Source organism: Neoalteromonas facilis, from assembly GCF_002807665.1.
Lineage (GTDB): Bacteria > Pseudomonadota > Gammaproteobacteria > Enterobacterales > Alteromonadaceae > Alteromonas_E > Alteromonas_E facilis.
The window spans coordinates 115,343-346,028 of the sequence record NZ_PEAY01000002.1; the positions used below are offsets into that span (position 1 = coordinate 115,343).

Below are 230,686 nucleotides of genomic sequence, written 5' to 3' on the forward strand. Positions count from 1 at the left end.
AGCCACTCATTACCCAATTGCAAAAGACTCCAGGCATCTTCATTGTGAGGCAGTGCTAGTACATCGGGAAGCAACTTATCACAATGCAATCCAGCGTCGGTCAACATGCTTTGCCAAAGCTGCATTTGTTTGTGACTTACGATTGCGACGGCTTGCTGCGCGCCGACTTTGGGGCCCAAGGCAAAAAACTGTTCCGATACATCTGTTGATAATTCATCTTCGAGCATGTACGGGATAGCCGAAATGACTTTCCTACTTGCTTTGGGCGGTAAGGTCACCCACTTGAGCAATACGTGGCTACTCGGCGCGAGTGCAATGACTGGTCGAGCGCCTGCTCGCTCGGATAATGACGACAAAGCCGATGCATTTTCGAGTTCACCTGAGGCTATAATTTCCTGTTCATTCTCGGACCAAACAATCCAAAATACTGGGCTGTATTGATCGCCGCCCAATCGGACTATGAGCTGCTCCATCTAGTATTTGCCTCCAAATTCTCGGCGCACAACGGTAACCTTTTTATTTTCATCCACGAAAAATACGGATGACATAGCAAATGTGGCGTTATTGTAACGGGTCTTTGTGTATAAAATAAAATATTGTGTGGTTACAGAAAACCATTGTTGGCGTTCTTGCGGTAACGCCAACGCCGCAATATCCGGTTCGGCAAGGAACCCGACGGTGTCATCGTAGCCATCACTGGGCCTTGCTGCAACAAGACGCCTTGCCTGTTCAACATCTAAACCAGTTACTGCGGCCAGTACTGGCGCCAATTCCTCGGTCATGGTGTTAATGTTAATTTGCATAGAACTATTGTTTGGACGCGCGCACACCAGAGGCAGCAAATCATTTATCCAAACCGCAGACACGCCGTTAACGATGCGCAACTCTGATTTGTTCTGCATCATAGTATTGGCAGCAAGATAGGGGTTCGGTAATGATTCGTAGTCCATATCTTCAGCACCAAACCCTCGAATTTGGTCATCATTGTCGAGCCAGTCGGCAAGCGAGTCGCGCACGGTTTCAGCGGTATAACTGTCCATGTCGGGCAGTAACTGAGGGGTTTGTAATAAACGCTGAAAAGCCTCCATTTCTGCGCTGACCTGACTACCTGAATTTTGCTCTCCCTCGCTACGATTGTGGGTTAATGCGTTTAGGTTAAAACAGCTTTGCATATCGACTAACTGGGCTTGAATACCACCATTATCGATTGGATAAATAAATTCTTGGGACCAGGGTTGGTTCAGGTGTATTTTGTCGCCGCTTAGATCCAATAGTTGCGCAATCGATTTACGTGCGTATTGTTCAGCACCTAAGGCGTACCAGTATGCTTGATTCGCGTCTTTAATATTCGCCGTGCGCTGTGCTTGTAGCTGCAAGCGCGCAATCATTTCGGTACCCAAAATGGCGACCAGCGCAACCACCATCAGCACCGTGATGAGCGCTACTCCGCCTTGACGAAACGACGTGCTACTCATTGTTAAGCCCACCGCTTATAACGAATTCACGTCGAATGCGACCGTGCTCTTGGGTTGTGATGTCAATTGCAATTGCCCGCGGTAGCACTGTACCGACATAGTTTTCTTGCCAGTCGCGCTCGCGCTCAGGTGCCCCTTTCTCTTTTATGAAAAAAGAGACTTTGAAGTCTTCAACGTTCTCTAATAGCACCCTTATTTTGGGTTCGAAACCAATGACATTGTCAACGTAGTTGCCGTACAACCGCTCGAGTTTTCCGTCTTTCAATCGGTATGCGACTGCCTGCATATTGCTACGGGGCAACATAAACTGGGGGTTATGCCAACCGGTTCTGACAAACGCAATACTATCAGCATCGCTATTATCAGCAGCACGCCCACTGGCCATTACGATTTCGTTGAGTTCACCTTCTATTCTTGCCGGACGCGCTACAGCTTGGAGTAAATCGCGTTCAATAATCAACATAGCACGTTGAATTTGCTCCAACTGCGCGAAACGGTCTTGAGACAATTCATTGCCGTCCATCACGCGCGACAAAAGTCCCGCAGAGGCTACGCCGATAATGGCGAAAATTGCCATGGCGATTAGGATTTCAAGTAGTGTAAAACCTCGGGGTTGGGCGAACTTATTCATTGGGTTTCGCCACAAAGCTGGTCACGCTGGTTATCGAATCCTCATAGTTCTCACTTAAACCAACAGATACCACAATAGCGCGTAAATCATCGTCATTAGTTTTACTGGCGGTTTGCTGCCAATACCACGTGCGGCCTGCCATTTGTTCTGAGCCTTTGATATTTGCTTTAGGTGGCCATTGGTCGTCAAGGTGAGCACGAGTTAACTGATTGTTAGCGACATAAGTGGCCCAGGTTATTTCTTCTATCACACCCACATTGTTCAAATGGTCTGTGGCAGTTTTCATGATGGCCATGCCGGCAACGGCAAAGATAAACAAGGCAACCATGACTTCGAGTAACGTCATTCCTTGCGCAATTCGATTCATGACTCATCTGCCTGTGCCAATGGACCAAGGCGTATCAATGGCGTAACGTCTTGGCCGTTGAGCTTGAAATAAACGGGGTCGTCTTGACCAAAATCGGGCTCGTATTTAAACAGTAAACTAAAGGGGGTGATATCACCGCTAGATAAGATAAGGATCTGTGGCGGTGGCTGTTTCTCTTCTTCCTCGCCTATTTCGACCCCATCTTCTGATACAGACAAAGTTTCATCAAATATGCCACGGTCAAACAATCTATCAGTATCTTGCCAAGGCAAATCATCAAGCAAAAGTTCCATGCTGAATGGCTCAGGTAACTGCTTTTCCGCAAACGTAGGATTATCGGTAATGGGTTGCCATTCTTGTTCATCATCGAGCCAAACAAAACGATAAATTTGCTCGTCTTGATCGATATAAAGGCCCAGTTGTTGTTGGTTTAAAATGGCGAAATCTGACGCCATATCAAAAACAACTTGTAAACGTTGAACCTGTTCTTTGAGGCGATCGGATTCGCTAGCAGAAAAAGCATTGAACAGCACAATGCTAGTGGCCACACCAATCAAAAACAGGGCGACCATTATCTCTAATAATGTGAAGCCCCGTGACTTTGTATTTAATTGGTGTGTAAGCACTTACTTTTAGTCTAGGTAGTCGTTTATGTTCCAGTTGCCAATGTCATCATCAGTACCGGGTTGCTGGTCTGGACCATTTGAGAAGATATCGATGAGTCCTAACTCCCCTGGGCTAATCAAATTGTAAGGGTTACCCCAGGGATCATCTGGTAAGCGGTTAATAAAGCCGCCAACTGGAAAGTTCTTAGGCAGTGGCTCAATCGTTGGCTCATTCACTAATGCATCTAAGCCTTGCTCCGTGGTTGGAAATACATTGTTGCGTAGTTTGTACATTTGCAACGCACTTTCTAAATTCTGGATATCAATAGCTGCCTTTTTCAGCTGGGCTTCCTCTTGATTGCCTATAATATTAGGGGCCACGATAGCTGTCATGATGCCGATGATCAGGATGACCACCATCACTTCAATTAAGCTGAATCCTTTGTTTCTCATAAACTTCTCCTAACTAAATCATGTTATTTAACGAGATGATGGGCAGCAAAATGGCGATTACGATGAAAAATACAATCGCTGCCATCGTTAAAATGAGCACTGGCCCTAAAATCGCTAATGCAATGTTAACTTGCATTTCAAATTGGCGTTCTTGATTCAATGCCGCGCGCGCGAGCATATCTTGTAATTCACCACTCTTCTCTCCCGACGCAATCATGTGGATCATCATCGGTGGGAATACACCCGTTGCATCTAATGCGCCGCGTAAACTGGAACCCCCTTGGACTTTCCCTGCGGATTCCATAATGAGATCTTTAATATAAACGTTTTCGAGTACGTTGCCGGCGATACGCATCCCTTCGAGAACAGGCACTGCGCTGGCCGTTAAAATACTTAGCGTACTGGCAAAGCGTGAGGTATTAATACTCTTTATGACCTTCCCAAGTACCGGGAAGTTTAATCTAATTCGATGGGATTTCATTTTAAATGCACTTGTGCGCATTAACTGTCGATAGCCCACATACATCAGCACCAGTGCTAGTAAAATGAGTAAGCCATAATTCTGTATGCCTTCGGATACGGCAATCAAAAATTGGGTTACGCCCGGCAATTCCTGCCCCATGTTGTCGAACTGACCAACGATGCGTGGCACCACGTAAGTCAGCAGCAAACTGACGATGCCGATAGCAACGATTAACATGATCACCGGGTAAATTAATGCTTGTGTGATTTGGTTTTTAACAATATTGCGTCGTTCAGTGTAGTCAGCCAGCCTATTTAACACGGTATCCAAGTGACCGGACTTTTCGCCCGCGGCGACCATTGAACGGTATAGGTTGTCGAACACGCTGGGAAACTCAGACAAGGCGTCGGCCAGAGTGTAACCTTCTACTACCTTGGATCGAATAGCCATCATCATCTGTTTGTGACGAGGCTTCTCGCTTTGCTCAGCAACCGCTTGCAAGGCTTCTTCTATCGGTAATGCAGACTCGATTAACGTGGCCAATTGGCGGGTTAACAGGGCTAAGTCAGATACGCTGATTGTCGGGCGCAACATGCCGAAGCGAGCATTACCTTTTTGCGCCTTTTTCTTCTCTGAAACTTCTTCAACATCAATCGGAATAAGCGATTGTTCACGCAACTGCTGACGCACTTGCCGCGGCGTATCCGCCTCGAGCACGCCAGATTTGTTCTTACCTGAAGACGTTAGTGCTTTGTACGCATATGCCGGCATACTAATCCTCGCGCGTGACGCGCAACACTTCTTCTAAAGTCGTAATACCTGACAGTACTTTGGCACAACCGTCTTCGCGAATGCTCGGGGTTGTTTTACGTACATACCGTTCGATACTTTGCTCACCTTTGCCTTCATGCATTAAATCGCGAATGGCTTCATCTACCACCAGTAATTCATGAATACCGGTACGGCCTCGATATCCGGTCTGGTTGCATTCGGCACAACCTCGCGCACCGAATATTGTGGTTTGTTGTGCATCTATTGGGGATAAGCCAAGAATAGCCGCTTCTTGCTCGCTTGGAGAGTGCGGGTGCTTGCAGCTTGAACATAAGGTTCTGACTAACCGTTGCGATAACACTGCCAACAGCGAAGACGACAGAAGGAAAGATTCAATGCCCATGTCTTCTAGTCGAGTAATAGCACCTGCGGCAGTATTGGTGTGCAATGTAGACAATACCAAGTGACCGGTTAAAGACGCCTGTACCGCAATTTGTGCAGTCTCAACATCCCGGATCTCACCGACCATTACTACATCCGGATCTTGGCGCAATATTGCACGTAAACCACGCGCAAAGGTCATATCAACACGCGGGTTAACTTGTGTTTGGCCGATACCCTGCAGGTCGAATTCAATTGGATCTTCAACCGTTAGGATATTGCGGTCTTTGGAGTTTATCTCGCTTAAGCCGGCATACAAGGTTGTACTTTTACCAGAGCCGGTTGGACCGGTAACCAGAATGATGCCGTGTGGCTTTCTGATCAGAGCTGAAAACTTATCTCGATTGGCCTGAGTCATGCCCAAATCTTCTAGATTCAAGCGAGCATTGTTCTTGTCTAGCAAACGCAATACAACGCGTTCACCATGGCTAGCCGGCATGGTCGACACACGCACATCGACTGCTCGACCGGCAATGCGTAGCGTAATACGACCATCTTGTGGTACGCGCTTCTCCGCTATGTCGAGCTTTGCCATAACCTTGATACGTGACACTAACATAGACGAAAGTTTGCGGTTTGGTCGCAAGATTTCACGCAACACCCCGTCGACGCGGAAACGCACAACAAGCTGACTTTCAAAGGTTTCGATGTGAATGTCTGATGCGCCTTCTTTAATCGCTTCGCTGAGCATGGCGTTGATCAGCTTAATGATAGGCGCATCATCTTCACTTTCTAATAGGTCTTCAGTATCGGGTAGGTCTTCAGCTAATGAAAACAAATCACTTTCGTTACCTAAATCTTCCATTAACTGCTTTGCAGCTGAAGAGTCGCGTTGGAACGCGTTGGTTAACACCTGCTCAAAGCGGTCGTTGCTGATTTCTTCGAGAATGAAGGGCGCGCCGTAAAAACGTCGAACCTCAGCAAAGATGTGAAACGGCGTCTCTGATGTGTAATACAACTTTGCTGGTGTTTGTGCCGTTTCTAGTATGACCTTGTGACGTTTGGCAAAACTAAACGATAGTTGTGAATGCCCATCCGTTTCACTTGCATCGTCGGCAGCAATATCGGCTTGTTCCATCATGTCGATTGAAGGTTCAGCTTGCTCAGTCATTACTCGTCCTGCTCACTTTCTTTCTTTTGTTTTTCCAACAAGTACTCATCATACGAAGGCGGCAAGGTTAAAGCGTCATTCCATTCTGGAATTAATGGACCTTTGGTCAACGGCATCAAAGGTACTCCTTCAGATTGTCGCTGCAATTGTTGCGCGCGGATAAAGTTATATTTGCGATGCGAAATCTCATTCATCGTAACGCCATCACGCACAATTTTGGGTCGAATAAAAACCATAAGATTGCGTTTACGCTTGCTGGTGGAGGTTGTTTTGAACAGGTGACCTAAAAATGGGATATCACCGAGTAACGGAACCTTAGACACACTTTCCTGCACATCTTCATCGATTAAGCCGCCCAATACGATAGTGCCGCCATCATCGACAATGACCGTGGTTTTGATTTCACGTTTGTTTATTGAAATGTCAACAGAGGTTGCGCCGCTTACACTCGATACTTCTTGTTCAATCAATAGTTGAACCGCGTCGCCCTCGTTGATTTGTGGGGTTACTTTTAATTTGATACCCACTTCTTGACGGTCGACCGTGGTAAACGGATTAGAGTTATTTGCGCCGGTTGTTGTACCGGTGATAATCGGGACTTCCTGACCAACAATGAAAAAAGCTTCTTCGTTGTCCATGGTGGTCAAATGCGGTGTCGCAAGGATGTTAGAGTTTGTGTCATTGCTAACGGCTTGCACAACTGCGCCCCAGCCATCTTCAATAATGCCAGCGATCAGACCGTTTGCACCGCCTAGCAGGTTTGCAAGTGAGGTTAGATTACCTTCAATGGTGTCAGTCGATTCGATTGGATCGCCGTTTGATGAGTAGGTTGTTCGCGTTACTTCGCGATCTTCTGCCTGACGCAGTGCCACACCTAATGAGCCAACAGGTACTACACCATTTGTAAACTGTGTACCGCCGCCACTTTCAGATACCCATTGCACGCCCAATGTGGTGCCATCACCTTCAAATACTTCAACAATAATGGCTTCAACTTGCACTTGCGCACGGCGTACATCAAGTTGGCGAATGACTTCTTCCAGTGAACGCATCATATCGGGCTCTGCAGTAATAACCACTGAGTTTGAATCTTCGTGCGCATCGATACTGACTTCACGATTGTTGCTACCACGGCGGTTATTCGACGCACCTTGCTCTTCAGCTTGAATACTGGCACTCACGCCTTGTAGAACTTTGACCAGATCTTCCGCTTTGGCGTAATTTAAGAAGATGACTCGTGTGTTACCACTGGTTTCAAGCTCTTGGTCCATGCGCGTGATTAAATTAATCAGGCGTTGACGCGCTTTAATGTCACCACTAACGATAACGCTATTGGTTCGATCATCGGCGACTACTCTAGGATCAGATTTCGCTCCCGAGCCGGCAGCTTTACCCTGCGATTTATTGATACTGTCGATGATGCGCACCATTTCTGACGCCGAGGCAAAACGCAGTTTTACTATTTCGACTTCTTCGTCACCGGCACGGTCCACGCGCTCAATGATTTCAACAAGACGGTTTACTACCGCTGCACGGCCGGTCAACATCATAACGTTTGAAGGGTCGTGGCTAACCACGTTACCACCGCCCGCCTGGTCATTTAGCTGACGTAAAATCGGTGCTAATTCTCTCACCGGCACGTTATACACTGGCACAACGCGCGTGATGAATTCATCACCGTTCATCAATGCGCCTTCAACCACTGGAATATTCGATGCTTTCGCGTCTTTAGAGCGTACAACTTTCAGAATACCGCTGGGCATCTCTACCACGGCATATTCATACACCTGCAAAACATTTAGGAAAAATTGGTAATACTGTTCTTCTGACAATAGATCGTAACTGCGGACTGAAATTTTGCCGCGAACATTGGGGTCAACGATGATAGTCTTTTTAAGGTTCTTGCCGACAATATTGATGAATTCACTGATTTCAGTATCTTTGAAATTAGGCTGATACTGTTCCGCCACAGCGCCTATAGAATAAGACAACCCCAGTGACACAAAAGCCACAAAGCAGAGTCGCAAATTAAAGCGGCGAATAAACTCCATATTTCTCATCCTATTCCTCATCGCTTGGTTCTGGTAAATCCAGATATAGCGTTAAATATTGTTCGTCTCTAAGCACGGTAAGCTGCAATGAATCGGCCGTTTGCAACTCTCCCATGGCTTCTCTGGCTTGTTGTGGATCTGTCACATCAAGTCCATTAATCTCTGTAATAACATCACCTGCGGTCAAACCGGCAGCTTCAAATAACGCTGGGTTTTTACCCGGCTGCACACGATATCCTAGCAGTTCACCGTCAGCTTGTGCGGGCGAAATCGATAAGAAGTCGGTAAATTTAGTTGGTTGGGAACGCAGTTGCTGAGTTGCTGCAATAGCGCTATCGCTAAGTGCTGGTCTTGACGTAGGCGTTGAAGTGCGCGTTGAGCTTGTTGTTGCGCTTTGACTCCGCTTTTTATTAGCCTCATCAAAATCGACACCGTCTAGCATCAATGTTTCGTTGCGTGCACCGTTGCGAATGATGACACGATCGGCAAATACTTCTTGCAATGAAGCATTGGTACCTTCAATTTTTTCACCGATGCCGTACGTTTGTTGCGCATTCCGATAAGCAATGATGGCTGCTCCGGCATCTTGTTCTGTGGTCGCAACCACACCGGTAAGTACAAGGTTCAATTTGGTTTCAGGCGCATCAGTCACAGTTTGCGTGGGTTGTTGTACTTCTACCTGAGGGTTAAAACGACCAAACAGTTGTAAATTTTTAATTCGACTCAGGTTTACACGAGCTGAGGCTGTTGAGCCTGTCGCAGTTACTACGGCAGGTTGAGTCGCAGAGTTTATCGATTCAGGCGTGGGTATTACTCGCCAAATCAACTGCGCTAGGAAGGCCAGCAAATAAAGGGCTAACAAACACACGACGACGAATCGTATGGATGATTGTCGCTGCTGAATAAGATGTGTGGCTGATTGCAAAGTCGGCATTTGATATTATTTTTATACGGTTGATTCGACACTCATATTAGAGAGCAAAGTGGCTGTTCAGTAGGCGCTAGTGCTTTGTTCTATTCTTGAGTAATTAGTAACGCCCCCCATAATAGCCTAGTCTGCGTTACGGTCACAACTCTAATGCGAGGGTATGAAACATTTATGACGATAATTGAGGCAATTTAGTTCCCATGATTGATACAATGAGCGCAGTTAGACTGGATAAGTGGCTTTGGGCTGCGCGCTTTTTTAAAACTCGGGCACTGGCCCGAGACGCCGTTCAGGCGGGTAAAGTGCATTACAACGGCCAGCGCAGCAAGCCAGGAAAAGCTGTAGAGCTGGGGGCTATGTTACGGATCCCCTGTGGATATGACGTGAAAGAAGTCGAAATCTTAGAAATTTATGACAAGCGACGAGCCGCGCCGTTAGCACAAAAAATGTATCGTGAAACCGCGCCGAGCATGTTGAAACGTCAACAAAATGCGGAAGCGAGAAAAGCGCAGGCATTTCACAATCCGCATCCCGATCAGCGTCCGGACAAAAAACAGCGCAGAGAACTTATCCGCATTAAACATCAATAAATTTTAAGTCGTCTACAACACGACTGAACTGGAAGTTTTATGAACAACGATCAATTACAACGTTATATTTTTCCCGACGCCAGTGTACGAGGCGAACTGGTCCAGCTTGAGAAAAGCTATGCTGATTTACTCGCGTCTCACGCCTATCCAGATGCCATAAAAAGACTTTTAGGTGAAATGTTAAGCGCGGCCACATTGTTAACGGCGACATTGAAGTTTAAAGGTGAGATCAGTTTACAAATTCAATCTGAAGGCTTGGTGAAGTATGCAGTGGTTGATGCTACGCATCAGCAACAAGTGCGCGGAATTGCACGTTGGGACGAGAGCGTAGAACAATGGCCTGAGCGTTTTCAGGAACTATTTACCAAGGGTGTCATGGCGATCACGATAACGCCGGAAAAAGGCGAGCGTTATCAAGGTTTGGTTGGATTGGATCAAGATTCTCTGGCGGAATGTATTCAAGGCTATTTTATTCAATCTGAGCAGTTACCGACGCGAGTTGTTTTATTTACTGATACAGCCAAAGACAATGTGAAAGCCGCGGGTATGTTACTGCAAGTATTACCGCAAAGCAGTGATGCTACCAATGTTCTCGATCACGCGGAGTTTAACGACCTTGCTGTGTTAACCGATACCATGACGAGTGAGGAGATCCTCTCGCTAGATGCCCGCACCTTGCTGCATAGGCTGTATCATGAATACGATGTGGAATTATATGCGCCGCACCCTGTTACATTTAGCTGTACGTGCTCTAAAGAACGCAGTGCACAAGCACTGAAGAATATTGAAAAAGCGGAACTCCTTTCAATCATCGAAGAGCAAGGCGTTATCACGATGGATTGTCAGTATTGTCATGCTAAGTACGAATTTGACAGTATGGATGTAGAAAGCATCCATGCGGGTTTCGCCAATGTTCCCCCGCAAAGCAATACTCAATAATGAATAAGAGCCAAGGACCCGTTTATCGGGTCCTCGTTGCGTCTGACATTTTTGGAGCCACCAAAGCGTTCGACGAACTCGCGCACCAGATTGCCCAAGATCCAATCATCCTGTCGCCCTATACGGATTTACCGCTAGAGTTCAAAAACGAAGCTGAGGCGTATGAGTATTTTTGCCAGCATACTTCAGTGAATGAATATGCGATGAAAATTTACAATCAAATCAGCGCGTTTAAGGGCGTTTTGGTCGTGATAGGTTTCAGTGTGGGCGCGTCTGCACTGTGGAAATGTCTAAGTGAACACGCTGATTCGCCGGTATTAGCTTTTTATGGTTTTTACGGCAGCCAGATTAGACACATGCTGCCTGCCACGCCTACAGTGCCAACTTATTGGTATTCTGCTCGTCAGGAAAATCACTTTAACGTCAGTGAAATCAACACTCAACTAGACCAGGTTGAACATGTAGAGGTAGATGTTACACCTTATCTGCATGGTTTTATGAATCGTCATTCACAGCACTTTGACGCAATAGGGTATGCCCATTACCTCAAGCAAATACGAGCATCAATGAATACAAGCTTGGTATGTAATTAAATTACAGAAATGTTGAAATTTTCTGTGCGCCTTTACAGTTTTTTAGTGTTTATACCTGATAAAAGCCCCAAAATTGAATAGCTATTTACATATGATGAATAGTGAGTATGGCTTATGTTTATTAGCCGTTGCTTGGATTTGACGATATGCTTGCAAGGTGCGGCAAAGCGCTGTATTGTCGCCGCCGGAAAGTGCGGCTAGCTGTAAGTCGCTCTGAAAGATTTCATTTAATGGGGCTACAAATGAACGCTGCAATTGAACCTGCTAAGCTATCGAGCGAGGCTGTAAACGTCGAAAACACGACCATCCATAACAATTTAAATCCTGCTGAATTAATTGAGCACGCGATTCGCCGTGGCGAAGGTCGATTAGCAGACAATGGTGCTTTGGTTGTTGAAACCGGTGAGCGTACTGGTCGTTCTCCTGCAGATCGTTTCATTGTTAAAGAGCCAACAACTGAAGCTGAAATTGAATGGGGCAAGGTTAATCGCCCGTTCGAAGCTGATGCATTTGATGCGCTGTGGGATAGAGTAGAATCCTTCATCAACGAGCGCGAACATTTTGAATCATTGTTACAAGTGGGTGCCTGCGAAACATTCGGTATTCCGGTTAATGTTCGTACTGAAACTGCATGGCAGCATTTGTTTGCGCGCAACATGTTTATCCCGTCACAAGATGCGTACAACAATGATCGTCCAGTGTGGCAGATCCTAAACTGTCCTGGTTTTGTTTGTGACCCAGCGCGTGATCAAACCAATAGTGATGGTGTTGTCATTTTGAACTTCGCTCAGCGTAAAGTACTAATCGCTGGTATGCGCTATGCGGGTGAAATGAAAAAAGCGATGTTCTCTGTGCAGAATTTCTTATTGCCTGCCGGTGAAGTATTGCCGATGCACTGCTCTGCAAATGTGGGCGAAGAAGGTGATGTTACGCTTTTCTTTGGCCTATCAGGTACGGGCAAAACCACATTGTCAGCTGATCCCAAACGCTTTTTGATTGGTGACGATGAGCACGGGTGGGGCGTAGGCCGCGTATTTAACTTTGAAGGCGGCTGCTATGCTAAGTGCATCAACTTGTCGCAAAAGAACGAACCGGTTATTTGGGATGCAATAAAGTACGGCAGCATCCTAGAAAATGTCGTACTTGATGAAAACCGTAAACCTGATTATGACGATGTATCGTTGACTCAGAATTCTCGTGCAGCATACCCGTTATCGCATATCAAAAAGCGCATTGAAGCGAACCGTGCGGGTGAGCCGCGCGCTATCGTATTCTTAACCTGTGATGTTAGTGGCGTTTTACCACCGGTTTCTATGCTTGATGAGCAAGCAGCAGCGTATCACTTCCTAAGTGGCTACACGGCTAAAGTGGGTTCAACCGAAATTGGCTCAACGGCTGACATCGAATCTACCTTTTCAACCTGCTTCGGTGCACCATTCTTCCCACGTCCAGCACGTGTTTATGCAGAGCTTTTGATTAAGCGCATTCGTGAGTTTGGTACCAAAGTTTACTTAGTTAACACCGGTTGGACTGGTGGCCCTTATGGTCAAGGTGAGCGTTTCAGCATTCCAACAACGCGTGCAATTGTTGATGCGATCGTAAACGATACATTAGACATTGCTGATACAACCTTAATTGAAGGGTTAAATTTGCGTGTGCCTAACCAAATCGAAGGTGTAGCATCAGAGCTGCTTGTACCTAAGAAAACGTGGAAAGACCAAGATGCTTATGACGTATACATGAATAAGCTAATTGGTGAATTTAACGCGAATTTTGCCAAGTACGATGTGGATCAGGCTATTGTGAATGCGGGTCCAGTAAAAGCCTAATTTCATCGCTCAAGTTTAAGAGCCCGAACACAAAGTATGTGTTCGGGTTTTTTTATGTCTCAAATGTATTCGCCACCTTTGTGGAGCATCGGCAGCCAAACGAGAGTGTACTAAAAGGTTTGGGAACGAAAATTTGAGCGCTAATACTGTTGTGTTGCAACAAAAAAGCTCTTGCTAAGAGAACAACTAAATCGCGATTTTATTCTCGAAGAAGTTTTTGAAATCAATCTTGTATTCAGAGGCCAACACAGCTTTTTCGACATTTAAGCGATAATTAATTTTCGCTAAATCAATATCTTTCGGGGCTAAATAGTGTTTGCCGCGCAGCGAGTAAAACACTTTTACGATAGGTTTAAGTGGCGCGTCTTCATTGTGCTTAACGACCATTGCAATGGTTTCATCTGTGAGTTTAACCAAACTTCCTACTGGGTAAATACCGATACATTTAATAAATTTCTGCACCAGTTCACGGTCATATTTATCCGGTGTGTCCTTCAATAAAATCTGCAGTGCTTTTTGACTTGGCATACCCGCTTTGTAGCAACGATCAGCGGTTAATGCATCATATACATCGACTATTGAAATCATGCGTCCGTAAAAGCTGATTTCATCGTCACGCGATCCCTCTGGATAACCGTATCCATCAAGACGTTCGTGGTGCTCACTCACGGTGCGGATCATTCGCGCAGGGATTTCCATTTCCTCTAAGGCTTCAATACCAAAGACAACGTGGTCGCGCATGATATTCATTTCTTGGTCGGTCAGCCTACCGGGCTTGTGCAAAATGCTGTCGGGGATACGTATTTTCCCGATATCGTGAAGAAAGCCGGACAATGCGAGCTCTTGCACTTCTTCATCTTTCAATCCGATATATTTGGCAAAATTAGCCAGTAAGATGGCAACGTTAAGAGAGTGCTCTAGCAGGTAATCGTCTTTTTCGCGGATTTTAGTCAAACACAACAGTGCATTGGGATTTCGGTCTATGGAGCCGACCAAGCTTTGGGTAAATTCCTCTGGCACAGAAATGTCCGTTGGAAGCCCTTTTGCAACCGAGTTAAGCAGCAACTTCTGGACGGATTTACCTTTCTTGTGCAGCTTATTGGCAACGCCAACTTCCTGATCGAAACTAACGCTACGCGTTTTTTTCTCTTTCTCCGAGCTAGGGGGCGGGGCTTCTTCTACTTCAGGCGTTTCCTCGGGGGCGTCTTCCGCCTCATCAGGCACGAATTGTTTAGATGGATCAATAATGACAGCAGTAACGCCTCTTTTCTTCAGCGATACTACGATGGCTTTGTTGGTAACTTTACCTCTACTGGCGACTTGCAGGTTGCCGGATTGCTCTGCGATGCTATCAACAAACATACCGGGCTTGAGTTCGCTAATGGGTATTTTAGTAAGCGCTTCGTCTGACATTGGGGATTACAATAAACACGATAATATGAAGTTAAATGAATCTGCTGCTATTAACAAGTTGTTAGCACAAAAAGAAGTACAAAACGCTTAAAAATCGAGTTCAAACAGCAGAGTAGCCGCACTGGGATGCCATTGGAACTCCTGTAAGCTTACCTTCATGTTATTGACAAACACGCCATCGGCAAGCAGTAAATCTCGTTGACGTTTGGCCATTTCACTTTCCCGTTCAAATGCAATGCGTCCATCGCTGCGCAGGATCCTAAACCAAGGCAACTCCATTTCACATGGCGCTGAGCCTAGTGCTTTAGAGGTAAGCCTGGCGCGCCCAGGTAGTCCTGCCAAGTCAGCAATCTGCCCATAGGACGCTACTTTGCCTTGAGGTACGAGTTGCACAACGCGCCAAATGCGCCGCATTGATTCTGTTGCCACAATGAGAGTCTCCGCAATGATGCGATGGAGTTCGATTTCCAATTCAATGCTGAGTATGCAGCAACAGTGTAATACTGCGCCACAACGCTGAACGGTTTTTTTGTCCAAACTGTCGCGCAATTTGCGCTCTGGAATGAACTGCTGCCAACCTGAGAGTAGTCATTCTCTGTTCGCAGCATATTGATTTAAATTGATTTTTCTGTAGCGAGTGAAAACGAGCGCCATCTTGCATAAATAAAACACAGCGAAAGAATTGCAGCTGCAACATAGCCAATTGTGATTGTGAGTGTGGGGAATTGACTCAACGCCATCATACTCATCGCGAGAATGGCAAAGGCGAGGAGGCTTATTGCGTCAAATTGAGCAAGGTTAAGCTTGTTCAGTGCTTTGTCTATTTCCATACGAATAGTTTTCCACTTCCACGCGGATATCGAAAACATTAGGCCGATAACGATATACATCATGGCGCCATCGGTAGGAAAGTTAACAAGCGCATGCATCACAATAGCGGGTAATAGCGAGCCGGTAGAATAAAACAACCAACCAAAGATCAATGCGTTTATAAACAAAGCACAGATTGTCGCGATATGGTACGCATCCATTTGATGATACTGCGCGTGACTCAAGGTAAACATTAGCGCTGTGGCGATAATAGCAATGCTTGGCGAGAAGCTATTTTGCAACCTTGCCTGTACGTAACCGCGCCAAAAGACTTCTTCAATGATAGGGATGATGGCAAAGCTACCGACAGCCATTAACGTCCACCATCCAGCGGTTTTTTCACCCGAAATCAAGGCTTCACGCCAAGGTACGCTGGTGCCGAGATCATATTCGGCGTCAAGCAACCATACGATTTTACTTGGAATATCACCGATAGCCCAACCTAACACCCCAATAGCAACCAACCACAACAGCGAATGTTGCTTTCTAGATAAGCCAGACTCTCTTATAAATGGGCGAGAAAACATTAAACCGCATACGATAATGAGTATGAACCAGCCGGCATATTGCATCATTAAAATGTTGAACAAATCCCAACTGATTTCAAAAAGGTTGGCGTTTGGCTCTAATAATGCCATCAACGGATGACCGGTCACGCCGGCGAATTGAAAGAACATCATTGAGAGTACGCTGCCAATGAAAAATACACTTAGCACTTCGGTGAGCGCTGAAACTTTACCCAAGGTTGTTGGAGCGAATTGTTTGAAAAATTGAGTGTGAGCCATCGTTTGACCTCCTGATAAATCTTGAAGTCATCGTATGCAAACGCGTAAATGCTTTCGTCTGTTTAGGTCGAAATTGACGTAAACAGGTAACGTTCGTTCGAGGTTTACCTGTTTACTGCCCTTTTCTGTAGAGGCTTGGTGTTGTACCGGTGTGTTTTTTAAAGGCCTTGTTAAATGTCGCTTTGTTATTGAAACCTACCGTCAGCGCAATATCTAAAATAGAGTCTTTGCTGCTGATCAGTTTCTCTTGCGCCGCTTCAACACGGTGTTGATTGACGTAATCGTAAAAATTGACCTTCAACGTGTCATTTAGATATTCAGATAGCTGATGCGGTGACACCGCACATTTAGCAGCCAAACCGCGTAAATCTAAAAAGCGTTCCAGATATATTTTTTCACTTCTCATAGCGTGATTTAATCGTTCTGCGATTTCCCCTTTCAGCGCTTCATTTAGGTTCGAGCTCGCAGAAACGCTAGCTTTTTCATCATCGTCAGTAGTGCTGAGTAAAGGCTCGTGTGTAGTCGAGCGAGGTGTATGTGCGCTGCGAAAGATTTCTGGCTGATGAAGCCCATAAAAACCGGTCATAAATATTAATGCTACAAGAATTAAGGACAACACCGAATCTATCTCATTGGGTAACGCAAACGCATGACTTTGAAATAAGGTCATTAGTAAAAAGAGCGATTCAAAAACTAAGAATCCGACCAGTAGATTCCGTAGCCATATCAGGCTTTTGTTCTCTAGATCAGAAAACTGTTGTTTGACTCGGTGATTGTGCAAAAGCCATAACCTTAAGCTGTACAGTGTGTACCCAATAAGTACCGCAATTTTAATCAGAGGCAGCGCGAGAGAGCTTAAAGTGCGATCTGAGTCCTGACCGGCCATGATACCCGCAATTAACTCTTCAGAAGGCAGGCTAAGCATGGGTACAAACAACATCAGATTGAGCAGAAAAGGCAAAAAATGCCACAGCTTTTTGAAGCTGAATTGATCTTCTGGCTGGGTGAGTTGTTGAACGTAGAAATAGAGAAAGGGCCCAAATAAAAAAACGCTGGTGCTGGCAAGTAGGTACACATGAACCCAAGTTTGCCAGAGGTTTGTGATGGTCAGAAAGTGAGTGGTTAATGCCACCACAAAGGCAGCAAGCATGGCGGATAAATAACGGTTTGCCGTTACAGGGCCGTTTTGGTGCAGGTTTAACGAAACCATTAGCAGTAAACCCTGAACGATGCCAATAAGAAGAATGCCGCTGTTCAAATTTAACTGCATGCTGAATGTAATTCCTGCCGTGAGCAACAAGGCATATTATCTACATCACGAGATGAAATTACAGGCAAAAAATAGCGATTTATCGAGAACAACGATCAAGGTCGTTGTTTTGTCTGCAGGGAATGGGTGCCAAAGCCCATGAAAGGCTCTGGCGACTCGATTAATTTCTTAACAGAATGGTTGTCATCGATAGAGTGGCATTATTGACAGCAATCATTAACCAATCTCGGGCTTGATTAGTCAATGTATTCGCCGGTAAAAAGGCAAGCAGTCCAGATAACTGTGCGGAAAATTCATTACAATTTTCGGTGGTAAGATTGATGTCATATATATTGGAAGCAGATTCCGTCATGGTTACCATGCCTGAGTACAAACACCCATAGCTGTCTATTCCGCTAACAACCCCATCTTCATCAATAGACACTTCAACACTAGATGTTGAGTCTACATAGCTTCCTTCAATTGCTTGAATATCGCCATCCGTTGATACTGACCGCTTTTTAACAGAAAAGGGATTTTCATTGTCTGCGTAGTAACTATTCCCTGTAAGCATACTGTTGTCGAGACTTCCGCTCAGTGAGCCTTCCTGAATTGCCTCACCAAAGAAAATACCATCATCTCGGCCTTGTGGAGCATAGTTGACAAGTTTGTCGGTTTCGATAGTTGCGCCATCGAAGACCAGCTCGCCGGATAATTGAAAAAAGCTCTCTGAAATTCCGCGCATTTTCCCGTCTGGGGATATCATCACGTCCACAGCAATTGGATTGATACTGCCTTCGGGCATGATCTCACCGGAGTATAAACCGGCAAAGCTGCCTGGGCTTGCTTGGATAGGCGGCGTAGTATTGAGTTCAACCGGCGGTGGGTTATCTGAACCACAACCTGATATAAGGATAGCCATTGCGAGGCTTATAGTTATTTTTTTATACACGTGTTAATTCCCGTTATTCACTTTACGTTGAGTAACTATATAGGTAGTGCAATCCCCAGATCTTCATCAAGCCATGAATCATGAAGTTTCCTGAAATAGCGAACTTCAGGAACTTATGGTTTTCTTAAAGCCAATGAATCTTGTTGATGAAACGCGATAAGGGTCATGAGAAGGTCTATCAAACGTGAATTTCCTGCTTTACAACGGAAACTATTGGCCAAATGGGGAGTAACAAAACTGCATACCGGCATTGATTGCCGCCTGTTCATCATATATGTAATCACCAATATAGATGAGGCGATGGGCCGGTAGTTGCCATAACTGTGCGATCATTATGAGTGCGTCAGGTTTAGGCTTAGCTGGAGCATCTTCCCGCGTAATGATGCAATCGATGGGAATGTTGTTTTGTTGAATCTTTCGTTCGGTGGCGGCGCGGCAATTACGTGTAACGATTGCCATCGGTAATTGTTGTTCCAGCGTTTTTAGTACGAATTCTTGAGCGCCTGATAGCCAATTTGATAATCGGGCATCATCTAGTTCGTGTGAGAGTACAACAGCATGGGCGTGTTGGCGCTGCTCGTCTGGCAACTGTTCAATGAAATGCAGCACATCGACTCCCTCTGGGCAGCCAATATCGGCTCGAATTTGGGCAAAATCGAGTGAAGATTCTACTAGAGTGCCATCTAAGTCAAAGATGACACCATCAATGTTAGTCAGATCAATCATAAAATAACTGTTTATTTATACAGTATTGTAATGTAGCCTTATTATAAAGCCTACATTACAAAGTAAGGAGCTCGTTATGGCAATCACAATTCAATACGTCGTTACGTATAAAGGGGTTGAAAAATTGGTAACCACAGATAAGAAAGCTGCAGATCAATATGACAAAATGTTAGACATCGCTGACAACTTGCAAACTTATCTAAAAGTTAAGTTACATTCTTTAGATGAACAGGCGTTGGAAGATCTGGCTTTCACGTTGGCGCAAGAAAAGAACGCCATTACCAAGTTATTCAAAGGTAACGATGCTCAGACGATATTGAATGAAGAAGGGGCTGAGGTGTTACCGCTCAACAAAGCCAGTAACGCCTAGTCATCGGTTATACACCTGCTGCATCAGGCTTATCGACAACCTTGACGGGAAAAACGATGACAATACACAGGCCTTCCCCAAGCTCTGATGTGCAATTGATGCTGCCGCCTAGTCGTTGAGTTGCTAGGTTATAAACTATGCTTAAGCCAAGACCACTTCCGCCTGTTTGGCGGCTAGTGGTAAAGAATGGTTCGAACAACTTTGGTAGTGCATCTTTGTGCACTCCTCGGCCATTATCTTTGAATGTGAGTGCGAGTTGTTTATTCTCATTGAGCTCGAATTTAATCTGTATACGGCGATCAGAAGATGTTGGCTCTCCGTTAAAACCATGTTTGATAGCATTCAATACCAGATTACTCAGTATTTGACTCAATGCTCCAGGGTACGTTTCAATGTTACAGGATGAGCTTCCTTCAACCGCAACTTCAACGGAGTGCCTTTCGAGTTCCTTGTGTAAGCTGCGTAGAATAAGGTCAATATAATCGGCCACGTTGAACGTACGTTTTTGTTCACTGGATTGGTCAACTGAGACGGCTTTAAAGCTTTGAATTAAGTCAGCTGCTCGTTCCGTATTCTTGTTTAAGATCTCGACGCAATTCGACGCTTGTTCAATAAAATCGGTCATCACTGAACGAGACAATTGATTGCTGGAATAGGCTAACTTCAGCGCTTCAAGGCGATCATCTAGTATACTGGTTGCAGTGACGCAGACCCCAATTGGGGTATTAACTTCATGTGCAACACCCGCTACCAGTACACCAATTTGTGACATCTTTTCTGATTCAACCAATTGATTTTGTGTACGGATAAGCTCTCGGTTAATCTTTTTCACTTCGGCTAATGCACTTTCGAGAGCTTCCGTGCGTAATTGCACTTTAGCTTCTAAGTCTTCCTGATAGTCACGAATGTTATCAGCCATCTCAGTCAGTAGCGCAGTGACATTAGTAAATTCAGTAAATGGCAAAGTACCTTGTTGATAGGAAAAATTACCATCGCGAAATTCCTGCACCATTTGGTTGAGCTTCACTAACGGTTTTAATTCTAAGCGAACAAAGAAAAAGCCTAGTGCAACGAAAAGTACGCTTATGGCGCTGGCATACAAAGCAAATTCATAGGTCAAATCGTCAATAGGGGCCAGAGCCTCGTGCTCTTGGACAAAAAACTGTGCGGCGATATTGATATTGGTATCGCTTAGTACAAACGAGGCATCGGTTGAGATGATGGTGGTTGTCTGGTTATTGGTTTCAAACGGTATACTGACGTCATCTATGAGCACTTTTCCGAGTTGTAATCCTGCACTACGTTGGTAAATCAGTTTGACTATATCCTCAGCAAGAGCAAGCGCGACTATATGCCCTGTAAAGGTTGAGCGAGAGTCGAGGCGTTCTGTCTCGCTTAGAAATAAGGGAACGGAAAACATCATGATATAGCCAGATAACGGTCGGTCTTGAGGTAAGCTTCTCGTGCGAGTGAATAGTGCTTGAGCCAGGGTCGGGGAGTGCACCAGTTTGCTGGTTATTGAAAGTGAACGAGTGAAATTTTCGCTTTCCATGTGGGTAATGACTAACAGAGGCTCAATTAGCAACCCAGCTTCTGGTGCCGCCTCAACAATGAAGCCGGATCCATCAATTAGCACGGCCGTGGCGATAACGTTATGCTCCATAACGAAGTCGTTTAACGTATTCGCTGCGCTATAGCCAAATAAACCTGATTGCCCAGCCAGTGCGACATTTTTGTCTCTCGCGATATGCAAAAGAGCGGTTGTTGCCTTGTCTAACGCATATTGAGTACTGCCCATAACGTTTTGCGAAATGGCGCTCTGTTTTGCAATTTGTTGATCAATTTGTAGGTTTCGAAAGCTAGAAATAAAGTAAACACTTAAGATCAGAAGCGGCAGCAATGCGCACAACACGAATTGTGCTATCAGCGTTACCTTTAGGGATAATTTTGCGTTTTGCTTCATTCCCGACCTTTCACTTGTGCGCTAATTTTTTCAGCGACCACTTGCATATATTCAGCACTTTGTTTGGCATCTGCTGTTTCTGATTGATATAGACGAATGCCTTTCCGAATAGCATTCCATACCGACACAAATGCTGGGTCGGCAGGCATATATGTCGTACTACCGCGCAGTGCCGATTGGGCGTCTAGCCACTGGCGAGCTTGGGGAGAATATGAAGAATGGTCATGCAAAGGCAGCATTAAGGTCATTTCACTTAATTGCTTTTGTACCTCTTTGCTGCGTAGGTATTGAGCAAAGTGCTGAATCGCTTTTTGATTGCTGCCGTGCCAACTATTATTCGGGAATACCATTACAACCGTTGACGCTAAGGCTTTCATCGCTTGTCCATCATAAGTCGGTAATTCGGCAATACCTAAATCGTCTCCCAAATAATCAACCGCCTCTTTCAATGCCCACGTGCCGTTAATGGCATATGCCACATTCCCTTTATAAAAATCGATTGAGACACAGTCATAGCCACAATTTTCGCGTATTACATTAATCTCACTTAAATGCTTATAAAATATCAGTGATTCCTGCATAGCGGTGGTATTGAGTTGAGGCTGACCCTCGCTAGCAAGTTGACCACTAAAGAGACTGATAAAGTGCCCAAACCAATACCCTTCACCAAACAACACACCGACGGGCAAAATACTCTTTGCGTTGAACTCATCAGCTTGGGACATGATTCTATTCCAGCTTTTTGCAGGGGAGCTGACGATGGCTTTGTTATACAGCAGTAACATGCGGTTTTGGCGCTGGATTGGGAGCCCAAAATAGCGACCATTTACACGCATCGCATCATATTCAAGTGGTGATAACCCCGCTTCAACCAAATCGTTCGGTAGGGCAGACAATCGCATTTGTGCCGCATATACCGTGTTGTCGGACGAGAATATGGCGATGTCAGGTGCTCTGCCTGAATTCAAGGTTTTGATCAGTGAGGTTTTGAGATCTTCGTTGGGAATACTCACCAAATTGACCTGCACTGCTGAATATTGTTGTGAGTATTCTTTAGCGAGAGTTTGAATAGCACCGTCCAGTTGACTGGACGCAAACCATACATTTAAAGAGGTGCGCTCGTTTAACTGCAATGCCAGACTAGAATGTGGCAGTAACATCAAAAAAATGAGAAGAAAATGAACGCGTCGAAACATAACACCAATGCACGGTCAAACATCATTTGAGTATAAACCATACTGACATTTTCGATTGGACTTCGCCTCAATATTTACTATAGAGCATAAAAAAGCACGCTATTGAGCGTGCTTTTCTTATTCCAGGTATGCAATGGTGTTTATTGCTTTACGACTGTTTGGGCAATCTGACCGAATATAGACTGGCCGTGATTGTCGAACATTTCGATCGACACATTGTCACCAAACTTCATAAACGGCGTGTTTGGCTTGCCGTTTTGGATAGTTTCAATCATACGAATTTCGGCGATACAACTGTAGCCAACACCGCCTTCACTGACTGGTTTTCCTGGGCCGCCATCCAATTTATTCGACACTGTCCCAGAGCCGATAATCGTACCTGCAGACAATGGACGCGTTTTAGCCGCATGCGCAATTAGTTGACCGAAATGGAAGGTCATATCAACACCTGCATGGGGTTTACCAAACATGTCACCATTCAAATGAGAAACCAACGGTAACTCTAGCTTGCCTGATTGCCATGCATCACCTAATTGTTCAGGCGTCACGCAGACAGGGCTAAATGCGCTTGAAGGCTTTGATTGGAAGAAGCCGAAGCCTTTTGCCAACTCGCCTGGGATCAATCCGCGTAACGACACGTCATTTACGATCATAATGAGGCGCACGTGCTTCAATGCGTCTTCCGCTGACACGCCCATTGGCACGTCACCAGTGATAACCGCAACTTCAGCTTCAAAATCGATACCAAAGCCATCGTCTTGAGGCATTACGATATTGTCACGAGGACCTAAGAATGCGTCTGAGCCACCTTGGTACATTAATGGGTCGGTCCAGAACGTTTCCGGCATTTCGGCATTGCGAGCTTTGCGTACTAGCTCAACGTGATTTACATAAGCACTGCCGTCCGCCCACTGATAGGCGCGCGGTAATGGTGAACTACATTGAGCTTGGTCGAAAGCTTCACCTTCAATTTCACCGGCTTCAAGCTGGTCAAAACGCTGCTGTAGTTGTGGTGCAACATCGTTCCAGTTGTCTAAGGCAAATTGCAATGTCGGCGCAATGTCTTGCGCTGTTGTCATTTTAGCCAAATCACTTGAAACAATAACCAGTTGTCCATCGCGGCCTGATTTGATACTTGCTAACTTCATGCTTTTGCTCCCGGGAAACCTTGTCCGTTATGTAGCCACTCAGCGTGCTTAGGTGCTTTTTTCGTTTGCGACCATTCTTCCAGCATCTCTGGTGCTACGCGCTTTAATTCCTGCATCATTTCAGGCGTGTGCGTATTCGTGGCTAATTCAATTCTGTGGCCATTTGGATCAAAGAAGTAAATCGACTTAAAGATGCCGTGATCTGTAGGACCCAGCACTTTAATGTCAGCGGCTTCTAAACGCGCTTTCGCGGCCAAAAGGTCGTCCATAGTGGCTACTTCAAACGCGATGTGTTGTACCCACTCAGGCGTGTTACCGTCTTTGCCCATTTTCGGTGAGTTCGGCAGCTCGAAAAAGGCCAACACATTGCCGTTGCCTGCGTCTAAAAACACGTGCATGTATGGATCAGGCGCTTGTGTCGATGGCACTTTGTCTTCAGCAATCGCTAATTGAAAATCCATATCGAGCATCTTTTGATAGAACTCGACGGTTTCTTTAGCATCGTTGCATCGATACGCAACGTGGTGAATACGAGTTAGTTGCATAATTATGCTTCCTCTTTTGCAGCGATAACGCCACGTGCAACCTGATCACGTTCAATCGACTCAAATAACGCTTTAAAGTTACCTTCGCCGAAACCATCGTCTTGTTTACGCTGGATAAACTCAAAGAATACTGGACCCAATACGGTTTCAGAGAAAATTTGTAGCAACAAGCGTGGTTGGCCACCTTCTGTTGTGCCGTCAAGCAAGATACCACGGGCTTGTAGTTCACCGACTGGTTCACCGTGGCCTGGCAGACGTTCTTCTAACATTTCATAGTAAGTTGCTGGTGGAGCGGTCATGAATTTCATGCCATTTGCTTTCAAACGGTCCCAACATTCCAAAAGGTTGTCACATGCAAATGCAATGTGCTGAATACCTTCACCATTATAAGCCATCAAGAACTCTTCGATTTGGCCACCGCCGCCACCGCCAGCTTCTTCATTTAGAGGAATGCGGATTTTGCCGTCAGGAGCTGTCATCGCCTTAGACAACAAACCGGTGTATTCACCTTTGATATCGAAGTAACGGATTTCACGGAAGTTAAATAGATTAGTATAGAAATCAGCCCAATAACCCATACGACCGCGGTAAACATTGTGTGTAAGGTGATCCAATGTATGGAAGCCACAACCTTCAGGGTGACGATCAACACCTTCAATCCACTCAAAGTCGATATCGTAAATCGTTTCGCCTTCTTTATAGCGATCAATTAAGTACAGAGCTGCACCGCCAATACCTTTAATTGCAGGTAAACGAAGTTCCATTGGGCCAGTGTACAATTCTACAGGTTGCGCACCTTTGCGTAGTGCTTCGTTGTATGCAAACTGTGCATCTTTTACACGGAATGCCATACCGCAAGCAGATGGACCATGCTCTTCCGCATAGTAGGCTGCAGGGCTATTTTTTTCATAGTTAGTGATGAAGTTGATGTCGCCCTGACGCCACAATTCAACATCTTTAGATTTGTGAGTAGCAACTTTGGTAAAACCCATGGTAGCGAATACGGGTTCTAAGATACCTTTTTCAGGCGCAGTAAATTCGACGAACTCGAATCCGTCTAATCCCATTGGGTTTTCAAATAAATCTGCCATTTCTGATGCTCCTCTGTGTTGAACAGTTGACTATTGCAACTACTCAATTCGTAATAGTTGTGAATGCAACTAAATTAGTTGTAATAGCAACTATTGTCAAGTTGAGTTACTATTTAGTACTCAGAATGGGTAAAGATAATATGACATCACCGCTACAACACCTGAATTTAGACAGGTTTATGCCTTATCGGTTGTCAATTTTGTCGAATAAAGTCAGCGGCATTATTGCATCGACCTACAAAGATAAATTCGCGTTATCTATTACAGAATGGCGAATAATGGCTGTATTGGGCGAACATCCAGGCATTTCTGCAGATGAAATCTCGCTCAAAACCCAGCTTGAGAAGTCGATATTGAGTCGCGCCATTAGCAAACTACTTAAGCGAAATTTGATCGAGCGAACAATAGCGCCTGATGACAGAAGACGGTCTGAGATCCGGTTGTCGAGTACGGGCATGACGGTATATCGAGAAATCGTACCCTTGTCCCACCAATATGAAACCGCGTTATTGAGTTGTCTTAGTGCGGCAGAGAAACAGCAGTTTAGCGATATTATCGATAGGCTCTACGCGCATGCCGACACATTGCATCAAGAAACCGATAAATGATGATCAAAGAAATGGGTCACGTCGCTCCATAGCGTTTTGGCCGATTGCCTGAAATATCCCATATGGCCGATGGATTTCATGTTGTACGTTGACGGTTCGATATTTTGTACATCCAGCGCAGCATTACGGTAATGACGGAAGAACGCATCACGTGACTGAGGTAAGGCCCATAGGTCATCAGTAGCCACTACGGCCTTTATCGGCATCTTAACCCGAGCGAACATATCATGAACTTCCGGAAACTCCGGATCATCAAAGAAGTAGTAAGGATTCTTGCACCAACGCTTCCATTGTTTATATACGCCAAGCGGTAGGTCTTCACCCATGCCGAGGCGCTTCCAGGCTAAATAACCTTTGAAGCGGGTAAGGATGGGAGCCACAACATTCCACATAAACAGTACGCGATATTTTTCCGCTGCTGGCATCCAGCCGTGCCAGCCAGATCCCACGCCTAGGCAATACGCTGCGTCTATTACGTCATGATTATCCAAAAGGCCAATTGCGTGCCCGCCATATGAATGGCCGACGATAAATAGAGGCAATGTGTCATCGTTAAATGCATCAATTACGGCATGGAGATCTTGCCGTGCCCAATCTCGGTAATCTACACGATAACCTTTAAGAGAGGTTGGTGCGGACTGTCCAATGCCGCGATAGTCAAACGTCACCACATTGTAGTGTTGAGTCATCGCGTACTCTGCAAATTTCCGATAAAACTCTTGAGGGACACCGGTGGCGCTGGCGACGATGATGATCGCTTTGGGCGATTCAGCCTGATAAATATATCCACGAATGTCAGTACCATCATGGGTCTTAAATGTTTTGGCGATAGGTTTAGTATTCATAAAGCGTTACCGATCCACAGAGTGTAGAGCGATGGTAAACTATGGAGTATACTCCATAGTCAAGCGTTAAATAGGGTAGGTGAATAATGAAGGCAAGTGATGTGGCAAAGTTATCCGGTATAGCCAAGGACACTCTGCGCTACTATGAAAAAATAGGCTTGATTACCCCACCTGTGCGTCGCAACAATGGTTATCGAGATTATGCGGAGACCACCTTGGAAGAACTTCGCTTTATTAAAATGGCGCAGTCGGTTGGTTTTACGTTGCAAGAAATCAAACCTGCCATTCCTTTCGTAAAAGCGCCAAAACCCGGATGCCCATTGTTGACAGACGCAATTGTTCAACAACTCAATCGCATTGATCAAAAAATCGCAGAATTAGAACAGTCTAAGTCAACACTAAACCGTTGGTTAGATAAACTATCCAGCCAGCAATTGACGCACAAGGCCTCTTAATCGAGGGATCACGCGCTTTTCAAACCAAGCGTGTTTGGCTAGCCAGCGATTATTTCGTCCTGAGGGGTGAGGCAAGGCTAATTGTTGAGTATCTAATAGATGATCCCAATCCTCTATTGCGGACGTCAAGTTTGGATACCTAGGTAGATAGTACTGCTGGGCATAGCGTCCAATGTATATCGTCAGAGCGGGTTGGGAGATGGCTAACAATCTGGGGTGCCACGTGGGGGCACAGCGTTTCATCGGGGCTGCATCGGCACCCTGTTTGTAACCAGGGAAGCAAAACCCCATGGGCAGTACATTGATACCGTTTTGTGTATAAAACTGTTTTTCTGTTACTCCAAGCCATTGCCGTAATCGATTGCCTGATGGGTCATCCCATGCTTTTTGATGGTCATGTGCGGTTTTGCCGGGTGCCTGACTGATCAGGTTTATTTTGGCTGCTGATGAAAACAAAAAAATGGGGCGAGGTTGATATGGTAACTCGTCTTTACACAACTGACATGCATGTGCTTCAGCCAGTAATTGATTGCACTGATCGGCGTTACCGCTATTGCTCATCGCAAATACGCTCCCCCTCGTGATTACTGCAACGCCAAGTGATGCAAGAAAAACGATTCCCCGTTGCTTCGTTGACTCAAAAATAAGTCAATTCTTGCGACCTGCTGAAGGTTTAGTGCGCGGTGCAGTGGGGCTGTTTCGATGTCACTTAATGGGATAGTTAGCTTGTTGAGTCCTGGGGCGATCAACAATCGACCGTTATATCGATCGTCGTAATTATGAATACCCATCTCATGTTCACGATCGGTAATTTTGAGCGTCATCTCGACAGGCTTATCCTGCGGATTCTCAACGATCACCTCAATACTGTTGAAGTTTAACCATTGAGCCGGGAAATCTTTAAATGATACGCCGGCATACATACGGTTAGGCAAAGTTGACACCCTTAAAGTGCCGTTTTCAACATGCATTTCTGCCCCATGAGCGCCCCAATTGATGGCTTCAAATGGATAATCAAAACTGGCCAACACTGGGGCCTTAATAAGGAAGTAGGCTTGACCGGCAACCAGTTTTAATAGTGTGGCGCGTTCAAACATAAACATTGCAATGAAAAGTAAAATGGCGCTGTTAGCCCAGCGCTTGTGTTGCCGACTGCTGACATGAAGACGCGTGCGTAACGCAATACCGAGTCCCAGCCCGATAAGGTTGCGCAAAATATCGGACCATTGAAACGCTCTCCCTACCGTATCCTGAATACCTTCAATTGCTAGGCTGGCAACCGCAGTTGCAGCAAAAAGAATAACTATTCTTCTTCTGATCCGCCCCCCTATCAGAGGGAACACGGCCCATGCCACGACAAAAAATACACCAATGTGTGCACCGTCTAACAACGCATTTATAAAGGGTGAGCCATAACTTTCAATATGAATAAAGAAAAGTGGTAGGAAGCAAAGTGCGACTACAGCGTATCGCGCCAACAAAGTCCGTTGGCGAGATTGAAATTTGAGAGATAAGGGAATACGCATGCGGTGATGATACGTCGAGCCTGATTTAGCGACAAGCTTTCTACATCACGGTTTAATTTGCGTTTAGTGGAAAGCTGTATCGCCACCCTGACACGAGTGGCGAATACAGCAGAAAACGCTTAATGCTTCAATACAATTCGATAGTGCGCTTTACCTTCGCGCAATCTATCCATAGCTTTGTTTACTTCGCTAAATGCAAAGGTTTCGGTGATCGGCTCAATGCCGTGTGTGGCGGAGAAGTCTAACATCTTCTGAATGCTAGCAGGACTACCGACCGGCGAACCTGATATCGAACGCTGGCCAGAAACCAATGCAAATGCACTGACTTCAATTGGTTCAAGTGTAGCGCCAACAAAATGAAGCCTGCCTTTGGGGGCTAACGTGGAAATATAAGCAGCCCAATCAAGTTTGACGTTGACGGTTGAAATGATCAGATCAAATCGTCCCGCAGAGGCGGCAATTTCGTCACTGTTGCGACTGTTGATAACGTCATGAGCTCCCATATCCATCGCTTCTTGTTTTTTAGCTTCACTCGAACTAAATGCCACGACCTTGCAGCCCCAAGCGCGTAAAAACTGCAATGCGAGGTGGCCTAAGCCGCCAATACCGACAACACCCACTGTTGCTGTCGGTGAGATGTCAAATTGAAGCAGTGGATTGAATACCGTAATACCACCGCAAAAAAGAGGCCCGGCTGAGTCTGGATTCACACCCTCGGGAATAGCGACTACCGCAGTTTCCTGTGCTCTGACCTTGTCGGCGAACCCCCCATGGTGGCCAGCAATGGTTGGCTGTGCACTGGCACATAAATTATGATCGCCACTTAAACACGGTTGGCAATGATTGCAGTAGCCCGCGTGCCAACCCAATCCGACTCTTTGACCGATACTGACGGATGTTACATGTTCCCCTATTGCACCGATAACACCGATGACTTCATGTCCGGGTACAAATGGGTATTGGGTCATACCCCACTCATTGTCGAGCATGCTTAAATCACTGTGGCATATGCCACAAGACTCGACGTTAATTTCGACGTCATGGGGCCCTAACGGACCCGGATCATATTCAAAGGGTTCAAGCGGTTTGCCAGGAGCGGATGCAGCGTAGGCTTTTATCATGGGTTTTCCTCGATGGATCAAACATGGTTGATTGAGCCTAGTTCAATAACCCCAAAAGGAGAAATTAAACCAATGAATAGTCGACTATTGAGAAGATTTCTCTTGCCGTCTCGCCTTGATGTGTTCGAGGGTTGAGAGCAAAAAGTACTTTGCATCTTCAATTGAATTAAATGATAAAGGCTCGATAGGTGATGTTACTCCACAAGCTTTTCGGGATTTATCAACTTGCGCAAGGCCAACGGCAGAAGGCATGCAGTAAGCTTCTATTAGACACCCATTACTCATGCAAAGCCGGTAGGTTTCAGTGTAGCTTGCCTCAACTTCTGGAAGTGCGGCAATGTAATCTTGCGAGGAGCTCAGGTAACCCCATCCGTCGGCAGGTAATTTGGGAATGGCTTTTTCGACAGACCGATGAAAAGCCCTTGCTATTGGCGACGTACATGCGCCGGTGAATTCAGCAATAAATAGTGGCCCGTCAAGGGTCACTTTGAGAGACCCATTGCGATGCTTTATATGAGTAATAACTGTTGCTTCGGACATAGCCAAGATATTCCCATAACCGTTTAAAAGATCAAGCCTGTGCTCAGCCTACCGCCTGAATACACTAGCCATTGATTATCATATGCAGATAAACGCTAGCGCAAAAGCCCAACGCAATTGCCCAGCTCCATTTTAGGTGCCCTACAAAAGAGTATAGTCCTTTTGTTTGTCCCATCAATGCAACTCCAGCGGCTGAGCCAATTGATAGCAAACTACCGCCTACGCCAGCAGTTAATGAAACTAATAACCACTGATGCAACTCCATGTTAGGCGCCATAGCCAATACGGCAAACACTACCGGAATGTTATCTACGACTGCCGATAATAGGCCTACTATGATATTGGCAAAGGTTGGATCCCACTGTTCATATAAGAAGTGCGATACCCAGCTAAGATAACCAATAAAGGCCAAGCCACCGACACTCATAACCACGCCATAAAAGAATAAAAGCGTGTCCCACTCAGCACGAGCGACTTTGGTAAACACATCAAAAGGCACAATGTTGCCGAGACGTTCCAAGGCTTTAATATCGTTCTTTTGTTTTGCAATTTCTCGCTTCTTGTTTAATGAGCGGGGTAAGCTCTTGCGCAAGTAGAAACCGAATATTTTAAGGTAACTAAGTCCCAGCATCATGCCTAATACTGGCGGTAGACCAATAACACTGTGACAGAGCACTGCGGTGAGTATAGTGAGTAAGAATAAGCACAGAATGCGCTTCGCCCCGCGCTTTAAATCGTGGTGCTCGCCTTGTGGTTCCTGAGGTAAATTGTTGGATATAAAAAAGCTCATGATCAAGGCGGGGATAAAGAAATTAGCCAACGATGGTAAAAACAAACTAAAGAACTGCTTAAACTCTACCCAGCCCGCTTGCCATATCATTAACGTGGTAATGTCACCGAAAGGGCTGAATACGCCACCGGCATTGGCAGCCACGACTATATTAATACACGCAAGATTAATGAACTTACGGTTGCCCTTTGCGACATTCATGACGATAGCACACATCAACATTGCCGTTGTGAGGTTGTTGGCGATCGACGAAATCATAAAGGCCAAAACCCCGGTTAACCAAAACAAGGTGCGTAGTGTTAGGCGCTTAGATTCCATCCAATGGCGCAATGCAATAAACAGCCCCCTATCTTCTAGCGCGTTTATATAAGTCATTGATACTAAGAGAAACAGCAGTAATTGCGCATATTCGAGCAAGTTTTGATTGAACGCGTGCTCGACCTCTGGCGTAAGGTTACTTTGCGCATATACCCAGCCCAATAAAAGCCAGATTAATCCAGCAGCAACTAAGACAGGCTTAGACTTTCTGAGGTGTATGAATTCTTCTCCGATCACAAACAGATAGGCGACAGTGAACAAAGCAATGGCGGTAAATCCAACCCAAGAGTAGGTAAGATCGAGGCTGCCTGATTGAGAGGCAAAGCTGTTAAGTGGAAAGAGTAACAGCAGGGCAATAAGGGGCTTTAACATAGTATTTTACTTACAGAGTGAACAAGAACAGGTCAGGGAGTGGTTATCCTGTTACTGCATTGATGCAGCTTTTAGGTGAAGTCCAGTAACGGCAATAACCCTATTTTATTGCGCGTATAAGCGCGTCATTATGCTGTCGCAGGGGGCGCTCTTATGACACCTGGCGGTGCAAAATTTGAAATTTGAGAAGGTTTATTCTTGTTAATTAATGCATTGAAAATTAATGGATTACATTGTTTTATCGAGGAATCGGTAGCCGTCTTAAGATCGTCATCATCGCAGTCGTAATTCGCTTCAATGCTCGTGCACTCAGCCCAATTTACATCAGCGGCAAGAGTGAGGGGGGAAAGCGCGAGAACGCACACACACAAAGCCAGTAGTATTGACCCTCGGCACATTAATGGCTGATTAAATGAAAACGAAAATGGACCCTGGGGTCGGTCAGTGGCCAATTAATACTATTACCCATATTGCGGCCGCGATAACCATGCTAATAGCCACTGCGGCGGACCCTAGATCTTTTGCCAGACCTGACAAGGGGTGAATTTCATCGCTTATCCGATCAACCACAGCCTCAATCGCTGTATTGATTGTTTCCGTCAGCATAACGAACAGAATTGATACGATAAGCAGTAAGCGCTCGACAAGACTGAAGTCCATCCAAAAAACAAAAGGCAGAGCACAAATTAATAGCGCGCACTCTTGTCTAAATGCCGCTTCATTTTTGAGCATCCAACGAATACCCACTGCTGAATTCTTGGCAGCGAGAAAAACGCGCTTTATGCCGGTGGCTTTATCGCTGCTCGTAAACGTTTGTGTGTTGTTATCCATGAGTGAGCGGTTACGTTAGTGCTGGTTGAGTCGAACAAGTTGCAAAAATATCGTGGTGCGCATCATACACCTTAGTTTGCACGCCTAACATACCTAAAAGCGTATCAAACAGGTCATCGTGCGAAATATTTTTATGAATCTGTTGCTTAACGCACGTACGATCGAATTGGTCAGCATTGCTCCAGAACAACATAGGGACCGACGTTTGCTCTTTTGGCGCAAAGGCGTAAGGAAATCCGTGCAAGTACATACCGTTTTCACCTAAGGATTCACCATGATCAGACACATATAGCAAGCTTGTTTCAATACCAGTTTGTACGGTAAACGTATCAAGACGCTTAATCACCTCACTGATGACATAGTCTGTATAGGCGATAGTATTGTCGTAGGTGTTGATGAGAGATGCTTGGTCACAATTTTGAATATCGCTACGAGGGCAGTCAGGTGTAAAACGTTTGTGGTCCGCGGGGTAGCGTCGGTAGTATGTTGGACCGTGAGATCCCATTAGGTGTAAAGCAATAAGATGTTTATCATCTACCGAGCCTAGCCGGTTATCGAGCTCTTGCAATAATATTTCGTCGAGACAGTATTCCCCATCGCACAGTGGGCTGGGTGTATCGGGACGAATAAAGGTGGCATTCACTCTGTCACAAACGCCTTTACAGCCGCCGTTATTGTTATCAATCCACTCAATATCAATACCAGCTGCTTGTGCTATGTCGAGTACATTTTGCTGAGTACGGGCTTGGTGTTTGTCATAGTGTTCACGATCCAAGCGCGAGAACATACAGGGCAGTGACAGTGCCGTTGCTGTGCCACAAGAGCTGGCGTGATCAAACGATACAACCTGTTGCGCTTGGGTAAAACGGTTAGTGTCTTTGGCGTAACCATTTAAGGAAAAGTTTTGTGCGCGAGCAGTCTCACCGACAATCAATATCGTGAGCTTTTTATTGTTGGAAGAATTCAAAGAAGGTGAAGGGTCTAACAGGGTGAAGTGTTCCGCATCTTCTGGCTCTTGTATCTGATCTCTCACGTACTTAAACGACGCCTCATAGAGTTTAAATGGGATCAAATAGGCGGTAAGCTCACGATGATTGCGGCCAACAGACGCGTAATTTACATAGAAGATAGCGGCTAATACGAAGGTGATCGTTGACGCAGTTGCAATCAGCCGAAACCGCGCAAACAGTTCGCTCACCACAGGTTTGCAAATCAGCTTGGTGCGCGCAATCCACATACTCGGTAGCAGTCCAACCACAAGCATAAACGCGATGGCATTTAGATTCACATACGAAAAGGCCTCCGCAGTGTCTGTTTCTAATCCATTTTGTAGCATGCCGCGGTCGAAAATGATGCCGTAATAATGCGTGGCGTAACACATTAGAGTGGATAGTAGGACAGTAAAGATAATAACGGGTTTAAAAACCCAGCGCACCGAGAAAACCGCATAAAAAACCGTTGTCAGCCCCATTAAAACCAAAGGCACTGACAATAGAAATAAGCCATTAAAATCACTGTTTTCACGTACCGCACTGAGTACATGAATGTAAAAGGGAATATTTAACACCAGCGCGATATATGTGGCTGCTGCAAGGGTTAATTGGTTTGGTGTAAGTATCGGCTGAAAAGAAAAGAATCTCGTTTTCATACAGCAATCACCTTCGTAATACTTCTCATAATATTTACCTAAGCATCTGATTACATTAGATAAAGTGGGCTGTGACGGTAACAGCTCTTATCCGTAGCACTTTCATAATCGAAATCCTACGCCTGAAACCTTAAGAGAACCTTATCGAAACACGGGTGGAACAACTATTTTTGTAGTGTTCTAGTGAACTGGATAAATTGCAGTTTTGTGGTGCAGAGCATCCAATTAGCCTCTAAGATAAAATGTGATGGGCTAGGGGGTTGTATCTAACAACTCGCAGTGTGAAGTTCTAAAGGGAGCGGTAAATGCAGAAAACGTGGTGGCTTGTCATAGTGATATCGCTGCAATTACTCATGGGTTGCACGCCAAACGAAGCGTCTGTTGCCTACGGCACATTGGAGAGAGACCAAGTAAGGCTGTTGGCAACGCGCTCGGAAATTATCATCGAAGTAATGGCGCAAAAAGGGCAGCATGTCGAGCAGGGACAGCCTTTATTGCGATTGGACAGCACTGAACTTGGATTAAAGGTTGCCCAAGCCAAACAAGAGCTTGTGCGCGCTGAGTCTTGGCTACAGGAATTAGAGAACGGTGCCAGAACGGAACAAGTGGCTGCTGCACAAGCGCGGTTAGATCAACTTACCGCCGAACGTGAATTAGCTAAAGCGCAACTCGTTCGTCAGCAACAGTTGATGGAGCGACAACTTACCAGCAAAGCGGATCTAGATGTTGCACAAGAACTTTATGCCGCAGCTTCAGCCGCAACTGAGAATGCTAGTCAACAGTTGCTTGAACTGCAGCATGGTAACAGGCCTGAAGCTATCGCTCAGGCGAAAGCCAGTGTTGAAGCGCAGACTCTAGTCGTTGCGCAAGCTGAAAAAGCAGTCGCTGATTTAACTATCATTGCAACTCGCAGCGGTATTTTAGAGGACCTACCGTATCATTTAGGGGAGCGGATACCGCAAGGCAGTGTGGCCGCATTAATTGCCGTAAACGATGCACCTTACGCTCGCGTGTATATACCACAGCCTTATCTGGCCTCGATTACAGTGGGTCAACAAGTTCAGGTACAAGCCGATGGATTGGAAGGCATGCTGACAGGAACGATCCGCAAGATATCATCTGAGGCTAGCTTTACTCCCTACTATGCATTGCAGCAAAGCGAACGAGCACGATTAGTGTACGTGACAGAAATTACCCTAGCCGATGCCGCGAATTTACCCAGTGGTATGCCGGTTCAAATGGTATTGCCATGACCGATTGGGTGATTGAAACGCAGCAGTTAACGCGGAAATTTGGCGATTACACGGCTGTGGATCATCTTGATTTGCAGGTAAAAAAGGGCCAGATATTTGGATTTTTAGGGCCGAATGGTTGTGGCAAGTCGACCTCGATCCGATTGCTGACAGGGCTATTAACGCCAACCAGTGGTCATGTAAACGTACTGGGATTAAATATTCCACAACAGGCGGAAATGCTGCGCAGTAAAGTGGGTTACATGACGCAAAAATTTTCCTTGTACGACACTTTATCGGTGCAGGAAAATTTAGACTTTGTTGGTCAGGTATATGGATTACCGGGGGCGCAACGGCGTGAGCGCGTGAAAACCCTATTAATGCAATACCATCTGGCAGATAAACAAAAGGTAAGAGCTAGCGAACTCAGTGGTGGGCAAAAGCAGCGACTGGCGTTGGCGGCCGCTACCATTCATGAACCATCATTATTGTTTTTAGATGAGCCAACCTCGGCAGTGGATCCTGAGAATCGGCGAGAATTTTGGGAAGGCTTATTCGATTTAAGCGATCAGGGCACAACTATTCTTGTTTCTACGCATTACATGGATGAAGCCGAGCGTTGTCATCAGCTTGCCATTCTGGAGTTAGGTAAAAAGCGTATTGACGGAGCGCCCCAAACGCTAATGGCCAATCTAGATGGGCGCGTAATTGAATTAAGGGGAGAGCAATTACGTAAAGTTAAATCTGAATTACTCAAACGCCACGAAGTATTATCGGTTGCTCAGGTTGGCCAAACGTTACGCGTGTTGTTACGGCAGTCGATAGAAAACGCCGGTTTGTGGCTCGGTAGTGATTATGCTTCATTATCTGCAGAGCGTGTTCGTCCTTCGCTTGAAGATGTATTCGTCGCGCATACTGGAAAGGCTTATGCTGAATCTCAGTAGGGTTTTAGCGGTTATCGTCAAAGAGCTGCGTCAGTTGTCGCGAGATCGTGTCACCTTTGCCATGATAGTGATGATCCCGTTGATCCAATTGTTGCTTTTTGGTTATGCAATTAATACCGATGTTCGCCACGTACCCACCGGCATAGTGGATTTTAGTCAAACTACCAACGCGCGGTTATTGGTCCAAGACTTACAGGCGAGTCAGGCGATACGCGTGGTGAGGCAGTTCGCGGCATTGCAGCATGCAGAGCAAGCCGTTACCAGTGGGGAAGTGAATGTCATTTTGTATATTCCACCTGATTTTGAACGACGTTTGGCTAACTGGCGTAAAGGTGAACGCTCAAAACCTATTGCGCAATGGCTAACGGATGCGTCTGATCCAATGCTGTCTAATACCATCCATGGACTCCAACAACTGCCACTTGATAACACTCAGATGTTGGGCGGTAGTACCGCTATTTCACCGATGATTTCTGTTGTGCATTATTTTAACCCTGAGCGTCGTTCGACCATCAATATTGTGCCGGGTTTGGTGGCGGTGATCTTAACCATGACAATGGTGTTGTTTACATCAGCGGCTATTGTGCGTGAACGCGAACAAGGAAATATGGAGTTTTTGATCAATACGCCAATTAAACCAATCGAATTGATGTTGGGAAAAATCGTGCCTTACCTCATGATTGGGCTGATCCAAACATTGCTCATTTTGGGCTTAGGGCATGGCATATTCGATGTGCCATTACCGGCCCACTGGCCATCTCTGTTTGTGGTGACGCTTATGTTTATACTTGCCAGTTTAACCTTGGGTCTACTGATATCAACTCGAGCAACCACGCAATTGCAGGCAATGCAGATGACGGTATTCATTCTTTTACCTTCTATTCTGTTGTCCGGTTTTATGTTCCCTTTTGTTGCCATGCCTGAGCCTGCTCAGTGGTTAGCTGAAGTTTTGCCTGCTACTCATTATGTGAGAATGATCCGCGCCGTGGTGTTACGCCAAGCACATTGGAGTGACTTGCCAGAAGATCTTATCGCCCTCGCAATTTTTACATTGGTTGGGCTGCTAATTGCGACCTTGCGCTTTAAGAAGCGACTTGATTAGGTGGAGTCGTTCACCAGTGAAGAAGTACTTATAAACGGTCAAACGTTACCCCGCGGTAAAGATATAGACGACAAAGACTTGGTGAGCTAGTGCTATGTGCAATTAGTTATGACCGGCAAATCCTTCTTGATATTCAGGGCGTTGTTTAACAATTTCGAAGGCTTTACGCAATTTACCTATTTCTGCTTCGTCGGTGTATTGGTTAGCAGCTAGGTAAACATCGACTGACAGTTCGGGTACTTCATAGGCCACCCGCATTTTGTCACAATCAAATTGATAATGCTCTGCAAGGTCACAGACTAAATTACGATCCACCAAAAAAGAATCGATTAAGCCTTTATAGAGTAAATCCATTAGTTCTGGTAGCGAACTGCGTATTACTAAGCCTTCGTTAGTAAAGCCATTCGATACTAAATACTGATGTGTGAAATCATCGCGCATTGCGCCAATGACAAATTGTTTTGCATCTGAGGTAGAGCCAATATTGAAAGCGGTGTTTTGTTTTAACCCCATGAAACTCAGATGGAAACGACCAATCTTGCCAATCCAGTGAAACTGAGACTCTCGTTCGGGCGTTCTGATCGTCGAGAAAATAAGCGTATTTTTATACTTAAGTGCTTTGTCGAACGCACGAGCCCAGGGATATACCTCAATATCGGCGTCTATATTGGCTTGTTTAAGCACATCGTTGACTAGTCTTGTACTAACACCTTTAACTTCGCCGTCGACAATAAACTGTAATGGCGGTGCGTCTTCAGTAACAACAGACCACTGCGCCGTTTGCGCAACAACGTGCGTAGAAAAGAAAAACAAAGGTAATAAAAAACGCAGCACAAAACGTCCTTACAAGACTATACAGACAATAGTATAACCACTATCGGGTACTGAAAAATAGCAATAGAGGCTTCTTCTTTACCTCTTTAGCATGCTCTGGTAGGATGCGCGGCAGGTGTGGGAGACGCCTGTCCGCAAAAGATGAATTCACTCTCATTAACTTTTTATTGGAACGGTTTATTACAAACTAGGTTGGCTAAGCGGAGTGCCTTATTGACTTAGGAGTAATGTAACATGACTAGTCCAAGCAACACTTTCTCTTCTGAGACAACCAGCTCGGTTGCTCAAAACAATCATCAAGTGCGACAGCAGAAGAAACCGAATCTACATGATCAGCCGATGGGTTTGGCGTTAAGCGAGTTAAAAATTCGCGCCAAGAAACTGCTTAAAAGAAGTGCCAGCGAAGATGTGATTTCACCTCAGTTCGCTAAAATTATTAAGCGACAAAATTGGGACATGACCCGAACGCTAAGGCTAAAAGATTGCCAAAATCTACTCGCCATACAATGTGGATTTAGTAATTGGCAATCCGCTCACAAAACCCTATCTGGCGAGGATGTTCGTAGCGCGGGAAGTTTTTTGCACTCGGTAAGCTGTGATGCACTCTTGAACCATTGGTTTGCATCGTACGATGAGGCAGCCAACGTATTGCAGAAAGATAGTGCGCAATATCTAGTGCCGTACAAACATCAGTTTGTAGTGGCACGTTTTGAATACTTAAAAGCATTGGGCATGGCAAATGATGACAAGAGCGACTTGGCACAAATAGCTCACAACTTCGTGACCGGGTACGGCTCTGCTGCATGGGACCGTTTAGCGATGCGAGTCGTCATTCACAAAACTGCTACACCTTGATAAGTGGTGCAACAAGTGATGTTGTTTGGGCAATGATATATGCTCATCTCATCTCATCACTTGTTTGCCTATGTTCATATTCGCTTACAATTGGGCGCTTACGATAGTTAACTAGGCTTGATACGGTTGACGGCTATAAAAAGAAATAGAGGCTTAACCGTGTATTCTAAGTTCAATTGCAAAAGTGCGATCTTTAGCAGAAGTGTGGGCATTACACTTGCCTTACTGGTGTCATTTACTACAAATGCTGACCAGCAGCCGAACAAAAACCCAGATATTGAACTGAGTAAGTCGGAGCAAGGTGATTGGGCTGTGACTTACACCTTAGAAAAACCAGCCTCTAAATTGGTTTTCTTGCGCAACCCCGACCAATCCAGAGTTGAACGCTGGACGCCAAAAGACGCAGGGTTTGCGTTACAAGCAGATGAACAAGGAGAATATATAGTCCGCCTAGATGGTGAGCCATTTTCCCGCGTTAGCTTTAGCCTCACGCCAACCTACCGCAGCTTATTAAAGGATTATGCACCGTTCTCGCCTTTTTCTGATGGGGGTAGTTTGGCTTATAGCGGCCGCTTCTTCACCTGTGTTGACTCTTGCGAGTTTGCCGAAAACCAGTGGCGTTTTACTGCAGCTCCGCCGGCCAATGAACACGTGATCGTAAACGGAGCAATACACACGGAGGCCGTTAGCTGGAATGACCAAGACAGTGGACGAAACCTCTATATTGGCCAACAACATCCAATAGAGGGGGCGTCGTTCGTCGCGTTAATTGATGACAAATTACCCGATATTCTTAAGAGTGTGTTAGATGCTCAGTTACCACAATTTATGGCGTATTTTTCACAAAAATTAGGCGTGGTGGCAGGGGCAAAACCCATGTTGTTTGCGTCCTATTCGAATAAACCTGGCTCTAGCTCTCAGGGCGGTACGCTGCCGAATCAAATTTTCATGCACTGGGATTTCGATGACTTGGAAGACAGGATCCAGTCACAACAATATGTGGATCAAACGTTGTGGTTTTTTGCGCATGAAGCGGCGCATTTTTTCCAACGAACGCCATCAGGTGAATCATTGTTTGGTGAATCTGAGCAGTCATGGATCCATGAAGGGGGCGCTGATTACCTAGCCATGATGGCCGTGCGTGATATGTACCCCAAAATGCAGAGCTACATTGATACTAAAGTTGAGCAATATCAGCAGCATTGCGCTTCTGGCTTAACAGAAACTGCGTTGATTGAAGCGGGAAGTAAAGGGCAATTTATGCTGTATTACAGTTGTGGATTCTTTGTACACAAAGCCCTTGATGAAGAAATACGTTCGCAATCACAAAACCAGAAAAGCATTGTCGATTTATGGCATGTATTTGGTCAGCAAGTGGATGCAGGCAATGTAAGTGGCGCAGATACCTTTTGGCAAGCCGCAAGCGCATTTTTACCCGCTGAATCAGTGGCGCAGAAACAAGCAGTGTTGAATGATTCAACCTTGGATCCCGAACGGTTCTGGTTGATGTTTTAGCATTGTTCGGGTTGTTCATTTTAGCTTGGTAGTAAAACGCTTGTCGCGTTTTACTACCGTTCGTCGACATTATCTAAATAGTAATCGGCCGTGCTTTAAATCTATCAGCGCGCCCATTGATATCAGTTCTTTAATGCCCAGAACGCCAATGAATGGGCTATGCCCTTCTCGATTAATCGAATGGATTAGTCCGGATAAATCAGTTGTTAAGAAATCGTCAGTGATGTGTTGACTGCCGACTATCAACTGTACTCCCTCAATTTGTTTCATAGGTAACTCTACATTTTCACTGACGAGCGTTTTGGCCGTAGGATGATCGGTTAAAGTAAGGTTTAGATCAGCGACTGATTGGGTATCTAAAATGGTTTGGGATGCGCCGGAGTCGACTATTAGTCTAACGTCATGCGAACCCAACGTTACTTCAACATAACCAAACCCCATATCCGATTGAACGATAGTCAGGTAGTCGAGAGAGTCATATTCTGATGCGGTATTGGACTTTAGAATTAGCCTCGGCGTCGAAACATCTAAAATGGTGCTTAAATCCTGCAACACATCTTTGCCAATGATGCCTGAAATCCCATCAGGGAAGGGGACTGTTTGATTCTGCGAGTAAATGGTATTAACGGTACTAGTAAATTCGCCTATCGCAATGCTATTAACCCTTATGGGAATAGTTTCAATTTTAGCCGTTGCCTCGTCACCTAAACCAAGGCCATTGAATGCTTCACCACTTATTTCAGCATTGAATATGTCAAGCATGTTATGGTGAACGACGGTGCCTGTAGCGCCAGTGTCTAAAATAAAATTAGCTGAAACCCCATTGATACTCGCCGGGATCACCAGATGCCCATCAGATGTTCTTGTGAGTGGAATATCCTCGGCAATAGAGGTAAAACTAAGTAATAAGATTACACAGAAAGTAATGTATTTCATTTAACATATCCTTGTTGGATTGAGTTAGCTTCAGTTCTGGGGAAAGGTGATTCTTCTCAATATTGATAGCCCATATGAGCTCACAAATTGATCTTGGTACTATTCATTATCTTTTTCACTATGCTGGTGGCGCAGGATATCGCCGGGCTCGCATTCTAATGCCTTACAGATGGCGTCTAACGTAGAAAACCTAATCGCTTTTGCTTTCCCAGTTTTGAGGATTGACAAATTTTGTGGGCTTACTCCAACTTTTTCTGACAGATCGTTTAACCGCATTTTGCGCTTTGCTAGCATGACATCCAAATCGACAACAATCGCCATTAGATCGTAAGCTCCTGCTCTTTGCTTATGTGATGCGCTTCTTTCATAACCCAGCCAATCACCATAATCATGACCCCAGTCGCCATTATTCCCAGCTGATCAGAGCCGAAGCCAATTGAGATTTCACCGTGCTGAATGACCCCGGCCAGTTTCATTGTGACCAGCAAAACGGGTGGATATACAGACTCGAATATTGGCCACAAAATAGCGCAAATACCGAGTTGCTGTATGCGAATGGCGGCTTTTGGCGAAAATGTTTTGCCCTGTTGATAGAGTCCAAATAAAGCAAAAAGTAGCCCATATACAAACAGATAAAAAACTGAACTAGGTGTTTTTAACCAAAAGTATGGGTTTAATCCTGCGCTATGAATTTGTTCAGCAGTTGAGGCTAGGTGCTCATACTGTGCTGAAAAACTCAATTGGGCGCCTTCATTGCCAACGCTGGCACCTTGTGTCGCACCACTAAAAAAGCAAAAGTATATCCAAAATGCCGACTGCACTATTATCGCGGCAGCCATGAGCAAGCGTATGTATCTACTCACTCTAGTTATTTTATTCATGTGATATCAAATTTAGTTTCTACTGTGATTTAAAAAATACTTAATAAATTAACGTTTTTCAATTTAAATTTAATGTTTATCATTAAAAAAGGTGTTGGGTTGGAGATGTGAATGAATATGAGTTTGTGTAGAAATACTTTGGCGAGTGTCTTAAAACCGTAAAAAAGCCGCTTTGAAATCCAAAGCGGCCAAACAAAAAGGGAGAGGTGTAACGCGTTAATTAAATTCTTTTACATCGAAGATTTAACGCCATCACAGTGGCGATAACCGTTGTTGTTGCGCGGTGTTACAACGCGTAGATCGTCATAGTCAACGTCATCTAATCCGGCTTCAATGACCTCGGTAAATTTGTCAGCGTAGTCACTGATGATGTCACCTTGTGCACTGATCGCTTCAAATTTGTGCTCGTGCTTCGCCATGAAATCAGTGAGTCGCTCTACCGCTGCTAATTGCTCAGCCATCATGTGCTTATCAATAAAAAGACTGTCTTCCGTTTCTTGAATCGCAATGTCGGTCAAGGCGTCTATTTCATCACTCAATAGCTCAAGTTGGTCATCGATACCCTCAATACCCCCTTCAATGAAATCCATTTTTTCAGCTTGCTCTTGCAGGTCGTCATAGGCTGCTATTTGCGCTACGGTCATTGGCTGTTCAAATACTAGCGCACAATCTTTGTATGCTTTTATGACGTAGTCATTGGAAGTTGTTTTATCTTGTTGAAGCGCAAATACGGGAGCCAAAGACGCAACACTTAGTGTTGCAATGGTCATCAAAAAAGTCATCTTTTTCATATTTAATTCTCAATCGTTTGGTTGCGTTGGTTATTAAGTCGAGAGACAACGACAAAAAGTTGTAGCGGTATGAAAAAAATGTTTCGACGTTGGTGTATTGTTTAAATTAACGAATGAGCGCCGTGCGAAAAGAGTATTTTTTATGGCTAATTTTTGTACAGGGGTAGAGGAACAATACGTGCTCTGCTACATTAGTCAGCCAACCGTCTCACATGTATTTTCGTGGGATTTGTTTGTTCATACTGGTACGGAAAAACTGGGCCAGCACGTTAAGGAAAGACTTATGATTAAACGATCATTGTTAGCCACTGTCGTGGCGTTAAGCATTTCAGCGCCCGTATTGGCGGAAGATTCACCTGATACTTTGTGTACCAGTGCAGCTGAATTATTCCAAGAGGGTGACTTAGAAGGCGCATTAGAAGAGGCACGCTGGTGTGTTACTTTGCTTGAGCAGTTGCAACAGGCTCAAGTCAATCAATTTTTCCCGGATGAACTTGAAGGGTTCAGTGGTGATGAGTTAGAGCAGCAAAGTGCGATGGGCTTTCAAGTGACTAGCCGTAATTACATGAAAGGTGACCAGTCAATTAGCGTGTCACTCAATAGCGGCTCTACGGGTGGTGCGATGGATGCTTTTTCAGCATTGGCTCAGCTAGGCTTTCAAACAGGTGGGGGTGAAAAAATGCGTATTCAACGTCGTTCAGCCTCTTTGATGAAAGACGGCGATCAGGTAACGCTTAACATCACAATGAAGAGTGGTGGTATGTTAGTGTTTGAAACCTATGATGTTGATAAAGACACGCTAGAAGCCTTTGCTAAAGCCTTTCCTGTCGCTGATTTAGACGATGCAATGAAGTAACCCTCGGATCACTCCATTTCTCTATCGAGATCACTCAACTTATGCTTTTTAAGGGGCTCAATGCGAAGCATTGGCCCCGCCTCAACGTTTACTAAGTTAGTAAAAATATACTTGCCCGAAATTGTTTACAGGCTTGATACAAACCATTCAACGATACTGATGGCCAAGCTGGGATCTTGTTCATACAGAGGGTATCCGTGATTGTCTCCCTTGTAATGAATAAATTTGGAAGCAGGGCTATCACTGTGAGTGAACAACTCGCTGGCACTGGTGAAGGCATGGGTGTCCTGCTCAGCGGCAATGAGCAGAGTAGGAGCATTACTCAAGTGCTTGGTGTACCGCTCAATGTTTTTAGCGCCTTGTGCAGACGAAAACAGTGCTACTGCATCAAACTTTTCTGATTCAGATAGCTTAACGGCGAGCGAACCCCCACAACTGGCACCAATGACACCCACTTTGCCACTTTCACCGAGCTGCTGCGTTAAGAATTGTAGCGCGACTTTGACGTCGCTTGGCCAATGCTGAGACATTTGGCTAAACGCTTTTCCTTGTTGTTCCTCGGGAAGCTGGTCAAGCTTTTCCACATTGAATTCGTCACTGACACTGTCTCCAAAGCCACGAAAATCGATACTAACCGCATGAACGCTTCTTGCGGCGAGTTCCGTGCCAATATCTTCGTACATGGTGCGATTGAAATTGCATTGATGCATCATGAGAACACCTGTGGAGCTGGTGCTTTTGGGTTGGAAATAATCGCCGTGTAAAACAAATCCGTCGTCTGCTGTAAATGTACGTTCCACTGCATTAACCGATATGGGTAAAACAAGGGTTAGAATGGCTAAGTTGCGTAATAATGAAGACATGAATTGTAGTTCCTTTAATGTAGTGACTATAGGAATCCAGACCGAGCAATTAGTTCTTTTATTTCATATGGTTAAGGCCTAACTAATCGGACGTGACAACAGCATTATTTTTTGATTGTCCTTGAGGCTTAGGAAGTTTAATCTGAAGTGATATGAAACAGATAATTAGATTGCTACCGATACTGGGAATTATTGCCTTTATCGCATTGTATTTATACGCAGCGAGTCTTTACCCAGGTGGTTCTTCGGTCAGCCCGAATGCAATGAAATGGGACTGGTACCAGAACCTGTGGTGTAACTTATTGAGTGAAGAAGCTATCAATGGGCTTGAGAACCCAGCCAGACCCATTGCTCTTTTAGCTATGGCTTTGCTCAGTATAAGTATTGCCATTTTCTATTTGCTGTGCGCGGATCTAATAGTTAAAAGCAAGAATTGGAAAATATCCCTCAGAATCACCGGTATTCTGCTTATGTTGGGGGCTTTTTTTGTCTTTTCGAAGTATCACGATTTAATGACCACCATAATAAGTATTTGCGGTCTGATTGGGATTTCAGGCATTTTACGGGCGCTTTACTTAAATCACATGACTTTCTTCGCTGCAATCGGGGGAGTATGTTTATTTGTGATTTGCCTAAATAATTTTTTCTACTACAACAATACTCTACATGAGTACTTGCCACTGGTGCAGCACCTCAACTTCATCCTGATCCTTTCTTGGACGCTTGGGTTAAATTTAAAACTTCTGAATAAGTAGAATTTCAAAACTTAAGAATAAAAAGTGATTGGAGTGACGCTTTGTTAATACTGCTATATTCGTTTCGTTGGGCCCCTTTGCTTTTTTATCAGAGTGATAGGTTGATAAACGAACGCATAGGCAATTCAGATTTAACAGAAAGTTTAATCGTGCTCGTTATCATTACTCAGAACGTATTCTTTCCAACCACCAATAAACGCTTGCTCTGATACTTGTAAGGTGGAGAGGATGTCTTCTTCGGTTGTAAATTCAAGTAACTGACGAACAACATCCTTTCCCCAAACCGTTTCTATATATTCAACCATTGAACCAGATATGCCATATCGGTATTTTCCGCTCCAAGCTGCTTCCAGTTTCTTAGGATGCATACCTTCAATAATGGCCTCTGCAGGTGATGCCAGTTGATCGCCTTCAAGTTGGTTAGACACATGAACGGCTAACCCTTCAATAAACCAGCCAATGTCCTCATAAATACCGATATCATCACTCGGGTTTGCTTGATCGTGGTAAGAGTGCGTCAATTCGTGAACCAATAACTTAAAAATCTCTACTTCGTTGGTTGGATCATGGCCACAATCTTCTTCGGCCCAAATACGAGGAGACAGTATGGATAAGTCATTCGCAGCTCCTGTACCCACCATCCAGCAAGTCGATATAAACCAGGGCATGCCGAAGGCTTTTCGCCAATGAGCGTCTAGTGCGGCTCGGTCGGGCATTAAGTGCACTTCTAACGGGGCTGCAAAAGGCCTTTGAAAGTAGGTTTCCACGTGCTGTGCTGCGAGATTTAACGTCTTTTGAAATTCAACAACCAAGCCTGTATCGACAGCTTTGTACATTATGTTCATAGGCTCATTTGCTTGAGCAACCCAAGGTTTGTCTTCGTATGCTGATACCGACAATAAACGGACAAGATACCACCCACTAGCGGCCACAGCCCCAATGATTAGGAGCAAGAACAACGTCATAAGTAGCTTTTTAACGATCTTCATGTGGTTTATATCTTCTTACTCATTGGTTTATTACTCGCGAATACCTCATCCGTTGCAGAATTAAATGTGGCATAAACAAGAGCGTTAAGTACTCACAAAAATGTTGATTAACAAAAAACTATCATACTATTGCTTATTTAAGTCTGTGATTTTTTGAGGGTTAGTTTTTTCGCTAAATTAAAAAGTATCATACTTTTTAGTGTTGTGACTTCAATCTGGTCTAAAAGTGATACAAAAAAGTTTCATACTAATAGCTAATCGCCGCCACATCATTTTGATTGTCTTCAAATTGATTTGTTTTTAAAGCACGTGATCGGATAAACAGGCTCAATGGTTGAAAACCAAAATTGTCAACAAAGATAGGGTACTCTCTTCTTCGTCATGGTGAACACTAGTGATATACAGCTATTGTAACCGCAAATCTTAAGCCAACCGTTTGACGAAGAAATGACGAGTGTATTTTGATTTAACTTAGGCCTGTTTAAAAAATAGCTTTATTCAAAAAGTCTTTTATCAGAATTACTCTACGCTTTGTCAATCTGCCGTAGGGCATTGTATAACCCAGTTAAGAATATCCATAGCGGTAACCACACCAATTAATACTGACTCTCGCGTGACGAATAACCGATGGATATCATGGGACTCGATTGTTTTATACGCTTCTGAAATGGAGCTTTTCTCGTTAATTGAAAACACTTCGGGAGTCATTATAGAGTTAACGGTGCAGTAATCTGACGCACGAGATTTTATCCTGTCGATTTCCGATTGCAACACCGTTCCCTGTGGCCCAATGTAGTGTTGAATGATTTTTTCAATCTCTTTTTCATCGGGGCTACTACCTTCAAATTTCACAACATCAGTTTGTGTCACAACACCTACAAGGGTTTCATCGGATGCAATAACAGGCGCACCAGTTATTTTATGCTTTTCAAAAAACTCAGAGAGTTTTTTGATTGACCAACCTTCATAAGCAGTCAATAAATCTGTACTAGCAATTGCTGCTACGGGGTATTTCTCTAGCAGATCCAGCACTGTTGTACTATCACTCACCATTTTTCCATTCCTTCTAAGTTAAAGGCAGCCACCACAACTACCGCATCGCCAGTCATTTTGATTAACCGCTTCATAAAACCACTCAACATGCTGTTCATCGGATGGGATGTCATAACGTTCAAATAGCGGCACAAGCCAGCCTGCTTGCTGCTCAATCCACTCGTGTATCTCTAGTCCCTCTGTGTATTCTTCATCATCAGGGAATAGCCAGCTGAAAATGCCGCGAGTGTCCATGTGGTTCTCGGCTTTCGCCGACGGCAATTCCAATAGCTGTTGGTTGAAGCTGATTTCCCAATGCCCCAAACAGAGTGTGTGTCCTTGTGCTGTCCAGTGCGCCGTGAAGGGATTTGCCATATAACACCCACCACTTATTTTGATGTAAACAATGCTACTGCATTAACATTGAATCATCGAATTCAAACTTAAACCCTTGGATATCTGCTTCGTTGACCAGGCGATGCAAGTATTGAGACAGTGCTTTGCGATGAACTTTATCATTAAGATATTGTTTAATTTTCTCGCGCACCATATCAAAAGAAAGCGGTTTGCCGTCAACTTTTCTGGCTATAAAAACAACATGGTAACCATAGCGAGTCTCTACCGGCTGAGGCATTAGTCCTTCACTGGCAGCAAATACCTGACGTTCAAACTCCCTCACAGTTTGGCCAAACGAAAGCTGACCTAAGCTACCATCAACTTCTTTGGAAGGGCATGAAGAAAACGGTTTGGCCAACTCGCCAAACGTAGCTTCTCTGCCTTGCAACTTATGAATAAGATTAACTGCCAAGGCATGCGATTCAGCCCTGTGTTCAAGATCTTTTGGATCTGATGCAATCAATATATGGCTAACTTCAATAAGCGGAGCTGTCTTGAATTTATCCTTGTTTGCGCTGTAGTAGCGCTCACATTCATCGGTTGTTGCTTCCGGTACGTAAACTTCAGAGGCCAACAGGCTATCGATCAATTGGCTGTTTTGTTCAATTGCATCTGATTTAGAATTCAGGGGGATCCCTTTTTCCATCGCTTTTTGCGTAACCAGCTCACCGATTATCAGTGTTTCTGCCGCTTTCACCATCGCTTGTCTGCGTGATTCTGCGGGATGATATTGAACTTCGGCGTCGATCATAGCCGCGCTAATGGTTTTCCCGTTTACCTTAATATCTGGAGTGTTTGTAAGTGACATGGTCAATCCTATTTAAAAAAGGAGGCTTCCTTGCCCCAATGAGTGATTGTGGTAATTATGCTTTTGAACGAACAACCTGATAGCTTCTGCGGACATACTGCACAGGAACGCTCCAGATATGAACCAACCTGCTAAATGGAAACAGTACAAACAACGATATACCCAATGTAACGTGGAACTTGTAAACCGGATGAACTGTTGAAATAAACTCGACTGCTTCTACAGGTCTGAATGTCAGTAAGTAACGAGACCAGCTCATTAGGTTATACATCACAGCACCATCCATATGACCGGAAGAGATCACAATGGTAAACATGCCGACGATTAACTGCAGATAAATGAGTAACAGGATGCCTGTGTCCATCATACTGCTATTAGCGCGGATCCTGGGATCAAACAGTCGGCGTTTGACCAACATAGTCAAACCAATGAAGCAAAGGACACCAAAGAAGCCACCCACGCCCATGGCGATCACTTGCTTGGTTGCCAGTGAAATTCCAAGTGCGTGCCATATTTCCCAAGGCAAAACGAGGCCAGCAAAATGCCCTAAAAGAATCGCAATGATCCCGACATGGAACAAAATATTGGCGATCCGGAAGTTTTTGCTGCTAAGCATCTGGCTAGAACCCGTTTTCCAACTGTATTGCTCTCTGTCATAGCGCAGAAGGCTGCCGAGAAAGAAAATCCCGGTTGCGATATAAGGATAGATGCCAAAAAAGAACGTATCTAAAAAAGCCATAACTAGCTCCTTATTGCTTGCTCAGCCGCTTGGGCTGAGGAATTATCTACAAAACTGATGGGAACATCCTGGTCACGACGTTGCGTCTCAGAGGGTCGATTGACCTGAGATGGACAACCGCCATTTACTGCGTCACCACCAAAAGTGACAGCCTCTTCTTCCCAGACTTTGTCCAACGCCTTTTTGGTATCGTCACGTTTTTCATCTTTGACTTGCTCTCTTAGCGCTTGCACATCAATGGCGGCCTCAGAAAGAGCAACCAATGCAGAAAAGACTGCACCGTAGTTACTCCCTCTTTTTTCCAGCCGCACTTGCAGTAGCGCAAGGATGGGTGCAATGTCCTGCAACCAACCTTTGCCATTCTCGCTGCCTTGAGTGCTAACGAACTCAAGAAACAAGGGAATATAATCTGGTAACTCTCTAACGCCAATATCCAAACCTGCCGCTCGGTATTGCTCAAGCAAATTAACCATTGCCTGACCACGGTCGCGCGACTCCCCATGAATATGCTCATAAATGAGCAGCGATAAAGAACGACCACGTTCAAACAGACCGTCATAATCAGCTTGCCAATCAAGCAAGCTGTCTGAGAAGCGTTGGTCGACAAATGCGAGCAGACTAGCTTTGTTGCTTTCATCAAGCTCGGCATCGTTTGCAATAATTTCTGCAATATCGATTCCGTGCTCATAGAGCGCTTCTGTCGGGTAATCAAGAAGTCTTGAAAGGACTTTTAAAATTTCCATCAGTCTTGTACCTCCACAGGAATGACTTGACGTACGGTTTGTTTTTTACCGCCAAACAAGTCGGTGCTACTGTCACCACCACTGCAACCGTTGCCGAAGCTGAAGCCGCAACCGGATTTCATATCGTAAGCATCTTCTGCATACGCCTTATGGCTAGTCGGAATGACAAATCTGTCTTCGTAATTGGCAAGCGCCATATAACGATACATTTCTTCAACTTGCGCTACGCTGAGTCCAGCTTGTTCCAGTGCTTCCAGGTTTTCTTCGCCGTCAACTTGTTGTGAGCGTTTAAATTTACGCATTGCCATCATGCGCTTTAACGCGTGCTCGACAGGGGCTTCGTCACCTGCAGTCAACATATTGGCTAAGTACTTCATTGGAATACGCAACGCTTTTAAGTCTGGGAAGACACCGTCCATTGGCACGCTACCAGCCTCAACTGCGCTTTGAATTGGGCTCAAAGGCGGCACATACCACACCATTGGCAGTGTGCGGTATTCGGGGTGTAAAGGCAGAGCGACTTTCCAGTCCATGGCCATCTTGTAAACCGGAGACTCTTGAGCCGATTTTAACCATGCTTCTGGAATACCTTCTTTGCGTGCTGCTTCCTGCACCGCCTCATCGAATGGGTCGAGGAAGATATCGCACTGTGCCTGATAAAGATCCTTATCATTGGCAACACTGGCAGCTTCTTCTACGCGGTCAGCATCGTAGAGCATAACGCCTAAGTAACGGATTCGACCGACACAGGTTTCAGAACAGACTGTGGGTTGACCCGCTTCAATACGTGGATAGCAGAAGATACATTTCTCAGATTTACCGGTTTTCCAGTTGTAATAGATCTTCTTGTACGGACAACCGCTGACACACATTCTCCAGCCGCGGCACTTGTCCTGATCAATCAAGACTATACCGTCTTCTTCACGCTTGTAGATTGCCCCAGATGGGCAAGAGGCCACACACGCAGGGTTGATGCAATGCTCACACAGGCGCGGTAGATACATCATGAAAGTCTTTTCAAACTCGCCATACATGTCGGCCTGGATCTGATTGAAGTTACTATCAGCACGACGCTTGGAAAACTCTGTACCAAGGATTTCTTCCCAGTTCGGGCCCCAGTCAATTTTTTCCATTCGTTGACCCGTAATCAATGAACGAGGACGAGCAACAGGCTGATGTTTACTTTCACCCGCTTTATGCAGATGTTGATAATCGAAATCAAACGGCTCGTAGTAATCATCAATACCGGGTAGGTCGGGGTTGGCAAAAATATTGGCCAGAATACGTAGCTTGCCACCTTGCTTGGGCGTTAATTTGCCATTGCTATGCCGAGTCCAGCCACCGTTCCATTTTTCCTGATTCTCCCACTCTTTGGGATAACCTATGCCCGGCTTAGTTTCGACGTTATTGAACCATGCATACTCGACGCCCTCGCGCGATGTCCATACATTCTTACAAGTTACAGAGCAGGTGTGGCAACCGATACACTTATCAAGGTTGAGCACCATGCCTATTTGAGCTCTAACTCTCATGATTAGCCCTCCGCTCCAAAGTTGTTAAATTCATCTGCACTCTGTTCGACGCTGTCATCGTCTAACCAGTCGACTTTCGCCATTTTTCTAACGATAACGAATTCGTCTCGATTACATCCCACAGTGCCATAGTAGTTAAAGCCGTAGGATTGCTGTGCGTATCCGCCAATCATGTGAGTCGGTTTCATCACCGCTCGCGTGACCGAGTTGTGGATACCACCACGTGTTTTGGTAACTTCTGAACCCGGCACATTCACTATGCGTTCCTGAGCGTGATACATCATGCTCATGCCTTCCGGTACGCGCTGTGACACAACCGCTCGGGCAGCGATCGCACCGTTCACGTTGAACACTTCGATCCAATCGTTATCAACGATGCCTGCGCGCTGCGCATCAGGTTCGGAGATCCATACAATCGGGCCGCCGCGAGACAATGTAAGCATCAACAAGTTGTCTGAATAGGTGCTGTGGATCCCCCACTTCTGGTGTGGCGTTATCCAGTTCAGCGCAATCTCCGTATTACCATTGGGTTGCTTATTCATCATTGGCTTCACGGTTTTGAGATTGATTGGCGGCTTATACAGGCACATGGTTTCACCAAAGTCGCGCATCCATTCGTGATCCTGATAGAACTGCTGACGACCTGTAACTGTGCGCCATGGAATGTACTCATGTACATTGGTGTAGCCCGCGTTGTAAGAGACGTGTTCATCTTCCAACCCTGACCAAGTCGGCGAACTGATTATTTTACGCGGTTGCGCTTGCACATCTCTAAAGCGAATTTTTTCCTCTTCCTTTGGCTTCGCCAAATGAGTGTGATCTAAGCCAGTAAACTCACTAAGAGCGGCCCATGCTTTTACGGCTACCTGACCATTCGTTTCCGGCGCAAGAGAGAGAATTACTTCCGCGGCATCAATGGCAGTTTCAATTTTGGGGCGTCCTTTGTTCGCGCCTTCTTCAACATGGCGACGATTTAACTGGCCGAGGAATTCAACCTCAGTATCTGTATTCCAGGTTATTCCTTTACCGCCGTTACCAAGTTTTTCAAGCAATGGCCCAATCGAAGTGAATCGCGCATAGGTATTCGGATAGTCACGCTCAACCACAATCATATTTGGCGCAGTCTTTCCTGGGATAAGGTCACACTCACCTTTCCACCAATGCTTTACACCAAAAGGTTGTGCAATTTCTGCCGGAGTATCATGCAGAATCGGTAAGGTGACTAAGTCTTTCTCTACTCCTAAATGGCCGACTGCAGTTTTAGAGAATTGCTTGGCGATGCCTTTGAAAATATCCCAGTCAGAACGGGACTCCCACACAGGATCTACCGCTGCACTTAATGGGTGAATAAATGGGTGCATATCAGACGTATTTAAGTCGTCCTTCTCGTACCATGTTGCCGTTGGCAACACGATGTCCGAGTACAAACAGGTGGTTGACATTCGGAAGTCCAATGTCACCAACAAGTCAATTTTACCCTCGGCAGCTTCATCGACCCACTTAATGTCCTCTGGCTTTTTACCGCCGTCTTCACCAATATCTTTGCCCATCAAGCCATGTTTTGTTCCCAGCAAATGGCGCAGCATGTACTCATGGCCTTTACCTGACGAACCGAGCAGATTTGAGCGCCAGATAAACAAGTTACGTGGATAGTTTTGCGGATTCTCAGGCTCCAAGCAGGCAAAATTCAGTTCACCACTTTTGAGTTGCTCAACTGCATAGTCTTGTGGAGACTTACCAGCAGCTTCTGCATCTCTGCATAGCTGAAGCGGATTCATGCCAAGTTGTGGTGCTGATGGTAACCAGCCCATACGTTCCGCGCGACTGTTAAAATCAATAATCGAACCAGACCATTTGTCTTTGTTTGCCATGGGAGAAATGACCTCTGTCATCTCTAACTTTTCATAACGCCACTGACTCGAATGATTGTAAAAGAAAGAAGTACCGTTCATATGGCGCGGTGGACGTTGCCAGTCAAGACCAAACGCCAGCGGTTGCCAGCCAGTTTGTGGGCGCAGTTTCTCTTGCCCCACATAGTGTGCCCAACCGCCACCACTTTGACCGATACAACCACACATCATTAACATATTGATGAGACCACGGTAGTTCATATCCATGTGATACCAGTGGTTCATACCTGCACCAACGATCACCATGGAGCGACCTTTGGTCTTGTCTGCGTTAGTTGCGAATTCTCTCGCGACTTTGATCACATCCGCGCGCGGTACGCCTGTGATTTGTTCCTGCCAAGCCGGTGTGTACGGAATGTCTTGGTCGTAACTGCTGGCCACATTCGGATCGTCATAACCATTGTCAACACCGTAGTTGGCAAGTGTTAAGTCAAAAACAGTGGCAACATAGGTTTCAGAGCCATCAGCGAGTTTGACTTTCTTCGCTGGTACTTTGCGCAGCAACACATCGTCATGCTCAGTATTCTGGAAGTAGCCAAACTCATGTTCCGCACCACCAAAATATGGGAAAGCAACACTAACCAGCTCATCATGACTACCTTTCAGACTTACTCGTAAGTCGAGTTCATCACCTGATTTACCATCAGTTTGGGTAATATTCCATTTCCCTTTTTCACCCCAGCGATAACCGACTGAGCCTGTAGGCGAAACTAATTCGCCATCTTTATCATTGACCGAGATGGTTTTCCATTCAGGGTTGTTGTCTTGACCGAGTTGACCATCTAAATCTGACGCTCTAAGGAACCGCCCCTGATGCAGACTGCCGTCCTCAGCTTTGTCTAGCATTACCAGAACAGGGAAGTCGGTATAACGTTTCACATAATCGGCAAAATAAGCTGATGGTTTCTCAACATGGAATTCTTTAAGAATAACGTGGCCAAATGCCATCGCTAATGCTGCATCGGTTCCCTGTTTAGGTGCTAGCCATTGGTCGGTTAATTTCGCCACTTCTGAATAGTCAGGGGTAATGCCGATGACCTTAGTACCTTTGTAGCGGACTTCTGTGAGGAAGTGCGCATCCGGCGTACGTGTTTGTGGAACGTTTGAGCCCCAGCAAATAATGTAATTCGAGTTGTACCAATCAGCCGACTCCGGCACATCGGTCTGTTCACCCCAAATTTGAGGAGATGCCGGCGGTAAATCACAGTACCAGTCATAAAAGCTTAGGCAGTTTCCACCTATCAACGACAGATAGCGCGCACCCGCCGCATAGGAAACCATAGACATAGCAGGGATTGGTGAAAAGCCGGTAATGCGGTCAGGGCCGTAAGTTTTTGCCGTATATACATTCGCAGCCGCGATGATCTCGTTAGCTTCGTTCCAGTTAGCGCGAACAAATCCCCCCAGGCCTCGTTGTTGTTTATATTCTTTGGCTTTTGCGGGATCTTCAACAATCGAGCGCCAAGCCTCAACCGGATCCTTGTGTTGGGCTTTCGCTGCTCGCCACAGTTTGACTAAGCGTTTACGGATTTTTGGATGCTTGAGGCGATTGGCACTGTAGATGTACCAAGAGTAACTTGCGCCCCTCGGGCAACCTCTGGGCTCATGGTTAGGAAGGTCTGGGCGCGTACGTGGATAATCGGTTTGCTGAGTTTCCCAGGTTACCAATCCATCTTTCACGTAGATTTTCCAGGAACATGACCCGGTACAATTAACACCATGGGTTGAACGCACAACTTTGTCATGCTGCCAACGACGGCGATATCCGTCCTCCCACCCTCTACTTTCATTCGTAGTAACCCCGTGACCGTTTGAGAACGGCTCTTCGTTACGTTTGAAGAACTGCAATCTGTCTAAAAAATGACTCACGCCAGACTCCTTTATCAATGGAATAGCAACGATAAGATGCGCTGCAAACTCAAGCTCTACATGGATTAAAGTGGATTGTTAATCGCACGGCAAGAGCCCGAAAATGGCGGTAAATGAGGGAGTTACCACCAAAGTGGTAGAGGCATTTTTTTGCTTTTCCTTTGTATTAAAGGGGTCTAGACTGATGTCATTAAGAACTCATTACAAATCGAGCGTAGACTAATCTTTGTAGGTATCACTTGTGAGTCGACGCAATCGTTATATAACCAATGCAACCAATCAAAAGTTTTATACATTCGACAGTTTTTAAAATCGCTGCATTAATGTTTTCGGTAAGCTTTTTGGCGATCGTCAGTATGTTTACCACCGTGTTTATGAGTGACGGTGCTCAGTTTGATGCTCAAGCGGTCAATGTGGCGGGCTCATTGAGAATGCAGACGTATCGAATTCATAGCGTCATCCAAGACAGTCCAAATGATATTGAAACAATTAATCGATTAGTTGACGAATTTGACATGACTTTGAATACCGGCGTGCTGGTTAATCAACAGGCGCTTCGGGATAGCGGTGATATTGCCAAGCATCATGCGCTAGTTACAAAAAACTGGGGTGAAGAAGTCAAGCCGTTGATCCAAACCTACTTGAATTCTTCAAGAGCGCCCAACACTTCGAGCCTAGACATTTTTGACAAACTGGTAGAAGACATCGAACTACTTGTTGTTGCTTATCAAAAACATGCTGAAACCAATATTGCTACGATCCGATTAGTTCAGAGTTTGGCATTATTCTGCACCCTTATACTTATTGCGCTAGCGATGGTGATTGTGCATCGCCATATCGAGCAACCGCTTTCAAAGCTAACTGCAGTTGCTCGTCAAATAGGCCAAGGAGACTTCACTGCCAGAGCAGAGGAAACAGGTAAAGGCGAGCTCGCGTTGTTGGCCCGAACAATCAACAAAATGAGCGGTAGCCTATATCGTTCTAAGTCACAACTTGAAGAGCAAATTAAACGCAAGACAAGAAAGCTGTCGCGCTCAAATCAATCTCTCGAATTGCTATTTCAAGTGTCACGCAAACTCAATGAAGTTGAACCCGGATCTGTCGATTTTCAACCATTACTCAACAAGCTGGCTGACGTAACTGGCGTTAAAGATTTAGACCTATGCATCATGACTGCACAAGGAACGGGCCCCTACGAACATTTGATGAGTACCGAAAAAACGATTCCAGACAAATGCCAACAACAGCTTTGTCATGATTGTACTGAGCATGAGTCACTTTTTCCGCCTGTTAATGGGCAAATGAAGTATCAGTTAAGTATTGGTGATCAACACTATGGTGTCTTGGTGGTGAGTCTAGATGAAGGGTGCGTCCTCGAGGATTGGCAGCATCAATTGTTTGAGGCGATTGCTGAACAGGTCGCCAATGGGCTGAGCATGAAACATCAAAACGAGCAGCGTAGGCGTATCGCTTTGATGAATGAACGCACGATAATTGCCAGAGAACTGCATGACTCTCTGGCGCAGGCATTGTCCTACCTAAAAATTCAGGTAACGCGATTGCAACGCCTGCAGCAAAAAGACAGTGCTCAGGAGCAAATAGACCAAGTCATTGATGAGCTCAAAAATGGACTTGGCGCGGCTTACAGTGAACTGCGTGAATTGTTAACTACTTTCAGATTGAAACTCGATGGACAGGGCATCAAAGCCGCATTAGAGCAAACGATTTCGCAATTGCAAAACCGCTCAGACGATTTCAGTTTTACGCTTAATTATCACGTAAGCAATATTCCCTTCACGCCTCAAGAAGAAATACATCTTTTACAAATTGCCAGAGAAGCGACCCAAAATGCTTTCTATCATTCTAAGGGCTCCAATATTGAAATTGGTATAACCAGTAACTCCTTATCAGAAGTGATATTAACGGTTAAAGACAACGGAATTGGCATCCCTGAAGACCCAAATAAGCTAAACCACTACGGGCTAGCCATTATGAAAGAACGCAGCCGGAATTTGGATGGAGAGTTATCAGTCAAACGAAATGATGAACGTGGTACCACTGTCATGTTTAGTTTCATTCCCGAGTATGCGCGAACACTTGAGGCAAAGAGCAAGAGTGCTTGATTTCCTAAGCTTTTGACTCGTTTTATCAACTATGAATTGCAACTGATTTCACCTGCAACAACGCTTGGCTACCAGCGGCTAAAGACAAACTTGCTATTGCGCGTTTGGTTACCGAAACCATAAAAGCATTTTCGCCTACAGTAGCTTTTACAATTGCTTGGCTTGGGTGCTCACCTTCATTGATTGCCACAATCTGAGCGTTGAGCACGTTTTGAAAACTGGTTTTACCTACAGAATTCGCTAGGCTGATATCTTTCCCAAAGACTTGAACTCTTACTTGGTTGCCAATCTTGAAACTATTGTTGGGTATCCAAAGTGCTTGGTCACCAATAGACATACAAGCTAAGTGCCACTGCTTGTCAATCTTTATTACCTTGCCTGACAAGACCGTCGATATCTCATCATTGAGTCGTAGTGGTAACATCTCATTTGAAAGCGAGGCCGACAGCGAATCACTGGATACCACACCGCCCTCATGCATAACAACAACATGATCTGCGAGCATTGCCACTTCTGGCGCTGCATGAGTAACGTATAACATGGGTATGCTCAGTTGCCGCTTAACACGCTTTAAGAAAGGTAAAATCTCGCGTTTTCGGTCATCGTCAAGTGATGCCAGTGGTTCATCAAACAGCAAAATCTTGGGGTTCAGCGCCAGTGCCCGAGCAATGCCGACACGCTGTGCTTCCCCACCTGATAATGCTACAGTTTTCTGATCCAGTAGGTGTTCAATACCCAACACTGAAATAGCTTCCTTTAAGCTCTCCTTGCTTGCATGACTTGAGCGTTTGATACCATAGTCGAGATTGTCTTTCACACTGAGATGACTGAACAAACTTGGCTCCTGAAAGACATAGCCAATGGTTCGCTTATGCGGCTTAAGCTTAGTTTTTGGGCTATCCCACACTTCATCACCGATAGAAAAGTTTCCAGCTGCCTCCTTCTCCAGGCCAGCGACACAGCGCAGTAATGTTGTTTTGCCGCAACCAGAATGCCCATACAGCACGCTAATGCCTGTGTCGGGAAGCTCAAGATCAACATCCAGATTAAACCTCCCTTTAGAAAGCCTATAAGCGAGTTCCACAATTACCGCCTCTTCACGGGAACGAATGCAAACCGTCGACGCCGGATCCATTGCAGAAATGTTAATGTTATAAATGAAAAGATTAGCATGATTAATGACAGCTTATGTGCGGCGCCGTAATCCATACTCTCTACATGGTCATAAATTTGAATTGATACAACTTGCGTTTCACCCGGAATATTGCCTCCAATCATCAAAATAACACCAAACTCACCAATCGTATGCGCGAAAGTCAAAACGATAGCCGTAAGAATGCCATTCTTTGATAAAGGCAACACCACAGAAAAAAAAGTATCGATGGGAGAGGCTCTTAACGTAGATGCGACTTCTAGCGTTCGAGTAGGGATGGCTTCAAAGGCAGACACAAGTGGTTGTACTGTAAAGGGTAAAGAATAAACAATCGAGGCTATGACCAAGCCTGAAAACGTAAAAGGGAATACACCAAAACCTAATTGAGTTGTTACTTTACCCACCGGCCCCTCAGGACCTAAAAGCAATAGTATATAAAATCCGAGTACCGTAGGCGGCAATATGAGTGGCATCGCTACCAATGCAGTTAAGAGACTTGTGAGCTTGGAGCGAGACCTAGCCAACCACCAGGAAAACGGAATTCCAAAACATAACAGGAGAATGGTTACCGTGCTCGCCAGCTTTAAGGTCAGAAGCAAGGCTTGCATATCACTCGTGGATAGCATTTGCGGCCTCTTGATCAGGTACTTCAAACCCATATTCTGTCAGTATTTTTGAGACGGCTCCACTTTGCATAAATGAATGAAATCGCCACGCGGTAGGGTTGTCTCCTCCGTGTTGGGTGACAATAAAACCTTGGAGTAGCGGAGAATGGAGAGTCTCCGGTATTAATATGTAGGAGGCTCTTGAGGAGTTCCATGCAGATTTTACCAACGACAAGGCAACAATACCCGCATCGACATGCTGATTAACGATAAGTTGAGCAGTATGGGAAACGCTATCACCATAGATGATTTTTGAAGTCAGCTGAGTCCACAATCCAGTTTGCTCCAGTACCTCTTTGGCTTTCATTCCATAGGGAGCGTGTCGTGGATTGGCAATAGCGATTCTCTCAAAGTCAGCGTGAAGCAAAGAAGCGAGTTGGCCGTTAGACAAATCGTTTTTATAGCTCAATAGAACTAATCGGCCCTTTGCGTATGGGACAACAGCCGACGAAGAATAGCCCATTGCTTTAAGCTGCTGTGGAAAGTTTATGTCTGCTGAGAAATACAGATCATAAGGTGCACCGTTGCGGATCTGCGTACGAAACTTCCCTGACGAACCAAACGACGTTTTAACGGCCACATCTGGATTGGATGTCTCAAACAAACTAACAATATCTTTCATTGCGAATTTGAGGTCAGACGCAGCTGCTATTAACAGCTCATCAGCATTTACATTCAAATGAAAAAATAGGGTTATCAATAAGAAAATTAGCTTTAAACGCATGAGAGTATCAACCTTGGCAAACCGATAAAAGGTGCGATCATTCGCACCTTATTATCGATTATTCAGACTTCCTAAGGATTGTAGAATTCGCCGTCCTTACGTAAATAGAACCAGTAGTTAATTAAAACGCAGACACCATAGAACACTGCAAATCCTATCAACGCGACTTCAGGAGTAGTTGCCTGGATTTGCTCACCAATAACCTTTGGTATGTAAAAGGCACCGTATGCCGCTACTGCTGACGTCCAACCAAGTACTGGGCCCGCTTGTTCTTTAGGGAATACTTGCGCGATTGTTCTGAAGGTTGAACCATTACCGATACCCGTTGCAGCAAAAAGAAGTAGGAACAACACAAAGAATGGCATAAAGAACTCTTCTGGTGTTGCAGATTGATAGGCTTCGCGCATGTAGTAAGCCGCGCCGAGTGCACTTCCAATCATCACAATTGAGCATATTTGTGTGACTAATGCACCGCCAATTTTGTCCGAAATCCAACCACCTAACGGACGAATAAGTGCACCAATGAATGGGCCCATCCAGGCGTACATTAAAGCACTTGGCCCATTAGGGTTGATGGTATTGTGCGTCATCACTCCATCGACAATAACGTGGCTGTAGCCAAAAATTACTTTGATCGCTAGCGGGAATGAGGCCGCAAAACCAATAAACGAACCGAAGGTCATAGTGTAAATGACACTCATCACCCAAGTGTGTTTGTTGTTAAAGATTTGATATTGACGAGTCAGACTCTGACCAATTGAACCGGGTAACATTTTTAAGATAACGACGGTGGCAGTCACAACCAGTACTAATACAACTTCCTTGGGTACCCCGAATCCAGAACCATTTGCAGTCTCAGGCAGCATCAACCATAAGCCAAAAGCAGCTACAACCAATCCGATACTGAGCATAACCGTGATCAGAGCAAAAGATGTTAGAGGGTTACCAATGTTTGGAGAAACATCAGGCGTACGAATATTATTCATACCAAACCATGATAGGAAGAATAGAGGGACAAGTAATAACAACCAGACAAAACCGGCGTTTGAAATATAGCTTTCTGTTCCTGCAGGAATTTTACCAATAAGCGTACCTGATGCGTTGATCAGCGTCATCGGGTCGCCACTAAAAGCACCAAAGGCAGCGAATGTCATGAACAGTGGCACAACAATTTGCATCGTGGTAACACCAAAGTTACCTAAACCTGCGTTCATACCCAGTGCCAAACCTTGCTGCTTCTTCGGGAAGAAGAAGCTGATATTTGACATTGATGAAGCAAAGTTTCCACCGCCGAAACCGGATAGCAATGCTAACAATTGAAATTGCCATAATGGCGTATCAGGGTTTTGCAGTGCAAATCCTGCTCCAACGGCAGGTATCATTAGTAGTGCAGTCGTGAAGAAAATAGTGTTCCTACCGCCGCATAATCGAATGAAGAAACTGCTTGGAATTCTCAGTGTTGCGCCGGTCAATCCAGCAATCGCCATTAAGGTGAAGAGTTCTGCCTTAGCGAAAGGGAACCCAAGATTTAGCATTTGAACGGTAATAATGCCCCAATAGAGCCATACAGCGAAGCCCGTCAGCAAGCTAGGGATCGATATCCATAGGTTGCGATTCGCTATTTTCTTTCCCTCTTTTTCCCAGAAATCAGGGTCTTCTGGATCCCACTTGTGCAGATCAGACATAACGCTTACTCCAACATAGAATGACATTTATTTGGTCACACTATGATCCACACAAGCAGTGCTAACAATCTGCTTCAGTAGGTAGCTAGGCGAAGCATTGTGGTAACAAAACTAACGATTTTTGACACATTTAGTGCTGAAATAGGTACAGCTATCTTGTTGTATTCCCTATATTTAAAGGGTTTCAAAATATGTGTTTTGCTACCCCATAAGTGGTAGCTGGCTTACCTCCAGTAATTTAAGTGAAGTTCACCAGTTCGTGTATAGTTAAACTAAAAGAATGACTCAGCGTTTGTAAGGAGGCATACATGTTCGAAGACAAACCCGCCACTATCATGATGGTTGACGACCATCCTTTATTGCGTAAAGGATTAAACCAACTTATCGAATTTGAAGATGATCTAGAAGTCGTTGGAGAGGCGAGTTCAGGAAAAGAAGCCATCGAAATGGCGGTTCAATTGGAACCTGACCTGATCACGCTGGATTTGAACATGCAAGGTATGGATGGATTGGAAACGCTTAAGCATCTCCGAGATAAAGGTGTTGATTCGCGCATCATCATGTTGACGGTATCTGACAACGATGAAGATGTTGTTGAAGCCGTGCGTTCAGGTGCAGATGGTTATCTTCTAAAGGACATGGACCCAGAAGATATTGTCGACAAACTCCGCGAAGCCGCACTTGGTAAAATGGTGATGAGTGCAAAACTAACTGAAGTACTGGCAACAGCGTTACGAAAACCCGAAAGGGCTGGAAGTCGAGCATTGGCCAGCCTGACCAGTCGTGAATTGGAGATCCTCAAACTCATCGCCAAAGGTATGAGCAACAAGCTTATTGCACGAGAATTGGATATTTCGGATGGAACGGTCAAAGTCCATGTGAAGCACTTTCTTAAAAAACTGAATCTACGCTCTCGTGTGGAAGCAGCTGTATGGATGGTGAACCACCAAAAAGGAGCTTAATCATGGGATGTGGTTGCGATGCTAAAGGCCTTATGCCGATAGAGGAAGCAAAACAAATCATCTGGGACACTATCTCTCCGATTGTTGAAGTTGAGCATTGCAGTCTTGATTCGGTACTGGATAGAGTATTGGCCGAAGATGTGATTTCTCCCATCAACGTCCCGGGTTTTGATAACTCCGCAATGGACGGCTATGCTATTCGCCATCAGGATCTGTCTTCTGGTACTACTTTTAATCTGGTCGGTAAGAGCTTTGCTGGCAATCCTTTCAGCGGCGAGATCGGCAAGCATCAGTGCGTGCGTATTATGACCGGCGCACAAATCCCATCAGGTGCGGATGCGGTGGTTATGCAAGAAAACACCGTTGCAAATGGTAAGGAAATCACAGTCACTCACACTGTTAAGCTAGGTGAAGCTATACGAATCGCAGGTAGTGATATCGCAAAAAAATCCGTCGTGCTGTCTAAAGGAAAGAGGCTGACTGCAATTGATATTGGGCTCCTCGCGTCTATCGGTATCGATAAGGCATCAGTTTTCCGCAAGCTTAAAGTGGCATTGTTTTCAACCGGTGATGAGCTTTTACAGCCTGGGGACATTCCTCAACAGGGCAAAATCTTTGACAGCAATCGGCCCATGCTGCGCGCAATGTTAAAGCGTCTTGGCGCTGAGGTTCTGGACTTGGGTGTGATAGAAGATGACCCGGAAAAAATTCGTGATGCCTTTACCCAAGCAGATGCAAGTGCAGATTGCGTAATCACTTCTGGTGGCGTGTCGGTGGGTGAAGCTGATTATACACGTGAAATTCTCGAGGAGATCGGCCAAGTAGACTTTTGGAAGCTGGCAATCAAACCTGGCAAACCACTCGCGTTCGGTAGATTAAACAACAGTTTGTTTTTTGGTCTCCCCGGTAATCCAGTGTCAGCGGCAGTCACCTTTGACCAAATTGCCGCACCGTCTTTATCACTTTTAGCGGGCTGCACACCTGAGGGAAGAGTAGCCATTAGAGCCATCGCTAAAAATAGGTTTAGAAAGAAACCAGGAAGAACTGACTATCAACGCGCAGTCTGTTACCGCGACGACAATGGTCAACTGATAGTTGACTCTGTCGGTTCTCAAAGCTCCGGCGTGCTTTCTTGTTTCACCACGAGCAATTGTTATGCAGTGCTTGAGAACAGTCGCGGAATGGTAGAGCCGGGAGAAACAGTGAATGTGCAATGGTTTGATTCGGTTTTGAGATAAAAAAAGCAATGAGTAATCAACTTCGTCGTTCGATGTTCATAATTGCAGGCTTACTGGCCTGTCTTTGCGGCATTATTGGCGTCGTATTACCTTTGGTTCCAACTACACCCTTTCTACTCTTGTCTGCCTTTTGTTTTTCTAAAAGCTCGAATACGCTGCATCAATGGCTATTATCGCAGCCAATGCTCGGAGGCGTAATTAACGACTGGGAACAATCAGGTGTAATTGCACTTAAGACCAAAGTCATTGCTTGCACGTTCTTGATTGCGATGGTAGCCGCTGCGTTATTAATTGGTGATTACGCTTATTGGACAATTGCTTCGGTAACCACTGTATCCATTCTCGTTTTAAAGTTTACTATGGAGCAGACCCAGTCAGGTTTGACGTTATACTATGTATGTTTATTTGATACTCGCTCACATTTTAGGAGCAACAGTATGGACAGGCGGCCATATCGTGTTGGCGCTTGCTGTATTACCCAGAGTATTGAAAGAGAAGTCACCCCAACGTTTGCTGGAGTTTGAATCAGCGTTTGAGCGTATTGGTAAACCGGCCATGCTAATCCAAATAGTCACAGGTTTGCTGTTAGCACATCGATTGTTGCCCGACATTTCACTATGGCTGGATTGGAGTAACCCCATCTCGAGGGTGATTGCCATAAAGTTTATACTACTTACGTTAACTATTTTATTAGCTGTTGACGCTAAACTAAGAGTTTTACCTAAATTATCGCAGCAGAATTTATGGGATATGGCCCTGCATATTATTGCCGTAACCCTGCTTTCGATAATTTTCGTAATCGTCGGCGTATCTTTCAAGACGGGTTGGTTGTATTAAGCCAGCGATCCATTGCTTCCTTGTCCGACAATCGACTGGCGACCCACTTCATACCTTCTGAGGTACCTTCTTGTTTCCATAAAGGGGCGTTGGTTTTCAGGTAGTCAATAATAAACTCACACGCCTCAAATGCGTTTTTGCGATGTTTGGATGTTACGCCTACGAACACAATCTGCTCCTGAGGCCCAATCCTCCCCACTCGGTGGATAACTCTTATTTGCCCCAACTGCCAACGTTTTCGCGCTTCGCTGCAGATACGCATCAGGGATTTTTCGGTCATACCTGGGTAATGCTCTATGTGAATGCCCGACACTGCCCCCTGAACATTGAAATCTCGTACCAAACCGGTAAAAGTGACTACAGCGCCGTCCCCATCCGCCTCTTCCTTAAGCGCCTGGTATTGTTCATAGTGATCAAAATCGGCACGCTGAACGCTAATCATTGCTAACCTCCTGTCACCGGCGGGAAAAACGCAATTTCGTCGCCATCATTTATTTTTGCGTCTTTTCCACAAAGCGTTTGATTGACTGCGCACAACACATCTCGTTCTTCGAGCAAGCGCCACACTTCTCCGCGTTCAACAAGCTCATGTGCGACATCGGCTACGGTGTTTTCACCGGCATATTCAAAATTTAAAGACGATGTACCTATCCTTTCACGAAGACTTGCGAAAAATTTTATCTGTATCATGTTGAGCGCCTCCACAGTCCAGTTTTACCACCGCTTTTTTCAATGACTTTTAAGCCATGAATGACCATTTTTGGGTCAACAGCTTTACACATATCAAAAAGCGTAAGCGCAGCCACAGAAGCGCCAGTAAGCGCCTCCATTTCAACGCCAGTGTTACCATTTAACTTACATTGACAGGTTATCTTTATTTGCTTGGATAACTCGTCAGTTTCAAAATCCACGTCTACTTTGCTGAGTAACAGTGGATGACATAGCGGCACCAGATTGGCACATTGTTTTGCCGCTTGAATGCCTGCCACTCTTGCGACACTAAAGACATCACCTTTGGCGAGCTGGTTTTGTATTATTTGCTCAAGCGCAATATCTGAAACACTGACATAGGCTTCCGCTTTTGCTATGCGAGTCGATGTGGCTTTTTCGCTCACATCGACCATGTTCGCTTTGCCATGATTATCAATATGGCTAAGCTCAGAATTAGTTAGCCCAGTCATATCGGTCTACTCGCGCATTGAAGCGCTTCATTGGTTTGTAAATGCGGTACGAAGTTACACGGGCCATGGGCGCCATTTAGTTGCGCTTCAATGATACCCGCCCAAGCGGTTTTGCAAGCATTGGTAGACCCAGGTAGACAAAATATAACCGTGTTGTTTGCTAATCCAGATATAGCCCTTGATTGGATTGTTGAAGTACCTATTTCCTTAAATGACAAATATCGAAATAATTCACCGAATCCCTCAACTTCTTTGTCAAACAAGGGTTTTACCGCTTCAGGTGTGGAATCTCTTGCAGTAAATCCGGTACCTCCAGTCACGATTACGGCTTGTATGGCTGGATCTGCGATATAAGCAGAGACGCACGCTCGGATCAGATAAATGTCATCGATAACAATCTCTCGCTTAATCACCTGATGACCCGATTCAGTCGCATTCACGGCCAGATACTCGCCAGAGGTATCTGTGCTTCTATCACGCGTGTCTGACACTGTCAGAACGGCGACACCAAGTGATTCAAATTGTTTGTTAGCATGTCCCATGGCGAACCTCAGTTGGTACAGAACATTCGGATGTTTCGAAGTGTTGCATTGCAAAACGCCATTGTTCTGGTGTGTTTGAATTGAAAAGGGGTGACTGCTGGCGCAGTTGCAGCTTCATTAAAGGGAAATGCGTGCAAAAGCGATCAACAGAAAAACTGTTTGTACACCGCAGTGTGTAATCCAGGGTTTGGCGGGTCGTCTCGGTGTTACGCAAGTAAAGCGGCAAACTATGTTCACCAAATCTGACATTGCTCGAAAACTTTTCGCCGCTATCTAACAAGCGTTGTAGTGTGGAAACATCCATGAGCGGAAGGTCGATCGGCAGTATCAATAGATTTTTGTTAGGAAAGCGCATAGCAGCACTGTGGATACCAGACAAAGGCCCTTTACCTGGGTACAGATCTGGGAAATGTCCAGTTTCGCCGTCATTACGACTGATAACAACTTTACTCACCGATGTTTCAAGTAACATCTGGTAAGTTCTGGTCAACATGGTTGATTGCGAAATCGTAAGTAAAGCTTTGTCTTGGCCCATGCGGCTAGAAGCACCGCCGGCTAAAATGACGCCAATTGTGTTCATGTTACCCTCCTAGCATAGCCAGCTGCTTCGTTGCACCTGTAAATCCTTGATGCAGAAAATGCTGACTGTGTTTTTGTTGAAGATGAGAAACAATAGCTTGCTGAGTACCCGAAACATCACCTGCTGACAGAAATGAACGGATACTGACGCCTTGTTCTGCAAACAGGCACAGATGCAACTTGCCTTGTGCGGAAACACGCAAGCGATTGCATGATTCACAGAAATCTTTGCTATAAGGCATGATTAGGCCGATATTCCCTGTAAATTTGGGGTGCATGAATTCCTGTGCAGGCCCGGCATCGGTTTCTCTAATAATGCGCTGCCACCCTTGCTCGATAAGTCGATCTTTAATCGTTTGCCCGGCGACGTGGTTTTTATCAAAAAAGCTCTTGTTGTCGCCAGTCTGCATAAGTTCAATGAATCGCCAGGTAACCTTGTGGTCGCGCAGGTAGTCAAAAAATGCCCCTAACTCTTTGTAGTTGAATTGCTTGAGCATAACCGTGTTCAGCTTAATGTTGCTGATGCCTAACTGAACTGCTCGTTCTATTCCTAACAGTATTTCTTCCAGTTTCTGTTTACCGGTGATCGCCGCAAACATACGCGGGTCTAGACTATCTGCACTCACATTAATGGCATCTAGGCCAGCCCGCTTGTACCTTTCGATGTCCTGATTGAGCTTGAAACCGTTTGTTGTCAGGGCAACTTTTTTAATACCGTCGACTTTTTTGCAGGTTTCGATGATCTCACATAAGTCTTTGCGCAGTGCTGGCTCGCCACCAGTAATGCGCACTTTGGTTGTTCCCAAGCCGGCAAACGCTTGCACCAGCGTTTGAATTTCTTTCACAGACAATCCACGTTTGGGAGTGTTGCAGTCATTGCCATCAGGAAGACAGTAGTTACAGCGGAAGTTGCACAGTTCAGTTACTGAGAGTCTCAGGTAATTGAATCGTCTTCCGAATGAGTCTTGTAAATTCATCTAACACCTTTCCAAATGTCGAGCATTGCAGCTCGTGGGCGGCAGGTTGATTTCTCTGGCTACCGGGCAACTTCTCAGTCGCGGCTCCTGTACCTTAGTTATTTAAACCTTAGGTATTGGAGCTCGGAGTTTTTGTTACCTTAAGTGTGGCGTAAAAGTGTTGTTTTTGTTATTCCGCTGAAGGAATACTCACAAGGAGGTATAAAAAAGCCGACCCGTGTTGAGTCGGCAACTAACGCGTGGATGACGTTAGAAAGTGAAAGTCATCATTGCCCACAGTTTATTGGTGTCGACCGCGAAATCATCGGCACTGTAGTTGGCATAACGCAGTAAAAAGTTTGTATTTTTATATACAGGATAAGTGGCGTTGAAATTAAACTCATTGCCGTAGTCTATTGCACCTACGTCTGATTCAAACTGGTGCCATACGCCTAATAGTTTTAACTTACCAATACTGCCGGACGCCTTGATGTAGAGATCGTTGATCCCCTGTCCGGGCGTAGCAAGAAACTTATCAGCGAACCCTTGAAACTTATGCAGAGTCGCCAGAGGCGTTGTGAATCCTTTGCCGTTATCGCTACCAAGTGACTCGTAACCTATTCCAACGTTGACCGCTGATAATTTAGTGTTTAACTCTAACGCTAGGTAATCAGTGGAAAAGTCTGTTGGATTGTCACCGGTTTCATTTTGACGTGCAAAAGCCGCGTGAACGTTTACGGCAGAAATCTTACCATCGTAACTTACCCCGAATGTGCGAGTCGCGATGGCATTCGCAGTGTCGAAGTCAAGCTCATAGGCGAAACCTGCCACCTTGTGATCAGCATTGATTTTATATGTGACGTTCAACAGATGTATGTTGCCACCCAAATCCGAATTTGGGCTATCTGTACCAAAAATTCGATTTACGTTATGTATATAGCTGTAGTCAACATTCAGGCCAGACTGATTGTCGTATCTTAGACGATAGCCATCATAAGTCTGTTCATTTTGACGCCAACCAACACCACCGACGAATCTTTGATCATTGTGATTGATGCGTTGTCGACCTGCCGTAAAATGAAATGACTTGGTCTTGTAACCCATATAAGCTTGGTTGAAATCTGAGCCAATCGGATCTGCAACGACAGGATAGTTGGTATTGCCATTGAATGTACTATTGAAGTTTTCGTTGCCCAAGGCGGTTACGTTATCGAACTCTATTTGCGTATAGAAGCCCCCAAAATCTGCACTTTTATAACTAAGGCGGGTAAGCAATGTTGATGCATTCGCATCTTTATCAACGTTATCCTGGTCTACTCGCTCGTATCGATAACGCAGTTTAATATTCGCTTCACCGTCAGTGATCGCTTGTTGGAAATCAGCGAATCCGGTTGCAACCGATACGTTTGGCATTAATAAACCCGCTGCACATATGCTAGCGATAGCCGTTGCTAATTGTGTTTTCATAGTATTCTCCTCACTAAATGCTGCGATGAATACTACCCTCTAAAAAAAATAAAACCATTAAAAATCATAAAGATACCCACACTTACCCCTTGCTTGAAAATTGTGGTACTCCGAATACCTATTTTGGGGAATTGCTGGTCTATGGCTTGAGTGGTAAAAAGAAATGCAACTAAAGTTGTGGGATACACGATGAAAAAAGAGCTCACTACAAAGCTAGCAATGCGATACAGCCGCCATGTCCTGCTATCTGGCTTTGACTTGGATAAACAGGAGATCCTGACAAACAGCAAAGTGTTGATACTAGGTGTTGGCGGACTAGGATGTGCTGTTAGCCAATATTTAGCTGCAAGTGGCGTTGGCGGAATAACGCTGGTTGATGACGATAAGGTAGAATTGACAAATCTTCAGCGACAAGTGCTGCACTTGGAAAATAACATCGGGCAACCGAAAGTAAGTTCTGCACAACATTTGTTGTCGCAAATCAACAGCGAGGTAAGCATCAAGACATTTAATCAACGACTCTCTTCAAATGAACTTCAGATGTTGGTTACCGAGAATGATTTGGTCGTAGACTGCACAGACAATCTAAGCAGTAGAGATCAAATCAATTCAATCTGCTATCAGTCGGGTAAGCCTTTGGTGTCTGGTGCGGCGATACGTATGGAAGGACAATTATTCAACGTACTGCCAGACAAAAAAAGTGCGTGTTATGCCTGTTATAGCCATTACTTTGGCGAACAAAATCTCAGCTGTGTTGAATCAGGAGTCATGTCACCACTTGTAGGAATTATTGGCACCAGCCAAGCGCTCGAGGCCATCAAGATCCTAACGCACTATGGGGAGCCGTTTTACAATCAGCTAAAGCTGTTTGATGCAATGGAGCACAGCTGGCGTACAGTGAATGTCGTTCCTCTTAAGGACTGCAAAGTTTGCGGACATACGAGGTAAGGTCAAAAACCAATGGATTACCTGCTATTAAAACAAATACACATCCTGTTGGCAGTAACTACACTTGTAAGCTTTGTTATCCGTGGGTATTGGATGATAACTGATTCAAGCTTGCTGCATCACAAATGGGTGAAAACTATTCCCCACGTTATCGATACACTTTTACTCAGTACCGCTGTTACTCTGATGGTAATGGCAGGCTTCTATCCATGGATTTTCGACTGGGTAGCCGCAAAAATACTGTTGCTCCTGTTGTACATTGTGTTTGGAACCGTAGCATTGAAGCGTGGCAAAACAAAATCACAGCGCATAGTCGCGTTTATTGCCGCGCTCTTATGCATCGGTCTGATATTTAAATCTGCATTCAGCAAATTTATGCTTTAAGTATATTTATCCTGGTCTTCCGTCCACTCTGGGTGCTGACAGTACAGGCAAGTATTTAAAGAAAAACAAACCGAATGCTACACACCATAGACAACCTGCAAATAGCCAAAATTGAATCGTCCACTGTGGCCATATCGCTATTGCAATAGACCGCACTATCGCACTGATCACAACAGCAAAAAAAGCGACGCTCATTAGCTTTCCAACTTGTAGCATCCTGCAGGTATGCCCAAGTGAAACGCGAGACATCATAGCTAAAATCATGCCCCCTATGACGCCAACGGTTAAACTGTGGATTGAAGTACTTAAAGTAATACTTACACCAAAGAAATGCAGGCTTAGCAAGCCTAGCCCTATCGGAATGAACAGCATAGTAAAATGCAAAGACCATACGAGTGGCACATTTAAAGTGACCCAGATGCGCCACCTCCACTGGCGTATTGTATGAATCACGGCCGCTTTCAGGCATACAATGCCCGTCAACGTCGCAATATCAACAACATCTTTGAGCAGTAATAAAACCAACACAACCGCAAGGCTAGCCAAGGCTGACATTTCCAACCACTTAATAGGTAGTACTTTGGTCGTTTTTGTGCCATTTGCGGTAAACATCGGAATAACTCTACCGCCTATAAAAGCCACAAGGAAGGTGACTAACAAGGTCATACCGTGTATACCGCGTGCCTGCCAGGCTGAATCAAAACCTAAGCTGGGTAGATAGGTAAAAAGGTTCATCACCGACATGAGTACTAGTACGGGAATAAAAATCAGATTTCGATACTGGCGTATCTTGACCACCCGTTGACCGACAAAAAATGCGGTTAACGGTAAAAACATCAAATCAGCAATCATTGCCAATGGCAACATCGACGCTGAGCCAGACAAAATCAACAGCCGTGCCAGAAACCATAGGCAAACCAACAGCAGCAGTTGACCGCCTTTGATACTTGGGATATTCGTCCAGGTTTGAACTGCGGTGAGCAAAAAACCTGCTATTATTGCTGCCGTGAAGCCAAACAGCATTTCATGGCTATGCCACCAAAGCACACCGTTAAGTGGCTCGATTGAAATAACACCCTTTAACATCAGCAGCCATAACGCCATGGATAAGGCTGCAAACAGACTACCGAACAAGAAAAACGGTCGAAATCCTAAACGAAGCAACGGTGCAATTTCTTGTTCCTGTTGATTATCCACGATGTTTAACATGGTTATTAATCCTGTTCGAGAAAGTTATGTTGCTGGGCATCTAACACCCGGCTTTTGTAGCGTTCACGTTTTATTGCCAAGTGCATTAGCAGCATACAGACAGCTAGTACGCCGTAAAGCAACATAAAGCACGCACTGTAGACGCCTGCGATGTCGACCGCCAGCCCAAAAAGAATGGGGAGTGTGCAACCTCCCAATGCGCCAAGCATGGCGACCATACCGCCGACACTTCCCATTTGTTCCGGATAGTAATCGTTAATGATTTTATACACACTTGCTCGCCCAAAACCTTGTGCCAAGCCAATCAGTAAGAGCAAGACAGTAAACACCCAAACATTGAGTTCAATGTAAAGCTCAACGTCTCTATCTACGCCATGGATGGTCATAGTCGTTGGTGGATAACTCAAAAAGAAAAGACAGACTAAACAGATCCAGAAAACCCCCCAGTTGACATTCCGTGCGCCAAAACGATCTGCAAACCATCCTCCAGCAGCACGCGCCATACTGGAACTGATGACGAAAAGAAGAGTAAGCGCCATGGCTTGATTGAACGGCAATGCATATGCATTCACATAATATTGAGGTAGCCACAGCAATAGCGCTAAAAAACTGCCAAAAACAAAATAGTAATACAGTCCGAAACGCCATACTCTGGCGTGCGCTAGCGGCTTAATGAAAAAAGCCAATGGCTTGTGCTTGTTGACCCGTTTGAATTTAGGTGGTGACGGCGCGGCTAACCAAAACGCAAAACAGGTAATTAAAACCATTGCGCTGTAGGTGGGCCCAATAGTGTGCCAACTCCAAACATCTCGTATATAAGGCACAATTATTAAACTGAGAGCCGCACCAGCGTTGCCCGCGCCGAAGACTCCCATTGCCGTGCCTTGCTCTTTACTGTCAAACCAGTCCGTGAGGTAGCGAATACCGATGCTAAAAGAGACTCCCGATATTCCAATCAGTAGCCCAACAATCACGTAGCCTGAAAAACTATCAATACTGGGTAATAAAAAGAGTGGTGGAACAGTGATAAGCATCTGCAGGATCAGTATCATCTTTGGCGAGTACCGCTCACACAATAAACCTGCTGGCAACCTCAATAATGCGCCAGTGATAATTGGTGCAGAAAGCAGAATACCAACCTGAGTGCTGGACAATTCAAGCACTTGCTTCAGTTCAACGCTCATTACTGCATAAAGCGTCCAAACTGAGAAGTTAATAGCAAACACGAGTGTTGCCAATACTAAAGCTCGCGTTGCCTGCCTGGAGTGTGAAGCTGTCAAAAACCTACCCGATGAAAAAACAAAAAACAGTATTCACTATAGCGTTCACAAGGTTGCAACTCTATAAACAAGGGAGGTTCTTGACCAAGGTTTGAGTCACTAATTACCCCGAAGTAGGTAGTTACTGAAAATCTTTAAACCACTGTTTTTTATAAATTAATTCAGTATTACAACAAGGCTTACATCGGTTGCTTTTGGATATTTACCTACCCACAAAAAACTGAAACTTACCGCCTAGATGCAATAGGAATCAACCCGCCTTCGTTTACGCTTGTAAGGGGGGAAACAACTATTCGGCGATCAATAAATCAACAAAAATGCCAAGTTTTGCCACTTTAAACACAGCTGGCTACCACCTATTGGGTATCCGTAACGCATTGTAATTACTGGCTATTTTTTATTGATTCAGGTCAAAGACCACGAGCCCAAAGAGCTAATAATTAGTAACAGATAACAAATCCATGCGGAGATTCCCATGACAACTGAAAAATTCAATATCTTTAAATTTACTGGCAAGATGAAAATACTCCATCTCTCTTGGATGGCGTTCTTTATTAGCTTTCTGGTTTGGTTCAACTTTGCTCCGTTACTTCAAGCAGTAAAAGAAACTTTAGGACTGACAACCGACCAGGTTAAAACTCTGCTCATTTTGAACGTTGCGCTCACCATTCCGGCCCGGGTTATTATCGGCATGTTGACAGATAAATACGGGCCGAGGCTGGTCTATTCAGCTCTACTGGCTATCTGTTCCATTCCCTGTTTCATGTTTGCTTTTGCGGATAGCTTTGTGCAAGCAGCGATTGCCCGCTTCTTGCTCGGTTTCATCGGCGCTGGTTTCGTTATTGGCATAAGAATGGTGTCGGAGTGGTTCCCCCACAACGAACTTGGCACAGCGGAAGGTATCTATGGTGGTTGGGGTAACTTTGGTTCTGCCGCCGCCGCATTTACTTTGCCAACAATAGCGGTTTTGTTTGGCGGTGAAGACGGGTGGCGATATGCAATTGGCTTAACGGGTGTAATAAGCTTAATTTTTGCTTTTGTTTATTATGCCAATGTGACTAATACGCCAAAAGGTTCAACATACTTCAAACCCAAAAACTTAGGCGCTATGGAAGTGACATCCAAGGGTGACTTCTTCTTACTTTTGCTGATGAAAGTGCCAATGTATGCAGCGATTGCGCTGCTAGCCTGGAAACTATCTCCAAGCGGTGTGGACATTCTCAGCCAAACCATTGTGAATTCGATTTACGTTGGGTTGTTTGCCTTGTATTTACTTGAAGTTTATAAAGTCTGGCAAGTCAACAAAGAAATCTTTACCAAAGAAGTACCAGAGTTACACCGCTATAATTTCAAACAAGTCGCTGTACTGGATATTCTGTACTTCACTAACTTCGGTTCAGAGCTGGCAGTTGTTTCAATGCTGCCACTTTTCTTTGCTGAAACATTCAGCCTTGATCCAGTGTTAGCGGGTTTGGTCGCGGGTGCCTATGCATTTATGAACTTGATGTCACGCCCAGCAGGCGGTTGGATATCTGACAAATTTGGCCGTAAATCCACACTCATGATTCTAACCGCAGGATTGGCAGCAGGATATGCGTTAATGGGCCTGGTTGATGGTACATGGCCATTATGGCTAGCAGTCGTTATTGCGATGGGGTGTTCATTCTTTGTGCAATCTGGCGAGGGTGCGGTGTTTGCTGTCGTCCCATTAATCAAGCGTAGAATGACAGGCCAAATTGCGGGTATGACAGGTGCATATGGTAATGTTGGTGCTGTTACGTTCTTAACCGTCCTTTCATTTGTCGATTACAGCACGTTTTTCTACGTCATTGCAGCGACCGCATTAGTTGGCTTATTCACGCTAATATTTATGGATGAACCACGTGGTCAAATCGCTGAGATTGCTGAAGATGGCACTGTTCACATGATCGATGTAAGTTAATAGTAACTCGTCAGAAAAAGGCATCTCTAAAACAGGGATGCCTTTTTCACCAACCTAGACTATTTCAATGCAATCAGAGCACACTCAAAAACACGACATCACAAACGATGCAACACTTGTTGTTGCTGCAGGTTGTGCTTCTATTGCAGGTGTTAAGCCAGTCAATGAAGATGCAGTTGCTGTACATACGCCGACTGACCAACATGCCATGTCGTCGAAGGGCACAGCCGTCGTAATAGCTGACGGTGTCAGTAGTGCCGAAGCGGGCAGAGAGGCTAGTGATTATGCGGTAAAACACTTTATCGAAGAATATTTCCGCACGCCTGATACGTGGTCAGCGAAACAAGCCGGACAAAAAACACTAACTACTATCAATTTAAACTTGTTCAAGCAAAGTCACGAGTTCACCCATCAGGAAAAAGGCTATCTATGCACGTTTAGTGGTCTTGTACTCAAATCGAGGACGGCTCACTTTTTCCACGCTGGTGATTCAAGGATCTACCGTTATCGAGCAGGCACTATTACACAGTTGACGCGAGATCATTCAATCAACATAGGCGGGGGCAAAAACATTCTGGCCCGAGCCGTAGGAATGGATAACGTCTTGCAAGTAGATTATGGGAAATCGGTTTTAGAAGAGGGGGACATTTTTCTTCTGACAACAGACGGGGTTCACGATTTCATTGATTCAGAGAAACTGAGCGATTTCCTGAGTGATGAACGTGAACCTCAACAGCAGTGCGAGCGCATAATTGCTGAGGCTAAAATGGCCAACAGCGACGATAATATCAGCTGCGCAATTGCCAAAGTCGAAAAACTGCCAGCTGAAAGCCGTGATGATTTCAATACCAAGTTAACCCGACTACCGTTCCCACCCGACCTCGAACCCGGCATGAAGCTGGATGGCTACCGAATCGATCAGGCACTGTTTGCCAGCAGTCGTAGCCAGGTTTATCTCGTCACTGACTTGGAAACTGATGAGCAAATGGTGATGAAAACACCATCGCTCAACTTTCAGGATGACGTGCATTACATTGACCGCTTTATTCAGGAAGAGTGGATAGGTAAACGCATCAATAGTGAGTACGTGGTCAAGATCATAACCCAAAACCGCCCACGAACCTGTTTGTACTACCTAATGGAGTATGTGCCGGGTATTTCGCTCGATAAATGGATGGTTGACCACCCGTTGCCCTCTCCAAAGATGGCTATCACACTAGTAAAACAGATCGCTGCTGCGTTAAAGGCTTTTCACAATACAGAAACGATTCATCAGGATCTGAAGCCTGCCAACATCATTGTTGATGATGCAATGAAGATTAAAGTGATTGATTTTGGGTCTGTCTTTGTTGCAGGTATTGCTGAGATTTTTATTCCTATCGAGCATCTTGGTGCACTTGGCACGGCTACGTACTCTGATCCTTATTACTTACAAGGCAGGAACACCGGGATCCAAGGCGACATCTATGCATTGGCCACCATTACTTACGAATTATTTACCGGCGAATTACCCTATGGAGAAAAGATAGAGCAATACGTCAACAGCCATGACTTTGACAAGCTGCGATATATAAGCGCCACTGACCACAACCCCATTATTCCTCTATGGTTTGATCGTGCGTTGGAAAAAGGTGTGACGCTTGACATGCCAAAACGCTACAAACGACTTCAAGACTTTGTCAATGATGTAACTCGGCCTAATCCCGAGTTTTTAAAGGATGATCCCGCAATTGATAACAGCAAAGGTTTGCTTTTCTGGCAAATGATGTCGGCCTTTTGGGTTGCCATGCTGATATTGGTTGTCATTTTGTTTTCGACCACAGGATAACTGCTATGGAGTCGTCAGTAATGCAAAATCTGGTAACCCAATTTTTTAGTGTTGATCACGAACGACTTGATTTTCTGTTCCGAATGTATCGGGAAAACAAAAAAAATCAGCGCTACAAGGCTGTCTTGCTCTTCGACAAGTTTAGTGAAGGACTTAAACGACATATTCGCTGGGAAGAAGAATTGCTGTTTCCCATGTTTGAAAAAGCAACAGGTATGAATGGTGCAGGCCCAACAGTGGTGATGCGACATGAGCATGATCAAATTAGGGCTATGCTTGACGAAATTAGTGAAAGTTTAAGGAATGACGATCATTCGGAAGCATTGGAAAAAGCCCTGTCGGAATTGCTTCTGCTTCACAATGAAAAAGAAGAACAAGTACTTTACGTTCAGTGTGACCGGGCATTGACAGAAGAACAATTGCTAGCGCTATTTTTGGATATGTGAGTTGACCATACCTTCATAGCATTGTTTACTCAACGGATCGCCGCGCAGTGAAATGTACCGGCGATGCCTTACCTATTCTCAGAATCAGTTGTGGATATTTCAATGATTGTAAAACCGGTGGTAGTTGTTTTCTGAGGTCTGGCTCCTGAACAGCTTGATTCATGTATGAAACCGACAGACGATGATGTGCAAGCCCAAGTAAGAAAAACGTTAATAGTCGACCAGTATTCAGCCAGTCTGTTTTATCATCATTAGCGGTGGCAATCACAGCAAATGTCGGGCTCCCATGGCGGCACTTGTCGACATTATACTTGCCAATACTGGCTCCCCAATTGAACCAGTTCAACATCGGCTTAGATAATAGGTTTGGAAGTGTGGTGTGATAAAAACCATGCCCGGTTAGACCATCTGGTTTTAGGCTCAGCATAGACCGCTGCCACGAAGTAAATTCGAATCGAAACCAGGGCTGTGCAAACTGGCGTTTGACCGCTCTTTCAATCATGTCTGAAAACTTTGCAATCGCGGCAATATCTGTTGAAAGCGACAGTTGAACTGCAAGAGAATTGGCGTAGCCCTCTACACTATCGAATACTTGATTGGGTGGTTCAGTATCATCAAAATACCTACGGTTAGTTTGCCTGTGTTTGATAGCATGAAACCACGCAATGTCATCATCAGACGGGTCGTAGTGTCCTGCTATGTTGATATGCGCCAACAAGTCTCTTTCAGTCGTATTTTCATACTTTACTTTGACCGCGGAGCCAAAATAATGAGCGGCAACTTCGATCATGCCTATGGCTGCACCACAGCTGATTATTGCCTCACGAGAATGAGGATCAACAAACCTGGACACTCGTTGTTTGTCGAGGATGATATCCAATCCGTTTTTGGATAGCCTAAAGCGCCAAGGTTGAGCATTATAATGAGACGGTGCTAGGATCGCATAATTCAATAAAAACGTGAGTTGATGCAGTTCGTCACCATTAAAAGGAAACAAGCCGTCTTTAATTTCACGTACGTTATCGACCATGGGTTTTAGCCGTCAGAATAGTCATAAATATAGCTTGCTGGAGCTGGGTTTTCCCCTTTACTAATTTGCAGTGATTTCTATCGGATTTTCGTTTCTATCAAACACGACATAACGAAAAATATTGTTACCTGTCATCACATCGTTAGTCATTTTGTTTAGATAGGGTTCTGCAGCTTCTGTAGTAGGAGGCTTATTTGAATCGCCCCCAAGACTGGCTATAAATACAAAATCCCAGTCTTTGTTTATGCTATCGGCTTCCTTCACTAAAGCGGCAAATTCAGACAGCTCATTAGGCAGTTTATCCACCACCATTTTGGGTGCAATGGAACCTTTTTTATCTTCTCGCTTTCTGCTTTTGTTGGTCTCGTCAGTTTTTGCGAACAAAAACAACAAGCGCTGCTTTTCGCTTTGCTCTTGCGCTTTTAATAAAAGGTCGGAAAACATGCCAGACATAACAATGGGCCTCTTGAAAGTTTCTGACTAAAGCGTACACATCGCTCGATCTTTATGCCATTGCGCACAAGGGGTAATGAACTACCCCTTAATAGGTAAAAACACTATATATGCGTCAGTCTATGTGTGAAGCCGCGTGCGAATATGGTAGTGACGAAGGGCATGCTCATTCCTCCGCCCTTTAGAAAAAGCAGACACGCGTTTTAAGTAACCAATCACCCGAGTTCCGTGGTCTATGTCTTCTGAGCCGCATGATGGGCAAACGTGTAAAGTGCGCTTGTCGATAGTTTCGCAAACATTGCAGATCGTAATCTTTACGTTCACACAAAAATAGTTACATCCTGCTTTCGCAGCAATATTAAGAAGATTTAAGGCGTTTTTGTAGGTTAACGTTTCCTCAAGATTGAGGTGAAGTGCTGAACCACCATCAAGGTATTGGTTTAACTCTCTACCGTGCAGTATAAACTTGTCGATATGCGTGGTATTTGTATCCTCGACAAGATAAAGATAACTATTATAGCAGTCTCTGTTAGCTACATAGCCATCTTGTCTATCCCACTTGGCATTTTTGACTCCCAAATTTTCTGCAGGCACAAATTCAGTGTTGAACTGACATTTAAAGTGCTGCGATGCAGCCCGGTTTTGTTCGTAAATGACTTGCAATTGAGACCTGACAAAGTCTTTGTATTTTGGATTATTACCAACTTCAATACCTAAAAACTCAGCGGCTTCTGCCAGTCCGTTCACTCCCAGCGTTAAAAATTGCTTATCCAAGCTAATGAAGCCTGCGTCATAAACAGGTAGTGCTCCCGCTGCTTTATACTCCTCGATGAGTCTACGATAAGCAACTTGATACTTGTGTATCTTCTGAACTTCAGTGCTTAAATCTCTGTCATCCTGAATTAATCGGTTCATATTTATGGTGATGACGTTAATAGAACCTGTCGATACACCCCCAGCACCCAAGCTATAGGAAAACGTATTGTCTGTTATCTCGTTGCGTAATCGGCAACAAGAGGCTAATGAATCGGCGCTTTCGGATTGGTAAACAAAAAATGAGTTACCTTCACTCATCGCTTTAGCACATTTCGCTGCAAAATTGATGTCTTTGACTTCCCCATCCTTTGTCAACATCGCTGCTGTGACTACTGGAAAGGTGAGCACGGCCCGCTTGCGCTCATCGTTAAACCACTCGAGAAAGAATGCTTGCAGCGATTCGATGTTCTCCCATTTGGGTTTACTCATGTCAGGAAACACAAATTCGCCAAACATTGAATCGAAATAGAACTCGTCATAAAGCGATATGTTCCAAAATACACTTTGATAACCCCGCGCAGCTGCAGGTTGGTTTAGGGCATAAACAACATGCTGTAGATGGTTAGCTACCTCTTTTGCATGCGTATTCAGATAATTTTCTCCATAATCTCGACGTGCAAAATGGTCGAAATAAACCAGAAACTCGACCGTCGCAATTGCGCCAGCAAATTGGGCACTGATAGCAAACACTAAATTGACAAAACTGCCACAGAACGACTCAATATGTTGCGGAGCTCTGGATTCACCACCAAGTTCAGTCAACCCATTTAGGAGAAATGGATACATGGTAATTGAGGTGCAATATGGCTTTAGGCTGGTTTCATCATGCACATAGATCTCATGTGACTCGATTTGCCGCTGGTACTCAAAAGCTAGTTCTTGACCAAACAGTTCCTCAATCTTATTACTCACCAGTGCTCGGTTTACCTGAATAAAGTAGTCTTTCATTAGTTCAGCTTCGAGTGTGGCAATGTTTTTGTTTGTCACATTTGCGTTGGCGTCTAACTTCGCGCCATCAGCAGCGGTTTCAGCATTTAAGTAACTATCGATAAACTGCAGTTTTTGTTTTAAATGTCTATCATCAAGTGTTAGCACACTTATTCTCCCAAAATTTATGGTTTAGTAATTCGCCTGTATTGACGTTTATTAGTTTTTGATTGGTCGACGGGGAGTCGAGTCCGCCAAGTGAAAAAATCCACTTGCCGGTTTTCAAGAATGACAGTTGTTTTTGGATTTTTGAGGATACTCTTGGTAGTCCGGTATAAAGACAGGTCTTGAGTTGTGATTGTCTGGCAATACGGAGCTTTTCTATCAAAGCTTCTGTGTTCCACTCACCGCCAAAAAAGAGCACGCAAGTTATAAATCCCTCGTATTTCTTTAGATATGTAGCAAACAGTTCATTGGTCAGTGATTTGCCAAGATTGCAATCCCAAATATCGCTGCTGTGGCAGCCCTCACAACGCAACTTACAGCCTGTTATCGTGAATCCAAGTGATACCTCATCAGGTACTTCTTGAAACAGTACTTGAGGTTCCAGTGAGTTAAAAAGGGGTTGCATAAAATAGCCTGGAAACTACATGTAGTGCCACATAATCACCAAAAGCACTATATGTGGTGTTGATCCAGATCAAACCTTCCAGCGGATCATCATTTTTCCATCTTCTCACAAAACGCTAAGTTGCAAAAAATGTCAGGCAGTTGAGCGCTTAACGTACTTCTATCCATTCGAACGAAAGCTACGTAGATATTTCTTTACTACATCCCGATCACTTTTTCTGCTGCTCTAGTTACCCATGAGTCAAGAGCATCTCGCTCGCTTGTGATCTTGTTATCAGGGTGCCCCAAGTACTCCCTAACTGAAGTGTTCTGCGAAATAAACTGACGTTTCCAGCTCATTGCATTCAATCCTTCGTCCTTATATGCAGTCATTAACTCATCGAGAATTCTTTGAAATGTGATGGAGGTATCACCTGCACGGAAAAATAATGTGGATAAGCTTTCAGTATCCAATGTCCCGTCTTTCTTTGGTTTACTCGTTAATTCAATTTCTAATATTTGAATCGTCGTCGATCTGTCTCGCTTAACAATAGCATGACAATATCGACGAGGTCTGCCTCCAACCAAATGCTGGCTGCGACATCTTTTCTTCGGGACGTCTCCTATACTGCTCTGAATCTGCCAGCCGTGCTCTTCCTTCAGTTTTTGCAGCATAGATTGAAAGAACACAATTTTCTCAGGTGCATCGATTAAGTCTGGAGGGTAAAGATTGTCAACATCCGCCTTTGGCCCCTTTCCCTTGTCACTCCCTTTCTTTAAGCTGGCCAATTCTTCAGGGGGTTGCTCCTGTAAATCATCCAAATCTGGTTCAGTTTGTGGTGGTAGCACTTTTACTTGCCTTGTGCTTCTTCTCGTGTCGAGTTCTACATCAAAGTGCAAGCGACTTCTGCCTAACTTCACCAAGTGTCTTTTTCTATTTGAATTCGGTTTTGTGTCTGGATCCAGCTCTCTAATGTTTACGGGGGGAGTATTTGGCGGTTTAGGTTTTTCGTCACTATCTTCAGGGGCTGTGTTAAGTAAAAGGTGATCATCAGGGTGTGAAAAATAAACAACATCAAGGTCAGGTGCTTTAAGGCCAGAAACTGACCTAATCTCTCGAATAAACACCTGATTTATTTCAGACTCTCTGCCCGTATAGCCTGCAAGTGAAATTTCACAGTGGCTTAAGTCTGGCGGCGTAAAATCAAATGTCCACCGATCTGCGCCGTTGACAATGATTGAATTCTGATTAATTGATTTGAAAATCGAGCCGAAGCTATCTTGTATGTCAGGATCAAACAACAACCACGTAAAGAACTTTCGGTACTGTAAGCTATTCATGTACCTAAGGGGAATATTCGCAGACAATTCAATGTTACCAATCCAATCTTGAGACCAGGATTTACCGAGTTGCCAAGTATTCCCCTGATAAACAGCTGCGCGAACGACTTCTGAAGAATGAAAGAAAAGCATGCGTGCAACTTCTGCAATTGGTAACCAATATACTTTTTCGTCCGTCTCGATCCCATATAGAACACAATTGTCGAATTGGCTTGCAAGACCTTGAGAACGTTTCAAAGTATCAGGTAAATCACGAAAAGTAGTCTTTTGCCAGCGGTCTAGTTTTGGTAGCACAACGGTTTCTGTCCACCCCTGAGCCTTGTTTTCTGTGGATGTTCTTGGAAAAACGGTCCCCGGCGTTAATGCAGGAAGTAGGTCAATTGGTAAGGACCTTCTAATATTCCCCATTTCTTTATTATGGAAATAGCAAACCACTCTCCACTCTTGTCCTGGTTTTTGAAACCAGTCACCCAGCAATAACAATTTTGATCCTTTGGGGATTCCACGAATGCCAATTTCATCGACCTCAGACATAAACCTGTCTATTCTTCCCTTTTTTCTAACTCTTGTATTTCAGTTTCAATCTTGGGTGTAACCAACTCTTCCCGGATGGCAGCTTTTCTGAGTAAACGCCATCGTTTAACCTCAAGGTTGTTCGATTTTATTTGTTCATAAGCAATACGCAATCGATAGAGTTGATGGTCTTCTACCGATTCTTCGTGAGAAGCCAACCACGCCGTCGTCCTCGGTAGTTCAGATAAATGCTTCTCTACAGAGTTTGAACGGCGTAATTCCCGAATTAATCGCGTTCTTGTTAAACGCGGTCTGTTGGGCCCTGTAGCCATGCCCTCGTAAACCGATTCAAGATGCTCAACGTTTTTAGCATCCCAATCATTGTAGTTAACAACGTAGTGACTTTGCGCAGTTACTTTTCTTCTTGGCCTATTAGACATCAACCAATTCTTGTCGTTGCGATACAACCAAGCATAGGTAGCACCGCCACTCTCGATACTTCTAAGCTCTTTAACGCCTGCGCTTGGGTAGCGCTTGAGCATATCTACCCAAATCGACCTGTATTCAGCAACTTCATGTTGTGCCGAGACTTTTTTACTAGAATGACTAAACACTAAAATTCTGTCCGGAAGCCTGTGCACTTTTTCAAATAACTTAGTTACCGACAATTCGGGGACTATTGCAGTGGTAACGAGCAAATGGCGCAAAGGGTGAAATGACTTACGATGTTTTCGAAATAAGTTCGTCAGCCAGTAGCTGCTTTCTGAATCCTGAAATTGATCCTGGAATACTGTTCCCGCCCAAGTTTTCTTCAGTAGCCTATGTATTTCCTGATGGCAGATCCGGCTCTTTCTCACTAGTCCGAGTTCGACTGCTAAATTTCTGTAAAATAATGTCCAGCGGTTAAAGCCAAGCCCTTTAAATTGCCTTGCATTAAGTAATTGTTCGTACCGGTCATGCAGTTCTCTTTCAATATCTTTCAGCTCTATATGTCTGATATCTGAATTCAATTTGCTCTCGTTCGCTGCAATAAAAAGATGTTTCTCTTTCGGATGGAAAGATATCGTTGAGTACTCCAGTAAACATGAATGGCGACTGCAAAACGCCAAGCCTGACAATTGATGAACTCGTTTCCAATAACACTCACCGAATTCCTGATGCTGTTCTTTCAAACATTTAGGGCAATAGCGAAAGTACTCTGGTTGTTTGATTGCACTTGCAGCAATACCAGATCGCGTATGAATGTCGCCTCCAGAGTCTGAACTCATGGAATGAATAGTTTTTGAAGCCTGTTTCTGCGACAAGAAAGGTAAACTAATCGGTGCCAATGTGAATGACTCTATCAACTCTTTCACACTAGTTGGCCAAACAAGTTGAAGGTTATTAACGAGCGAATTTAAGTGGCTTGGTAAGTCTGGAACAGCTACAGCTGTTGAAGAAGAAAATACTTCCCGAACAATAGCTTTTTGATTGCCAGCTAAGCCAGTATGTTGCGCATACCGTGCAACTATGCTGTACAGCAATTCGTCATGATAAGGAACAGGAAAGTAGCCCAGCATACTATCCAGCCAGTAATTTATGGACAGGGTAAATAATACCTTTCTCCTTCATCACCTCATACATAGATCCTGATTTATCCGCATAAATCTTTCTGAGGTCTTTCTCAGATAGTTGACCCCAGCTGTCTCTGTTTGTATAGACTGGTTTGGTGTCAGCCTTTGTCTTTCTTGTCTTTCTTGTCTTTTCTTCACCCGTTTGTGTAAGCGCGGTTGTCGCCATTTGTATTATCTGAATCAAGGTAAGTTCTGGATTCCTCAACAAAGCATCTGCAATAAGAGGCTTCGCAATGTCTTCCGGAATACCCATTGAGACGATAGTCTGTATCGCTGAATTAGCGATGTTCGTCTCATCAGCTTCTCCCAACTCAATCCTTTTAGGTTTTTCTAGTGGTTTAGATACAAGCTTATCCATTGCGTTTATTATGCTACTTTCAAATTTTGGAAAAATGAGATCATTGCATTCTTCAAGTTTCTTCTTGTTGCCAGTCCGCAGTGCTTCAAGCAACGGTTTAACGATTGAAAACTCATCTTCAAATACCTGCTCCAATAGTTCAGGAGAAAGAATTTCGTCTTCTGAAGTTGACGCCAATAAGACTGCACGTGCTTGAGCTAGACAAAAGAGTTTCACAACTATATCGGGCACCCCTTGTGTCAGCTCATACAGTTTATTTGTCAGCGATTCATTTCTTTCAACTTTGTTTCTAAGCCACTGATAAGGCCACAGCTCTTCAAGAAAATCTTCCCAGCTTTCATCCTTAGGTAATCGATCCCAGACCAGACTTCCATCTCCACTTGCACGTCTTGCCTGCCGGAACTCGCTCGCAAATAGACGTAGAGCTTTGGGCGTACCAATAAGTACAACGGAGACTTCTACGACATTTACTAACGTCACCAAAAAGTTAATCATCTTTTTCTCGCCACCGCTTTTGGCTAGGCTCATGTGCTGGAATTCATCGATGACAATCAAACCAATGGCATGTATAAGGCAAAGATCAGCAACATCTGCCATCATTTTTGCAATGGTAGGTTTACCAGATGCGTAAGTGTCTCGATAATCGAGATTAAGACGGCGGTCAAGTGCGATAAAAAAACTTAAACAAAAGTCCGCGAGCGAGCCGTCATATGGACAATCAACTTTAAGCCAGGGCACCTGAAGCATATGTAGGTCTGGATGATAAATCACTCGGGGGTAGGTGTTCAGTACAAGGTTTGTCGTGGTTGATTTCCCCGCTCCGGAAATCCCTGCAATGGTCATAGATGAAGCAGGAGAGTCCACATCATCATGCATGTAAGTTGTAAGGTTTTCGTTCTGAATCAAGCCGCGAATTGAGTTAAGCTTTCGCTTGAATGTTGCGGTTTTTGGGTTCCTATTGAGGTAGCTGCATCTGATCAGTTTTGACAGCTTCTGCTCGATAATGATGTGGTTGGTTTGGGGAACAAAAAAATCTCGCGTTAAGCGGTTTATTGCATGAGTTCGAATATGGCATGGTAAATTCATTTCTTCAGGTTGAAAATGTGGCCTCTTTGTCAAAGATTTTGCTACTTCTATTGGGCTCATAATTACCGGAAGCGCTGCAATCAGGGGGTTTTCATCGTACTCAGGCAAGCCTGTTTCTTTATATTCTGCTTGAGGAAATCTAGTTATTTTTTCATTAGTCATCTGAGTCCCCACCTTTCAAGAGATCCTTCAACCTAGTCGGCAGTTTAAAGCTTTTTTGTTCGGTACTTGCACCGTGGATCGGTGTAACCGTAGCCGATGTTGTTTCGTCAGGTTCATTCCGATCTACCGTTTTCTTGTTTCGTTCATACTGCCTTTCGTTGCGCTTATTATCGGCAATACCTTTCGCTCTTTTCGCTTTCTCTGTTTTCGTATAATTTGGTTGATGCTGCTTGGACTCGTTTTTGATTTGCTGAAGTTCGCTAACAAGATTAACCGATCCTGACCGTTTCTTAAGTTTTGACGAAGCCGCCACTTCCAATCGAATATCCTGGATAGCCCAAAGTTCCCATACTGTTATATTGGCGTAAGCGCGACTTCGGGACGTTAAGTTTGCAGGTATAAATTCAGCATACGAGTCAGTGGGGCGAAGGTAAATTGTATTCGTACTGTATAAGTCATAAGCAACGGTAACCGTTCTGGCTCCTCTGTAGTTTTCTTCAAACCAACCCCATTCTAGCGCTTGTTTACAGCTGTAATAACAGCCAAAGAGTTTTAGACCATGTTCAGTCACAGTAGCATTTGTGTGAGGCAGCAGGTTCACCTTTACCAGTTGAGGAGCAGGTCTTCTTAACATGCCTGTACGATATTCGACACCCCAGTTCCAGAGGGACAAAGGATTCGCTGGGAGCTTCTTAGGAATATCAGAGTCAATATCGTACGTTCTAATAACATGATCATTATTATAGTGAAGCACTATCTTAATAATCATTTTCGTGAACTCTTTAAGAGTTAGCATTCCATCTTGTCGATAATCATTCCCATGCCGTTTCTTACCAATTGGATTTTTTGTTACGTAACCTTCGACAAACGGCTTCATTTGAGTCTGAACAGTTCGGAAATAGCGTTCTACAATTCCCTTCCAGTCAGCTCGGTAGGCTGGCGTATTTTGTATCTCCACGTGAAAAGCTCTACTGAGTACTTCAACGTGTCGACCAAGCATTTCGCCTTTGTCTCCAATGATATGCTCAGGCAAGCCCTGCATTGGCCATAGGTCAGTCGAGATATCAATGCCATGTTCTGCACAATAATCGACTTTATTTGCCATCGCATTTCCAAGTGCTTCCATTGCACTAACCCAGGAGGCATTTTCCATGCCAATGTACATACCAACAATCGCTCGGCTGAATACGTCGACAACAAAATACATAGTAGGCCGTCCAACAATTTCTGTGCGGTCCTGCTCTGAAACAAGGTACACATCAGCAATGGTCGCATCAATTTGGTAAAGGTAACCAGGGCCTGGCACTTCGGCCGTCGAAGTACCTATACTGGGACTGAAATCTTTCAGGTAGTTAATTTCACCTTCACGCTTCTTGGTCACTTCAATCGATGAATATTCTTTTTGAAAAAAGTATTTAAATTGACGCTCTGTTGGCACATCGACTAAGTCTTCCGGAGATGCTGGGATTTTGACCCCATATGCGATCAACAATTGGTTATACGCATAATCAAAGTCATACTTATTTTCATTAAGGTAGCTTTTTTGAATAACCACCCTAAACAATGATTTTATTTGTTCGGTGATCGGAACACCTTCACCCAGATTACGTGTACGAATGGGGCCGTTTCTCTTCTCTGTAAATTTTTTAGGTTTTCCTCGTCCTCCACACAAATCATAACGGCCACTTAATGAATTCGCGCACATTCCGAATTGCCAGTACCGTCGCAGCCAACGATATAATGTTTGTTTGGTCACTTTATTCTCTTCCATGACTTGCTTCATCATCAATCCACGGGCTTTCCTCTCATAAATACCGGGCTCCGATTTGACTATACCCTTGATAGCAATCCACGCTTTTTGTTGTACTTCCTCGGATTTTGAACCAGCCTTTGGTGGGCTCATACTGATATTTACATAGGGATCATTGATTACTTTAAGATCGGTTCTAGCCAATAAGTGTTCAAATTCTGATTTAAGTGTTACCTGTGGCAGAGCCCTTTCGTCATCTATATTTATCCAATAAACTACTTGCGGATTGCTCCAGAGTATCCTGATCCTCTGAGTATCCCACTGATAAACATCATTTGGCATGAACATAATTCGCCTCCTGATTTACCCAGTACTCCGACAATTCTATATCCCTTGCTTTTAGCTTTGTGTGCACTGTTTCATGAATGTCCCAAAGAAAAGCGTGTTGCGCGGCTAAATGCCTGAAGTATTGGAGGTGAGCGCCGGGCTCTAGATCATATTGTTCATCCAGCTCTTGAAGTGGTACGGGCAATTTTTCCTCTGAATTACCATCAAGCGTTTTGGCGATTCGTTCGAAAATGCGCATTCTTTCGGAAACTTCAAGGTCATAACTGTGCATGTGAGGCGCTAACCAGCGGATATTTTTTACCGACGTAACTGGTACGTCGTGTTCTGTAAATGCGTACCAAGCTACATTTTCATTTTCCCAAAAACGACGCTCAATCTCCTGTTTTTCTAGTGTGCGCTCGTCCTCTAGATCATCAGCATACTTGACTGAAACAGCATGGGTAACTAGAACTCCATCAATTTCCATATCAATTAAAAAATCAGTGGTCATCACCTGAAGTACCCCTTTGTATGTGGGATGTTTGATGCCTAACCTTTTTGCAATATCAATTGTGGCTTCGGGGTTAAGTGGGAACTGCTCGCGTATATCGATGACGGAAATATTCCAATCAAAAAGTAAAAATGTCGCAAGCTCAAGGTCTGATAGTAGATGGACGATACGGTTATGAGTCAAAGCCGGACGGCGATGTACCCTACCTCTGCTTGGAACATCTCGAACAGTTAAAAAGGGTTTATAATCTTTTCCATAACCTTGCCCACGTTTTTCTTTTTGTAACCGCCTCAAAATTGCAGGCTGAAGAAGGCTTTTAATTTCTTTTGGGAAGGGGCTTAGGAAAGCGGTTTTCATACTCATTTTAATAGTCCGAGCAGTGCAATTCAGTCAAAGCATAGCTCGGATTATATAAAGTATGATAGTTTTTTGTTTAGTATGATACTTTTTTGTAAGTATGATAGTTTTTTGTCAATCTACAATGTGGCATAAACAAGAGCGTTAAGTACTCACAAAAAAGGGCCTTTCGGCCCTTTTGTTATTCTACGGTGACTGACTTCGCCAGGTTTCTTGGTTGGTCTACGTCTGTACCTTTGATTAGCGCTACGTAATAAGACAATAGCTGCAATGGAATGGTATAGATTATCGGTGCAATTGCCGGTTCACAATGCGGTACGTTAATTACACGCATAGTGTCATCACCTTTGAATTTTGCGTCTTTGTCCGCAAAGACATACATGATACCGCCACGCGCACGGACTTCCTCGACGTTAGACTTAAGCTTTTCTAGCAATTCGTTATTAGGGGCAACAACGATAACCGGCATTTCATCGTCAATCAGTGCTAGTGGACCGTGTTTCAATTCGCCTGATGCATAGGCTTCTGCGTGAATATAGGAAATCTCTTTCAGTTTCAGCGCACCTTCCATTGCGATAGGGTATTGATCGCCACGCCCTAAGAACAGGCTATGGTGCTTGTCTGCGAATTCTTCTGCTAGATCTTCAATTCCACCGGTTAATGCTAATGTTTCTTCCAGTTTACTGGGGAGGCTGTGCAAACCTTTGATGATTGAATTCTTCTCATTCTCCGCTAAGCCATTGTGTTGGCCCAGCGCTAACGTAAGTAGCAAGAACGCTGTTAACTGAGTAGTGAAGGCTTTTGTTGAGGCTACTCCAATTTCCGCACCCGCTTTAGTCATGTAGGCCAGGTCTGACTCACGTACCAATGATGAGCCTGGCACGTTACAAATAGTAAGTGTCGACATATAGCCTAACTCTTTTGCTAAACGCAGAGCCGCCAGCGTATCGGCTGTTTCACCTGACTGAGAAATGGTGACCAACAAGCTGTTCGGGTGAACAACTGATTTGCGGTATCTAAATTCAGAGGCAATTTCGACGTTACACGAAACGTTGGCATATTGTTCTAACCAATAGCGGGCAGTCATACCGGCGTGGTAACTCGTACCACACGCAATAATTTGCACATGTTTGACGTCTTTTAAGATATCGTCAGCATTGTGGCCAAACAAATTTTCAGCGATGCCAGTCTCGGTTAAGCGACCCTGAAGCGCGTTTCTAACAACGGTTGGTTGCTCGTGGATCTCTTTTAACATGTAGTGGCGATAGCCACCCTTGTCACCCGCATCATGCTCCACGTTTGATTCGATGATCTCGCGTTCAACCGGCTCACCGTTGACATCGTAAATTTTCACGTCACGACGGGTTACTTCAGCGACATCACCTTCTTCTAAGAAAATAAAACGACGAGTGACCGGTAACAAAGCCAATTGGTCAGACGCTATAAAGTTTTCACCCAAGCCTAATCCGATTACTAATGGGCTACCTGAGCGCGCAACTACAACGCGCGTTGGATCTTTGGTGTCCATGATCACCGTGCCATAGGCACCGTGAAACTTCTTCACAGATTTTTGCACTGCTTCCAGCAAACTGGAGGACTTCTTCAACACTTCATTCACCGTGTGTGCGATGGTTTCCGTGTCAGTGTCGCTGCTGAAGGTATACCCAAGGTTGTTGAGTTCTTCACGCAGTTCAAGATAGTTCTCTATAATCCCATTGTGTACAACGGCAATTCGCTCTGTTGACGTGTGCGGGTGGGCATTGTCTTCAGTTACTCCGCCGTGAGTTGCCCAACGCGTATGCGCAATACCAGTACTACCAATGCTGTTCTCTGGCGTGACAGCGTCAGCAAGCTCTTGCACTTTACCGACTCGACGTATACGGCTTAAATCGCCTTGCGTGTTAAGCAACGCAACACCCGCAGAATCATAGCCGCGGTATTCCAAGCGTTTTAATCCTTCTAACAAGATCTCAACAACATTCCTTTCAGCAACTGCACCTACAATGCCACACATATTAATCTTCCTCGTTAGTTGCGCAGATCACCTCTACGCCGTGTTCACTAATTTGCTCAACAGACGCACGATCGATCGTGTCGTCAGTAATAAAAGTTGTAATACTTGACCAAGGTAACTCCACATTCGGAATGCGGCGATGTAACTTGTTTGCTTCTGCCATGATCACGACGCGTGCAGAGTTAGCCGCCATTACCTGACTCAGGTTCGTTAATTCGTTAAATGTCGTTGTACCGCGCATGCCGTCGATACCGGCCGCACCAATAAAAGCCACATCAAAATCATAGGCTGACAACATCTTTTCTGCCATTTGGCCTTGGAAAGATTGTGATTGCACATCCCATGAGCCGCCACAACATAACAGTTTCGGTGGCGTTTCAGATTGGGAGAGTGTGTTGGCTACGATAAGGGAATTGGTCATCACGACAAGGTCGCTACGGTCGACAAGATAAGGTAAAAGCGCCATAACCGTTGAACCAGAGTCCAGCACAATGCGATCTCCGGGCTGAATAAGCTTGGCAGCTTGAAGTGCAATCAGTTTCTTTCGACTCGAAACATTATTGTCAATTTTGCTTTCATGTTGGAGTTTCACTGCTCCACCAAATTGACGCACTAATTTGTTTGCCGCTTCGAGCATGCGCAGATCTTTGCGGATGGTCACTTCTGACGTGGCAAAGTGTTTTGCCAACGTATCTACAGACACTTTGCCGTCTTGATCCAGTTGATCCAGTATTGCCTGTTGTCGTTGATGGGTACTGATCCGTGCCACAAAAATTGCTCAAAATTTCGAATTGAAAGAAATATACCTTTCGAAATGAAATTATCAAGTATAAATTCGAAACTTTTGTTATTTCAAAATATACCTATTGAGATGTAATGTGTTACGACAGCATTTGGCTCTGGAGAAGCGATTGGCCTATACGAGGTACAATGATCTGTCATCTAGGCAGACAAAAATGCCCAAGCATGGTGTTCATGTTTGGGCATTGTATTTTGAGTTTCCCGGCGTGCCTATAATCGTCAGCAAATGACGCCTTGCACTCTATTTATTTTTTTGAGGGCGTTGCCAACCGTCAATATTGCGCTGTTTTCCACGCGCGATAGTAAGTTGTTCATCGGCAACATCTTTTGTTACTACTGAGCCTGCTCCGACCGTCGCGGTTTTGCCAATGGAGACCGGCGCGACCAGTGAAGAGTTCGAGCCAATAAAAGCATTGTCACCAATAAGGGTCTTCGATTTGTTTACGCCATCATAATTGCAGGTAATGGTACCGGCTCCGATATTGGCATTTTCACCCACTTCGGTGTCGCCTAAATAGGTTAGGTGGTTTGCTTTTGAACCTTTCCCTAAGACGGTTTTTTTCATTTCAACAAAGTTGCCGACCTTAGCGTTTTGCAGCATAACTGAGCCTGGGCGTAAGCGCGCATATGGTCCGACTGTGCATGAATCACTCACAACAGCTTGTTCAATAATCGAGTTTGCTTCAATTACCGTGTTGTCACCAATTTCGCAGTTGATCAATATGCAATTTGAACCAATGCGTACGTTGTTACCTAATGTAACATTCCCCTCTATGATGACATTGACATCAATCATTACATCGTTGCCAACATTAAGTTCGCCACGAACATCAAAGCGTGATGGGTCAGCCAATGTGGCGCCTGATAGCATTGCCAGTTCAGCTTGTTCTAATTGATGTGCACGCTCAAGCGCCGACAATTGTACGCGGTTATTCACGCCCTCTACTTCATATACTTTCTCTGGGTGTGCCGCTCTAATTTGTTTTCCTTCACTGGCTGCCATTGCGATAACGTCAGTGAGGTAATATTCACCTTGCGCATTATCGTTACTGAGTTGACCGAGCCAACGTTTCAGATCAGTCGCAGGGATAACCATCATGCCGGTGTTTATTTCTTTTATCGCACGCTGTTCTTCAGTGGCATCTTTATGTTCAACAATTGCGGTTATATTGTCGCCATTGCGAATTATACGCCCCATTCCCGTAGCATCATCAAGCGCTACGGTGAGTAGGGCCAAATCGGCTTGTTGTTTTGCCGCCAATAAACGTTCAAGTGTTGAAGGTTTTATGAGGGGGGCATCACCAACTAAGATCAAGACGTCATCGCCATCTTGAAGCTGGTCGGCAGCTTGTTGTACCGCATGCCCTGTACCTAACTGCTCCGCTTGTAAACACCAGTTCATATTTTTGCCGGTAACGGTTTGCTTTAGCATGTCTGCGCCGTGACCATATACCAGGTTAATGCTGTCAGCACCGATTTGTTCAACAGTGTTGATAATACGCTGAACCATAGGGACTCCAGCAATCGGGTGAAGCACTTTCGGGAGGGCCGATTTCATCCGTGTTCCCTTGCCCGCTGCGAGTATTACTACTGATAACGCCATAACTGAATTCCTTAATTTTAATGCGCCAAAGTGTAACGAACATTGATTAAATTGTCAGCGTTGAATTGCTAAGTCGAGCCGGCGTGCTATGATCGAATTGTGGGCTAAATGATGAGACAGATGTCATCGCCATTTCCAAGGAGAAGGTTGTCTAGTGAGTATATTTAGAACTCTGCATCGCAGCATTTTAGTGTTATTTACGGTTGTGATCTTATCGATAGTGACCTTAGTCCACTTCAGTATCAGTAAAATTGTTGCCGAGCAGAGCCGCGCGCAACAAGCTTCAATGTCTCCTGCTATCGATCTGGTGGTCGACCAACTCATTAAACCTTTACATATTGCCGAAACGCTAAGTAAATCGCGTGAGCTTATCGACTTAATGAATGTTGAGCCCGGTACTGAGATCGATAAAGATAAGGCATTAGCGATGTTAAAGCGGCTTGAAAAAGAATTCGGCATGATATTTTTTATTGCCAGTGAGCGGCAACGTCTGCAAATCAATTCTGATGGTTCTGAGCTCAAACTAATCGAAGGTGAGGTGAGCTGGTATTTCAAATATAAAGACGGCAATCGTGATGCTGTCGCTGACATTGGCAAGTGGGAAGATACTCACTTCTACATTGATCTTAAAATCTATAATGATAAAGGTGAATTTCTAGGCTTTTTTGGCGTGGGCAAAGCGTTAAATAGTTTCATTAGTGTTTTTGACACCTATAAACATGAACACGGCTATGACTTTATCTTTGTGGATACTCAAGATGACATAATGTTGTCGTCAGATCCTGAATTACTGGCTGAACATTCTCAATTTAAGAACCTGACTCAGCTGCCCTGGTACACGGCGCTTGATGACGAAATCAAACTGAATAAGCGGTTAAATAATCAGTTGGTATCCTTTGACCAACAGGATCATTTGATCGCCGAAATTGAGTTAGGCCAGTTTGATTGGACATTGTATTTATTGAGCCCATTAAATGATCGTCAAACTGAAATTTCGCGAGGCTTTATTGCCAGTGTTGTCACACTATTGGTGGTCATATTTGCGCTGTTTTTGGTCATATACAACATCTTGTATTTCTTCCGCAAAGACATGCACGGGAATGGTTTGCAATTTGCGCCTAGTCGCTTACCTGATAGGCCAGCGATAGAAAAGGCCTACAACGAACTGATTGACCACAAGCGCACGGTCGCTGTCATTATTGTTGATATCGATAACTTCACGTCCATCAATGATACCTATGGTCGAAATGTAGGTGATGAAGTCATTGACCGGTTTATTGGCTTTTTAACCAGCAAGGTTAGAGAAAAAGACATCGTAGGCCGATGGAGCAGTGAAGAGTTTATTATTTTACTGCCTGATACCGGTCCGCACGAGGCCTATGATATTGCTCAATCCTTGCGCCAAGGTGTAACCGAGATCGAGCCACCTTCAAATCATACTAATTTGGTATTATCAGCCTCATTTGGTGTGTCTTACACCGCTATCCCGCGTCCAATGAGTGAAGTCACGGCCAATGCTGATGATGCGCTCTATCAAGCGAAGCGCGATGGCAATAACGTCGTGCGCATGCAACTCATTGAGTAGCGGGTGGGTTATACCTGTTTTCGCTTGTAGCGTTCCCAAAATCCGTTAGTCAGTGCGACTCCAACGATGATACACAGGCCTCCGATGTAAACGGGCAGAGAGAGTCGTTCGGATAAGAAAATTGCGCCCCAAATAACGCCAAACAGTGGGACCAAATAAGCTACGGTGATCGCTTTTGCAGGACCAATAGATGCAATTAGGTCGAAATACAAAATATAGGCGACCCCTGTGCACAATAGGGCTAACGCAATGGCTTGCCACCACGCATTTGATGAAATCGCTTGTTCAGGCCAGGTTGCTAAGGTAAAGGGTAGCAAAAATATAGACGCGAAAAATTGACTGCCTGCTGCCACAGCCAATGGCTTAACACCTTGCATATAACGCTTCATGTAGCTGGCAGCAATGCCATAACAAAAGGTTGCCATCAATGCCGTGGCGATGGGTAAAAAGCTAATATTATCCAGAGTAAGCTTAGCCCAACTTAATTGCACTACGCCGATAAAGCCGATACATAAGCCGATCACGGCAGCCTTGGTGAGACGTTCCGAAAGCCATGCAAACGCAATCAAAGCGCCAAACATAGGAGCCGTTGCGTTCAATATTGAATTGTATCCCGCCTCTAAATACAAAGAGCTGTAGTTAAACAAACAAAATGGGATGGCAGTGTTCACTAAGCCAATGATAGCGATCCCTTTCCAATGCACCATGGCTTCGCGCCATTGCTTCGCTAACAGCACAAAAGGCAGCAAGAACAGGGTAGCCAGTACGGTCCTCACTTCAACCAATGCGTATACGCCAAACTCAGGGGTCGCAGCTCTCATGTATAAAAATGAGGAGCCCCAAATAGCGCCTAGTAGGACTAGCTTACCAATGCTAATGTAATTCAAGAATACCCCTTCTTGTTTAACTTGCTGATATTAATTGCGTTTTAAACTCGCTTCCCACTCGAGCAACCATTGCTTTCGTGACAAGCCACCGGCGTAACCAACCAGCTTTTTGTTGCGACCAATAATACGATGACAAGGCACAACGATACTAATAGGGTTTTTACCATTGGCAGCACCCACAGCGCGGCAGGCTTTTGGATTACCGATCGCATTGGCAATAGTTAGATAGCTGGCTGTGTGCCCATATTCAACAGATTGCAGGTTTTGCCACACTTTAGCCTGAAACGCAGTACCTGAAGAGGCTAATGGTAAATTAAACGCGGTGCGTTCATGGGCAAAGTATTCAGATAACTGCTGGTGAGCTAATTTCGTAACGGCATTCGGGTTATCGACGCCGGCTTCATCTACAAATAATATAGAGCAAACCGCTTCATTAGTAGCGCAAATTTCTATCCAGCCAATGGCGGTATGTAAATATTCGACTGACGGCATATTATTGTCCTTGCTGTTGTAAGCTTTCGCATTGCCAAAGTTGCATAGTGAGATAGCTGCCCCAAGGAGAGGATTGTGCTGGTTGTAGCTTTAGCTTTTGAATTTGACGAGCCACAATCAAATCGTTGCTAAGCAAAATATTGGGTTCCGAGTAGCCGCGCAATTTAATGTAATTCACTGTCCAGGGCCCAATCCCTTTTAATCCAAGTAATACTTCAGGCGCAGGTGATGGTGTCTCAACAAAAGCCTGCGCAATAGCTTTTAATGCGCTTTTACGTGCTTGTGGCATACGTAAAACATCATTGTCGATATTGGTCATTTGCTGTGGCGTTGGAAACGTTGCAAGTGAATCGGATGATGATAAATGGGTAATGATATTATTAAGTTGCTTGATGGCGGAACGAACACTGACTTGCTGTCCGAGAACGGCGCGGCAAGCGGCTTCAAAAGGGCTCCAAGCTCCCGGTAGGCGTATACCCTCATCAATCAGTTGAGACGGCATACCGCTGGCAGATAGTCCTTGATTGACTACTGATGGGTTGGCATCCAAGTCGAGTACACGCCTTATATTCGCAATGACGGGCAACAGCGCCGATATTCGAGTTAGGCTCAGTTCTACGTGAAAAGCACATTCTGTTGGGTCATGTGTTGCTTTAAAGAATGATAGTTCTTCATCGGTTTCGCAATGAAATGAACGACTATAGCTGCATGTGTCAACGTGCTCTATCGCGTTGATAGCGCGAGCAGCGAGGAAGTCACGGACCCATTCCCAGTTATACGGCGGACGATAGTGCAAAGTTAATGTGACGGAGTTTTTGCTAGGTACATTCTTACGTTTGCGGATTTGGCTCGGGGATATGTCGAGCTTACTTTTCATGTGTTGCTGCAAACTGCGGCTCGAATTGAAACCCACCGCGCAGGCAATGTCTTCAACGGATAGCTGTGTTTGGTGCAACAATTGTTTAGCACTCATCAACTGGGAATAGAGCTTAAATTGTTTTGGGCTCAATGCCATGTGTTGCACGAGTAGTTGATGTAAATACCGTTCACTGATCCCCAGTTTCGTTGCAATGTCGGAAATCGAAAGATGCGGGTGTTCATGGAGTAAACGTAAACCGCGCTCTAAAGTTGTATTTACGCCTTTCCAGGCCCAGGAGCCCGGAGCACTATCTGGGCGGCAACGCAGGCAGGGCCTAAGCCCTGATTGGATAGCTTGTTGTTGGCTGTCAAAGTACTCAACATTCTTTTCCAATGGCAAATTGGCTGGGCAAATCGGTCGACAAAAAATACCCGTGGTTTTAACGCCGACAAAGAATAGCCCGTCAAATCGAGGGTCGCGAGATAACCGTGCTTTTTGAAATTGCTGACGTTGGTTGTTGGTGATCATTGCAGCTAAACTTTATTAATAATGCGTCTAGTGTAATGTAATTTTTGCTATCTTATGCGAAGAAATCGGAAGTCAATGTTGTCGTCTTTTGAAACAAAATATTCAGGGTAAAAATTTGCTTTCAGGGATTTCGAACAACATAATCTACCCCCTCATATTTTTGCCCTTGAATGTTGTAGGAGCTGTGTTGAAGAGCGCGAAGCGATTTTTGCAGGTAATTGGCCTCAAACGTTTACTTCATCCCCACCGCGGAGTGTGGGTGATTAGTGCTCTTTTGTCTGTTGTTATTGCATGTCCAGCATCAGCTCAACAGGCCCCCAGTTGGTTTACTGCGTATAGTGCAGATGTCAAAGAACGAGCGGGTCAACTGAATATTCCCGGTTATGCCATGGTGTTTTATCAGCAAGGGCAAAGCCCCTATATTGTGACCCAAGGGAAAACGCATCGGCGTGGGCAAGCGATTGACAAAGATACTGTTTTTCGTATGGCTTCGGTATCTAAAACGTTTACCGGTGTGCTCATGGCGAAGTTGGTGTCACAGAATCAATTAAGTTGGAATACTGAACTGACTCAACTGGTCAATCAGCCGGGTTTCAAAACATCCAATACCGACAAGATCCGCCTTGAGCACTTAATTGGGCAATCAAGTGGCTTCATGCCGAATGCCTATGACAACTTAATAGAAGCGGATTATCCAGTGAAGCGGGTGTTAGGGCAGTTGGCTGATTTGAAACCCTTGTGTCAGCCTGGTGACTGCTACACCTATCAAAATGCGCTCTTTGGTACTCTTGAACATTATTTTTCAACCCAAAACACATCCTATCATCGTCAACTGCAAACCCACCTGTTTTCACCATTAGCAATGGAAACTGCCAGTGCAGGAAAGGGGGCTTTAATGGGCTCTGAGCGCTGGGCTCGACCGCATATAGCGATTGCGAAGGACCGCTGGCGTGAAGGTGTTGTCGAGAACAATTATTATCGTTTTGCGCCTGCAGCGGGTGTTAATGCGAGCATTCAAGACTTACTTATTTATCTGCAAGCGATGCTGATTGAATACCCCGATATCGTCAGTGATGCTGTGGTGCGAGATGTTAGTACGCCACGTGTTAGAACAACCCGAGAATTGTCGCGTAGAGGGTGGCGTGAACATCTTAATGACGCGCATTATGGTTTGGGTTGGCGTGTATATGACTTTGATGGTCACCGTTTGGTTTACCACGGCGGCTGGGTAAAAGGCTATCGTGCTGATGTGAGTTTCTCACCTGAAACAGGCGCGGCGTATGCGATGTTAATGAACGCGGAGAGTAATTTAATTAACTACACCACCGCGGAATTCTGGGCTGCATATTTTAAACATGCTGAGCCGCAAAAAGTCGCGGTGGCGTCGTCGCCGTAACAGCTTATTTGCTGGTTTTAAGATAGGTGTAACCGGCTAAGCAGTTTTCATAAAAGTCCGTCCAGCGCACACCTTCTCTTGGCTTCATTTCACCACTCGCCACATGTTTGTCGATGAGTCGCTTAACGTCTGTCGCCATTGATTGTGGGTTATATTGCATAACACTCAAAACATCATTTACCGAAGAACCTTTCACCACTTCTTCAATGTAAAAATCTTGTGGGTCATCGTCGTAACTGAATATATGAACTTCGTTCAAGCGTCCGAACAGGTTGTGCATATCACCCATTACGTCTTGATAGGCGCCCGTTAGGAACAAGCCTATATGGTAGGGTTCACCTTTCTTCAATGGGTGTACTGGTAACACGTCGGCAATACTGCGCTCAATGCTGAACTGATCGAGTTTGCCATCGCTATCACAAGTAATATCAACTAAGGAGCAATTTACCGTCGGTTCTTCATTCATGCGAGTGAGGGGAACTACCGGCAATAGTTGATCGATGGCCCAAGTATCGGCAGCGGACTGGAAAACTGAGAAGTTACATAAATACTGGGATGACAAGTTGTAATCCAATTCTTGCATCTCTTCTGGAATGAAATCGACATTGCGCAAACGGCGTTGGATCTCTTCCATAATTAGCCAATATAGGGTTTCTATTTTACCCAGCTCTTCAAGGGAAACTACGCGTAACTTGAAAGCATCAAGCGCTTTTTCTTTGTATTCCGAAGCATCATTGAACAACTCTTGTAAGTTGCCACCCTCATTCATGGATTCAAATAAATCGCGAATGTTGGATACGAAAATGTGTTCACCTTCAACCGCTGAAGTATCAATCTGCGCACTGTTAGAGCGAATTTCACCCACAATTTCAGTGATCACACAGCTGTGATGTGCGGTAATCGCGCGGCCACTTTCACTGACTAAATTAGGGTGCGGCACGCCTTCGAGATCACACACTTCTTTCATGCCATATACGACGTCAGCGACGTACTCTTGCATGGTGTAGTTGCGCGAGGAATCATTGGTTGAATTGCTGCCATCGTAATCAATACCAAGGCCGCCGCCTACATCAACATACTCTAACGGGAATCCCATTTTGTGCAGTTCTGCATAGATGCGCGCACCTTCACTGATGGCCTCTTTCACCGAACGAATATCGGTCAACTGGCTACCAATATGGAAGTGCAATAATTTTAGGCAGTGACCTAACCCATGTTCCTCAAGATAGCGCGCCGTTTTAATGATTTCTGTGATGGTTAAACCAAACTTAGCTCGGTCTCCACCTGAACTTTCCCATTTACCACGACCTTTAACCGTCATCTTAGAACGGACACCGATATTAGGCTCTACGCCAAGCTCTTTGGCGATTTTAACGAGTAAAAGTAATTCGCTGTATTTTTCGACGACGACAATCACTTTGCGGCCAAGCTTTGTGCCGAGCAATGCTAAGCGCATAAATTCTTCGTCTTTGTAACCGTTTAAGATGGTGAGTGATTCTTCGTTGGTATTGTAGGCCAACACGGTTATTAATTCGGCCTTAGAACCCGCTTCAAGACCGTAGTTGAAAGGTTTGCCTGCATCGACAATTTCTTCAACCACTTCTCTCATTTGATTGACTTTTACCGGGTATACGCCGTTGTATTGGCCTTGAAAATTCGCTTCTTCAATGGTGGCATTGAATGCTTTGTTCAAAGACTCAACCTGAGTACGCAATACGTCGTGAAAGCGGACTACAACAGGAAATTGCACGCCTTCCTGTTTGATTTCTTCAATGACGGCTTGAAAGTCGATGCGCATGGACGGGTTTTCAGGATCGGGCGTTACCTGAACATTTCCATTTTCGCCAATATGAAAATAACCACCGCCCCAGCGGGAGACGCCGTATATACGTTCGGCGTCTTCGATTGACCATTTGCTATTCGCTTTTGACACTCGTTTTCCTTAGCTAACGAATACAGAGTCCATGCTCTGTAAATAAAAAAGTAAAGTGGTTTAGTATAACTAGGAATCCGGTGTATACCAAAATACTTCGTCGAGTGATTTGTTGAAAACGAATGCAATTTTAAAGGCGACTTCCAGTGAAGGTGAATAACGCCCTTTTTCAATCGCCATAATGGTCTGCCGCGTAACTCCAACCGCCTCGGCCAGTTGGTGTTGTGTCATTTCATTGGCGAAAAACCGACACTCTCGTACTTTATTATGCAAAGGCATGGTTATACCCCTAAGCGGTATTCTTTAATCATCATGGCAAAGCGAACAATCTCAGCGATAAGCGCGCCAAACAGTAAAATATGAACACCAATAAACGGGATGTTGAGACTACTTCCCTCAGCGAACTGCTCAAATTGTTCAATAATAAGTAAATGCCCGATACCCAATACAACTGCAGTAAATAGTACTGCGTATGCTGGACTGGTTGCTTTCAAAGAGATGAGCTTATCGCGTTCATCTCCCGCTTGCTCTGAAGGTTTCGGATGCGCCATGGCGAGTACAGCATGAAACACGGATTCGACAATGATCACTGCAATGATGGCAATGTTGATCATCTGCAATGCCAAGCTCTTTTTATCTTCCATATCAATAGCGCTATTGTGCAAGCCTACTAGCCCAAGCGCGTAATCTCCCCATATATAAAATATGATGACGAGCGAAATCCATGCGCTCTTTTCAGAAAAAGACATATTCATTGTAGGTAATCCCATTAGTGTTTACGTTGTAGGATAATTGTTGGGTTTTATTACCTTTGTGTCAATAATGTTTAACATTGTGTTACACATTTCTACCTTTTGTTTGTTCAGGTTAACGCATAAATCAGTCGTTTCGTCAGTTTCAAGGGGACAACAGGATTGCGTGAACCACACTTCCCGGCTAAGGTTGGTGTACCTTAAGGTCGTTTTACACACACAATATGAACGTTAAATCTATTCGCGCAGCCTTGGCTGTGTCACTTCTGCTTGTTGGTCAATCAGTCGCTCAGGCTTCTTTATTAATGAAACCCAATAGTGATCCTGACTTGGCCTACAACGGCAAAATCTTGGAAGGCAATTACAATAGCGCCATCACTCATCCCGACGAACTGTTAGGCTTTGCAGTCGGGCAACGCGTGGCTACACCAGAGCAGATCATGCAAGCCATCGATTTGTGGGCGAGTCAGTCCGATCGATTGCAGGTTATTGAATATGCGCGTACGCACGAGCATCGCCCTTTGTATGCCGTGCTTATTGGTGCACCTGAGTTATTGGCACAGCAGCAAGCTATTCTCGATAAGATTGATGCTTTGGCTGATCCGAGGAAAACCTCTGACGCAGACGCTAAGTCAATTATGTCAGAGCTGCCTGCAGTGGCATGGATGGCGTACTCTATTCATGGGAATGAAACGTCAGGAGCAGATGCTGCATTGGCGTCAATTTATCACCTAGTTGCGTCACAAGATGCATCTGTCACTAATATGCTCAATGACATGATCGTGGTTATCGACCCCATCATGAACCCTGATGGGCGAGCGCGTTTTGCTAAGTCGCTGGAGCAATACAGAGGTACAGCGCCGAATGTTGATGATCAATCATTGTTGCATCAAGGGGACTGGCCGTATGGTAGAACGAACCATTATTTCTTTGATTTAAACCGAGACTTTTTCTATCTCACGCAACCCGAAACCCAAGGGCGCGTGAAACTGATCAACAAATGGCGACCTCAGTTGATGATCGATGGTCATGAAATGGGCGCTCAAGATACTTATTTAATGGGGCCTCCTCGTCAGCCGTTGAATACTAACATCAGTTCCAGCTTGCAAGAGTGGGCGAAAGTATTCGCTCGCGATCAGGGTGCTGCTTTTGACCAACGTGGTTGGCGTTACTATACCGGAGAATGGTTTGAAAACTGGTACCCAGGCTATTCAAACTACGCTGAATACCGCGGCAGTATGCATATTTTGTATGAACAATCGCGTATGGCGGAAGATGGCGTAAGGCGTCCAGAAGGTACTGTTCAAACCTATCAGGAGTCGGTGCATCACCAATTTGTAAGCACCATGGCCAATTTACAAACATTAGCCAAAAACTCTGATGCAATGTATGCCGATTACTGGCAAGCCAGAAAACAAAATGTGGCGAAGAAAGGCCCATATTCGGAACGCACGTTTGTGGTTCAGGCTAACGGTAATGAAGGTCGCACACAGGCATTGGTGGATAAGTTGCAGGCACAAGACATTGAAGTGTTTGTAGCGACTAAAGCGTTCACTGCTAAAGGTGCCACGAACCAGCTAGGTCAAGAGGTCGATATTAAGGTCGAGAAAGGCAGTTTGATCATTCCAAATCGCCAACCTGAGGCACGTTTACTGGCGGCTATTATGGAGTTTGATGCTGGTGTAAGCCGTGAAGTGTTGTTAGAGGAACGGCAAAAGATCCTACGCAACGGTCAATCCATTATGTACGACACTACAGCGTGGAATCTAAGCATGATGTATGGTCTAGAAGCGTATGAAGTGCCTTCACATATTGACAGCAATGTTGTCGCATATACACCACCGTCGGTGTCACATCAGTTAATGCCGAATGCAATTGCATGGTCAGTTAATGGTGAAGATGATCGTTCACTCGGTTTTGCTGCTCAGTTAATGGAGCAGGGCGTTCAGGTACGCGTGGTAGATAAGGACGCGAGCTTCGAAGGACGTAATATTGCGAGGGGATCTGTGTTTGTAACGCAGATGGATAATCCATCGAACACTACACTAGTGCAGCAGGTTACCGCTATGGCTGACAAGTTTGGTTTAGGTTTATCAGCGCATAGCTCAGGCTTTGGCGAAGGTGAATTGCCGGATTGGGGTGGTAGACACTTTAAGTTATTGACGCGTCCCCAAATTGGGTTACTCAGTCAAGGTAACGTAAGTAGTTATGACGTGGGAGCAACGTGGTGGGGAATTGACCACTATTTAGGCGTACGCCACAGCCAAATTAATATGAACTTGCTGAACCGCACCGATCTGCGCCGCTACAACGTGCTGATTTTGCCTGATACGTATGGCAAGCTCGAAGACGCTCACATCAAAATGTTGAATGAGTGGGTTAAACAAGGCGGTACCCTTATTGCCCATGGCAGCAGCGCTGGTAAATTGGCAAAAGAAGAAGGGTTGAGTAAGGTTCGTCAAATTCAAGACAGCTTTGACAAAGCCAGTGACTACAATATTGCATTGCAACGCGAATGGTTGGCGATACAAAATTCTTTTGATGCCTCAGCAACCGCGTCTCATATATTGCCCCAGAGAGTCGATTATCCATGGGACAGTGACAGAAAAACGCCATCTAAGGATGCGTTAAAGCAACAAGATGAATGGCAGCGCATATTCATGCCTCGCGGTTCAATGGTGGCGGGTCGAGCCGATGCGTTGCATTGGATGACATTTGGCGTGAATGAAACCCTACCGTTACTGTATGGCCGTCAGCCTGTGTTAATGGCCGGTAAAGGTGTTGAAGCTGTGATGCGTGTTGGTGTGTTCAACGATTCAAGCAAAGAAACTGATGCGTCAGAGTCCACTTGGTATGCACAACCTAAAGATCAGGACACTTATGTACGCATGAGTGGGCTTCTATGGCCAGAGGCAGCTCAACGTATCGCACACTCTGCTTATGTCACTCGTGAGGCGTCTGGAAAGGGTCAGGTCATATTGTTCTCTGGGCAACCCAACTTCCGTGGTGCTACAAAGGGGGCGAATCGCCTTTTATTAAATGCCGTGGTGTACGGTCCTGGCTTTGGGACGGCGCCAAAAGTAAATTTATAATTGTTGTTTTTAAGCAGCTTCTTCTTATATGAGTTGAAGCTGCTGTTTTTGTTAGATAAATCGCAAATATCAAGTCTCATTAGGCGATAAAAATCCCTTAAATCTCGACTAGATCCCTTCATATCAAAAATAATTGCCGCTTCTATTTCTGAGGTCGCATTACTGGCTCACTGTTTAATTTTTTCTAAAATATTCAATTAAAACAATTGATTATATTTGATTTTGAAGCAAGGTTGATGCTGCCCAATGGCTGTACAAAATTTAACCGGTATGAAAACGTATACCTATGTATAACCCTGTTTATTTTGTGAACAATTGCTTTGGTGTTTAATGCGCTCGTTTTCAAACATCACTAAACAAATTTTGAGGAAAATATCATGTTGAAAAATGTAATTTCTGTAGCAGTTGTAGCGGCATCTTTAGGTTTCTCTAGCTTTGCATCGGCAAGCGTTGAAAATGAACTTCAAAACATCTGTACAATCGTACAAGCGGATGACAAAGGTGAACTTCGTAAGAAGATGTCTAACGTAGAAAAGAACTTCAGCTTGAAGTTACAAGACTACTACAACGGTGTGTCATGCGGTGGTAACAGCTTAATTCGTGCGGCATTCTTGGCTGGCGCAGTAGAAGCGGGTTCATTGTTGGTTAAGAAAATGCCTAAGAGCCAACTAAATGCACCAGAAGCAGACGGCTTGACACTTCGCGCTTGGGTTTCTGAAAATAACTTAATGGAATCTCCAATCGCTGCAGTATTGAACGAACGTATCTAATTTTTAAAGTTAAACAAAAAGCCCGCAATTGCGGGCTTTTTTATTGGCCTTTAAACGGCAATATTCTTATTCGTCGTTGGAGCGCGAGGTTACGGATCACACAGCCTGTCTGATAAGTCCTATAAACTGTAGTGCAGCGCGTAAAAATGCTGACCATCGACAATGTTAATGGTCATCTCGCCTTGAATACCGACTAATCCATCCGAACCTGAATCTGGAATGATTGAGATAAGTAGGTTTTGTTCGCCTGCTGACATCTGACCCGAGTGTTGCAATACGAAACTGCCCGTTTTCCCCTCCAACGTCGCAGTTACGTTCTCTATTGCAACATAGCCGGCTGAACCATCAACCGTTGTTCGATGGCTTAGCATTTGTCCCTCTCCAGTTCCCACCATATCGCCAGAGTACTGCTTATCAATGGTTAGCCGACCAACAAGATGAGTACTATCTGCTTGAGGTTCTATTTGTACTGTGAAACTACCGCTTGCTTCCTTCACATTATTCTCCTGATGCATCTCTTGTGCGTCCGATATATTGGCAAAGCCGAAGAGCCCTATTAACAACATCGCGGCAACGCATTGGCGTAATTTACGAAGCATAATATTAGTCTGTTCAGTTTTAAGATTACATTAACTGTATAAATAAACAGTACTTAACGCAAGATTTATGTTTGACCTTAGAGTATGCTCTAAGGTCTATACTGCGCATAATGTGTAACAAAGGAGCCGTCGATGAAAATCAGTCAGTTGGCCAAACAAAGCGGTCTGACCGCGCATACATTGCGTTACTATGAGAAGCGTGGACTTATCCTGCCACGTAAGTCCGTGGATAATAACTATCGCGATTACACAGCCGATGATCTGGCAACGGCGCTATTTATTCGCCGATGTAAGGAAAGTGGTTTTAGTTTAGAAGACACGGCAGGATTATTAAAAATTAAGGATGCTAAAGACGAACATATTTGTGCTGAGGCAAAGTTGATTACGCTGAGCAAAATACAAGATTTACAACAAAAGATCTTGCAACTGCAACAGATGGAAAAGACACTCCACGCGTTAGCAGATAAATGCTGCGGTGGTAACGAAAGCGCTGAATTTTGTTCTATCATCCGTCAATTAGAGGTGTCGACTGCATCGGGAGAGTCACATGTTGTTAGTTAATAATTTTATAGGTTTGTTTGTTGAAACAGCCCCCTATTTATTATTAGGTATGCTGTTGGCAGGCGTCATCCACTATGTGATCCCTCGGGCTTGGGTGGATAAAACATTGGGGAAAAAGGGCTCAGTCGTCACTGCGGCTGTTATTGGTGCTCCTTTGCCTTTGTGTTCCTGCTCGGTGATCCCGGTCGCAATGGGCATTCGTCGAAGTGGCGCAAGTAAAGCGAGTACGGCTAGCTTTCTCGTCGCTACACCAGAGACCGGTGTAGATTCGATAGGGATCACGTACGCGTTAATGGGGCCGGTAATGGCGATTGCGAGACCCATAGCGGCTATCGCTTCTGCGATAGTGACGGGTATGTCGATAGCAGTATGGGGGAGAGAAACTGAAGTGCAGGCTCCGGCAGAGGCGCCAAAGTCTTGTTGCCATAAGTCTAATCCGCCTCCACAAGAAGCTAAGTCCACAATGCAGACCGTCAAAGATATTGTTCAGTATGGTTTTGATAAATTGTTGGCAGACTTTATGAAGTGGCTATTGATCGGGTTATTTTTTGCTGCATTGATCGTCACATTTGTGCCTCAAAACTGGATGGCATCTTATGGCTCAGGACCTGTGGCCATGCTGCTGATGGTGGCTGTATCTATCCCAATGTATATCTGCGCAACGGCGTCTACACCGATAGCAGTCGGTTTGATGATGGCGGGTATATCACCCGGCGCCGCACTTGTTTTTATGCTGACAGGGCCAGCAACCAACATTGCAACGTTGATGGTTATCAAAAATGAATTGGGTAAGCGAGAACTGGTGATATACCTCATTTCATTGATTGCGTCTGCTTTATTGGCGGGCCTAGCTTTGGACTATATTGTTGAAACGTTTTCCTTGTCTCTAGCGTTATCACATGGTGAACACAGCGATATGCAATCACTGCTGTATCAAACCAGTGCGGTTGTTCTTGCATCACTTATGCTATGGCAAGTTGTAAAGCGCTTCGTCGTGACCAATTCACATACTCATGATCATGCTCACTAATCGGTGAGCAGATCATGCTTCAGCGTAAGCTGCTTTGATGAGGTCTAGCAATGCTTCATCGACTTGACTGATATCAGTTATTTGCACTCTATGAGAGCACATGGTGCCGAAGGGACCGGACGGCTCTAAGCGGCCTTCGCACGGACGGTCATTAAATTTCAAGCCTATATCTATCCGACTTTTGGTACTCGGTTGTACCAATACAAATTGTCGTTTACGACGAAAAGACACGTTGGCTTTTTTAGGCGCCATGTCGATATCATCACCTATGGCCATGATGTGCTTTGTCAGGTGTTCAAAGATAGGGAGTAGATTGGGCTTGCTTTGATATTGCTGTTTGATCAAATCATCTGGCGCTTGGCTTGCAGCATCAGCTTCTCTAAATTTAAGTGCTATAAAATTGGCGAAACCATGACTGATACCACAGTCTTTTTTTAGGAAAGCCATTATCTCACCGTGTTTTTCGAATCCTTTTGGGACTAACACCGCTTTCCATTCTGCTAACGTCTTACCGGTTTTTTCTTGTAGGTTGTGTTCCATGGTTTTGCCTTGACGCGAGATAAGTCTTCAAAGCATAGACCCATATTGAATATTTAGTGCCCTTCTATAAACAAAAAGCCCCCGACCGTGAGGTAGGGGGCTTTTGAATTGCTTGGTAGCAGGCTGGCTTACATCATGCCGCCCATGCCACCCATACCGCCCATGCCACCCATATCAGGCATTGCAGCTTCTTCCTTAGGAATATCAGTAACCATACATTCAGTTGTAATCATCAAGCTTGCAATTGATGCTGCAAACTGAAGTGCAGAACGCGTTACTTTAGTTGGGTCAAGGATACCCATCTCGATCATGTCACCGTAGGTGTCATTACCGGCATTGTAACCATAGCTACCTTCACCCGCTTTAACACTGTTAGTTACAACAGATGCTTCAGCACCAGCATTTGATGCGATTTGACGCAATGGAGCTTCCATCGCGCGTAGCGCTAGTTTAATACCGTGAGTTTGGTCTTCGTTTTCACCTTCAAGGTCAACAATGGCAGATGCTGCGCGTACTAGTGCAACACCACCACCGGCTACAACACCCTCTTCAACTGCTGCGCGCGTTGCGTGAAGCGCATCTTCAACACGAGCTTTCTTCTCTTTCATTTCAACTTCAGTGGCTGCGCCAACTTTGATGACGGCAACACCGCCCGCCAGTTTAGCTAAACGCTCTTGAAGTTTTTCTTTGTCATAATCAGACGTTGATTCTTCGATTTGAGCACGGATTTGAGCGCAACGACCTTGGATCGCATCTTCTTCACCAGCACCGTCAACAACAGTAGTGTTGTCTTTGCTGATCACAACGCGTTTAGCAGTACCTAGGTCTTCTAGTTGTACTTTTTCAAGCTCAAGACCAATCTCTTCAGAGATGACCGTGCCACCTGTTAGGATAGCGATGTCTTGTAGCATTGCTTTACGGCGGTCACCGAAACCAGGAGCTTTAACCGCTGCGACTTTAACTATACCGCGCATGTTGTTAACCACTAAAGTAGCAAGCGCTTCACCTTCAACATCTTCAGCGATGATCATCAAAGGCTTAGAAGATTTAGCAACGGCTTCTAGCGTAGGTAGCAATTCGCGAATGTTAGAAACTTTCTTATCAACCAATAGGATATAAGGGCTGTCTAGCTCAACAGTACCGTTTTCAGCATTGTTGATGAAGTAAGGCGATAGGTAACCGCGGTCAAACTGCATACCTTCTACAACGTCTAGTTCGTTTTGCAGAGCTTGGCCTTCTTCAACAGTGATAACGCCTTCTTTACCGACTTTGTCCATTGCTTCTGCAATGATTTCGCCGACTTCTTTATCAGAGTTTGCTGAGATAGTACCTACTTGCGCGATGGCTTTGCTGTCTGCACATGGCACTGAAAGTGACTTAAGTTGTTCAACCGCAGCGGCTACTGCTTTGTCGATACCACGCTTAAGATCCATCGGGTTCATGCCCGCTGCAACTGATTTTAAGCCTTCTGTAACGATTGCTTGTGCTAGAACGGTTGCTGTTGTTGTACCGTCACCTGCTTCATCATTAGCTTTAGACGCTACTTCTTTAACCATTTGTGCGCCCATGTTCTCGAACTTATCTTCAAGTTCGATTTCTTTCGCTACCGATACACCATCTTTAGTAATGGTTGGTGCGCCGAATGATTTGTCTAGAACAACGTTACGGCCTTTAGGACCAAGGGTTACTTTAACTGCGTTTGCAAGAATGTTTACACCCGCTAGCATTTTTACGCGAGCGTCATCACCAAAACGGACTTCTTTTGCTGCCATTTTTTAGTTTCCTCTAAAATCTGTGTTTAAACGTATTATTCAACGACTGCAAGAATGTCGCTTTCGCTCATGATGAGTACTTCCTCACCATCTAATTTTTCGGTTTTTACACCGTAGCCGTCATTGAAAATAACGGTGTCGCCGACTTTAACGTCAAGCGCTTTAACATCGCCATTTTCAAGTACGCGACCATTGCCCACAGCAATGATTTTGCCGCGAGTTGATTTTTCTGCCGCAGAACCGGTTAACACGATCCCGCCTGCAGATTTGCTCTCTTGGTCTTCGCGTTTAACGATAACGCGGTCATGTAAAGGACGAATTGCCATTTTCAAATCTCCTGAAAATTCCAAATGATTGGGGTTTTGTCACTCACCCGACTATCTCGGGCTGATTAAAAATTTGTATGCGGGGTTAAATGGGTATGCCCCTGATAATCTCAAGGGCTTTATGAAAAAAAATTTGAATTATTCTATATAGCGATGGGGGAAGGGGGCGGTATCAACTACTGATCACGGCGATCGTTTGTGAAGTCTTCGATGTGTTCACGTGGATCTGATTGATGCTCGCGATATTCACCTTCTATCACATCGCCATCACTGTCACGACCGGGCTCAGGTCTGGACTGGTAATGCTGAGTGTAACTTTGTTGTGTGTAAACATGCGTGTGCACTCGTTGACTATTGGCCAGTTTGGTTAACAACGCGCGTGCAAATAATTTACGTGTCGGAGCAAAAGTGAACAAAAGCCCTATGATATCGGTAACGAAACCGGGGGTGACCAACAACACACCAGCGATAACTAAAAATAGACCCTGCGCCATTTCATCGCCGGGCATTGCCCCTTGCTGCATTTTGCGCTGTGCTTCTTGCAGCGTGGATAAGCCTTCTTGGCGGACCAAGTATGCACCGATAAAAGCTGTGATGATGACGATAGCGACCGTATTCCATCCGCCGATGATGTCACCAACCTGGATCAGTAACGCAATCTCAACGATCGGCATGACCGCAAAAAGTAGAAAAAGTATGCCCAATTGAAAGCCCTTTAAACGTTCTTTAATCAGTGAGTGTGGGTTAATGCGTTAAACACAATACTAAAGCCCAGCGTTAAAATGTAACGAAAATTTGCTCGAATAAATGGAGCAATGTACCAAGCTTCATTCGACGCATCTGTGCAATGACTTCTCACACTCAGGTATGTATCTTAACGTAGTTTGCAGCATTAGTGCTTGGTACTATGTCGTTTAATGAAAGCAATTCGACGAGTTCCGGGTCAATAATATGAGTTCATCAACTAATATGGTCGTGGTGTTGTGCACGGCGCCTGATAAATCAGTAGCACAGAGAATTGCGGCTTCATTGGTCGAAAATCAATTAGCAGCCTGTGTGAACCTTCTTGAAGGCTTAACGTCTGTCTATGAATGGCAAGGCGATATAGTTGAAGACACTGAATGCCAACTTATTATCAAAACGCAGCAAAAATGTATTGATGAGGCTTACCGGCTTGTTTTAAGTTTGCACCCTTATGATGTCCCTGAGTGGGTATGCATCGACGCGGGAGCAAGCGATGCTTATTTTAATTGGATGAAACAAACACTGAAATGAAGTACAGAAACGTAGTATTACTGTTAATCACACTATTTATTGCTTTCCCGTGGACATGTGGGGCGCAGTCGCTGCCAGGTAACGATCCACTTGCCGATATTTTTTCACAAGAGCCTCAGTTTCTAAAAGAAGAAGAAGCCTTTCAATTTGAGTTCTCACAACGTGATAACACACTAACGGTGTCGTTCGACATTGCAGACGGTTACTATCTGTACAAGAAGCAATTTAAAACTGTTACCAAAGACGCTTCGTTAGGCGAGCCTAGCTTTCCGCAAGGTAGGGAAATAGAAGATGAGTTCTTTGGTGTGTCTGAAGTCTTTTTTAATGAGTTAACGTTAACTTTCCCGATTGAATGGGCACGTCAGGATGGTTCGGTAAAGCTTCGTTATCAGGGGTGTGCTGAAGAGGGGTTATGTTACCCACCAACTACGCGGGTTATCTATCTCGATGCTGTGAATGATGACGGCCAGTCTACTGAAACTGCAGCCAATGCCGAAGTTGGAATGGAAAGTGATACTTCAGCTAACGTCTCGCAACAATTTGATTTGGCCTCTCGTTTAGCGTCGGAAGAGGGGCTTGTGCTGACACTGCTACTGTTTTTAGCTTTAGGTATTGGCCTCGCTTTTACGCCGTGTGTTTTTCCGATGTACCCCATTTTATCGGGCATCGTGATCGGGCAAGGCAAGCAAATTAAAACTTCAAGAGCATTGCTGTTGAGCTTTGTGTATGTGCAAGGTATGGCAATAACCTACTCTATTCTCGGCTTAGTTGTTGCCTCAGCAGGCGTGAAATTTCAGGCGGCTTTGCAACATCCTATGATTTTAGCCGTGCTGATTGCCATCTTTGTTTTGCTCGCACTGGTGATGTTTGGTGCCTATGAATTGCAGTTGCCGAGTCGTTGGCAAGAGAAATTAAATAGCCTGAGTAATCAGCAGAAAAGCGGCAATTTAATTGGTGTCTTCATTATGGGCGCTATATCGGGTCTTGTCGCTTCACCCTGTACAACGGCGCCGCTTACCGGAATATTATTATTTATCGCGCAAAGCGGTGATTTAATGCTCGGATTTGTCTCCTTATATGCACTCAGTATCGGTATGGGTATCCCGTTAATATTGTTTGGTATAACCGGCGGTAAGTTGTTACCGAAAGCCGGCAACTGGATGAATGTGGTGAAGGTCACCTTTGGGTTTATGATGTTAGCGGTCGCAATTTTGTTTATTGAGCGATTATGGATCAGTCACTGGACAGACGTAATGTATGCCGTGACAGGTTTTGCAGCATCCACCTATTTATTTGTAATGAACCAAAACACGCCGGTCACGTTCTTTAAAGGCGTGAGGTCCTTTGTCATATTTGCCGGACTGTTTTTATCTGGTTTGTACGGCTATAACGCTATAACGCCGAGTGATCATAGCACCCAGACAACAGAGTCTGCCATGGCAACGAGTTCCGCCCACCCTGAATTTATCGTGGTACGTGATTTGGCCGATTTTGAAGCTAAACTGGGTAAAGCAGTAGGCGAAGGCAAGAGTGTTATGGTTGACCTTTATGCCGACTGGTGCGTGGCATGTAAAGAATTTGAAAAATACACATTTCCCGCCCCAGAAGTGGTGGATGCGTTGAGCGAAACGGTGTGGATGCAAATTGATTTGACTGACAATACACCGTCAAACCTAGAATTTCAGGATACGTTTTCGGTATTAGGTTTGCCGACAATTTTGTTCTTCGACAAAACGGGGCGAGAACTAAAAACCGCGCGTGTGACCGGTTTTATGCGCGCTGAACCTTTTGCTCAACATGTACGACGAGTATTGCCCAAGTCATAATCAATAGTGGCAGCGACGCAGTCGCTGAATACTGAGGTGATGATATGCGTAAACTGACTAGTTTAGGTTTATTGATACTGAGTATTGTTTTCACATTAGAAAGCGACGCCGCTACCTGTTTTGATGATTGGTTTTGTTTTGATAAGCAACAAAACCCAGCGCAACTGTATCTCTATAATATTACCCCGTATCCCGTTGTTGTTACGGTCACGGGCGCTTATAGAGATACAAGTTGGCGTCGTCATAGATTTGAAAAAACCTATGCCCTACGGGCTAATTCAAAAGAAACTGTGTTGTCTTTTCAGCCCGAAGCGCAGAGCAATTTATCGCGTTTGCAATATTCCGTTAGTTGGTCTGCTGGTCAGTTAAATGCAGTTCATGATCATACAGTTGAGTATCTGATCCCCTTTGCCAAAGGTCAGCGTTATACCATTACTCAAGGTATGGGCGGCGGGTTTAGTCATACCGGCGCTTCTCGCTATGCAATTGATTTTGCCGTGCCCGTTGGTACGCCAGTGCATGCCGCGCGAAATGGCATCGTGATCGATACAGTAGACAAGCATTATCGACAAGGTGAGACCCGAGCGTATGCGAAGTATGCCAATTACATCGTGATCTTACATGACGATGGTACGACAGGTGAGTACCACCATTTAAAACAGTATGGTGTTGCCGTACAGCGAGGCGATAGTGTTGACGCTGGGCAGCTTATAGGGTTTTCCGGTAATACGGGCTTTTCCAGCCTGCCGCACCTTCATTTTGCGGTTTATCGGCCTAAGCCTAATGGAAATTTTGAATCCATCCCATTTAAATTCGTGCGCGAGACTCACGTGAATTGATGTGAAACGTCCAAATTAAACCTCATTAGACCAGTATTTTGCTGCGATCTTGCTCATATTGACTATAATTTCCGTCTAATTGGCCACGCGCAGCTTTGAGCTGTGTAAAAAATGCTCGATTTGCGAAAATAATCGATTAAATGTTACTTTGGCTGCACGTTCATAACAAATGGCTGCGAAATTTTGAAGGTATTGTTGATTAATGGTCCTAACTTAAACATGTTAGGGCAGCGTGAACCTGACAAATATGGTTCACAAAGCTTAGAAGATATCGTATCGCGGGTAGTCGCGGACGGTGAAAAAATGGGACTTACGGTTGAACACGTGCAGTCAAATGCAGAGCATGTGCTCATCGACGCTATTCATGCAGCGAAGGATGTTTATGACGGTATCATCATAAACCCTGCGGCATTCACACACACCAGCGTAGCCTTGAGAGATGCACTTTTAAGTGTCTCTATTCCATTTATCGAAGTGCATTTGTCGAATGTGCACGCCAGAGAGCCATTTAGACAACACTCATACCTTTCAGATATAGCCATTGGCGTAATTTGTGGATTTGGTGCGAACGGCTATTGCCTGAGCTTGATCGCATTGAATGACTATTTAAAACAACAATCGTAATGTAGAGACAGAACATGGACATTAGAAAAATTAAGAAACTCATCGAGTTAGTGGAAGAATCCGGAATTGCTGAACTGGAAATCACAGAAGGTGAGGAGTCAGTACGTATTCACCGTGGCTCAAGCCAAGCTGCCGTTATGCCTGCCCCTGTTCAATACTCTGCGCCTGTAGCTGCTCCGGCACCTGCGGCTGCAGCAGCGCCAGCGCCTGCGGCGGCACCCGCTGCTGCCCCTGAAATAACAGGGCATGTAGTGAAGTCACCGATGGTGGGTACTTTCTATCGCGCATCTTCACCAGAAGCGAAGCCGTTCGTTGAAGTGGGTCAAACGGTTAATGTGGGTGACACATTATGTATTGTTGAAGCCATGAAAATGATGAACCAAATTGAAGCAGATAAAGCCGGTGTCGTGCGTGAAATCTTGATTGAAAACCAAGACGCAGTTGAATACGACCAACCAATGTTTATCATCGAATAAGCGAGTATCGCACCATGCTTGATAAAGTCTTGATAGCAAACCGTGGGGAGATTGCACTGCGCATCTTACGGGCTTGCAAAGAACTTGGGATCAAAACGGTAGCGGTTCACTCCACTGCTGATCAGAATCTCAAGCACGTTTTGTTAGCCGACGAATCTATTTGTATAGGTAAACCGTCGGCAACAGAAAGTTATTTGAATATTCCGCGCATTATTGCGGCGGCTGAAGTGACCAATTCGATTGCGATACATCCGGGATACGGTTTCTTAGCTGAGAATGCCGATTTTGCCGAAGCAGTTGAGCGTTCGGGATTCATTTTTGTGGGTCCTACAGCCGATACGATTAACCTTATGGGTGATAAGGTTTCGGCCATCAACGCTATGAAAAAGGCCGGTGTTCCTTGTGTGCCAGGCTCTGACGGTCCGTTGACTGATGATGCCGAGCGCAATAAGAGCATTGCAAAACGTATTGGCTATCCGATCATCGTAAAAGCTGCTGGTGGTGGTGGTGGTCGTGGTATGCGCGTTGTGCGCAGTGAAGCGGAACTGATCAATGCAATCAGCACAACACAAGCTGAAGCCGGCGCCGCTTTTGGTAACAGCATGGTGTACATGGAGAAATTCCTTGAAAATCCACGCCACGTTGAAATCCAAGTGCTTGCGGACGGGCAAGGCAATGCCATCCATCTGGCAGAGCGCGATTGTTCAATGCAGCGTCGTCACCAGAAGGTGGTCGAGGAAGCACCTGCACCGGGCATTTCAGAGCAAATGCGTAATAAAATTGGTGAACGCTGTCGTCGTGCTTGTATTGAAATCGGCTATCGCGGCGCAGGAACTTTCGAGTTCTTGTATGAAAATGGCGAGTTCTATTTCATTGAAATGAACACCCGTATTCAGGTTGAGCACCCAGTATCGGAAATGATCACCGGCGTGGACCTTATTAAAGAGCAATTACGTATTGCTGCAGGTCAGCCGCTTTCTATCGATCAATCACAGGTTAAAGTGCGTGGTCATGCGATTGAATGCCGTATCAATGCGGAAGACCCAAACACCTTCATTCCTAGCCCAGGTACAATCAATATGTTCCACTCACCGGGCGGTTTGGGTGTGCGTTGGGATTCACATATTTACGCGGGCTACAGTGTACCACCCTACTATGATTCGATGATTGGTAAGTTGATCACTTATGGCGAAAGCCGTGATGAAGCCATTGCTAGAATGCGTCATGCCTTGGATGAGCTTGTAATAGAGGGGATCAAAACCAATATTCCATTGCAGCGCAAGATCATGGCAGATGAGAATTTCTCTGCGGGTGGTACGAATATCCATTACCTAGAGAAAAAATTAGGTATGGCATAATCCTGCTCAAAGCTTAAATAATTGTTAAAGGCCAGTCAGTCGACTGGCTTTTTTTATGGGCTGTCACCAGAGCTTTTTCTGCATTTTTTTGCTGGACAGAACACAGCATACGCAAGAGTCACTTTATCTCGCTAAACAGTATGATCTGCTGGTTGTTTACATGAGCGAAGTTACCTTTTCTCACGTTCCTGGGTGGGTATTAAGCGATTAGTGAGCAGAAGGTGAGTGTTGTTGAACACGATTGGTTACGCCGTGAGTAAAGCGGTCGGAAAAAGGGGCGCAGAGCATGATTTTCCGCTATGATTTTCACTCTTCAATAGCAATAGTGTTAAAAATGGATTCACTTTCTAGGAGCTTTTATTGTTGAATTGGTTGCGATTTATAGCATTCGTTTTCATGTTGTCAGTTACGCTATCGCCGCATGTACTTGCGTCTTTTAGCCAAAAGCTTGATTTACAAACACGCGTTGATAAACGTTCTGATCGGGATGTGCGATATCAGTATCGCGCCCGCTATTACCCTGAATTTTCGTTTGACTCAGAATGGAGCGTTCATGCTTTTGCAGTCACTGGAGATGATTTTGGCTCTAGCCACAACACGTTTGATGACAGTCAAGCGGACTATTTCTACGTAAGACGTTTGTTTGCCCGCCATCAAGGTGATTATGGCAAAACAGAGATGGGCGTAATTCCAACCTATAAAGGACGAGTATCGTCATCCGGTTTGTCTAAAGATGGCTGGATAACAGGGTTAAGGCATGTTCGCCAACTAAACAATAGCAGTCAGTTTGAAGTGGTTTTGGGGCAGCTAGAAGGCTTAGATCCAGCACATGCTTTGGATCCTCCAGATGCAATTGATTATGTAGAAATCGAATATTCAGCGCGAATGGATAAACGCAGTAGCTACGAATTTAGCCTGGAGAGAATGACACAGGCCAATTTTATCCGTGCCGAATTTCGATACAAAGTGCAACCCGAACATACGATGTTTGCTGAGGTGGTAAAGCGAGCAGAAAACAGTCAGGCAAAATGGGTATTAGGCATCGAAGGTGAGTTTGCGTTAGCGCAACAGCAAGTGGAATATTTTGCTCATTATTCCTATGTCAGTCCGGAATTTGGATTGCGAGCAGAATTAACCGAAGACTTTCTGGGCGACGGTCATGGCATGTCGTCGGAGCTTAGTGCCGACATCGGGCAATCGGGTTTTGGTTGGTTTGTTCGTCTCGATTTAGTCGAGGGACGGTCCCGGGTACTCGCTGGGTTGAGTTGGTCTTTTAAATCATAAAAAAAAGGCCCACATCCCGTGGGCCAACAGCAAGAACGCGTACACACTTCAACAGTGCATGGGTGTTTACGCTAGCGTTGAGATTTTGGATCTATTTATTTAGCTCTTTTTATTAGCCGCTATATTTGGCGAACGGTTTGATAACAATGACGTCAAACGAAGGGATATCTAAATCGACAATTGGCCAATGCAGAGTGATTCAATGCGCGACTGCTCGCCAATCGCTTATTCCTCTTTGGACAATGTTAGCCAATTCAATAGCGTTTCGTAGAGTAAGTCAAAGCGTAAGGGCTTGGTAATAAAGTCGTTCATGCCAGCGGCCAAACAGGCTTCTTTGTTTTCTTTCAATGCGTTACCGGTTAACGCAATAATGGGCAGGCGCTCCCCGTTTTTAAGTTGTCGGATGTGCTGGGTGGCTTCTAAACCATGCATGCGAGGCATTTGCATATCCATTAGCACAATATCAAAAGCCTCCTGGCTAATTTTCTCGATGGCCTGTTCACCATCTTCTACACATACAGCGTGCAAATTTACCAACGCAAGAAATTCGCTAAGCACATCGCGATTCATCGGTTCATCATCGACGATTAGCACGCGTTTGCCGCTAAACTGGGCTATTAGCTCAGCCTTTGCGTCACGATGCGTTTTAGTCGCTTTCACAGCCTTTGAGGAGTGGCATTTGGGTAATCTTACGGTGAACCAAAACGTACTCCCTTTGCCTAGCTGTGATTCTGCTCCAACGTCTCCTCCCATAAATTGGGCGATTTTTTTGGTGATTGCTAGTCCTAATCCGGTACCGCTATATTCTCGTGTAAGGGAGTTATCGGCTTGTTCAAACTCATTAAACAATCGCGGTAATGATTCAGCGGGTATGCCTATTCCAGTGTCAGATACTTCAAAACGCAACACTGAAAAGTCAGGCGCATCCGTCTCCAGAATAACGCGCAACGTAACGCTTCCTTTTTCAGTAAACTTAACCGCATTGCTGGCAAGATTGATCAGCGCCTGACGCATGCGCGTAGCATCACTGACATAGCATTGTGGCAATGGCGCTATGTCTGTTTTTAATATTAGGCCTTTGTCTTTGATTGAAGAGTCAATCATAGTGATCACGTCGTTACACACTTCAGGAACAAACACTCTTTCGCGTTTAAGCTCGAATCGCCCAGCCTCTATTTTGGATAAATCCAGTACGGCATTGATGAGCTCAAGGAGATGCTCACTGGCTGATTCGATATTCTCGATTTTGTCTGCATATTGGCTTGGAAGGCCTTCTTCTCGCAGTAAATGTGTCATGCCAGCAATAACATTCAATGGCGTGCGTATTTCATGGCTGATGTTCGCGAGAAATGCACTTTTGGTAACATTGGCTGCTTCTGCGAGATCTTTTGCTGTGTTCAGTTCCTTGGTTCTTTGCCTAACGAGGTGTTCCAGCTCTTGCTGCCGGTTTAGTCGTTCTAACTCAACCGCTTTGCGTTCTGAAATGTCGCGTGTGGAGCAGAAGAAAATGGCTTCGCCGTCTAAATCGACCGGCATCGCGCTGACTTCTACCGGCAATAAGGCACCATCACGCTTACGATAGTGGGTTTCAAACTGCACGCGTTTGGCATGACGAATAAGTTTTTTAACGATAGTGTCGTGTCGTTTGGCGTCATATTTGGTGTCTAGATGACGAACGTGCATTCCAATGATTTGATCTCGCGAGTAATCCAGCATGTCACACAAAGAGTCGCTGGCTTCTTCAATACAGCTTTTGGCATTTAACACAAAGGTGCCATCACTGGCATTGCGTAACAGCATTTCGTATCGGTGAGTACGGCTACGCAAGTCCAGTTCCAGTGATTTTTGTTTGGATACGTCATAAAAATTAATACTGACGTGGGAGAGTTCTCCATTTTCATCAAAGGCTGGTGACGCGTTGACCAATACCCATACACAACCATCGTGTAGCGGACTGAGAATGCCTAACACCATTGTCCCTAAAGGCTGCTGAGTCGCTAAAACCCGAGAGATTGGATATTTTTCTACAGGCAGAGGCTCGCCGGTGTCGTCGACAAAATGCCATGACGGATCCATCGCTTTTCGGCCATACATTTGATCTTCTGTCATACCGAGCAATTCGGCTGCGCGGGGATTTGAATACAATATACTGGTGTCGGGCGCATGGACGACGACGCCCGTTTCTAGGGTTTGCAGAATAGATTGCTCAGTAATCTTGCTTTCATTTGTCATAAGGCCATGCGGTCCAGTACCACTCAATTCCTTCATGGAACCTGCTATCTCTATCCTTTTAGAGGCGCCTATCTGAATAAATGCAGGTTTTATACGCGTAATTGTATTTAAATCTCTAAAGCTATATATAGACCACATAAAGTGTAAGGTAAATGTATTAATCGCTACTCATCTATCGATTGTCGATCGCTATGAAATTGAAATCACCGTGTTGACCAGCCAGAATCGGGAAACGACAACATTTATCAGTGTTTTTTGTGATCATAGTATGCGCTTGCTACGTATGTGAAAAAACCTGACGAATTGTTTGAGAAGTGAGTATGTTTGGTTTCTTAAAATCAGACCCAACCAAAAAATTGAGACAGAAATATGACAAAAAGTTAGAGCAAGCGATGCTGGCTCAACGCAATGGTGATATGCGTTTATATGCGAAACTCACTGAAGAAGCAGAAACCCTTTGGCATTCTATTGAGGCACTAAAAGCAAATGTTGTTCAGAAGTGAAGCGGATCGCTCTCGTGTTATCGAAATGGCGTGGGAAGACAGAACGCCCTTTGAAGCGATAGAAAGGCTTTACGGCTTGTCAGAAAAGCAAGTGATTGCGCTCATGCGTGGTTCTCTAAACCCTAAAACGTTTAAAAACTGGCGTGCTCGTGTATCCGGACGGGTGACTAAGCATCAACAACTTAGGCCTGAAGGTGTGCAACGAGCATATTGCGCGACGCAGTACAAGTTAGGCCGAGGACGTTAATCGACGCCCGCTTCATCTTTTAATTGATGAATGATACTGAGTAACTCAGCCGCGGCTTCGGCATCTGACATCGCGCGGTGATGGCGTTTCATTGGTATATCAAAATAAGCCGTCAAGTTAGCGAGGGAATAAGATTTCAGTCCGCGCTTCACTTTACGCATCTCAGCACAAGTACAAAACTTAGGACGACGATAGGACTGCCCCAAACGCTCATATTCCTGCTTAATAAAGCCATAATCAAAGTTCACATTGTGGGCGACAAAAATACAACCTTGAGTAAAAGCTTCAAACGACTCTGCAATGTCAGCAAATGTTGGCGCGTCCACTACCATTTCATCATCAATCCCTGTCAGTGCGGTGATGTTTGACGGGATCTTACGCTGTGGATTTATCAAAGATTGCCAACGGGCAACCGTTATTCCATTGATACGTTTTACTGCGCCTATTTCGGTTATACGGTGATAGCGAGATTGGCCCCCAGTGGTTTCAATATCAACTACAACATAGGGCTGCATGGGGTCCCGACACCAATTCACTTTGGTGATCCTGACGTCAAAGCCACAATCAGACAGCTTATTTATTGAAACAAGCTGGTTGCGTCGCAATGCATCACCCGGCGCCTTAATTTCTTCAAGTCGTAACTGATCACGTTCAACGACCATAATGTCTGGAAAGCCATCACTGAGACTCTTGTAATCAACCGCCATCGCCTTGAGCATGTCTAGGTATTGCTGAGGTTGGGCATATTGCAGCAGTAACTTAATGTTATCCAGTAACCTAGGATGCCATTGGAACAGAGCGTTGACTTTGCCATAGTGCTTGGCGCTTGTTTCGGTGAGATGGCGAATGAAATTGTGTTTATCAAGACAGTGCGCTAGCAGCCCATCAATTGCCTCACCATGATCGCTGTATAATCGGTTTTCCAATAAAACGTTGGGGCGAATATCGAACTCATTATTTAATGCTTGGGCATCAGTTGAATAAATAATGTCCCAAAAACATAAACCGAATAGTGTTAACCACATGCGGTTTTCTGTGCGTGCCGCGATAAGGCCTTCTCGTTTGTAATGTTCAACCACACCGCGCTCAACGCTGTTGATGTAGATTTCATCTATGGCGACGACAGACTGAGACTGTTTAAGCAGATCGGTCAGGCGACTGGTCTTTTTCTGTTTAAACTTCTGAGCCAGAAAGTCTTTGGCAAACAACAACAATTCGTCGCTAGCAGGATCTTCAAGAATGCACTCGAGTTTTTGTCTAGCCAGATCTTTGTCACCCAAGCGATACGTTTCTCGGATCCATTTTTCCTGTGCTGCGTCTTGGTTTGACGCTGACAATAATGTCATCGCATAGTGTTTATCTTGCTGAAGCCATGCCTTGCCTAATAGCCAGAGCACTTCGTCTTTGTATCTTTGCGCAAGTGTACCTTTTGCTTCGGGTAGCAAATTCGGCTCTATGCGAGCGTATTCGTCAAATGATGTGCCGCGCACTTGATCGCGCCATTGGGCGTAGTAGAACGCTGACTGCGCGCTGTCAGCATGCTCAAAGTGAGATTGGTTGTTGGCGCTGTCTTTCCGTGTGCGCATGACGCCTAAGTCACGCATCGAAAATTGTGTCATACGACCCCGCGTATGCCCAAAAAACAGAAATAAAAAGAAGTTGAGCGTTTCATCAAAATTACGTAACAGATAGCGTTGCGCTGTTGATGAGTCAACAAACGCCTCTACGGGTAGCAATTGCTTTGCTTGTTCGAGCAATCGACCTTTTGAAGCCGATGTCGTGCACGCTAGGTTGTGTGCTCGTAACATACTCAGTATGTCACTTTTAGTCATTAATGGTAGGCAGTTATGCATATCGCTATGGCTTAATGGCCTAAGCCAGTGGAGATTTTGCAGTTCCAAAATGGCTTCATCGACAGCGTCAATTTCGTCGTAATCGAGGCTGGCTTTTGCAATCAATGGGTGTTTACGATTAGCGAGACGCGCGGTGATGCATTGGGCGGACTTTGGCAACTGGTGGAAGCTTTGCAGCCATTGCTTTTGCGGTGCCGACAATAAGTGCTGGCAAGGGCCTTCAATAAACTTGAGGCACTCAATAAAATTGTCCAAATAATAAAAAGTGGGGAGCTTTTTCACACCAGTTAGCGCACATATAAAACTGTATTTATATACAGTGTCGTAATTTTTGTAAAGTCTGTTCGACGGGTTATGTGCGTATTTTTTGTTTTTTTACCCAGTTAGTGTGTGTGCATATTTGAGGATCTGCTTGCAAGCTTTCTAAGCTGGAGAATTGTTTGGCCAGTATCATTTCAGAGTAAAAGCGATGGATCGCATTGTGGCATGTCCTGCAAATTGTAATCCCTTGCGCTAGCTCCGCTTTGCTGTATTGCTTCTTGAAGTGTGCTCGGCGATGCATTTTGCGCGGAATAAGGTGATGAAAAGTAAGATCCGTTATGCGTTCACATAGCTGGCATTGGCCGAATTTAATGTGTTTAGTATTTCCCATAATGGCAAAAACTGAATGTTGTGCGGCGTGACGTTTAGTCAATAAGGTTAATCCAGTTGAATTGAGGGGTAAAGTTCATGCTTTGCTCAATCCAAATTAACGCGGTCAGCGTATCACTGTTAATAAAATCGAATTCACAGTCACAACCGAGTCAAAGCAAATCGTTTTGAAGCGATGTTTAGCGAACATTAATGGAGCCAGTATGAGCTTAACTGATGCTGCACAGTTTGAGTGTCCTTATTGCATGGTTATCAATGATTTAGAAATCGATCCTCACAATGATATTAATCAACAGCAAGTGGTTGATTGTCAGATTTGTTGCCAGCCAATAGAGATTGAGGTGCATGCCACGGAACTGGGATTTAACATTATAGCGAAGCGAGATGATGAGTAAGTGTATTGTTACAAGCAAAGACATTCAGCAAATGCCACAGCGCTATCGCGCTGAATTTATCAATAGCCTGTCGGGTTTTAAAAGCGCCAATTTGGTAGGAACAACATCGATTTCTGGAATCGATAACCTCGCGCTTGTCAGCAGTGTAGTGCATATCGGCGCAAATCCGCCATTGTTGGGCATGATCATGCGACCACACACAGTCCCGCGCGATACATTACAAAATATAAAAGATACCGGTGTGTATACGTTGAACAGTGTGTCTGAATCAATGATTGAGCGGGCGCATCAAACGTCAGCCCGATATGCTTCTGATGAAAGTGAATTTGACGCTGTTGGGTTTAATGCTTCGCGCTCGCAAGTGGTTGATGCGCCCTATGTGAAGGAGTCTCCGCTCAAGCTCAGTTTGCGCGTGGTTGAGATCCTGCCGATACAAGCGAATGCCACGGAAATGGTCGTCGGGGAAATCGTAGAAGTGGTTTTAGCTGAGGATTGTATCGATAAAACCGGTTATTTAGATATCGAACATTTGGGTAGTATGAGCATCAGTGGTTTAGTGAGTTATCACAAAACGCAGCGGGTTGGGGCGTATGCTTACGCAAAACCAGACGCTGCCGTACAACCGTTGTCGTTAAGGAGAAGCAAAAACATATGATCCCAAATATTGAACAATTGCTGCTAGTGTGTGGCATCGTCTCGGTAGTCGTGTTCGGCATAGTCTATGTATTAGTGAATATTCTCGGCAATACACAGCAGTCTGAACTGGATGAAGACTGAGCCTTATCAGCACGAAGTGAGATAGATCAATATTCTTCTTTTTACCGCTGGCACTAATCCAAATTCAGCGTAAACTGGTATCAAAATAAGAAGGCCCACCACTGGTGGGCCTTCGTCGTTTAAAGCTTTTGTAATTAAGAATGATTCGTGTTTTTAATCATTGAAAATACGTGTTGAACATACATAACGCTTAAGGAGCGCTAAATGAATAAGGTTAATCGCCGTGATTTCCTAAAATTGTCAGGAACGAGTTTAATTGGGCTCACTCTTGGTGGTGTTGCACTGCGAGCCAATGCCCAAGAACAATTAAGTCCAGATGATCCCACCGCAAAAGCCTTGCAATATACCCATGAATCGACGGTAGAAGGTTCTACGTGTGGTAATTGTATGTACGTGCAGGGTGATGCAGCTGCCGAATGGCGTCCGTGCGCGATCTTCCCGGGTAAACAAGTGAATGCAAAAGGCTGGTGTACTGCTTGGGTTAAAAAACCAGGTTAATGTTACACGGTGCCCTAGTGTTTAACTGGGGCACTGCCATTATGTGGGAGCGACGTCGCCGGTTTGATTTGCCATTGCGTTCCGTCTATTGCAATAGGATTGAACGTTGTTTCATTATTTTGTTGAAAGACATGCGCCGCATTTAACACATCCCAATCTTGCCATTGACCACTAATAAAACTCAATCCAATCGGTAGTTGCTTAATATCACCCATGGGCACACTCACGTGAGGATAACCTGCAATGGCGGCAGCCCAGCCAAATCCGAGCCATCCCCAAGGACCATGATCACCAAACACGGTATCTATCTTAAATGCTGGATTATTGCTCGGCGCAACCAACAATGAGACATTGTGCTCTGCCAACAGTCGATCAATCCCTTCTTCTCGTGTCGATGTTTGAACGAGCGCTAAATTTTTCGCATACACTTCACTGTCCAATGTGGGAGCTTGTTGCGCCTTTATAAAAATCGATTGATCAAATAAAGCGAGCTCGCGAGTAGATTGTTGATTGAATTTGATTAAATCATCGAGTGATCGAGCCTGTTTAATATTAGGCGCTGATGCGAGGTATTGATTAACCGAAGGTTCAAATTCGCTCAGTAGCACGCCATATGAGGCATCCCAAAAATCATCGGGTACAGAGAAATCGGTAATATCCACCAATTCCGCACCAGCCGCTGCTAAAGATGACAACGCTTTGTCAAACAGCGCTATAATTTCCGGCCGCTGACCTTGATGGCTGCGCATAACGCCTATACGAACTCCTGCTAACGTTTGGGTAAACGGCTTCGCTAGATCCTCTTTGCGCAGATCCGCCGCTGCCGTCGCGTTATCTTTGGGGTCGCTTCCCGCCATCGCATAGGCTAATAAAGCCGCATCCTTGACCGATTGCGCCATCGGTCCGGCTGTGTCTTGAGAGGGGGATATTGGCACAATGTGGGTTCTGGAAAGCAAACCTATAGTAGGTTTATAACCGACAATACCGTTCATGCTGGCGGGGCAGATAACTGAGCCATTGGTCTCGGTGCCTATCGCTATCGGGGCTAACCCAATGGCAATGGCAGCACCAGAGCCTGATGAAGAGCCACAAGGGGAGCGAGACAAATCGTGCGGATTAAGTGTTTGCCCAGCAACACCGCTCCAGCCACTGATAGAATCTTCGGAGCGAAAATTCGCCCATTCTGATAAGTTGGTTTTACCTAGCACGATCATACCGGCGTCTCTTAAGCGCGCTATGATAGGAGCATCTCTGTCAGTACGGTTGTCGATAAGCGCTAAAGAACCTGCAGTAGTGGCTAATTCACGTGTGTCGATATTGTCTTTGATCAGCACTGGGATCCCGTGAAGTGGTCCACGCACTTTTCCCTGGACTCTTTCTAAATCGCGCATCAATGCGTCTTCTCTTGCAAATGGATTGATACTGATAACACTGTTTATGGTGGGCCCTTGATGGTCATATTGTTGGATACGTGCGACGTAATGATCCACTAACGCAACAGAGGTGATATTACCTGCGGCTAACTGTTCAGACAGTTCATACACAGAATACTGCCACCAATTCGTTTGATTATTTTTTTCGCGGGGCTGGGCAGCACACCCCAGTAATAAAAAAAGCAGGGTGATAACACTTAGCGCCTTCATAACAATCCTTATTGGTCTTTGTGAAGTAAATCGACCAGATTAAATTCCATCAATAGAGCGTCGTAGGTTCCATCAGAAATAGCTAACGCTAACTCGCGGTTAAATCCTTCACGGATATCGGCATCTGGAATACCCGCTGAATAGACACTCTTTGGAAACAAACGATGGATTTTCACGTCTTTGTTGCGAAGTTCGGGTTCAACCAACAAGCGAAAATGCCGGAAAATATTTTCATCCATCACCGCTACGTCAACACTGCCGCGCAACAACAATGTCACTTGGTTTTTTTGGTCGGGCAATTCTATGTAGTCAGGGCGATTATTAACTGCTGCGGCATATTGTCTTCCCAACACGGTGGTGGCAGTTTGAAAGGCGATAACCGAATAGAGGTTTAATGAATCTACAGTCGTGAGGGCGATATCATTTGACGCTAGGGTGATGGCAACATTTTGATAAGCGATGTAGGGGGCTGAATACCACTCAGGCACAATTTCATGGTATTTGTTCATGGTTAGGCCGATATCAACCTGACCGGTTGTTAACATATTCGCTGTGCGCCCAAAGGGAACGTATATGACGGATATGTCGTGTCCCAATTTGCGCATGATGTACCGCGTCAACTCCAACTCAAAGCCACTGTTGGCCTCACGGATAACATAGGGCGGCTTATGCCAGCCAACGGCTACGGTATAGCTATTGGCCATGCTAAGTGGGCTAATAGTTAACAGTAGGAATGCGTTCAGCGCGCCAAGCCAGGCTTTCCACTTCAAATGTAAAATTTTCATATTCACGAGTGGTTACCTCGTCAAATGTTTGCCTGTCTTTGATAATATACGCTAAATCGTAAAAATGAGAACAAATATGGCGTGGTTACAAATAATTGTTGATACGCAATCAACAAAAGCGGAATCAGTAGGGGATTGGCTGAGTTTTCATGGCGCACAGGCGGTCACCTTAGTTGATGGAAAAGATACGCCAATGTATGAACCTAAGCCTGGCGAATTAATGCTGTGGCCAGACACGCGGGTAGTAGGATTGTTCGACAGTGAAACGGATATTCAAACACTTGGTAAGGCCCTGCAAACATCAGGCATTTTATCTGACGACGACAAGCTAAAGTATGAACAGTTAGAAGATAAAGATTGGATACGCGAGTGGATGGACAGTTTTCACCCCATGCAGTTCGGTCAGCGTTTGTGGATTTGCCCAAGCTGGCGTGAAGTCCCCGACCCCACTGCGGTAAATGTACTGCTGGATCCAGGCCTCGCGTTTGGAACCGGTACGCATCCAACGACGGCTTTGTGTTTGGAGTGGTTGGATAGCATCGATGTCAGCAAAAAGCAGATTGTCGATTTTGGGTGCGGCTCAGGTATTTTGGGCGTGGCAGCGTTGAAATTGGGCGCATCGCATTGCGTCGGCATTGATATTGACCCTCAGGCGCTATTGGCCACGACAGAAAATGCGAAACGCAATGATGTGAGTGAGCAATTTGATGTGTATTTGCCCGAACACCAGCCGTCTTTGCAAGCTGATGTAGTCGTAGCCAATATTTTATCAGGCCCACTTTTGGAGCTGAGAGGGGTGATCACTGACTACTGTAAACAAGGAGGATTACTCGTATTGTCAGGCATACTGGCTGAGCAAGTCCCTGAGATAGAAAGACATTACTCAGAGAACTTTGAATTAGAGCCGTCGAAAGTCAGCGGTGAGTGGGCACGTGTGAGTGGTAGACGCCGCTGTTAGCGCTTAATTCTTGGTCAGACCAGAATTTAAAAGTCAATACCCCAAACTAAAATATTGTGCAAAAAATAGCCTTTTCATTTGTGTGAAAATCCGTAAAATGCGGCCTTCTTTGCGAAGTAGGTCGTTTTTTGAACAGTCAATTGCTTAAATCCATCACGATTGGTCACCACAAACTAGACAACAATGTCTTGTTAGCGCCGATGGCGGGTGTCACGGATAGGCCATTTAGGCAAATGTGCAAAAGAATGGGGGCAGGTCTGGTAGTGTCTGAGATGCTATCAAGTAACCCCGAAGTGTGGAGTTCTAGAAAGTCTCGTCAGCGAATGGACCACACCGGTGAGGTGGGTATCCGTTCGGTGCAAATCGCTGGTTCAGAACCGCAACTCATGGCTCAGGCAGCCCAATTTAATGTTGATAATGGTGCACAAATCATTGATATCAACATGGGATGCCCAGCAAAAAAGGTGAATAAGAAGCTGGCAGGCTCTGCTTTGCTTCAAGATCCCGACCTAGTTCAGCAAATAGTAATCGCAGTGGTTGACGCCGTCGATGTACCCGTTACGTTAAAAATTCGTACGGGGTGGAATCGAGATAATCGAAATGGTGTCGAAATTGCAAAAATTGCCGAAGCGAGTGGTATTGCATCCTTGGCCGTACATGGCAGAACACGCGAGTGTATGTACAAAGGCGAGGCTGAGTACGAAACCATCGCAGCAATTAAAGATGCTGTCTCAATCCCAGTTATAGCAAACGGGGATATCACAAGCCCTGAGAAGGCCGCAGAGGTTATGCGACAAACTGGGGTGGATGGCGTCATGATTGGCCGTGGCGCGCAGGGGAATCCTTGGATTTTCAAGCAAATCATAGAGCATTTTCAAACCGGACGAAAAGCTCAGTTGCCGTCTATTGATGAGCAACATCAAGTACTGCGAGAGCATGTAATTAATGTACAGCAGTTTTATTCTGGCATCAGTGGTGTGCGTATTGCACGTAAACACGTCGGTTGGTATTTAGCAGAGCACGACACCGATCGCCAGTTTCGCAGTTTTTTCAATGGTATCCATACGGATGTTGAACAGTTGGAAGCAATTGATAATTTTTTCCAGCAGCAACGCGAATCAGGTGTTTCAAGTGCTGCTTAATATAAATTTTTACAACTGAGCAGGTAGTATATGTTCGATCAAAATATAACTTCACCCTTTACAACGACAGTGACCACACCGTCTCAAACGTTGGCAGAAAAGCCATTGCGTGATTCGGTTAAGCAAGCGGTTGCTAAGTATTTAAAGGAGTTGAACAACAACGATATAGACAACTTGTATGAGTTGGTCTTGGCGGAGCTAGAAGCGCCGTTGTTGGAAGAAGTGATGAAGTATACTCGCGGAAACCAAACGCGCGCTTCTGTATTAATGGGTATCAACCGCGGTACGTTGCGTAAGAAACTCAAGCAATACGGAATGAACTAAGTTACATGCGACCAAAAAGCACCCTCGGGTGCTTTTTTTGTTTTCAAACCACTAGCGTAATAACTTCAATCGTAGAAAAAACACCATGGCAAATCCTATTAAACGCGCACTACTAAGTGTTTCTGATAAAACCGGTATTCTTGACTTCGCTCAGCAGCTTCACAATGCGGGCGTTGAATTGCTTTCCACAGGCGGTACAGCGAAATTGCTGGCAGACAATGGTCTGCCCGTTATCGAAGTATCAGATCATACGGGTCACCCCGAAATCATGGACGGTCGAGTTAAAACATTACACCCTAAAATTCATGGTGGAATTTTAGCGCGTCGCGGGCAAGATGAAGCCGTCATGACGGAAAATGGAATCAAACCAATTGATTTGGTTGTGGTGAACTTATATCCGTTTGCACAAACGGTTGCAGACCCAAACTGTAGCCGCGAAGACGCGATAGAGAATATTGATATCGGTGGCCCTACGATGGTGCGCGCGGCTGCTAAGAATCACAAAGATGTGACTATCGTGGTTAATGCAACTGATTACGCACGCGTTGTGACTGATATGCAAAGTAACAACGGGGCAGTGAGTGACGCATTGCGTTTTGACCTTGCCATAAAAGCGTTTGAACATACCGCAGAGTATGACGGCATGATTGCCAATTATTTTGGTGCACGTTTGGACCAAGATGACAGCCATGAGCACACAGAAGATTGTCACCACAGTGAGTTTCCGCGCACGTTTAATATGCAGTTAAGCAAGAAGCAAGATTTACGTTATGGTGAAAACTCGCACCAGCAAGCTGCATTCTATGTTGAAAATACTATTCAGGAAAATTCAGTCGCAACGGCTCAACAGCTTCAGGGCAAAGAATTGTCCTTCAACAATATTGCCGATACAGATGCCGCGTTGGAATGTGTGAAAGAGTTTGAGCAACCCGCCTGTGTTATTGTGAAACATGCTAACCCGTGCGGTGTGGCGTTAGGTGACTCAATCCTTGAGGCCTACGAAAGAGCCTATCAAACTGACCCCACGTCAGCATTTGGCGGTATTATCGCATTTAACCGTACCCTCGACGAAGCCACTGCTGAAGCGATCATTTCTCGTCAATTTGTTGAAGTCATCATTGCGCCAGATGTCAGTGAAGCTGCGCTAGCGGTGTGTAGTGCGAAACAAAATGTGCGCGTATTGGCCTGTGGTGATTGGCAAGGTCAATTGACCGAAGGTTATGACTTCAAGCGGGTTAATGGCGGCCTCTTGGTACAAGAGCGTGATTTTGGCATGGTTGAAATGGAAGACTTGCAAGTCGTTACTAAGGTTAAGCCAACCGAAGAACAATTAAACGATCTCATGTTCACGTGGAAAGTGGCTAAATACGTGAAATCTAATGCGATTGTGTATTGTAAAGATGGCATGACCATCGGTGTAGGTGCAGGTCAAATGAGCCGAGTATATTCCGCTAAAATTGCGGGTATCAAAGCGGCCGATGAAAACTTGCAGGTAGAAGGCTGTGTTATGGCATCTGACGCATTTTTCCCATTCAGAGATGGCATTGATGCAGCTGCGGCTGCTGGCGTTAAAGCAGTTATTCAACCGGGTGGCTCAATGCGAGATGAGGAAGTCATTGCAGCAGCGGATGAGCACGGTATTGCTATGGTATTCACCGGCATGCGCCATTTCCGTCACTAATAGAGTCCAAGGAGTTAGTTGTGAAAGTATTAATCATTGGCAGTGGTGGTCGAGAGCATGCACTAGCCTGGAAAGCAGGTCAGTCTGAAAGCGTTGAGAAAGTTTTCGTAGCACCCGGTAACGCAGGTACCGACATCGAGCCTAACATTGAAAACGTCGATATCGGTGTTGAAGATATCAACGGTTTGCTTGCCTTCGCGCAAGAGAACGCGATTGAACTTACCATCGTAGGCCCAGAGGCACCTCTAGTAATTGGCGTCGTTGATGCTTTCCGTGATGCGGGGTTAAAAATCTTTGGTCCAACACAGGCGGCGGCCCAATTAGAAGGTTCAAAAGCCTTTACCAAAGACTTTTTGGCTCGTCATGAAATCCCAACCGCGTTCTACTCGGTGTTTACCGAAGTAGAGCCTGCACTGGCCTACGTTAAGCAACACGGTGCTCCGATTGTGGTTAAAGCTGATGGTTTAGCCGCGGGTAAAGGCGTTATTGTTGCGATGACGGAACAGGAAGCGGAAGCCGCGATTCGTGACATGTTGTCTGGTAATGCCTTTGGTGAAGCGGGTAGCCGCGTAGTTATTGAAGAGTTTCTGGATGGAGAAGAAGCGTCGTTCATTGTGATGGTTGATGGCGAACATGTATTGGCGTTTGCCACGAGCCAAGATCACAAACGCGCAGGCGATGGTGATACGGGCCCTAATACGGGTGGCATGGGGGCCTACTCTCCTGCTCCGGTTGTTACACCAGAAATACACGCGCGTATTATGCAGGAAGTGATAGAGCCAACGGTTCAGGGGATGAAAGCGGAAGGGAATGAATATACCGGCTTTTTGTACGCTGGGCTTATGATCATGGCAGATGGAACGCCAAAAGTGATCGAATACAATTGTCGCTTCGGCGATCCTGAAACTCAACCTATCATGATGCGACTTCAGTCTGATTTGGTAGAACTGTGTTTGGCGGCTTGTGAGCGTGAATTACACACCAAGGAAATCAACTTTACACCAAATGCAGCGGTAGGCGTTGTCTTAGCAGCAGGTGGATATCCGGCAAGTTATCCCAAAGGTGATGTGATCAACGGTTTAGACAATGTACCGAGCGCACTGGGTAAAGTATTCCATGCAGGCACGGTAAACGTTGATGGTCAAGTTGTCACTTCCGGTGGACGTGTGTTGTGTGCCACAGCGTTGGGCGAAAGCGTGACCGAAGCTCAACAAAAGGCATATGAGATAGTGGCCAAAATCGCGTGGAAAGATATGTATTTCAGACGTGATATTGCTTACCGAGCGATCCGCAGAGAAAACGCGTAAGTATAATCTGTTAGCGCTGCCCACTTTGCCGAAAAGGGGGCAGCGAATCTATATCAATAAATGTTGATTAATATCGAGCAAATAGCATTTCTTTGTAGACTTTCCAGCTACGGTTAACTACGGTTATATCACTGAATTCTATATTTGATTGTCGTACTGGCTGTGAAAAAATCGTATTTGCTTTCACTGTTGACGTTTCTCCCGTTAGGCTTTGCTTTCAATGCAACTGCCGATGAGAACGAAATCAACTGGCAAGTGTTTCATGCCCCGCCTATTCATATAAAAGTGGGTCCAGACGCAGGAAAAGGGTTCGTTGATTTGATGCTCACAGAGTTGATGAGCAAGATGCCCGAGTACCAGCATCACCAACCCTTTACAACCCAATCACGAGCGCTGCACGATATCGAAGTGGGTAAGCAAGTTTGTCACCCTTCACTGTTTAAAACGCCAGAAAGAGAGAAATTTGCGGTGTTTTCAAAACCCACATTGTTCTCACCAGCGAACCGGTTGATTGTAAAGCCCGCCGATATTGTCGCGCTGGAATTGCCTCAGGTAATTGATCTGGATGAAATATTGCAGCAGCACCAATTAACATTGGGATTGGTTCAAGGGCGTTCCTATGGGCCTTACATCGATGGAATAATCAAAGGGTATGGCGACGACAATATAGTGCGGATTTCGCCAGAGCAAAGTGAAGTTATCTTCCGTTTACTTGAAAACGGGCGAATTCAGTCCACAGTCGCCTATCCGTTTGAGGTTAATTACTATCATCGATATAACATGCAGGAAGCGCATCAAAAAGTTGCATTGTATATCAAAGGTGAACCTGAGTTCGTAATGGGAAGGGTGGCGTGCCCCAACAATGAGTGGGGGCAAAAAGTCGTTCACAGAGTGAATGCCGTGTTAAGCGAGTTGGTTCGCACTGATGCATATGAAAAAGCGATGACAACCTGGTGGCGGGAAGAGGCTGACACAGCGGCTTTCCGAGACTTTTACGATACGGTCTTTTTAAGTCATTACGCTATCGAATAACAAGTTGACGCTCTTTGATGAATCTTAATGACTTTAAACAATCGCTGTTCTTCACGCTACAGCCGTACGACAAAAACAATCAAAAAGGTCGTTGGTTCGACTGGTTACTCATAATTCTCATTGTTGCGAATGTTATCGCCGTAATGCTCGAAACAATGCCGGAAGTGGGTACTCGCTATCATCTTGAATTTCTGGCTTTTGAAATATTCTCAGTGGGCGTGTTTACAATAGAATACATTGCGCGGATCTGGACGTGCACGCTAGAGGAAGACTACGAACCAATCAAAACAGGTGAAACAGCGAGTCATTATCGACTTCGGTTTTTGTATCGACCGATGTCGTTAATTGATTTGATGGCTATCTTGCCGTTTTACTTAGGGATGATATTTGCAATTGATTTACGGGTATTGCGCTTGTTCCGCTTGGTGCGCATGATCAAGCTTGGGCGCTATTCTATCGCCATGCAAACATTGCAGATGGTGATAGCGCGTGAATATCGAGTGATCATTGCGGCCTTGGGCATGTTGATGATTGTTATGGTAATCGCCGCCACCACAATGTATCACTTAGAGCGGTATGCCCAACCTGAGCATTTTGGCAGCATACCGCAAGCTCTTTGGTGGTCGGTTGTGACCTTAAGTACGGTGGGATATGGTGATGTCTCACCCATCACCGCATTAGGCCAATTTGTGGCGGGGCTATTTATCCTTATCGGTGTTGCGTTGTTTGCTTTACCGGCAGGTATCTTAGCGTCGAGTTTTACTGAACAAATGTCGCTACGTCGGGATAAGTTCCGCGCTCAGGTGATCAATATGTTGCACAACGGACATCTACAGCTTACGGATATCGATAGGCTTGAAAATCTGCGCCGGTCGTTGCAACTTGACAGAGAGGAAGCGCAAGCGCTGTTTGCTTCTATCCGGGCGCAAACAAAGATATCTCAGCCGCAATCCTTAAGCCATTGTCCTCACTGCAAAAAGCCACTGTTAGAGGGGGAAACCCATCAACATAAACCGGATTAATCACGGTAAATCGCTTGATTATTGTTGTTGCGTTGCTTATAACTAACCTCCCTATCTTTTGCGTTAGAGAACTATGTCAGTAAAGCATCCGATTATTGCAATCACCGGCTCGTCAGGTGCGGGAACGACAACCACTACTAATGCAATTCGTCATATTTTCAGAAACCTATCGGTAAATTCTGCCGTGGTTGCTGGTGATAGCTTTCACCGCTTTACGCGCCCGGAAATGGAAGTCGAAATTCGCAAAGCACAAGAGCAGGGGCGGCACATTAGTTATTTCGGTCCTAAGGCGAATGACTTTGTGATGCTGGAAAACCTGTTTAAGGAGTATGCGGAAACTGGGCGCGGTAAGTTTCGTCAATATCTGCACACATTTGATGAAGCGGTTCCGTTTAATCAAATGCCCGGCACCTTTACACCCTGGCAAGACCTGCCTGAAAACACGGACCTGTTATTCTATGAAGGTTTGCACGGTGGCGTTGCGACAGATGAAGCGGACGTGGCGCAACACGTTGATTTGCTGGTGGGCATGGTGCCTATCGTAAACCTTGAGTGGATCCAGAAAATTGTGCGCGATACGACCGATAGAGGACATTCTCGCGAAGCGGTGATGAGCAGTATTGTTAGGAGTTTGGATGATTATTTTCATTACATAACGCCGCAGTTCTCGCGCACGCACGTCAATTTTCAGCGCGTTCCGACAGTTGATACGTCGAACCCGTTTAGCGCACGAGAAATCCCCAGCCAAGACGAAAGCTTTGTGGTTGTGCGCTTCCGCCGAGAAATGCGCAACGTTGATTTCCCTTATTTACTGCAAATGATTGATGGCGCCTTTATGTCGCGCATCAATACATTAGTGGTGCCGGGCGGAAAGATGGGCTTGGCCATGGAACTTATATTAACGCCGCTGATTGAAGAGATGCTTGAGAAGAAGCGTCGTGCCGGATTCCAAGTGGATTGGCTACAAGACCGTTAATTTACGGCTTGGATTTATTAAACTGCGCGATCACAGCTGCAAGCCTTTCTCCCCATGCTTGATAAAGTGGCTCTCCCGGGTGAAATCCATCCTGTGCCATTGTTGATACATCGTCGATAAAGCGTAACGAAAAAAAGCGTTGTAACGGGTTGTGTGCAATTAACTGTTGTAGCGCGTCATCAAACTCATCTGCTCTTTTGCCTAAATACCAACGCAATGGTTGAGGAAGGGCTGGAAAGCGAGCCATAGGGGGCAATCCACAGGTAACAACCTTTGCGCCTTTGAAGCGATTTTGGATCTGCTGGTATAGCGCTTGCTGCTCTGACTGCCAGATGGCAAGAGAACGGTTTTTAGTGACATCATTGACGCCAAAGACGGTGACAACGATATCTGCCCGTTCAGACGGTGGTAGGGACTTCATCCACTCGATGCCGTCATGTGATGTCGCGCCGGTTTGGGCTATAAGCGTAATATTTACCGGTTCAGGTGAAAGTGCGTTGCGTAGATTGCCTAATAACGCGGTGTTTTGATGAGATGCACCCACACCTGCGGCGGAGGAATCACCCACTATCAATATGTTGCAGGCGCTCTTGTTTGAAAATATTGTGCGGTTTCCTTCTGGCTCCGGTAATGTCGGCGTATTGCGTCTAACGTGTTTACCTTGATACAAAAGTACCGGAGCAAGCGTTAATGTTCGAATTAGGTGATGCACAAAAGCGTCTGTCAGTTGATTTGAAACAGGTTGTAACATTCCTACTGAACAATGTCGACGCAAGGCGCTTTTTTGTTTGCTGATGATGCTTTATAGTCTAATTAGGCAGTCTAACGGATTTCATTATGGGTCAAGAAACATCCAAAATTTTAGTGGTTGATGACGATATGCGTCTTCGCGCATTGTTAGAGCGCTATTTGGTCGAGCAAGGCTATCAAGTGCGTTCTGCCGCGAATGCTGAGCAAATGGACAGGCTTTTAGAGCGCGAAAATTTCCACTTGATTGTATTGGACTTGATGCTACCCGGTGAAGACGGATTATCGATTTGTCGACGCTTACGGCAAAAAGACAATGATATTCCGATCATCATGTTAACGGCAAAGGGAGATGAAGTTGATCGTATCATTGGCCTGGAAATGGGCGCAGATGATTACCTTCCTAAACCGTTTAACCCTAGAGAATTACTGGCGCGTGCAAAAGCTGTATTGCGCAGAAAGGCAACTGAAGCGCCGGGTGCGCCAAGTCAGTCTGAGCAAGTTGTAGAGTTTGGTCGATACAAACTTAATTTAGCTACACGTGAAATGACAGACGACGGTAAGCCGCTGAGTTTGACCAGTGGGGAATTTGCCGTCCTTAAGTCATTGGTAACACACCCGCGTGAGCCTTTGTCGCGTGACAAGCTAATGAACCTTGCCCGAGGTCGTGATTACAGTGCATTAGAGCGCAGTATCGATGTGCAAGTGTCGCGCTTGCGTCGCATGCTAGAGGTTGATCCTGCAAACCCTCGCTATATTCAGACAGTGTGGGGGCTAGGTTATGTATTTGTACCGGATGGTTCTGTACCGGGCGAATAGTTAACCTATTGCTATGCGAATATTGCCCAAAAGTGCGTTTGGTCAGACGGTTTTACTGATAGGCGTACTGCTTCTTATCAATCAAGTGGTGTCTTATTTAGGCGTCGCTTATTATTTTGTTCGTCCCAGTTATCAGCAAATCAGTGGGCTCATTGCCGATCAGGTTAACGTGATAATCAATGAAGAAATCCACCTGCGCAACCCGGAAGGTAAGCGTGCCTTTTCTGAACTCACCGATATTCATTTTTTTACTCCCGAAGAAGCTCAAGCAAATGGGCTTAACAATGCCACCTATTACGCCTTTATTTCTAATGCGGTATCACAGCGCCTAGAGACGAATGCCAACGTCATGATCGGCATGTTAGGCGATTCTAGAGCCCAGCAATTGTGGGTTGTGTGGGTCAACACACCACGCGCGAAAGATGTGTGGATAGCACTACCGATGCAGGGTGTTTCCAGTGGTGACTTTTCGCCTTTAACCTTATTTCTGATTGTTATTGGTGTACTCAGTGTGGTGGGCGGTTGGCTATTCGTGCGCCGCGTCAATAGACCACTGCAAGCACTGGAAGCTGCGGCGATTAATGTTGGCCATGGACATTTCCCCAAACCTCTGGCGGAGGAGGGCACAAGTGAAATCATGGCAGTAACAAAAGCATTCAACCAGATGTCAAAAGGCATTAAGCAGTTGGAAGATGACAGAACCTTAATGACCGCGGGTATTTCTCACGATTTACGCACACCACTTACACGCATCCGATTAGCCACAGAAATGCTGCCGGAAGATCAGGACTGGGTCAAAGAAGGAATTGTGCAAGACATTGAGGATATGAACGACATCATCGATCAGTTTATTGAATATGCACGATTGGATCACAGCGAACAGCGGGAGCTAGGTGATCTTAACGATATTATTCGTGATCTGGTTCAGGTTAGGCACCTTGATGACGGCCACAATATTGAGTTGTCGCTTATGGAATTACCGCAAACCTTTATGCGTAAAATTGCGATAAAACGTGTTTTGGATAATTTGATTGAGAATGCGTTTAAGTATGGAAGCCCCAAGATAAAAGTAAGCACTCACATTCATCCGAACAAGGCATCGATTATTTGTTGTGTACGTGATTTTGGCGCGGGCATTGAGGATGATGACATTGAGTCGTTGTTTTCCCCCTTTGTTCGTGGCGACAAAGCGCGCGGGGCGGCACATGGCAGCACAGGATCAGGCTTAGGGTTAGCCATATCTAAACGTATCATCGATATGCATGGCGGACGGATCAGCATTGAAAATCATGCAGAGGGAGGGCTTAATGTTTGTTTTGCACTTCCAATCATCGATCGTCAATCCTAAATGAGCTTGCACTAGCCCAAGCACAATGACCGTTAGTGATTGGCCATTTTGACCGCATTCCGCCCGGCATTCTTAGCCTCATACAATGCATCATCGGCGGCTTTGACTAAAGCATCCAAGCTGTAACCTTGTTGCTCGGTACAGGCGACACCTAAACTTATACTAAAGGTCAAGCGCGAGCTCTCCAGATGAAAAACTTTTTCAGCAATGTTGCTGCGCAAACGCTCGGCAATAGTAGCCGCTTCTTCAAGCGCGATATGAGGCATTAAAACTAAGAACTCTTCCCCTCCAATGCGACCTAGTTGGCAATCGTTGCGCAATAAATGTTGAGCCTGACGCGCCGCTGAACGTATTACAACATCTCCTAACTGATGTCCGTGTGTATCATTGATGCGCTTAAAGTTGTCGATATCAAAAATAATCAAGGATAAGGGCTGCTGCTGTCGAGAAGCTTGCTCAATGGCTTTCAGACTTTGCTCTAGAATATGGCGCCGATTACTGATCCCGGTTAACCCATCAGTATTCGCCTTGTGTTTAAACAATCGTCTGGATTGAAAAAGAAATAGTGCGATAACGGTCACAACCAACGCGAGCAAGGCTATAAATAACATGCTTAGATTGGCAATATGTTGTTCACTTTCTTGTCGCTTTAATTCCAGTTGTTGGATGTTGATTTCTTGCTCTAATAGCTTGTTTTTATAGCTTGTAATGGTCGCATCATGATCCAACGAGGAAAGGACTGTTTGGCGGTTGATAAGATCCAGTTTTTCTTTATGTTCCTGTTCTATTCGCAGCATAAGGTTCGCAACCGCGGTCTTTGTTTCACCTTCAGTGGCTGCAATAAACGCGTTAGCCTCTAGGATCATAGGGTGCTCGAGATCAGCTGAAGGAGATAGCGTAATGTATTGTGCAGCGGCTTTGGCTGCCTCCTCAAGTTGACCATTGCGCGCAAAAGCTCTGGCAAGATAAATATAGGAAACACGTACGAAGTACTTCTCACTGGTATTGTCTTGTTCTGCAATAGCTTTTTGATACAAGGTAATTGCTTCTTCAACCTCGCCTTCTCTAAGGGCTACTCGGGCCAGATTGAAATGGGCAAAAAACAGGAAATCAGCGTATTGAGGCAATTTTTCCGCTAACGCATACATTTCTTGTGCATGTTCGCGCGCATCGTCAAAACGTTCTAACTCTATCGCTTCGCCAACTAAACCGTGCAGCATGTTAAATACATCTGGCCAATCTTCAACGGCTAACCATTGCTCATAGGCATTAGCCAAATGTAAATAGGCCTGTTGGTGTAATTCGTTATCACGGTACAACAATGCCGTTGCATTGTAGATCATCGCCGTAGGTGCATAACCCAATTGGTGCGTATTGGCTTCGGCAAGTGCTTCATCAAGCAGAGCGAGTCCGGTTGAAAATTCGTCACTATTGCGGAAACAAAAAGCATGTTGTGTGAGTGCTTTTACCAGAATTTCAGGATCAGTCACTTGGCGTGCCAGTTCAACGGCAATGACGCGGTCAGGGCAATATTGGTTTATATCATTGGTCTGTAAATAGGTAACATATGAGCGCTCAAGATAACTTTTTACTAGCTCGCTTGTCGGAGAAATGCTTTCCAATAGCGTGATGGCCTGAGTATAGCTTTTCCATGACGCTTCCAACTGATTGAGGCGTTCCTGCCGTTCGGCAAGCATCATGTGGTAGCGGCCTTGGTCAATGACAGGCCAATTGTGACTATTGGACTCAGCAAGTAACAACATATCGACTTGTTGAGCCCTATCCTGCACGCCTTCTAGGCGCATTTTAAGATCAGACAGTGAACTATCTGTATTGGCAAAGGCGGGCAATGAAAGACAGAAAATTACCGCGAATAGAGAGACTGTTAATACAACAGATTTAATGACTACTTTTCTCAAAATGGTGATTGTCCGCGGCACTGCTGTGAAATATCTTCTACTTTCTGCGACAGAGATTTACTTAATTCTTCATTCTCAGAGAGTGCGCTGAAAGCAAACTGTTCGAGCATAAATGACTGTCGAAATTCACTCTTCTGGCACGCACAGATAGGTGGGTTGCGCGAATCTTGTTCGTCATTTTTACATTCAGAGAAGAATAGCTGGGCGCTCCAACCGGCAACAAACCAATGCAGAGCGCCGAGTATAACCAGTACAACAATCCAGCCGTGCCCCCCTTTTTTTTGCGGGTAACTCATTTGACTTTAGCTTCTAAAGCATTCAGGCATTCGAAGACTTGAACGCTGGCCGCTTCCATTTCAGCTAACTTGTTCACTGCCAGCTCTCCATTGTCTTCTTTGAAAGCTTTTAGTGCAGCAATACCCGATTCATGCACTTTGGCATGTGGCTGTTCTAGGTTATGAAATTCTGGAAAGCCCTTATACTGAGTCTGACCCTCTCCTTGGTAATACCATTTACCTAGACGACACTGATGATGGTCTGCAAAATCTTTCTCATCTTTATCATTTTCATTTCTAATGGTTCGATATATCTCAACCTTCCACACTAAATGATCAAGTTTAACCGTTTGAATAAACGTACTCAGACTGGCTTTTGATATGACTTCCGCCATGCCTTCGGCCATGGAAGAAATATCCTGAATTGAATCATTGATTGAATTGGCTGAATCGGCAACCGCTTGAGTTTGCTCATTACTGTGCACAATTTTAGTGTGTGCTGAATCGGTTTGTTGTGAAGTAATATTGGTGAGTTGAGATATTTTCTCAGAGGCTTCAGCTGAACGACTGGCCAATGTTCTAACCTCATCGGCAACCACCGCGAACCCTCTGCCTTGTTCGCCTGCGCGGGCTGCTTCAATTGCGGCATTGAGCGCTAGTAAGTTGGTTTGATCGGCGATACCTCGTATCTGCGTGACGAAAGATTCAATTTCAGATGCTGACTTAGACAGTTGATCGATTGCATCATTAATACCTTGAGAATTTGAGGTGAGTGTTCCTAATATCTCGACGCATTCATTCAGCGTAACACTGATCTTGCTAAAGTCTGCCAAGGTATTTTCTAGCCGTGTTTTCTCTTGGCTGATTTGGGTTGCCGAATTGGCGACATCATGTCTGACCGCATCTAACATATCTAAAGAATAGAAGAAGTTCTTCACAATAGAGCGTTCCAAATCAACTTTTTTGGCTAGATCTTCTGCGTCTAGATACGACTTATGTAAACGCTGCTCCATTTTAAGTAGCTGATCCTCAAGCGCTTGTTTTTCATTTTGCAGTTGCTCTATTTGCAAGCGTTGAGAATCATCAGCGTGTTTTCTGAAGAACATGTACAGTACCGTTTCAACCCTTGTTTGAAAAATATAGCACAGCTTTCAGTACTCAGGACTTTTATTTAAATCAACATGTTAAAGGTGAATAAGCTCAACAGAATCACTTTTCCAAATTGACTTAAGGTAAATAAGTAACACGCTGTTTAGAGCGCATTAATTTTCTTGTTCAGTTCATAACTGGGTTCAGTCACAATGGCTTCTAGTGTTTCAATCCGTGATTTTAACGCCGCGATTTGCTCGTCTTTTGACCGCTCTGAGGCGCTTACATGTTCACTTGTGAACGGGTTAGAAACTTTTCCATTAAACCAATCGACTAGTCGCCAATGATAGGTCTTGTCTAGCCAACAAAGGGTAAGTGCTAGAGCCAGCAATGCGAACGTTAGTGCAACTATCTGAAATGTTTGCATACTTTATTCCTCGTTAATGTGTGATTACGCTGCTTTTTGGTTATAGTCTCGGCATTGCAAAATTTATTACAAAAAATTAGACACCTGTGCAGCAAAGTTTTGAAGATCTAATAGCCGAACACGGACATATGTTGTCGCGGGTTGCTGCCACCTATGAATCTGATAGGGAGCGACAGCGCGAATTGACGCAAGAGATTTGTTTGGCTGTGTGGCAGGCATTGCCCGCATTTTCAGGACAAAGCAGTGTTAAAACGTACTTATTGAGAATAGCTCACAATCGGTCGGTGACGCATGTCAGTAAACAGGTCAAAGAACCCAGTGTTAATGCATTTGATATCAGCGATGAGGATAGCGGCGCAGTGCTATCCACTCGCAGTACAGAGGCTATTTTAGCGGAACAACAAAGTGCGGCTCAGTTAGTGGCATTGGTGCGCGAGCTGCCCATCAATGCGCGTCAAGTGGTCACGCTAGCGATGGAAGGTGTGAACTATAAAGATATTGCCGAAATCTGTGGCATCAGCGCGTCAAATGTAGGCGTATTACTGACCCGCGCAAAACAACAATTGAAGAGTAAGATTAGCCATGCAGAATGATCCTTTTGATGAAGACTTGTCTTCACTGTGGCAAAAGCAGGAAACAGCGCCGATTAATGCTGCTGAAGTCATGAAAACAATGAAGAAGATGAAGCGAAAGCAAATCTTCTATGTCGTTTTAGACGCTTTATCAGTGATTATTGGGCTAGCGGTTCTATTGTCTGTTCGAGAACGTTTTAGCGATGTTTTCTTCTATACAATTTTAGCTGTGGTTGTTATCAGTGGTATCTATGCAGCTTACATTACTTACTTAAGGCGCTTCGCCGTGCTTGCCGATACGGCGGACAGGAGTGTTAAGCAGCATTTAACCAATATGCTAGCGCAAGCTAAAAGTAATGTAAGAATTGCACGCTATACCCAAATCAGCAGTTGGCTGAGTTGGTTAATGCTCATTTTTATTTGGCTGTTGTTCGGCTTTCTAGACGAAATGCCGCAGGATGAGTGGTTGCGAAAACTCGGTGCTAGTATGGTATTGGGCACTGTGATATTGGCACCCATGTATGTTTGGGCGCGTAAAAGAGAAACTAAATTTCGTCAGCTAGCGGCTCAGTTAGAACAACAACAACGAGGATTCGACGATGCCGGAAATTAAACGGCTTTTAATCAACAATGAAGCGTGGGCAGAGCGAACGCAGCATGCCGACCCTGATTTTTTCGACAAATTGTCGCGCCAGCAAAAACCGGTGTACTTGTGGATTGGTTGTTCTGATAGCCGAGTGCCAGCCAACCAAATAGTCGATCTTCTGCCGGGTGAAATTTTTGTCCATCGCAATGTGGCAAATATGGTGGTCCATACCGATTTCAATTGCTTATCGGTACTGCAATATGCGGTAGATGTTTTAAAGGTAAAACACATTATTGTTTGTGGTCATTACGGCTGCGGTGGCGTAGAGGCCGCGCTAGGTGATCAAAACTTAGGTTTGATTGATAACTGGCTTGCTCACATAAAAGATATCTATCGCCAACATGAGTCTGAATTAATGGCGCTTGAGGGGCACGCTCGAACCAACCGTTTGTGTGAATTGAACGTTATCGCGCAAGCAGACAATGTGCGCCGTACAACCATTGTTCAGGATGCATTGGCACGTCAACAAGCACTAAAAATTCACAGCTGGATTTACAGTTTGCGCAATGGACGTATCACGGACCTAGGTTAACCGGTTTGACCGTAGGATTTTAGTCGTTGTTGGCTTCTGAACGCCTAACAACTTCACCACGGCTGAAGCGGTAATAGATAAATATCGACTCATACAAACTACTCACGGCTTCTAAGTATAATTTCGGAATTAACTGATACCTGAGGGTTACTTCTGTAACTGAATCGAATACGCCCACACCGTACTCTACGGTAAGATCTTTGCCCAGCTTGCCACTGACTGTTAACTGCGTATTATCGCCACTGCCCTTCGCCTGCAAGCGAAGATCATCTATACCCAGCGCATTTCCAAGGTTACTGGTCAATGACTCGCTATTAGACACACCCAAGCCGTATAGCAAGCTGGTGTAATCATTGTCACTGGCATCCGTATTGTTAATGTTTCCGCGACCCGATAGCAAATATGCCAACATTTGACTTTGATCCAGCGTGGGCTCTGAAAAAAGTTGAACATTGGGTTGGCTAGCCAAACCATCAATCCGAATACCTGCGATGACACTGTCTTCGGTTAGCTGAGGATCACGAATAGCTTCTATATACAGTAAGGGCTGGCTAATTGGGCCATTAAATTGCAAGTCACCGGCACGGATCAGGAGTTCTTGTCCGTATGCGCGGTACTCTCCTTCAATGATTTGTAGATCACCAAATGCGGAAAGGGTCGGTTGGTTGAGGATGTGTAAATCACCAGTTAAAAAGGCTTCAAGACCAAAGGCATCAAGTTCCACCTGATTATTGTTGTCCGGATCAATATGTAACTGTAAATCGATGTGGGCGGTATCAAGCAAGTCGGTTGAAGGTGGCTCACCCCGTAAATGTACATCGCGTGATTCTGCAATCGCGCCTTGTGGCAAACTGTCCACCTTTATCTTGGCGCGTGGTACGACGACTTCACCGGCAACACTAACGCCGTTGTTGTCCATTGTGAATTTCAAATCAGGTGACAGTGATAGGGAAATATCTTGATGCTTTAAGCTTAAATTCGAACCGGTAAGATTGGCATTTATGCTTAACGCATCTTGCCAGTTCAGTGATGCCAGAGCTTTACCTTGGCCCTCTCCGAGTGAGAATTGGCTTTTTGCCTTGGCCTGTTGGCCTTCAAATTGTACTTGTGCTTCCCAGTTGTTAATGATCGCGGGCGCGCGTTTAATGTCTACATTGCCTTGTTGTAACCTCAGTATGCCGTTCACGTTAGGTTGCTTCGCTTCTCCCGTCAGGGTTAATTCAGCATTGAAGACCCCACTTAGTCGGTGAATATCTGGGCTTAAGTACGAAAATGGGGCAATATCAAATTGCTCTGCCACTATCGACGCCTCAATAGTGGGGGACAAATCGCTTACGTCCAGATTGCCGGTTATGCCTAAATGCCCAAGCCCTTTGCCAGTCACGGACGAGTTAATATGCAGTTGCTGTTTTTGCAATGTAAGATCCAATGGTATTGGTTCGGTAGACAATGTGATTTGGCTTTGCTCCTCGCCCATTATCCAGTCGCTGGCGCTAATATCAGCGTCAATGGTCAATGACAATCCGTCTTGGGGAAGCACGCTACCTTTGATGCTGGCGGTTAATAAACCTTCTTGATTTTGCACCGGTATGGCGTGTGGTGACCATTCGAGTAACTTCTGAATCGCGAATGAAGGTATCGTGCCAGCAAAAGAAAGTGCATTGTTTTCGTACATCAGAGAATCGAGGCAGATTTGGCTCGCATCGCTAGACCAGCATAATGGATCAACGGTGGCCTTATTTTGTGGTAGTTGAAAACGAATATCCCCGCGCTTTGAGAGTGAGAACGGCGTATTTTGAAAACTAAAATCTATCTCATTGGGACTTGCGGTTATCAAGTCGGGCGTTATATTCAACGCGATATTGGCATCTAAACTGGCGTCAGGGCGTCGAGCTGATAGGTTCACGGAAGGCTTAAGACTTGGGCCTGTTACCATCAATGTTAACTTGTCCAGAAGCGTAGTGCTGCCAGACTCATCTTCAGAGACAATGTTCTGCGCATGTAAATTAATATCGACATTTGGCTCTTGAATATTGCCTGACACCATAATGTTTCCGCGCATCTCACCAGAGACCGTCGGCAAGGTGTCATCAAATTTGGGGATCGCGACGATAAGGTCTGCATCCACTCTTCGGTCGAGTAATACCCTTACAAAGCCTTGCAAATGATTGTCGACATGCGCGATGTTGACGCTTGAAACCGCTACTCCTGCATTGCCAGCAAAGGCACCGCTGCCCTTGATGGATAAGGGGTAACCTTGTTGCATGGCGTTGATATCAATGCTGGTGACATTGATATTGGGGATCTGCTCTTGAAACTGCCCGCTTGCTGCTAGTGCACCGTTAATATCAGTTGGGTAGTGCGGATTAAGTTGCTGAAGGTTAAGCTGGGTTATGTCTGCAGACATAACCCAATTCATGGAGTCATTAAACTGTATATCGCCGCTTAATTTAATGTTGCCATCCAGCGTGTTTATGCTGGCATCGGAGATTTGTGCGAGTTTTTTATTGATTGCGCCAGCAATACGCAGATTAACTGGAGAGGGTAGATGCGCTGTTGTGACTTCGGTTGTTGCGGTTACGAGGTATCGCGAGAGATCACCCGAGATTGTTATCTCGCCACCGGTACTGGAGAAGCTTTCAGCAATCGCGAAATTATCGTTTGAGAACGCATCCCAGGTCAGGGACAGCTCCGCGGGCAACACAGCATCCAAAGGGCGAATGCTGCCGCTTACGTTTGAGCGAATGGGTTGTTGAGTTGACAATTGCACATCCACATTGCTTGCGCTACCCGCGAGTGTTACGTCAGTCGCTATGTTTTGTCCGTCGACAGTGCCCCTAGCGTTTGCGGTTATGTGCAACGGAAAATCGCCCTCGGTTCGAATGGAGCCTTTGACACTCGCCTCACCCATTGAATGATCTAACGTTAGCTGCTGAATGTTGATGTCTGCACCTGATACTTCGGCTGAAAGGCGCAATGAATTCAATCCTTGCTGAGTTGCACCTTGTATCACTTGCGCAGAGGTTAATACGAAATCGTCAATGCTCGCGTCAAGCGGGATCCAAATGTCGGGCAAAACGATGGCGGCTTGTTCGTCTGAGGGAGCGTTAGGCTGAGTTGATTCCGGTAAAGTCACCGACAGCTTGGACAGTTGCGGAGAAAGGAAGCGCCAGCGGCGATACAAGCGTAGCTCTGTGGATAGCCCCTCAAGCTCAACCACCGTACCATCGGCCAGCTTAAGGGTTGAGTCTTTCGCATTGAGCTGCTCAATTGCAACTAAAAGCGGTAGGCGGATAAGAGATTTTTTGACCTCTGATGGAGATGTCTCTACCTCATTTGTGGATACTAATGTAATGCTTAACCCATCACTGTCTATTCGCTCGGCACACACTGCAAACTGGACAAAACAATGCCAGGCTAAATCGAGTGATAGGTGCTTTGCGGAGACAGATAAACCGGCTTGCTCATAGTGCAGATCATATAAATTGAGTGTAGAGCTAAGGCCACCGTCAATGGCACCAATGTTCAGCCCTTCAACATAGTCAGCGGCAGTGTTTACCAGCGTAGCAGAGCCAATGCGGCTCACCGCGGCCCACGCGACAAGAAGTGTTAGCAGAATAAGCGCAACCAGCGTATAGACAATGCGAGTGAACCAGATCATAGTTCTGGCCCTATCGAAAAGTGAATTTGAAAGTTGCTTTCATCATTGAACTTGCCACGCGCTAAGTACAAACGAATGGGGCCTATCACGGACAGGTAGTGAACACCGATGCCTGCGCCCCAGGCAATATCATCTTCAAAATCATTGGTGGCTGTACCAGCATCGATGAAGGTTGCAAGGCGCCATTGTTCTAATATTGGATAGGCGTATTCGACACTGCCAACTGCGAGATACTGGGCACCGAGTAAATCTCCGTCTTCATCTCTTGGCGAAATGGTTTGGTAGTTGAATCCGCGGATACTTTGGTCGCCACCGGCGAAAAAGCGCATACTTGCAGGAACTTGATCAAAGTCAGATGTTTCGATTGCACCTAATTCTGCGCGCGCAACAAGTCGATGCTTTTCGAACGTGCGTATCCATTTTGTTTTAGCGCTGACACGGGCAATATCGATATCGGATAACAACGATTGGGTGCCACCTTCAATGGTTAGTAGCGTTCTATTGCCCCAGCTAATATCCAAACCACCGCGAGAGCGAAACAAGCTGATGGAATAGCCCGGCAGCACTAATTGAGTGGTGCGTTTGTCGTCGCTTCCTTGGGCGAACTTTTCCAGTTGGTAGCGCACGAAAACGCTCTGTTGCCATTCCGAATTTTTCGGTTTCCAAAATCGTTGAACAGACAAACTGGTATTGTCACTTCGCGTATCATTCTCGTCTACGCTCTCAAGCCCTGCCTGAATCGACAGATAATCATTTTTAACATCACCCATGGGAATACGATAACTGGTCGACAGGGATTGTTCTGGGGACGATAAAAACAACTCAGACTGAACACTGTGTCCACGTGAGTTTACCCACGGCCGGTGCCATTTGGCACTGAGTTGTGCACCGATATCACTGGAAAATCCAAGACCAACATCGTACAAATCTCGGGGCTTGTGCGCCAATGTGACTTCGATGGGCACAACATGATCAACCGCCTCTGATACCAAAGGTCGCGCTACTGCGCGATTAAAGTAGCCGGTATCGTTGACCACACGATTTAATTCGCCGATTTCCTCAGCCAGATAATACGCCCCCTCGCGCAAAGGGTTTATGCGGGCGATGATGTCTTGAGCTATTGCATCGCCTTTGATACGAATATCGCCATAGCGGTAGCGCTCACCCGATTGTGCAACCAGTAAGATATTCGCTTGTTGCTCTTCACGCACCAAGTCGAGTCGTGCAGCTTGCCACTTAAAATCAAAGTAACCGCGTGAAATAGCAGTAGCCAGCATATCTGCTTTGAATTGATCATATTTATGCTGCAGCAATACATCGCCCACTTTTAGTGGAAATTGTTTAAATCGTTGGGAGAACCAATCATCGCTGCGGCCTCCACCGATAACCTCCAAGGTTATATGTTCAATGATCAGTGGAGCACCTAATGAAATATTAATTTCAACTTGCCCAGATTCTTCCAATACGCGCATGTCCGCATCGTAGTAACCGAATGGTCGCACGGCTTTGTTCACGGCCTTGATAATAGGTTCTTGCCACAATCGGTCGGGCGATATCGAAGTGTCGATATCAAGGGTATTTAAGTGCAGCTTGACGTTATCTTTGATTTGTTTGTTGTCGACACCATTTAATGTGAATTCAAACGCGCCAATCGCTGCAGAGTACAGAGAGACAAATCCTAGCAAGCAATAGGAGAATTTTTGCAAATACCTTTGCAAAAAGCGACAACGGAGCAATTCAAAATCCTTTGTTATGGCGAACCAGCGATAATGCCAATAATTATACCTTGGCTATTTTATTATCGGCATGTATTTGCAGGATAAAATCGTTAATTCGTAGAAATATGATTTGTATTGTTAAGACCTAGCCTAGATACATTCGTTCCAACCCATGTAGATGATCTGTGTCAATGGAACTCCGTTTTATTGCAAATGGCATTCCTTATAGGGGTAGACTTCCATCATGCAGACGAACGTTAATCAAAAGACTACACTTTACCTAATATGGATAAACAAACACCCTCTACTAAAGCGCCTACAGGCATGTCGTTAACGCAGAAACGACATGATGAAAGCTATATTCAGTCGACTTTTCGCTCTGGCGAATACCCTTATTCGAAAAAAATCACCCAAGCGTTTTATGAATCACATAAACATGATTTGCAGGTAGAGCTGCTAAAACTGCAAAAATGGGTTAAGGAGAGTGGGCAGCGCGTTGTAATGTTGTTTGAAGGACGAGACGCAGCGGGAAAAGGCGGCACGATCAAACGTTTTATGGAGCATATGAATCCACGTGGGGCGCGCGTTGTTGCATTGGAAAAACCGACAGATGAAGAATCCGGTCAATGGTATTTTCAGCGCTATATAAAGCATTTGCCGACTGAGGGTGAAATTGTCCTGTTTGACCGAAGTTGGTACAACCGCGCTGGTGTTGAACGCGTGATGGGGTTTTGTGAGCCGAATGAATACCTTGAATTTATGCGGCAAGCGCCGGAACTAGAGAGAATGCTAACGCGCAGCGGGATCCGTTTGTTCAAGTTCTGGTTTTCAGTGTCGCAGCAAGAACAAACGCGGCGTTTTCAAAAGCGTGAAACTGACCCATTGAAGCAATGGAAGTTGAGTCCGATTGATAAAATCGCACAAGCGAAGTGGGATGATTACACCGAAGCAAAAGAAGCCATGTTTTTCTATACGGATACTGCCGATGCTCCCTGGGTGGTTATTAAATCGGATGACAAAAAAAGAGCGCGCTTGAATTGCATGCAATATTTTCTACATCAAATGCCATATCCAAACAAAAACCAAAGAGTCGCCAAAGCGCCGGATCCTTTGATAGTTGGGCGTGCAGCAAAAGTCATTGCCAAAGATGAACACATTCTGGGTAAGAGCCTGCACCCTGAGCTTAAACGTTGATCTAGAAAGGTTTTAGTCCATTACCTATGCGTGAAGCAAATCAGGCAAATAATGCGTGAAAGTTTGTGTTGATAACGTTCAGTCTAACGCTAGTTCGATTGCAACTATGTAGTTGAATTCGCCGCCACAGGCCATCGTGTTTTAAGTTTAGTTTATCCGCTTTAACTATCGTCTCCTGAGCTTTGCTGGTAAGCTACGCGACCGTTAATTTCAGATTGTTGACATGCCAGAACATCCGCCGCATCCCGCCATTAAACCTGCCTTAGGTTTGTTTGAATTTGTTTGCCTAATGGCGCTAATGACATCATTAGTTGCACTCAGCATAGATGCAATGTTGCCCGCTATGAATCAAATCGGTGAAGTGCTTGGCGCAGAGTCTCAGCAACAAGTGCATTTAATTGTTTCGCTTTTTTTTATAGGCATGGCTGTCGGTCAATTATTCTTTGGTCCATTTGCCGATGCGCACGGACGGCGAGCCACGATATTAGTCGGGATGCTTATTTTTGCCTGTGGAACGCTGGTGTGTATGTATGCTTCCACTATGAACGAAATGCTGGTCGGCAGAGTGATCCAAGCGATTGGTGTTTCAGGCCCACGTATAGCGGCGATGGCCGTGATTAGAGATCAGTTTAGCGGTGATGCTATGGCCAGAGTCATGTCATTTATCATGGTGGTCTTCATTTTCGTGCCAATGATAGCGCCGCTGATAGGCCAAACCGTATTGCTATGGTTCTCTTGGCAACATATTTTTGCGTTGTTTTTAATTGTGGCAGTCATTGCAGTTGCTTGGTTCTTTGCCCGACAACCTGAAACGTTACCAAAAGATAGGCGTCAGGCATTTTCTTTTGCCACATTTTTTCGCTCTTTGCGCTTTATTCTGACCCACCGCGAAGTGATGGGATATAGCTTGGCGATGGGCTTTATATTTGGCGCTTTTTTGGCTTATTTAAGTGCGTCACAAACGATTTTCCAAAGCATTTATCAAACCGGAGAATACTTTCCGCTGATTTTTGCTCTACTGGCGGGTTCGATTGGCCTGGCATCGTTTTTTAATGGCACATTGGTGATGCGTTTAGGTATGCGCCATTTATGTCAAATAGCGCTTGTGGGAAGTGTGAGCTTCAGCCTTATCTTGCTTGCTGTTGTTATGTTTTACAGTGGGTTGCCACCCTTAGCCGCGTTTATCACGCTGCTGTTTATCAATTTCTTTTTTATTGGCGTGTTATTCGGCAACCTTAATGCCATGGCGATGCAACCACTTGGCGATATGGCAGGGCTAGGTGCAGCCATTATTGGCTCTCTGTCGAGCTTGTTGTCAGTGCCTATCGCAACCTTGGTAGATGCATTCTTGACGCACGACGTCATCCCCATTGCAGCAGGGTTTGTCATATTTTGCGGTTTAGCCTTTGCCAGTGTTCGTTGGGCAGAGATACCCACGACTATAGAATAGGCGCAGGTAAACTGCTCTAAGCGCTATTTAACTAAACGAACAATCGGTTTTGGCTGTTGATTTTCGACAATATCAACCGTGCGAGCGAAGCGCTCGCCGTTCTTAATTTTATCGTAACTGACAGATTTCATTTGTAGTGTCTGACAGAACTTATAAAAAGCCATAAAGTCTTTTCGAGTAAAGTCTTCACCCTGACGTGTCATTTGTGTATCAATATACATTTGGTCGCCATTGGCGGTAAGATTGGCGACAGCGGTGTATGGGTCGCCGTATGAATTGACTTTTAGTGCACGGACCATTTTAACTTCAAAAATCCAATCATCGACCTGCATAAAGCGAGACATCGTTTGCTTCATATCGCGTTCCTTTTTGACAGCGATCTATTTTCAACATGGTGTAGTTGCCTAAAATGCAACTTATAGTCATCTAAGCAAATGCTTTGCCAACTAAATAGCCGTTAAATATCAATGATTTAATCTGATTTTGGCTGATAGTTGTTGCTATTTGATAACACTGTTTTTAGTTCTTCACGATTCAGATTTCGAAATACCCTAACAAGGCTTAAAAAGCATTTAAAATCATAAAGTTAATGCATTTTAAGTAGATGTGATAGGGTGTATCAAATTTGATACACGTGGCTTTTTAGTGCAAAAAATAACCAAGAGCGAGAAATATGACTATAAGAGCCATCATACAGCTTCAGATATAGATGCAAAGTAAAAGTTCAAACAAAAAAAAGCCCGGCAAAAAATGCCGGGCAAGAGGGCTTTTTTAAGCACCTAACGACAGAACTGTTTACTCTGTAACAATGGCCTTCATATCTTGCATATAAGCACGTAATTGTTGACCAATAATTTCTACACCGTGATTTCTGATGGCTTGGTTGACCTCAACTAAACGCATGTTATCAACTTTGTTATCGTGACTAGTGCGGCCCTTGCCCAAATCAGCAGAGGTGACGGACGGCATCAACGATTTTTTCAATAACGGTACAGCAGCATTCGCAAATAAGTAGTTGCCATACTCTGCAGTATCAGAAATAACCACATTCATTTCGTACAATCGTTTGCGTGCGATCGTATTGGATATCAAAGGGGTTTCATGCAATGACTCGTAGTAAGCTGACTCTGGCAAGATCCCAGCCTCAACCATAACGTCAAACGCTAACTCGACGCCGGCTTTGATCATTGCAACAATCAAAACACCTTTATCGAAGAAGGCTTGATCATCAATTTTACCTTCATATTCGGGCGCGTTTTCAAACGCACTTTGACCGGTTTCTTCACGCCATTTTAATAAATTAGCATCTCCATCAGCCCAGTCCTTCATCATGGTAGTGCTGAATTCACCTGAAATAATATCGTCCTGGTGCTTCTCAAATAGAGGTCTTAAAGTCGCTTTAAGCTGCTCTGATAAATCGTATGCACGCAGTTTGTCTGGATTACTTAGTCTGTCCATCATATTGGTGACACCACCAATTTTGAGTGCTTCGGTGATGGCTTCTAAGCCGTACTGGATCAATGCACCTGCATAAGCTGGCTCTACGCCATCGGCTACCATGTATTCATAGCCTAAGATAGCTGCCGCTTGTTGCATGCCGCATAAGATTGTTTGCTCACCCATCAAATCAGATTTTACTTCAGCAACAAAAGATGAAGCTAATACGCCAGCGCGATCACCGCCTGTTGCGCTAGCAAGGGCTTTTGCGATGTCCCAGCCTTTATTCTCAGGATCATTTTCTGGATGAACCGCTATAAGAGTCGGTACACCGAATCCACGCTTGTATTCTTCGCGCACTTCGGTACCCGGGCATTTCGGTGCGCACATCACGACCGTAATGTCTTGTCGTATCTGTTGGCCTTCTTCAACGATGTTAAATCCGTGAGAGTAACCTAGTGTTGCGCCTTGTTTCATTAAAGGCATTACTGCTTCAACCACTGAAGCATGCTGCTTATCCGGTGTTAGGTTATAAACCAGATCTGCAGTAGGAATAAGATCTTGATACGTACCTACAGTAAAGCCGTTATCTGTTGCACGAACAAAAGAGTCGCGCTTTTCATCAATCGCGGCTTGACGCAATGCATAGCTCACGTCAAGGCCTGAGTCTCTCATGTTTAGACCCTGGTTTAACCCTTGAGCACCGCAGCCAACGATTACGATTTTCTTACCGATTAAATAATCGCATCCTTGCGAGAATTCTTCTCGCTGCATAAATCGACATTGACCCAATTGTTTGAGTTGTTCGCGCAAAGAGAGAGAATTGAAGTAATTTGCCATGTTTACCTTGTCCAGTTTTGTTCAGGCGTTTAATGCCTGATAGAAAGACTACGGCAATACAAATGTTGTTTAAAGTGATATATTCACAACATAATGTTGCAAATAATGAAATTATGGAACTGCGTGATCTCCAACTGTTCTGCCATCTAGCTGGCAGCCTTAACTTCAGTCAAACGGCGTCGGCAATGTTTGTTTCACCCTCAACGTTAAGCCGCGTTATACAGCGTATTGAACAAGAGTGTGGTGCGGTGCTGTTCGAACGAAACAACCGCCGCGTTGTATTAACCCATGCCGGACAGCAAGTTCTCGAATTTGCCGAGCCGATGCTAAGTCAATGGCGCCAGCTGAAACAGACATTAAACAATGACGGTGAACAATTGAAAGGGCATTTACGCTTTTACTGTTCTGTAACTGCGAGTCAAAGTCACCTGCCGCGCCTTCTCGATAAATTCAGGCAACAGCACCCTTTAGTCGACTTTAAGCTCGAAACAGGCGATCCTGGTATTGCAGTACAGCGAGTGCTTGATGATAAATGTGATATTGCGATTGCGATTAATGCGCCAGATCTACCGGCTGAATTGTATTTTAAAGCGCTGGCCAAAGTTCCCTTGGTACTTGCATTACCAAAACGCATGGGGATTAGTCACATTAGTCAAATCGATTGGCGTAAAACGCCGGTGGTAATGCCCGAGAGCGGGCCAACACGACGCACGGTGCATCATTGGTTTGCAGAAGCCGGAATAAGGCCTCATGTGTACGCATCGGTTGGCGGCAATGAAGCCATCGTCAGCATGGTCGCCTTGGACTGTGGCGTCGGTTTTGTACCCCGGGTCGTACTGGAGAATTCAGCCTTACAGAGTCAGGTTGACAGTGTTGAGGTGGATAACATTGAACCTTATGAATTAGGACTATGCTGTCAGCAGGGAAGAAAAGCAGAACGTTTGATCGAAGCGATGTTTGCTCAGTTATGAAGGGAACGCAGTAAGTCATCCATGGCTCGATAGCCCATTGCTTCTGCGATGTGCTCACGTTGAATATCATCACTGTTGTTAATATCCGCAATACTGCGGGCTACTTTTAAATAGCGGTGCATGGCACGGTGAGAAGCGTGTATATGATCCAGTGCTTGCAAGAAAAATGTTTCATTGTCATTGCTCAGGCGGCAATGACGCTTCAGCTGCTGACTGGTTAGATAAGCGTTCAAACAACCTTGACGTGTCATTTGCATTGCTTGTAGGCGCGTTACTCGTTCCCGCAGCTCACTGCTGCGCAGTGTGTCTAGGTTTGCTGAAGACTGGGTTGAGAGCTCACTCAGTTTCTGCTTATCAACATGTAACTGGATGTCGATGCGGTCGAGTAGTGGGCCGGATAGGCGATTCAGATAGCGCAATACCTGTTCTGGGCTTGTGCGTTGGTCGTGAATATCACCGGTAGGGCTTGGATTCATCGCTGCAACCAATTGAAACCGAGCAGGAAAACAGCATTTCATTGCAGCGCGAGAAATATGAACATCGCCGGTTTCCAGTGGCTCACGCAGGGCATCTAATACATGTCGTCCGAATTCGGGCAACTCATCAAGAAACAAAATGCCTCGATGGGCCAGTGATATCTCACCGGGTTTTGGTAGGCTGCCACCGCCCATCAATGCCGTAACCGAAGACGTATGATGTGGCGACCGAAACGGTCGCTTACGCCAATGTTTTTCAACATCAAATTCCCCCGCGATAGAATAAATACTAGCACTGTCCAGCGCATCAGTTGGCGTAAGCCTTGGTAAAATGGTGAGTAAGCGTTGGGCTAGCATGCTTTTGCCCGTGCCGGGTGGCCCAACAAGTAAAACGTTATGCTGACCTACAGCGGCCACGAATAAGCCGCGTTTTGCTTGGTGTTGGCCCTGCACATCGGCAAAATCCAAAGCGTAACCTGGTTCTTCAGACAAGGTTTCTTGGCAATTGATTTTCGCTAACGGTTGTTGCTCGTTTAAATGGTTTGCAACCTCACTTAAATGAGAAGCCGCGAAATGATTGTCCTCTGCCACTAAAGACGCTTCAGCTTGGTTTAGCGCCGCTAAGACCAAGGATTTTTGTAGCGAGCCAGCAGCCAATGTGGCGGGCAGAGCCGCGGCGACGGGGCGAATATCGCCCGAGAGGGAGAGTTCACCCAAAAACTCGTATTGTGAAAGGTGCTCACCGTGCACTTGCCCGCTTGCAACGAGGATTGCAACCGCAATCGCCAGATCAAATCGTCCGCCGTGTTTCGGCAAATCAGCGGGGGCAAGGTTGACGACGATGCGCTTTGCTGGAAACTCAAAGCCAGATTGGATGATGGCACTGCGAACGCGTTCTTTGGATTCTCTGACTGTGGTTTCGGCTAATCCAACCAGCGTAAAACTGGGGATCCCGTTGGCTAAATGCACCTCAATGGTAATAAGAGGCGCCTTAACACCGATGCTGGCTCTTGAATATACGGTTGCGTATCCCACATGCGCTCCTTGAGTTTGAGTGCATAGAGCATAGCGAACGCTGGGTCTCTAACCTACTGGCTACAAGAGCAGGCTATGTTTGATACAGCTCTTGCCATTGTTTTACAACAATCGTCTTTGCAATATCAGCTGTAACTGGCTTGGAGAAGAAGAAGCCTTGTAATCTAAAGCAATCGTGATCAGCCAAAAACTGCACTTGCTCAGCCGTTTCAATACCTTCGGCGATACAGTCCATCTTTAAATTTTTCGCCATCCCTATGGTGGTTATGATAAGGCTGTCGCCACTACTGCCTGTGCCGATGTCATCTGAAAAACTCTTGTCTATTTTAATCACGTCCAGCGGGAATATTTTAAGGTAGCTCAATGACGAATAGCCTGTGCCGAAGTCATCAAGCGCAAGTTGGTAGCCTTCTGCATGTAGCGCATTAAATTGCTCCAGCGCCATTTCTTTATCGCCCATCAATACGCCTTCCGTCACCTCAAACCGCAAAGCACTGCGCGGTAACTGATAGCGTTCTAACAGTTCAGACAATATATCTAGGTCGAAGGTCGCGGTAAAATGCAGTGCAGACAAGTTAACCGATAAATAGCCGCGGAACCCTTCTTCGTACCACTGTGCAAGCTCTTTGATCCCAGAAATAATGGCTAAACGGGTGACTTCAACGATCAGTCGCATCTCTTCTAGAATAGGGATGAATTCAGCGGGTGAAATAGGTTGTTCACTGATGGCACAACGCATCAGTAATTCCATACCTTCCGTTTGATGGGTTTTAATATTCACTATCGGTTGATATACATTGAAGAACAGTTCTTGCTGATATGCGCGCTTGACCAAGTTCTCCAATGACAAACGATATTTTGCTCGTACATTCATGGATTCTGTAAAGAAGCGGAAACTGTTTACCGCATCACCTTTAGCGCTGTACATTGCAACGTCTGCATAACGCAGCAGATCAGACGGTTCGGTTCCATCGTTAGGGTATACTGATACGCCAATACTGCATGACACCCGTAACGTTTCTTTTCTGACTTGAATGGGCTCTTCAATTAAATCAATCAAGTTAGAAATGAACGAACTCACATCCTCAAAGTCTTCAACATCCTCCAACACGATAACAAATTCATCACCACCGATGCGCCCGACGGTATCGTTTTCATGGGTGATGTTTTGCATGCGTTTTGCTACCACGCGCAATATATTATCGCCGTATTCATGACCCAGACTGTCATTGATACCTTTAAAGCGGTCGAGGTCGACAAACAGGATTGCGACAAGTGAATTGTGACGTTTAGCATTTTCTATAGCATGCTCAAGCCTATCTAACAGCAAATTCCGATTAACCAGTCCGGTTAGGCCATCATAGGTTGCCATCTTCAGTAGCTTGCGTTCAGCTCGCTTTTGTTCGGAAATATCAGAAAATACCATAAGGTAGTGATCAATCTGGTTGGTATCCTCTTTATTTTTAACCGCATTAAGATTGATTAATACGTCATGTTGTCGTCCATCGGCCAGCTGCAGTTTTTGTTCGCTGCGCCAATATCCGTTGATACTCAGTTGCTTAAGCGCAGACTGCGTATACTTCATTAATTCGGGATACTTCTCTTGTAAGGTTTTGAATTGCTCTGTGATGGTATCACTAGTATCCAATGCGAATGCGCTTTCAAATGCAGGGTTAACCGCAATCGGTGCATAGTCATTGCTAAAAATAACCACCCAGTCGCGGGTTTGCTTGAACGCATCACCAAATAACCGCACCTGGTTTCTGGCTTGCTCAAGGTGATATTTCTGCCCTTTCCGGATCCACCAGAAAATAAACAACACTAGGCCCGCTGCTAGTATGTACATTACACGCGCGGTCATCGTATTCCATGGGGCGGGCTCTACATTTATGTTCAGCGTCGCGGGCTGCATCGAACTAATACCACTATTAGTATCAGGCGAAACCGTAAAGGTATAATCACCATCTTCTAGCAAGGGTAATGAAACCACTGGTTCGCTTGTGGTTGCGGTACTGATGGCTCTGCCGTTCTTTTTCAGGGTGTAGGTATAGCGGCCTTTTCCACTTTGACTGTATTGAAGGCTGCTAAAGCGGATCGTGAGGCCATTGTCGTCATACTTCAGGTTTATGGTTTCGCCATTGATATTGCTCAGTGGCATGTTCAAATCACGCGTGGCCAAGGAAACATCGGTGATCGCCATTGCATCTTGTGTCACTTGGCCCTCGTGTATCAACTCTTGTTGACTGGATGATTCTAATGAGCTCGGATCTAGGGTTACGATACCGCTAGGAGAACCAAACGCCAGTTGACCATTTTCTAACTTATAATGTGCACCGTCATTGAACTCGGCAACGATAAGTTCTTGCCCATAGCGATAATCGACAACCTTTTTGCGGTCGCTGGTAATTTTGTGTAACCCTGAGTGACTACTAAACCATAAATTGTCATTGTCGTCCGTCATCAATGAATACACCAAATTAGTCGATAACAACATGTTTTCATTAAAGAAGTAGCGCTGTTGGAAGGTGTCTTTGTCGAGCCCATACAACCCGTGCCCAGGGTAACCGACCCACAGAACTCCCTGTTTATCGACTACTACGCTGGTGGGGAATATCCACGCCATATTGATGTCGCTGGTGACTTTATGCACAACTTGTCGTTCAAATGTTTTCGGATCCACCAGCGACAGCGTGCCAGAAGACGATAACCACATCTTGTTGTCGTAATCTTTTGCCACATGAAGAAAAGAATAGAATTGTCGGGTCGGGATCTCATTGTGCAAATCAATCTTGTTGATGGACTTATCGGCAGGGTCATACACGTAGTACCCGTTTTTGGCACCGGTATCCATGACAAACCAGATGCGCTTATCAAGGTCCTGCCCTGCACCCCAAACATAGGTCGAAACAATACTGTTATCTTCGTCGTTTAGGGTTTCAACAATTTTGCGTTCGCCGGTATTCTTATCGACTTCCCACAGACCATAGCCGGTTAACATGATGAGGCGCTCATTATCTAAACCAAACACTTTCGATATGTGCGCATCACTGTAGGGAATATATTGAGATTTTTTAAACAACAGTTGTGACTCACCGGTTGAAGGAGAGTACTTAGTCAAACCGTTATCGGTGCCTATCCAGATATCATTGCTGTCATCTTCAAAAATAGACCATATGGTATTATCCGTAAGCGGACTGTTGTGTTGATTTTGTTGCGTTATCTGTAAGGTTTTAAACGATAAACTAGACGGTGCCCAATACAACGCACCGCCGTAGTTTGAAGCTAGCCAGAGATTGTCGTCACGATCGATTTCAATATCTTTAATATCTTTACGCGATAACACATCAATCCCTTTCAGCGGCTCAAATAAGTAGCGGTAAGTGATTTGTTCTGTCGTAGTGTCTAACGAAAACAAACCGATATCACTGCCGACCCAGAATTCGCCGGGGGATTTTTCAATCACTCGCCAAATATTGCGCTCTGGGATCACCTTTTGTGCAGGCTCCATGCGCGTCGACTCACCGAGTGAGCGAGATATTTCGGCTACACTCGTCATGTAAAGCCCACGCACAGTTGATATCCACAGCCGATCGGTGGAGTCTATCAAGAGGTGTTTTACGTTGAGTTGGTCAATGTGGGCTTCTGCACTGTTGGGTAGAAACTCTAGTGGTACGGCAGGACTATTTTCAGCCTTAGCAAATAACCCGTCGCTGGTGGCGATGATTAACCATTTCTCTAGCTCTATGGCCCAACGCAGGATCACTTCTCCTTTAATCATCTCTTCTGAGACTTCATATATGATGTCAGTGCTGTCGGTTGCATAATCATATCGAGCAATGGATTGATCCATAGCGATGACGATCCGATTCTGCTCATCTTCAAAAAAGTTCACGCCGATTTGAATGTAGTCCGCTGCATCGACATAGGGCAATTCAATGATTTTATCGAGTTGATTGGTTTTGGGGTTTAATTTGTAAACACCGCTGCCTGCTGAGGCAAGCCATATATTACGTTGGCTGTCTTCAAAAATGCGGTAAATGGGCATGTCCAGCAATTCATTATTTGGCCCATTGATTCGACGTAAATTGTAGCCGTCCCAGCGATCTAACCCGCCCTCTGTTCCGATATACAGAAATCCATCACTGTCGAGCAGCATATCGACGACTGAGTCTTGAGCCAATCCATCTTGTGTCGACAAGGTGAAAAAGCGTGGTGACAGTACTTGGGGTTCTACAACTGCATCTTCTTGTGCCTGAAGTGGCACTGGCATTGCCGTCCAGGCCATAAATACCACGCATACAAAGGCCCACTTTTGGGGGATGAGTGTATGTAAAATGCGTTCATTCATTTTTCGAATGAAAGAATGTGTGACCAATGCGTGAATAAAACCCAACTGCAACAGCTTCATTTGCAAGTAATAGAAACATGAATATAGCAAATTTACGCTCGGTTAAAAATATATCGGTGATCTAATTGGACCTCTGGAACTTGCCACGGCATTCCTTTTCGTGGTACTAATCTCCCTGCGCTCGCCATGGCGCACCACATGTCCTTTCAAGTTTCCTTCCCAGTGATGGGAAAACTTGTCTTTTATCTGGCTTTTCAAGTTTACACAAAGTCAGTTTTGTTCAGGTAATTTAACAGCTGATCTCGTTGGGTAGCGGCTCATTAGCATGTATTATCGTGCCTTTGAAAATAATAACCCTACGAAAAATCGATTGTTAAGGAATTACTATGGCAAAGCAACCTGCTGAATATATTTGGTTTAACGGTGAAATCATTCCGTGGCAAAACGCCACTGTGCATGTAATGACACATGCGATTCACTATGGCTCATCGGTTTTTGAGGGCATTCGTGCGTATAACACACCGGATAAAGGAACCTGTGTTTTCCGTTTAAACGAACACAATCGTCGTTTATTCGATTCTGCCAAAATCTATCGCATGACGATCCCCTACACGCTGGATCAAGTCAACCAGGCTACTCTCGATATTATTCGAAAGAATAACCTTAAGTCTGCGTACATTCGTCCAATCGCTTACTACGGTGATATCGGCATGGGCTTGCAAGTCCCGTTCGGTCAAGAGACAGAGCTGACAGTTGCCGCGTTTGAATGGGGAGCTTACCTCGGTGAAGAGGCGCTTAAAAATGGTGTTGATGCAGGTATCTCAAGCTGGAACAGACTGGCTGCGAATACTATGCCCACTGGCGCGAAAGCGGGTGGTAACTACTTGTCATCGCAATTGATTTCAATGGAAGCACGTCGTCATGGTTACGGTGAAGGTATCGCACTGGACGTTAATGGCTATATCAGTGAAGGGGCTGGTGAGAACATCTTTGTTATTCGCAATGGCGTCGTTTCGACAACACCGAAAACAGCAGCCATTCTGCCAGGTATTACGCGTGACACCATCATGACGTTACTACAAGAAATGGGTTACACCGTCAGAGAAGAAAACATTGCACGTGAAGCAATGTACCTTGCAGACGAAATCCTGATGTGCGGCACAGCTGCTGAAGTAACACCTGTGCGCAGTGTTGATGGGATTAAAGTGGGTAACGGCTCACGCGGTCCTATCACTGAAAAAGTTCAGGATGCATTCTTTGGATTATTTAACGGTCAGACCGAAGACAAATGGGGCTGGCTGACACCGGTATATGAGTAAAATAGGAGGGCGTAATGCCTAAGCTTCGATCAGCGACGACTACGCAAGGACGAAATATGGCAGGGGCTCGCGCGTTATGGCGAGCCACGGGAATGAAAGATACCGATTTTGGCAAACCCATTATTGCGATTGCGAATTCATTTACCCAATTTGTGCCAGGCCATGTCCACCTTAAAGATATGGGCCAATTAGTCGCGCGAAGTGTCGAAGCTGCTGGAGGCGTCGCCAAAGAGTTCAATACGATCGCCGTCGATGATGGTATTGCGATGGGGCACAGCGGTATGCTGTACAGCTTACCCTCGCGTGAAATTATCGCTGATGCGGTGGAGTATATGGTCAATGCACACTGTGCCGATGCGCTAGTGTGTATATCAAACTGTGACAAGATCACACCAGGGATGTTAATGGCGGCAATGCGCCTTAATATTCCTGTTGTGTTTGTCTCCGGTGGTCCGATGGAAGCGGGTAAAACCAAACTATCAGACCAACTGATCAAGTTAGATCTAGTGGATGCCATGGTCGCCGCGGCTGACGATAAAGTCAGCAACGAGCACAGTGATGAAATAGAGCGTTCAGCATGCCCAACTTGTGGTTCATGTTCAGGCATGTTTACCGCAAATTCAATGAACTGCTTAACCGAAGCATTGGGACTTTCATTACCCGGTAATGGCTCCACACTTGCCACGCACGCTGACCGAGAGCAGCTTTTCACACGCGCAGGCAGTTTGGTGGTTGAATTATGCCGCCGTTGGTATCAAGAAGAAGATGCATCTGCTTTACCGCGCAATATTGCCAACTTTGATGCGTTTGAAAATGCTATGAGTCTCGACATCGCCATGGGCGGTTCGACCAACACAATATTGCATTTATTGGCCGCGGCAGTGGAAGGTGAGATCCCATTTGGTATGAATGATATTGATCGTTTGTCGCGCAAGGTCCCGCACTTATGCAAAGTAGCGCCCTCAACACCGCAATATCATATGGAAGATGTGCATCGCGCCGGCGGTGTTATGGGAATCTTGGAGCAGCTGAAAAACGCTAACTTGTTACATGCCAGCGCACATCATGTATTGGGTAAACCGTTAGGCGAGGTTATCGCTGATTATTCAATTGTTGATGAGCCAAACCCAGACATCGTGGAATTTTACAAGGCAGGTCCTGCCGGCATTCGCACCACTCAGGCGTTTAGCCAAGATTGTCGCTACCCAACAGCAGATACTGACCGTGCAGCAGGTTGTATTCGTGACTTAGCGCATGCTTATAGTCAGGAAGGCGGTTTAGCCGTTTTGTTTGGGAATCTCGCCGAGAACGGTTGTATTGTAAAAACCGCGGGCGTTGATGAATCTATTTGGACCTTCACCGGTACTGCCAAGATTTTCGAAAGTCAGGATGACGCCGTAGCAGGCATTTTAAATGATGAAGTGGTTGCTGGTGATGTGGTCATTATCCGTTATGAAGGGCCTAAAGGCGGGCCAGGCATGCAGGAAATGCTTTACCCAACATCTTATTTGAAGTCTAAGGGCCTTGGTAAACAGTGTGCGCTGATTACCGATGGCCGTTTCTCGGGTGGCACCTCTGGACTGTCGATTGGTCACTGTTCTCCGGAGGCGGCAAGTGGCGGTGGTATAGGATTAGTCGAAGATGGTGATACCATCATTATCGATATTCCCAACCGCACCATTAATATCGATATTAGCGATGAGGCGTTGCAGCAACGCCGTGAAGCTATGGCGTCTCGAGACAAACCATGGCAGCCGGTCGATCGCGTGCGACCCGTATCGGTTTCGTTGAAAAACTTTGCCCTGCTAGCCACCAGTGCTGATAAAGGTGCAGTGCGCGACAAAGCAAAATTAGATGCATTGTTGGCTCAATCATGAGTACGCCCGTTAGCATGCAAGATTACTTGCGCAAGGTGCTATTAGCACCCGTTTATGACGTAGCTGTGAACTCAGAGCTGACATTCATGAATCGATTATCCGCAGAGCTGGGTAACGAAATTTGGTTGAAGCGAGAAGACCAACAACCGGTAAAGTCGTTTAAATTGCGCGGCGCTTATAATTGCATTTCACAGCTATCTGATGAGCAGCTCAGCGCCGGCGTAATAACGGCGTCAGCCGGCAACCACGCTCAAGGCGTCGCCTTTTCGGCCAACAAGCGCAAAATTAAAGCCACCATTGTGATGCCGGAAACAACACCGGATATTAAGATTGATGCCGTTAAACGCTTCGGCGGTGATACGGTTGAAGTGGTGCTGCATGGACTGAGTTTTGATCAAGCTAATCGACATGCCAAATGGTTGAGTAAGGATCAAGGACTAACCTTCATCCCGCCGTTTGATCACCCCGATGTGATTGCCGGTCAAGGCACCATTGCGCGTGAATTGCTTGAACAAAACCCGTCTTTGCAACGATTATTTATTGCGGTCGGTGGTGGTGGTTTAGCGGCCGGTATTGCGGTTTATATGAAGCAGTTAAGACCTGATATCCAGTTGATCGGTGTTGAAGCAGAAGACAGCGCGTGTTTACTGGCAGCAAAAAAAGCCGGACAGCCGGTAGAGCTGCCATCGGTCGGCATTTTTGCTGATGGTGTTGCGGTGAAAATTGCCGGTGAAGAGACCTTTCGCTTATGCAACGAGTTATTGGACGACATAGTTACCGTAAACAATGATGAAGTGTGCGCAGCGATTAAAGATATTTTTGACGATACACGTGTTATAGCCGAGCCTGCGGGCGCTTTATCCATTGCAGCTATCCGCAAATATGTCGCTAAAAATGACATTAAAGGTGAGCGCCTTGGCGCGATATTGTGCGGTGCAAATACCAATTTCCATACCCTTCGCTATGTGTCTGAGCGTTGTGAATTGGGTGAACAAAAAGAAGCGGTGTTTGCGGTTAAGTTGCCAGAGCATGCTGGGGCCTTTAAGCAATTTTGCGATACCTTGGGTAACCGTGCGATCACGGAGTTTAATTATCGCTATTCAACGGATGCTGAAGCCCATGTATTTGTGGGTATTAAATTAAAACAAGGCCGACAAGAATTTAAGGTGCTGTTGGATATTCTTGCGGACAAGGGTTATCAGTGTTTTGATTTGTCGGACAACGAATTGGCGAAGCTGCATGTCAGGCACATGGTCGGTGGGCGTTTAATTAAGCCGCTCAATGAACATGTGTTTTCGTTTGCGTTCCCCGAATATCCCGGTGCGCTGCTGACCTTTTTGCATACCCTAGGTGAACGTTGGAATATCACCTTGTTCCACTATCGCAATCACGGTGCAGCAGAAGGCCTAGTATTATGCGGGTTTGATATTCCGGCTGATAGTCGCGCTGACTTTGACCAGCACTTGGCTGCGTTGGGGTATTCGTTTGAAGAACAAAGCGAAAACCCTGCTTATCGCTTCTTCCTCGCACACTAAATGAGACGCTGCCGGGGTCCGGCAGCTAGTCTTGTTTGTTCAACTGCAATAGGTGCTGACTGATCTCCGGCCAGACTAATTGGTTGATATCCTTTTGTAGAGCTTGGCTGGTTTCAGAATGACACAGTGAGCCATCATCATTTGAGGTGAGTAAGCCTTGTTCGCGTAGCGCACTTACCAAGCAACTAAACACGTTCTTGTCATAAAACTCAGGTGAGCTCATGCCGTAGAGTGATGACAATCGCTCTGCGATGGTGCGGGACTGACGCTCTAACTCGCCGCGACTAATCGTTTGGTTGATCTCCAATACACGCAGCACGACCGCATAACGTTGTACGGTTTCTTGCATGGCGCGGCTAAGTAACCATGCCGAGTGGAATTGCTCTGATTCTCTGGCGGGCGGAAGAATGCGTTTACCTTGTTGCTTCAGTAAGCCTTGTTCAAGTAATTGCATCAATAAACGTTCACAGTAATCATCTGCTGATTCGGCATCCATATAAATGAAAAGCTCTTTTTGCAGCATCGGGTAGAGTGAATGCATAAGCTTCAGTAACTTGCTTTTATCAATCCCATTATTGGCAAACACGATGGTCGTCAGCATGCCGGGTAGCGCAAACAAATGCAGAATGTTGTTGCGGTAATACGTCAGCGTCACTGCATTATCAGACATCGTTGAGATCAGTGGGTCATAGGCGTCTTCCTGAACATCAAGGCGCTTTAACTTGAGGGTGTGTTCAAGCAATGTTTCCGCATCAATATCATCAACCAATGTTGCGTCTTCACTAAACGGGATCTCACGCAATAGCGTCAAGTAGTCATGCATGGCACGCACAAGCTCGGCTTTGGTCATCGTTTTAGTTTTAGATGAAAGTAAGCACATACTTACTAAAGCCATTCCATTGATTGCGGCAGCTTTGTTGATCCTTAGCATAACGCGATTAGCCAGCTCGTTTACGGTAGGAGTTAGCCAGCTGGGTTTCTTTTCTGGTGATAACGATTGGCTGTTGCGCCATTCTGGTGCACATTCGTCCAAGAACTGATTCAATTGCAATGGCTCACCGAAGTTCACATAGCCATGACCGTAGTTTTTCAGCTTGCGGATCGCGGATATGATCTGCATTGGTGATTCTTTCTTTTTATTCGAGCCAGTGAGTTCCTTTTGGTAGCTTTTAACTTCCATGACGTGCTCATAGCCAATATACACAGGTACGATGCTGACGGGCCTATTTACTCCTTTGAGCATGGCTTGAAGGGTCATTGCTAACATACCGGTTTTGGGCGGGATCAAACGACCTGTGCGGCTACGTCCCCCTTCAGGGTAATACTTAACTGAGTAACCTTTATTGAACAGCAATTCCAGGTATTCGCGGAACACTGCGGTATACAGTTTATTCCCCGCGAAACTGCGGCGCAGAAAGAAGGCTCCGGCTCGACGGAAAATTTTACCCACCGGCCAAAAATTAAGGTTAATGCCAGCAGCAATATGTGGTGTAACCATACCCTCGTGGTAAATTACGTAGGTCAACAGCAAATAATCCATATGGCTGCGATGGCAAGGCACGTAAATGATTTCATGACCATTTTGGGCCAACTCACGGATCCGCTTGGCATGGCCCACGCTGATGCCGTTGTAAATTTTGTTCCAGATACGCGTCAGTATGCGATCGCCAATACGAATGAGTCCTTCACGATAGTCACCTGCAATTTCGTCAATATAGGCTTGTGCATGTTCACGCGCTTTCTGCGTATCAATTTTTTTGCTCTCAGCTTCTTCAGCAATGGCTGCTTTCACCGCTGCGGAGCCCAATACTGAGTTATTCAGTTCGCTTCGTTCTAATAAAGTAGGACCGGTAAATGCCTGACGTTTACGATGAAAATGGGTGTTGGCAACCCTGACTAGCTTGTGGGCTATATCGAGATCTGAGCCGTGTAATTTGACCATTGATCGGGTCGATACTGCACGAGAAAAACTGACGAAATTATCGCGACCTAAAAACAGAACGATAAATAATTTACGTAACCAACTGGGCGATGCTCGGTCGGCAATTAGATCGGCCCAGCCGGGCTTACCTTTGCCTGGCGCTCGGCCCCAGGTCATAAACACCGGCAATACTTGGAAATCCAGTTCGGTGTGAACACGATGCAAATGGAAAATATGAGTGAATATCTCAACTGTATCGGTTTGTTTTACTGAGCGTTTGATGACGGGCTGCGGTCGGCGCAAAAACAGGCTACGCGGTAAGCGCACGCCGTCCGTTTCAAAATGACCATTGGGATCGGGTAAACCCAGTTTCTTAGTGATAAACCGCAGAGCCAACTGATCCGTGATGGAATCTGTTTGCAGCAAATATACGATGGGTTTAGCTTTATCAATCCCTAGTTCAGATTCAACATCTGCCGGAATGCTTTTAGAGCGCACCAGTAATTTAACCGGCCAATAGATAAAAGAAGAAAGGCTATTACGCAGCCAGGACATTCGAATTCCATCCACAAATTAAAACCGCGCAATAATAGCACGGGTGTAAAAGATTTGCTTTATGCAACAAACCCTCGCATGCTGAATTAACAATCAAATGCGACCTATTGTTCGATATATAACTCGATGTTCACTACCTCATCTCTATTCAACAAGCTTTTACGTATAAATATTGCCCTTTTCCTTGTATTGCTGACAAGTCGAGTGAATGCCACTTCAGGCGATTGGTACAGCGATTCGGCAGGCATCATGGGAACCAATATTGAAGTTCAAGTTTGGGCGGATTCGCCTGAGTTAGGGCACCAGGCCATCATTGCGGTATTTGCCGAAATGGAGCGGATCAATCAATTGATGAGCCCCTATATCGAAAGCAGCGAGTTGTCACATTTAAACCGCTTGGCTGGCCAGCAATCGGTGGTGATATCGGAAGAGTTATTTGGTCTCTTAGAAACATCCCGACGCTTCTCTGAACTGTCTCACGGTGCATTTGATATTACGTTTGCCAGTGTCGGTTTTCTTTATGATTATCGGCAACGAGTTAAACCCACTCAGTCTGAACTCGAGCGCTTAACCTCGCTCATTGATTACAGGCTAGTGGAATTGGAACCCAGTGCACGCTCAGTGCGCTTTGCTCACCCTGATGTAAAGATAGATTTAGGCGGAATTGCCAAGGGGCATGCAGTTGATAATGCAATAGATATATTACATGCCATGGGGATTGAGCATGCGTTGGTGACGGCGGGTGGTGACACTAAGCTGTTAGGCGATCGCCATGGGCGAGATTGGATAGTCGGCATTCGAGATCCACGCAACCCAGACAAACAGGCGGTTGTCTTGCCATTAAGTAATACGGCAATGTCAACGTCAGGGGATTACGAGCGCTATTTCGAAGAGGAAGGCGTGCGTTATCATCATATTCTGTCGCCTAAGACGGGCAAATCGGTGAGTAACGTGCAAAGCGTATCCATCATTAGCGATTCAGCTACCCGCAATGATGCTCTTTCTACAGCGGTGTTCGTTTTGGGGGTTAAAGAAGGGCTTGAGTTAATTAACCAATTGGATGATATGGATGCCATAATCATGGACGATAAACGCAAGCTGCACTATTCAACAGGCTTACTTCAACAAGATTAAATTACTGGGTGTTGTCGCTATGAAATTTACCTTATCGCAATTAGAGGCTGCCGCTAAAGCGGTCTATCAGTTTCAGCCCGCAACGCCTCAATACAGTTGGCCGTTATTAAACGAGCTTATGGGGACAGAAGTATGGGTGAAGCACGAGAACCATACCTCAACGGGGGCATTTAAGGTGCGCGGCGGGATCACCTTTATGCAGTGGTTACGTCAGCAACATCCAGAGTGCCGCGGGATCATTACGGCCACTCGTGGAAATCATGGACAGAGTCAGGCTAAAGCAGCAACAGCCAGTGGCTTGACGGCGACCATTGTGGTACCAGAAGGCAATTCTCCAGAGAAGAACAGTGCGATGAGAGCGTTTGGTGGAGAAGTGATCACTTACGGTAAAGATTTTGATACTGCTAAACAGCATGCTGCTGAACTCGCGAAGGAGCAGGGATTGTTTATGGTTCCCCCTTTTCATCATGCTTTAGTCAGTGGGGTTGCTAGCTACGCACTGGAGTTATTTACTCAGGTTCAAGACATCGATCGTGTGTATGTGCCCATCGGCTGTGGCTCTGGTATTTGCGGCGTCATTGCTGCTCGCGATGCACTCAAACTAAAAACCGAAGTTATTGGGGTTGTGTCTGCGAACGCATTAGCGGCAAAACTATCCTTTGACAGCGGTCGCATGCAATCGACAGAAAGCGCCAATACGTTTGCCGATGGTGTCGCGGTGAGAGTACCGGTTGCTGACGCCTTTGACATATATCGCGAGGGGGCTGCTCGGGTTGTCGCCGTCACTGATGATGAAGTCGCCGAAGCCATCCGAGCCTACTACCGCTGTACGCACAATGCGGCCGAAGGTGCAGGGGCGGTACCCTTAGCTGCCGCCATGCAGGAACGCCCAGCGAACCAAGGCAAGAAAGTGGCGGTCATATTGTGTGGCGGGAATATTGATACCGAGTTGATGCAAACGGTTCTGTCGGGTCAAACGCCGAGCCTTTAGTGTATCAACACCCCATAAAGGGTATGGTGGAAGCTGGCGCTAATAGTGCGGTGGCGGTGTTTCTTCATCAGCACTGGCAATATTGGAGTGCTGGAGAGATTTAAGCTTGTCGACCACCAGTTTGAACTTCTCTTTTAGCTCCGTCAGTTGTGCTTGTTGTTCCGTCAATGCCAAATTAAGCGATTCAATTGTATGTTCTTGAAACGCGACTTTGCTTTGAAGGTCATCAATCTGCGCCTGCAACGCGTCTTCATTCATGTTCAGGGATCCTCCATACTTCTGCTAAACCGCTACTACTTTCGGTAACTATTGCATGTTCGTTAATAAAGCCTACCGCATTGACTACTGCGGTGCGCAGCGCTGCCTTTTCATTCGGCGCGACACGCCACTCCTGTATCTCTTTACCTGTTGATATGTCCCACAAATTTACGCGGCGTGAGGGGCTACCGGTAAGTAACCACTTTCCGTTCTCGGCGAACACAGCGTCGGTGAAAATTTGTTGGCGGACAAAAATATCTAACGAGCTGATGAGCTCTCCGCTTTGCACATCCCAGATCTTAGCATTGTTTGTGCTGTCAGCAGTAAAGGCAAAACGGCCCTGATCATCCAACGCAACTTTAGTGACGCGTTGAGGGTGGGTAAATGTATGAATGACCTGACCGCTGTCAGTACTCCATAAGTACGCCACATAGTCATTGCTGCCTGACAGGGCAAACTTGCCATTGGGGGATAAATCAATACTGTTAACTTTTTCCTGATGGCCCAAAAACTCCAAACGGCGCCCGCTGTTCGGTTCAAAATACATGATTTTACCGTTGCTTCTAGCGACAAGGATGGCATTACCATAATTGCTGACGGCCACATCCCGAATCGCACTTTCATCGATACGCCAAAAACCAACCGGTTCACCGCTTGATACATCCCACAAGGCAAACGCTGTTCGGTCAGAGGTGACAACATGGCTGTTATTGGCGGCGATGTGCAGATTGGTGACAATATTTTCGCCTTCACCCTGATGATGCCATTCAAAACGGGCAGTCTGCTGTTGCAGATCCCATACGGTTATACCGTTTTCAACGCTGGAGACTACGGCTAAGGTGCCATCGGGTGAAATATCTGCCGCCATCGAACCTTCTTGGGCATGCGCGGTAACCGATTCCGGCGTTGAAATTGCGCCGCCACAACCGCTCAATAACAGTATCAGTAGCGTAAGTAAGTGCCCGCTATAACGTTTAATTTGTCGGCTTGAGCTGTTTCTCATGATATGGGGTTTCGCTTTGTGTGCGTAAAGATTACCATAGCACGCGTGTCGCATATCACTTTTTATAAAAACCTGCGCTAAATTCATAAAAATACAGGAGACTCATTACATGAGATTATCACTCGTTGCTGCCACTTCTTTAATGGCACTGGGTTTATCGGCGTGTCAGCCGCAAACAACGGAACAAGTATCCGATACTTCAACCACTGACGTGGCGGCTACTGATGCGTCAGCGGCTACAGAGATGAGCGTAGACCAGAGACAAGCTTATGCGCTTGGCGCAAGCATGGGGACCTACGTGACTAACCGTGCTACAGAGTCCGAAAAGTATGGCTTAACTATTGACCGTGAAGCTTTACAGCAAGGTTTTGAAGACGCATTGGCAGGTAATTCAAAGTTTACTGTTGAAGAAATGCAGTCTATAGCGCGTGAGGCCGATGCTCGCTTACAGCAAAAGCAACAAGAAGCAGCGCAAAATGCTGCACAAGATAACATTGAGATTGGCAAACAGTTCTTAGCTGAAAATGGTAAGAAAGAGGGCGTAATCACTACTGAGTCAGGTCTTCAATATGAAGTGCTTGCAGAAGGTGAAGGCGCATCTCCTACGGCTGAAGACACTGTAACGGTTCACTATCGTGGTACATTACTGGATGGAACTGAATTTGATTCTTCTTACAAACGCAATGAGCCAGCTTCGTTCCCATTGTCACGTGTTATCGCGGGTTGGACAGAAGGTGTGCAATTGATGAAAGAAGGCGCGAAGTATCGCTTTTATATTCCATCAGAGTTGGCATATGGTCAGCGTTCAACCGGTTCAATCACACCGAATTCGACATTGATTTTTGATGTTGAGTTGATTGAAGTCGCTAAGGCTGACGGTGAGTAAATAAAAATGAAGCCGGAGAGCGCAATGCTGTCCGGCTTATCTTTCACGGCTGCTCCATGCCCACCTTAATTCCATCTCGCCACTAGCAATGCCATCACACTCTAGGGCTACACTCTGAATACGCATTCAGGTTATCAAGTATCGTAACAAACTTGCTACGTACTTTAAGTATAGTGGGTGGTGAGAAAATCGAAGGAACCCTTTGCTATAAAAAAGGGGAGAAAAATAGCGGCGAGTAATTAATAGATAAATCAGCAAGTTCTATTCAGTAACGCGGCGCATGGTATAGCGACCTAACTTGTACAACACAACGCCAGCCACGAAAAACCAAAGGTTTTCCAAGGTTACGGTATTAATAATCGCGTCGACGACTGATGCTGCTGCGACCATGCCACCGGTGAGGAAAAACAGAAATCCCATGAGCGAAACAATGATCGTCATCGTGGTTTGTGGTTTCTTCCTTGAAATCAACAATTGTGAAGATGAATTTTGATTTGCTGATTTCATCTAGGTTGCCTCGTTAATGATTCCTAACCTTATAGTGTCATTAGGCACTATTTGGTTCAAAAAATATACTAATTATTTTTTCTTCACATTGAGTACTTGACTCAAAGGGAACGACTCACTGATATTATCGACCAGTTAAAAATAAAGCTTAATTCAATGAGAACGCCCTTAGTTACCCGTGAAGGCTACAACCGCTTGCGTAATGAACTTGATCATTTGTGGCGAGTTGAGCGTCCTGAAATCACCCGCAAAGTTACATGGGCTGCTAGCCTTGGTGACCGCAGTGAAAATGCGGATTATCAATACAATAAAAAGAAATTAAGAGAAATCGACCGACGTGTCAGGTATCTGCGCAAAGCATTAGAGAACCTACGAGTAGTCGATTATGACCCGGTTCAAGAAGGCAAAGTGTTCTTTGGCGCGTGGTGTAAACTAGAGCGAGATGATGGCAAGGAGCTGACAGTTCATATTGTGGGGTATGATGAAATATTCGGCCAAGCACATTGCATCTCGATAGATAGTCCGATGGCGAGAGCTTTAGTCGGTAAAGAAATTGACGACGACATAGTGGTTAAAACGGACCTGCAAACCGCTGAATGGACGATTATTGATATTTGGTACAAGGCCAAGCAGTCTGATTAGCCTATAAAGAAGCCGTAGTCAGGTGTGAAGATCCCACATTAACTTATGCAGTGATTGCGGTATTCAAACAGGCAAAACTTCGCTAGGCAAGGCACTATATCGTGGTATAATTCGGACTCGTCGACCAGCGCTTAAATGCGCGTATTTTTCTTATATTCATTTCTAGATACAGCTTTCTGAGACAAATATGTTAATCAATAAAATTGCGACCGAGCTTGGCGTTGAGGCTGAGCGTGTTCAATCTGCCGTGGAATTACTGGATGGTGGGGCGACTGTTCCGTTTATCGCACGATATCGAAAAGAAGCCACAAAAGGATTGGACGATACGCAACTACGCTTCCTGGAGCAGCGTCTTGGCTATTTGCGAGAGCTTGAAGATAGACGTTCTGTCATTCTGAAATCGATAGATGAGCAAGAAAAATTAACCCCAGAGTTAAAAGCCAAGATCTTGCAGGCAGACAGTAAAACCCTGTTGGAAGATTTGTATTTACCCTATAAACCGAAGCGCCGTACGAAAGGGCAAATTGCCATCGAGGCGGGTTTGGAGCCATTAGCGGATAAACTCTACAACGATAGAAAACTAGATCCCGACACGACGGCTCAAGATTTCGTATCGGTAGAAAAAAATGTTGCCGATGTAAAAGCCGCGTTGGAAGGTGCCAAATTTATATTAATCGAACGTTTTGCTGAAGATGCTGAGCTGCTTGCCAAATTACGCCAATACCTCGAAAAAGAAGCCCATATCAGCAGTCAGGTTGTGGCCGGTAAAGAAACAGAAGGCGCTAAATTTAAAGATTATTTTAGTCACTCGGAAAAAATTACAACTACACCTTCACACCGTGCGCTGGCAATGTTCAGAGGGAGAAATGAAGGGGTATTGCAGCTTAAACTAAATGCTGACCCACAACAGGAATCAAACCAGCGTCATTCGCATTGCGAAATACTGATAGCTCAACACTTGGGTTTTCAGCACCGTAATGCGGCAGCTGATGATTGGTTGAATCAGGTCATCCAATGGACTTGGCGAATTAAACTGCAATTGCATTTAGAAACAGAACTGTTTGCTGCGCTGCGTGAGCGAGCCGAAACCAGTGCAATTGACGTGTTTGCCAATAACCTTAAAGATTTGTTGATGGCCGCACCGGCAGGCCGCAAAGTAACCATGGGGCTCGATCCTGGTTTGCGTACTGGGGTTAAGCTGGCCATCGTCGATACAACCGGCAAAGTTATTCATACCACTACTATTTTCCCGCATGCACCACAAAATCAGTGGGATAAATCGATGCGTTCGCTTGAGACATTGTGCAAGCAGTTTAAGGTGGAGCTGATCAGCATTGGTAATGGCACGGGGTCGAGAGAAACGGATCAACTAGTGGCTGAAATGATCACAAAATCAGCGCTGCCAGTGCAAAAAATCATGGTGAGTGAGGCGGGGGCGTCGGTTTACTCTGCCTCTGCATTAGCCTCGAATGAATTGCCTGAATTGGACGTGTCGTTGCGTGGCGCAGTCTCGATTGCGCGTCGATTACAAGATCCATTGGCGGAGTTAGTTAAGATTGAGCCTAAAGCGATTGGAGTTGGTCAGTATCAACACGACGTAAGCCAAAGTCACTTAGCGAAAGCGCTAGATAACACCATTGAGGACTGCGTAAACGCTGTGGGTGTGGATTTGAATACCGCATCACCTGCATTGTTAAGCTATGTGTCAGGCCTCAACAAAACGTTAGCCAGCAATATCGTGGCCTATCGTGACCAGAATGGTGGTTTTGCTGATCGCAGCCAACTGTTAAGTGTTGAACGTCTAGGTCCAAAAGCCTTTGAACAAGCCGCGGGCTTCCTTCGCATCGTCAATGGCAGCAATCCATTGGATGCATCAGCCGTTCACCCTGAAGCCTATCCGGTGGTCGACAAAATCATTGATATTACCAAGTCAGCAGTAAATGATGTAATTGCCAATAGCGACATTCTGCGCTCACTAGATTTACAGTCATTAGTTGATGCTCAATTTGGACTTCCGACTGTGAAGGACATTGTCGAAGAGCTGAAAAAGCCCGGTCGCGATCCACGACCAGAGTTTAAAACAGCCAAGTTTAAAGCGGGTATCAACACCATCAACGACTTGAAAGAAGGCATGATTTTAGAGGGTGTTGTTACTAACGTAGCTAACTTTGGCGCCTTTGTGGATGTTGGTGTGCATCAAGACGGCCTCGTTCATATTTCGGCGTTGACTAATAAGTTTATCAAAGACCCTCGAGAAGTGGTTAAAGCTGGCGATATCGTGCGCGTTAAAGTACTGGATGTGGATGTTCAGCGTAAGCGAATAGCTTTCACTATGCGCTTAGATGACAAAGCAGAGTCAAAACCACAAGCATCAAAACGGGACAATGCACCGCGGCCTAAGCGTCAATCGAATGCGCCGTCTACCGCGAATGCGGCGATGGGCAATGCGTTTGCTGATGCGTTTGCAAAGGCTAAGAAATCTTAGCCTTTGCCTCAGTTTTTTGTTGATACATATCGAGATCAGCACGCTGTAGCATCGACGACAATTCAGCGTGCTCAACTTCTTCAATAATGCCGCCTACTGACGCGGAAATTGATAACTGCTGGCCATCAATCCAAATATCTCGTTGTTGTAGGTTTTCCCGGTAACGCTGTTCGATACGCCTCGCTTGAGAGGGGTTTAAAGCATGTGCGAACACTACAAATTCATCACCGCCAAATCGACCGATGATGTCACCTTCACGTGTTTTATGGCGTAAGATCTTAGCAAACGTTTTCAGCACCTTATCGCCAAATGGGTGCCCATGCTCATCATTAATTTGTTTAAAGTCGTTCATATCAATAAACAATAAGACGAATATACCTTCACGTTTGCGGAAGCGCTCAATCTTTCGCTCAACAGCCATTTCCCAACCCCGTCGGTTCATGAGCGAACAAAGCGGATCTTCTGATGCGGTTAAATAGGCTTGCGCCTTCTCAACTTCTAGATACTTCACTTTTTCGCTGGCGGCATAGGCAAACAAAAATGATTCAATCGCGGTTGAGATGATCAATGCATAGCGCGTCATGAAATCGCTAATATCGTTAAGCGCAACGCGAAACAGCATCGCCACGAAAATAATACTGAGTGCTGTAAATACAATGGCTGCACTGTTTACGCGTTGAATACTGGCATAACCTGCAATAATGAATAAGGTAAATATGATGGCCAGCGTCGTCCACGCCATAAATCCGCTTAGGCCTAACTGACTGCTTTCAGGGAATACAAATATCACCACCCCCGATACCATTACGGCACCAGCAGATACCAATATAAGTTGATAAAAACGTCGATTGAGGAGGATTTTGAGATCCAATAATCGGGTTAAGAATGTGGTGGCAAAAAAGACCACAAAGCCCGCTAATAAGGATTGATAGGATACATCATTTTGCCACGTGGTATGTGGGCTAAAGTAATTCAGTAATCCTTCTTGAAACGCAAAAAAGGCAACGGCAAAAAAGAGATATGTACTGTAAGCGTAGAAGCCCGATTGTTTAATGCCTCGACCCAGTAACCCCACATAGAGTGCTAAACCGCTACAAAAGCCAATAAACAAAAACAACGTAATAGTATGCGTGGTAACACGTTGGTTAAAGCGAGTGACTGACTCGATATAGAGTCGGTAGTCGCGCGCACGTTGATTGCTAACATTCAGTGTGAGCCTAACCGTATCAGAGGGGATCAATACACTGTAAAAGTGGCTGGCTTGCCTCTCCAAAGGTGTTTGCTGGTTCGATTGAATAACCACAGAATGTAGCCCATTCATAGGCAGACTAAGTATGTTGGTGTCGACAAAAGAACAGGTCAGTTCAACTATATTGGTGCCTTTGACAAGGTGTATTGCGTCTGTTTGTACGGATGAGATTAGTTGACCTGTGTCGGTAATACAGTAATTGGCTTCAGCCTGTGCCCAAAGATTACCGCTCGCGGTTAGCGCGATATAAACCCATAGATATCGAAAGAGGTGGCGCATAGGGGCATCCTAGTCGCCGCCAAGGATTTGCACTTGGGCAATGTCGGTATCGCCTTTTAATACTTTATAAATCGCATCTTGCACCAATGTCCGCATACCATCGTGCATGGCCTGTGCTTTCATATCAGACACCGAGGCCTCTTTATACACTAACGAACGCAGTTCTGGTGTCATGCCTAATAGTTCATGCACACCGGTTCGCCCTTTGTAGCCGGTATCACCACAGGCTTCACAGCCCTTGCCACGATGCAATGTGGGAGGACCATCAATCCCTAATTCAGCAAAATACTTCTCACCGTATTGGCGTTTGATAAAGTTAAATTCTTCTTCGTCTGCTGTGTATGATTCTTTGCACTCACTGCATAGAGTACGGATCAGACGTTGAGCCAGTATTCCCACACAGGCATCAGAGAAGTTAACGGGATCCAATCCCAAATCAAGTAAACGAGTAATGGTTTCTGGCGCTGAGTTGGTATGCAGAGTTGACAAAACCAAGTGACCGGTTAATGAAGCCTCAATACCGGCATGGGCGGTTTCTTTGTCACGCATCTCACCAATCAGAATAATATCTGGGTCAGCCCGTAAGAAGGCTCTTAATGCATTGGCGAAAGTAAACCCAATTTTCGGACTCACCTGCACTTGCTGCAAACCGGCCTGGGTGATCTCCACCGGATCTTCCGCTGTCCAGATTTTCTTCTCAGGTGTATTCAAATAACCCAGAATGGCGTGCAGCGTGGTTGTTTTACCAGAACCTGTCGGGCCTACAACGAGAATAATCCCGTGCGGCTTTTTGATCATTTCTTCAAGTCGCGCCATGTTATTAGGCGCCACATTCATCTTATCGATTGGCATCGCCCCACCAGAGGCCAAAATACGCATAACAACGCCTTCACCGGCGACGGTTGGAATGGTCGCAACACGCACTTCTACTAATTGACCGCTCATGCGGAATGCGAGTTTGCCGTCTTGCGGAACACGTTTTTCCGCAATGTTGAGATTCGACATGATTTTAATACGCGCGATAACCGCACTGTGATGTGACGCTGGTACTTGGTTGATGTCACGACACACACCGTCAACACGCATACGCACACGTGTTGGGCCATTTTTCTCAGGATCGATGTGAATATCCGATGCATTTAGACGTTTCGCATCTTGCAGTATACGGCTTACAAGGCGAACAACGGCAGGCGCATCATCCGATGGCTCATCACTATGTTCTTCGCTTTCTTCCTGGTTGGTGCCGATTTCGTCCAGGATCTCATTCATTTCCCCTGGCGCAGCACCGCCACCACCATCACCGAGATATTGCAGTATCTGATTGGGTAAACCCACAGCGATTTCGTAACTGTCGATGCCCAATGCTCGCTCGATCTCCATCAATAGCGCTGCATTATTGGGCTCTGCCATAAGCACTATGATGTTCTCGTTCACATCCGCAATTACGGCCACACAGTTTCGTTTTAAGTAGCTCTTATTGAGCCGGCTATCATTTTGGAAAACATGATACTTATCAGGTAAGAAGCCAATGAATGGCACTTGAAAATGAACTGAAAGTGCAGTACCAATATGCTGATCAGCAATGCGTAATTCGCTTTGTAAGCGCTGGATCAATTGACGGTGATCACTGCTGGTTTCAGTGACTTCTTTTAAGGCTTTTTGACTGACTAAATCAGAGTGGACTAAATAATCAAATGGCGCGCGCGTGCCACCCAATTCATAACGGAACTTCGCCCCGATTTTGTCAGCTAACTGTTCAGCAATTTTTAGATCTGAGTCATCAAAGGATCCCGACTTTTTATTGATGATCTGCAGTACGCCCATCATTACACCGGCATTCAAGATCGGAACACAGAGAATATTTTGAGTTCTGAAGGTACTGTTCTTATCAAATTTATCTGCAAATCGCAGGCGCGGGTGGATCTGACTTAATTCAAAGCTGTCATACGGATCGTTAATGATCAGTGGAAGTTGTGAAAGTGCAACATAGCCTGCAATTGACAGAGGGCTGATAGGTACCTGAATTTGCTTGGTTTCTTTACCCGTTTTAAAACGCGCAACAAGATCTTGATGCTGAAGACGGCGTTGGAAAATACTCATCCGCTCGGCACCCAATAACGACAGTATTTGCGACTCCAGCTCCTGATACGCATCCATCAAGGGAGCTTGGCGCGCCAAAAGTTCATCTACTGGTGCAAAATTCGTTTCTGTACTGTCGCTCGTTAACATATTTCAGCCATGACTACTTCTATGACCGATACATTATAAAGTTTTTGCCCGAATGTCACTGTACAAGCACGTTTTTATTGATTTGAGTGCTTACTAACCGAGCTAAATCTTGCGTTTGCTGATCCATTGATTGTGGTAACCGTCAATTTAACGCCTTAACCTATGCCCAATATACGACGTACATGTACTAACCGCGCCTAATGTAGTCGCCGATTTTTTGGAAAAAGTCCTCGCGTTATTCCACGTAGGCTAATTCGGTTGATAGCGTGTGGGTTAACGTGGTGCGGGTGAGTTTTGTTGATTGGACGAGGAAATGACCAGCGGTACTTTTATAAGGAAGCTCGCGCCGGAGTCACTGGCCAAGCATTGAATGGAACCGCCCATTTTATGCGATATTAAGTTGTAGCAGATATGTAACCCTAAACCGATGCTGCCGCCACTTCGGTGCGTTGTGAAGAAGGGTTCAAATATTTGCTTGCGGGCATCATCGGGTATACCCGGGCCGTTGTCTTGATAATAAATGCACAGCTCTTGTTCTTGTTTATCCACTCTAATTTGGATAAGCCCTTCGTCATTGTCGTTTTTGCCATGCACAATGGTGTTGTCTATCAATGCAATCAATACCTGACTCAAAATGCCAGCATAACTGGTGACTTTGCCATCGTAATCAATCTGCAACTCAATATTTAAATGATGACGATTGCATTCCGTTTTCAAGTTTGTCACGACATCCTTTACATATGGTCCAATAGCAAACTCTCTGACTTCTTCAACGCTTTGATCAACAGATAACTGCTTAAACACTCTGACCAACTCAGCTGCGCGTGTCAGGTTACGCAGGGTTAGGTCGGCAGACTCATCAAACGCATGTAGCCCTTGTTCAAGTTCAGAACGTTTCAAGGCATTGTTTTCCATATTGTCCAAAAGGTGCTTACTGGACTCTTGCAAGCCTGAAACCGCAGTAATACAGACGCCTAACGGCGTATTTAATTCATGCGCAATACCGGCAACGAGATTCCCCAAAGACGCCATTTTTTCCGCTTCTATCAACTGGTTTTGAGTTTCAACCAGTCGTTCATTAACACTTTTTAATTGCTGGTTTTTATCGGCCAGTTTTTGGTTGGCTCTTTCGCGAGATTTAGCTATACGAATATTAATGGCAACGATGATGATCAACACAATACCGCCGCCCAGTAGCGCATACATCACCAACGATTGCTTTTCGATGGTAATACTTTGGGTTTCGATGCGTTGTTGGTAATCCTCCAACGCAATATCCTGCTCTTCCATTAACGCTTCTTGGCGTTCAATTTTTGCTTGGTTCTCGCTGATCCGTGAATTCAGTGAATCCATTGATTGCGTCATTCTGTCAAGCAAGTCTTGTCGTTGTTCTATTTCACCTTGTTTTTGGATCAGTTGAGACGAAATGACAGATAACTCTTGGGTTGCTGCGTTAAGGGCCTCTTGGCTCGCTTTTTCCTTTTGACTGACATCATTGAAGCGTTGATTCAGCTGTTCATAGTTTCGTTGAGTTGTACTTAGTTTGGCCGCAGCTTGCTGCAATTCAGAGGTTTTCTCTTCCAGTAATTGTTGTTGTGCGAGCACGTCGCTGGTGAGCTGATTTAATGATTCGGTTTGTATGGCTAATTGACTGGCTGTGTCTTCCAAGGTTTGCTCCATGTCATACACAAGCGATGCAATATCGATTTCAGATCCGCCTAACAACACGATATCGGGGTCCATACGCAGGCCCTGATAGATGAGGTTGTAGCGGTTGAGTTGGAAAGAGATCGTATTGTCAGAGGTTAAGTAAAAATTGATACCGAAATTAGACTGTTGTTGAACACTGTCAGTGATGAGTAGCGTTGGCTGCCCAGCGATTTTACGACTGATCTGTGCGATACGTTGCGAGTAGTTTTCGTCAATGATCAGCATGTGTGGTGACTGGATCGCACTTATCGAATTTAACCGCGTAAGTGTAAACGTGGTATTGCTAGAGGTGACACTTTTAAGTTCTTGCAAGCTTTGCCAATAGGTATTGTCATCACCTAGGTAAGCAATATTGATATCGCGAGGCGTGTCTTCATTTGGCCATGCAATGTATTTCACAAACTGATTGATATACGCAGCTTTTATATCAGTTTGGATCTGTCTTGCAGATGCTTCTGAGATAAACACCAGACACAGCAATACAGTTAAAAAGCGCAAACTGTCACTCCAATATATTTACAGCTAACACACATCGCCTAAGACCATTCCTGCTGATTCGACAGCTAGATATATAAATTAATAACCTTAAAGGAAAGTGTAGTCCATATATTTCGTAACATCCTGAAGGACTTATGCCTCGGCAAAAAGCAATTCTATGCATGCAACCCGACAAAGACGAGCGTTCACCTTTTCGCAGCGTCGACTCCGCACTTATTAACGATTTTGATGTAAATCAATTCTGTTAACGCTTTTATTGTTTTTTGCACCTTCAAAACGAGCACCAGCATCAAATCTTTGCCTATAATGATGTGAATGACCGGCCACTTATTTTCACAAGCGAGCAGCAATGACGCGAAAGACAGCCCTAGCATGCTTGATAGTTGCATCGACGTTTTCCGCTCGCGGTGCAATGGCTGCACAATCTTATTTCGATTTATCGCTTGAAGATTTGTTGAAAATCAAAGTGAGTATTGCGTCTAAAACGCAAGAGTCTCAATTGCTAGCGCCGGCCAGTATTTCTGTCTATAGCCGTGAAGAATTGCAGTCTATGGGGATCCAAAACCTCGACCAACTGCTCAATTTTGTACCGGGCTTTACATCCAGCCGAGAAGATAGCGCGAGGGTTAATGCGACATCGGTGCGCGGCCGCAGAATTAACAGCAACGCGCCAGACGTGCTGGTGATGTTAGACGGCTCTCGGTTGAATGATCCTGTGACCAGTGGCGCCTTTTATTCCAGTGCTGAATTTTCCCTGTTTAATATTAAGCAGGTCGAAATTATTCGCGGGCCGTCATCGGCGCTGTATGGTTCAAACGCGTTTTCTGCGGTGATAAATTTAATTTCAGAACCCATGAATGAAGCACAGTTTGAAGTAGGGGACTTTGGTCACAGGAACATACAGCTTGCATATAGCAACCAGGTAATGGGCAGCGATATCAATGTTTACCTCGCTCATCAAGAAGATGAAGGGGATGATTACGCACCGTTTTTCCCCTTTTTTGGCGAACAAAACCCTACTCAGGACCCGCAGTTTGGCAGCAATGTTCATATAACTCTCAAGCGTGGGAATTGGGCTTTTTCGAGCTATTGGAATCAAAGAAGCTTTCAAGATTTCATTATTGGTGGCACCCAAGGTGATGGCGTTAACGAGTTTTATCGTTCAGGTTGGTTAACGTCACTTAAGTACAGTAATAGTGATTCGGATGTGCTTCACTATGCCAGTTCGCTGGAGTACTACAAAGTTGAGCAAGATGCGCTGATCACGTTTTATCCGGCGAGCATAGCCAATCAAGTCGGGTGGACTGATGGCTCGAATATCGATTTGCTAGGTGGCAATGTTCGTGATGGTGAAGAATATCGGTTTTCAGCCAGTGGTTTGTGGTTTTGGACTGAAAATCAAGAGATCAGCTTTGGCTTTGAGTACAGACAAGAGCAAACCGGATTAAATGCGTTTCAAAGTAATATCGATGTTGTTCAGCAGCGTGACAGTGGCGGCACCATAGTTGTGCCTTCAGAAAAAGGACTAACGACTGGGTTTTATGTTGCAGGCGGTGCTCGGTTGGATTTGATCAAACCCTTCGATCGCGATATCTGGGGTGCTTATGTACAAGATAAAATTGCACTATCCGACAACACTGAAATTACGTTAGGACTGCGTTATGACAAATATCAAACCCTATCCGATAACGTTAGTTTGCGGGCGGGATTGGTAACCACATTTGATGAGCATTCAACGATAAAGGTACTTTACAGTGAAGCCTTCAGAGCACCTACTATCGTTGATACGCAAGCAGAAATCAGTTCAGTAGAAGTGGGAAATCCCGATTTAGAGCCAGAACTGATCAGCACGCTCGATTTGGTATACGTTTATCAGTTGGAAAACCTTTCTCTCAGCACTAATGTGTTTTACTCCCAAGTAGACAACGAAATAGTGGTCGAACTCAGAACGATATTTGAAGGGTTCAATTCACTGCAACCTGTGAATAACGGTCAGTTAGATCTCTCTGGCATTGAATGGGAATTATTGGCTGAGTTGTCGGAGCGTGTTTATCTGAGAGCGGGGGCAAGCTATTACGACCGACATCAAGCGCTGGGTGCAGCGAGGTGGCACGGTTACGCAGCGCTAAACATGGAGTTTGAACCCATCACTGTCAATATAAACACAGAGATTCGCGACGATGTGATCAGTAGCCCTGACGGCTCTACGTTTATAGATGGGTATGCACTCACTAACATTAACGCCAAGTACTCGATTAGCGAAAATGCAGCGGTCGTTTTTAACGTCACCAATCTGTTTGATAAAGCGTATGCAACCTACACAACCGGTGCTGGCCTAACAGATGGATTGCCCGGCAGAGGTCGGCAATGGAAGTTGTCATATCGGCATCGGTTCTAAGTGGCTATTGCACTTTGATATCACGCAAGAGATTTGCTTACGAACTCCCACCTGTCGGCAACGAAGCATTCCTTAGCTCAATGGCACCATCAATATGCACATCTCGTTGCGGGAATGCGATAGTGATGTCGTGCTCTTTGAATATAGCATCGATGGCATGTCGCACATTGCTTCGAATGATGCGTAAATCGCGCTCTGCCGACGCACTGACCCAGAAGTACACTTCAAATACCAGTGCACTGTCGCCGAAGTCGTCAAAAATCACCAGTGGTTCGGGCGTGTGCAGCGCATCGTGATTGTCTTTCATCACTTGTTCGAGTAACGAAGACACTTTCTGGGTCGGAGAGCCATAGGCGACGCCGACTTTTACCGATGTGCGTACGTTGCGGTCGATTAACGTCCAGTTAATAACGGTATTTTCCAGCAATTTACTGTTTGGGATCAGCATATGCACACCGTCGACACGACGTATACGCGTAGAGCGCGTGTTAATCGATTCAACGGTGCCGCGTGATGTGTTCTCAATTTCCAGAAAGTCGCCAATCCGGATCGGGCGCTCCCACATCAATATCCAGCCACTGATAAAGTTATTGATAATGTTCTGGGCACCAAACCCAACACCAATCGCCACAGCGCCCGATACAAAAGCAAATGCGGTGATCGGCACATTGAAGAAATCCAACGTGGTAATAACCAAAATGATCAGCGTAATAACAAAGAATAAGCGCATGATCAGATGGGCAACATCGGGCCTGACATGTTTGGCAAGCAAACGTGCTTTGATAAATCGAGACGTCCAACTCAATAACAAGAAGCCGAGAATAACTAGCGCTGGCGCTAACAGTACTTGTCCAAGCGAAAAGGATTGCTCATTGAGCGTAAAGAGTTGTTTATTCAGTAATTGTGTTAGTTGCTCTGGCATGACGAATTAAAATTGAACGGCTTATTGTAACTGTAGCGCAATAAGGGGCTACTTGGCGAATGGTTGGGATGGCTTGGCATCAGCAGACACTGACATAGCTCATTGGAGTTGCTAGACTGTGGCGACTGTTAGGGGCTCGTTTGGTGTGTATCTTTTGTCTGATTATAAGCATTGTTTGAACTGCGATACGCAACTTGCTGCTGGAGCGAAGTATTGTTCTGAGTGCGGACAAAAGACAACGTCACCGAATAAACCCTTTTTAAGCTTTGTGCAGCAGTCTTTTCACGAGATACTCGATATAGATGGGCGGCTTACCAGAACGCTTAAAACCTTGTTTTTACAACCGGGCTTAGCGGCTTATGAGTTTAGTCTTGGCAAGCAAATTAAGTACACCCCAGCCTTGCGCCTTTATTTAGTGTCCAGCCTGTTATTCTTTTTGGTGTTTGCCAGCTTTCAACATATTTATATTGTCGACACTGGCGCCGAGAATTCCGCTGTTGATATGTATTCACGCACCATGTTCTTGCTGTTTCCTCTGTACGCCTTTTTTATCAAGGGATTTTTCTGGAACAGTTATTACTTACACAATTTAGTGTTTTCCATGCATATACACAGCATGGCCTACATTGTGCTGATGATCATTGGCCCAATCGAAGCCATTGAGTCTAAAAGCCAGACATTGGTGTTTGTACAAGCGATTCCGGCCACCTATTTCATTTGGTACTTATTGAAGGCGTTTAAAACCATGTATCAAGAATCGTGGTTGAAAACCGCATGTAAAACCTTGGGCGTGTATTTTATCTATATGGCGACTTTGGGGCTGGTGTTTGACTTTGTATTAAGGTGATTGAGAGGTGGCAGCTCATGACGCTCATTTTGCCCAATAAGATTTACCCATAATAACAACCAACACTCCGCCAAGTACCAATATTCCTGATATGAAAAGACGTAGCGTGATCGGTTCAGAGACAAATATTACTCCGCCAAGTGCTGCAATTACTGGAACGAGTAACTGTAGAACGGCAGCTTGAGTGGACTTAAGCTGTGTAAGGGCTGAATACCAAATAGTGTAGCCAACACCCGATGCAAGAGTACCTGATAATATCGCCAAGGTGACGCCATAGGTTGAATAACTCGCATTGTTCAATGCAAAGATGGCTAAAATTATCACAAAAGGTGTTGTTCTTACGAAGTTGTAGGTTGTGTCAGATAACGGGTTTTTAGAGCCTCGTCCTTGCAATGTGTATACGCCCCATGCGATACCCGACACCGTCATGAGCACAAAGCCTGTTAGAGAAGGCGTGGATACGTTCGGGATAACAAGGTATAGAAATCCAGCAAAGGCTATCGATATGCCAACCCACTCGGTTAGGTGAACTCGAGCGCCAGAATAAATGGATAGTAGGATCATTGTAATCTGCACAGACCCAAATAGGATGAGTGCGCCGGTGCCTGTTTCGAGTGTTAAATAAGCGTATGAGAACGCGACTGCGTATAGAAACAGCATAAAGCTCGCCAACCAGCTGCCTTTGGGAGACGGTTGGTCACTTCTTCTACGAGATAAGCTTAAGATAACAGCAAGGGCTGCGGCTCCTGAGACAAGGCGTACAATTGTATAACTGGCTGCATCAATAGCGTTACTATCCAGTGCCAATCTAGACAGTACTGAATTTGCAGCAAATGCGATCAAGGCTAGTCCTGTCAGAATGACCAATTTCAAAAGCGATTGCTGGCTCACATTAGACTCCCTAAGAAAAACGCCTTTTTCATTGACTTGCCTCCATGGAACTCAACACCTTAGTTGAATCCCAATCAAGCGCCTCATGTTGAGACGTCCTCTATCTATATAGTATGAGAATTAGGGAGATTTTAGAAAGGCCAAAATTAATTCGTAATACGTGTCCGGTTGTTCCCACCAAATAATATGTCCAGCATTTTCAATAAAGTGATAGTCAGCACCAAACAATTCGCTAAACTCTATGGCGACGCCATAAGGTATTGAATCGCATTGTCCATGAAGGGTAATCGACGGAATCGGTTTTAAAGACGGGCGAATATCAATAGCGTCTGGATTGTAGTTTGTAGACATATACGCGTAAGCGCCAGCCCCTCCCTCTTCGGGCTTAACGTTAATGGGGTCACAAACCATTCCCGCCGTGACTTTACTGACTAGATTATTAAAAAGCGTATCCATTTCGTTGTCAGAAATCAGTTTGATATCAAACAACAATGCGCCTGCTAACGCTAGCATTGGCTTTGGCTTTAGTATCGCGTTGTCAGATGTTTCGTGATAACTCCACGGCTCAACAAAGTTATATTCTTTAGGCGTTGGTATATGGTAACGAATAGGGTTTCCGTCATTGTCATAGGGCTCTGGAGTAATACCACCAGGAGATGAAAACACAATTTTGTGAACCAGATCGGGATATCTTGCGACAAAGTGAGCCGCAATATCGGCCCCAAAAGAATGTGCGACAAGGGTTACCTTATTCGTGCCAATGTGCTGAGTGACTATCTCGTGCAGATCGGAGACATGGGATCCCAATGTCACATCCGAAAATTTAGCTGGGCGCTCAGACCTACCCGAGCCAAGTTGGTCGTAAAAATATAGCTCAAATCCTTGTTGGCTAAGTGGCTTTAGCGTCTCAATCACTGCTGAATGTATATAACCGCCAGGGCCCCCGTGAAGAAAAATAATAGGGGGGACGGTTTTATCAGTATTGCCAAAATGGCTATACGCTATTTTAAAGCCACGATTGAGGTGCCAGTATTGTGTTTCTGAATTACTTTCTATCAATGGAACCGTTTTAGGTTCAGGCACATATGCCCAAGTAATAAAGATGGTCAGTGACACGATCACAAACAAACCGACTACTTTAAATAGCTTATTGAGCATTATGGGGTTCGCAACAATATAAAATCATGAATGTATTCGACTGATACACATGTATTCTGTCAATGTTGAAAGCGTAAGTAGATGTGTATGGTTCATACCGAGAGACTCCTGAGAGCTGATCAGCAGCCTATATTATACTCTTGTTATGTTCACTCACTGAAAAAAAGAGAGTTTTTTGAAAGTCGTTTAATTTATGGCTTTCAACGACTTTCAATTGTGCCTCTAAGAAAACGTTTGGCTAATGAACTTAGACATATTCTCTTTCTGGTAGTCTTCCATTGACGCGTAGAATCCCACACTGCCAATGAGAAGCAATGCCACTGTGTAGGCCAATATTGTTTTAGTTTTTGTTTTCATAGAACTTCCTTTGTTTGATTAAACGGTGAATATAAAATCCCAATATGGGGCCCGGACACGCAGGTGATAAAAGCGAAGCCGCCTGCGTGTTTGCGTCCCAGGGAAATCTTTGTGGTGGTTTGTAAAGCCCCACTACCTTGCCAATGCCTGTATTTTTGATACGACTAATTCTGGGTCTGAAATGTGTAAATGATGTTTTTCAGATGTTGAGTAAATGATTTCTACATCAGTTGAAAGTGATTTGAAATAGTCTTCTGCGCCCTGTTCCAATGATTCCATTCTTTGCGCAATTTGGGCTGGAACAAATGGTGGATCGTAGGGTTCTGCGCTCTGTTTGGTGCGGATGACAATAATAGGCTTGGCGTCAAAATTATTGGCGTTTGATAGTTGTTTATAGCTTTCCATATGATCGATGTTTTCTGGAACACGTTCGAACATTGGATTTAAAACACTTTTTTCAAATGCCATGTAGCGTTTCAATTTTTCGTTGTCAGTTTCAAAGCTTTCAGGCCAACGAGTACCCATTGTGTAAAAATACCCAAGAGTAGGGGGGGCGATAAACACAGCACCCAATACTTCATCTGGGTAAAGGTTATTGTAGGCAGTGATGATATAGGAAGCGTATGAGCCCCCAGCGAAATAGTATGGTGGATTTATGTTGGCAGCAGATAAAAGAGCATGAAGGCGTTTAGCGTTGTCGTTAATCGTAAAAGGAACTGGCCCCTTTTCACTTTTCCCTAAACCAGAACGATCGTAAAGACAGATACTATATTGGTCTTTGAGAGCTTTAATATTGTTCAACCAGACTCCATCAGAGCCAGAGCGACCAAACCCCTGTTCAAGTATTAATTTGGGGTTGTCATTTTCATAGCATTCTAAATAGAGACTAAAGCCCCCGACATCAAACATTCCAGATTTAGTTGGAGTAAGTTCATCGGCTGAGACACCGAGGCTAAGCAGTATTAAACAGATAGGTAATAATTTGTGAAACATCGTGATTCCTTTCTCGTTTTTGCGGTGGCAATTTGCCACAGGTGTAGCGCATTGCTAAGGTTTGGTGGCGAACTATTAGGAGACATGTTATGGCAACAGCGAGCGCAGTGAATGACTTAATTTGTTACATAGCATGTTTAATCGAAGTGCCTTGGTGATATTTAATCTGCCAATTGTTATTTACCCTTTTCCATATAGAACATCGATACGCACTTTGTTGATCGATTGTAGTTTGATACTTAACCAAAATGCAGTCTTCAGCAAGAACAATAAAGTTAAAATCGTGGGTAGAAAAAGCAACGGGCTCTTCGTTAACCAATTCGTTGATGATATCTGATTTCGTAAATTTTCTTCCAGATTTTCCAATTTCCTCAAAATCTTCAGATATTAAGGCTGCTAAGCGTTGTTTATCTTTTCGTATAGCAGGATCGTTCAGCTCTAGTTCCAAATTTCTTATTATTTCGAATTCCATACTGCTTCCTAATGCCCCGATAATGGGCGAATGCTTGCTGCGAAAATGATGAAGCCGCAGCAAGTAGGCGTTCCAGCCTTCCTGAGAGCGACTACAGCAGATTGTTATGTTTTACCTGATGTAGCATAAAACTACCAGCTACCCAAGGACCCAGAATTAGCACGACCGGTTGAAAATAAAGTTTGTAGTTTGCCCAACCGGCAGGCGTTGCGACAGCTTGGACGACAAGTGCACAAGCGGCAAGAAAACCCAACAAACCAAATAAACAGACATTAATACGTGACCAAAATGTTGGACATAACTGCAAACGTTTGCCGAAATACGCGTGGACTAAACCTTTTGAAGTAAGTTGTGAAATAGCCATAGCGATAAAAGTAGCAACTAGCCAAAAAGCTGATGGGTGGTAATGAGAGTTTGCAATGAATTGCAAAATAGGCAGGAATTGCACTGTTAAAACAGTAAGCAAAAACACTGTAAGCACCGCGAGCAAAAAGCGCCAGTATATTGCCCACATACTAACCCTTACTCATCGAAGACATCTGTAAAACAAAAAAACATAACGCCCCGCTTGTGTCCCAGCGAGCGGAGCGAGTGAGCTTTATTGGCTTGTTATACACCTATTCCTTCCATTCTTTATCATGCTTTTGTGCTTTGTATTCGGTGACTTCAGGCAACTCAGACATTTTTAAACTGCAATGGCTACATTGAGACGCGAAGAAGTCTAAGAAATAACAGTAACACGACATGATATTGAACACGCTAAAATATCTGTTGTTGCATCTGGGGCACTTAGAAAACGCATAACGGAAATAGATAAAGTAACCAAAAACAACTAACACTATCTCAATTGCAAACAATGGTCGAAAAGCTGCACTGACTATCGAAACGAGTAAAAAGGTAAAAACAAACGGCCAGAATAAGAGCTTGATCGTGGCTCTTTTTTTTCTGATTTTTCTTAAACCGTTAAAGTATTCTTCCATGCTCTACCAAAGGTGTATAACACCCCCATAAGGGGCAATTACCTGTAGGCTAAAATACGGAGCGAAGCGGAGGGAGCCTACAGGTAAGTGTTCCAGCGCAGCGCTTTAATGGGCTTGTTAGAACCTGCCAAATTCTTCCAAGAAATCATCTTTAGAGCCATTAAAAGGAACCTTCTCAATTCTATGTTTATAAGGATTCCCATCAATTTGGAAGTCGACGAAAATATATTGAATTTTATTCATTTTAATAACCTGAGGCTGGTCATCAACATAAACAACCCGCTCCTCGGCTTCGCCCTCCAAAAAGGACATTGAATGCATAAACATTACGTGTAAGTTTGAGTGCTCGAATCTAAAGTCATAGCTGGCATTAACACTCATCAGTTTAATTTCAGCACCTCTGATTTCAGGCATTGCGCTATTAATATATTCCTTTGCCTTCAATTCAATAGACTCCTTTTCGATTGTTGCTAGGCCACTCCACTCAATAGCATCGCTCGCGGTAGCTAATGCACTCCAAAATAAAATTAAAAAAGCGGATAAATTTTTCACGAATCGTCCTTGTAGTTCTAACAACTTATTGGACGCCTACTTGGCGTAAAGTTTTACACCAAAGTGGTGTATTTTCTGTTTTGCCAGTCTAACAAATCGGCGCGGAGCGTCCAGCAATACTGACTTGGCATGTTATTGGTCACTTTGGGGGAATTTATAACGACAAGTTCGGAAAATATGTACTGGCATTTGCTTCATTGTGAAAACTGAATATATAAACAGTGGTTTTACGATTTTTTTTGCTAGCCAAGCGTTTCTCGAGCGACTTCATTGAAATCTACAGGCATCGAGCAATATCGATTTATTGCTGATTTAGCTTTTCTTCTTCGTATACTTTATATGCGTACGCGCGATCCAAGGTATGGGCAGAAAGCCACAACAAACAACACCAAGGGCGAGACCAATTTCTCCAATGGTTTGAGTGTAAAATGCAATACCAATCACCATCAATGAGGCTGCGGTGACCATCAGGCTATTTCCTACGCCGTTTGCGTATTCAGTGATATCTGTGATGTGCTCCCTTCCGTTAATAAAATCGTGGCTCTTGGAGGTTCTAAAAAAAGCGCCTAGCAGCAGAATAACCAATGCGGTAGCCAGCAAAACTAATAATGTTAGGGTAAGTTCATCCATCGCTTATATATCCTAATAAAGTTGACGAAAGTAATGTAACTTGTTGTTTTTCTTGATTCAAGCAGGCAGAAAACGCCCGCCCGTTCATTTAATCAGGTTGCGATGACTATCGTTGATTGCTATCGCATTGCAGACAGATGGCAAGATGTCAGGCGTCAGACCCGCCGGTAGGTGTGCCAATCGGTTTTGAGCTAGCGATGCTCTTTGTCCGTCGTCGCCTGTAATAATGCTATCTATCCATGAATAAAAGAATGATATACGTGAGTAGTATTCAGAAATACCATACTGACCAATCGATCCACCCGTAAACCTTGAGCTTACGCCTAACAATTCAAACCCATTTTGTGTTCGAATAAACGCGGGCCCGCCACTATCACCACCACCCGAAACACCTTCTAATGGCAAAGCCTGTTCGCCTTTATCAAACTCAAATATGAGCAATGGGCCTTGGGCTGCATGGATCCTATTTTGTGCCTGGCGAAGTAGGCCGTTGTTTAATGCATTGTCGATGGTTTCACCAAGCTCCCCGTTCCCGGTGCCGCCAATGCCAATAAACCATGCAACTAGCCCTTCCTCATCCTCTTTTTGATAAAGCTTGGCTGGCGTTACATCAAGTGCCGGGGCGCTCAATTGCATTAACGCGATGTCATGGCTCTCGCCAGGTTGATAGTCTGGGTGAACATACAATTGGCCAATTTGCCTAATGCGCCCATTGATAAGGATGGTGCTCTTAGGCTTAATACAGAATGAGGCGTGGGCGGCCGTTACCACCCATTCTGGTGCAATGAGAGTTCCGTGCGCGCCATCTACGTAGAGAGTGGCGAGTGCTGGAAAGTCATTTATAGTGGCCCTGTATTGTTCATCTGGCACATCATGCCGAATAATAATAGCGTAACTCGGTAAAGGCAAAGTGATAAGTAAAAGTAAGATCCTAAACATGTAATAGATTTCTGCGAATGTGAGAATAGGTATCTTTATCTTTGAAACGATAAAAGAATGCTAGAATCGCCCACTTAAATATAAGTAACTTTTATCTATCCAATTACTATCCAAGCCAACGTATAGAAGAATCATGAAGTTAGATGAGCCGATAGAGCTGACAATTGAACGCCTGAAAAGCGCTCCGTTTAAAACCGGAGATGTGTTGGTCAACGTCAGTCAGAATACAATCCAACGCAATGGTGAAACGTACACGCTGCAACCGAAGGTTTTAGAGCTGCTGGTTTTATTAGTATGCGCGAATGGAGCTACGATAAGTAAGGAGGAAATTACTGCTAACCTTTGGCCCGAAGTTGTTGTTGGCCCAGACTCTCTGGCGAATTGTATGGCTAGATTGCGTAAGGCATTAAATGACGATGCGAAAAGCCCTGCTTATATTCAAACGGTGCAACGAAAAGGGTATCGCTGGTTACCAAGTGTAGAGCTAACCAATGAGCAAACGCGCCACAACCTATATGCGAAGCGGATAGTATTGATGTGCGCTTTGTTTGGCATTTTTGCCGTCGGGTACTTTATTTACCCAAACACATTCAAACAGGAAACCTTTCCATTCCCAGACCTTGCTATTAAGAAGTTGCCTGACGGTGGATACGAAATACAAGCAGGTATAGAAGGTAAGCTGACTGAAGAGAGAAAGGCGGCACTATTAAAGGAAATAAAACGGATTACCGGTGAAGAACATTCAGATATGGAGTTTACCTTCGATACATTGGTACCAACATGCCCGCCTGTGATCGAAGGGAAGAAAGATGAAAAAGACTGCGTAGCATCCGAAGCGCAAAAAGATTAACGCGAGCATTTGCTACCGAGTGAAAAACACCGCTGGTCATTAATAAACCAATTTAATCCCACTTAACACTTGCAATCTTGGCTAACCTCTATATAATTCGCGCCCACTTGCCCTTGTGGGCATAGACGATTATCCGTTACAACACTGCTTTTAGGGTTGTAACCGAAACCTTAAAAGAACTGGTTAAGGCGGGCGTGATAAGAGTTGAAACAGGGTTCCGAATGGGAACTATCGGTTTACGCACATCTTTTTTGCAGAACGAACTGCAAAGAAGGTGAATTTTTTTGTTCTTTCGATTGGAGCTTAATCGATGCCAAATCAAAGAATTCGTATTCGTTTAAAAGCGTTTGATCACAAGTTGATCGATCAATCTACGGCTGAAATCGTAGAAACAGCGAAACGTACTGGTGCTCAGGTAAGCGGTCCTATTCCTTTACCTACTCGCAAAGAACGCTACACAGTATTGGTTTCTCCTCACGTGAACAAAGACGCACGTGATCAGTATGAAATCCGTACTCATAAGCGTTTGGTAGATATCATTGAGCCAACAGATAAAACTGTTGACGCTCTAATGAGATTGGACTTGGCTGCCGGCGTTGATGTTCAAATCAGCCTGGGCTAATAGAAGAGGGTTATAACAATGGCGATTGGTCTTATCGGTCGTAAAGTGGGTATGACACGCATCTTCACTGAAGATGGTGTATCTATCCCTGTGACTGTTATTGAAGCAACCCCTAACCGTGTTACTCAACTTCGTACAGAGGAAACTGATGGTTACCGTGCATTACAGGTAACTGCTGGTGAGAAGAAAGCAAACCGTGTTAACAAAGCGGCCGCAGGTCACTTTGCTAAAGCTGGCGTTGAAGCTGGTCGTGGTTTGTGGGAATTCCGTCTAGACGCGAATGAAGGCACAGACATTGAAGTTGGCAGTGAGATAACTGTTGAACTATTCAACGAAACTAAAAAAGTTGACGTTGTAGGTACTTCAAAAGGTAAAGGGTTTGCGGGTGCAATTAAGCGTTGGAACTTCAGACACCAACGTAATACACACGGTAACTCATTGTCGCATCGTGCTCCTGGTTCAATTGGTCAAAACCAATCTCCAGGTAAAGTATTCAAAGGCAAGAAAATGGCTGGTCAGCTTGGTAACGAGCGCGTGACTATGCAGTCTTTGGAAGTAGTACGCGTAGACGCAGAAAACAACCTATTGTTGGTTAAAGGCACAGTACCTGGCGCGACTGGCGGTGACGTCATCGTTAAGCCTGCGGTCAAAGCCTAACGTCTGGGGAGTTAAGTGATGGAATTAGCATTGAAAGACGCCAAAGGCGCTCTTGAAGTATCCGAAGCGACCTTTGGACGTGAGTTCAACGAAGCTCTGGTTCACCAGGTAGTCGTTGCATACGGTGCAGGCGCTCGTCAGGGTACTAAAGCTCAGAAGACACGTTCTGAAGTACGCGGTGGTGGTAAGAAGCCATGGCGTCAAAAAGGCACTGGTCGTGCACGTGCTGGTACAATCCGCAGCCCAATTTGGGTTGGTGGTGGCCGCGCATTTGCTGCCAAGCCTCGTGATCACGAGCAAAAGGTCAACAAAAAGATGTACCGTGGTGCGATCAAAAGCATCCTATCTGAATTGGTACGTCAAGACCGTTTAGTAGTTGTAGAAAGCTTTGGTGTTGATTCACCAAAAACTAAAGCACTACTAACTAAATTAAACGCGCTTGAATTAAAAGACGTTTTAATCGTAACGCCTGAAGTTGATGAGAACTTGTTCTTGTCATCACGCAACCTATACAAGGTTGACGTACGTGATGTTGCAGGTATCGACCCGGTCAGCTTAATTGCGTTTGAAAAAGTGCTAATGACTGCTGATGCAGTTAAGCAACTTGAGGAGGCGTTAGCATGAACCAGGAACGTCTATTAAAAGTATTGGTTGCTCCGCACGTGTCTGAAAAAACGACACTTGCTGCTGAAGCAAACAACACTGTTGTATTTAAAGTTGTTAAAGATGCCAACAAAGCTGAAATCAAAGCAGCTGTTGAATCATTATTCGACGTAGAAGTGAATTCTGTACGTACGGTTAACGTTAAAGGTAAAACCAAGCGTCACGGCATGCATTTCGGCAAGCGTAGCGATTGGAAAAAAGCTTACGTTGTGTTGAAAGAAGGCCAGGATATCGACTTCGTCGGTGGCGCTGAGTAAGAAGGGGATTAGACATGCCATTATTGAAAGCTAAGCCAACTTCTGCCGGACGTCGTCATGTTGTTCAGGTGGTTAACCCTGATCTACATAAAGGTGCACCACACGCGCCTCTATTAGAAAAGAACAGCAAATCTGGTGGTCGTAACAACAATGGTCGCATTACCGTGCGCCATATCGGTGGTGGTCACAAGCAACACTACCGTGTAATTGATTTTAAACGTAATAAAGACGGTATCCCTGCGAAGATTGAGCGTTTGGAATATGATCCAAACCGTTCAGCTAACATCGCATTGGTATTGTACGCAGACGGTGAACGTCGTTACATCCTTGCGCCTAAAGGTGCACAGGCTGGTGATGCGGTGCAGTCAGGTTCTGACGCGCCTATCAAGCCAGGTAACGCAATGCCTATGCGCAACATGCCAGTAGGTACTACTGTTCATGCCATCGAAATGAAGCCTGGTAAAGGTGCTCAAATCGCGCGTTCAGCTGGTGCATATGCACAGATTCTGGCTCGTGATGGAGCATACGTTACTCTGCGTCTTCGTTCTGGCGAAATGCGTAAAGTATTAGCGGATTGTCGCGCCACCATTGGTGAAGTCGGCAACGCTGAACACATGCTGCGTTCACTTGGTAAAGCCGGTGCTAATCGCTGGCGTGGTGTCCGTCCGACCGTTCGTGGTGTTGCCATGAACCCGGTAGATCACCCGCACGGTGGTGGTGAAGGCCGTACTTCTGGAGGCCGTCATCCGGTTACTCCATGGGGTGTGCCTACTAAGGGTAAGAAAACCCGCAGCAACAAGCGTACAGATAAGCTTATCGTACGTCGTCGTAACAAGTAATAGCGAGGATTCACCATGCCACGTTCTCTCAAGAAAGGTCCTTTTATTGACCTTCACTTGCTGAAGAAGGTAGAGGCTGCAGTGGAAAAGAACGAGCGTCGTCCAATTAAAACTTGGTCACGCCGTTCAATGATTATTCCAGATATGATTGGTTTAACCATTGCAGTCCATAACGGTCGTCAACACGTTCCTGTATTAATCAGTGACGAAATGGTCGGCCATAAGTTGGGCGAATTTGCGCCAACGCGCACTTACCGCGGCCATGTCGCGGATAAGAAAGCGAAACGTTAAGGGGAAAGAGATGGAAGCATTAGCTAAACACCGTTTTGCCCGTACGTCAGCTCAAAAAGCACGTTTGGTAGCAGATCAGATTCGCGGTTTGCACGTTGAAAAGGCACTTGAGTTATTAACTTATAGTCCTAAGAAAAGTGCAGCATTGGTCAAGAAAGTACTTGAGTCTGCGATTGCAAATGCAGAGCACAACGAAGGTGCTGATATTGACGAATTGACCGTTGCCAAAATCTTTGTTGACGAAGGCCCAACGATGAAGCGGATCAAGACACGTGCAAAAGGCCGTGCTGATCGTATTTTTAAGCGTAGCAGTCACATTACTGTGGTTGTAGCGGATAACTAGGAGTAGAGAATGGGACAGAAGGTACATCCTACGGGTATACGCCTGGGTATCAGCAAGCCATGGACATCTACCTGGTACGCGAATACTGCAGAGTATGCGGATAACCTGTTTAATGATCATCAGGTACGTCAGTATCTGACTAAGCAGTTGAAGAACGCTTCTCTTTCTAAAATCGTTATTGAGCGTCCTGCTAAGAGCATCCGTGTGACTATTCACACAGCTCGTCCAGGCGTTGTTATCGGTAAGAAAGGTGAAGATGTAGAAAAGCTTCGTAATCACGTATCTAAGCTAGCCGGCGTGCCAGCTCAGATCAATATTGCTGAAGTCCGTAAGCCTGAGCTAGATGCACAGCTAGTAGCTGACAGCATTTCAAGCCAGCTAGAACGTCGTGTTATGTTCCGTCGCGCTATGAAGCGTGCCGTGCAGAACGCAATGCGTCTAGGTGCTAAAGGTATCAAAGTTGAAGTTAGCGGTCGTTTAGGCGGCGCAGAAATCGCACGTAGCGAATGGTATCGTGAAGGTCGTGTACCTTTGCACACATTCCGTGCTGATATCGACTATGCAACATCTGAAGCATTGACTACTTACGGTATCATCGGCGTTAAAGTGTGGATCTTCAAAGGTGAAGTACTAGGTGGATTGCCTGCAGCAAATGCAGTAGAGCAAGCACCAGCAGCACCTAAGAAGAAAGGCCGTAGCGCTAAGCGAGAGGGCTAATCATGTTACAACCAAAGCGTACGAAATTTCGTAAACAGCATAAAGGGCGTAACCGTGGTCTAGCGATTGCCGGCGGTAAAGTAAGCTTCGGTACATACGGTCTTAAAGCCGTAGCGCGTGGTCGTATGACTGCACGTCAAATCGAAGCAGCTCGTCGAGCAATGACGCGTCACGTTAAGCGTCAAGGTAAAATTTGGATCCGCGTTTTTCCTGATAAGCCAATTACTGAGAAGCCATTAGAAGTGCGTCAAGGTAAAGGTAAAGGTAACGTTGAGTACTGGGTATGCCAAATTCAACCGGGTCGTGTGTTATATGAAATGGAAGGTGTTCCAGAAGAACTAGCACGTGAAGCGTTTGCATTGGCTGCGGCAAAACTGCCATTTAAAACAACCTTTGTAACTCGGACGGTGATGTAATGAATGCGACTGAACTAAAAGCAAAGAGCGTAGAAGAATTGAACGAAGAGCTTCTTGGTCTTCTTAAAGAGCAATTCAATCTACGTATGCAGCATACAACTGGCCAGCTTGAAAAAACTGATCAGTTGAAAAAAGTGCGTCGTAGCATCGCGCGTGTAAAAACCATTCTGACTGAAAAGGCTAAAAGCTAATGACTGAACAAAAAATTCGTACAGTACAAGGTCGTGTGGTAAGTAACAAAATGGATAAAACCATCACTGTTATGGTTGAGCGTTTCGTTAAGCACCCTATCTATGGGAAGTTTATCAAGCGTTCTACTAAGCTACACGCTCATGATGAGTCAAACCAGTGTAATGAAGGTGACGTAGTAACTATTACTGAATGTCGCCCTCTATCTAAGTCTAAGACTTGGAAATTGGTTGACGTTGTCACTAAAGCTGCTGAATAATTTAATTATTCAAACCAGTTTAAAAAAGGCCGCATCTGCGGCCTTTTTTGTTGCTGATTTCCACTCAAAAAATATTTTTTCAGACCTCTTCCTATTTATAAAAAGCAGAGTAGAATCGCGGCCGGTTAAATATTGAGCTATTTAAATGGCTATTGGTTTTCATGCGCAACAAGAAAAGTTCTTGTTACGCCTTTCGCTTTACGTTGCTGGCCTGTTTGTCGTTGTGGCGCTGGTTTTTGCTCAGCTGACAGGCTCAGATGCCATATTATTTGATGGCATGTATTCGCTTATTGCCTTTTTTATGGCGCTGTTAACCCTGAGGGTGGCGCATTTGGTACAGCTACCAGATGATGATCGCTTTCACTTTGGTTATACCGCGATAGAACCCACATTAAACTTATTTAAATCGCTAATCATTATCGCTGTCTGTGTGTATGCAGCGATAGGCTCGGTCTATTCGTTAATGTCTGGCGGCAATGTGGCTGAGTATGATGTGGCCATATTGTATGGCGTGGTTGCGACAATTGGTTGTTTCGCAATATCGTTTTACATGCGTTTTGCGAGTAAAACGCTACGCTCAGATTTGGTCGATGTTGATGCCCATACGTGGTTTGTTGATGGTGTACTAAGTGCTTCAATTTTAGCGGGCTTTTTGTCGGCCTATGCCCTTGAGTATATTGGCTTGTCAGCCTACTCACCTTTTATCGACCCAATTCTACTGCTGATCCTGAGCATAGTGATGCTGCCCATTCCCATTCGGATCCTATTGAACAGTCTCAATGAGGTTATTAATAAAGCACCACCGGAGGCGGTGACTCGTATTATTGAACGCAAGTTAAAGAAAACGTTAGTAGATGTACCCTATGAGCACGTGGAAGTGCGCATCAGTAAGCAAGGGCGTGACCTCTACTTACTGGTGCATATAATTGTCAGCGATGAATTCGGCGTAGCAACAATTTCCCAGCTCGATGATATTCGCCTCAAGTGTGAAAAAGACATGCGTGAATGGGACCCGGCGATTCTGATGGATATTCTTTTTATCAAGAACCCTGTGCTAGCGGACTAAATTACTTGCAGCCCGGAAGCACAAACGCGTTAGCGGTTTCCTCTGTATTCAGGACAACCTGCACATTCTCCATGCGTGCGAGACGGGTGATCAGCGCCTTATCATTGGGCACATGGTAAATAAACATCGGTACATGTCGCAGTACCTGTTCACTTATTGCGTTGTATACCGGATCGTCTAGCTCGCCGTAGTTAGTGCCCATTACGGTAAAATCGAAGAAGTAATACACTAATTTATAGAAGTTGTGCACAAACGCTGTACCGATATACGACTGCGGTAGTGGTTGTGTATCGAGCATGGTCATAAAACCTGCGTCTCGGAAGGCGGCTAGTTTGATCGGATGTTCTGTTTCTATCACTACTTTACTCACCATAGGAGTATTGGTGGTTATCTTTGTAAGGCGAGCAACCGCTTGTGCAACTTCTTCTGTGTTTAAGCGCGTAAGCTTTTTAAAGTCCAGCCACACATAAATAGGCTTTTGTAGGTGTGCGAAAAGCTTTTCCAGTGATAACAGCTCACCATTTTTGAGGTTATAGGGCCTATCGTGACTGACAACATACTGCCCCAACTCCACATCAAAATACACGTCAACTTCAACACCTTGAGCGCCGTTATCGATAGCCAGGTTGATGGCGTCAATCGAATTGGCTTGTTGCAAGCGGATACTTGAGTCGGTGACCAAGCCACGGGTTGACCATGCCTTGTCGCAATAGTCCAATGCTAAGGCTGATTGTCGCTGTGCTAGCTGCTTATCAACATAGGCCACCGCAATGTGATAACCAACAATACAAGTCACCAGTATGGCGAGTGCAACATAGCGCTTTTTCATTGTTTTGTTTTCCGTAATTCGCGTTAGATACCTGAATGTGCACAATCACTCGCTGGATGATAGAGCTTCTGGCGGTATAGATAAGATGGCAATTGTACATGAGCGAGCGCGCGCTTGTACTCTTCCTCAGAAATCCCCTTGTCGGTCAGATTCAGGGTTTTTGCGTCCTTTTCATAATGAGCATGCAAGGGTGTTGAGTCTGGCCGTAAAATCGTCAGCTCTTGTTCTTGCATTAACGCAAACAGGGTTTCGAATTGCAGTAAAGCGCGTCCTGGACTGTGCTTATCCAAAGTGAAGTCTCTTCCATCCATCACGTGACAGGTTGATATACCGGCCAAGCTTAAGAGCGTAGGGGCAAGATCAATTTGGCTCGCGACAGGCTCAATAACTTCAGGCTCAATTGGTCCCCCAACAATCACACCGGGAATGCGGAATTTTTCTACTGGGATCAGGTTGCTGCCATAGACGCGATTATCATGATCCGCGACCACTAGAAAAATCGTGTTATCCCAGTACTCACTCGCTTTGGCTTGTTGAAAAAATTGCCCCATCGCCCAATCAGCGTATTTAACCGCATTGTTTGCGGTTGCTTTTGGTTGTTCATACAACTCTATCCGGTCATCTGGGAATTCGAACGGTTCGTGGTTACTGGAGGTAAATACCAATGAAAAGAAGGGCTGCCCTGCTTGGTTGAGTTCAACAAAGTTGTCGTGTGCAGTGTTAAATAGATCTTCATCACTCGCTCCCCAACTACCCACAAATACGGGTGATGTAATGTCAGGTAGGTCGATCACTTGGGCAAATCCGTTTCCGGTAAAGAAGCTTCTCATGCTGTCAAAGTGGGCTTCTCCTCCATAGATAAATTGAGTGTGATAGCCATGGGGCGCCAATATTGACGCCAAAGTAGAGAAATCTCGCTGACTGCCTGATAGCTTAACTGTACTTTGTGCAGGCGTGGGCATAAATCCGGCAATAACCGCTTCAATGCCGCGCACCGATCGGGTACCCGTGGCATATAAATTGTCAAACCACATACCTTCTGATTTGAGCTTTTCCAGTTCTGGCGTAACGGGCACTCCACCTAAAGACCCAACGAAAGTGGCGCCTAAGCTTTCGTGTAAAATAATCACTATGTTGGGTGGCGTTTCGCGCTCAATAGTCGCGGGCTGAAAATGCAACGTGGGTTGTTCGCTGTCGTATTGATAATGTTGTAGCCAAGGCCAGTCGCGCGTGAGTTGTGTCATTTCATCGATAGGGAGCTCACCATAGATGTCACTGCTTTCGCTCTCATGGCGCAAGTTATACAAAGCGTAAATCAACGAGTAGCCTGAATTGATGACGATAGAGTTGACCATTGAATCTGCGGTAATTGCAAACAAGGATGGGTTTGCGGGCCGGTGTTCAGTTGTAGAGCGTATGCCGGCAAATGCTAGGAAAACGCACAAAGGCCATATTAGTAGGCGTTTCTTTAAGCTCCAGGAATGTTGCATCGATTGTGGGACAGCTAAAATGCGCTTGGCCGCAATATAGGCAATAACACCGCCAATGGTGACACCTACTATGGCGCCCTTAAAGCCGACCCACAACATTGAACACACTTCTTTAGGATATTTGAGATATTCGACAAACAACAGATTAGGGCGAATGTCATATTGTTGAATGAACATCGGGGTAGTGAGCTCTAGAAATACCACAACACACAGCCCAACCAAGGCCCAAAGATAGGTGAACTTGAACCAGACTTTGTGTGTTAGAGGCCCAGCGAACAACAACGATAGCAAAATTGGAATGGCCGCTAGAATAGACATTAGGATAATGTCTGCGCGCACGCCTTGAATAAAGATATTGAACAATTCATCGGTAGCGGCAACGCGATCATAGAACAAGGCTACCAATCCTAAGCGTGAAACGCTCAGAACGATAAGGCCTATCACCACCATACGGGCGATATGAATGTAAGGGCCAGTGCTGGACAAGAACGGCTGGGTACTACTTGTGTTCATTGCTATTTTTAAGGTCTTTCAACTACACATAAAGCAGAGCTTAACGCTGCTTACTTAAACTAACCTTAAGCGACTTTAAGTTGATCGTCTACTTTTAACACTAAGCTTATGATTTTCCAGCCGGGTTTGGGACTCACACTTTTCAATGATGAAAATACACCCACTTTATTGTCGTGAATATGAACCAATGGGATCGCATCGTTTCCGTATTTTTCTCTATAGTCAGCGAACGTAAACTCTTCCGTTAAACGCGTGGTTTTGATAATGGCACCGTTTTTCATCGCGCTCGCTAAAAACGCGTAGGTAATCCCTTCACCAAACAGACTCATTTTTTGTGCAAAGTTCTCACTCACTTGGTGGCTTTGTGGTTTGTCTGACTCATTGTTACCTAACCCCATAACTGTGGCATCGCGTCCTAGCTCATGTTCAAAATGCACCGTAACCAATGGATTAAGTTGGCGATAAGGAGACAGAATGAGCACACTGCCGACAAGTGATAGATCGAGATAGCGCTCCGCATGATCACTCATCGGGTTACCGTAGTAGGTTTTAATATTTTGCATGCGCGATAGTCGTATGGCATCCCAGTTGGTATCTGCAACGATGGTATTGATCTCACTTTTGCTCAATTCCAATGCTAACTCACGTGAAAATTGACTGGCCCCAAACAGCAAAAATCCATTTTGTTCCGGCGAACGAAGTCCCAGCCATTGTGCGACGGTTGACGAGGTAAGGCTTTGAATGACCACGGTAGCGATGATGACTAAAAACACCATAGGCACAATTAAAGACGCTTGTTCGTAGCCTGCGGCTTCAAGTTTAATTGAGAAAAGTGCTGAAACTGCGGCGGCGATAATACCCCGAGGCGCTATCCAAGACAGGAGCGCCTGCTCTTTAATAGTTAATCCGGTGCCAATCGCTGACATACCCACGGCGAGTGGCCTGGCGACAAACATTATTGCTGCAATTACCACTACTGCACCCATACCGATAGCTTGAATTGCGGCAAAATCGATGCGTGTGGCGAGTAAAATAAACAGGGCAGAAATGAGCAACACACTGAGTGTTTCTTTAAACTCGAGGATACTTTCAACGTCTACATTGCGCATATTGGCCAAAATCATGCCCGCAATGGTAACGGTCAACAAACCAGATTCATGGGCGAAGACATTCGAGAAAGCAAATGCTGCGAGCATAAGCGTCAGCACGGCCGTATTTTGCAGATAATAGGGTATCCATTGTTTTCGAAGTGCTACCCCTAGCATGTAGCCAAAAGCGCTACCTAAGGCACCGCCGACCAACACCGTAGTACCAAATGCAATAAAGGTATGTAACACCGCATCTTGCTGCGCAAGGATAAACTCAAATACCAATACCGCGAAAAGAGCGCCGATGGGGTCAATAACAATGCCTTCCCAGCGTAAAATGTTGGCTAGCTTTGATGAGGGTCTTACGGTTCTCAGCATCGGCACAATGACTGTCGGGCCCGTGACTGTCACAATGGCACCAAAAAGTGCCGCCAATTCCCAACTCAGGTTGAGCGCGTAGTGAGCAGTTGGCGTGGCGACTAGCCACGTAACTATTACTCCAACACTGCATAGATTTCGCACCATGGCGCCATGGCCGCTGATGTCTGAGAACTTTAGGGTTAAAGCACCTTCAAATAAGATAATGGCAACAGATAAAGACACGATGGGGAAAAGAAGATCGCCGAACAATGCATCTGCATTAATTAAGTTAATGCCAGGACCCACTATTATTCCGGATAGCAACAGAAACAGAATGGCAGGTAACTTTACCTTGTAAGCCGCGTACTGACATGCGATTGATATCAGGCCAACGACGACCAGCATTACGGCAATATTTTCCACAAGACTCCCTCAACGCAATTTAACTTCACAACCATAGAACATTCACCCTCGGAGTTCCAAGTTTTATCGCGTTGGCATGTTTTAAGTAGTTGCTTTTGTGAAAGAAAATGATTGGGCTGTTATTAGAACCGGTGTCTACAGGTATTTAAGTTAATACCTAGTGTGCTGGTTCATGCTAGTAAATTTAGGTTATCAGCCTATGCTTATTTTAAGACTTCCAAACGTTCAGAGGTGACCATGAAAAAGTGCTTACAGGCAACTTTCTTGCTCTCACTGTGCGTATGTGCGAATGCTCATGCCGGTATTAAGGGTGACCGAGAAGCGGCCGCTGAATGGCTTGTCGAGCAAACTTCAGGGCTGTTTTCACTGAGCTTTAATAAGCAAAAGATCCAGTTCGAAGGGTGTAAGCAGAAGGCCTATGATCTGACGCTCACAAGCGATATATCAGACGGATTCTCAATCGATTTTTCCATTGGCTACGGCAAAGCCAAGAATAGTTGGGGCGTGTTTTCGCAACAGGTTATTGAGCAAGACTATCAATTTATGCCCCGTTGGCAGTTTGCCGACTGGCGTATTGGGTTGGGGGTTAAAGTACAATCAACCCATCAATTACGTGCCTCACATGGCCCTGCAATCGAGTTACCACTGAGTAAGCAATGGGCCATAGAGGCAGATCTGCCTGCCTTTAGTGAAGACCATCATTTTCGCGTAGCGCTTGTACGTGAGGATTGGCGTTATACCGAAACACAAGATGTCGCTGTGGCAACGTTTAATCACAACAATGCCATTACGCTGAACTATTCGATGCGCTTTTAATTGGCCTTAGCGAGTTCTTCGCAGTACCAAGGTTTCGGATATCTTATCCTGAATGGCTTGTCTGTTGGGATCCCAAAGGACCTGTAAGAATCCAAGTAATCCCGTTGCCAATCCTGCCCCATAGCCACCATAGCGCTCAAAACTTTCCCATAGTGATGGTATTTTGCCGTCAATCCTAACGACATATATTCCCATCAGTCTTTTGCCCGGAGTAGAGCCTTTCCAGATGGTAGTAAAGGCGCTGAAATACAGTGCTGCCCAACCAAAGCCGATACCCAAATCAGCGGCAACCGTTTTGAGCCAGGTAACAATACTGAATTCATCTGCAGGAACATCGTCATCAACAACTGGTTGGTTAGTAGTGTTTTCAGACGTTGCACTGTTTGCCGCTTGCTGCGTGGTGTCTGTTGTGGAGTCTACTTCTGCACTCTGATTTTCCCCCGCGTCTTCTTCTTGTGTTTGGCGGTGGCTATCAAACAATGCCATGCTTTGCTGTTCCATTTGCTGCCGCTGCGTATCGGTCAATGTCGTGTCTTCGCGTAAAAAGTCGCGCACAATTTTGCCGAAATCAGCTCGGGCTATTTTGCTTTCAGCATACAAGGTAGAAAAATCATCCAATACGTCTGACTTGCAGCTACCATCCTCACAACTATTCCAAGCGAGTATCAACGCACCTGTTGCGATGGCTTGGCCTCCGGTCAATACGCCTTCCGGGGTATCGTCATTGTCTTGATTAAAGGTATCAACAATGCCGAATAAGATGGCGAATATGAGCACGGCGATAACAGCACTGAGTACATTGCGGGTTCGTCTGAAACGCTTTTCTCGCGCCAGTCGGATATTCGTTCGCAAAAAGGTAATGGCAGCAAAGCCGGCCAGAAACAGCGCATTTAGCGAGCTCAATAAAGCGATAAGCAGTAAATCGATCAATATCGCAAACAATCGCCTTGATGGCGACGCCGTTGGTAAACCCAGTAAATCGTCTGCTATACCGAAAGCATAAGGGGTTACGATAGTCTTATCGTCTTTGGTTCTATCAGGTTTAGCCGGTGGTTCGCTCTGAGGGGTGAGTGATTGTGATGAAGTGGGCAGTTGATCTGGCATCTATCGGTCTTCGTTTGAGCGTACGCATTGAGGCTCAGAATAACCAGTTTTTTGTATTGATTAAATAAGGTGCACAAAAAAAGGGCGCTTAAGCGCCCTTTAATCTTTCTCCAAAGCGGTATTACTTGTCGCTTTCAACCGGGAATCCACGGTCACGCATAAGCGCTTCAACTTTAGCATCACGGCCGCGGAACTTGCGGTATGCTTCAGCTGGATCCATTGCGTTACGAATAGAGAACAAGTACTTCACTAGACGTTCACCGACTTCTTCATCGTAGAATCCACCTGGTGCTTCAGCAAATGCTTCTGCCGCATCTGAGGTTAATACTTCAGCCCACATGTAGCCATAGTATGCTGCAGCATAGCCTTCACTTGAGAATACGTGTCCGAAGTGTGGTGAGCGGTGACGCATCACAATCTCTTCAGGCATGCCAAGCGCTTTCAATTGTTCGCGCTCAAATGTATCAGGCTCAATGGTTGCAGGATCGGTTGTATGGTATAGCAAGTCCATAATCGCAGAAGCCATGTACTCAGTGGTCTTAAAGCCTTCATTGAATGTTGAAGCGGCTTTAATTTTAGCGACCAACTCGGCAGGGATTGGCTCACCTGTTTCATGGTGAACAAGGTATTGGTTGATGACTTCATCAGTGGTTAACCAACGCTCAAGTAACTGCGATTGAAACTCAGTGTAATCACGTACACCAGAGTGTGACGTTGGGTATTTAACCGTCGCTGATAAGAAGTGAAGCGCGTGACCAAATTCATGGAAATACGTTTCTGCATCATCCCAAGAAATCAACGTCGCTTGACCTTCAGGCGCTTTAACGAAGTTACTGTTGTTAGATGTTAATGCGCTGTCTTTGCCATCAAAGGTTGTTGGCTGGCGATACATGGTTGCCCATGCACCAGAGCGCTTACCTTGACGAGCAAATGGGTCAAGATACCAAAGACCAATGTGCTCTTTAGTGGTTTTGTCGGTTACTTCCCATACTTTAACGTCTGGGTGGAATACCGGTACTGAACCTTCTGGAACCGGCGTAAATTCGAAATTGAACAAACGGCCAGCAACGTAGAACATCGCGTCACGTAGTTTGTCCAGTTGAAGGTACTGCTTAACTTCATCTGAGTCTAAGTCGTACTTCGCTTTACGCACTTTTTCTGCGTAGAAACGATAGTCCCAAGGTGCAATAGTAATATCCGCACCTTCAGCGTCAGCAATGGCTTGCATATCCGCAACTTCTTCTTTCACACGTGCAATCGCAGCTGGCCATACTTTCTTCATCAAATCCATCGCATTTTCAGGCGTTTTCGCCATGCGATCTTCAAGACGCCATTGTGCGTAGTTGTCGTAACCTTGTAATTGTACGCGCTCGTGACGCAGTTTAAGGATCTGTTTGATCAACTCGTTGTTGTCAAACTCGTCGCCATTGTCACCACGGTTGTAGTAGGTTTTCCACACTTGTTCGCGTAGTGCACGATCAGTGCTGTAGGTTAAGAATGGGTCCATTGAAGAGCGAGTGTTAGTGATCGCATACTTACCTTCTTGACCTCGTTGTGCAGCGGCAGCTGCTGAAGCGTCGATAAAGGATTGTGGCAATCCACCGAGTTGTTCTTCAGTGATATAAAGTACATAGTTTTCTTCATCAGCGAGTACGTTGTTAGAAAACTTAGTGCTCAACTTAGATAACTCTTGGTTGATTTCTGCGTAGCGTTTCTTCGCTTCTGCATCTAACGTAGCACCGTTGCTGGCAAACCCGTTGTAAGTCAACCATGTGATACGTTGCTCTTCATCGCTAAGAGACTTCAATTCTTCGCTTTCATATACCGCTTTAACGCGTGCAAAAAGTGCTTCGTTTTGCGTGATTTTAGAGAAGAACGCTGAAAGCTTAGGTGCCATTTCAGCTTGAATTTCACGGAATTCTGGGCTTGATTTGTTCGAGCTCCAAATACCCCAATATGTGAATACACGGCCAAGGGCATCGCCTGCTCGCTCCATTGCAACGATCGTATTTTCAAACGTCGGTGCTTCTGGGTTATTGGCAATCGCTTCAATTTCCGCCATGTTCATTTCCATGGCTTTTTCTAATGCTGGCTTAAGGTCGCTCAATTCCATATCGTCGAATTGAGGTACACCACCGTAAGGGCCTGAGTATTCTGCAAGTAATACATTTTCAGCTGTGGTATCCGCGGCAGCAGTTACAGCGCTGTCTTGCGCTGCTGGGGTAGTTTGAGCCTGCTTAGGCTCTGAACAGCCACTCAGTGCCAGAAGGCACGCCATGGCTGTAGCGGTTAAAAGCGGTTTGTTCATTTTATTTCCAAACAGTTGTCGTAAGATTGATGTTATCGTAATTATTTTTATGTCTGGGGCTGTTCGTCCCGTCAGACGCGCGTTATAGCGAAATGCTAGTGTACTGGATCTTGTCCTGAAGTACCACGCAGACAACTGTTCGAAAATTAAAGCCTATTCAAATACGATGGTTTTGTTTCCATGCACCACCACACGGTCTTCTAAATGGTAACGAACACCATTGGCTAGGGCCGTTTTTTCACAGTCTTTACCCTTGCGTACCATATCTTGTGCTGAATCTGAGTGGCTGATGCGCATCACGTCTTGTTCAATGATCGGACCTTCATCCAAGTCTGCCGTGACATAGTGACAGGTTGCTCCTATCAGTTTCACGCCGCGATCGTAGGCTTGTTGGTAGGGTTTGGCGCCTGCGAAGGACGGCAAAAAGCTGTGATGAATATTGATTGCTCGGCCCGCCCAGCGCTGACACATGGTATCAGGCAAAATTTGCATAAAGCGTGCAAGCACCACTAAATCAACATTATGTTTGGCTAAGATCGATTCTATTTCTGCAAACGCGTCGGCCTTGCTTTGTTGCTTAAAGTTCACGTGATAGAACGGAATGTTATACCAGTTGGCAAACGATTCGATCGCTTGGTGATTTGCGATAATACAAGGGATATCACATTGCAATTCGCCGGTATGGTGGCGGTGCAGTAAATCGACCAGACAATGAGATTCATGACTGGCCAACACCGCGACTTGTTGTTTTTGCGCTGAGTCAGTCAGATGCCAGCGCATTTGATATTGCGTTGCAATGCTGGCAAACGCTTCAGAGAACCCTGAATGGTCAACAGCGATACTGTCTGCTCTGATTTCATGGCGCATGAAAAAGCGCCCTGTAGTCAAGTCGGTATGATGACTCGCTTCGATGATACTGGCATTGTGAGCGGCCAGAAAACTGGCGACAGCGGCGACGATACCCACTTGATCGGGGCAGTCGATAACAAGGCGATAGGTTTGTTGCATGGTGAAACAGGTAATAAATTAAATCTGGCGCCAGCATACCACTTATCGACGCGCATTATAGTGAAAACGATTGCACGATTTGGCATATCAAATAGCAATAGATTGAGATTAAGGCCAAGGTACGGTGCTGTTTAAGTTTGACAGAACTAAGTTAAGTCCCAGCTTTGGCGAATAGGGTAACAAACACCACTGGGTGTTGAGACAGATTCGAACAAATGAAATTGATTAACCTCGATTGCGAACGTGTGCTTCAGTTGAGGCAGTGGTGATTGGTCACGGTATTTACGCGCCAAGGTTACATGCGGCTTATAGGTTTCATAGGTCGGCAATGAGGGTAATGCTTTGTTTACAATTCGCTCCTCAATTTCGTGTTGCATGTGCAATAGTGGTCGCGGTGGATCGATTGCAGTCAAAAATGCAATAGGCGGCTTGTACCATTGCTGAATACTATCGAGATGTAATGAGAAGCGAGGAAGTGATATTTGGTCCATCAACGCAGCACAGGAGTTGACTTCCGTTTCGTTGATATGCCCCAAAAACAGTAGCGTTATATGAAAATTTTGTGGCACAACCGGTTTACACTGCGCACGCTCGGGCCAGTGGCGGCTGAGCCAAGTATCGATGTTGTGTTTAATTGACTGCGGTAAATCTATCCCAATAAAACAACGCACCACTTTCTCCGCACTAGGGTTATCTGCATGGATCGTTTATCCTAGACGCATCCTCACATGATTGCATCCATATTCCCAGTACCAACGTGATCCAAGAATCTCTCCCGATTGCCCAGCATTTAACAACAATAGCCAGCGAATTGAGGTCAAATAATGTCATTCTGACCGCTGCCCCGGGCGCGGGTAAGTCGACACTGCTGCTGCGCTATTTGCTACTCAACTTTGCGCTTGAGGGAAAAATCATCGTGCTGCAACCGCGCCGAGTGGTCGTGCGTGCGTTGGCAGCTTACATTGCAGGATCTTTAGGCGAAGAGGTTGGCCAACGTGTGGGCTATCAAATTAAAGGTGAGCGCAAAGTCAGTGCTCAAACACGTCTGGAATTTATTACCGAAGGGATCCTAGCGCGGCGCTTGCAAGCTGATCCTGAGCTTTCGGGCACGGCCCTAATTGTGTTTGATGAGTTTCACGAACGCAGTATCCACAGTGACTTTGGATTGGCACTTGCCATCGAAGTGCAACAGGCACTGCGCGAAGATTTACGTTTATTGATCATGTCGGCGACGCTTTCTACCGCAAGCTTAAAGCCGATTTTACCTGATGCCACCCATATTGGCGTTGAAGGTCGTCAGTTTCCAATTGAATACCATTATCGAGCGATTCCTACACAACCACTGAGCGTACAAGGTTTGGTGAGTGTCATTTTGGCCGCGGTAACAGAGCATGAAGGTGATGCTCTGGTGTTTTTACCCGGTAAACGCGAGATAGACGATGTTCTGGAATGTGTATTAGGTTGCTTAGCTGAACAGGGGATAGATCAGCAAGTTTTGTGTCTCCCACTGTATGGAGCGTTATCCAAACAACAACAGCAAGATGCGTTGCGACCAGCGCCTGAATCAAAGCGAAAAATTATCCTGGCAACGAACATCGCCGAAACCAGTTTGACCATAGATGGCGTGAGGATCGTGGTTGATTCAGGTTTAGAACGCAGTGTTACGTTTTCTTTGGCTTCTACCGTCGAAAAGATGCAAACACGCCGCATTAGTATGGCATCAGCCGATCAACGTGCGGGTCGAGCGGGACGCACGGCACCGGGTGTTTGCTATCGCCTTTGGAGCAGCGAACAAAATGCGCGTTTAGTTAAGCAAAGTGAGCCGGAGATATGTCAGCGAGATGTTAGCGATATTATGTTACAGGCGCTTTCTTGGGGAGCGTCGCTAAATGATCTACCGTTGCTGACACAACCCTCTGAAGGGCAGCTACAATACGCGATTCAAGTGTTAAAAGCCTTAACGGCAATAGATGAGCAAGGCAAGTTAACTGCACATGGTCAAGCCATGGCGAATTTCCCCTTGGATGTGCGTCTAGCACACATGCTGCTTACCATGAAAGGATTGCACCCAGATAACAGCAAAGCATTATGGACCGCAGCCTGTACCGCGTATGTACTTAGTGAAGGCGAGCGATTCCCCTCCATTTGGATGAACGATATTGCACACAGTCGCCTGGTTAGTTCAAATGCGGCAAAACATAGAATTAAGCACTTTTTGCAGTTGCTGGATGTGAGCTCAAAGCCGCAAGAACTTTCACAAATGGCAACGGAGTGGATTGCGCAAAGTATCGCGTTAACTTATCCCGACCGAGTGGCAAAGCGCGTCAATGACACAGAATATAAGCTAGCCAATGGCAAACGGGCATCTCTGGCATCAGACAATACCGTTGTTCAAACAGAATGGTTGGCGGTCGCACAGCTACTCATGACAGCATCGGGTAAATTGCTGATCACTTTGGCACACCCCATCGAATGGTCGTGCATAGAGGCGCTTTTTGAAGCGCAATTAAAGCAAGATGAAGATATTGTGTGGCATGCATCACAGCAAAGATTTGGGCTGCAACAAAGTATGCGTTTAGGTGACATCAAAGTGAATAGTCAGCCGATGGGGGCAGAGCAGATCGCTCAAGCAGAGTTACAACAGGCTTGGCAGAAGCAGATCGCGCTTAAAGGCATAGATTGGTTACCGTTTAGCGATGCAGCCGTGCAAACATTAAATCGCATACGCATCGCAAAGCGGGTCTGTACGCGCCAAGATCTGGCGCCATTTCCAAACGTTGATGCGCCATCATTGCTGGCTTCGCTGGATAGTTGGTTATTACCTTATGTGGGGGATGTGCTGAGTTATAAAGCACTAAGCGGATTAGACTGGTCACAACTCATGTTAAACCTATTGGATTGGCAACAGCAGCAATGGCTGGATACGCATTTGCCCAAACGTTACCACATGCCCAATGGCGACACGTTATCCATCGCGTATCCTGTCATTGGTGATGACAATGAACAGCCCATTAAAGCGCCGTTGATTGCAGCCCCCATGCAGTGGTTTTACGGGTTTCAGCAATCACCAACGATTGCCGAGGGAGCCCTGACATTGCAAATCGAGTTGCTTTCGCCGGCTAAACGAGCGCTGCAGAAAACGCAGGATCTAGCGGCGTTTTGGGGCAGTGAAGCGTACCAGCAAATCAAAAAAGAAATGAAAGGGCGTTATCCGAAGCATTTATGGCCAGATGATCCGGCGAATACCGCCCCAACCAAAGTAACGAAAAAACGTATGCAACAAAACGCAGATAAGTGATCTGCGTTTTGCCCCTCGGTGTAATTATGACCCTGTGCTAACGTGTTGGAATTGCGCTGCAATATGTTGGCGAACCGTCGGGCTTGGGAAGCCATCGGCGATCAATCCCTGACTGGCTTGATAGGCTCGAATACCTGCGCGAGTAGCAGGCCCAATGATGCCATCGGCCCCGCCAACATCAAAGCCTAAGGCAATCAGCTGTTGTTGCATACTGCGAATATCCACTCGAGAAATAGCGGCGATATCGGGTAGGCGGGTCGCCAATGGTGCGCCTTTGACAATTCGGTCAGCCAAGTGTCCAACCGCAATGGCGTAAAATTCGGAATTGTTCCAACGTAAAATAATGGAAAAGTTTTGATAAGTTAAAAACTTCGGCCCCTGATGGCCTGAGGGAACACGCAGTGTTGCAATCAATTCACTGTCGGGTAATGGGTTGCCTTGCGCGTCGAGTACGCCGAGCTCGCGCCATTCATTTACGCTGCGGCGCTGTTTTTTACCGGCCAGTGAATAATCAAAGCCTTCAGCAAGCTGAACTTCACGTCCCCAACGGCTGCCGGGTTGCCAGCCTAACCGCGCAAGAAAGTTAGCGGCAGAGGCCAGTGCATCTTGCTCACTGTTAAACAGATCGATAGTACCGTCGTCATCGCCATCAATGGCATACTGGGTATAGGTTGATGGCATAAACTGGGTATGACCCATGGCACCAGCCCAAGAACCTTTCATGTTATCGGGATTGAGTTTCTCGCGATCAACCAGTTTCAAAGCCAAAAGTAATTCTTGCGTAAAAAACTGCTGTCTGCGTTGATCACAGGCAAGGGTTGCGAGTGAGTCGAGGATCGGCATTGTACCTTTGTAGCCACCAAAATTCGTTTCCAAGCCCCAAAATGCCACTAAATAGTGCCCTGGGATGCCATGTTGGTGAGTTAATTGACGCAAAAAGTCGGCGTGCTTGGCAAGCATTTCACGGCCTTTGTTGATACGCCAGTCGTTCACGCGTTTTGAAAAATAAGCTGGAAAGGTTTGCACAAATTCAGGCTGGCTGCGGTCTAGCTCAAGTACACGTTGTTGTAGTTTAAACGATGGTATCAATTGTTGCGTTTGCTCACTCACGCCTTGTTGTTTTGCCAGATCACCAAATCGAGATAAACACTGATCAAAATTAAGCGAATCGTTTGCCCACCCCATTGGGCTTGAGAAAAAAAGTGCAGCGGCTAAAGATGCAAGGGTTTTGCGCATTGACTACATACCCACAGTAGGTAAAAAAACGAATTATCATGCTACCTGAATTCAGGCGATTGCAATACCTTTGCGCGGCGTTTTTATGGATTATGTCGGTGACTAACAGATATCGCTGATTTGCCAACTCCATTAAGAGCTTTGAAATAAAGCGCAGAAGAAATGTTGTTTGCAATGCTAGGTTTCTCTGGTGGTGTGTTGGCACTTGAAGATCATGCCCGTATACTTGGGCACAACACATATCGTTGAGCAGTACCATTGGCCACACCAAACAAAAAAAAGCCGACCAAATCTAATAGTAAAAAGCCTGCTAAAGGCAAAAGCGCTTCAGTTAAAAAGCGTTGGTTTTGGCCGCTGTTATTTAAGTTGACGTTAGTCGCTATGGTCAGTTTGGGGGCTTACTTGTTTTATCTGGATGCCTCTATCAAGCATCACTTCTCGGGGAACAAGTGGCAGGTGCCGGCGCAAATATATGCACGCGCATTAACACTCAACGTTGAGCAAGAAATAACCCCGAATGAAATAATTGATGAACTGAAATTGTTAGGGTATCGCAATGTCGCGAGTGTCCAACAAAGTGGTGAGTATCGTTACGCTAACCAGCAACTGATATTCATGCGTAGAGCGTTCGATTTTGTTGATGGCAGCCAAGCGGCTCGCTTGATCCGTATTACGTGGAATGGCGCTCGGATCAGTGAAATCCAAGAGGCACTGCCGAGACAATTCACCTTTAATTCAGCTCAACGAATAGCTCAAATACGCTTAGAGCCTTGGTTAGTGAGTCGCTTAGTCAGTAGTCATCGAGAAGATCGGATGTTGTTGGACATTAAAGAAGTGCCACCTATGCTGATCAATGCGTTGACCTTAATTGAAGACAAAGACTTTTATAAACATCATGGTGTTGCACCGCTGTCTATCTTACGTGCGTTAATTGCAAACTTAGCCGCGGGGCGCACGGTACAAGGGGGCAGCACGCTCACTCAGCAGTTAGTTAAAAACCTGTATCTAACCCGAGAGAAGTCGATTGTCAGAAAGGCCAAAGAAGCGCTAATGGCTATTGTGATCGATGCTCGATATAGCAAAGACCAGATCTTAGAAGCGTATTTAAATGAAGTGTTTGTGGGGCAAAACGGCAGCCTAGGCGTACATGGATTCGGTCTTGGCAGCCACTTCTATTTTGATCGACCGATTAACGAACTCAACACGGCTGAAATTGCGTTATTAGTGGGCTTGGTTAAAGGTCCGTCTTACTACAATCCTCGGCGTTATCCTGAGCGCGCAATGGAGCGCCGGGATCTGGTTCTAAAGGTTCTATTTGAGAACAACGAACTAAATGCCGCCGAATATGAGCAATTGGTGAATCAGCCGTTGAATATTGCCATTGGCGCAAGTTTAGCCAGTGGCAAGCACCCAGCTTATATGGACCGGGTTAAACGAGAACTCAGCGAGATCTTAGCGTCGCCCGATATTCGCGAATCAGGTGTGAAAGTGTTCACTGGGCTGGATATCAATGCGCAACGACGTGCAGAGGCTGCATTAGCCAATTCCGTTGAGCAATTGATCACTCAGCGCAAGTTGTCCGATCTGCAAGGCGCAATGGTGGTGGTGGATATTCAAAGTGCTGAGCTTCGTGCCGTCGTCGGCAGTAAAGACCCTGCGTTTAGCGGTTTTAATCGCGCGTTAGATGCCTATCGTCCCGTCGGCTCTTTAGTCAAACCGGCCATATATTTAACCGCATTGGAGCAGCCGGCACGGTTTAACCTTGCGACGCCACTGATGGATGAACCGATCAGCATGGATGACGAAGGCGGGCGACAATGGCAGCCGCAAAATGCCGACAAGAAATTCCGTGGTCAAGTACCGTTAATTGATGCGTTGGTGAAGTCGTTGAATGTTCCAACCGTTAACCTTGGTATGGACTTAGGTTTAGCTAATGTGGCCGACACGCTGACCCGTTTAGGGGTGAAACGTTCAATCCGTCAGGTCCCAGCGTTGACGCTTGGCGCTATCGATTTGAGTCCTGCGGATGTCAGTCAGATGTATCAAACCATCGCCAATCAAGGCGTATATAAACCCTTGCATGCCGTAACCGCTGTGGTGTCCCCGAATAATCGACTGATGTGGAAACATGCCGATTTTGCTGAGCAGCGGGTAGATGAAGCGGCGACTTACTTAACCAATTACGCTTTGCATAAGGTAACCACTGAAGGCACGGCCAAACGTATTCGACAACAATTTAGCAGCGTCAATATGGCAGGAAAAACCGGTACGACTGATGATTACCGAGACAGTTGGTTTGCCGGTTTTGATCGCAATATATTGGTTACAACCTGGCTGGGCGATGATGACAATGCACAAACGGGCTTGACCGGGGCAAGTGGTGCTTTGTCGGTATTTATCGACTATCAGAAACGGCAAGAGCCTAAGTCACTCTCTAGACGCTTCCCGAATGGATTGGGCATTGCTCATTTTGACCCAACCACGGGGGATGTCAGTGTTGCTGGCTGTCAGGGGACCATTAGTGTACCCGCGATTTTAGATGTGCTGCCACCGCCTCAGGTTGGATGTGGCGGAGAGCCAGCTCCTAAGCCTGCACCCAAAAAAGACGAAAAGAAACCGTGGTGGAAACGGATATTTGGTGAATAAACAAGTGGGTGAAAGTTAAATCCAAAGTGCTCCATCACCCAAGGTTATTCAATCGCACTGACGTTCACACCGTCACTGATTTGATTATTGGGGTGCAGAACGTAGGTGTCACCTTCAGCAAAACCTGACAATATTTGTGCATCCGCACTGTTTTTTTGCCCCAGCGTAACAGTACGCTTTTCAGCAATGCCATTTACAACCGCATAGGCAGCCCAGGCATTTTGTTCACGAAACAGCGCACTGATGGGGAGCGTTATCACATCGTGTAATTCCTGCAGCACTATGGTTACGTCAACTTGGTAGCCATGACCCAAGCGTTCGCGTTCTGCATAATCACTGGTGAAGCCAACAATCACATTAACCCGTTGTTCTTCAATACCTAACGCAGATACCTTTTTAAAACCGACAGGCTCTATTCGGGTCACTTTGCCGTGTAGCGGTTTAGCGTCGCCCCAATTGCTGATGATCGCCGGTTGTCCAACTTGAACTTTAACGGCGTCAAACGACAGTAAATCGACAACCACTTCTAATTGACGTGGATCACCGACTTCAACTAGAGGAGTGCCAGCCTCTACGACACCGGCGTTCTTAGTGATGACAGTTAGCACTTTGCCGTCAATCGGCGAGGTGATACTGACACATTCACACTCACTGCGTTGCACCGGCTGTGAGGCTGGAGAAAGCAGTTGCGCTTTTGCTCGTGCCAATTCAAAAATACGCATTTGCAGTGCCGCTTGAGCAGTCGCTAACTCTGCGCGAGTGGTTTTATATATGCGCTCGGCAGCATCTAAGTCTCTTTGTGACACACTGCCATTGATGCGTAGCTCGCGCATGCGGTTACGTTCTGCTAACGCGTATTCTAATTCCGCTTCAACCTGATTGACTTGGGCTTGCGCTAATTGTTGTGACGAGGTTGCGGCTTCAACATCAGCTTTAGCTTGTGCTTCTGTGCGAGGGTCAAGAAATGCCGGATCAATCGGTTCAATGCTGGCGATCACCGTATTCGATAGTGTTACATTGTCGCCCACATCGGCATCAATACGACGAAGGTGTCCGGTGACGGGAGACGACACAATAAAGGTATCGTGTATGCGGGTTTTGCCATCATCGGTCAGTGTGACGGCAAGGGAACCTTTTTGAACACGCCCTAGGTCTGTTAAAACCGGTGTTGGTATAAAAGAATAACCAATCGCTATGACGATAGTGAGTCCAATAACACCCCATAAAATATGACGAGAATGTCGGGTATTCATTGTTTAATCCCTTGTTTTCAATACTTTAATTAAATCTAAGCTATCTACACGGCGACGAACAATCGCAGCAGAAATTGTTGCCGCCAGAATCACCAGTGCAGTGGCTAAACCATAAGTTGATGTTTCGATGTAAAGCGGTACACGGAACATCTCGGTGTCAAAGGCGGTAGCCATGGAAACCACGAGTAACCAACCGGCGAGGCATCCGAGAGGCAAACCCACAAGGACCAAAAACATGACTTCGCCAAGCAGAATATAGGAGATCTCACCTTTGGAAAAACCCAGTACCCGTAGGGTCGCTAACTCTCTAGCGCGCTCTGACAATGCAATTCGGGTACTGTTGTATACAACGCCAAACGCGAGGGTACTGGCAAGCAGTACAAACATACTGATAAACACCATTAAGTGCTCAATGATGGCGGATTGAAACGCCTCATAAGCGGTTTGTCGCAGCATCACGGAAGATATTTTGGGTGTGCTTTTCAGCGCACTGAACAGTGCATCTTGTTGGGTTTTGTCGATAAGTAAATTAGCGTACTCGAATCGCGGCGATTCCTTCATCAAGGCGTTAAGAGAATGAATATTAATAAACGCGGGCATACCAATATAGGTCTCAAATAAAGCGACAACCGGCAGTGTTAACTGCTGTCTACTGCCTTCGAGCACGTCAACATTCAGGATGTCGCCTTTGTTCACCTTAAGCTTTTGCGCCAAGCGGGAGGATATCACTAAGCCAAATTCGGGCACTGCAATTGCTGTGCGCTGTGCATCATCATAAATAGGTTGTAAATGATTGGAGGGCAGAACCGCACTTATCGCACCGCGATGGGTCACATTGGCGTGATTAAAATCAACCGAAATCATGCGCATAGGTTCAGCTCGCATAACCCCTGGAAGGTTGCTCACATCATGTAGCGTGGCCATATTGACCGATTCAGGCATACCAATCATGACGTCCTGACGTTGCGCCTCAAAGAAATACACGCGCGCGAGATGGTCAAGCGAATCGGTCCACTGCAAATTCATGATAATAAGTCCGCCAGACATGGCAATTCCAGCACAGGTGAATAGCGACCTCACTGGCCAGCGGCGGATCTGTCTCAGCGCGATACGGGTAGGTTGATCCATCCATTTTGTCAGCGCTGCAAATAATGAAAAAGATTGTTTATAAACAGGCGGCGACGGTGGTGTCATTGCTTGAGCAGGCGGCAAGGTTGCTGCTTGTCTCACGGCAGAAAGAGCACCAATCATCACGGCACCCACACAGACTACTCCGCCTAATGATAAGGACGAGAGGCTCGGACGATAGATCAGCAGCGGGAATTTAAACATTTCGGCATACATGACGGTATTCATGCGTCCGAAGGCTGCACCTAACATAGCCCCGATGACCCAACCTATCAGGCATATCAGCAACACCATCTTGGTGTAGTGCCAAATCAGCTGAACACGGCTGTAACCAAAGGCTTTTAATAAGCCAATCTCGGTTCGTTCAGTGGCGATCAAGCGAGATAGCACCATGTTCGTCAGGAAAACCGAGACTAAAATAAAAATGAACGGCAGGATTGTCGCCATGGTGCGCTGCTGCTCGATTTCATTCATCACAAACCAATTCGAAAGTTGATCATCTCGACTGATCGCGCTCACCCCCCCATAGGGCGCTAAGATGTTATCAACTGCTGTGAGGACTTCACTCAAGCGAGCATTGAGCATAAGTTTGATTGCGACCGCATTAAACGCGTTTTCTAGGTCAAATGCGGCTTCAAGTGCTTCACGATTCAACCACATAACGCCAAATCGCTTGTCATCTGGCATCAGCGATCCGGGCCCGATGCTGTAGATGAATTCCGGGCTTAGTGCGTATCCGACAACTCTAAATGAGCGCTTTGTTCCATTCAGCGTCAGGCTGATGGTGTCATTAATGGCTATTCGGTGCGCTTCGGCGAAGGATTCATTGAGAATGATTTCGTCGTTTGCGTTAGGCGATAGCCAGTCCCCTTTGCGCAACACCAATTGATTAAGGCTGGCTTTGCCTTGGGCCGGAGCTGATACAACTTGGCCAACAACCGGCTCATTAAAGCCAACGATATCGACATTGGCATATTGTGTGATACGGGGTTGTACCTGTGCCACGCCGGGAATATTCCTCAATTCAGCAGAGAGTCTTTCAGGGGCTCGTGTGGCATAAGCAAAGACATCAGCGAATTGGTAGCGTTGGTAATAGGCGTCAGTGGTTGCTTTGAGTGCATCCACGGTGGATATCGACATAACAAGCGTGGCAACGCCTGAACCAATTACTAGCGCAATCGCCAGTACTTGTCCGCGCAAGCGCCATAAATCGCGTAATAACTTCTTATTGAGCGGCGTCATGCTTACCAGTCCAAAGCCGCTGCAGGCTGACGCGTTTTATTCACGATAGTGTCTGCAATGACGCCATCAGAGATATGCACAATTCGATCAGCCATGCCGCCGACTACACTGTTGTGGGTAATGACTGCAGTTGACGTTCCGAGCTCTCGATTAATATTCTCAATTGCTTCCAACACCAGAATGCCGGTGTTTTTATCTAATGCGCCGGTGGGTTCGTCACACAACAGTATGTCCGGTTGCTTAGCGATGGCTCTTGCGATGGCAACACGTTGCTGCTCGCCGCCAGACAGTTGGGATGGAAAATGGTGCATCCTATCGCCTAAATTCACCAAATCGAGCGCATCTTTAGGGCTGATAGGGTGTGGCGATATCTCCGTTACCAAGGCGACATTTTCATAAGCCGTAAGGCTGGGGATAAGATTGTAAAATTGAAATACAAAGCCAACATGATTCCGGCGAAAGAGGGTGAGGTCGTTGTCTGAAGCCTGGCTGATATTTTGTTGCCCATAAAATACTTCACCTGATGTAGGCGTATCCAACCCGCCTAAAATATTCAGTAAGGTCGATTTCCCACTGCCTGACGCACCCAGCAATACAATCATCTCGTTAGGATACAAGGCAAAGTCGACGCCACGAAGCGCATGTACATCAACATCACCGGTATGGTAAGTCTTGACGAGTTTATGTGCTTGTAGGATCGGGCTGGCTGTTACTTCCGTGTTAGAAGATGTCGCGTGCTTTGCTTCCATGACCATTGGGCTCGTTTTTTATACCAAGTGTAGTATCTCTTAAGCAGAATTCTAGCCGCTTGATATGGATCAACGAGAGTAAGCTAAGTGCGCTGAATTTGGCCTTCTAGCGATGTATGCATTTCACGATAGTTCAGTGGTGAGCACCCTTCTAGCGACTTAAACGCTCGATTAAAAGACGACACCGTCGAAAACCCGCTCTCGAGGCCCACAACGATAATCGGCCAATGGGCGCTTTCCATCGCGCTCAGTAATTGCTTGGCATGTTCGACCCGGTATTGATTTACTAATGAATTGAAATTTTTGGCCCCTAGCTGATACCGAACAGCCCGGCTGACTTTGTATTCAGACACCGCTAATTGATTCGCAATATCAATAATTTTCAAACTATGGCGTAGATAATAGCGCTCTTGTTGCATTAGCTCGGTAATGGCTTTGGCCGTAGCCAATTCTTCTTCTGATGGCGCTTGCTCAATGGAGCTCTGTGGCGCAACAACCTGTTGAAACTCTTGTTTTGCTGCACGCATACGTCGGCTTTTCACAACTAGCATCGCTTGAGTGGCTAGCATGATCTGAATGGCTGAGAAGGCAACAAAATAGGGGAATAACGCAGCTCGTGACTCCGCTGCAACGAAAGCATTGATGCCGACTGAGCACAATAATACAGGGCTTAAAAACAACGCTGCATATATACGTTGTTGCCATTGTGTGAATGGCGAGTCTGTGTCTTTTCTGACAATTTCCCAAAACGTCAGTAACAGGATGGTAGACGACAACATCTGTGTTATTTCACTCAAGGCCGCTTTGATCGTGGCAAATGTGTCTGCGGGTAATGCGCCAATGCCATTACTGAAGTGTGATAGTTGGTTTAACATAACTAGCAGGGATACTATTCCCGCGACAACCAGATGGATCGGGCGAATGGCATTCTCGCCTCTAAAGGTCGCCCGTGCTATCAGCCATATAACATTGCATGTGCCACACGTGCCCAGTCCCACAATGTATTGGTAGTACCCAAACGCATCGGCGGTTAAATACTTAACCGCAACCATAGAGAGAGAGCCGCAGAAAACCGCGAAGAAAATATGCTCGAGCTTTTTATCTTTGACACTTAACTGCGCGAGCATGAGGGTAATACTGCACCCAAGCATGAACATGTAGGCGAGTTCTGTGGTCATGATAACGGCTCCAAATAGCGAAAGTAAGATTGTAGCAATGTTGCAATGCGACACACGGATTGAATTGTTAACAGATGTGACATTGGTGCCTAAAATGGGTGATCATTTTCCGAATTTGCGCAGATAACGCCTTCAAATCTGCTCACACTGTCTCCTGAAGTTGGTCATCGGGAGAATTTATGAACACTAGAACCACAACTGATAGCACATTCCCAATTGTCGATTGGATGTCTGCACCAAAGGTTACCGCGCAACTCATGAAAGTCTGGGTGGGGTTTATTTGGCTAGGGCAATGGATGTTTGCGGCTTACATTTTCTATCAATTTGCTCAGCCAGCGGTGCTCGGTACCATTGGCGCAGAACATTTTTCTCACATGATTAAAGGGCATGTTGAGAATGACACTATCGGCAATGGCATATTGTTAGGTCATGTCTTGCCCGTTTTGTTGCTCAGTGCTACGGGGATTATGCAGTTAATTCCTGCCATCCGCAGTCGCTTTCCAACATTCCATCGCTGGAATGGCAGAGTATTTTTAACACTAGGGCTTTTGGGCGCGCTCTCGGGTCTTTACTTAACCTGGGGACGTGGCGGACGTTTGAGTGATATCGGCGCACTGGGCGTAACGTTAAATGGCCTGTTAATACCTGTCGCCATCGCCTTAGCCTGGCATTTCGCCTTAAAAAGGGACTTTCGCGCTCACAGGCGTTGGGCTGTGCATGCATTTATACTGGTCAATGGCGTATGGGCCATGCGATTACTGCTAATGGGCTGGTTTATGCTGAATCAAGGCCCTAATGGCAATAATTCCACTATGGATGGGCCTATGGATATGACATTGTCGTTTGCCAGTTATCTATTGCCCATGGCGATCGCTGAGCTGTACTTCGCGATAGAGCGCACAAAAAAGCAAGTGCTCAGATTGTTTGCCAACACTGCGTTATTGATCACAGTATTAATAACAATTCTAGGTGTATCCGCGGCGTCTATGATGATGTGGTTGCCTAGAATAACGGCAGCCATGTAGAAAGATTAGCGGCTGGTGCCTATGGAGGTTGCGGTGGATTGCTCGAGGATCGCCTCGTGCTCACGCCGCAATCGAATAAAGTCACCTTTTCGCACGCCTTCAGCAATTACGGCTTCAAGTTTATCTTTTGATTCATACAAGGAAGACAGCGTGTGAATGGCAACAAAGTACTCAAGTGGCTGACTGATCTGTATCGCTGCTGGGACCAACTCGTTTTGCAGCCCCATTTGATGAATCATGTATTGCGCACTACTTTCAAAATGCACAAAGGTATCGACGCGACCTATTTGCAGCAATCTTATTTTTTGCTCTAAATTAGATACCGTTACGATTGCACTGAATAAATCCTGTGCTCGTGTCAGCATGCTTTCATTATCAATTGTCAGCGCCGCATTCGCCTGTCGAAAGGAATCTTTTGTGGTGTATTTGGAGAAGTCTGCCGCACGCACAAAATAAGTCGATTGAAGGGTTTCATAGCTAGGCTGAAGAAATTCAAATCCCACCTCTTTGTGTAGCGATTTAATCCCAACCATTAAATTAATCTCTCCACTACGTAAGGAGGCGACGCGTCGCGCAAATGGCATGGGGAAAATGTCTAATTCGCATTTCGCTTCTTTGGCGATGTAGTCAAGGTACTTGGCGTGGAGGCCATTGGGGAACTCTGGCGAAACGGAGCTTAAAATTCGGCAGGCATGCGCGTACGAGGTTGCCATAATAGTAACCACGCCGACAAATACTAAACGGTTCACAGCTTTGAAAACCTTAATCGCATACTCCCACAACACGTAATGCGGCATCACGATACATTCAGCATAACGTTATCAACTTTTTTTGCATAAAAAAATGGCTATTCGTTAAAACCGCGAAATCTTGCTGCCAAGCGTCAATGGTTATACGGCTTAAGTCTAATACGTCTCTTGAGCGCTTTGCGCTATGGTTGTAGATAGATAAATCAGCGAGTGTTCCCTATGTCACAGTCTCCGTCTCAATCTTCATACCAAGACGCATACGCAATGTCTGTTAATCAGCCAGAAGCTTTTTGGGCTGAGCAAGCTCAACAGTTACCGTGGTTTAAGCAACCTTCGACCATCTTGAGTCACGATGAAAATGGCATTCCCGTATGGTTTGCCGATGCAGAGTTAAATACCTGCTATATGGCGTTAGATCACCATGTTGAACAAGGGCGTGGCGACCAATTAGCACTTCGTTATGATTCCCCGGTTACGGGTCAGAAGCAGAGTTATACCTATGCACAATTGCTTGATCAGGTAGCTCGATTTGGCCACGTATTGAGTGCTCAAGGTGTTGAGAAGGGCGATCGCGTCATTGTCTATATGCCCATGATAGCCGAGGCTGTCATTGCTATGCTCGCGGTAGCCCGATTGGGGGCGGTTCACTCTGTTGTGTTTGGTGGCTTTTCGGCCAATGAACTTGCCGTTCGTATCGATGATGCAAAGCCTAAATTGATCGTGACGGCATCCTGTGGCATCGAGGTAAACAAGGTTATTGAATATAAACCAATGGTTGACCAAGCCATCCAACAAAGTGAATCAAAGCCACACAGCGTGATTGTATTACAACGGCCAGAATGTCAAGCCAGCATGGTGGTTGACCGCGATATTGACTGGCAACAGGCGATGGCGAAAGCAACACCAGTACCCTGTGTTGCAGTCAAGGGAAGTGATCCGCTATACATACTTTATACCTCTGGTACGACTGGAAAGCCTAAAGGCGTCGTGCGAGACAATGCCGGGCATGCCGTGGCGCTGAATTACTCTATGCAAGCGGTTTATAACATGCGTCCAGGCGACGTATTTTGGGCTGCATCGGATGTTGGATGGGTGGTCGGTCATAGCTATATTGTGTATGCACCATTGATTTACGGCTGTACGACAATTGTGTACGAAGGCAAACCGGTTAAAACACCTGATGCAGGCGCTTTCTGGCGTGTAATAGAAGAGTATGGCGTGAAAGCCGTATTTGCTGCGCCTACCGCTTTTCGAGCGATTAGAAAAGAGGACCCTGCCGGAAAGTTACTGAAGCAATATGATTTGAGCCGTTTACAACACATATTTATGGCTGGAGAGCGACTAGATCCGCCCACGCTTGAATGGGTAACAGAACAAACCGGTAAGCCTGTTATTGACCACTGGTGGCAAACTGAAACGGGTTGGGCCATTGCAGCCAACCTTACCGGCATAGAAGAATTGCCGATAAAACCGGGCTCAGCGACATGCCCTGTACCCGGGTTTCAGGTGGAAATCCTGGATGAGGAGGGGCATCAGCTGGGCCCCAATCAGCAAGGCGCCATTGCTATTAAACTGCCGTTACCACCCAGTTGTTTGGCAACTATTTGGGGCGATCACGAGCGGTTTGAACAGGGCTATTTGAAGCAGTTCCCCGGATATTATTGTTCCGGAGATGGTGGCTATATAGATGATGATGGTTATCTATTTGTGATGGGGCGTACAGATGATGTGATCAACGTTGCAGGGCATCGACTATCGACCGGTGAAATGGAAGAAGTGTTAGCCTCACACCCGGCCGTTGCAGAATGCTCGGTGATCGGTATCGCTGATAGCTTAAAAGGGCAGGTACCCGTAGGGTTCGTATTATTGAAAGATGGCAGTGAAATCGCCGAGGACACGTTGCAACAAGAACTGGTCGCTAAAATTCGTCAAGACATTGGTGCAGTGGCATGTCTTAAGCAAACCTTGATCGTTCCGCGCTTGCCCAAAACACGCAGTGGTAAAATATTACGTAAACTGTTGCGCCAAATCGCCGACAATGAGCCGTTTGTCATACCGTCAACCATAGATGATCCAGAGAGTATTGCAGAAATAACGGCGCTCATGCATCAACACAATATCGGCAAGGCACCTGACAATACCGCTGCTTAAGGTGCAGCGGTTACAGTACGTAGCAGTTGGCTAATTTGCGGTATGTCTTGACCACAAAGTCAGCCGTAACGTGAGTCAGTGACTGCTTGACCTTCGCCAGCTTTTCTGGGGATATGGTCCAGTAAAATGGCGTCATCATTAGCAACTGTTCTCGAATTTCGGGCGTTGTTAAATGTATCTTGAACGACAGTTGTTCATTCGTTTCAAGTTGAAAACCGCTGTGTTCTTCAACTTTCACCGTGTGTAGCTCAGGTGTGTCGTAAATCAGCGCTTTCAGCTCAAATAAATGTTTTTGGTTGGGCTCGACCGTTATCCAAATACCTTCATTGACTAAAATGCGATGCACCTCTTTGGCCGACGAGGGCGCAAATACCTGAAATGCGGCGGAGATACTGTGTGAGGCTATGGGTACATGAAATGTGCTGGCAACAGCAAAATGTAAGTGTGGTGATTGCTTGGCCGCTTTTTGAATAGCTGGCTTGGAAATATCGATCCCCCAACCTTGATTTTCAATATTGGCATCACTTAGCTGTTGGGTTATGTGACGCAAATAATAACCTTCGCCGCAGCCGATATCGAAGAGGGTACTCATGCCATCGCTATGGTAGGTTTGAATATGCTCCGCGATGCGTGTTGCAAGCGGTTGGTAATGCTGGGCGTTAAGAAAGTGTTGACGCGCCATAACCATGGCTTTTGAGTCACCGGGATCTTTACTTTTTTTGTGTTGTGCCGGTAATAGATTGACGTAACCTTCTTTGGCGATATCGAAACTGTGGTGATTGGCGCATACCCAGCGCGAGGATTCGTGCAGTAGGGTTGATTGGCAAAGAGGGCATTGCCATAGATTAAACTGGCTATCTTTCATATTCGAATAATTATCTTAAGTGCTGAATATCAATCTTTAAATGTCGCTACAGCGCGTTGCCAGAGCATGACCATCGCAAGTACAGCAAAACCGGCTGCGACACCTAATAAACCTTCGCTTCCGAACGATACCAAACCGGATAGTACGCCATTTAACGATCCTGCAAACTCCGTAAAAGGTTCGAGCCAATGGTGAATAAAACCGACGTAGTGAGCGAGTATTCCCCCGCCGACTAAAAACATTGCAATCGTACCGACTACCGATAATGTTTTCATTAATAGTGGTGCAATGATCAGTAGAAGCCGTCCGCTAGCCCTTTTTAGGCTTTGCATTGAACCCGACAAAGAGGCGCGGAGTAGGGCCAAACCTGCATCATCCAATTTAACGATGAGGGCAACAAACCCGTAAACACCCACAGTAAATAGAATCGCCAGTGCGCTTAATACCGTGATTTGATTGCTTAATGATGTCTCTTGCAATGTGCCTAAAATGATAACAATGATCTCCGCTGACAAAATAAAGTCAGTGCGGATCGCGCCTTTTATTTTCTCCCGCTCCAACTCCAATAAAGAGGCCGCGTCTATGGCATTGAGTTGGGCCAAGTGTTCATTTGCTTCTTCCGTCGAATGACCTGAGCGGGCTTGCCACATATGAATAAGCTTTTCCGCTCCCTCAAAGCACAGGTACAGCCCACCTAAAACCAGTAGATAGTTAACCAAAACAGGAACAAATGCGCTGATGACCAGTGCACTGGGCACTAAAATTAGCTTGTTAAGAAAGGAACCCTTGGCAACAGCCCAAACAACGGGCAATTCGCGATCAGCCTTTACGCCAGATACTTGCTCTGCATTGAGCGCAAGATCATCACCTAACACACCAGCGGTTTTCTTTGCCGC

Annotated in this window: 213 protein-coding genes, 1 pseudogene and 1 riboswitch (2 of these 215 cut by a window edge); of the genes and pseudogenes, 87 read left to right on the plus strand and 127 right to left on the minus strand. The window is 45.4% G+C overall.

Translation table 11 applies throughout. The features are described from left to right. The 10 genes in view from gspL to gspC are tightly spaced (at most 29 nt apart) and all read right to left on the minus strand, a layout consistent with a single transcriptional unit that may run on beyond the window. Nucleotides 1-473, minus strand: the start of a protein-coding gene (gene gspL / locus CSH93_RS06665; protein WP_100642465.1) for a type II secretion system protein GspL. The gene continues 721 nt to the left of window position 1, outside the view; only the first 473 of its 1,194 coding nucleotides appear in the window; its start codon is at nt 471-473; the stop codon falls past the left edge of the window. Beyond that, nucleotides 474-1,475, minus strand: a complete 1,002-nt coding sequence (gspK, locus tag CSH93_RS06670) for a type II secretion system minor pseudopilin GspK (RefSeq protein WP_100642466.1) — start codon at nt 1,473-1,475, stop codon at nt 474-476. Further along, a complete protein-coding gene (gspJ, locus tag CSH93_RS06675; protein ID WP_100642467.1) occupies nt 1,468-2,106 on the minus strand; it encodes a type II secretion system minor pseudopilin GspJ in 639 nt (212 codons plus the stop codon). The genes gspK and gspJ overlap by 8 nt, the downstream gene beginning before the upstream one ends. Continuing rightward, on the minus strand, nt 2,099-2,473 hold the full coding sequence (gspI, locus tag CSH93_RS06680) for a type II secretion system minor pseudopilin GspI (protein WP_100642468.1): 375 nt from the start codon (nt 2,471-2,473) through the stop codon (nt 2,099-2,101). The genes gspJ and gspI overlap by 8 nt, the downstream gene beginning before the upstream one ends. After that, nucleotides 2,470-3,099, minus strand: a complete 630-nt coding sequence (gspH, locus tag CSH93_RS06685; RefSeq protein WP_276307697.1) for a type II secretion system minor pseudopilin GspH — start codon at nt 3,097-3,099, stop codon at nt 2,470-2,472. Before gspH ends, gspI begins: the two co-directional genes overlap by 4 nt. 6 nt (nt 3,100-3,105) lie before the next feature. Next, nucleotides 3,106-3,531, minus strand: coding sequence for a type II secretion system major pseudopilin GspG (gene gspG, locus CSH93_RS06690; RefSeq protein WP_100642470.1), 426 nt, complete (start codon nt 3,529-3,531; stop codon nt 3,106-3,108). A gap of 13 nt (nt 3,532-3,544) precedes the next feature. Continuing rightward, entirely contained in the window at nt 3,545-4,765 is a 1,221-nt protein-coding gene (gene gspF / locus CSH93_RS06695) for a type II secretion system inner membrane protein GspF (RefSeq protein ID WP_100642471.1), read from the minus strand. Nucleotide 4,766: 1 nt separating this feature from the next. Further along, nucleotides 4,767-6,287: a type II secretion system ATPase GspE gene (gene gspE / locus CSH93_RS06700; protein WP_240615533.1), complete on the minus strand. Its 1,521-nt coding sequence runs from the start codon at nt 6,285-6,287 to the stop codon at nt 4,767-4,769. A 29-nt stretch (nt 6,288-6,316) separates the two neighbouring features. Next, on the minus strand, nt 6,317-8,368 hold the full coding sequence (gspD, locus tag CSH93_RS06705) for a type II secretion system secretin GspD (RefSeq protein ID WP_205663235.1): 2,052 nt from the start codon (nt 8,366-8,368) through the stop codon (nt 6,317-6,319). 10 nt (nt 8,369-8,378) lie between these two features. After that, a complete protein-coding gene (gspC, locus tag CSH93_RS06710; protein ID WP_100642474.1) occupies nt 8,379-9,302 on the minus strand; it encodes a type II secretion system protein GspC in 924 nt (307 codons plus the stop codon). Nucleotides 9,303-9,508: 206 nt separating this feature from the next. Between gspC and hslR the strand changes: the two genes are divergently transcribed. The 4 genes from hslR (at nt 9,509) to CSH93_RS06730 (ending at nt 13,247) form a co-directional block, all read left to right on the plus strand. Further along, on the plus strand, nt 9,509-9,886 hold the full coding sequence (hslR, locus tag CSH93_RS06715; RefSeq protein WP_100642799.1) for a ribosome-associated heat shock protein Hsp15: 378 nt from the start codon (nt 9,509-9,511) through the stop codon (nt 9,884-9,886). A gap of 39 nt (nt 9,887-9,925) precedes the next feature. Next, entirely contained in the window at nt 9,926-10,825 is a 900-nt protein-coding gene (gene hslO / locus CSH93_RS06720) for an Hsp33 family molecular chaperone HslO (protein ID WP_100642475.1), read from the plus strand. Next, nucleotides 10,825-11,418, plus strand: a complete 594-nt coding sequence (locus CSH93_RS06725; protein WP_100642476.1) for a dienelactone hydrolase family protein — start codon at nt 10,825-10,827, stop codon at nt 11,416-11,418. Before hslO ends, CSH93_RS06725 begins: the two co-directional genes overlap by 1 nt. A 242-nt stretch (nt 11,419-11,660) precedes the next feature. Then, entirely contained in the window at nt 11,661-13,247 is a 1,587-nt protein-coding gene (locus CSH93_RS06730) for a phosphoenolpyruvate carboxykinase (protein ID WP_100642800.1), read from the plus strand. A 186-nt stretch (nt 13,248-13,433) separates the two neighbouring features. Here the strand turns inward: CSH93_RS06730 and CSH93_RS06735 are convergent, their stop codons facing one another. The 6 genes from CSH93_RS06735 to CSH93_RS06760 all read right to left on the minus strand — a co-directional run bounded on the left by CSH93_RS06735 (nt 13,434) and on the right by CSH93_RS06760 (nt 19,242). Next, entirely contained in the window at nt 13,434-14,660 is a 1,227-nt protein-coding gene (locus CSH93_RS06735) for a cyclic di-GMP phosphodiesterase (protein WP_100642477.1), read from the minus strand. A gap of 87 nt (nt 14,661-14,747) precedes the next feature. Then, entirely contained in the window at nt 14,748-15,209 is a 462-nt protein-coding gene (locus CSH93_RS06740) for an MGMT family protein (protein ID WP_240615516.1), read from the minus strand. A gap of 65 nt (nt 15,210-15,274) precedes the next feature. Further along, the gene (locus CSH93_RS06745; RefSeq protein WP_100642478.1) at nt 15,275-16,315 is read right to left on the minus strand and encodes a CPBP family intramembrane glutamic endopeptidase; all 1,041 of its coding nucleotides are present in this window, start codon (nt 16,313-16,315) and stop codon (nt 15,275-15,277) included. Between the two features lie 112 nt (nt 16,316-16,427). Continuing rightward, nucleotides 16,428-17,585, minus strand: a complete 1,158-nt coding sequence (locus CSH93_RS06750; RefSeq protein WP_100642479.1) for a helix-turn-helix domain-containing protein — start codon at nt 17,583-17,585, stop codon at nt 16,428-16,430. A gap of 160 nt (nt 17,586-17,745) precedes the next feature. Beyond that, a complete protein-coding gene (locus CSH93_RS06755; protein WP_124748950.1) occupies nt 17,746-18,516 on the minus strand; it encodes a hypothetical protein in 771 nt (256 codons plus the stop codon). A gap of 210 nt (nt 18,517-18,726) precedes the next feature. Further along, nucleotides 18,727-19,242 (minus strand): HAD family hydrolase, encoded by a 516-nt coding sequence (locus CSH93_RS06760; protein ID WP_100642481.1) that lies wholly within the window; start codon nt 19,240-19,242, stop codon nt 18,727-18,729. Nucleotides 19,243-19,318: 76 nt separating this feature from the next. Between CSH93_RS06760 and CSH93_RS06765 the strand changes: the two genes are divergently transcribed. Beyond that, the gene (locus CSH93_RS06765; RefSeq protein ID WP_100642482.1) at nt 19,319-19,612 is read left to right on the plus strand and encodes a YebG family protein; all 294 of its coding nucleotides are present in this window, start codon (nt 19,319-19,321) and stop codon (nt 19,610-19,612) included. Between the two features lie 7 nt (nt 19,613-19,619). Here CSH93_RS06765 and CSH93_RS06770 read toward each other — a convergent pair whose 3' ends face one another. The 5 genes from CSH93_RS06770 to hppD form a co-directional block, all read right to left on the minus strand. Next, nucleotides 19,620-21,575 (minus strand): sensor histidine kinase, encoded by a 1,956-nt coding sequence (locus CSH93_RS06770; protein WP_100642483.1) that lies wholly within the window; start codon nt 21,573-21,575, stop codon nt 19,620-19,622. Continuing rightward, entirely contained in the window at nt 21,572-22,735 is a 1,164-nt protein-coding gene (locus CSH93_RS06775; RefSeq protein WP_164078314.1) for a sugar ABC transporter substrate-binding protein, read from the minus strand. Before CSH93_RS06775 ends, CSH93_RS06770 begins: the two co-directional genes overlap by 4 nt. Before the next feature lie 176 nt (nt 22,736-22,911). Further along, entirely contained in the window at nt 22,912-23,919 is a 1,008-nt protein-coding gene (locus CSH93_RS06780) for a fumarylacetoacetate hydrolase family protein (RefSeq protein ID WP_100642485.1), read from the minus strand. Continuing rightward, nucleotides 23,916-24,464: a VOC family protein gene (locus tag CSH93_RS06785; protein ID WP_100642486.1), complete on the minus strand. Its 549-nt coding sequence runs from the start codon at nt 24,462-24,464 to the stop codon at nt 23,916-23,918. The genes CSH93_RS06780 and CSH93_RS06785 overlap by 4 nt, the downstream gene beginning before the upstream one ends. A gap of 2 nt (nt 24,465-24,466) precedes the next feature. Further along, entirely contained in the window at nt 24,467-25,555 is a 1,089-nt protein-coding gene (gene hppD, locus CSH93_RS06790; RefSeq protein ID WP_100642487.1) for a 4-hydroxyphenylpyruvate dioxygenase, read from the minus strand. A 125-nt stretch (nt 25,556-25,680) separates the two neighbouring features. On the opposite strand from hppD, the gene CSH93_RS06795 reads away from it, so the two are divergent. Further along, a complete protein-coding gene (locus tag CSH93_RS06795; protein ID WP_205663237.1) occupies nt 25,681-26,163 on the plus strand; it encodes a MarR family winged helix-turn-helix transcriptional regulator in 483 nt (160 codons plus the stop codon). Here CSH93_RS06795 and CSH93_RS06800 read toward each other — a convergent pair. Then, on the minus strand, nt 26,145-27,008 hold the full coding sequence (locus tag CSH93_RS06800) for an alpha/beta hydrolase family protein (protein WP_100642488.1): 864 nt from the start codon (nt 27,006-27,008) through the stop codon (nt 26,145-26,147). The genes CSH93_RS06795 and CSH93_RS06800 overlap by 19 nt on opposite strands. An 86-nt stretch (nt 27,009-27,094) precedes the next feature. On the opposite strand from CSH93_RS06800, the gene CSH93_RS06805 reads away from it, so the two are divergent. Continuing rightward, nucleotides 27,095-27,463: a MerR family transcriptional regulator gene (locus CSH93_RS06805; protein ID WP_100642489.1), complete on the plus strand. Its 369-nt coding sequence runs from the start codon at nt 27,095-27,097 to the stop codon at nt 27,461-27,463. On the opposite strand, the gene CSH93_RS06810 is transcribed toward CSH93_RS06805, so the two are convergent. The 7 genes from CSH93_RS06810 to CSH93_RS06840 form a co-directional block, all read right to left on the minus strand. Continuing rightward, nucleotides 27,428-28,024, minus strand: coding sequence for a uracil-DNA glycosylase family protein (locus CSH93_RS06810; RefSeq protein ID WP_100642490.1), 597 nt, complete (start codon nt 28,022-28,024; stop codon nt 27,428-27,430). The two genes, CSH93_RS06805 and CSH93_RS06810, sit on opposite strands and share 36 nt — an antisense overlap. A 23-nt stretch (nt 28,025-28,047) precedes the next feature. Further along, nucleotides 28,048-28,941: a VanZ family protein gene (locus CSH93_RS06815; protein WP_124748951.1), complete on the minus strand. Its 894-nt coding sequence runs from the start codon at nt 28,939-28,941 to the stop codon at nt 28,048-28,050. A 167-nt stretch (nt 28,942-29,108) separates the two neighbouring features. After that, nucleotides 29,109-30,110: an NADPH-dependent aldehyde reductase Ahr gene (gene ahr / locus CSH93_RS06820; RefSeq protein WP_100642492.1), complete on the minus strand. Its 1,002-nt coding sequence runs from the start codon at nt 30,108-30,110 to the stop codon at nt 29,109-29,111. Nucleotides 30,111-30,194: 84 nt separating this feature from the next. Continuing rightward, nucleotides 30,195-30,650: a hypothetical protein gene (locus CSH93_RS06825; RefSeq protein WP_100642493.1), complete on the minus strand. Its 456-nt coding sequence runs from the start codon at nt 30,648-30,650 to the stop codon at nt 30,195-30,197. Nucleotides 30,651-30,714: 64 nt separating this feature from the next. Continuing rightward, nucleotides 30,715-32,130: a sodium:proton antiporter NhaD gene (gene nhaD / locus CSH93_RS06830; RefSeq protein WP_100642494.1), complete on the minus strand. Its 1,416-nt coding sequence runs from the start codon at nt 32,128-32,130 to the stop codon at nt 30,715-30,717. Nucleotides 32,131-32,571: 441 nt separating this feature from the next. Continuing rightward, nucleotides 32,572-32,961 (minus strand): diacylglycerol kinase, encoded by a 390-nt coding sequence (locus CSH93_RS06835; RefSeq protein ID WP_100642495.1) that lies wholly within the window; start codon nt 32,959-32,961, stop codon nt 32,572-32,574. Nucleotides 32,962-32,971: 10 nt separating this feature from the next. Further along, the gene (locus CSH93_RS06840) at nt 32,972-34,609 is read right to left on the minus strand and encodes a phosphoethanolamine transferase (protein ID WP_100642496.1); all 1,638 of its coding nucleotides are present in this window, start codon (nt 34,607-34,609) and stop codon (nt 32,972-32,974) included. A 305-nt stretch (nt 34,610-34,914) separates the two neighbouring features. On the opposite strand from CSH93_RS06840, the gene CSH93_RS06845 reads away from it, so the two are divergent. Genes CSH93_RS06845 through CSH93_RS06855 form a run of 3 tightly spaced genes read left to right on the plus strand, consistent with a single transcriptional unit; the run spans nt 34,915 to nt 37,887 of the window. Further along, entirely contained in the window at nt 34,915-35,862 is a 948-nt protein-coding gene (locus tag CSH93_RS06845; RefSeq protein WP_100642497.1) for an HlyD family secretion protein, read from the plus strand. Beyond that, nucleotides 35,853-36,785 (plus strand): ABC transporter ATP-binding protein, encoded by a 933-nt coding sequence (locus CSH93_RS06850; protein WP_205663247.1) that lies wholly within the window; start codon nt 35,853-35,855, stop codon nt 36,783-36,785. Before CSH93_RS06845 ends, CSH93_RS06850 begins: the two co-directional genes overlap by 10 nt. Further along, a complete protein-coding gene (locus CSH93_RS06855) occupies nt 36,769-37,887 on the plus strand; it encodes an ABC transporter permease (RefSeq protein ID WP_100642499.1) in 1,119 nt (372 codons plus the stop codon). The genes CSH93_RS06850 and CSH93_RS06855 overlap by 17 nt, the downstream gene beginning before the upstream one ends. A 102-nt stretch (nt 37,888-37,989) precedes the next feature. On the opposite strand, the gene CSH93_RS06860 is transcribed toward CSH93_RS06855, so the two are convergent. Further along, complete coding sequence (locus tag CSH93_RS06860) at nt 37,990-38,721, minus strand: substrate-binding periplasmic protein (protein WP_100642500.1); 732 nt, start codon at nt 38,719-38,721, stop codon at nt 37,990-37,992. A gap of 234 nt (nt 38,722-38,955) precedes the next feature. Between CSH93_RS06860 and CSH93_RS06865 the strand changes: the two genes are divergently transcribed. Both CSH93_RS06865 and CSH93_RS06870 read left to right on the plus strand, forming a co-directional pair. Continuing rightward, a complete protein-coding gene (locus CSH93_RS06865) occupies nt 38,956-39,576 on the plus strand; it encodes a hypothetical protein (protein ID WP_100642501.1) in 621 nt (206 codons plus the stop codon). A gap of 204 nt (nt 39,577-39,780) precedes the next feature. After that, on the plus strand, nt 39,781-41,091 hold the full coding sequence (locus CSH93_RS06870; RefSeq protein WP_124748952.1) for a hypothetical protein: 1,311 nt from the start codon (nt 39,781-39,783) through the stop codon (nt 41,089-41,091). A gap of 69 nt (nt 41,092-41,160) precedes the next feature. On the opposite strand, the gene CSH93_RS06875 is transcribed toward CSH93_RS06870, so the two are convergent. From CSH93_RS06875 to CSH93_RS06890, 4 genes are all read right to left on the minus strand, one after another. Then, nucleotides 41,161-42,027: an aspartyl protease family protein gene (locus CSH93_RS06875; RefSeq protein ID WP_100642503.1), complete on the minus strand. Its 867-nt coding sequence runs from the start codon at nt 42,025-42,027 to the stop codon at nt 41,161-41,163. A gap of 99 nt (nt 42,028-42,126) precedes the next feature. Further along, nucleotides 42,127-42,348, minus strand: coding sequence for a helix-turn-helix domain-containing protein (locus CSH93_RS06880; RefSeq protein ID WP_100642504.1), 222 nt, complete (start codon nt 42,346-42,348; stop codon nt 42,127-42,129). Beyond that, on the minus strand, nt 42,348-42,908 hold the full coding sequence (locus tag CSH93_RS06885; protein WP_100642505.1) for a DUF2975 domain-containing protein: 561 nt from the start codon (nt 42,906-42,908) through the stop codon (nt 42,348-42,350). Before CSH93_RS06885 ends, CSH93_RS06880 begins: the two co-directional genes overlap by 1 nt. Nucleotides 42,909-43,138: 230 nt before the next feature. After that, a complete protein-coding gene (locus CSH93_RS06890; protein WP_100642506.1) occupies nt 43,139-43,699 on the minus strand; it encodes a hypothetical protein in 561 nt (186 codons plus the stop codon). Between the two features lie 283 nt (nt 43,700-43,982). Here CSH93_RS06890 and CSH93_RS06895 point away from each other — a divergent pair, with 283 nt between their 5' ends. Further along, nucleotides 43,983-44,555, plus strand: a complete 573-nt coding sequence (locus tag CSH93_RS06895) for a hypothetical protein (RefSeq protein WP_100642507.1) — start codon at nt 43,983-43,985, stop codon at nt 44,553-44,555. 125 nt (nt 44,556-44,680) lie between these two features. Here the strand turns inward: CSH93_RS06895 and CSH93_RS06900 are convergent, their stop codons facing one another. Beyond that, a complete protein-coding gene (locus CSH93_RS06900; RefSeq protein ID WP_100642508.1) occupies nt 44,681-45,418 on the minus strand; it encodes a dienelactone hydrolase family protein in 738 nt (245 codons plus the stop codon). Nucleotides 45,419-45,570: 152 nt separating this feature from the next. Here CSH93_RS06900 and CSH93_RS06905 point away from each other — a divergent pair, with 152 nt between their 5' ends. After that, nucleotides 45,571-46,173: a hypothetical protein gene (locus CSH93_RS06905; protein ID WP_100642509.1), complete on the plus strand. Its 603-nt coding sequence runs from the start codon at nt 45,571-45,573 to the stop codon at nt 46,171-46,173. 143 nt (nt 46,174-46,316) lie between these two features. Here CSH93_RS06905 and CSH93_RS06910 read toward each other — a convergent pair whose 3' ends face one another. The 8 genes from CSH93_RS06910 to CSH93_RS06945 all read right to left on the minus strand — a co-directional run bounded on the left by CSH93_RS06910 (nt 46,317) and on the right by CSH93_RS06945 (nt 56,191). Then, nucleotides 46,317-47,162 carry a hypothetical protein gene (locus tag CSH93_RS06910; RefSeq protein ID WP_100642510.1) on the minus strand — a complete coding sequence of 282 codons (846 nt, stop codon included), beginning with the start codon at nt 47,160-47,162 and terminating at the stop codon, nt 46,317-46,319. Nucleotides 47,163-47,696: 534 nt separating this feature from the next. Continuing rightward, nucleotides 47,697-48,215 (minus strand): CBS domain-containing protein, encoded by a 519-nt coding sequence (locus tag CSH93_RS06915; protein WP_100642511.1) that lies wholly within the window; start codon nt 48,213-48,215, stop codon nt 47,697-47,699. Between the two features lie 18 nt (nt 48,216-48,233). Then, complete coding sequence (locus CSH93_RS06920; RefSeq protein WP_100642512.1) at nt 48,234-48,569, minus strand: hypothetical protein; 336 nt, start codon at nt 48,567-48,569, stop codon at nt 48,234-48,236. A gap of 34 nt (nt 48,570-48,603) precedes the next feature. Then, complete coding sequence (locus CSH93_RS06925) at nt 48,604-49,398, minus strand: peptidylprolyl isomerase (RefSeq protein WP_100642513.1); 795 nt, start codon at nt 49,396-49,398, stop codon at nt 48,604-48,606. Nucleotides 49,399-49,453: 55 nt separating this feature from the next. Further along, entirely contained in the window at nt 49,454-50,137 is a 684-nt protein-coding gene (narI, locus tag CSH93_RS06930) for a respiratory nitrate reductase subunit gamma (RefSeq protein ID WP_100642514.1), read from the minus strand. A 2-nt stretch (nt 50,138-50,139) separates the two neighbouring features. Next, on the minus strand, nt 50,140-50,880 hold the full coding sequence (gene narJ, locus CSH93_RS06935; protein WP_100642515.1) for a nitrate reductase molybdenum cofactor assembly chaperone: 741 nt from the start codon (nt 50,878-50,880) through the stop codon (nt 50,140-50,142). After that, nucleotides 50,880-52,412 (minus strand): nitrate reductase subunit beta, encoded by a 1,533-nt coding sequence (gene narH, locus CSH93_RS06940; protein WP_100642516.1) that lies wholly within the window; start codon nt 52,410-52,412, stop codon nt 50,880-50,882. The genes narJ and narH overlap by 1 nt, the downstream gene beginning before the upstream one ends. Before the next feature lie 2 nt (nt 52,413-52,414). After that, entirely contained in the window at nt 52,415-56,191 is a 3,777-nt protein-coding gene (locus CSH93_RS06945) for a nitrate reductase subunit alpha (RefSeq protein WP_100642517.1), read from the minus strand. 356 nt (nt 56,192-56,547) lie between these two features. On the opposite strand from CSH93_RS06945, the gene CSH93_RS06950 reads away from it, so the two are divergent. Continuing rightward, on the plus strand, nt 56,548-58,314 hold the full coding sequence (locus tag CSH93_RS06950; RefSeq protein ID WP_240615517.1) for an ATP-binding protein: 1,767 nt from the start codon (nt 56,548-56,550) through the stop codon (nt 58,312-58,314). 25 nt (nt 58,315-58,339) lie between these two features. Here the strand turns inward: CSH93_RS06950 and modC are convergent, their stop codons facing one another. From modC to CSH93_RS06970, 4 genes are all read right to left on the minus strand, one after another. After that, nucleotides 58,340-59,398, minus strand: coding sequence for a molybdenum ABC transporter ATP-binding protein (modC, locus tag CSH93_RS06955; RefSeq protein ID WP_164078315.1), 1,059 nt, complete (start codon nt 59,396-59,398; stop codon nt 58,340-58,342). A 2-nt stretch (nt 59,399-59,400) separates the two neighbouring features. After that, nucleotides 59,401-60,093, minus strand: a complete 693-nt coding sequence (modB, locus tag CSH93_RS06960; RefSeq protein ID WP_100642520.1) for a molybdate ABC transporter permease subunit — start codon at nt 60,091-60,093, stop codon at nt 59,401-59,403. After that, entirely contained in the window at nt 60,077-60,856 is a 780-nt protein-coding gene (gene modA / locus CSH93_RS06965) for a molybdate ABC transporter substrate-binding protein (protein ID WP_100642521.1), read from the minus strand. Before modA ends, modB begins: the two co-directional genes overlap by 17 nt. 71 nt (nt 60,857-60,927) lie before the next feature. Then, nucleotides 60,928-62,541 carry an MFS transporter gene (locus CSH93_RS06970; RefSeq protein WP_100642522.1) on the minus strand — a complete coding sequence of 538 codons (1,614 nt, stop codon included), beginning with the start codon at nt 62,539-62,541 and terminating at the stop codon, nt 60,928-60,930. Between the two features lie 308 nt (nt 62,542-62,849). On the opposite strand from CSH93_RS06970, the gene narL reads away from it, so the two are divergent. From narL to CSH93_RS06990, 4 genes are read left to right on the plus strand one after another with little or no spacing between them, the layout of a single operon-like run. Continuing rightward, the gene (gene narL, locus CSH93_RS06975; protein ID WP_100642523.1) at nt 62,850-63,503 is read left to right on the plus strand and encodes a two-component system response regulator NarL; all 654 of its coding nucleotides are present in this window, start codon (nt 62,850-62,852) and stop codon (nt 63,501-63,503) included. Between the two features lie 2 nt (nt 63,504-63,505). Beyond that, nucleotides 63,506-64,741, plus strand: a complete 1,236-nt coding sequence (gene moeA / locus CSH93_RS06980; RefSeq protein ID WP_100642524.1) for a molybdopterin molybdotransferase MoeA — start codon at nt 63,506-63,508, stop codon at nt 64,739-64,741. Between the two features lie 32 nt (nt 64,742-64,773). Beyond that, complete coding sequence (locus CSH93_RS18265) at nt 64,774-65,265, plus strand: YbaN family protein (protein ID WP_420807249.1); 492 nt, start codon at nt 64,774-64,776, stop codon at nt 65,263-65,265. Beyond that, entirely contained in the window at nt 65,147-65,578 is a 432-nt protein-coding gene (locus CSH93_RS06990; protein WP_420807246.1) for a copper resistance protein CopD, read from the plus strand. Before CSH93_RS18265 ends, CSH93_RS06990 begins: the two co-directional genes overlap by 119 nt. On the opposite strand, the gene moaE is transcribed toward CSH93_RS06990, so the two are convergent. The 7 genes from moaE to CSH93_RS07025 all read right to left on the minus strand — a co-directional run bounded on the left by moaE (nt 65,556) and on the right by CSH93_RS07025 (nt 70,303). Next, on the minus strand, nt 65,556-66,020 hold the full coding sequence (moaE, locus tag CSH93_RS06995) for a molybdopterin synthase catalytic subunit MoaE (RefSeq protein ID WP_100642526.1): 465 nt from the start codon (nt 66,018-66,020) through the stop codon (nt 65,556-65,558). The two genes, CSH93_RS06990 and moaE, sit on opposite strands and share 23 nt — an antisense overlap. A gap of 2 nt (nt 66,021-66,022) precedes the next feature. After that, nucleotides 66,023-66,268, minus strand: coding sequence for a molybdopterin converting factor subunit 1 (gene moaD / locus CSH93_RS07000; RefSeq protein WP_100642527.1), 246 nt, complete (start codon nt 66,266-66,268; stop codon nt 66,023-66,025). Continuing rightward, nucleotides 66,265-66,759: a cyclic pyranopterin monophosphate synthase MoaC gene (gene moaC, locus CSH93_RS07005; RefSeq protein ID WP_100642528.1), complete on the minus strand. Its 495-nt coding sequence runs from the start codon at nt 66,757-66,759 to the stop codon at nt 66,265-66,267. Before moaC ends, moaD begins: the two co-directional genes overlap by 4 nt. Continuing rightward, the gene (moaB, locus tag CSH93_RS07010; RefSeq protein WP_100642529.1) at nt 66,756-67,301 is read right to left on the minus strand and encodes a molybdenum cofactor biosynthesis protein B; all 546 of its coding nucleotides are present in this window, start codon (nt 67,299-67,301) and stop codon (nt 66,756-66,758) included. The genes moaC and moaB overlap by 4 nt, the downstream gene beginning before the upstream one ends. Then, entirely contained in the window at nt 67,288-67,881 is a 594-nt protein-coding gene (mobA, locus tag CSH93_RS07015) for a molybdenum cofactor guanylyltransferase (protein WP_100642530.1), read from the minus strand. Before mobA ends, moaB begins: the two co-directional genes overlap by 14 nt. Nucleotide 67,882: 1 nt before the next feature. Next, on the minus strand, nt 67,883-68,857 hold the full coding sequence (gene moaA / locus CSH93_RS07020) for a GTP 3',8-cyclase MoaA (protein ID WP_100642531.1): 975 nt from the start codon (nt 68,855-68,857) through the stop codon (nt 67,883-67,885). Continuing rightward, nucleotides 68,846-68,998, minus strand: a riboswitch (molybdenum cofactor riboswitch). It overlaps the preceding gene by 12 nt. A 108-nt stretch (nt 68,999-69,106) precedes the next feature. Next, on the minus strand, nt 69,107-70,303 hold the full coding sequence (locus CSH93_RS07025) for an alginate export family protein (RefSeq protein ID WP_100642532.1): 1,197 nt from the start codon (nt 70,301-70,303) through the stop codon (nt 69,107-69,109). 189 nt (nt 70,304-70,492) lie between these two features. Here CSH93_RS07025 and moeB point away from each other — a divergent pair, with 189 nt between their 5' ends. Both moeB and CSH93_RS07035 read left to right on the plus strand, forming a co-directional pair. Further along, the gene (gene moeB, locus CSH93_RS07030; protein ID WP_100642533.1) at nt 70,493-71,251 is read left to right on the plus strand and encodes a molybdopterin-synthase adenylyltransferase MoeB; all 759 of its coding nucleotides are present in this window, start codon (nt 70,493-70,495) and stop codon (nt 71,249-71,251) included. Between the two features lie 12 nt (nt 71,252-71,263). Beyond that, entirely contained in the window at nt 71,264-71,635 is a 372-nt protein-coding gene (locus CSH93_RS07035; protein WP_100642534.1) for a SirB2 family protein, read from the plus strand. Nucleotides 71,636-71,641: 6 nt separating this feature from the next. Here the strand turns inward: CSH93_RS07035 and CSH93_RS07040 are convergent, their stop codons facing one another. Next, nucleotides 71,642-72,844 (minus strand): NnrS family protein, encoded by a 1,203-nt coding sequence (locus tag CSH93_RS07040; protein ID WP_100642535.1) that lies wholly within the window; start codon nt 72,842-72,844, stop codon nt 71,642-71,644. A gap of 5 nt (nt 72,845-72,849) precedes the next feature. Then, nucleotides 72,850-74,124: an MFS transporter gene (locus CSH93_RS07045; protein ID WP_240615518.1), complete on the minus strand. Its 1,275-nt coding sequence runs from the start codon at nt 74,122-74,124 to the stop codon at nt 72,850-72,852. A 475-nt stretch (nt 74,125-74,599) separates the two neighbouring features. Here CSH93_RS07045 and CSH93_RS07050 point away from each other — a divergent pair, with 475 nt between their 5' ends. The 3 genes from CSH93_RS07050 (at nt 74,600) to CSH93_RS07060 (ending at nt 78,340) form a co-directional block, all read left to right on the plus strand. Further along, nucleotides 74,600-76,066: a NarK family nitrate/nitrite MFS transporter gene (locus CSH93_RS07050; protein ID WP_100642537.1), complete on the plus strand. Its 1,467-nt coding sequence runs from the start codon at nt 74,600-74,602 to the stop codon at nt 76,064-76,066. Between the two features lie 67 nt (nt 76,067-76,133). Next, nucleotides 76,134-77,894: a bifunctional protein-serine/threonine kinase/phosphatase gene (locus CSH93_RS07055; RefSeq protein ID WP_100642538.1), complete on the plus strand. Its 1,761-nt coding sequence runs from the start codon at nt 76,134-76,136 to the stop codon at nt 77,892-77,894. A gap of 20 nt (nt 77,895-77,914) precedes the next feature. Then, on the plus strand, nt 77,915-78,340 hold the full coding sequence (locus CSH93_RS07060; protein WP_164078316.1) for a hemerythrin domain-containing protein: 426 nt from the start codon (nt 77,915-77,917) through the stop codon (nt 78,338-78,340). A gap of 25 nt (nt 78,341-78,365) precedes the next feature. On the opposite strand, the gene CSH93_RS07065 is transcribed toward CSH93_RS07060, so the two are convergent. The 12 genes from CSH93_RS07065 to glmU form a co-directional block, all read right to left on the minus strand. Beyond that, complete coding sequence (locus CSH93_RS07065; RefSeq protein WP_100642540.1) at nt 78,366-79,370, minus strand: Acg family FMN-binding oxidoreductase; 1,005 nt, start codon at nt 79,368-79,370, stop codon at nt 78,366-78,368. A gap of 60 nt (nt 79,371-79,430) precedes the next feature. Continuing rightward, entirely contained in the window at nt 79,431-79,823 is a 393-nt protein-coding gene (locus CSH93_RS07070) for a ribonucleotide reductase subunit alpha (protein ID WP_100642541.1), read from the minus strand. A 120-nt stretch (nt 79,824-79,943) separates the two neighbouring features. Further along, nucleotides 79,944-81,734 (minus strand): anaerobic ribonucleoside-triphosphate reductase, encoded by a 1,791-nt coding sequence (nrdD, locus tag CSH93_RS07075; RefSeq protein ID WP_100642542.1) that lies wholly within the window; start codon nt 81,732-81,734, stop codon nt 79,944-79,946. Then, nucleotides 81,721-82,197, minus strand: coding sequence for an anaerobic ribonucleoside-triphosphate reductase activating protein (gene nrdG / locus CSH93_RS07080; RefSeq protein WP_100642543.1), 477 nt, complete (start codon nt 82,195-82,197; stop codon nt 81,721-81,723). Before nrdG ends, nrdD begins: the two co-directional genes overlap by 14 nt. Before the next feature lie 197 nt (nt 82,198-82,394). Further along, on the minus strand, nt 82,395-84,050 hold the full coding sequence (locus CSH93_RS07085; protein ID WP_100642544.1) for a Tn7-like element transposition protein TnsE: 1,656 nt from the start codon (nt 84,048-84,050) through the stop codon (nt 82,395-82,397). 8 nt (nt 84,051-84,058) lie between these two features. After that, the gene (locus CSH93_RS07090) at nt 84,059-85,588 is read right to left on the minus strand and encodes a TnsD family Tn7-like transposition protein (RefSeq protein WP_100642545.1); all 1,530 of its coding nucleotides are present in this window, start codon (nt 85,586-85,588) and stop codon (nt 84,059-84,061) included. Between the two features lies 1 nt (nt 85,589). Further along, nucleotides 85,590-87,248 carry an ATP-binding protein gene (locus CSH93_RS07095; RefSeq protein ID WP_100642546.1) on the minus strand — a complete coding sequence of 553 codons (1,659 nt, stop codon included), beginning with the start codon at nt 87,246-87,248 and terminating at the stop codon, nt 85,590-85,592. Beyond that, the gene (locus tag CSH93_RS07100; protein WP_100642547.1) at nt 87,241-89,346 is read right to left on the minus strand and encodes a Mu transposase C-terminal domain-containing protein; all 2,106 of its coding nucleotides are present in this window, start codon (nt 89,344-89,346) and stop codon (nt 87,241-87,243) included. Before CSH93_RS07100 ends, CSH93_RS07095 begins: the two co-directional genes overlap by 8 nt. Next, complete coding sequence (locus tag CSH93_RS07105) at nt 89,330-90,199, minus strand: TnsA endonuclease N-terminal domain-containing protein (RefSeq protein ID WP_100642548.1); 870 nt, start codon at nt 90,197-90,199, stop codon at nt 89,330-89,332. Before CSH93_RS07105 ends, CSH93_RS07100 begins: the two co-directional genes overlap by 17 nt. Nucleotides 90,200-90,374: 175 nt before the next feature. Continuing rightward, nucleotides 90,375-92,207 carry a glutamine--fructose-6-phosphate transaminase (isomerizing) gene (gene glmS, locus CSH93_RS07110; protein ID WP_100642549.1) on the minus strand — a complete coding sequence of 611 codons (1,833 nt, stop codon included), beginning with the start codon at nt 92,205-92,207 and terminating at the stop codon, nt 90,375-90,377. A 1-nt stretch (nt 92,208) separates the two neighbouring features. Then, complete coding sequence (locus CSH93_RS07115; protein WP_100642550.1) at nt 92,209-92,976, minus strand: DeoR/GlpR family DNA-binding transcription regulator; 768 nt, start codon at nt 92,974-92,976, stop codon at nt 92,209-92,211. A 273-nt stretch (nt 92,977-93,249) separates the two neighbouring features. Next, the gene (gene glmU, locus CSH93_RS07120) at nt 93,250-94,611 is read right to left on the minus strand and encodes a bifunctional UDP-N-acetylglucosamine diphosphorylase/glucosamine-1-phosphate N-acetyltransferase GlmU (protein WP_100642551.1); all 1,362 of its coding nucleotides are present in this window, start codon (nt 94,609-94,611) and stop codon (nt 93,250-93,252) included. Between the two features lie 154 nt (nt 94,612-94,765). Between glmU and CSH93_RS07125 the strand changes: the two genes are divergently transcribed. Continuing rightward, nucleotides 94,766-96,196 carry a sensor domain-containing diguanylate cyclase gene (locus CSH93_RS07125; protein ID WP_100642552.1) on the plus strand — a complete coding sequence of 477 codons (1,431 nt, stop codon included), beginning with the start codon at nt 94,766-94,768 and terminating at the stop codon, nt 96,194-96,196. A gap of 8 nt (nt 96,197-96,204) precedes the next feature. Here the strand turns inward: CSH93_RS07125 and CSH93_RS07130 are convergent, their stop codons facing one another. The 3 genes from CSH93_RS07130 to CSH93_RS07140 are packed head-to-tail and all read right to left on the minus strand — an operon-like array spanning nt 96,205 to nt 98,962. Beyond that, nucleotides 96,205-97,083 (minus strand): DMT family transporter, encoded by an 879-nt coding sequence (locus CSH93_RS07130; RefSeq protein ID WP_276307698.1) that lies wholly within the window; start codon nt 97,081-97,083, stop codon nt 96,205-96,207. A 30-nt stretch (nt 97,084-97,113) separates the two neighbouring features. Continuing rightward, on the minus strand, nt 97,114-97,575 hold the full coding sequence (locus tag CSH93_RS07135) for a methylated-DNA--[protein]-cysteine S-methyltransferase (RefSeq protein ID WP_100642554.1): 462 nt from the start codon (nt 97,573-97,575) through the stop codon (nt 97,114-97,116). 1 nt (nt 97,576) lies between these two features. After that, on the minus strand, nt 97,577-98,962 hold the full coding sequence (locus tag CSH93_RS07140) for a DNA-3-methyladenine glycosylase 2 family protein (RefSeq protein ID WP_100642555.1): 1,386 nt from the start codon (nt 98,960-98,962) through the stop codon (nt 97,577-97,579). A gap of 259 nt (nt 98,963-99,221) precedes the next feature. Here CSH93_RS07140 and CSH93_RS07145 point away from each other — a divergent pair, with 259 nt between their 5' ends. After that, the gene (locus CSH93_RS07145) at nt 99,222-100,358 is read left to right on the plus strand and encodes a serine hydrolase domain-containing protein (protein ID WP_476692334.1); all 1,137 of its coding nucleotides are present in this window, start codon (nt 99,222-99,224) and stop codon (nt 100,356-100,358) included. Nucleotides 100,359-100,362: 4 nt separating this feature from the next. Here the strand turns inward: CSH93_RS07145 and speA are convergent, their stop codons facing one another. The 3 genes from speA to CSH93_RS07160 all read right to left on the minus strand — a co-directional run bounded on the left by speA (nt 100,363) and on the right by CSH93_RS07160 (nt 103,046). Further along, a complete protein-coding gene (gene speA, locus CSH93_RS07150; RefSeq protein ID WP_100642556.1) occupies nt 100,363-102,291 on the minus strand; it encodes a biosynthetic arginine decarboxylase in 1,929 nt (642 codons plus the stop codon). A gap of 69 nt (nt 102,292-102,360) precedes the next feature. Further along, nucleotides 102,361-102,570, minus strand: coding sequence for a helix-turn-helix transcriptional regulator (locus tag CSH93_RS07155; protein ID WP_100642557.1), 210 nt, complete (start codon nt 102,568-102,570; stop codon nt 102,361-102,363). 2 nt (nt 102,571-102,572) lie between these two features. Continuing rightward, nucleotides 102,573-103,046 (minus strand): hypothetical protein, encoded by a 474-nt coding sequence (locus CSH93_RS07160; protein ID WP_100642558.1) that lies wholly within the window; start codon nt 103,044-103,046, stop codon nt 102,573-102,575. A gap of 221 nt (nt 103,047-103,267) precedes the next feature. Here CSH93_RS07160 and CSH93_RS07165 point away from each other — a divergent pair, with 221 nt between their 5' ends. Continuing rightward, entirely contained in the window at nt 103,268-106,135 is a 2,868-nt protein-coding gene (locus CSH93_RS07165; protein WP_100642559.1) for a M14 family metallopeptidase, read from the plus strand. A 377-nt stretch (nt 106,136-106,512) separates the two neighbouring features. After that, nucleotides 106,513-106,905 carry a DUF3718 domain-containing protein gene (locus CSH93_RS07170; RefSeq protein ID WP_100642560.1) on the plus strand — a complete coding sequence of 131 codons (393 nt, stop codon included), beginning with the start codon at nt 106,513-106,515 and terminating at the stop codon, nt 106,903-106,905. A gap of 119 nt (nt 106,906-107,024) precedes the next feature. Here CSH93_RS07170 and CSH93_RS07175 read toward each other — a convergent pair whose 3' ends face one another. Beyond that, nucleotides 107,025-107,504 carry a DUF3224 domain-containing protein gene (locus CSH93_RS07175; RefSeq protein WP_240615519.1) on the minus strand — a complete coding sequence of 160 codons (480 nt, stop codon included), beginning with the start codon at nt 107,502-107,504 and terminating at the stop codon, nt 107,025-107,027. 132 nt (nt 107,505-107,636) lie between these two features. On the opposite strand from CSH93_RS07175, the gene CSH93_RS07180 reads away from it, so the two are divergent. Together CSH93_RS07180 and CSH93_RS07185 are read left to right on the plus strand one after the other, a co-directional pair. Beyond that, nucleotides 107,637-108,065, plus strand: coding sequence for a MerR family transcriptional regulator (locus tag CSH93_RS07180; RefSeq protein WP_100642561.1), 429 nt, complete (start codon nt 107,637-107,639; stop codon nt 108,063-108,065). Continuing rightward, nucleotides 108,052-109,095: an SO_0444 family Cu/Zn efflux transporter gene (locus CSH93_RS07185; RefSeq protein WP_100642562.1), complete on the plus strand. Its 1,044-nt coding sequence runs from the start codon at nt 108,052-108,054 to the stop codon at nt 109,093-109,095. Before CSH93_RS07180 ends, CSH93_RS07185 begins: the two co-directional genes overlap by 14 nt. A 12-nt stretch (nt 109,096-109,107) precedes the next feature. Here the strand turns inward: CSH93_RS07185 and CSH93_RS07190 are convergent, their stop codons facing one another. The 4 genes from CSH93_RS07190 to CSH93_RS07205 form a co-directional block, all read right to left on the minus strand. Beyond that, the gene (locus CSH93_RS07190) at nt 109,108-109,635 is read right to left on the minus strand and encodes a DUF5655 domain-containing protein (RefSeq protein ID WP_100642563.1); all 528 of its coding nucleotides are present in this window, start codon (nt 109,633-109,635) and stop codon (nt 109,108-109,110) included. A gap of 128 nt (nt 109,636-109,763) precedes the next feature. Then, complete coding sequence (gene groL / locus CSH93_RS07195) at nt 109,764-111,407, minus strand: chaperonin GroEL (protein WP_100642564.1); 1,644 nt, start codon at nt 111,405-111,407, stop codon at nt 109,764-109,766. A 35-nt stretch (nt 111,408-111,442) separates the two neighbouring features. Further along, nucleotides 111,443-111,733 (minus strand): co-chaperone GroES, encoded by a 291-nt coding sequence (locus tag CSH93_RS07200; RefSeq protein ID WP_100642565.1) that lies wholly within the window; start codon nt 111,731-111,733, stop codon nt 111,443-111,445. Nucleotides 111,734-111,909: 176 nt separating this feature from the next. Next, nucleotides 111,910-112,437, minus strand: a complete 528-nt coding sequence (locus CSH93_RS07205; RefSeq protein ID WP_100642566.1) for an FxsA family protein — start codon at nt 112,435-112,437, stop codon at nt 111,910-111,912. Between the two features lie 247 nt (nt 112,438-112,684). On the opposite strand from CSH93_RS07205, the gene cutA reads away from it, so the two are divergent. From cutA to CSH93_RS07240, 7 genes are all read left to right on the plus strand, one after another. Then, nucleotides 112,685-113,008, plus strand: a complete 324-nt coding sequence (gene cutA / locus CSH93_RS07210) for a divalent-cation tolerance protein CutA (protein ID WP_240615520.1) — start codon at nt 112,685-112,687, stop codon at nt 113,006-113,008. After that, nucleotides 113,005-114,834 carry a protein-disulfide reductase DsbD gene (locus CSH93_RS07215; protein ID WP_100642567.1) on the plus strand — a complete coding sequence of 610 codons (1,830 nt, stop codon included), beginning with the start codon at nt 113,005-113,007 and terminating at the stop codon, nt 114,832-114,834. Before cutA ends, CSH93_RS07215 begins: the two co-directional genes overlap by 4 nt. 44 nt (nt 114,835-114,878) lie before the next feature. Next, nucleotides 114,879-115,673, plus strand: a complete 795-nt coding sequence (locus tag CSH93_RS07220) for a M23 family metallopeptidase (RefSeq protein ID WP_100642568.1) — start codon at nt 114,879-114,881, stop codon at nt 115,671-115,673. Between the two features lie 183 nt (nt 115,674-115,856). Next, nucleotides 115,857-116,297, plus strand: a complete 441-nt coding sequence (gene aroQ / locus CSH93_RS07225) for a type II 3-dehydroquinate dehydratase (protein WP_100642569.1) — start codon at nt 115,857-115,859, stop codon at nt 116,295-116,297. Nucleotides 116,298-116,311: 14 nt separating this feature from the next. Then, nucleotides 116,312-116,773, plus strand: a complete 462-nt coding sequence (gene accB, locus CSH93_RS07230) for an acetyl-CoA carboxylase biotin carboxyl carrier protein (RefSeq protein WP_100642570.1) — start codon at nt 116,312-116,314, stop codon at nt 116,771-116,773. A gap of 14 nt (nt 116,774-116,787) precedes the next feature. Continuing rightward, entirely contained in the window at nt 116,788-118,131 is a 1,344-nt protein-coding gene (accC, locus tag CSH93_RS07235; protein WP_100642571.1) for an acetyl-CoA carboxylase biotin carboxylase subunit, read from the plus strand. Between the two features lie 360 nt (nt 118,132-118,491). Further along, on the plus strand, nt 118,492-119,415 hold the full coding sequence (locus CSH93_RS07240) for a hypothetical protein (RefSeq protein WP_100642572.1): 924 nt from the start codon (nt 118,492-118,494) through the stop codon (nt 119,413-119,415). 225 nt (nt 119,416-119,640) lie between these two features. On the opposite strand, the gene CSH93_RS07245 is transcribed toward CSH93_RS07240, so the two are convergent. Continuing rightward, nucleotides 119,641-121,683: a PAS domain-containing hybrid sensor histidine kinase/response regulator gene (locus tag CSH93_RS07245; protein ID WP_164078317.1), complete on the minus strand. Its 2,043-nt coding sequence runs from the start codon at nt 121,681-121,683 to the stop codon at nt 119,641-119,643. Between the two features lie 284 nt (nt 121,684-121,967). Between CSH93_RS07245 and CSH93_RS07250 the strand changes: the two genes are divergently transcribed. Then, nucleotides 121,968-122,150 (plus strand): DUF6435 family protein, encoded by a 183-nt coding sequence (locus tag CSH93_RS07250; RefSeq protein WP_100642574.1) that lies wholly within the window; start codon nt 121,968-121,970, stop codon nt 122,148-122,150. Further along, complete coding sequence (locus tag CSH93_RS07255; protein ID WP_100642575.1) at nt 122,134-122,397, plus strand: TIGR03643 family protein; 264 nt, start codon at nt 122,134-122,136, stop codon at nt 122,395-122,397. The genes CSH93_RS07250 and CSH93_RS07255 overlap by 17 nt, the downstream gene beginning before the upstream one ends. Here CSH93_RS07255 and CSH93_RS07260 read toward each other — a convergent pair. Continuing rightward, a complete protein-coding gene (locus CSH93_RS07260) occupies nt 122,394-124,532 on the minus strand; it encodes an exonuclease domain-containing protein (protein WP_100642576.1) in 2,139 nt (712 codons plus the stop codon). The two genes, CSH93_RS07255 and CSH93_RS07260, sit on opposite strands and share 4 nt — an antisense overlap. Before the next feature lie 572 nt (nt 124,533-125,104). Between CSH93_RS07260 and CSH93_RS07270 the strand changes: the two genes are divergently transcribed. The 4 genes from CSH93_RS07270 (at nt 125,105) to CSH93_RS07280 (ending at nt 126,571) form a co-directional block, all read left to right on the plus strand. Next, complete coding sequence (locus tag CSH93_RS07270; protein WP_100642577.1) at nt 125,105-125,296, plus strand: zinc ribbon domain-containing protein; 192 nt, start codon at nt 125,105-125,107, stop codon at nt 125,294-125,296. Further along, a complete protein-coding gene (locus CSH93_RS07275; RefSeq protein WP_100642578.1) occupies nt 125,289-125,951 on the plus strand; it encodes a flavin reductase family protein in 663 nt (220 codons plus the stop codon). The genes CSH93_RS07270 and CSH93_RS07275 overlap by 8 nt, the downstream gene beginning before the upstream one ends. Continuing rightward, nucleotides 125,948-126,073, plus strand: coding sequence for a hypothetical protein (locus tag CSH93_RS18200; protein WP_276307699.1), 126 nt, complete (start codon nt 125,948-125,950; stop codon nt 126,071-126,073). The genes CSH93_RS07275 and CSH93_RS18200 overlap by 4 nt, the downstream gene beginning before the upstream one ends. Nucleotides 126,074-126,277: 204 nt before the next feature. Continuing rightward, complete coding sequence (locus tag CSH93_RS07280; protein ID WP_100642579.1) at nt 126,278-126,571, plus strand: high-potential iron-sulfur protein; 294 nt, start codon at nt 126,278-126,280, stop codon at nt 126,569-126,571. Nucleotides 126,572-126,585: 14 nt separating this feature from the next. On the opposite strand, the gene CSH93_RS07285 is transcribed toward CSH93_RS07280, so the two are convergent. Both CSH93_RS07285 and CSH93_RS07290 read right to left on the minus strand, forming a co-directional pair. Beyond that, nucleotides 126,586-128,214, minus strand: a complete 1,629-nt coding sequence (locus CSH93_RS07285; protein WP_100642580.1) for an amidase — start codon at nt 128,212-128,214, stop codon at nt 126,586-126,588. An 8-nt stretch (nt 128,215-128,222) separates the two neighbouring features. Then, nucleotides 128,223-128,999: a substrate-binding periplasmic protein gene (locus CSH93_RS07290; RefSeq protein WP_100642581.1), complete on the minus strand. Its 777-nt coding sequence runs from the start codon at nt 128,997-128,999 to the stop codon at nt 128,223-128,225. A 76-nt stretch (nt 129,000-129,075) separates the two neighbouring features. On the opposite strand from CSH93_RS07290, the gene prmA reads away from it, so the two are divergent. From prmA to CSH93_RS07330, 8 genes are all read left to right on the plus strand, one after another. Further along, nucleotides 129,076-129,957, plus strand: coding sequence for a 50S ribosomal protein L11 methyltransferase (gene prmA, locus CSH93_RS07295; protein ID WP_100642582.1), 882 nt, complete (start codon nt 129,076-129,078; stop codon nt 129,955-129,957). A 152-nt stretch (nt 129,958-130,109) separates the two neighbouring features. Further along, a complete protein-coding gene (dusB, locus tag CSH93_RS07300; protein WP_100642807.1) occupies nt 130,110-131,099 on the plus strand; it encodes a tRNA dihydrouridine synthase DusB in 990 nt (329 codons plus the stop codon). 30 nt (nt 131,100-131,129) lie between these two features. Continuing rightward, on the plus strand, nt 131,130-131,423 hold the full coding sequence (gene fis, locus CSH93_RS07305; protein ID WP_100642583.1) for a DNA-binding transcriptional regulator Fis: 294 nt from the start codon (nt 131,130-131,132) through the stop codon (nt 131,421-131,423). An 85-nt stretch (nt 131,424-131,508) separates the two neighbouring features. Then, complete coding sequence (gene purH, locus CSH93_RS07310; protein WP_100642584.1) at nt 131,509-133,104, plus strand: bifunctional phosphoribosylaminoimidazolecarboxamide formyltransferase/IMP cyclohydrolase; 1,596 nt, start codon at nt 131,509-131,511, stop codon at nt 133,102-133,104. Nucleotides 133,105-133,124: 20 nt separating this feature from the next. Next, nucleotides 133,125-134,411 (plus strand): phosphoribosylamine--glycine ligase, encoded by a 1,287-nt coding sequence (gene purD, locus CSH93_RS07315; protein WP_100642585.1) that lies wholly within the window; start codon nt 133,125-133,127, stop codon nt 134,409-134,411. Between the two features lie 162 nt (nt 134,412-134,573). Then, nucleotides 134,574-135,443 (plus strand): TIGR02285 family protein, encoded by an 870-nt coding sequence (locus tag CSH93_RS07320; protein ID WP_164078318.1) that lies wholly within the window; start codon nt 134,574-134,576, stop codon nt 135,441-135,443. A 17-nt stretch (nt 135,444-135,460) separates the two neighbouring features. Then, nucleotides 135,461-136,465 (plus strand): ion transporter, encoded by a 1,005-nt coding sequence (locus CSH93_RS07325; RefSeq protein WP_100642587.1) that lies wholly within the window; start codon nt 135,461-135,463, stop codon nt 136,463-136,465. A gap of 73 nt (nt 136,466-136,538) precedes the next feature. Next, entirely contained in the window at nt 136,539-137,441 is a 903-nt protein-coding gene (locus CSH93_RS07330) for a phosphoribulokinase (RefSeq protein WP_100642588.1), read from the plus strand. Nucleotide 137,442: 1 nt separating this feature from the next. On the opposite strand, the gene CSH93_RS07335 is transcribed toward CSH93_RS07330, so the two are convergent. After that, a complete protein-coding gene (locus CSH93_RS07335; RefSeq protein ID WP_100642589.1) occupies nt 137,443-138,192 on the minus strand; it encodes an SGNH/GDSL hydrolase family protein in 750 nt (249 codons plus the stop codon). Between the two features lie 86 nt (nt 138,193-138,278). On the opposite strand from CSH93_RS07335, the gene ompR reads away from it, so the two are divergent. Then, the gene (gene ompR / locus CSH93_RS07340) at nt 138,279-139,007 is read left to right on the plus strand and encodes an osmolarity response regulator transcription factor OmpR (RefSeq protein ID WP_100642590.1); all 729 of its coding nucleotides are present in this window, start codon (nt 138,279-138,281) and stop codon (nt 139,005-139,007) included. Nucleotides 139,008-139,020: 13 nt separating this feature from the next. After that, nucleotides 139,021-140,355 carry a two-component system sensor histidine kinase EnvZ gene (gene envZ, locus CSH93_RS07345; RefSeq protein WP_100642591.1) on the plus strand — a complete coding sequence of 445 codons (1,335 nt, stop codon included), beginning with the start codon at nt 139,021-139,023 and terminating at the stop codon, nt 140,353-140,355. A gap of 32 nt (nt 140,356-140,387) precedes the next feature. Here envZ and CSH93_RS07350 read toward each other — a convergent pair whose 3' ends face one another. From CSH93_RS07350 to CSH93_RS07365, 5 genes and pseudogenes are all read right to left on the minus strand, one after another. Beyond that, complete coding sequence (locus tag CSH93_RS07350; RefSeq protein ID WP_100642592.1) at nt 140,388-142,274, minus strand: GGDEF domain-containing protein; 1,887 nt, start codon at nt 142,272-142,274, stop codon at nt 140,388-140,390. Continuing rightward, nucleotides 142,271-142,570 (minus strand): hypothetical protein, encoded by a 300-nt coding sequence (locus CSH93_RS07355; RefSeq protein WP_100642593.1) that lies wholly within the window; start codon nt 142,568-142,570, stop codon nt 142,271-142,273. Before CSH93_RS07355 ends, CSH93_RS07350 begins: the two co-directional genes overlap by 4 nt. After that, nucleotides 142,567-142,956: a CZB domain-containing protein gene (locus CSH93_RS18270; RefSeq protein ID WP_420807250.1), complete on the minus strand. Its 390-nt coding sequence runs from the start codon at nt 142,954-142,956 to the stop codon at nt 142,567-142,569. Before CSH93_RS18270 ends, CSH93_RS07355 begins: the two co-directional genes overlap by 4 nt. A 12-nt stretch (nt 142,957-142,968) precedes the next feature. Further along, nucleotides 142,969-143,238, minus strand: a pseudogene (locus CSH93_RS18275) (methyl-accepting chemotaxis protein); the annotation flags it as partial. Nucleotides 143,239-143,801: 563 nt separating this feature from the next. Beyond that, on the minus strand, nt 143,802-144,065 hold the full coding sequence (locus CSH93_RS07365; RefSeq protein WP_100642595.1) for a hypothetical protein: 264 nt from the start codon (nt 144,063-144,065) through the stop codon (nt 143,802-143,804). A gap of 86 nt (nt 144,066-144,151) precedes the next feature. On the opposite strand from CSH93_RS07365, the gene CSH93_RS07370 reads away from it, so the two are divergent. Genes CSH93_RS07370 through can form a run of 3 tightly spaced genes read left to right on the plus strand, consistent with a single transcriptional unit; the run spans nt 144,152 to nt 145,815 of the window. Then, a complete protein-coding gene (locus tag CSH93_RS07370; RefSeq protein ID WP_240615521.1) occupies nt 144,152-144,658 on the plus strand; it encodes an RNA polymerase sigma factor in 507 nt (168 codons plus the stop codon). Continuing rightward, complete coding sequence (locus CSH93_RS07375) at nt 144,648-145,250, plus strand: hypothetical protein (RefSeq protein WP_100642596.1); 603 nt, start codon at nt 144,648-144,650, stop codon at nt 145,248-145,250. Before CSH93_RS07370 ends, CSH93_RS07375 begins: the two co-directional genes overlap by 11 nt. After that, complete coding sequence (can, locus tag CSH93_RS07380; RefSeq protein WP_100642597.1) at nt 145,237-145,815, plus strand: carbonate dehydratase; 579 nt, start codon at nt 145,237-145,239, stop codon at nt 145,813-145,815. Before CSH93_RS07375 ends, can begins: the two co-directional genes overlap by 14 nt. A gap of 19 nt (nt 145,816-145,834) precedes the next feature. On the opposite strand, the gene CSH93_RS07385 is transcribed toward can, so the two are convergent. Both CSH93_RS07385 and CSH93_RS07390 read right to left on the minus strand, forming a co-directional pair. After that, a complete protein-coding gene (locus CSH93_RS07385) occupies nt 145,835-149,476 on the minus strand; it encodes a translocation/assembly module TamB domain-containing protein (protein ID WP_100642598.1) in 3,642 nt (1,213 codons plus the stop codon). Continuing rightward, complete coding sequence (locus tag CSH93_RS07390; protein WP_124748955.1) at nt 149,473-151,182, minus strand: autotransporter assembly complex protein TamA; 1,710 nt, start codon at nt 151,180-151,182, stop codon at nt 149,473-149,475. Before CSH93_RS07390 ends, CSH93_RS07385 begins: the two co-directional genes overlap by 4 nt. A gap of 297 nt (nt 151,183-151,479) precedes the next feature. Here CSH93_RS07390 and ppk2 point away from each other — a divergent pair, with 297 nt between their 5' ends. Together ppk2 and CSH93_RS07400 are read left to right on the plus strand one after the other, a co-directional pair. Next, nucleotides 151,480-152,388 (plus strand): polyphosphate kinase 2, encoded by a 909-nt coding sequence (ppk2, locus tag CSH93_RS07395; RefSeq protein ID WP_100642600.1) that lies wholly within the window; start codon nt 151,480-151,482, stop codon nt 152,386-152,388. A gap of 223 nt (nt 152,389-152,611) precedes the next feature. Then, nucleotides 152,612-153,838: a multidrug effflux MFS transporter gene (locus CSH93_RS07400; protein ID WP_100642601.1), complete on the plus strand. Its 1,227-nt coding sequence runs from the start codon at nt 152,612-152,614 to the stop codon at nt 153,836-153,838. A gap of 23 nt (nt 153,839-153,861) precedes the next feature. On the opposite strand, the gene CSH93_RS07405 is transcribed toward CSH93_RS07400, so the two are convergent. Continuing rightward, entirely contained in the window at nt 153,862-154,194 is a 333-nt protein-coding gene (locus CSH93_RS07405; RefSeq protein WP_100642602.1) for a hypothetical protein, read from the minus strand. A gap of 439 nt (nt 154,195-154,633) precedes the next feature. After that, nucleotides 154,634-156,115, minus strand: a complete 1,482-nt coding sequence (gene ilvC, locus CSH93_RS07410) for a ketol-acid reductoisomerase (RefSeq protein WP_100642603.1) — start codon at nt 156,113-156,115, stop codon at nt 154,634-154,636. Nucleotides 156,116-156,228: 113 nt separating this feature from the next. Here ilvC and ilvY point away from each other — a divergent pair, with 113 nt between their 5' ends. After that, a complete protein-coding gene (gene ilvY, locus CSH93_RS07415) occupies nt 156,229-157,086 on the plus strand; it encodes an HTH-type transcriptional activator IlvY (RefSeq protein ID WP_100642809.1) in 858 nt (285 codons plus the stop codon). On the opposite strand, the gene CSH93_RS07420 is transcribed toward ilvY, so the two are convergent. Next, nucleotides 157,077-158,597: a YifB family Mg chelatase-like AAA ATPase gene (locus CSH93_RS07420; protein WP_100642604.1), complete on the minus strand. Its 1,521-nt coding sequence runs from the start codon at nt 158,595-158,597 to the stop codon at nt 157,077-157,079. The two genes, ilvY and CSH93_RS07420, sit on opposite strands and share 10 nt — an antisense overlap. 73 nt (nt 158,598-158,670) lie before the next feature. Continuing rightward, nucleotides 158,671-162,882: an EAL domain-containing protein gene (locus tag CSH93_RS07425; RefSeq protein WP_164078319.1), complete on the minus strand. Its 4,212-nt coding sequence runs from the start codon at nt 162,880-162,882 to the stop codon at nt 158,671-158,673. Nucleotides 162,883-163,331: 449 nt separating this feature from the next. On the opposite strand from CSH93_RS07425, the gene CSH93_RS07430 reads away from it, so the two are divergent. Genes CSH93_RS07430 through ilvA form a run of 3 tightly spaced genes read left to right on the plus strand, consistent with a single transcriptional unit; the run spans nt 163,332 to nt 167,676 of the window. Then, nucleotides 163,332-164,264, plus strand: coding sequence for a branched-chain amino acid transaminase (locus tag CSH93_RS07430; RefSeq protein WP_100642606.1), 933 nt, complete (start codon nt 163,332-163,334; stop codon nt 164,262-164,264). Between the two features lie 14 nt (nt 164,265-164,278). Continuing rightward, complete coding sequence (gene ilvD / locus CSH93_RS07435; RefSeq protein ID WP_100642607.1) at nt 164,279-166,141, plus strand: dihydroxy-acid dehydratase; 1,863 nt, start codon at nt 164,279-164,281, stop codon at nt 166,139-166,141. Beyond that, nucleotides 166,138-167,676 carry a threonine ammonia-lyase, biosynthetic gene (ilvA, locus tag CSH93_RS07440; protein WP_100642608.1) on the plus strand — a complete coding sequence of 513 codons (1,539 nt, stop codon included), beginning with the start codon at nt 166,138-166,140 and terminating at the stop codon, nt 167,674-167,676. The genes ilvD and ilvA overlap by 4 nt, the downstream gene beginning before the upstream one ends. Before the next feature lie 25 nt (nt 167,677-167,701). Here the strand turns inward: ilvA and plsB are convergent, their stop codons facing one another. After that, a complete protein-coding gene (gene plsB / locus CSH93_RS07445) occupies nt 167,702-170,152 on the minus strand; it encodes a glycerol-3-phosphate 1-O-acyltransferase PlsB (RefSeq protein WP_100642609.1) in 2,451 nt (816 codons plus the stop codon). Between the two features lie 126 nt (nt 170,153-170,278). Between plsB and CSH93_RS07450 the strand changes: the two genes are divergently transcribed. Next, on the plus strand, nt 170,279-171,286 hold the full coding sequence (locus CSH93_RS07450; protein WP_100642610.1) for an FAD:protein FMN transferase: 1,008 nt from the start codon (nt 170,279-170,281) through the stop codon (nt 171,284-171,286). Nucleotides 171,287-171,305: 19 nt separating this feature from the next. Beyond that, nucleotides 171,306-172,277 carry a threonine dehydratase gene (locus CSH93_RS07455; protein WP_100642611.1) on the plus strand — a complete coding sequence of 324 codons (972 nt, stop codon included), beginning with the start codon at nt 171,306-171,308 and terminating at the stop codon, nt 172,275-172,277. Nucleotides 172,278-172,316: 39 nt separating this feature from the next. Here CSH93_RS07455 and CSH93_RS07460 read toward each other — a convergent pair whose 3' ends face one another. Together CSH93_RS07460 and CSH93_RS07465 are read right to left on the minus strand one after the other, a co-directional pair. Beyond that, a complete protein-coding gene (locus tag CSH93_RS07460; protein ID WP_100642612.1) occupies nt 172,317-172,535 on the minus strand; it encodes a SlyX family protein in 219 nt (72 codons plus the stop codon). Further along, entirely contained in the window at nt 172,528-173,538 is a 1,011-nt protein-coding gene (locus CSH93_RS07465) for a WD40 repeat domain-containing protein (RefSeq protein WP_100642810.1), read from the minus strand. The genes CSH93_RS07460 and CSH93_RS07465 overlap by 8 nt, the downstream gene beginning before the upstream one ends. A 109-nt stretch (nt 173,539-173,647) precedes the next feature. Here CSH93_RS07465 and fkpA point away from each other — a divergent pair, with 109 nt between their 5' ends. Continuing rightward, a complete protein-coding gene (gene fkpA / locus CSH93_RS07470; RefSeq protein WP_100642613.1) occupies nt 173,648-174,424 on the plus strand; it encodes an FKBP-type peptidyl-prolyl cis-trans isomerase in 777 nt (258 codons plus the stop codon). A 261-nt stretch (nt 174,425-174,685) separates the two neighbouring features. Here the strand turns inward: fkpA and CSH93_RS07475 are convergent, their stop codons facing one another. Beyond that, complete coding sequence (locus CSH93_RS07475) at nt 174,686-174,931, minus strand: hypothetical protein (RefSeq protein WP_100642614.1); 246 nt, start codon at nt 174,929-174,931, stop codon at nt 174,686-174,688. Nucleotides 174,932-175,087: 156 nt separating this feature from the next. On the opposite strand from CSH93_RS07475, the gene greB reads away from it, so the two are divergent. Both greB and CSH93_RS07485 read left to right on the plus strand, forming a co-directional pair. Continuing rightward, a complete protein-coding gene (greB, locus tag CSH93_RS07480; RefSeq protein WP_100642615.1) occupies nt 175,088-175,573 on the plus strand; it encodes a transcription elongation factor GreB in 486 nt (161 codons plus the stop codon). Between the two features lie 187 nt (nt 175,574-175,760). Continuing rightward, the gene (locus CSH93_RS07485; protein WP_100642616.1) at nt 175,761-178,058 is read left to right on the plus strand and encodes a Tex family protein; all 2,298 of its coding nucleotides are present in this window, start codon (nt 175,761-175,763) and stop codon (nt 178,056-178,058) included. Here CSH93_RS07485 and CSH93_RS07490 read toward each other — a convergent pair. The 3 genes from CSH93_RS07490 to CSH93_RS07500 form a co-directional block, all read right to left on the minus strand. Next, a complete protein-coding gene (locus CSH93_RS07490) occupies nt 178,045-179,586 on the minus strand; it encodes a sensor domain-containing diguanylate cyclase (RefSeq protein WP_100642617.1) in 1,542 nt (513 codons plus the stop codon). The two genes, CSH93_RS07485 and CSH93_RS07490, sit on opposite strands and share 14 nt — an antisense overlap. Before the next feature lie 9 nt (nt 179,587-179,595). Further along, the gene (locus CSH93_RS07495) at nt 179,596-181,743 is read right to left on the minus strand and encodes a GspE/PulE family protein (RefSeq protein ID WP_240615537.1); all 2,148 of its coding nucleotides are present in this window, start codon (nt 181,741-181,743) and stop codon (nt 179,596-179,598) included. Nucleotides 181,744-182,088: 345 nt separating this feature from the next. Then, a complete protein-coding gene (locus CSH93_RS07500; RefSeq protein ID WP_100642619.1) occupies nt 182,089-184,023 on the minus strand; it encodes a YfiR/HmsC family protein in 1,935 nt (644 codons plus the stop codon). Between the two features lie 349 nt (nt 184,024-184,372). Here CSH93_RS07500 and CSH93_RS07505 point away from each other — a divergent pair, with 349 nt between their 5' ends. Continuing rightward, nucleotides 184,373-186,421 carry a TonB-dependent receptor plug domain-containing protein gene (locus tag CSH93_RS07505; protein WP_100642620.1) on the plus strand — a complete coding sequence of 683 codons (2,049 nt, stop codon included), beginning with the start codon at nt 184,373-184,375 and terminating at the stop codon, nt 186,419-186,421. Between the two features lie 37 nt (nt 186,422-186,458). On the opposite strand, the gene CSH93_RS07510 is transcribed toward CSH93_RS07505, so the two are convergent. Continuing rightward, nucleotides 186,459-187,343 (minus strand): mechanosensitive ion channel family protein, encoded by an 885-nt coding sequence (locus CSH93_RS07510; protein ID WP_100642621.1) that lies wholly within the window; start codon nt 187,341-187,343, stop codon nt 186,459-186,461. 118 nt (nt 187,344-187,461) lie between these two features. Here CSH93_RS07510 and CSH93_RS07515 point away from each other — a divergent pair, with 118 nt between their 5' ends. Beyond that, on the plus strand, nt 187,462-188,190 hold the full coding sequence (locus tag CSH93_RS07515; RefSeq protein ID WP_100642622.1) for a DUF3667 domain-containing protein: 729 nt from the start codon (nt 187,462-187,464) through the stop codon (nt 188,188-188,190). Between the two features lie 24 nt (nt 188,191-188,214). On the opposite strand, the gene CSH93_RS07520 is transcribed toward CSH93_RS07515, so the two are convergent. The 9 genes from CSH93_RS07520 to CSH93_RS07560 all read right to left on the minus strand — a co-directional run bounded on the left by CSH93_RS07520 (nt 188,215) and on the right by CSH93_RS07560 (nt 195,162). After that, nucleotides 188,215-189,081: a DMT family transporter gene (locus CSH93_RS07520; RefSeq protein WP_100642623.1), complete on the minus strand. Its 867-nt coding sequence runs from the start codon at nt 189,079-189,081 to the stop codon at nt 188,215-188,217. 120 nt (nt 189,082-189,201) lie between these two features. After that, the gene (locus CSH93_RS07525) at nt 189,202-190,239 is read right to left on the minus strand and encodes an alpha/beta fold hydrolase (protein ID WP_100642624.1); all 1,038 of its coding nucleotides are present in this window, start codon (nt 190,237-190,239) and stop codon (nt 189,202-189,204) included. A 222-nt stretch (nt 190,240-190,461) separates the two neighbouring features. Continuing rightward, on the minus strand, nt 190,462-190,596 hold the full coding sequence (locus CSH93_RS18210; RefSeq protein WP_276307700.1) for a hypothetical protein: 135 nt from the start codon (nt 190,594-190,596) through the stop codon (nt 190,462-190,464). A gap of 132 nt (nt 190,597-190,728) precedes the next feature. Further along, nucleotides 190,729-191,589 carry an alpha/beta fold hydrolase gene (locus CSH93_RS07530; RefSeq protein WP_100642625.1) on the minus strand — a complete coding sequence of 287 codons (861 nt, stop codon included), beginning with the start codon at nt 191,587-191,589 and terminating at the stop codon, nt 190,729-190,731. 124 nt (nt 191,590-191,713) lie between these two features. Then, nucleotides 191,714-192,061, minus strand: coding sequence for a nuclear transport factor 2 family protein (locus tag CSH93_RS07535; protein WP_100642626.1), 348 nt, complete (start codon nt 192,059-192,061; stop codon nt 191,714-191,716). Nucleotides 192,062-192,152: 91 nt separating this feature from the next. Then, nucleotides 192,153-192,575: a hypothetical protein gene (locus CSH93_RS07540; RefSeq protein ID WP_100642627.1), complete on the minus strand. Its 423-nt coding sequence runs from the start codon at nt 192,573-192,575 to the stop codon at nt 192,153-192,155. Nucleotides 192,576-193,158: 583 nt separating this feature from the next. Beyond that, nucleotides 193,159-193,593: a hypothetical protein gene (locus CSH93_RS07550; protein WP_100642629.1), complete on the minus strand. Its 435-nt coding sequence runs from the start codon at nt 193,591-193,593 to the stop codon at nt 193,159-193,161. A gap of 312 nt (nt 193,594-193,905) precedes the next feature. Beyond that, nucleotides 193,906-194,223, minus strand: coding sequence for a hypothetical protein (locus tag CSH93_RS07555; RefSeq protein WP_100642630.1), 318 nt, complete (start codon nt 194,221-194,223; stop codon nt 193,906-193,908). A gap of 84 nt (nt 194,224-194,307) precedes the next feature. Then, on the minus strand, nt 194,308-195,162 hold the full coding sequence (locus tag CSH93_RS07560) for a S1 family peptidase (RefSeq protein ID WP_100642631.1): 855 nt from the start codon (nt 195,160-195,162) through the stop codon (nt 194,308-194,310). A 133-nt stretch (nt 195,163-195,295) separates the two neighbouring features. On the opposite strand from CSH93_RS07560, the gene CSH93_RS07565 reads away from it, so the two are divergent. The 13 genes from CSH93_RS07565 (at nt 195,296) to CSH93_RS07625 (ending at nt 202,331) form a co-directional block, all read left to right on the plus strand. Further along, nucleotides 195,296-196,012, plus strand: coding sequence for a winged helix-turn-helix domain-containing protein (locus CSH93_RS07565; RefSeq protein ID WP_100642632.1), 717 nt, complete (start codon nt 195,296-195,298; stop codon nt 196,010-196,012). Between the two features lie 310 nt (nt 196,013-196,322). Continuing rightward, nucleotides 196,323-196,634, plus strand: a complete 312-nt coding sequence (rpsJ, locus tag CSH93_RS07570) for a 30S ribosomal protein S10 (RefSeq protein WP_008845776.1) — start codon at nt 196,323-196,325, stop codon at nt 196,632-196,634. An 18-nt stretch (nt 196,635-196,652) separates the two neighbouring features. Next, nucleotides 196,653-197,291, plus strand: a complete 639-nt coding sequence (rplC, locus tag CSH93_RS07575) for a 50S ribosomal protein L3 (protein WP_100642633.1) — start codon at nt 196,653-196,655, stop codon at nt 197,289-197,291. An 18-nt stretch (nt 197,292-197,309) separates the two neighbouring features. Beyond that, on the plus strand, nt 197,310-197,915 hold the full coding sequence (rplD, locus tag CSH93_RS07580) for a 50S ribosomal protein L4 (RefSeq protein ID WP_100642634.1): 606 nt from the start codon (nt 197,310-197,312) through the stop codon (nt 197,913-197,915). Then, complete coding sequence (gene rplW / locus CSH93_RS07585; RefSeq protein WP_100642635.1) at nt 197,912-198,211, plus strand: 50S ribosomal protein L23; 300 nt, start codon at nt 197,912-197,914, stop codon at nt 198,209-198,211. Before rplD ends, rplW begins: the two co-directional genes overlap by 4 nt. Nucleotides 198,212-198,225: 14 nt before the next feature. After that, nucleotides 198,226-199,050, plus strand: a complete 825-nt coding sequence (gene rplB, locus CSH93_RS07590; protein WP_100642636.1) for a 50S ribosomal protein L2 — start codon at nt 198,226-198,228, stop codon at nt 199,048-199,050. A gap of 15 nt (nt 199,051-199,065) precedes the next feature. Next, a complete protein-coding gene (gene rpsS / locus CSH93_RS07595; RefSeq protein ID WP_100642637.1) occupies nt 199,066-199,341 on the plus strand; it encodes a 30S ribosomal protein S19 in 276 nt (91 codons plus the stop codon). Between the two features lie 10 nt (nt 199,342-199,351). Further along, entirely contained in the window at nt 199,352-199,684 is a 333-nt protein-coding gene (gene rplV / locus CSH93_RS07600; RefSeq protein WP_100642638.1) for a 50S ribosomal protein L22, read from the plus strand. Nucleotides 199,685-199,693: 9 nt separating this feature from the next. Next, complete coding sequence (gene rpsC, locus CSH93_RS07605; RefSeq protein WP_100642639.1) at nt 199,694-200,401, plus strand: 30S ribosomal protein S3; 708 nt, start codon at nt 199,694-199,696, stop codon at nt 200,399-200,401. 2 nt (nt 200,402-200,403) lie between these two features. Beyond that, nucleotides 200,404-200,817 (plus strand): 50S ribosomal protein L16, encoded by a 414-nt coding sequence (gene rplP, locus CSH93_RS07610; protein ID WP_100642640.1) that lies wholly within the window; start codon nt 200,404-200,406, stop codon nt 200,815-200,817. Beyond that, nucleotides 200,817-201,008, plus strand: coding sequence for a 50S ribosomal protein L29 (rpmC, locus tag CSH93_RS07615; RefSeq protein ID WP_100642641.1), 192 nt, complete (start codon nt 200,817-200,819; stop codon nt 201,006-201,008). Before rplP ends, rpmC begins: the two co-directional genes overlap by 1 nt. Further along, nucleotides 201,008-201,265 carry a 30S ribosomal protein S17 gene (gene rpsQ, locus CSH93_RS07620; RefSeq protein ID WP_100642642.1) on the plus strand — a complete coding sequence of 86 codons (258 nt, stop codon included), beginning with the start codon at nt 201,008-201,010 and terminating at the stop codon, nt 201,263-201,265. The genes rpmC and rpsQ overlap by 1 nt, the downstream gene beginning before the upstream one ends. A 145-nt stretch (nt 201,266-201,410) precedes the next feature. Then, nucleotides 201,411-202,331, plus strand: coding sequence for a cation diffusion facilitator family transporter (locus tag CSH93_RS07625; RefSeq protein ID WP_100642643.1), 921 nt, complete (start codon nt 201,411-201,413; stop codon nt 202,329-202,331). A gap of 1 nt (nt 202,332) precedes the next feature. Here the strand turns inward: CSH93_RS07625 and CSH93_RS07630 are convergent, their stop codons facing one another. The 3 genes from CSH93_RS07630 to CSH93_RS07640 form a co-directional block, all read right to left on the minus strand. Then, complete coding sequence (locus tag CSH93_RS07630; protein WP_100642644.1) at nt 202,333-203,160, minus strand: PI-PLC domain-containing protein; 828 nt, start codon at nt 203,158-203,160, stop codon at nt 202,333-202,335. 23 nt (nt 203,161-203,183) lie between these two features. After that, a complete protein-coding gene (locus CSH93_RS07635; RefSeq protein ID WP_205663240.1) occupies nt 203,184-205,163 on the minus strand; it encodes an LTA synthase family protein in 1,980 nt (659 codons plus the stop codon). A 65-nt stretch (nt 205,164-205,228) separates the two neighbouring features. Further along, a complete protein-coding gene (locus CSH93_RS07640) occupies nt 205,229-207,034 on the minus strand; it encodes a cation:proton antiporter (protein WP_100642645.1) in 1,806 nt (601 codons plus the stop codon). A gap of 237 nt (nt 207,035-207,271) precedes the next feature. Between CSH93_RS07640 and CSH93_RS07645 the strand changes: the two genes are divergently transcribed. After that, nucleotides 207,272-207,850, plus strand: a complete 579-nt coding sequence (locus CSH93_RS07645) for a hypothetical protein (protein WP_100642646.1) — start codon at nt 207,272-207,274, stop codon at nt 207,848-207,850. 6 nt (nt 207,851-207,856) lie between these two features. Here the strand turns inward: CSH93_RS07645 and CSH93_RS18100 are convergent, their stop codons facing one another. From CSH93_RS18100 to thpR, 4 genes are all read right to left on the minus strand, one after another. Next, nucleotides 207,857-208,954, minus strand: coding sequence for an RDD family protein (locus CSH93_RS18100; RefSeq protein WP_240615522.1), 1,098 nt, complete (start codon nt 208,952-208,954; stop codon nt 207,857-207,859). A gap of 121 nt (nt 208,955-209,075) precedes the next feature. Then, nucleotides 209,076-211,262, minus strand: coding sequence for a M3 family metallopeptidase (locus CSH93_RS07655; RefSeq protein ID WP_100642647.1), 2,187 nt, complete (start codon nt 211,260-211,262; stop codon nt 209,076-209,078). 153 nt (nt 211,263-211,415) lie between these two features. Further along, on the minus strand, nt 211,416-212,270 hold the full coding sequence (gene purU / locus CSH93_RS07660) for a formyltetrahydrofolate deformylase (protein ID WP_100642648.1): 855 nt from the start codon (nt 212,268-212,270) through the stop codon (nt 211,416-211,418). Nucleotides 212,271-212,416: 146 nt separating this feature from the next. Then, a complete protein-coding gene (thpR, locus tag CSH93_RS07665; RefSeq protein ID WP_164078320.1) occupies nt 212,417-212,941 on the minus strand; it encodes an RNA 2',3'-cyclic phosphodiesterase in 525 nt (174 codons plus the stop codon). 86 nt (nt 212,942-213,027) lie between these two features. On the opposite strand from thpR, the gene hrpB reads away from it, so the two are divergent. Further along, entirely contained in the window at nt 213,028-215,568 is a 2,541-nt protein-coding gene (gene hrpB, locus CSH93_RS07670) for an ATP-dependent helicase HrpB (protein ID WP_164078321.1), read from the plus strand. Nucleotides 215,569-215,592: 24 nt separating this feature from the next. Here hrpB and CSH93_RS07675 read toward each other — a convergent pair whose 3' ends face one another. Then, the gene (locus CSH93_RS07675) at nt 215,593-216,804 is read right to left on the minus strand and encodes a lytic murein transglycosylase (protein WP_100642651.1); all 1,212 of its coding nucleotides are present in this window, start codon (nt 216,802-216,804) and stop codon (nt 215,593-215,595) included. Nucleotides 216,805-217,062: 258 nt separating this feature from the next. Between CSH93_RS07675 and mrcB the strand changes: the two genes are divergently transcribed. Next, entirely contained in the window at nt 217,063-219,450 is a 2,388-nt protein-coding gene (gene mrcB / locus CSH93_RS07680) for a penicillin-binding protein 1B (RefSeq protein WP_420807247.1), read from the plus strand. A 44-nt stretch (nt 219,451-219,494) separates the two neighbouring features. On the opposite strand, the gene CSH93_RS07685 is transcribed toward mrcB, so the two are convergent. The 4 genes from CSH93_RS07685 to CSH93_RS07700 form a co-directional block, all read right to left on the minus strand. Beyond that, on the minus strand, nt 219,495-220,703 hold the full coding sequence (locus tag CSH93_RS07685; RefSeq protein WP_100642652.1) for an efflux RND transporter periplasmic adaptor subunit: 1,209 nt from the start codon (nt 220,701-220,703) through the stop codon (nt 219,495-219,497). A 3-nt stretch (nt 220,704-220,706) separates the two neighbouring features. After that, nucleotides 220,707-223,073, minus strand: coding sequence for an ABC transporter permease (locus CSH93_RS07690; protein WP_100642653.1), 2,367 nt, complete (start codon nt 223,071-223,073; stop codon nt 220,707-220,709). A gap of 2 nt (nt 223,074-223,075) precedes the next feature. Then, nucleotides 223,076-223,822 (minus strand): ABC transporter ATP-binding protein, encoded by a 747-nt coding sequence (locus CSH93_RS07695; RefSeq protein WP_100642814.1) that lies wholly within the window; start codon nt 223,820-223,822, stop codon nt 223,076-223,078. 83 nt (nt 223,823-223,905) lie between these two features. Next, on the minus strand, nt 223,906-225,000 hold the full coding sequence (locus CSH93_RS07700) for a helix-turn-helix domain-containing protein (RefSeq protein WP_100642654.1): 1,095 nt from the start codon (nt 224,998-225,000) through the stop codon (nt 223,906-223,908). A 179-nt stretch (nt 225,001-225,179) separates the two neighbouring features. On the opposite strand from CSH93_RS07700, the gene CSH93_RS07705 reads away from it, so the two are divergent. Beyond that, the gene (locus CSH93_RS07705) at nt 225,180-226,025 is read left to right on the plus strand and encodes a DUF2306 domain-containing protein (RefSeq protein WP_240615523.1); all 846 of its coding nucleotides are present in this window, start codon (nt 225,180-225,182) and stop codon (nt 226,023-226,025) included. 5 nt (nt 226,026-226,030) lie between these two features. Here CSH93_RS07705 and CSH93_RS07710 read toward each other — a convergent pair whose 3' ends face one another. Then, complete coding sequence (locus CSH93_RS07710) at nt 226,031-226,822, minus strand: substrate-binding periplasmic protein (RefSeq protein ID WP_100642655.1); 792 nt, start codon at nt 226,820-226,822, stop codon at nt 226,031-226,033. Between the two features lie 171 nt (nt 226,823-226,993). On the opposite strand from CSH93_RS07710, the gene CSH93_RS07715 reads away from it, so the two are divergent. After that, nucleotides 226,994-228,925 carry a propionyl-CoA synthetase gene (locus CSH93_RS07715; protein WP_100642656.1) on the plus strand — a complete coding sequence of 644 codons (1,932 nt, stop codon included), beginning with the start codon at nt 226,994-226,996 and terminating at the stop codon, nt 228,923-228,925. 10 nt (nt 228,926-228,935) lie between these two features. Here the strand turns inward: CSH93_RS07715 and rlmA are convergent, their stop codons facing one another. Beyond that, nucleotides 228,936-229,790, minus strand: a complete 855-nt coding sequence (gene rlmA, locus CSH93_RS07720) for a 23S rRNA (guanine(745)-N(1))-methyltransferase (RefSeq protein WP_100642657.1) — start codon at nt 229,788-229,790, stop codon at nt 228,936-228,938. A gap of 29 nt (nt 229,791-229,819) precedes the next feature. After that, nucleotides 229,820-230,686, minus strand: the 3' portion of a protein-coding gene (locus CSH93_RS07725) for a DUF808 domain-containing protein (RefSeq protein ID WP_100642658.1). 78 nt of this gene lie beyond the right edge of the window; only the last 867 of its 945 coding nucleotides appear in the window; its start codon lies off the right edge, out of view; the stop codon is at nt 229,820-229,822.

What these genes read in the sequence shown, in the direction of transcription:
- CSH93_RS07280 (WP_100642579.1), top strand. Translation starts at nt 126,278, where the DNA reads ATGAATAAGGTTAATCGCCGTGATTTCCTAAAATTGTCAGGAACGAGT.
- CSH93_RS07255 (WP_100642575.1), top strand. Translation starts at nt 122,134, where the DNA reads ATGTTGTTCAGAAGTGAAGCGGATCGCTCTCGTGTTATCGAAATGGCG.
- CSH93_RS07160 (WP_100642558.1), bottom strand. Translation starts at nt 103,046, where the DNA reads ATGAATATGTCTTTTTCTGAAAAGAGCGCATGGATTTCGCTCGTCATC.
- glmU (WP_100642551.1), bottom strand. Translation starts at nt 94,611, where the DNA reads ATGGCGTTATCAGTAGTAATACTCGCAGCGGGCAAGGGAACACGGATG.
- CSH93_RS07535 (WP_100642626.1), bottom strand. Translation starts at nt 192,061, where the DNA reads ATGGAATTCGAAATAATAAGAAATTTGGAACTAGAGCTGAACGATCCT.
- CSH93_RS07105 (WP_100642548.1), bottom strand. Translation starts at nt 90,199, where the DNA reads ATGAGTATGAAAACCGCTTTCCTAAGCCCCTTCCCAAAAGAAATTAAA.
- CSH93_RS06855 (WP_100642499.1), top strand. Translation starts at nt 36,769, where the DNA reads ATGCTGAATCTCAGTAGGGTTTTAGCGGTTATCGTCAAAGAGCTGCGT.
- narH (WP_100642516.1), bottom strand. Translation starts at nt 52,412, where the DNA reads ATGAGAGTTAGAGCTCAAATAGGCATGGTGCTCAACCTTGATAAGTGT.
- ahr (WP_100642492.1), bottom strand. Translation starts at nt 30,110, where the DNA reads ATGATAAAAGCCTACGCTGCATCCGCTCCTGGCAAACCGCTTGAACCC.
- CSH93_RS07060 (WP_164078316.1), top strand. Translation starts at nt 77,915, where the DNA reads ATGCAAAATCTGGTAACCCAATTTTTTAGTGTTGATCACGAACGACTT.
- CSH93_RS06805 (WP_100642489.1), top strand. Translation starts at nt 27,095, where the DNA reads ATGAAGGCAAGTGATGTGGCAAAGTTATCCGGTATAGCCAAGGACACT.
- CSH93_RS18200 (WP_276307699.1), top strand. Translation starts at nt 125,948, where the DNA reads ATGATCCCAAATATTGAACAATTGCTGCTAGTGTGTGGCATCGTCTCG.
- nhaD (WP_100642494.1), bottom strand. Translation starts at nt 32,130, where the DNA reads ATGTTAAAGCCCCTTATTGCCCTGCTGTTACTCTTTCCACTTAACAGC.
- CSH93_RS06900 (WP_100642508.1), bottom strand. Translation starts at nt 45,418, where the DNA reads ATGTCTTCATTATTACGCAACTTAGCCATTCTAACCCTTGTTTTACCC.
- moaD (WP_100642527.1), bottom strand. Translation starts at nt 66,268, where the DNA reads ATGATACAGATAAAATTTTTCGCAAGTCTTCGTGAAAGGATAGGTACA.
- CSH93_RS07475 (WP_100642614.1), bottom strand. Translation starts at nt 174,931, where the DNA reads ATGAAATCAGCAAATCAAAATTCATCTTCACAATTGTTGATTTCAAGG.
- CSH93_RS07565 (WP_100642632.1), top strand. Translation starts at nt 195,296, where the DNA reads ATGAAGTTAGATGAGCCGATAGAGCTGACAATTGAACGCCTGAAAAGC.
- CSH93_RS07525 (WP_100642624.1), bottom strand. Translation starts at nt 190,239, where the DNA reads ATGCTCAATAAGCTATTTAAAGTAGTCGGTTTGTTTGTGATCGTGTCA.
- rpmC (WP_100642641.1), top strand. Translation starts at nt 200,817, where the DNA reads ATGAATGCGACTGAACTAAAAGCAAAGAGCGTAGAAGAATTGAACGAA.
- moaA (WP_100642531.1), bottom strand. Translation starts at nt 68,857, where the DNA reads ATGAATTTACAAGACTCATTCGGAAGACGATTCAATTACCTGAGACTC.
- CSH93_RS07175 (WP_240615519.1), bottom strand. Translation starts at nt 107,504, where the DNA reads ATGCTTCGTAAATTACGCCAATGCGTTGCCGCGATGTTGTTAATAGGG.
- rlmA (WP_100642657.1), bottom strand. Translation starts at nt 229,790, where the DNA reads ATGAAAGATAGCCAGTTTAATCTATGGCAATGCCCTCTTTGCCAATCA.
- CSH93_RS07165 (WP_100642559.1), top strand. Translation starts at nt 103,268, where the DNA reads ATGAACGTTAAATCTATTCGCGCAGCCTTGGCTGTGTCACTTCTGCTT.
- gspJ (WP_100642467.1), bottom strand. Translation starts at nt 2,106, where the DNA reads ATGAATAAGTTCGCCCAACCCCGAGGTTTTACACTACTTGAAATCCTA.
- CSH93_RS07200 (WP_100642565.1), bottom strand. Translation starts at nt 111,733, where the DNA reads ATGGCAATTCGTCCTTTACATGACCGCGTTATCGTTAAACGCGAAGAC.
- CSH93_RS07355 (WP_100642593.1), bottom strand. Translation starts at nt 142,570, where the DNA reads ATGAGTTACCCGCAAAAAAAAGGGGGGCACGGCTGGATTGTTGTACTG.
- purU (WP_100642648.1), bottom strand. Translation starts at nt 212,270, where the DNA reads ATGCAACAAACCTATCGCCTTGTTATCGACTGCCCCGATCAAGTGGGT.
- CSH93_RS07645 (WP_100642646.1), top strand. Translation starts at nt 207,272, where the DNA reads ATGAAAAAGTGCTTACAGGCAACTTTCTTGCTCTCACTGTGCGTATGT.
- CSH93_RS06910 (WP_100642510.1), bottom strand. Translation starts at nt 47,162, where the DNA reads ATGAAGATCGTTAAAAAGCTACTTATGACGTTGTTCTTGCTCCTAATC.
- CSH93_RS06775 (WP_164078314.1), bottom strand. Translation starts at nt 22,735, where the DNA reads ATGTTACTGCCACATTCTAGTCTGGCATTGCAGTTAAACGAGCGCACC.
- CSH93_RS06730 (WP_100642800.1), top strand. Translation starts at nt 11,661, where the DNA reads ATGAACGCTGCAATTGAACCTGCTAAGCTATCGAGCGAGGCTGTAAAC.
- CSH93_RS06845 (WP_100642497.1), top strand. Translation starts at nt 34,915, where the DNA reads ATGCAGAAAACGTGGTGGCTTGTCATAGTGATATCGCTGCAATTACTC.
- CSH93_RS07625 (WP_100642643.1), top strand. Translation starts at nt 201,411, where the DNA reads ATGGCTATTGGTTTTCATGCGCAACAAGAAAAGTTCTTGTTACGCCTT.
- rpsJ (WP_008845776.1), top strand. Translation starts at nt 196,323, where the DNA reads ATGCCAAATCAAAGAATTCGTATTCGTTTAAAAGCGTTTGATCACAAG.
- CSH93_RS07155 (WP_100642557.1), bottom strand. Translation starts at nt 102,570, where the DNA reads ATGCCTTTGCATAATAAAGTACGAGAGTGTCGGTTTTTCGCCAATGAA.
- envZ (WP_100642591.1), top strand. Translation starts at nt 139,021, where the DNA reads ATGCGAATATTGCCCAAAAGTGCGTTTGGTCAGACGGTTTTACTGATA.
- CSH93_RS07090 (WP_100642545.1), bottom strand. Translation starts at nt 85,588, where the DNA reads ATGCTGGGCTACTTTCCTGTTCCTTATCATGACGAATTGCTGTACAGC.
- groL (WP_100642564.1), bottom strand. Translation starts at nt 111,407, where the DNA reads ATGGCAGCAAAAGAAGTCCGTTTTGGTGATGACGCTCGCGTAAAAATG.
- CSH93_RS07530 (WP_100642625.1), bottom strand. Translation starts at nt 191,589, where the DNA reads ATGTTTCACAAATTATTACCTATCTGTTTAATACTGCTTAGCCTCGGT.
- CSH93_RS07700 (WP_100642654.1), bottom strand. Translation starts at nt 225,000, where the DNA reads ATGACCACAGAACTCGCCTACATGTTCATGCTTGGGTGCAGTATTACC.
- CSH93_RS06880 (WP_100642504.1), bottom strand. Translation starts at nt 42,348, where the DNA reads ATGGCGATTGTTGTCGATTTGGATGTCATGCTAGCAAAGCGCAAAATG.
- CSH93_RS07135 (WP_100642554.1), bottom strand. Translation starts at nt 97,575, where the DNA reads ATGCCGTCAGTCGAATATTTACATACCGCCATTGGCTGGATAGAAATT.
- CSH93_RS07035 (WP_100642534.1), top strand. Translation starts at nt 71,264, where the DNA reads ATGGATTACCTGCTATTAAAACAAATACACATCCTGTTGGCAGTAACT.
- CSH93_RS07190 (WP_100642563.1), bottom strand. Translation starts at nt 109,635, where the DNA reads ATGGAACACAACCTACAAGAAAAAACCGGTAAGACGTTAGCAGAATGG.
- moeB (WP_100642533.1), top strand. Translation starts at nt 70,493, where the DNA reads ATGAAAAAAGAGCTCACTACAAAGCTAGCAATGCGATACAGCCGCCAT.
- CSH93_RS07040 (WP_100642535.1), bottom strand. Translation starts at nt 72,844, where the DNA reads ATGTTAAACATCGTGGATAATCAACAGGAACAAGAAATTGCACCGTTG.
- gspI (WP_100642468.1), bottom strand. Translation starts at nt 2,473, where the DNA reads ATGAATCGAATTGCGCAAGGAATGACGTTACTCGAAGTCATGGTTGCC.
- CSH93_RS06885 (WP_100642505.1), bottom strand. Translation starts at nt 42,908, where the DNA reads ATGAATAAAATAACTAGAGTGAGTAGATACATACGCTTGCTCATGGCT.
- modB (WP_100642520.1), bottom strand. Translation starts at nt 60,093, where the DNA reads ATGCTATCCACGAGTGATATGCAAGCCTTGCTTCTGACCTTAAAGCTG.
- greB (WP_100642615.1), top strand. Translation starts at nt 175,088, where the DNA reads ATGAGAACGCCCTTAGTTACCCGTGAAGGCTACAACCGCTTGCGTAAT.
- CSH93_RS07490 (WP_100642617.1), bottom strand. Translation starts at nt 179,586, where the DNA reads ATGCGCCACCTCTTTCGATATCTATGGGTTTATATCGCGCTAACCGCG.
- CSH93_RS07050 (WP_100642537.1), top strand. Translation starts at nt 74,600, where the DNA reads ATGACAACTGAAAAATTCAATATCTTTAAATTTACTGGCAAGATGAAA.
- CSH93_RS07715 (WP_100642656.1), top strand. Translation starts at nt 226,994, where the DNA reads ATGTCACAGTCTCCGTCTCAATCTTCATACCAAGACGCATACGCAATG.
- CSH93_RS06865 (WP_100642501.1), top strand. Translation starts at nt 38,956, where the DNA reads ATGACTAGTCCAAGCAACACTTTCTCTTCTGAGACAACCAGCTCGGTT.
- CSH93_RS07695 (WP_100642814.1), bottom strand. Translation starts at nt 223,822, where the DNA reads ATGGAAGCAAAGCACGCGACATCTTCTAACACGGAAGTAACAGCCAGC.
- CSH93_RS07495 (WP_240615537.1), bottom strand. Translation starts at nt 181,743, where the DNA reads ATGGATGCGTATCAGGAGCTGGAGTCGCAAATACTGTCGTTATTGGGT.
- CSH93_RS06890 (WP_100642506.1), bottom strand. Translation starts at nt 43,699, where the DNA reads ATGAAAAAGATGACTTTTTTGATGACCATTGCAACACTAAGTGTTGCG.
- CSH93_RS07505 (WP_100642620.1), top strand. Translation starts at nt 184,373, where the DNA reads ATGACGCGAAAGACAGCCCTAGCATGCTTGATAGTTGCATCGACGTTT.
- rplP (WP_100642640.1), top strand. Translation starts at nt 200,404, where the DNA reads ATGTTACAACCAAAGCGTACGAAATTTCGTAAACAGCATAAAGGGCGT.
- CSH93_RS07270 (WP_100642577.1), top strand. Translation starts at nt 125,105, where the DNA reads ATGAGCTTAACTGATGCTGCACAGTTTGAGTGTCCTTATTGCATGGTT.
- CSH93_RS06750 (WP_100642479.1), bottom strand. Translation starts at nt 17,585, where the DNA reads ATGCAGTTAAATTTGAACAGCGGCATTCTTCTTATTGGCATCGTTCAG.
- moaB (WP_100642529.1), bottom strand. Translation starts at nt 67,301, where the DNA reads ATGGGACATGCTAACAAACAATTTGAATCACTTGGTGTCGCCGTTCTG.
- CSH93_RS07170 (WP_100642560.1), top strand. Translation starts at nt 106,513, where the DNA reads ATGTTGAAAAATGTAATTTCTGTAGCAGTTGTAGCGGCATCTTTAGGT.
- CSH93_RS18270 (WP_420807250.1), bottom strand. Translation starts at nt 142,956, where the DNA reads ATGGCCGAAGGCATGGCGGAAGTCATATCAAAAGCCAGTCTGAGTACG.
- CSH93_RS07465 (WP_100642810.1), bottom strand. Translation starts at nt 173,538, where the DNA reads ATGAGAAACAGCTCAAGCCGACAAATTAAACGTTATAGCGGGCACTTA.
- CSH93_RS07630 (WP_100642644.1), bottom strand. Translation starts at nt 203,160, where the DNA reads ATGAAAAAGCGCTATGTTGCACTCGCCATACTGGTGACTTGTATTGTT.
- CSH93_RS07510 (WP_100642621.1), bottom strand. Translation starts at nt 187,343, where the DNA reads ATGCCAGAGCAACTAACACAATTACTGAATAAACAACTCTTTACGCTC.
- rplC (WP_100642633.1), top strand. Translation starts at nt 196,653, where the DNA reads ATGGCGATTGGTCTTATCGGTCGTAAAGTGGGTATGACACGCATCTTC.
- CSH93_RS07275 (WP_100642578.1), top strand. Translation starts at nt 125,289, where the DNA reads ATGAGTAAGTGTATTGTTACAAGCAAAGACATTCAGCAAATGCCACAG.
- CSH93_RS06770 (WP_100642483.1), bottom strand. Translation starts at nt 21,575, where the DNA reads ATGAAGCAAAACGCAAAATTATCCCTAAAGGTAACGCTGATAGCACAA.
- CSH93_RS07455 (WP_100642611.1), top strand. Translation starts at nt 171,306, where the DNA reads ATGAAATTTACCTTATCGCAATTAGAGGCTGCCGCTAAAGCGGTCTAT.
- CSH93_RS07335 (WP_100642589.1), bottom strand. Translation starts at nt 138,192, where the DNA reads ATGTTACAACCTGTTTCAAATCAACTGACAGACGCTTTTGTGCATCAC.
- CSH93_RS07025 (WP_100642532.1), bottom strand. Translation starts at nt 70,303, where the DNA reads ATGAAAACACAATTAGCAACGGCTATCGCTAGCATATGTGCAGCGGGT.
- CSH93_RS18210 (WP_276307700.1), bottom strand. Translation starts at nt 190,596, where the DNA reads ATGAAAACAAAAACTAAAACAATATTGGCCTACACAGTGGCATTGCTT.
- modA (WP_100642521.1), bottom strand. Translation starts at nt 60,856, where the DNA reads ATGCGTTTAAAGCTAATTTTCTTATTGATAACCCTATTTTTTCATTTG.
- cutA (WP_240615520.1), top strand. Translation starts at nt 112,685, where the DNA reads ATGAGTTCATCAACTAATATGGTCGTGGTGTTGTGCACGGCGCCTGAT.
- CSH93_RS07100 (WP_100642547.1), bottom strand. Translation starts at nt 89,346, where the DNA reads ATGTTCATGCCAAATGATGTTTATCAGTGGGATACTCAGAGGATCAGG.
- gspF (WP_100642471.1), bottom strand. Translation starts at nt 4,765, where the DNA reads ATGCCGGCATATGCGTACAAAGCACTAACGTCTTCAGGTAAGAACAAA.
- CSH93_RS07220 (WP_100642568.1), top strand. Translation starts at nt 114,879, where the DNA reads ATGCGTAAACTGACTAGTTTAGGTTTATTGATACTGAGTATTGTTTTC.
- CSH93_RS06925 (WP_100642513.1), bottom strand. Translation starts at nt 49,398, where the DNA reads ATGTCACTTACAAACACTCCAGATATTAAGGTAAACGGGAAAACCATT.
- hslO (WP_100642475.1), top strand. Translation starts at nt 9,926, where the DNA reads ATGAACAACGATCAATTACAACGTTATATTTTTCCCGACGCCAGTGTA.
- moaC (WP_100642528.1), bottom strand. Translation starts at nt 66,759, where the DNA reads ATGACTGGGCTAACTAATTCTGAGCTTAGCCATATTGATAATCATGGC.
- CSH93_RS07215 (WP_100642567.1), top strand. Translation starts at nt 113,005, where the DNA reads ATGAAGTACAGAAACGTAGTATTACTGTTAATCACACTATTTATTGCT.
- CSH93_RS07555 (WP_100642630.1), bottom strand. Translation starts at nt 194,223, where the DNA reads ATGGATGAACTTACCCTAACATTATTAGTTTTGCTGGCTACCGCATTG.
- CSH93_RS07290 (WP_100642581.1), bottom strand. Translation starts at nt 128,999, where the DNA reads ATGAAAATTTTACATTTGAAGTGGAAAGCCTGGCTTGGCGCGCTGAAC.
- CSH93_RS07140 (WP_100642555.1), bottom strand. Translation starts at nt 98,962, where the DNA reads ATGATCACCAACAACCAACGTCAGCAATTTCAAAAAGCACGGTTATCT.
- CSH93_RS07560 (WP_100642631.1), bottom strand. Translation starts at nt 195,162, where the DNA reads ATGTTTAGGATCTTACTTTTACTTATCACTTTGCCTTTACCGAGTTAC.
- moaE (WP_100642526.1), bottom strand. Translation starts at nt 66,020, where the DNA reads ATGATTAGCGTTCAGCGTGCCGATTTTGATCACTATGAACAATACCAG.
- CSH93_RS06970 (WP_100642522.1), bottom strand. Translation starts at nt 62,541, where the DNA reads ATGTCTGATCTGCACAAGTGGGATCCAGAAGACCCTGATTTCTGGGAA.
- ompR (WP_100642590.1), top strand. Translation starts at nt 138,279, where the DNA reads ATGGGTCAAGAAACATCCAAAATTTTAGTGGTTGATGACGATATGCGT.
- ilvD (WP_100642607.1), top strand. Translation starts at nt 164,279, where the DNA reads ATGCCTAAGCTTCGATCAGCGACGACTACGCAAGGACGAAATATGGCA.
- CSH93_RS07185 (WP_100642562.1), top strand. Translation starts at nt 108,052, where the DNA reads ATGTTGTTAGTTAATAATTTTATAGGTTTGTTTGTTGAAACAGCCCCC.
- CSH93_RS07460 (WP_100642612.1), bottom strand. Translation starts at nt 172,535, where the DNA reads ATGAATGAAGACGCGTTGCAGGCGCAGATTGATGACCTTCAAAGCAAA.
- CSH93_RS07540 (WP_100642627.1), bottom strand. Translation starts at nt 192,575, where the DNA reads ATGTGGGCAATATACTGGCGCTTTTTGCTCGCGGTGCTTACAGTGTTT.
- hppD (WP_100642487.1), bottom strand. Translation starts at nt 25,555, where the DNA reads ATGGCAGATTTATTTGAAAACCCAATGGGATTAGACGGATTCGAGTTC.
- CSH93_RS06825 (WP_100642493.1), bottom strand. Translation starts at nt 30,650, where the DNA reads ATGTCCGAAGCAACAGTTATTACTCATATAAAGCATCGCAATGGGTCT.
- CSH93_RS06735 (WP_100642477.1), bottom strand. Translation starts at nt 14,660, where the DNA reads ATGTCAGACGAAGCGCTTACTAAAATACCCATTAGCGAACTCAAGCCC.
- accB (WP_100642570.1), top strand. Translation starts at nt 116,312, where the DNA reads ATGGACATTAGAAAAATTAAGAAACTCATCGAGTTAGTGGAAGAATCC.
- CSH93_RS06915 (WP_100642511.1), bottom strand. Translation starts at nt 48,215, where the DNA reads ATGGTGAGTGATAGTACAACAGTGCTGGATCTGCTAGAGAAATACCCC.
- CSH93_RS07705 (WP_240615523.1), top strand. Translation starts at nt 225,180, where the DNA reads ATGAACACTAGAACCACAACTGATAGCACATTCCCAATTGTCGATTGG.
- CSH93_RS06835 (WP_100642495.1), bottom strand. Translation starts at nt 32,961, where the DNA reads ATGGATAACAACACACAAACGTTTACGAGCAGCGATAAAGCCACCGGC.
- CSH93_RS06800 (WP_100642488.1), bottom strand. Translation starts at nt 27,008, where the DNA reads ATGAATACTAAACCTATCGCCAAAACATTTAAGACCCATGATGGTACT.
- CSH93_RS07245 (WP_164078317.1), bottom strand. Translation starts at nt 121,683, where the DNA reads ATGAAGGAATTGAGTGGTACTGGACCGCATGGCCTTATGACAAATGAA.
- gspG (WP_100642470.1), bottom strand. Translation starts at nt 3,531, where the DNA reads ATGAGAAACAAAGGATTCAGCTTAATTGAAGTGATGGTGGTCATCCTG.
- CSH93_RS07400 (WP_100642601.1), top strand. Translation starts at nt 152,612, where the DNA reads ATGCCAGAACATCCGCCGCATCCCGCCATTAAACCTGCCTTAGGTTTG.
- CSH93_RS07375 (WP_100642596.1), top strand. Translation starts at nt 144,648, where the DNA reads ATGCAGAATGATCCTTTTGATGAAGACTTGTCTTCACTGTGGCAAAAG.
- CSH93_RS06810 (WP_100642490.1), bottom strand. Translation starts at nt 28,024, where the DNA reads ATGAGCAATAGCGGTAACGCCGATCAGTGCAATCAATTACTGGCTGAA.
- CSH93_RS07325 (WP_100642587.1), top strand. Translation starts at nt 135,461, where the DNA reads ATGAATCTTAATGACTTTAAACAATCGCTGTTCTTCACGCTACAGCCG.
- plsB (WP_100642609.1), bottom strand. Translation starts at nt 170,152, where the DNA reads ATGTCCTGGCTGCGTAATAGCCTTTCTTCTTTTATCTATTGGCCGGTT.
- CSH93_RS07425 (WP_164078319.1), bottom strand. Translation starts at nt 162,882, where the DNA reads ATGGCCTGGACGGCAATGCCAGTGCCACTTCAGGCACAAGAAGATGCA.
- ilvA (WP_100642608.1), top strand. Translation starts at nt 166,138, where the DNA reads ATGAGTACGCCCGTTAGCATGCAAGATTACTTGCGCAAGGTGCTATTA.
- CSH93_RS07365 (WP_100642595.1), bottom strand. Translation starts at nt 144,065, where the DNA reads ATGCAAACATTTCAGATAGTTGCACTAACGTTCGCATTGCTGGCTCTA.
- CSH93_RS18100 (WP_240615522.1), bottom strand. Translation starts at nt 208,954, where the DNA reads ATGCCAGATCAACTGCCCACTTCATCACAATCACTCACCCCTCAGAGC.
- CSH93_RS07095 (WP_100642546.1), bottom strand. Translation starts at nt 87,248, where the DNA reads ATGACTAATGAAAAAATAACTAGATTTCCTCAAGCAGAATATAAAGAA.
- CSH93_RS07430 (WP_100642606.1), top strand. Translation starts at nt 163,332, where the DNA reads ATGGCAAAGCAACCTGCTGAATATATTTGGTTTAACGGTGAAATCATT.
- narI (WP_100642514.1), bottom strand. Translation starts at nt 50,137, where the DNA reads ATGGCTTTTTTAGATACGTTCTTTTTTGGCATCTATCCTTATATCGCA.
- glmS (WP_100642549.1), bottom strand. Translation starts at nt 92,207, where the DNA reads ATGTGTGGCATTGTAGGTGCAGTTGCTGAAAGGAATGTTGTTGAGATC.
- ppk2 (WP_100642600.1), top strand. Translation starts at nt 151,480, where the DNA reads ATGGATAAACAAACACCCTCTACTAAAGCGCCTACAGGCATGTCGTTA.
- ilvC (WP_100642603.1), bottom strand. Translation starts at nt 156,115, where the DNA reads ATGGCAAATTACTTCAATTCTCTCTCTTTGCGCGAACAACTCAAACAA.
- accC (WP_100642571.1), top strand. Translation starts at nt 116,788, where the DNA reads ATGCTTGATAAAGTCTTGATAGCAAACCGTGGGGAGATTGCACTGCGC.
- CSH93_RS07655 (WP_100642647.1), bottom strand. Translation starts at nt 211,262, where the DNA reads ATGAACAAACCGCTTTTAACCGCTACAGCCATGGCGTGCCTTCTGGCA.
- CSH93_RS07330 (WP_100642588.1), top strand. Translation starts at nt 136,539, where the DNA reads ATGTCAGTAAAGCATCCGATTATTGCAATCACCGGCTCGTCAGGTGCG.
- purH (WP_100642584.1), top strand. Translation starts at nt 131,509, where the DNA reads ATGGCAAATCCTATTAAACGCGCACTACTAAGTGTTTCTGATAAAACC.
- narJ (WP_100642515.1), bottom strand. Translation starts at nt 50,880, where the DNA reads ATGGAAATTTTAAAAGTCCTTTCAAGACTTCTTGATTACCCGACAGAA.
- CSH93_RS18265 (WP_420807249.1), top strand. Translation starts at nt 64,774, where the DNA reads ATGTTCATAATTGCAGGCTTACTGGCCTGTCTTTGCGGCATTATTGGC.
- CSH93_RS06840 (WP_100642496.1), bottom strand. Translation starts at nt 34,609, where the DNA reads ATGAAAACGAGATTCTTTTCTTTTCAGCCGATACTTACACCAAACCAA.
- CSH93_RS06765 (WP_100642482.1), top strand. Translation starts at nt 19,319, where the DNA reads ATGGCAATCACAATTCAATACGTCGTTACGTATAAAGGGGTTGAAAAA.
- CSH93_RS07065 (WP_100642540.1), bottom strand. Translation starts at nt 79,370, where the DNA reads ATGGTCGATAACGTACGTGAAATTAAAGACGGCTTGTTTCCTTTTAAT.
- CSH93_RS06745 (WP_100642478.1), bottom strand. Translation starts at nt 16,315, where the DNA reads ATGGCTCACACTCAATTTTTCAAACAATTCGCTCCAACAACCTTGGGT.
- CSH93_RS06795 (WP_205663237.1), top strand. Translation starts at nt 25,681, where the DNA reads ATGGGTAAAGATAATATGACATCACCGCTACAACACCTGAATTTAGAC.
- CSH93_RS06875 (WP_100642503.1), bottom strand. Translation starts at nt 42,027, where the DNA reads ATGAAATACATTACTTTCTGTGTAATCTTATTACTTAGTTTTACCTCT.
- CSH93_RS07685 (WP_100642652.1), bottom strand. Translation starts at nt 220,703, where the DNA reads ATGAATACCCGACATTCTCGTCATATTTTATGGGGTGTTATTGGACTC.
- CSH93_RS07085 (WP_100642544.1), bottom strand. Translation starts at nt 84,050, where the DNA reads ATGTCTGAGGTCGATGAAATTGGCATTCGTGGAATCCCCAAAGGATCA.
- gspC (WP_100642474.1), bottom strand. Translation starts at nt 9,302, where the DNA reads ATGCCGACTTTGCAATCAGCCACACATCTTATTCAGCAGCGACAATCA.
- CSH93_RS07385 (WP_100642598.1), bottom strand. Translation starts at nt 149,476, where the DNA reads ATGATCTGGTTCACTCGCATTGTCTATACGCTGGTTGCGCTTATTCTG.
- CSH93_RS07285 (WP_100642580.1), bottom strand. Translation starts at nt 128,214, where the DNA reads ATGAAGGCGCTAAGTGTTATCACCCTGCTTTTTTTATTACTGGGGTGT.
- nrdG (WP_100642543.1), bottom strand. Translation starts at nt 82,197, where the DNA reads ATGCAACCCCTTTTTAACTCACTGGAACCTCAAGTACTGTTTCAAGAA.
- narL (WP_100642523.1), top strand. Translation starts at nt 62,850, where the DNA reads ATGTTCGAAGACAAACCCGCCACTATCATGATGGTTGACGACCATCCT.
- gspD (WP_205663235.1), bottom strand. Translation starts at nt 8,368, where the DNA reads ATGGAGTTTATTCGCCGCTTTAATTTGCGACTCTGCTTTGTGGCTTTT.
- CSH93_RS07710 (WP_100642655.1), bottom strand. Translation starts at nt 226,822, where the DNA reads ATGCCGCATTACGTGTTGTGGGAGTATGCGATTAAGGTTTTCAAAGCT.
- CSH93_RS07690 (WP_100642653.1), bottom strand. Translation starts at nt 223,073, where the DNA reads ATGACGCCGCTCAATAAGAAGTTATTACGCGATTTATGGCGCTTGCGC.
- fis (WP_100642583.1), top strand. Translation starts at nt 131,130, where the DNA reads ATGTTCGATCAAAATATAACTTCACCCTTTACAACGACAGTGACCACA.
- ilvY (WP_100642809.1), top strand. Translation starts at nt 156,229, where the DNA reads ATGGAACTGCGTGATCTCCAACTGTTCTGCCATCTAGCTGGCAGCCTT.
- rpsQ (WP_100642642.1), top strand. Translation starts at nt 201,008, where the DNA reads ATGACTGAACAAAAAATTCGTACAGTACAAGGTCGTGTGGTAAGTAAC.
- prmA (WP_100642582.1), top strand. Translation starts at nt 129,076, where the DNA reads ATGGCGTGGTTACAAATAATTGTTGATACGCAATCAACAAAAGCGGAA.
- rplB (WP_100642636.1), top strand. Translation starts at nt 198,226, where the DNA reads ATGCCATTATTGAAAGCTAAGCCAACTTCTGCCGGACGTCGTCATGTT.
- CSH93_RS07675 (WP_100642651.1), bottom strand. Translation starts at nt 216,804, where the DNA reads ATGCGCAAAACCCTTGCATCTTTAGCCGCTGCACTTTTTTTCTCAAGC.
- CSH93_RS07250 (WP_100642574.1), top strand. Translation starts at nt 121,968, where the DNA reads ATGTTTGGTTTCTTAAAATCAGACCCAACCAAAAAATTGAGACAGAAA.
- CSH93_RS06950 (WP_240615517.1), top strand. Translation starts at nt 56,548, where the DNA reads ATGTTTACCACCGTGTTTATGAGTGACGGTGCTCAGTTTGATGCTCAA.
- CSH93_RS06920 (WP_100642512.1), bottom strand. Translation starts at nt 48,569, where the DNA reads ATGGCAAATCCCTTCACGGCGCACTGGACAGCACAAGGACACACACTC.
- CSH93_RS07055 (WP_100642538.1), top strand. Translation starts at nt 76,134, where the DNA reads ATGCAATCAGAGCACACTCAAAAACACGACATCACAAACGATGCAACA.
- rpsS (WP_100642637.1), top strand. Translation starts at nt 199,066, where the DNA reads ATGCCACGTTCTCTCAAGAAAGGTCCTTTTATTGACCTTCACTTGCTG.
- CSH93_RS07070 (WP_100642541.1), bottom strand. Translation starts at nt 79,823, where the DNA reads ATGTCTGGCATGTTTTCCGACCTTTTATTAAAAGCGCAAGAGCAAAGC.
- CSH93_RS06905 (WP_100642509.1), top strand. Translation starts at nt 45,571, where the DNA reads ATGAAACAGATAATTAGATTGCTACCGATACTGGGAATTATTGCCTTT.
- rpsC (WP_100642639.1), top strand. Translation starts at nt 199,694, where the DNA reads ATGGGACAGAAGGTACATCCTACGGGTATACGCCTGGGTATCAGCAAG.
- can (WP_100642597.1), top strand. Translation starts at nt 145,237, where the DNA reads ATGCCGGAAATTAAACGGCTTTTAATCAACAATGAAGCGTGGGCAGAG.
- CSH93_RS07485 (WP_100642616.1), top strand. Translation starts at nt 175,761, where the DNA reads ATGTTAATCAATAAAATTGCGACCGAGCTTGGCGTTGAGGCTGAGCGT.
- CSH93_RS06725 (WP_100642476.1), top strand. Translation starts at nt 10,825, where the DNA reads ATGAATAAGAGCCAAGGACCCGTTTATCGGGTCCTCGTTGCGTCTGAC.
- CSH93_RS07450 (WP_100642610.1), top strand. Translation starts at nt 170,279, where the DNA reads ATGTTCACTACCTCATCTCTATTCAACAAGCTTTTACGTATAAATATT.
- rplV (WP_100642638.1), top strand. Translation starts at nt 199,352, where the DNA reads ATGGAAGCATTAGCTAAACACCGTTTTGCCCGTACGTCAGCTCAAAAA.
- CSH93_RS07635 (WP_205663240.1), bottom strand. Translation starts at nt 205,163, where the DNA reads ATGAACACAAGTAGTACCCAGCCGTTCTTGTCCAGCACTGGCCCTTAC.
- gspK (WP_100642466.1), bottom strand. Translation starts at nt 1,475, where the DNA reads ATGAGTAGCACGTCGTTTCGTCAAGGCGGAGTAGCGCTCATCACGGTG.
- CSH93_RS07405 (WP_100642602.1), bottom strand. Translation starts at nt 154,194, where the DNA reads ATGAAGCAAACGATGTCTCGCTTTATGCAGGTCGATGATTGGATTTTT.
- fkpA (WP_100642613.1), top strand. Translation starts at nt 173,648, where the DNA reads ATGAGATTATCACTCGTTGCTGCCACTTCTTTAATGGCACTGGGTTTA.
- CSH93_RS06780 (WP_100642485.1), bottom strand. Translation starts at nt 23,919, where the DNA reads ATGAAGTTAGCAAGTATCAAATCAGGCCGCGATGGACAACTGGTTATT.
- rplD (WP_100642634.1), top strand. Translation starts at nt 197,310, where the DNA reads ATGGAATTAGCATTGAAAGACGCCAAAGGCGCTCTTGAAGTATCCGAA.
- CSH93_RS06785 (WP_100642486.1), bottom strand. Translation starts at nt 24,464, where the DNA reads ATGCAACTAACTCGTATTCACCACGTTGCGTATCGATGCAACGATGCT.
- CSH93_RS07180 (WP_100642561.1), top strand. Translation starts at nt 107,637, where the DNA reads ATGAAAATCAGTCAGTTGGCCAAACAAAGCGGTCTGACCGCGCATACA.
- gspE (WP_240615533.1), bottom strand. Translation starts at nt 6,287, where the DNA reads ATGATGGAACAAGCCGATATTGCTGCCGACGATGCAAGTGAAACGGAT.
- moeA (WP_100642524.1), top strand. Translation starts at nt 63,506, where the DNA reads ATGGGATGTGGTTGCGATGCTAAAGGCCTTATGCCGATAGAGGAAGCA.
- CSH93_RS06760 (WP_100642481.1), bottom strand. Translation starts at nt 19,242, where the DNA reads ATGATTGATCTGACTAACATTGATGGTGTCATCTTTGACTTAGATGGC.
- mobA (WP_100642530.1), bottom strand. Translation starts at nt 67,881, where the DNA reads ATGAACACAATTGGCGTCATTTTAGCCGGCGGTGCTTCTAGCCGCATG.
- hslR (WP_100642799.1), top strand. Translation starts at nt 9,509, where the DNA reads ATGAGCGCAGTTAGACTGGATAAGTGGCTTTGGGCTGCGCGCTTTTTT.
- CSH93_RS06895 (WP_100642507.1), top strand. Translation starts at nt 43,983, where the DNA reads ATGATTAAACGATCATTGTTAGCCACTGTCGTGGCGTTAAGCATTTCA.
- rplW (WP_100642635.1), top strand. Translation starts at nt 197,912, where the DNA reads ATGAACCAGGAACGTCTATTAAAAGTATTGGTTGCTCCGCACGTGTCT.